This is a genomic window from Sphingobium salicis subsp. salicis, from assembly GCF_049472635.1.
GTDB classification, from domain to species: Bacteria; Pseudomonadota; Alphaproteobacteria; order Sphingomonadales; family Sphingomonadaceae; genus Sphingobium; species Sphingobium yanoikuyae_A.
On the sequence record NZ_JAYRCS010000001.1, the window covers coordinates 2,220,842 to 2,448,976 of the forward strand.

Below are 228,135 nucleotides of genomic sequence, written 5' to 3' on the forward strand. Positions count from 1 at the left end.
GTTTGCCATTGTGAGAATGGCACGTCGTTCTGTCCGCGATTGCCCGTTGAGCAGCCGCGCGATGTCGCGTGCGAGTTTACTGCGACTGAACTCTATAGCATCTTCCGCATTCATGCATTCCTCCGCCGATCCAAATATCAGATCGGCATGCCATATCCGTTCTGACGAATAGATGATTATCGCCATACACGGACAAAACCTTACCATGGCCACCCGCCAGCGCTCCACCGCGGGTTCTTATCATCGCCTCCAATATGTGGAAGCTGCAGGGAGGTCGCCGATCAGAGTGCAGAATGGCACGTTATTCCAACGGCTTGCAGTCCTGTGAAGTCGGTCCATCATTGCAACTGCAAGCGCAATCCCGACAGGTTTCGGCGTAGCCGAGCAAAAGGGCGCTAAAACAGGCATCCATCTTCTTGCGGCCCTCCGACGTGAACCGCACATTGACCCGGCGTCCATCGGAAGGGTCAGGCATCCGCTCGACAATGTTCTGCTCCTCCATCACCGCCAGGCACCGACGGCCCGTCATCTCGGATGCTTTGGACGCAAGCCACAAGCTGGTTAGAGATGTCTTCAGGCCCTGACTTTCGCGCCAGTAGAGGTCGAGAAGCATCTCACTTCCAGGATCTGAGCAGAGTGAGCCGAACGTTGCTGTCGACGTCGCTCTTGCCTTGATGATCGACCTGCAAAGAGGCGCGAAAACGGCTGGGCGACCGTGCTCGTCCAGCATAGGTTCAATTTGAGCATCGTGTTTCATGGGCATCGCTCTCCGTCCCATCGCGAGTATCATCGCGCGAACCGCGTCGATGTCCCGCTCTTGATTGTCCCCCACTGTATGGAACGGAATGTTCCAAGGGCATCATGCACGAATTCCATCGTGCGGCAATGTGTCGTTATGAGGGGATATTCGCTATGGATGTGGTTAACATCGCGAGACATTTTCGCTGATCTCGTCCGCAGATTGGCACGGTGGCTCATCAGCGCCTGACAAGACGTGCGACGTCGAACCAGCGCATTAGCTTGAACTTTCAGATGCGACGCGTTAGCTGGCTTTTCAGCGCCACGGGTCGGCGTGCTCCGTGGCACATTTCGTGGCACATTTAGGGTAATGGAGGGTAATCTAGGGCAAGCTGACTATTGAAAAATAGTGGTTTATTTCCCCTCCGATCCCCTGTAGTGTCCCCAAAATCCGGTTCGAGTCCCGTAGGGGTCACCATTTCGGCGATTTTCCGCAGATTTGCGAGAAACTCCGGCAGGCACCCCCAGCGCCCTACGATGCCGTTATCAACGCCTGCAGACAGGCGAGGCTTACGCCGAAGTTGGTTCACTCCGCGCCACAAATTGAGCCTGTGTTGTCGCTGATGGCGGCTGATATAGAATCTCATCGGGTTCCATCACTTGGGCGAAATGCGAAGCTGCCCCAGATCGCTTCCCGCGGGCCGCTGGAACAGGCGCAGCCCGAATTCGGGCAGGATCGCGATAAGATGGTCGAAAATATCGGCCTGTATGCCTTCATATTCGGCCCAGACGATGGTGTTGGCGAAGGCGTAGATTTCCAGCGGCAGTCCATGTTCGCTGGGCGCCAGCTGGCGCACCAGCAGGGTCTGGTCGGCGCGAATATTCGGATGCGCGCGCAGATAGGCCAGCACATAGGCGCGAAAGGTGCCGATATTGGTCAGCCGCCGGCCATCCAGCCTGTTGTCCGCCGCATGGTCCCCATTCCAGCGTGACAGGTCATGCTGCTTGTCATGCAGATAGGTTCGGAGCAGGCCGAAGCGTGCGACGGCATCAAACCCTGCCTCATCGAGAAAGCCGACACTGTTCTGGTCGATCACCAGCGCCCGCATGATCCGGCGGCCGCCCGATTCCTGCATCCCGCGCCAGTTGCGAAAACTCTCGCTGATCAGCCTGTGCGTCGGGATGGTGGTGATGGTGCGATCGAAATTCTGGACCTTCACCGTGTGCAGCGCGATGTCGATCACGTCGCCATTGGCGTCGAGCTGCGGCATCTCGATCCAGTCGCCCACCCGGATCATGTCGTTGGAGCCGATCTGGACGGATGCGACCAGCGACAGGATCGTGTCCTTGAACACCAGCATCAGCACGGCCGCCATCGCCCCCAGCCCCGACAATAGCAGCAAGGGCGACTGGTCCATCAGCGCCGCGATCATCAGGATGCTCGCCGCGCCATAGACCAGCAGCTTGGCTACCTGCACATAGCCCTTGATCGGCCGGTTCGCGGCATCGGGGCGGCGCTGATACAGGTCGTTGCCGAGTGTCAGCAGGCCGCTCAAGGCGATGGCCAGCGTCAGGATGATGAAGGCGGTGCTCAGGCTGGCGATGAATCCGGCGAGCCTGACCGGCAGATGCGGGACGGCGGCGACGCCCGACTGGATGATAAGCGCCGGCACGATGTTCGACAGGCGCGCGACGACGGCACCAATATGCGCGGCCTCGACCCGGAACGGCAGATGATCGATCAGTCGCAGCAACAGGGTCAGGATGATACGCTTGGCCACCCAGTTGGCTGCCCAGGCGAATGCGCCGAGCAGCAGCAATCCCGTCATGGCCTGCAACCAGACATTGTCGACATAGCCGCGGGTGAGGATCTGGAGGCTGTCCGACGCGATATAGAGCTGGCTGATCATGCGGCGCGCTCCCCTTCGAACGGATCGTCGTGGAGCGACCGGCCTGCCGTTTCCGGCATGAAGCGGAGCGCAATCAGGCCGATGATGCAGGCCGCCATCATGTAGAAGGCGGGCATGAGTTCATTGCCGGTCGCGCCGATCAGCGCGCTGCCGATCGCCGGCGCCGTGCCGCCGAACAGCGAGGTCGACAGATTATAGGCGATCGCGAAGCCGGCGAAGCGTGCGATGGTGGGGAACAGCGCCGGGAAGGTCGCCGAAATCGTCGCCAGTTGCGGCACGTAGAGCAGGCCGAGCAGGACAAAGCCGATGATCGCGCCGACCAGCCCCGTCGCCATCAGCATGTGGAGCGGCACCACCGCGACCAGCAGGCCGATCAGCGACAGCCGCCACATCGGACGGCGGCCCACCCGATCGGACATATGGCCGGCGATCGGCAGGAAGATCATCATGAAGAGCATGCCGATGATCGGCACCACCAGCGCCTCGTCCGGGGACAGGCCGATGCGGCGCTGCAAATAGGTCGGCATGTAGCTGAGCAGCGTATAGTTGACGACGTTGAGCGCCACGACCAGCCCGCCCACGACCAGCATCGGCCGCTTATGGTCGCGCAGCAGCCGGGAAAGGGACGGCGATCCGCTGCCTTCGGCCGCCTGCTCGCGAAAGACCGGCGTGTCCTCCATCCGCGACCGCAGATACATGCCGATGAGGCCCATGGGCGCGGCCACCAGGAAGGGAATGCGCCAGCCCCAGGCATGCATGACCGCGTCCCCCAGCAGCAGCGAAAAGCCCAGCATCAGCGCCGCACCGAAGGAGAAGCCGGCGAGCGTGCCGAACTCCAGGAAGCTGCCATAGAAGCCGCGTCGGGCGTCGGGCGCATATTCGGCCATGAAGGTCGCGGCCCCGCCATATTCGCCGCCAGTGGAAAAGCCCTGCACCATGCGCAGGATGATGAGCAGCGCGGGCGCAGCACAGCCAATCTGCGCATAAGCGGGGATGAGGCCGACGGCCAGCGTCGCGCCCGACATCAACAATATGGTCAGCGCCAGCACCGACTTGCGCCCCAGCCGGTCGCCCAGTGGTCCCCAGAACAGGCCACCCAATGGCCGGACGAGGAAGGAAATGGCAAAGGTCGCCAGCGCGAACAAAATGGCATCATCCACCTCGCCGGGAAAGAGCGCGGCGGAGATATAGGTCACGCCATAGGCATAGATGCCATAGTCGAACCATTCGGTGGCATTGCCCAGCGCCGACGCCGCAATGGCCCGGCGCAACGTGGCCTGGTCGGCCTGTAAAGGGGCAGCAGGGCTGGCAGGAACGGCGGAAGCGGTCATTCGGTCAGTCCGTCTACGGTATTGGGATCGAGCAGCGAGGCCACCGGCGTGGTGCGCGGCACGATCTGGAAGTCCTGCTGGTCGGGCACCGGCACGGGCGGGGTCGCCGTCTGGCGCCAGAGGCCGAAGGCCAGCGTCGCGCCGGCACACAGGGCAATGAAGAGAAAGAGGCCGCTCGTCGGCGCCAGGCTCATCAGCAAGGCAGCGCCGAGCGGGCCGATCGCCGCGCCAACCGAATAGAGCAGCACCAGCCGCCCGCTCGCCGCGACCCGCTCGGTCGCCAGCAGCCGGTCGTTGCAGTGCGCGACGCAGAGCGGATAGAGGGCGAAACTGAGGCCGCCGAACAGGGCGCCGAGCGCCAGCAGCAGCGGGCCGCCCGACACCAACATCGCCAGCGCCGTGCAGACCGCCAGCGTCGCGGCAAAGCAGCCGACGATCACCCGCCGCCGGTCGAGCCGGTCCGACAGGCGCCCCAGCGGCCATTGCAGCGCGACACCGCCCAGGATGACGATCATCATGAAGCTAGCGGTCGCGCCAAGGTCCAGCCCCAGCCGGCGCACATGCACCGCAGCCATGCCATAGAAGGCGCCCAGCATCAGCCCGGTCGCAACCGAGCCGACCGTGCCAAGCGGTGACGCGGCATAGAGGGCGCGGATGGTGAAGGCCTGCGCATCGACCGGCGCGGGTGCGCTGCTTCGGGTCAGACAGAGCGGGATGATGGCCAGGGAAATGAGGATGGAGGCGATCTGGAATGGCACGGCGGGCAGCGCGCCGCTGGCGCCCAGCAGCAATTGCCCCACTGCCTGCCCCGAATAGAGGGCGACCATATAGGCGGCGAGCACGCTGCCGCGTGTTTGCGCCTCCGCCCGGTCGTTGAGCCAGCTTTCCAGACAGATGAATACGCCCGCGACGCAGATGCCGTCGATCAGGCGCAGTCCGGCCCAGAAGAGCGGATATCGGACCAAGGCATAGGCCAGCGTGCTGGCCGACAGCAGCGAGACGAAGGCGGCGAAGGCGCGTATATGCCCCACCTGTCGCACGATCGCCCCGGCCCGCAACGCACCCACCACAAGCCCACCGAAATAGGCGGTGGCGACAGCACCGATCGCCATCGTGCCTGCCCCTGCCCGCTCCAGCCGCAGGCCGATCAGCGTGGACAGGAAGCCGCTGCCCGCCATCAGCATGAAGATGGCGAGCAGCAGGCTGCGGACGGGGTGGATCGCGGCGAACATGGGGGATGACCGGGGGCGGATCAGGCCGCGCGCCGATCCTCCGCCGGTTCCGCCCCGTCCTCCACCAGGGCACGGTGCAGCGCGCCCACGGCGGTCTCATAATGATCGACATCGACGATGAACTGCACGTCGACATTGCGGATCTGGTGCTGCATCGCGACGATCGGCACATGGGCATCGGCCAGCGCCTGCAGGGCGTCGGGCACTAGCCCCGGCCGGGCTATGTCGCTGCCGATGACCGACACGATCGCCACCGGCTGGGCCGATATGGCAGCGTCGGGATAGCGCGCCTGCAAATCGGCGATCACCCGCTTCACCGTCGCCGCATCGGCGGACAGATAATGGGTGATGGTGTTAGCGTTCGACGCCTTGCTGACGATCCAGGCGCCATGGCGGGCCAGCGCGTCCAATATCGCCGCGTCATAGCCTTTCACGCCGACCATATCCTGCTCGAAGAACTGAAGCGCCTGCGCATGGCGCACGCCAGTGACGATCTCGACGCGCGGCGTGTCGGAGACATAGGCGCCGCAGATCAGCGTCCCGCCATCTTCCCGATCGAAGGTGTTGCGCACCCGCAGCGGAATGTCGGTCTGGCGCAGCCCCCTGCCCGCGCCGGGATGGATCGCCTCCATGCCCAGATTGGCAAGTTGGTCCGCCACGTCATAGTTGGTGCGGCCGATCTTGCGCGCCTTGTCCGTGCCGACCAGGCGCGGGTCGGCGCTCGACAGGTGAAACTCCTTGTGGATGATCGCCTCGCGCGCTTTGGTCAGCACGGCGATGCGTGAAAAGGTCATTTCCGAATAGCCACGGGCATAGAGGCGCACCATGCCCTCGCTGCATCCGGCATAGCCGGTAACGATCGGCAGGGTGGTTGCCAGATCGATCGGCGCGAACGCTTGGCCGATCCGGTCGTCCAGTTCGCGCATGTCCTGCTGGTCCCACAGGGTCAGGTCGACAAACTGCGCATTGACGCCCCGGTCGCGCAGCAGCAGCGCGGTCGAATGCGCGCTATGCGCTTCGCCCAGCCCCGCCAGCAGTTCGCGCACCGTCACCAGTTGTTCCTTGACGCAGAAGCGACCATGGCTGCGCAGCCGCGCCAGATCGTCAAGACAGGCGGCGACCGCATCGATCCGCATGTCGACAAAGGCATTGGCTTCCGCCAGCCGGTCGGCGCGGGCGAACATCGTCGCATTGCGCTCCTGCATGGCGCGGCGCACCGCCTCCATCGCCTGGCGCCAGCCGTCCGCATCCTCGTCCGCCACGAAGCGGGCATAGACACCCGGTTCGCCGCTTTTCTTGTGCTCCAACAGCAGGTCGGTCATGCCGGCATAGGCCGACACGACGAAGATGCGATGATAGAGGTCCGCGCCCTTGCGGCCGGCGATCAGCACATTGTCGAACAATGTCGCGGTCGCGGCCATGGACGTGCCTCCGATCTTCTCGACGCTATGCAGGCTGCTCATGCCAGCGCCTCCTGCATCAGGGGGCCGGTGATGGGCGTGATGACCGGCGGTTCGCCGCGCGCGGCGATGAACGCAGGGCGCGGCCGGTCGACACCAAAGGGCGCCTCCAGCCGGTTGGACACCGCATTATAGACCAGGAAGGCATTGGCGCGCGGGAACGGCGTGATGTTGCCATTCGACCCGTGCATGATGTTGCAGTCGAAGATCACCACCGATCCGGGCTTGCCGGTCGGCGCGACGATGCCATGATGATGCGCCAGTTCGGCCAGGCTGTCCTCGTCGGGAACGCCATATTCCTGGCGCTTGAGCGACTGGCGATAATGGTCCTCGGGCGTCTCGCCGACGCAGGTCAGATACTGGCGATGCGATCCGGGGATCAGCATCAGCGGGCCGTTATGCGGCGTATTTTCCGCCAGCAGCACGGACATGGACAGCGCGCGCATGCGCGGCATGCCATCCTCCACATGCCAGGTCTCGAAATCACTGTGCCAGTAGAATTCCTTGCCCTGGAAACCGGGCTTATAGTTGAGCCGCGACTGGTGGATATAGACATCGTCACCCAGCAGGAAGCGGGCCACGCCGGCCAGGCGGCTGTCGGCCGCCAGCCGCTCGACCACCCGGCTCTGGGCATGGATGCGGAAGATGGAACGGACTTCCTTGCCGCCCGGTTCGGTGATCACCGTTTCGGCTTCCAGCGCATCGGGATCGGCCAGCAGCTTGCGGGCCTCGTGCTGGAGGAAGGCGACTTCCGCGTCGGAGAAAATGTCTTCCAGCACCAGATAGCCGTCGCGATCGAAGGCATCGGCCTGGTCGCGGCTGATCGGCGCGCCAGCGCTCCAGTCGGCATGGACGACCGGATCGTGGCGCGGCAGGAATTCCGCCATGTCGGCATGGCGGGACGGGTAGAGGTCTTTCATGGGACTCCCCCTTTTTCAATCTAAGGTAATAAAGGCGTGGCTGGCTCGGGCAGGCCCCAAGCCAGAGCTTGATCCGTTCATACTGAATCGGATCAAGCTCCAATTTTCGTTGTTGTCCGCATTTCCCGAGTCAGCAGATGTGGCCATCTGCTTTGAAAATGCTGGAGCGTCACGCATCAGTCGGCCAGTGCAGGCTCGCGCGCGGCGCTGCTATCGGCGGGATAGGCGCCATTCTCGTCATGCACTTCCTTGCCAGTGACCGGAGGATTGAAGGTGCAGGCGCACAGGATATCGGTTTCCGGCCGCACGATATGCTGGTCATGGGCATTGAGCGCATACATGACGCCGGGCGCCAGCTGATGGGTGATGCCGGTGCCCAGATCCTCGATCGTGCCCGTGCCCTTGAGCACCAGCACCGCCTCCAGATGGTTCTGGTAGTGCATGTGCAGTTCCTCGCCCGCGTACATGGTGGTGACGTGGAAGGAAAAGCCCATATTGTCGTCCTTCAGCAGAAGGCGGGCACTTTCCCAGCCCTTGGACTTCACATTGCGGTCGGACTTGCGGATGTCCTGAAGCTTGCGAACGATCATGTCTGAAATCTCCTCTTATTCTGCAGCGACGCCATAAGTGACGGTCAGCGCGGACCGGATGCTCTCCTCGAGAATGTCGAGGCCGGCCGACAGCACGGCGTCCTCGATCACGAGGGGCGCCAGTATCTTAACGATCTCGTCATGCGCGCCGCTGGTTTCGATGATGAGCCCCTGCGCAAAGCAGGCGGCGGTGATGGTCTGAGCGATTTCGCCCGATCCGACGTCGATGCCGCGCATCATGCCGCGGCCGCGCGTCGACAGGCCATGTTCGGCCGCCATCGCGTCCAGCCGCCGTTCCAGCAGCGCGCCGCGACGGGCGATATCCTGTTCGAACTGCGCATCGCCCCAGAAATGGCGCAGCGCGGCGGTGGCGGTGACGAAGGCATGGTTATTGCCCCGGAAGGTGCCATTATGTTCGCCCGGCGCCCATTGATCCAGTTCCGGACGGAACAGGGTGAGCGCGAAGGGCAGGCCCATGCCCGACAGCGACTTCGCCATGGTGACGATGTCTGGGGTGAAGCCCATGCCTTCGAAGCTGAAGAAATTGCCGGTACGGCCACAACCGGCCTGGATGTCGTCGACGATCATCAGCGCACCATGGCGCCTGGCGATCTCGGCGATCCGGCGCAGCCATTGCGGCGAGGCGGCATTGAGGCCGCCTTCCCCCTGCACCGTCTCCACCAGGATGGCGGCCGGTGCATCAAGGCCGCTCGACGGATCGGACAGGCGCCGTTCCAGCAGGTCGGCGGTATCGACATCAGGACCATGATAACCGTCATAGGGTTCATGGGCGACATGGCTCAGCGGCACGCCCGCGCCGCCGCGCTTGGCGGCATTTCCGGTGCAGGCGAGCGCGCCCAGCGTCATGCCGTGAAAGCCGTTGGTGAAGGCGATCACCAATTCGCGACCCGTGATCTTGCGCGCCAGCTTGATCGCGGCTTCGACCGCATTGGTGCCGGTCGGCCCGGTGAACATGGCGCGATAATCAAGCCCGCGGGGACGCAGGATCACATCCTCCAGCGTGCCAAGGAAGTCGGCCTTGGCATCGGTGTGCAGGTCGAGGCCATGGGTGATGCCGTCGCCGGCGATATAGTCGACCAGCGCAGCCTTCAGGACCGGGTGGTTGTGGCCATAATTGAGCGTGGAGCAGCCCGACAGGAAGTCGAGATAGCGGCCGCCCTGATTGTCGTGCATCCACACGCCTTCCGCGCGGTTGAACTGGCGCGGCATGGCGCGGGCATAGCTGCGCACGGCGGACTCGCGCCGCTCATAAATGGCCGTGTCGGGCATGGCACTGGTGGGTTTGGGCTTGGTCGTGACGGTCATGCTTTTCAATCTCTCTCAACTCTGTGCCGGGGTCGGCAACGGGCCGATGCGTGCCTGCCATTCGGTGGCGTGGGCGCCGGCAAAATGGGCCTGTTCTTCAAAGCGGGCGGTCTTTTCGATCCGAACGCCCCAACGCCGCGCCAGCCGCTGAAACAGGGCCCAGGAGGCGCGATTATCGTCGGTGATGGTCGTCGTCAGATGGGTGACGCCGGCCTGCTCGGGCCGGGCCAGCAGCGCCTCGATCATGCGCCCGGCAAGGCGCTGGCCGCGCGCGGCAGACGACACCGCGACCTGCCACACGAAGAAATTGTCGGGCGCTGCCGGCGGGCGATAGCCCGATACCCAGCCGACCACCGCACCGCCGCGCTCGGCGACGATGCAGCTGCCGGCAAAGTCCGTGCATTGCAGCAGGTTGCAATAGGCCGAATTGCGATCAAGCGGCGGACAGGCCGCGATCAATCCGCTGATGGCCGGCCCGTCCGTGGCGACGGGCTTGCGTAAGACGATATCCTGCCCCTCGCCCGATCGAGAGCGCGCAGAAGCCCGTGGCGGCGAAGCAGCCGCTGTAGCTTGGGAATCGAAGATTGTTCATCTCCCGAATTATATTTTACTCGGAGAAGCAGATTCTCCGGCGAGACGGGCGGTTATATGCCGATCATCGGCGCCATCTTCAACCCCAAAGCCGAAATTATATTTCATATGATGAAGTATATGATGAGGAACTTTTGGCCCCGTTGGCGCTTTGCGGGACTTCGCGCTATGCGCCTTCCCATGGATTCCGAAATTGCCTCCCTGACCCTGCGCGCGCTGCGCCGCGTCCTGCGCGCGACCGAAATCGGCAGCCGTCAGCTGGCGACGACGACCGGGCTCACGCCCTCACAATTGCTGGTGCTGCGGGAAATCGACGCGCGCCTGTCCGTCACCCCCTCCGCCGTGGCGCAGGCGCTGCAATTCAGCCAGGCGACGATCACCGCGATCGTCGACCGACTGGTCGCGCTCGGCTTCGTCCAGCGCCAACGCGGCGAACGTGACAAGCGCCAGATCCACCTGACCCTGCTGCCCGCCGGCCGTGACGCCCTGGCCGACGCCCCCGACCCGCTGCAGAAGCGCTTCACCGATCGCTTCGACGCCCTGCCAAGCTGGGAACAGGCCATGATCCTCGCCGCAACGGAAAGGCTTGCCGTGCTGATGGACGCAGATTCGATCGACGCCGCACCGCTGCTCGACAGCGGCAGGATCGACCGGTCGGAGCCGCTTTGACGCCCCTTCTTATGGCCGCGACCTTAGCTTAGTCGTGACCGCAGCAGGAGCTTTGTAATCTTCGTTCTTTATCGGCGAAACTCGCACCATGCGTGCCATCTTGTTGGCGAGAGCCACTGAAACCAGCATGCGCGGCTTGCGCGCCAAAATTCGTTCCAACCATGAACCACTACGAACCATCGAGCTGCCGTCTGATAGCGTCCTCTCATCTTCGAGATGCTGCCGAGCTTCAGCTTACCGCCGGTGGAATGCTGTCGCGGTGCAAGTCCACGCCAAGCGAACAAAGTCGCGAACTTTGGCAAGCTTTGCGATGGAGGGAGGGGTGCCCGTTTGATCCACAACATATCATTGGACCAATTCCTTGAGCGGCCTGTCCTTGTTCGCAAGCGCGGCCAGATTTGGCCTGACCCCGGCCTCGACCAGCTTGCGGCCCTGGACATAGTCTTTGACGCTGTTCACGCAGTCGAGCGCGATGACCTTGCCGTCCCTGAGATAGACGACCGAGAAGGCGCCGTCGGCGGGCGTGCCGCGCATCACCGTCTGGTCGAAGCCTGCGTTTATCCCGGCGGTCTGGAGCTTGAGATCATATTGGTTCGACCAGAACCAGGGGAAGGCGCGATAAGGCCGTTCTTCGCCACAGATCGCCTTGGCGACGCAGGTCGCCATGTCATTGGCATTCTGCACCGATTCCACCCGCATCACCTGCCCGCCGGCAAAGTCGCAGGCAAAGGCGGCGCAGTCGCCGATGGCATAGATGTCGGGCAGCGAGGTCCGGCACCCGGCATCGACATCGACGCCATTGGCGCCCTTGGCCCCGGCCCGGATCAGCGGCTCGACCGCCGGGATGATGCCAATGCCCACGATCACCGCCTTCGCGGGAATGCGCTCGCCATCCGCCAGCCGCACCGCCGTCACCTGACCGTCCGCCCCCTCCAGGCAATCGACCCTGGCATCCAGGCGCAGGTCGACGCCATGGTCGCGATGGACCTGCTGGTAGAAGGCGGACAATTCTTCGCCCGCCACCCGTGCCAGCACTCTTGGCAACGCCTCCAGCAGAGTCACCTTGAGGCCCATCTTGCTCAGCACTGCGGCCGCCTCAAGCCCGATATAGCCGCCGCCGATGACCACGATCTCGCGCTTGCCCGCGTCGATTTCCGCCATCAGCGCGTCGCAGTCGGCGCGGGTCCGCACCGCATGGACGCCGGCCAGATCGGCGCCCGCGCAGGTCAGCCGGCGCGGATCGCCGCCGGTCGCCCAAATGAGCTTGCCATAGCCAAGGCTGCGTCCGTCGGAGAGCGTCAGTTGCTTGCCGGCCGGATCGACCACCGTCACTTCGGTGCCGAGCAGGAAGTTCACATCCTTTTCAGCCCAGAAGGCGGGCGGCCGGATCAGCAGCCGCTCGAATGCCTTTTCGCGCGCGAAATAATCCTTCGACAGCGGCGGCCGCTCATAGGGATATTCCGGCTCGCGGCCGACCACCATGATGGTCCCGGCAAAGCCGTTCTGGCGCAGCGCGATCGCGCATTGCGCCCCGCCATGGCCGGCCCCGACGATGACGATATCTGCGCGGTCCATAGTCATCACACCCGCTCCAGCAGGACGGCCAGCCCTTGGCCGACGCCGATGCACATGAAGGCCAGCGCATGGCGCCCACCGGTCCGATGCAGTTCCTCTACCGCCGACAGCGCGATGCGCGCGCCCGACATGCCGAGCGGATGGCCAAGCGCGATCGCCCCGCCATTGGGATTGACGCGCGGGTCGAACGGATCGATGGCGAGGTCACGCAGCGTCGCGATCGCCTGGCTGGCAAAGGCTTCATTGAGTTCGATCACGTCCAGTTGATCGACGCTCATGCCGTTACGGGCGAGCAGCTTGCGCGCCGCCTCGATCGGACCGGCGCCCATGATGCGGGGCGCGATGCCGGCCGCCGCCATGCCGATCACCCGAGCGCGCGGCGTCAGCCCGTGCGTCACCGCAGCCGCTTCCGACGCGACCAGCATCGCCGCCGCGCCGTCATTCAGGCCTGACGCATTGCCCGCCGTCACCGTGCCGTCGGCCTTCACCACCGGCTTCAGCTTCGCCAGCGCCTCCAGGCTGGTGGCGCGCAGATGCTCGTCCGCCTCGAACAGCAGCGGATCGCCCCTCTTCTGCGGGATCGAGACCGGCACGATCTCGGCAGCGAAGCGCCCGTTCGCCTGCGCGCGTGCGGCCTTTTCCTGGCTGGCCAGGGCAAAGCGATCCTGCTCCTCGCGGCTGACGCCCCATTGTTCGGCGACATTCTCGCCAGTCTGGGGCATGGTATCGACGCCATAGGCGGCCTGCATCGCCGGATTGATGAAGCGCCAGCCGAGCGTCGTGTCTTCAATCTTCTGGTCGCGGCCAAAGGCGCTGCCGGCCTTGCCCAGCACATAGGGCGCGCGGGTCATGCTCTCGGCGCCACCGGCGATCAGGAAATCGGCGTCGCCGCTGCGGATCGCCTGCGCCGCCATGCCGAGCGCGTTGAGGCCCGAGCTGCAAAGCCGATTGACGGTCACGCCCGGCACGGCCTCGCCCATGCCCGCCAGCAGCACCGCCATGCGGGCTACGTTGCGATTATCCTCGCCCGCCTGATTGGCGCAGCCTAGGATTACATCGTCCAGCGCCGACCAGTCGGCCTGTGCATTGCGCGCCATCAGCGCCTTGAGCGGCAACGCCGCCAGATCGTCGGCACGGACGGTCGCCAGCGATCCGTTGAGCTTGCCGATCGGGGTGCGGACGGCATCGCAGATGAAGGCCTGTGCCATATGTCTCAGCTTTCCAGGAAAGAGGTGATGGCGCCCGCCAGCGCCTCGGGCGCTTCGAGCGGGGCCAGATGCGCGGCTTCCAGCGCCACATGCGCCGCGCCGGGGATGCGGGCGATCAGATGTTCGCCATGCCCCGCATAGGGCGTCGATGTGTCGCGGGTGCCGGTCACGACCAGGGTCGGACAGGCGATGCCGCCGATCCGGTCGGCCAGGCCCATGTCGCGGATCGCCGCGCCGCAGCCGGCATAGCCCTGCGCATCCATCGTCAGCAGTTGGCACCGCACCGCTTCATAGATGGCCGGCTCGGCGGCGTCGGACAGGAAGCGGCCCATGGCAAGATCGGCGATGGCGGCCATGCCCTCGCCCCGCACCTTGGCGATACGATCATTCCAGGACGCGCTGTCCATCGTCGCGGATGTGCAGATCGGCAACAGCTTCTCGACCCGCTCCGGCGCGCGCAGTGCCAGTTCCATGCCGATCATGCCGCCGAGCGACACGCCTGCCACAGAGAAACGATCAAACCCGGCCGCATCGGCCGCCGCCAGCACATCGTCGGCCAGCATCACGAGCGTATAATCGCCCGGCTCGGCGATCGAGGCGCCATGGCCGCGCGCATCGATCCGCAGCACAGCGAAGCGATCGCGCAGGTGGGGCAGCATGCCGTCCCACAAATCCATGTCGGTGCCGATGCTGTTCAGCAGTAGCAGCGCGGGCGCGTCATCCCGCCCGTCACGCTTCCAGTAGAGGTTCGCACCGGGACGCTGAATGAAGGCCATGCTCAATCCTCCGGCGCGATGGCGACGCGCAGCCCGTCAAGCGCGGCCGTCATCATGATCTGGCAGGACAGGCGCGACCGATCGCCGCGATGGTCGGAGGAATCGAGCAGATCATCCTCGTCGCCGCTCGCCATCCCGACCGCGCCGGTCCAAGCCTCATCCACGAAGACATGACAGGTCGCGCAGGAACAGCAGCCGCCGCACAGCGCCAGCAGTTCGTCAAAGCCATTGTCGCGAATGGCCTCCATCACGGAGACGCCCTCACGGGCATCGATATTGGTTTCGTCCCCCGCACGGTTGACGACGATCAGATTGGGCACGGTAAATTCCAGTCTATGCGTTTTCGAGGATCGCCAGCGGTGCGCCGGTCTTCTCGATGACTTCGGCTTCGGTCACGCCCGGCGCCAGTTCGACAAGGGTGAGGCCGCCCTTCGCCCGATCGACGGCGATCACGGCGAGGTCCGTGATGATGAGGTCGACCACCGCCTTGCCGGTGAGCGGCAGGGTGCAAGCGTCGAGGATCTTGGGGCTGCCATTTTTCGACACATGATCCATCACCACGACCACGCGCTTGACCCCCGCGACCAGATCCATCGCGCCGCCCATGCCCTTCACCATCTTGCCGGGGATGGTCCAGTTGGCGAGGTCGCCATTGGCGGCCACCTCCATCGCCCCCAGCACCGCCATGTCGATATGGCCGCCCCGGATCATCGCGAAACTGTCCGCCGAGGAGAAGAAGCTGCTGGTCGGCAGCGCGGTGATCGTCTGCTTGCCGGCGTTGATCAGGTCCGGGTCCGCCTCACCCGCGAACGGGAAGGGGCCGATGCCGAGCATGCCGTTTTCGGATTGCAGCGTCACGTTGACGCCTTCGGGCACATGGTTCGCCACCAGAGTCGGGATGCCGATGCCAAGGTTCACATAATAGCCGTCGCGCAGTTCCTTCGCGGCGCGCGCCGCCATCTCGTCGCGGGTCCAGCCCATTATGCGATCTCCCTTTCACGTACCGTCAGCTTCTCGATCCGCTTCTCGTTGATGGTGGAAAGGACGATGCGGTCGACATAGATGCCGGGCGTGTGGATGCAGTCAGGATCGAAGCTGCCCTCAGGCACGATTTCCTCGACCTCCACCACCGTCACCTTGCCGGCGGTCGCCATGTTCGGGTTGAAGTTGCGCGCGGTCTTGCGGAACATCAGGTTTCCAGCCGGGTCGGCGCGCCAGGCCTTGATGATCGACAGATCAGCGCGCAGCCAGGTTTCGCGGACATAATCCTCGCCCTCGAAATTCTCGACCGGCTTGCCCTCGGCCACCACCGTGCCGACGCCGGTCTTGGTGTAGAAGGCCGGGATGCCGGCGCCACCGGCGCGGATCCGCTCGGCCAGCGTCCCCTGCGGGTTCAGCTCCAGCTCCAGTTCGCCGGAGAGATACTGGCTTTCGAACAGCTTGTTCTCCCCCACATAGGAAGAGATCATCTTCCGCACCTGCCGGCTTTCCAGCAGCATCCACAGGCCAAAGCCGTCGGCGCCGGCATTGTTGGAAATGACGGTCAGATCCTTCACGCCGCTCGCGCGAATTTCCGGGATCAGGCTTTCGGGGTTGCCGGAAAGGCCGAAGCCGCCCGACATGATCGTCATCCCGTCGAACAACAGGCCATCAAGGGCCTGCGCCGGGCTGTGGTAGATTTTCTGCATGTCTTCAGTCCCTTCAGCCGATATCGCCGCCCGCAACGGGCAGGACCGATCCGGTCACATAACTGGCCTCGTCAGAGGCAAGGAAAAGGATGGGGGCGATCTGTTCATCCAGCGTGCCGTAGCGCTTCATGAAGGCCGACGATGTCACCTGTTCCACCGCCTCGGCCATCCAAGCCTGTTCCTGCGCGTTGTCGCCCTCGGCATTGCGCGGCACGCGGCGCGGCGGCGCGCTGGTGCCGCCGGGCGCGGTTGCGACGACACGGATGCCCGCCTCCGCATATTCCATCGCCAGTGCTTGCGTGAGGCCATTGATCCCGCCCTTCGCCGCCGAATAGGGCACGCGGCGGATGCCGCGCGTGGCATTGGACGACAGGTTGACGATCGTGCCCGCCCCCTGCTCCAGCATCGCGGGCAGGACCGCATGGCAGCAATAGAGGGTCGGCATCAGCGAGCGGCGGATTTCCGCGTCGATCTGATCCGGCTCGAACTGCGCATAGGGCCGCATGCGGATCGTGCCGCCGACATTGTTGATGAGGATGTCGATGCGCCCGAATGCCGCGATTGCCGCCGCCATCGCCTGCGCCGCACCTGCATAGGTTTCAAGGTCGCAGGTGACCGAAATCGCCTTGCCGCCGGCCGCCACGATCGCCTGCTCGACATCGGCCACGAAGTCCGCCCGGTCGACCAGCACGAGGCTGGCGCCCTCGGCCGCGGCACGGGTGGCGACACCGGCACCGATGCCCTGCGCCGCGCCGGTCACGACCATCACCTTGCCGGCGAAGCGTCCCTGGAAGATCATCGCCCGCCCCTCAGATATGATAGACGTCGATGACCTGATGAATATAGTCGTCCTTGAGGACGATCGTCTTCTTCAGGATCTTCGGCGCCGCGCCGCTGATGTCCAGCGTGACGAAGCTGGTTCCGAAAAACTGCTGCGTCTTCTGGTAGCGATGGCTCATCGTATGCCAATTGTAGCGCAGGTCGATCGCATCGCCCCGCGTCTCCAACACCTCGATATTCGCCAGGAAGTGCGAGGTGCGCGCCTCCGGCGTGCTCGCCGAGGACCGTTCAGTCTTCAAGCGATAGACGCGATCCTCAAGCCCCTTGCGGTTGCCATAATAGATGAGCGAGATTTCGCTGTGCGGATCGGTGGTCAGCGCATCATCGTCGGTCCAGGCCGGCATCCAATATTCGCACTGTTCCGAATAGCATTCCAGCCATGCGTCCAGTTCGCGATCGTCGAGCAGCCGTGCCTCGCGATAGAGAAAGGCGCAGATATCCTGATAGGAGAGCGCCGCGCGCTCCGTGTCGAGCACCAGTGTCATTCTGCGGCCTCCATCATCGGCGCACCGGCTTCGCGAGCCATGCCGTCGAGCATGATCTGCGCCCAGAATTCATGCTGGCGCACGAACAGCCCTTCATCCTCGCTGCGCTCGCTCGACAGCAGCGGGTTCATCCCCATCGCCGTCGCATTGCTGTCCGGCCCGGCGATCCAGCGGGTCGCACCACGGCTGAGGTCGTTCCACAATTCACCCGCGCCTTCATAGGCCGACTGGCAGCTGCGGAATTCCTCCAGATCGTCGGGCGTCCCCATGCCGGTGACGTTGAAGAAGTCCTCATATTGGCGGATGCGATGCGCTCGGTCTTCCGCGCTCTCGCCCTTGGGGGCGTAGCAATAGATGGTGACTTCGGTCGTATGCACGTCGATCGGGCGGACGACGCGGATCTGGGTCGAAAACTGGTCCATCAGGAAGACATTGGGATAGAGCGCCAGATTGCGCGTCTGCTCCAGGATGAAGCGGGCCTTGTCCTCGCCCAGTCGCTCGACCAGCTGGTCCTTATAGTTCCAGACCGGCCGGACCTCGGGGTTCAGCACCTGCGTCCAGAGCAGGATATGGCCATGTTCGAAGCCATATACGCCGCTTGCCGGTGCCTTCGACCAGCCATTGGCGTCGACCGCCTTGGTCCCGCCCTCGGCGCGGCGGCCCATGGTCGACTGGTAATTTTCATGAACCGAACTGACATGATAGCCGTCGCAGCCATTTTCCATCTGCATCTTCCAGTTGCCATGGAAGGTGTAGGTGGAATTGCCGGTCAGCACTTCCAGGCCCTCGGGCGCCTGGTCGACCATCTGGTCGATGATGACCTTGGCCTCGCCCAGATGATCCTCCAGCGGCAGGACATCATGATTGAGCGACCCGAAGATGAAGCCGCGATAGCTTTCGACCCGCACCTTGGTCAGGTCGTGCGACCCTTCATGGTCGAAACTGTCAGGATAGGCGCCGGTGCTGGCATCCTTGGCGCGCAGCAGCTTGCCGTCGGTCTTGAAGCTCCAGCCATGGAAGGGGCAGACGAACAAGGGCTGGTTGCCACGCTTGCGGCGGCACAGCTTGGCGCCGCGATGGGCGCAGGCATTGACCACGCAATTGAGGCCGCCATCCTTGGCCCGCGTCAGGATCACCGGCGTATGGCCGATCCAGGTGGTGAAATAGTCGTTCTTCTTCTCGACCTGGCTCTCATGGGCCAGATAGACCCAGTTGCTCTCGAAGATATATTTCATCTCCAGATCGAACAGTTCCGGGTCCGTGAAGACGTCGCGGCGGCAGCGGAAAATGCCGGTTTCCGGATCGTCCACGACCGCGGTTTCAACACGGTCGCGCAGGAAAGCCATGGGGCTGGTCATGATCCTCTCTCCTCTCAGGCCGGCTCTGTGACCGGTTCGACGGCATCCACCACCAGGCGCTTGCGGGTCGAGAAGGTCTCGTCGCCCTCATCGTCCGCGCGCTGCAGATGGAAATCAAAGGCGATATGCGCGCTGTCGCCCTGGCGGTTCGGCACCGGCAGCAACCCTTCGCGGGTGCCGAAGGCGAAATCGTCGGCAGCGAACGGATCGTCGCCGAAATTGATCTGCGTCGTCAGGCGGCGATAGCCGGGCGCCTCGATGAAGAAATGCACATGGGCGGGGCGATTGCCGTGCCGGCCGAGCGCCTTCATCAGCGTGTCGGACGCGCCGCCCGGCGGCACCGAATAGCCGTTCGGCATCTTCGACGAGAAGGCATAGGTGCCATCGGCCGCGATCTTGAGGCGACGGCGATTGTTGAACGGCGTCTGTTCATGGGTCGGGTCGAAATGTGAATAAAAGCCGTGCGAGTCCGCATGCCAGACATGGACCAGCCCATCCGTCACCGCCTCGCCATCGGGGCCGATGATGCGGCCGGTCATGTAGAGCGTGTCGGTATCGTCGGCATCGTCGGTCAGATAGGCGCCGCTCTCGACGATCGGCGCGCCCTCGACATAGAGCGGCCCTTCGATCGTGCGCGGGGTGCCGCCCGACTTGCCGGCCTCGGCATCCTTGGCGTCCATATAGAGATCGATAAAATGTTCCAGGCCGACGCCCGGCATCAGCAGGCCCAGTTCGCCCGCGCCCGCCGCGCCCTGCAGGAAGTTGACGGCGTTCCACACCTCATCCTCGCTGACGTCATAGCGGGCGATGACGGTCATGCAGGACTCGATCAGGTCACGAACGATGCCCTTCATGCGGGCGTTGCCACCGTCGCAGTCCAGCCCCGCGACACGGTCGAGCAGGTTCTGGATTTCCGGTGTTTCTACGAAGCTGGTACCCATATTTTTCTCTCCTAAGCTTTGCGGTCTGTGTCGGACGATCAGCGATCATCCTCATGGATCGAGGACGGATGGCGGCAGAGCGGCGTGATCTTCATCGTCATGAAGGGGTAGAGCGGCAGCGCCATCAGCGTGTCGTGCAGGGCGGCATTGCTCTCGACATCGAAGATCGAGACGTTGGAATAGAGACCGACCTTGCGCCAGATATGGCGCCAGGTGCCGGCGGCCTGCAGCGTCTGGAAATAGGCCTTTTCCGCGGCCTTGATCCGGGTGGCTTCCGCCGCATCGAAATCCAGCGGGATGTTGACGTCCATTTCGACCATGAACAGCATGGGTTTCAGGCTCCTGCGGTAACGGCGTGAAGGATCGGCGACGTGCGATCGCGCCGGAAGAAGGCAAGCTTGTCCTCGTCAAAGGCGATGCCCAGGCCCGGCCCGGTCGGCACGGCCAGCGAGAAGTCGGCATAGCCAAGCGGATCGCGCAAAATATCCTCGGTCTGGAGCAGCGGACCGAACAATTCGGTGCCCCAGGCGAGGTCCGGCAGAGTGGCGAAGACATGGGCCGACGCGACCGTGCCGACGCCGCCCTCCAGCATCGTGCCGCCATAAAGGCCGATGCCGGCCGCCGCGCCGATCGCGGCGACGTCGGCCGCGGCGAACAGGCCGCCCGACTGGGCGATCTTGAGCGCGAAGACGCTGGCGGCATGGGCCGAGGCGATCCGCATCGCGCTGCGCGGACCATTCAACGCCTCGTCCGCCATCAGCGGCACCGGCTGGTTCTTCGACAGGCGCGCCATCGCGGCGATCGCGTCGCCGGCGATCGGCTGTTCGACCAGGTCGCAGCCGACATCATGCAGCATGGCCATGCCGATCTTGGCCTGCGCCTCCGACCAGTTCTGGTTGACGTCGACGCGCACGCTGGCGCGGTCGCCCAGCGCCTTGCAGATGGCGCCGACATGGGCGACGTCATCGCGCACCTCGCGCTTGCCGATCTTCAGCTTGAAGATGCGGTGGCGCCGGCGGTCGAGCATTTCCTCGCCCTCGGCAATGTCGCGCGCGGTATCACCGCTGGCCAGCGTCCAGGCGACGGGCAGGCTGTCGCGCACCCGGCCGCCGCCGATCAGTTCGGACACGGGGATGCCCAGCCGCTTGCCGGCCATGTCGAGCAACGCCGTTTCGACCGCGCATTTCGCGAAATGATTGCCGCGCACGCAGCGGGCGACCTTGGCCATGGTCGCGCCGACCTGCGCCAGGTCGCAGGTTTCCAGGACGGGGACGATATAGGTGTCGATCGCCGACTTGATGCTTTCGGGGCTTTCCTCGCCATAGCTGAGGCCGCCGATGGTCGTGCCCTCGCCAATCCCCTCGATACCGTCGGCATCGGTCAGGCGGACGATCACCATCGATTGGGCGTGCATGGTCGCCATGGCCAGCACATGCGGGCGGATCGTCGGCACATCGACGATGAAGGTATCGGCGTGGCTCAATCCAGCCATTGCGGCGACTCTCCCAAATGCTTACGTTTCATGGGATAGCTATGCCTCGTCCGCGCCGGTTTCAAAGATCAATGCGGTCAAGGGGCCATACTCTGGAGGTATAAGTCAGTGATGGACCTGCGCCTCTTGCGCTATTTCGTGGCGGTGGCCGACGAAGGCAATTTCAACCGCGCCGCCGACCGGCTGCATATTGCCCAGCCGCCTTTGTCCCGTGCGATCCAGCAACTGGAGGCGCATGTCGGCGCGCCTTTGCTCGACCGCGCCAGCCGCCCGCTGCGGCTGACCGATGTCGGGCGCCTGCTCCACGCCCAGGCGCTGCAGTTGCTGGCGCGGATGGAGGATGTCGAGACGATGGTGAAGACCGCCGCCACCAGCCAGCGCCGCCGGCTGGTGATCGGCTTCGTCGCCTCGACCATCTATGCCCGCCTGCCCGAACTGATCCGCGAATTTCGCAAGGTCGCCGACAATGTCGAACTGGTCATGGTGGAAAGCACCACCCTGGAACAGATCGCTGCGCTCAAGGACGGACGCATCGATGTCGGCTTCGGCCGCATCCGGTTCGAGGATCCTGCCGTCCGTCGCATCATCCTGCGCAATGAGAAGATGGTCGCCGCCTTCCCGATGGACCACCCGCTGGCCCGTGGCGAAGGACCGATCTCGATCCGCGACCTGACCGAAGAACCGCAGATCATCTATCCACGCGCGCCGCGCCCCAGCTATGCCGATCAGGTCATATCGCTGTTCCGCGACCATGCGATCGAACCGCGCATCGTCCATGAAGCGCGCGAACTGCAGATTGCCATCGGCCTGGTCGCCGCGCAGGAGGGGATGGCGATCGTCCCCGAATCGGTCCATCGCGCCCGCAGCCACGATGTCGCCTTTCGCGACCTGATCGAGCCGGCCACCTCCCCGATCATCATGAGCCACCGCCCCGGCGACCGTTCGCCCGAACTTGCGCTGATGGCGTCGGTGATCGCGCGCCAATATGCGCAATGGGGCTATGAGGTGCCGGCCGCCCTGACCGAGGAGCTTTGAAGCCACCCAACCGCCCGCCATACCCGTAGCGTATTTCAACGGGACTTAATTGGTATTTGGCGCCGCCCTGCATGTCCTTCACTTTCCCGGGAAATCATACCCATCAATAAGGGAGAGGAATCGATATGCAGGGTATCGATATAAATCGTCACATCGACGAAGTCAGGTTCGGAAACCTACATCTCAAGATCATCATTGCTTGTGCCATCCTGCTTATAGTCGATGGCTATGACGTCTTCATTTACGGCGTCGTCCTTCCACAGCTGATGGACCAATGGGAACTTAGCGCCCCGCAGGCCGGGTCGCTCGCCAGTTGGGCCTTGTTCGGCATGATGTCCGGCGCCCTCTTCTTCGGTCCTCTAGGTGACCGGATTGGCCGCAAGACTTGCATCACCATCTGCTTCGCGCTGTTCAGCGTCGCCACCTTCATCAACGGCTTCGCCACGACGCCGACCATGTTCGGCGCGCTGCGTTTCCTGGCGGGCCTCGGCTGCGGCGGGCTGATGCCCAATGCGGTCGCACTGACCAATGAATATGCGCCCAGGCGGATGCGCAGCACCCTCGTCGCGTTGATGTTCAGCGGCTATGCCGTCGGCGGCATGGCGGCCGCGGGCCTGGGCATCTGGCTGCTGCCTCTGTTCGGCTGGCAGGCGATGTTCTTTGCCGCCGCCGTGCCGCTCATCCTCCTCCCGCTCGTCCTGCGTGGCCTGCCGGAATCGGCCGGCTTCCTCGTCCGTCAGGGGCGCCAGGAACAGGCCCGCGCCATCCTCCAGCGGCTGTCGCCCGGCCAGCGCCTCGACGGCCCGCTGCTCCAGCCGCAAGGCGCTGCCGCAAAAACCAGCATCGCCGCCCTTTTCCAGCACAATCGCACGCTCGGTACGCTTTCGATGTGGCTCTGCTTCTTCTGCTGCCTGCTTATGGTCTATGCGCTCGGCTCCTGGCTGCCACAGTTGATGCGCAGCGCCGGATACAGCCTCGGGTCCAGCCTGTCCTTCCTGCTGGCACTCAATTTCGGTGGCATGTTCGGCGCGATCGCCGGCGGACGCCTGGCCGACCGGTTCGGCCTGCCCCAGGTGGTCATCGCCTATTTCCTGCTCGGCGCGATCTGCATCAGCCTGCTCGGCCTCAACGGGCCGATGCCGATCCTCTATCTGCTGATCTTCGTCGCCGGCGCCGGCACTACCGGCACGCAGATATTGCTCTATGCCAGCGTCGCCGATTTCTATGACCTGTCGGTGCGCTCAACCGGACTTGGCTGGGCATCGGGCATGGGCCGGGTCGGCGCGATCGTCGGGCCGATGCTGGGCGGCGTGCTGCTCGCGGCGCAACTGCCGATGACGCTCAACTTCGTCGCCTTCGCCATTCCGGGCCTAGTCTCGGTGCTGGCCACCCTGGTCTTCATGCTGAGCCGTCGCCAGCAGGTTGCCCGAGAAAACTACGCCCTGGCGGCGTGATCGGACCATCATGACTGCAAGCCAGACGGGCTGGATCCCGGCGATCATCGCCGGGATCATCGCTACCACCATATCCTATGCCGGCCCGCTGGTGATCATCTTCCAGGCGGCGCAGGGCCTTGAACCCGCCCTCGTCGCCTCGTGGATCTGGGCGATCTCCATCGGTAGCGGCCTGTTGGGCATATTGCTCAGCTGGCGCTGGCGCGTGCCGATCGTCATCGCCTGGTCGGCGCCGGGATCGGCGCTGCTGGTGACGATGCTGCCGCAGACCGATTTCGCGACTGCGATCGGCGCCTATATCGTCGCCAATCTCGCGGTCCTGCTGGTCGGCCTGTCGGGCGCCTTCGACCGGTTGATGCAGCGGCTGCCCGCCGCGATCACCGCCGCGATGCTGGCCGGCATATTATTTCGTTTCGTTATCGATATGATTGACGCCGTGCCGTCCGCGCCGGTGATGCTGATCGCGATGATCGCCGCCTTCTTCGCCGGCCGCGTGCTGGCGCCACGCTATGCGGTGGTCGCGGTGCTGATAACCGGCGTCGCGATCACCGCGCTCAGCGGCGGCCTGTCGGGATCGATCGGTACGCCGCACTTCACCATGCCGGTCTGGACGACGCCGCGCTTCGACTGGGCCGCGACCGCCAGCATCGCGGTGCCGCTGGCGGTGGTCGCGCTGACCGGTCAGTTCCTGCCCGGCATCGCCATCCTGCGCGCCGCCGGTTACGACCAGCCCGCCGCCCGGCCGATCGTGTCGGCGAGCGCCATCGCCTCGATCGCGCTCGCGCCGTTCGGTTGCCATGGCCTCAACCTCGCCGCCTTCACCGCCGCCATCTGCCTAGGCCCCGACGCCCATCCTGATCCCGCCCGCCGCTACATGGCCGGCATCGCGGGCGGCGTCACCTATCTTCTCTTCGGCGCCTTTGCCGCCACCGTGCTGGCCCTGTTCGCTACCCTTCCCAAGACGCTGATCGCCGCGCTGGCAGGCCTCGCCCTGTTCCCGGTCGTCGCCAATTCGCTCAGCACCGCACTGCGCGCCGAGCAAGGACGCGACGCCGCCCTTGTCACTTTCGCTGTCAGCGCATCGGGCATGACGCTGGCCGGGCTCGGCTCCGCCTTCTGGGGCCTGATCTTCGGTCTCGCCGTCCACCTGCTCCAAAGCGCCATCACGAAACAGCCCGACCAAGCCACCGCATAACCAGAAAAACCCATATACCGGAGAGTATGCATGTTCGATCTTCTGGCGCCCGTCCTGGCCGCCTCCGCAGCACAAGCCGCCCCCGCCGCGCCGCCCGCTCCTGTCGAAGTCGCGCAGAAGCAGGCGACGCCGGCCGAGGCGCAACTGCCCCTCTCGCAGACCAGCGAACGGCCCAAGGCGCCCAAGCCGGCCTTCCGCCCGATCAACCATGACGAGGATTATTCCGGCTTCCGCGACGTGCGCGACGCCAATCTGTGGACCCGCCTCAAATATCTGCCGATCGTCGGCAACACCTATGCCACGCTGGGCGGCGAACTGCGGCTGCGCCCCGAACTGCGGCTGGGCGAACGCTGGGGCCGCGGCCCGCAGGATGACGACGGCAATTTCCAGCAGCGCAGCCGCATCTGGGGCGACCTCCAGATCGAAGGCCTGTTCCGCGCCTTCGTCGATCTCGAACATGCGACCAGCACCGGCCTCGATTCCGTCGTCGCCCCGATCGAGGAAGGCCGGCTCGATTTCAACCAGGCCTTTGTCGAGGCGCATGTCCCGGTCGGCAAGGGTCGCATCACCGCCCGCCTCGGCCGGCAGGAAATCGGCATCGGCAACCAGACCGTGTTCGACATGCGCGAAGGCGCCAATACCCGCCGCTCACTCGACCTGCTGCGCGTCATGGCGACCCAGGGACCATGGGATGGCGGCTTCCTCACCGGTCATGCCGTGCTGGAAAAGCTCGGCACCTTCGATGACAAAACCAACCATGATTATGACCTGACCGGCTTTCATGCCGGCCGCAGCTTCGGCGCCGGTGCCCGCACCGGCCGCGCCGAAGCACTGTTCGTCTCTTCCGACCGCGCCAGCCTCGCCTTCGACAGCGAAGCCGCCGCCCGCGACCAGCGCCGCACCCTGTCGCTGCGCTATGCCGGCAAGCGCGATGCCTGGAGCATCGATGTCGAGGGCATCCGCCAATGGGGCGATTTCGGCGATCTCGACATCGACGCCTATTATGTCACCGGCACGGCCGCCTATGGCTGGCAAGGCGGATGGAAGCCCAAGCTGGCCCTGCGCGTCGATGTCGGCTCGGGCGACAAGAACCCCAATGACGGCAAGATCGGCACCTATGCGCCACTCTTCCCCAAGCCGCTCACCTATAATGGCGACCTTGGCCCGCATAATCTGACGATTATCCAGCCGCAGCTGACGTTGCAGCCGATCGCGAAGCTGACGCTCGACCTCTCGGTGGCAGGTCTGTGGCGCACCTCGATCCACGACGGCGTTTATTCGCTGGGAGGGCAAGTGCTGCGCCGTGCCGACGAGACCGATTCCCGTTTCTTCGGAAAGCGGGCCACCGCAGCCGGGCGCTATGCCCTCAACCCTTTCACCACGCTCGGCTTCTACACGATCTACGGCGATGTTTCCGAGAAGTTCAAGCCGGGGCGCGACTTGTTCTACGCCGCCGCATACCTAACCTTCCGTCTATGAAATGAACCACTCGGCGGACGTTCAGACACACATCACCTGCGCACCGCTCAGGTTCTTTCAGGCTTTTACTTGCGATAAGCATCTTCTTCGCAGCATCCGTCCTGACACTGCGTAAAAAGCGCAGCGTCAGGACAAGCTGGTAGCGGAGCAGACTTTACTGATCGGGCCCGGATTGCCTGAATGCACGACTGGAAACCGTATATCTGGATCATGCGCTTCATGTTGTAGGCGGGAACGTCCAAGATCATCTCGTCCTGACGCTTTTCAGCGGTTTGGTGAGGAAAATTGTCCATCAACATCGTGTAGATGAAGTCCGGTCTGGTAAAGAGACCTCGTTGGGCACGGTCAGACGTATCGACCATCGGCAGGCAGAGCAAGATGCCCGCGCCGTCGTGTTCCAGCACTTGCTCGCAATTGCAATGGCCACGATCGGCAAGCACCGTAATCTGGCCCGAACCGGCGGCCAACGCCGCCTGCCCATCGACGCTAACTTTGTGTGATCGGGGGGCAGACACCGTCTTTCTTTTGACCTCCAGCCAATTCGGACTTCCAGTGGGTCAGTTTCTCAGTTCGTCTGGCAGTTAACAAGTGTCAGTACGCACCAGATAAGGGCGACGCTGCGGCCTCGCCTTTTTTATTCGCCATCTTCATGCTGGGCCAGCGCAGCATAGCGCCCACACCGGCAGCGCTTGCCTCAAGATCCTTCGATCCTCCCCCACAGCGCCTCAGGGTCGTCCCCTATGGATTTGCACGGGTATCGAAGATATCCCTGCCAAACGATAGTCAGGGGGACACGATGTGCAGATGAATTGCCACAATATGGTTCGCCATGGCCGCCTGTTTTGCGCCTTACTTCTGCTCCCCCACCCCGCCCTCGCCCAGGGCGATCGCGCCACATCGCCGCCGGAATTTGCCCGCCGCGCCGACAATCTGAAGCCCGGCCAATGGGTCTGGGCGCCACAGGTATCGCCGACCGGGCCGCTGCTCGTCTATGTCGATCTCTCGCGCCAGATCGCGACCGTCTATCGCAATGGCGTGCGCATCGCCGTGTCCACCATCTCCTCGGGCAAGGAAGGCCATGCAACGCCCACCGGCGTCTTCACCATCCTGCAAAAGGACAAGGACCATCGGTCCAGCACCTATAATAACGCGCCCATGCCCTATCAGCAGCGCCTGACCTGGGACGGCGTCGCGCTCCATGCCGGCGGCCTGCCGGGCTATCCCGAAAGCCATGGCTGCATCCACCTGCCCTATAAATTCTCGCAGGAACTCTTCGCCATCACCAGCCTGGGCGCGACCGTGGTGGTTCAGGGCAATGCCGCCACCCATATGCGCACCAGCCAGGCAAGCCTCTTGTCGCCGATCAACGACAAGGGCGAGCAGGTCGAATATCGCCCGCTCAAGGATGAGGAATATCGCTGGCAACCCGAACTGGCGACCAGCGGCCCGCTGACCATCATCGTCTCCAAGAAGGAGCAGCGGATCGTCGTGCTGCGCAACGGCACGGAAATCGGCCGCAGCGTCGCCGAGATCAAGGAGGGCGATCCCGGCTCCCATGTCATCACCCTCACCACGGGCAAGGATGGCAAGACCCATTGGCTCTATGTCGGCCTGCCGGGCCATGAAAATGATGTCGAGAATGTCGTGGACGAAGCGGTGCTGAACCGGGTGCGCCTGCCGCGCGGCTTCTACGACAAGATCCGCAGCCAGTTGAAGCCGGGCACCACCATCCTCGTCACCGACTCCAGCGTCGGCGCCTCGACCGGCGAGAAGCTCACGATCATGGACGCCGTCGCCCCCCAGCCCTGACCGGCGCCTCACCCCACTGCCAAGCATCGCCACGGCGGAGCCCTCTATGCTTGCGGGCGCCCATCCCCATGCGCACAAGCTGTCGGAAAGAGCTGCATGCCATAGGAAAGGATGAGGATAATGCCCCGCTTCACCGCCGAAACCGCCATTGCCGCGCTGGAAATCGAGCAGTTGGTGATCGACTGGGGCTATGATCTCGACCTCAACGGCGGCATGAACGTCGCGCCGCTCTGCACCGACGATTGCCATTATCTGGTCGGCGGTACGCTGCATCAGGGCCATGGCCCCATCACCGCCTTCTACACCGCCCGCAACGAGCGCGTCGCCACCCAGCAAAAGGATGGTGTCCGCACCCAGCGGCACACCATCACCAATATGCGCATTCAATTCCCGGCCGCCGACCATGGCAGCGCGCAGTTCATGCTGGTCAATTATTCCGGTGAGGGCAAGGCGCCGATCCTGAACCTGGTCGGCCCGACCATCGTCGCCGATTGCCGCATGGAATTCCGCCGGGATGCGGACGGCGAATGGCGCATCGCGCTGTTCGACAGCACGCCGATGTTCATCGGCAATGATCCGTTCCTCAACGCCGCCGTCGTCCGGAAATAGGGAAGTTCGCCGCCGGGCAGGGCTGACATGGAAATGCCGAACCCCGCGCACAATGTTACAGACATCGCCGCAATCTGAAATCGCCGGGCAAAATCACACGCAGACACTCCGCCTGACCAGCGTCAGACCCGGAGTGCAGCGTGATACAACAGCCGATCAATTTCCCGGCCCGGATCGAAAAGACAGACAGGAAGACGCAGTCGATCTGCTTCTTCTTCAACGCGCAGATCCATCATCTTCTGCACGCCATGCCGCTGGCACTGGAATTGTCGCATGATCCGCGCTTTCGCGTCGATATCATCGCCGCCGGCGCCGATCATATTGCGCTGGCCCGCGACCTGGCAGCCCGTCATGGCGGCGGCCGGCTGAACTTCATCCATCTCGACAATATCTGGCTGCGCACCCTGTCCCATCTGTCGGGCCACGCCAGCCCGCCCAAGCTCGCCACCCTCCTCGCCGCCCGCAGCCGCCTCGCCCGCTATGACGCGATCGTCGTGCCCGAACGCACCTCGCTGCTGCTGCGCCGGCTCGGACTGGCGGACAGCCGCTTCATCCATACCTGTCATGGCGCGGGCGACCGCGCGGTCGGCTATGATCCGCGCATCGCCCTGTTCGACTTCGTCCTGCTGGCGGGCGAGAAGCAGCGCCGCCGGATGCTGGCACAGGGCCTGATCCGCGAGGATCATTACGCCATTGCCGGCTATGGCAAGTTCGACCTGACCCAGGGCCAGCGCCCGGCCAGCCCCTTCACCGACAATCGCCCGATCATCCTCTACAACCCGCATTTCTCGCCGCGCCTCTCCTCCTGGCAGGCGATGGGCATGGATGTGCTGCGCCAGTTCGCGGCCGATGACCGGTTCAACCTGATCGTCGCGCCCCATGTCCGCCTGTTCGACAATCGCCGCAAGCGCGCCGCGGCCGAGCGCATGCTGACCGAGTTTGCCGGCCTGCCGCATATCCATGTCGACCTGGGCAGCCGGGCAAGCGTCGACATGAGCTATGTCCAGCTCGCCGCCGCCTATATCGGCGACGTGTCGAGCCAGATCTATGAATTCATCGCCACGCCGCGCCCCTGCCTGTTCCTCAACGGCCATGCCGCACAGTGGCGCGACGATCCCAATTATGCCCATTGGCATTATGGCCCGGTCCATGAATCCGCCGATCGCATCCCGGACAAGGTCGCCGCCGCCATGGCCGCCCATGGCATGTATGACGCCGCCCAGCGACGCGGCCTGTCCGATACCTTCGCCAGCGGCGGCGCGCCCGCCTCGGCGCGCGCGGCCAGGGCGGTCGCGGATTATCTGACGCGCGGCGCACCAGCAGCGCGGCCTGTTCCGACACCCTATAAGCTGCGGGAGGCACTGCGCCATGGCTGATGCCGATCGTCGCCTCTGGCTCGTCGCCCGCGTCCATGCCCCCGATGAGGGCGGGGTCCAGACCTATGTGGCCGAAACCGCCCGCGCCTATGCCGCGCTGGGCTGGCGCGTCACCCTGTTCACCAAATCCTCGGCCGGTCCGCGCCGGGTCAGCAGCGACGGCGTCGAACTGATCGATGTCGGCCCGACTTCGCGCATGCGGGTCTATGGCCGGCTGTTCCGCGCCATGGCCGGCGCCTGGCTGCGTGGTGAGCGCCCACAGGCGATCCATGCCTGCACTTGGCGCGCAGCCCTGCCTGCCCTCGCCTTTCCCCGCCCCCTCATCGTGACCATCCATGGCCGGGAAGTCGGTCGCCCGGCCGGCGGTGCCTTCGCCCTGCTGCGGCTGGTGCTGCGCCGCACCCGGCGCATCGTCGCGGTCAGCGCCGTCACCCGTGACCTGCTGGTGCAGCGCCTGCCCGATCTCGCCGCGCGCACCATCGTCGCCTGGAACGGTGTCCGCATGCCAACCGACCGCCCCACCACCGCCTTCCAGAATGGCGCCGCGCCGGCCCAGATACTGACCGTCTGCCGCCTCGTCGCGCGCAAGAATATTCCGGCCGCGATCGACGCCGCAGCCGCCTGCCTGCGCGAGGAAGCCTCACTCCACTACACCATCGTCGGCCGCGGCGTGGACGGCATCCGCATCCAGCAGACCGTGCGCCGCCACCAGCTGGAGGATCATGTCCGGCTGGCCGGCTATGTCTCCGACGCGGAACTGGCCGAGCAATATCGCGAGGCCGACATTTTCCTCCACCCCCAGATCGCGCTGGAGGATGGCGCCGAGGTGGAAGGCTTCGGCCTCAGCGTCGCCGATGCCATGGCACAGGGGCTGGCCTGCATCGTCGGCGCGGATGGCGGCCCGGCCGAACTGGTCCGCGACGGCGTCACCGGCCTGGTCGTCGACGGCAATTCCCCCAGCGCATTGCGCGCGGCGCTCGCGCTGCTGGCGCGCGATCCCGCGCTCTGCCGCCGACTGGGCGATCAGGCGCGGATCTGGGCCGCGAACAACCTGTCGTGGGAACGGCATTGTCACCTCGTGCTGCACGAATTGCCGACCCGCCGCCCCGCCCCGTCTCGCAGCACGCCCGCACTCACCGAAGGAGGATAGGATGCGCAACTACAGGGCCCCCATCATCCATATCGGCTATCACAAGACCGGAACCACCTGGTTCCAGGATATTTTCTACCCCGCCGTCCGCAATCGTCGCTACCTGCCCCGCGCCGTTGCGCGGGCCGCCTTTCTGGAGGCCGGCGCGCTCCATTTCGAGCCTGACCAGGCCCGCCACAGACTGGGCCAGGACCGCGACGACATCATCCTGTGCGAGGAAAATCTGAGCGGCGGGCTACATAATGGCGGACTGGCCGGCAATCTTTCCAAGGATGTCGCCGGCCGCATCCGCGATACGCTGCCCGGCGCGCAGATCGTCATCTTCGTGCGCGATCCCTGCTCGGCCATCGCGTCCGCCTATCTCCAATATGTGAAGGGCGGCGGCACCTTCGGCGTCCATCGCTACCTGTTCGGCCGCGATCGGCTAGGCCCGGTGGCGCCGGAGCGGGACGAGGCGCCCGGCTTCCGCCGTGAACATTTCGACTATGCCCGGCTGATCGCTTATTATGATCGGCTGTTCGGCGCGGACAATGTCCATGTCTTCCGCTATGAGGATTTTCGCGCCGATCCGCGCGGTTTCGCCGCCGCCTATGCCGCCCGTTTCGGGCTGGATGTCGCGCTCGACCGGCTGGACTGGGGCACACGCAACCCCTCCCCCGGCCGGCTGCTGCTCTGGGCCTTTCGCACGGCCAACCTCTTCACCCGGCGCGCCGTCGCGGACAAGGACTGCCTGCTCCATCTGCCCGGCTGGTATGGGCTCAGCCGCAAGCTGCTGCGCCGCGCCAATGCCTCGGGCCGCTTCGGCCGTCCGCTGCGCATGCGCGACATATTGGACGAGGGCGCCATCGCCCATTTCAACGACTATTATCGGCATGGCGAGGCCGCCATTGCCGACCGACTGGAACAACAGACATGCCGCGACGCGAAATCACGCGACGGGATGGCCGGACCGGCGCCGTCCTATGCTCGATCATGCAGAACAGCCACATCCTCCTTGCCGACGATGACGCAGCACTGCTGACGTCGCTGTCGGACTATTTCGGCCGCTATGGCTTCGACGTCGACACCGCCGCCAATCTTGCCGACATGCGCCGCCTTTCGGAAGAGGGTCATTATGACCTGTTGATCGCCGAACCGATGATGCCGGGCCAGCATACTGCCGGCCTGCTGCGCGAATTCGCGTTCGAACGTCGCATTCCGGTCATCATCCACAGCCGCGCCACCAGCGACATCGATCGCATCCTGGGCCTGGAAATGGGCGCGGAAGATTATCTGACCAAGCCCTGCAACGCCCGCGAACTGCTCGCCCGCGCCAATGCGGCCCTGCGCGCCCGTCGCCGCCAGGCCGATGCCGGCACCATGGCTACGGCACCGCGCGACAATAGCTGGGTCGCCTTCCAGGGCTGGCGCTTCGACCTCACCACCCGCCAGTTGTTCGATCCGAGCGGCGGCACCATCTCGCTGTCAGAGGGCGAATATCAGTTGCTGCGCGCCTTCGTGGCCAATGCGCGCCAGGTGCTGAACCGCCACCAACTGCTCGACCAGGTCTATGGCGCGTCGAGCGACCATTATGACCGCGCCATCGATGTCCAGCTGTGCCGTCTGCGCCGCAAATTGTCGGCCGGCGGGCTCAAGGGGCAGACGATCCGCACCGTGCGCAACGAAGGCTATATCTTCGTCCACCCCGTCACGGCTGGCAACGCCGCCAACTGACCGCAATAAAAATCAGATCCATTACCCCGCATATGAAAATATGCGGGGATTTTTTCGTCATAAATCAAATATAATTACGACATTTCATAAATTATGAAATTACGTGAAACATACGCAACATTTCGCAACATAATCAAAACTATCGTCATATCTGTTTTTTATTGGCAACAGCTTTGTTAAACCTTTGTGAAACACGGCAAATCGCGTTGACGCACTTCGTTGCACGCATACAAATCTCTCCATCGGCTCGCGTCATCCCAAGGACAAACCAACAGGGCGCGGACCGGGATAAAATATCCCAAGGGAGATTATTTTCATGCCGTCTCACATCATGCGGCGCCTTTCGGCGTCGACCATCCTGCTCGGCCTGGCGACCCCGGCCTTCGCGCAGACCAGCGCGGCGGATGATGGCGCGACCAGCGACACCATCGTCGTCACCGGCTCGCGCATCGCTCGCCCCGACCTGCAGCAGGCATCGCCGATCGCGATCGTCAGCGCGCAGGAATTGAAGCTCAGCGGCAAGGTCAATGTCGAATCGATCATCAATGACCTGCCCCAGTTGATCCCCAGCACGACGGCAGCATCCAATAATCCGGGCGGCGGCGTGTCCACGGCCGACCTGCGCGGCCTGGGTGCCAACCGCACCCTGGTGCTGGTCGATGGCCGTCGCTACGTCTCCTATGACTCCAACCAGATCGTCGATCTCAACACCGTTCCGGCGGGCCTGATCGATCATGTCGAAGTCGTGTCGGGTGGCCGTTCCGCCGTCTATGGTTCGGACGCGATCGCCGGCGTCATCAACTTCGTGACCAAGCGCGACTTTTCCGGCGTCGAAGCAAACGCCAATTATCGCATCAACCAGGCAGGCGACGGCGGCACCTTCAACACCAACCTGCTGATGGGCGGCAATTTCGCCGACGGTCGCGGCAACGCCACCTTCTATATCGACTACACGAAGCGCGACGCCGTCCAGCAGTCGGCCCGCAGCTACACCAAGCAGGCCTATACCGATGACGGCGATGGCGGCCTGGCCGCCGGCGGCTCGGGCTCGATCCCCGGCACCCGCTTCGCCCTGTCCGGCACCCAGTATAAGTTCAACCAGGACGGCAGCTATTCGGCCTATGACGCAACGACCGACGCCTACAACTATGCACCGGACAATTATCTGCAGGTGCCCCAGAAGCGCATCCTGCTGAGCGCCCAGACCCATTATGACGTCAACGATCACCTGACCGTCTATGCCGAGGGTCAGTTCATCAACAACCGGGTGAAGAACCGCCTCGCGTCCACGCCGTTCACCGGCTCGGTCTCGCTCGACGTCGACTCCTCCTTCCTTTCCCCGGAATCCCAGGCGCTGCTGTCGGCCGCGGACACTGATGGCGACGGCTATGCCACTGCCGCCATCTATCGCCGCCTCAACGAGGTCGGCGCCCGCATCTCCAATGTCGACAACACCGCCTATCGCACCCTGATCGGTGCCAAGGGCCAGATTGCCGGCGACTGGAACTATGACGGCTATTACAGCTATTCGCGCACCAAGCAGGTCGAGACCCAGACCGGCAACGTATCGCGCAGCCGCGTGGAGCAGGCGCTCAAGACCACCTATGACAGCGACGGCAACCTGGTCTGTTCGGATACCAGCAATGGCTGCGTTCCGCTGAACATCTTCGGCGAAGACAATATCAGCAGCGAAGCCGCCGCCTTCATCTCGATCCCGGTCAAGAATGTCAGCACCGTGACCGAACAGGTCGCCAGCTTCGCCGTCACCAACGGCAATCTGTTCGATCTGGGCGCCGGCCCGGCCGGCATCGCCTTCGGCGCCGAATATCGCTCCGAACATGGCAGCTATGATCCGGACTATGCCCTGTCCTCGGGCGACGTCGTCGGCTTCAACGCCGGTGAGCGCCTGTCGGGCGGCTATAATGTGAAGGAACTGTTCGCCGAAATCGACGTGCCGCTGCTCGCCGATCTGCCGCTGGTCCACAAGCTCGACTTCAACGGCGCCTATCGCTTCTCGCATTACTCGACCGCAGCGAAGAATGTCGGCACCTTCTCGGCCGGCCTCATCTATGCGCCGATCAAGGACGTCACCTTCCGCGGCCAATATAGCCGGGCGGTGCGTGCGCCGACCGTCGCGGATCTCTATTCGGGCCAGTCGCAGGACTTCCCGACCGCGAACGATCCCTGCTCGACCGAGGACGCGACCACCAATGCCAGCCTGGCGGCCAGCTGCGTCGCGACCGGCGTTCCGTCGAGCGCGCTCGGCACCGACATCAACGGTGGCAGCTCACAGATCGACTCGATCACCGGCGGCAACCCGAACCTGCGTGAGGAAAAGTCGGACACCTGGACCGCGGGCGTCGTGCTCCAGCCCAGCTTCCTGCCGCGCTTCAGCCTGACGGTCGATTATTACCATATCAAGATCGACAATTACATCTCGACGCCGGGCACCGCGAACATCATCAAGGCCTGCTATGGCGATCAGTCCAATGGCTGGACGCCCTATGACAGCAGCTATTGCTCGCTGCTGCCGCGCAACGAGAACAGCTATGCGATCGAGGGCGCGGAAAATCTCCTGTCCAACACCGGTGGTCTCAAGACCGAGGGCGTGGACTTCGAGATGAACTACAGCCTGCCGCTCAACTTCGGCGTGTTCGGCGCCAAGACCGGCAAGCTCAGCTTCCGCGTCGCGGGCACCCGCCTGATCCGTTACGACCTGAACCCGGTCGCGGCGATCCCGGAACTGAACCAGAGCTGTGCCGGCCGCTTCGGCGTCTATTGCGGCGATCCCTATTCCAAGCTGCGGCTCAACAACCGCATCACCTGGAGCAGCGGTCCGATCACCCTGGGCCTGACCCATCGCTATCTGTCGAGCGTCCGCGACGACGACGATACGACCACCTATACCGTCGAGAAGATCAAGGCCTACAACCTGTTCGACCTCGGCCTCCAGGTGCAGGCGACGGAAACCTTCGGCTGGTCGCTGGGCATGAACAACATGTTCAACAAGAAGCCGCCGATCATGGGCGACAACCAGCAGCAGTCGAACACCTATCCGTCGACCTACGACGTCTATGGCCGCGCCTTCTTCGTGAACGCCTCGGTCAAGTTCTGATCATACCGCTGGACGGGCACCCCTCGCCCGTCCGGCACCTGCCCCACAAAAAAGCGGCCGCCCTTTCGGACGGCCGCTTTTTCCTTTGATCGAACGGCGCCTCAGCGCGGCGGATTGACCACCACATATTGCACCGACGATCCGACATATTGCGGCTGATACCAGCTATTGCCGCACTGCGAATAGCTGATGCCGTTGACCACCACAGTCGAGCAATCCGGCGGAATGCTGCGCACGATCGATCCGATCGCCGCCGCCGTCAGCGTCACCGCGGCCGCGGTCGCCACCGGATGCCAGTGATCGTCCCAATCATCATCCCACCGGTCATGGCGATGATGATCATAATGGTCGTAGCGGTCCGGACCGCCACCATGATGTCCACCGCCATGATCCACATTCACATGCACATTATTGACCGTGTTATGATGCCGGTTGTGATTGACATTGTTGACCGATCCGCCGCGCACGCCCGGCCGCCCGCCGGGATGGGAATTGCCCGGCCGCGCCGCATGGCCGCCACCCGAGGGCCGCGCCGGTCGTGCGCGCCCGCCGCCACCGCGATTACCGCGGTTCCGGGGCGGCGCCGCCTCTGCCGTCGAAGCGGTCATGCCCAGCACCAGCGCCGCCGATGACAGCATGACCCGACCGATGACGACCGGTTCGGCCATCAGGGCAAGCGACGCGATGATGGCCAGGCCGCGTTTTGCCTCCATGCTCATTTTGCCTCTCCCTTGCTCAGGTCGACCATGCGGATCGGATTGGCGCCGGCCGGCGCGGTGAAGGCGAGGTCAGCCGCAGACGGTCGCGCGCTGCCGTCCCAGCGCATCAGCGCGCTATATTGCGGCATCGACGGATCATTCGTGTCGGTGATCACCATCTTGCAGGGCAACTGGCTGCTGTCCTCGATCCATATCTGCCAGTCGACCTTTTCCTGGCGGAAGGCATAATGGGTGCAGGTACGGCCATCGATCGTCTCGGGGCGGATGACATAGCCCGACTTTATGCGGCTGCGCAGCGTCTGGTCCGTGCCCCAGGTGAACAGGTCGGCCAGCGGCAGTTCGACACCATAGGTGGTGCGCAGGCTGTCGAGCGACTGGCCGATCGAACCGGTCACCGGCACGCTGGCATAATAGTTCAGGCGCGGCGCCAGCACCGTGAACTTGCCGCCGCCGAAATAATATTCCCGGTTCTGGATGTCGGATGTGGCGACGATCTTGAACGCGTCGGGCTTGTGGACCTGAATGTCCAGCGCACCGGTAAATTGCAGCTTCTGCCCGGTATCCAGCACCACTTCGGTCGTGACATCGGCCTTCAGCGCGAAGCCGGGCAGCGAGATCAGCTTGGCGCTCATCTTGTCCATCGCGTCCATCGCCGCCGGCTCGACCACGCCCGCCGCCGGTGCGGCTGTCTGCGCATGGGCGGTCGATGCGGCCAGCAGCGCCAGCGGCACACAGAGACATTTTATCCTAGACCTCATCACAAGCTCCTTCTGCCCGGATCGGACGCGCGGCGAGATGCGCGATGCGGCCATTGGACGCCATCTCCCTTGCTGCGGCCGACTATCGCCGTTCCCACGACGCGGCCCATCGGGATAATTGCCGATTTGGCCGCATTTCTTTCCGAGCAACCCCTGAGCCTGACGGAGCATCAGGCGGAAAGTGCAGTCCTTCTTCCCGCCTGATGCATGACCACACCCGGGGGGATGGGTGGCAGTCATCTCATGGGCCGGTAGTCCCGGCCGATCCCTGCTGCCGGGTGGTCATTTGCGCACCATCCCGGCCTTGTCCTGTCGCTATCAAGCTAGAGCGCCGCCGGGGCCGGCCAAGTCGGGATTTGCCCTGATCGGCCTTTTGCGCCGAGGCCCGTCATCCCGCGCGACCATAACATGCTGCTATCCGACGCTCCGCGCCCCTTTGCGCCGCGCACCGGGGACAGATCCTCACTGTGCCGTCCCAGGGTTTATCATGATCGCCAATCCCCGACGAGACGCCTAGGATCACCGCAAGATTTCTCGCTGACGGAGCGGCGATCATCATGGAAGACATTCCCAAACTCCCGACCGACATGGGTGCAAAGCGCACCGTCATGGCCGCCGATCGCACCTTGATGGCCTGGATCCGCACCTCGCTTTCGATGCTCAGCTTCGGCTTCACCATCTACAAATTTCTCGACGCCGCGACGGAGAAGACGGGCCATGGCGATTCCCAGAGCCCGCAGCATATCGGCCTGTTCCTCGCCGGCATGGGCACGCTGGCCATCCTGCTTGGCACATGGGGCTACTGGATGACGCTGTCCGACCTCAAGCAGACCAACCAGTTTCATCTGGGCCGGCCGGTGCTGGTCATGGCGCTGATCATGTGCGTGGCCGGCATTGCTCTGTTCGCGGCCATTGCGACGCGCGCCGTATAGGCGCATCAACAGGATCGACAGACAAGGAGTATCGGTTGACCGTGCCATCCCCCCTCGCCCCTGCGGCCACTGCGCCGGACAACATGATCCATATTCCCGGCGGCCGCTTCATCATGGGGTCGGACCATCATTATCCCGAGGAAGCGCCAGCCCATCCGGTCGAGGTCGACGCCTTCTGGATCGATGCCACCCCCGTCACCAATCGCGACTTCCGCCGCTTCGTCGAGGCGACGGGCCATCGCACCACGGCGGAGATCGCGCCCAATCCGGACGATTATCCCGGCGCCCAGCCGGACATGCTGCGCCCCGCCTCTTTGGTCTTCACGCCAACCGAACGCCCGGTGCCGCTGCATGACTGGAGCCAGTGGTGGCGCTATGTCTTCGACGCCGACTGGCGCCATCCGCTCGGCCCGGACTCCTCGATCGATGACCTCGACGATCATCCGGTGGTCCATGTCACCTATGACGACGCCGCTGCCTATGCCGCCTGGGCCGGCAAGGCGCTGCCCACGGAAGCGGAATGGGAATTTGCCGCGCGCGGCGGCTTCGATGGCCAGGAATTTGCCTGGGGCGACGAACTGTTGCCCGATGGCAAGGCGATGGCGAATTTCTGGCAGGGCAATTTCCCGTCAGAAAATCTGCTGATCGACGGCTATGAACGCACCTCCCCAGTCGGCAGCTTCCCCGCCAATGGCTATGGCCTGTCGGACATGATCGGCAATGTCTGGGAATGGACCGAGGATTTCTACGCCGCCCGGCATCAGGCAGATCCCTCGCGCCCCTGCTGCGCGCCGCGCAACCCGCTCAACCAGGCGCGCGAGGCCAGTTATGACCCGCAGCAGCCGCACATCCTCATCCCGCGCCGTGTGCTGAAGGGGGGCTCGCACCTCTGTGCGCCCAGCTATTGCCGGCGCTATCGCCCCGCCGCGCGCCATGCCCAGGCGATCGACTCCTCGACCAGCCATATCGGCTTTCGCTGCGTGATCCGCGCGGCCTGACAGGCAGAAAGGGGCGTCGTGCCGATCCGCACGATGCCCTTTCTTCTCAGAACCCGACCTGCATGAAGACCGCCGGGCCACTAAACCGATATTTCATTCGCCCGGCCCAGTTATCCTTGTCGACATCGACGCGATAATTGACGTAGCGCCACATCGCGCCGATCCCGACATTCTTGGCAAAGCGCCATGTCATGGCCGCTTCGGCATTGAGCAGCCGCCCCTTATAATCGTCGATCTTGAGCGACAGATAATCCGCCCGCGCGCCCAGGGTCAGGTCGGTGGCGATCCGCTGCGTCGCAAACAGCCCCACCGTCGGCAGCGGCGCCAGCGCCTTGCGGCGGCGCTGCGTCCCGCTCACCTGCGTTTCACCCAATCTCGCGTCGCCCTTAAGCGTCAGGGTAAAATCGGTCGCATGCAGCCCCAGCGCCGCGCCGACGCGGGTATCAGGGGTGCTCACGAACGCATAGCCGAAGGTCAGCCGGTAGACGTCGCTATCGAAGCCGCTCTCCACCCGCACCCCGGCCGGATAGGTGACATCGTCAAATGTGATATCGCGCGCCACCGTCTTGGACCCGTTGCGGCTCAGCGAATAATATTCGCCCATCACCGACCAGTTGTCGCCCAATCTTATCCCCGCCGCGACCTGTGGCAACGCCTTGTGCTTGTCGAGATCGAGGTCGGATTCCAGGTCGATATTCGTGCCGCCATCCGGATTGGACGCGGGTGCGACCCGAACATGGGAACTGACCGATGGCCAATAAGCGCCCACTTCGACCCAATATTTGTCGTCGAGCGACTGCGCATGCGCAGGCGCTGTGACTATCCCCGTCATGATGACACAGATGCCAGCAAGCCTGATACTGTGGCGCCCCATATCGTCCTCCCTATGGCCAGCGGCCGCTCGTTCGGCATCGCAACATACCACTTGGTCCTTGTGCGCCCTTGCGCGGACCTTGGGCATCGGGGTCATTGCCTAGGAGTGCAGGGAATGATGCCGGGGTTATCCCGATGCCGTCATTGCCATCGATCTGGAAAGCCGGCGAAAAATACCATTCAGCATGTTCAGCCCCTCTCCGGGTAAATACCCGCTCGCCAAACGCGGCTTCTAACCAGCCATCAGCCATGTCCGACTCAGGACCGGCAAGCGGGGCGCGACCATGCTGCAAGCATGACACTAGGTATATTTCCTTATGTCCCAAATTATACACAAAACCCATATTTTTTCAAAGTATACAATGCCGTACATCCGCCCATTAACGCTGTTAAACGCCCTATTCCCGCAGGTTTCATACCAAAATCCCACCAGCAACCCGTCGATGCAAAAGGCGTTCCAAGGCAACAAAAAACCTGATTTTTACACGGCACCAACCATTGCTACATAGAATTACCCCCGGTATACTTCCTGATAACAGGGTCGCTCGTTAGTTAGGCTCAGGACTCATTGATTGAGCCAGAAGATGACGGCGGCGGCGATACAGATGGCGGACATGAAGGTGTGGGCGCAACGGTCGTATCGGGTGTGGATGCGCCGCCAGTCCTTGAGCTTGCCGAACATGTTTTCGATCTTGTGGCGCTGACGATAGAGCGCGGCGTCGTGCGGGATTGGCACCTTCCGGTTCTTCTTTGAGGGAATACAGGCGGTGATGTTGCGCTCCGCAAGCGCTTTGCGGAACCAGTCGGCGTCATAGCCTCGATCGCCGAGCAAGGCTTTGGCGGGAGGCAAGGCGTCGAGCATCAGGGCAGCGCCCTTGTAGTCGCTCATCTGGCCCTCGCTCAGCAGCATGACCAGCGGCCGGCCCTTGCCGTCGCAGACGGTGTGGAGCTTCGAGTTCAGGCCGCCCTTGGTGCGTCCGATACGTCTGGGAACATCCCCTTTTTGAGCAGGCTTGCCGCCGTCCGGTGTGCTTTCAGGTGGGTCGCATCTATCATCAACTGCTCGGGCTTGCCGCCCTTCGCCGCGAGGGCCGCGAAGATCTTGTTGAACACGCCGAGCCGGCTCCACCGGATGAAGCGGTTGTAGATCGTCTTCGGCGGGCCATAATCGGCAGGCGCATCGCGCCACCGCAGGCCGTTCCTGATCACGAAGATGATCCCGCTGATGATCCGACGGTCGTCCACCCGTGGCACCCCGTGCGATAGCGGAAAATATGGCTCGATCCGGCGCATCTGCGCCTCCGACAACCAGAGCAGGTCACTCATCACGACGTCTCCTCACGCCGTCATTGAATCAACCCTTCGCTATCACCGCAAGCGATTTAATAGGTCCTGAGCCTAGTCCATTTTCACACGGTATTTGCCGTGCAGATTATCTTTGTGCGCTGGGATGTTCCTCCCGGTCGAATGATACAGGGCATTTTAGCTGGTGAGGGAGACGTCATGCTCGAACCACATCAAGCGGGGGCACCCTATTATCCGGAATTTTTCGGTGACGAACATGGCAGTGCCACAGTTCCCGCCCCGATCTATCTGGTTCCACCAAGCCAGCCCCAGACGACGTCCCGCGCCGATCTGCAACGGCTGATCAACAGCATTCCGGTGAAGATCGTGGTGGTGGATCGCGATGCCCGCATCGTGGCCATCAATGGCGCCTGCCAGCCCTATCTGCGCGCCGTCGGCCTCGACCTGCATCTCGTTGCGGGCCAGAGCTACTATGCCGTCAAGGAACGTTTCGGCGCGCCGCCGCAGGATGCCCGCAGCGTGAGCGAGCATGTCGCCGCCCTCTGCCAGCACAGCACGCCCTTCAGCCAGACCATCAGCTTCCCGCTCGCCGGGCAGGACATCCGCATGGTCGTCCATGGCGAACGCCTGCCGGGTACGGAGGATCTGTTCATCCTCAGCCATCTCGACGATGAAGATCCGGAAAGCGAAACCGCCAATCCCCGTCGCTACCACCTCTCGATGCTGCAGGCGGAGGAAGAGGAGCGCAAGCGGATTGCCCGTGAACTGCATGACGAAACGGCCCAGCAACTGGCCCTGATGCAGTTCAACCTCATGACGCTGCGCAACAGCGACATGAGCCCGCAGGCCAGCGACGCCTATCAGGCGATGGAAATCTCGCTCAAGGCGATCCAGGACCAGGTGCGGACGCTCAGCTATCTGCTGCACCCGCCCGAACTGGCGGAAGATGGCATCGAGGCGGCCCTCGCCCATTTCACCCGCGGCTTTGCCCGCCGGTCCGGGCTCCAGGTCGAATTTCGCTGCCTTTCGGGGCCGATCAAGCGCGATCCCGACATGGAGATCGCCTTCTATCGCGTCGCACAGGAGGCGCTGGCCAATGTCTACAAACATGCCAATGCCCGCCACGCCGTCGTCCGACTGCGGCGGACCCAGACCGGCTTCGCGCTGGAGATAGAGGATGATGGCCGGGGTGTGCCCGAACATATCCTCAACGGCCGGGGCCGCGACATCGTCGGCGTCGGCCTGTCTGGCATGCGAGAGCGCGTCGTGGCGCTCGCCGGCCAGTTTGAAGTCCGCCGCACCGGCACCGGCACGCTCGTCACCGCGATCATACCGCGCCGACGTCAATGTGACTGACCCCGCCTGATCGACGGGGCGAGATCAGGCCCGCGTGCGGATCAGCGACGGATCAGGGTTCGACGATATTGTTGCGCACCGCATAGCGCACCAGTTCCGCCGTCGTCCCCAGCTTCAGCTTGTGCATCGCCGCCGCACGATGGGTCTCGACCGTCTTCACGCTGATATCGAGCAGATGGGCGATCTGCTTGTTGATCTTCCCTTCCGCGATCAACTGGACGATCTCACGCTCGCGCGGGGTTAGCGTCGCGACATTGCTGCCGGCCACGCTGCTCTTCACATAATGGTCGAGCAGGGTTTCGGAGATCGCTGCCGAGAAATAGGGCTTGCGCAGCGAAAGCGCCTCGACCGCCGACTGCAGATGCTGCCCGCTGTCCGACTTGAGCACATAGCCGCGCGCGCCCGCACGCAGCACCTCGACCAGCAGATCCTCCCGATCATGCATGGTGTAGATCAATATTTCGATCCGCGGGAATTCCTGCTTGAGCGCGCGGGTCAGTTCCAGCCCGTTCATCAGCGGCAGCGAATAATCCAGGATCGCGATGTCCGGCTGGGTATCGCGCGCCGCCTTCAGCGCGTCATGCCCGTCCGATGCCTCGGCGACGATCTGCCAGCGATCCTGGGTTTCGAGGAAAGTCCGAACCCCCTGGCGCAAGGCCTGATGATCGTCGGCAATCAATATCCGCGTCAATGGCTTGCTCATCCCTTACCCCTGTCCACTCCCGATGGCGCCCATGATGAGCCTGCCTATCTTTGCGGCCCGCCCGCCTGAAACAATGGGGGTTTTCCCCCGCATCGGCCGATATTGCCCCGACAGCGCGCAAAGCCGCCAATATCCGCCTTTCCGTCGTGGCAAGCACGGGGCCTGGCAGCGGAAAATCTGCCATGTCCCGCTTTGCTTGGCGAGAGGAAAGCATGGTTATCGTGCATTTTCCTGATCTTAGCATCGATCACAGGGTTTTCTGCGATGCGAGCGTCCCCCAACTGGATCGGGGATTATCCCGATGGCCCCACCCGCCGCGCCGATGGATGATGGCACCGGGCTTCATGGCCTTCAGGGAAAATGGGGACAGATGATGCGCAATGTGAAGACCTGCCTGTTGGGCGCTATCCTGCCGCTGGCGGGTGCGATCAGCACCCCGGCCCAGGCCGTCGAGGGCGCCGCCAGCCTCTATGTTCCCGGCACCGGCGGCCCCGCGACCGCCGTGATGCCCCCGCTGGAGGGTGTCTATTTCGACGACACCATCTACATCTACAATGGCAGTGCGAGCGCAAGCAAGGAATTCGTCGTCGGCGGCAATGTCGTCGCCGGCCTCGATGCAACGATCGTCGCCGACTTCCTGACGACGCTGGTCGTGCCCTCCACCAACATCCTGGGCGGCACCCTGTCCATGGGCGTGACCGTGCCGGTCGGCGCGCCGATGATCGATGCCAATGCCGTCGTCACCGGCCCGTTCGGCAATCTGCGCAGCCTCAACGTCCATGATTCAGCGCTCGTCGTCGGCGATCCGGTGTTCAACACCATGCTCGGCTGGAAGGCAGGCAAGCTCCACATCCAGGCCAGTAGCATGGTCAACATCCCGGTCGGCCATTATCGCGAGGACCAACTGGCCAATCTGGCGCTGCATCGCTGGGCGGTCGACACATCGCTGGCGCTCAGCCTGCATGATGATGAGAGTGGCTGGGATCTGACCGGCAAGGCCGGCGTCACCTTCAACGGCAAGAATGACTATACGGAATATGACAGCGGCAACGAGTTCCACCTCGAAGGATCGGTGGAAAAGGCGCTGTCGAAGAAATTCTCCATCGGCGCCCAGGGCTATTGGCTCAAGCAGATCAGCGATGACAAGAGCAGTGGCGCCCTGCTCGGTGCCTTCCGGGGTGAGGTGGTCGGCGTCGGCGGCACGGCCGCGCTCAACGTCGTGATGGGCCGCTCGCCCGCGACCTTCCGCCTGCGCGCCTTCAAGGAACTCGACGCCACCAACCGCCTGAAGGGCGAGGCCTTCTTCCTCAGCCTCACCCTGCCGCTCTACATGAAGATGCCCCCGCAATAGCGCCGGGGCATCCCCTCTATAGCTGCCGCAGCGCCCTTGCGGGCCGCACCGACATCAGCGGGATCGATCCGGCGAGGCCAATCCCCAGCGTCAGCACCGCTCCGCCCGCCAGCGTCGTCAGCACCACGCCCCAGTCGGGCGCCCAGCCAAAGCTGAAGAGCTGCACCACAACATACCAGGCGGCCGCCCCGCCCAGCAGCAGCGCGACCAGCGCCAGCAATCCGGCCAGCACGCCATATTCCAGCGCCTGCGCCCCCAATATCTGGCCGCGCGTGGCGCCCAGCAGCTTCAGCACCACGCTGTCATAGCTGCGGCTCTGCCGCCCGGCCGCGATCGCGCCGATCAGCACCGCGACACCCGCCAGCACCGTCACCGATGCCGCCGCCAGGATCGCGCCGGACATCTGGTCCAGCAGGCCCGACACCTGGCTGATCACCTGCCCCACCTCGATCACCGACGCGCCGGGGAAGCTCGCCAGCAGCGCGCTCGTCACCGCCTGCTCCTGCCATTTGTCCGGCAGGCTGATCGTCGCGGTCAGGCTGTGCGGCGCCGACGCCAGCGTGCTGGGCGAAAAGACCATCACATAGTTGAAGCCCATCGTGTCCCAGTTGATCTTGCGCAGCGACGCGACCCGCGCCTCGATCTCGCGGCCAAGGATCGACACGGTGATGCGATCGCCGACCCAGATGTCCAGCGCCCTGGCCTGGTCGGCGTCCAGCGACACCAGCGGCGGCCCGACATAATCGCGCGACCACCAGCGTCCCTCCACGATCTCGCTCCCCTCGGGCAGGGCGGCGCTATAGGTGACGCCGCGCTCGCCGCGCAGGATCCACGCCCCTTCCGGCTTTTCCTTCAGGTCGGCGACGCGCTTGCCCGAATAGCCGGTCACCGTGCCGCGCAGGATCGGCACGACATTCAGCTTCGCCGCCGGCACGCGCCTGGCCATCAGCGCACGAAACTGCGCCTCCGCCCCGGCCGGCATGTCGAGTATGAACAGGTTTGGCGCCTGTTTCGGCACGGTCCGGCCGATCTCCGCCTGGATGCTGGTCTGGATCGCCGCCAGCGTGACGAACAGGGTCAGTGCCAGCCCCAGTGCCACCGTCAACGCCGCCGTCTGCGCGCCGGGCCGATGGAGGTTGGCGAGCGCCAGCCGCAGCAGCGGCCGCCGCGCATGGGGCATGCGCCGCGCCAGCCATCGTATCCCCTGCCCCATCGCCAGCAGCAGCAACAGGGTCGCTATGATCGCGCCCAGCATGGCCGCGGCGAACATCGGCGTGCGCGCCGTCAGCAGTACGACGGCGACCAGCAGCGCGATCGCCCCGCCGACCAGCGCCAGCGTGCGCCGGTCGATCCGTCGCCGCCCGTCGACCAGGGTGCGCAGGATCGCCGCCACCGGCTCGGTCCGCGCACGGGCGAGCGGCGGCAGGGTGAAGATCAGCGCGATCAGCAGGCCATAGGCGGCGCTCGTCACCAGAGGCAACGGATAGAGATGGAAGCCCGGCGACACCGGCAGCATGTCGCCCGCCGCCCAGACCAGCAGGGGCGGCGACAGCGCGCCCGCCACCAGCCCGGCCAATATGGCCAACCCTGCAACCACCCCGATCTGGAGCAGGTAGATGCGCTGGATATCGGTCGATGTCGCCCCCAGAACCTTGAAGGTCGCCAGCGCACCGCGCTTGATCGCCAGATAGGACGCGACGCCATTGCTGACGCCTATCCCGGCGATCGCCAGTGCAGCCAGGCCGATCAGCGACAGGAACTGGCCCATATTCTCGATGAAACGGTTGGTGCCCGGCGCTGCCCGCTCGCGGTCCTTAAATTCCCAGCCCTGCTCGACATAGCGCTTCTCCAGCCGCTCGCGCAGTGCCTGCGCATCCGCTCCGGCGGGCAGGCGCAGCCGATATTTGGCGCGGTAGAGGCTGCCCGGCTGGATCAGCCCGGTGCGGTCCAGCCCGTCCATCGACACGATCGCCACCGGCCCCAGAGTAAAGCCTTCGCCCACCCGGTCCGGCTCGTCGGCGATGATGGCGGCCACGGTGAAATCGGCCGTGCCATAGCGCAGCGCGTCACCGACGCCGATCGCCATCCGCTCCGCCAGGGCCGGGCTGATCAGGATGTGGTCGGCGGTCAGCGGCGCATAGCGGCCACGCTGCAGCGCCAGCGTGCCATAGAGCGGATAGGCATCGTCCACGCCTTTCAGCTCGGTCAGCAGCGGCGCCGCCTCGCGCCCGCCGCTCTTGTGGACCATCGCGCGCAGCCGCACCGTCTCGCTCATCCGGCCCAGCCGCGCGATCGCCTGCCGGTCGCGCGCGTCCATCACCCGCTGGGTCATGGCGATCTCGACATCGCCGCCCAGGATCATCTGTCCCCGCGCCGAAATCTCGCCGGTGATCGCGCTGGTCAGGCTGCCGATCGCCGCCAGCGTCATCACGCCCAGGAACAGGCAGACGAACAGCAGCCGCAAGCCGCGGAACCCGGCATGCAGGTCGCGCCGCGCGATCCGCCAGCTTGCCCCCCACCCCAATGTCGTCACGCGGCGACCTCGCCGCTCAACTGGCCGTCGCGCATCTCGACAGTTCGGTCGCACCGCGCCGCCAACGCCGGATCATGGGTGATGATCAGCAGGGTCGCGCCGCTCGCCTGTTGCCGGGCGAACAGCAGGTCGATGATCGCCGTGCCGGTCGCCTGGTCCAGATTGCCGGTGGGTTCGTCGGCGAACAATATCGCCGGATCGGGCGCCATGGCCCGTGCGATCGCCACGCGTTGCTGCTCGCCGCCCGACAGCTGGGCGGGATAATGGGACAGGCGATGGCCCAGACCCACCGCCTTCAATTCCTGCGCCGCCCGCTCGAACGGATCGGCCAGCCCCGCCAGTTCCAGCGGCACGGCGACATTTTCCAGCGCCGTCATCGTCGGCAACAGGTGAAAGGATTGCAGGATGATGCCGATCCGCCCGCGTCGCGCCCGCGCCAGCCCATCTTCGTCCAGCGAGCGATAATTGACGCCTGCCACGCTGACCGTGCCGCCGCTCGCCTGTTCCAGCCCCGACAGGATCGCCATCAGCGATGACTTGCCCGATCCCGAGGCGCCCAATATCGCCAGGCTCTCGCCCCGGCGAATATCCAGGTCGATGCCCTTCAATATCTGCGTGTTGCCGAGCGAGAGGGTGACATTGCGCGCCTGGATCGCGATATGGGGGGCATCGATGGTCGCATGCATGAAGAAGGAAGGCTCCTTGGCGAACGGTTTCCGGCTATATGGGTTCTCGCTGCTGCTTGTCCAACTGCTCGCCGCCTGTTCTCCAACGAAGGAGCAGGCGCTTGCCCCCGCCGACAATGGCGCCGCGAACATGACAGCGAAGGCGACACAGCCAATCGCCGATGGCAAGCTGGTCGTTGTCTTCGGCGACAGCCTCTATGCCGGCTATAATCTTCAGCAGGATCAGGGCTTTGCACCCATCCTTGAACAAGCCCTGTCAAAACAGGGGGTCAAGGCCCATGTCGTCAATGCCGGCGTGTCGGGCGACACCAGCGCGGACGGCCTCGCCCGCCTCGCCTTCGGTCTCGACGGCCTGCCGCGCAAGCCAGACCTGGTCCTCGTGGGCCTGGGTGGCAACGACATGCTGCGCGGCCTCAGCCCGCAGGCGACCCGAACCAATATCGACGCCATCCTGACCGAACTTGCCAAGCGCGGCATTCCGGCGATGCTGACCGGCATGATGGCCTCGCCCAACATGGGGCCGGACTATGCCGCCGCCTTCAACCCCATCTACCCCGACCTGGCAAAGAAGCATGGCGTGCCGCTCTACCCCTTCTTCCTCGACGGCGTGATTGGTGAGCGAAGCCTGCTGCTGCCCGACGGCATCCACCCCAACCCGCAAGGCGTCCAGCGCATCACCGCCAAGGTCGCACCATTGGTGGCCAGGCAGTTGGGGGACTAGGCGGCGGGAGAAAATCGGCGCCCGTCAAAATGGCGGGGATGGGTGGTGTGCGGCCATCTCATCACCGTCATGCTGAACTTGTTTCAGCATCCATCAGGCCCAACAGGCCATAGCTCGAATGAGAGAAATGGACCCTGAAACAAGTTGGCATTTATCCCCTTTGGACATGTAGGGGCAAATCTAGTATCTCACCGTCGCGCCGAAGGGGAATCGGCGTGATGGGGGGGGTATGGGAATGCGCTCTACATTCAGGGCTGCAACAAGCGGCGTTGCCGCTGTGTTTTTGTTGCCACTCGCGTTCGATGGCATCAGCGAGCGAATATGGAAAGACCCCACGGCGGTGGTAACGTGGGCGCAAAGTATATTCGGCGAGAGCGGCTTCTATTGGCTGGTTTTTGCGACATGCGGGCTATGTTTGGGCGCATGGCTAGATGTGGTATTCGATCGTTTGGACCGGGCGAGATACGCGGAACTTTTAGGCGACATAGATCGCTTTCAGGCCGAAGTTTTGCAAAACGGCACTGGTTCAAATGACCGCACAATGATGCTGCTATCTCAAGCAGCCGCTATTGAACGCCAGCTTGAACAGCACGGTATAGCGGCATTTGACTGCGCTAAGGGCACCAACAAACCTACTACCGTTTATAAATGCGCTATGGTTTATCAGCAAATCGCCCCGTTTCTGAGGGCGGGAAACCGGACAAGAGCGTCTAAAATCGTGGGTGAATTCAACTCTCTCGAAAAGGAGAGTGAAAACAACATCGGAAAATTTGAAGTAGGCGAACGAACATGACCGGAAATCTAAATGACCGCTTCGACCGCCTCTTAAGGCGCATGGCCAACGGCCAGCCCCCTGTCAGCGCGGGAAAGAAACCATCATCCGATCAAGCATCAGGTGAGGCGCCTGACGCATGTTGTAGCGATATTCAAACTCCCCCAGATACTTCGGGAGATGCTTCCCGCTGACGTGAATGTGGGTGCCGTTAATCCCGCGCTTTAGCTGCGCCCAGAAGCCTTCTACCGAATTTACGCCCTTGCCGCACGGTGTCGCATATTCCTTCGCCTTGTGGCTGACGGTCATGTGGCGATAGCCGTTCAGGCTCAAATCCTTGTAGCCGCCGAATTCGTCCGTATTGACGGTCGTGCCGGGCAGGACATGGGCGTTGATGAGGCTGTGCATAGCGGCCTTGTTACGGGCAGGAACAACGCGGGTAATCAATTCCCCGCCGCGCTCCATCATGCCGACGACCGTGGTCTTGTTGCCCTTATAGCCCGAACCCATACCAGAGACGGAACCGCCGATCAGCGTTTCGTCAATCTCAACAGTTTCGCCAACACCGCCCAAGGGGTCATCGCTATCCATCGAACCCATATATTCGCGGATCATGTGGCACATGCGCCATGCCGTCTTGTAGGTCACGCCTAGCTGGCGCTCGACCTCCTTAGCCGCCACGCCGTTCCGCGACGCGCAGAACTGGAACATGACAAAGAACCAGTCGCGCAGCGGCGTGCGGGTGCGATCGAAAGGGGTGCCAGCGGTCGGATAGACCTGATACGCACACCACTGGCACTGATAGGAGCGACGACCATTTACGCGCGAGAACTTAGCCGAGCGACCGCAGCTAGGGCAGTCGAAATCCGTGCCGTAGCGAACCTGAAACAGGTGGTCCAAGCAACTATCCTCAGTCGGAAAGCGGTCCTGAAACTGGCGCAGCGTGGGCGATTTCGTTTTCATACATATTGTATGCCCCATCCCCTTACATGTTTCAAGGGGATAAATGCCAAACAAGTTCAGGGTGACGATGAAGGTTAGGGCTGCTCTTGGTCGTTTCCTGCCCACCCAAATTTGCCCTCACGGCCCCGCTAGATCAACCCTCGCACGATCCAACCCGGCAGCGTCGCGATCGCCAGCAAGGTCCCCAGTGGCACCCGGCTCTGCCCCTGCACCGCCCGGCCCAGCGCCAGCGCGACCAGCGCCCCCGCCAGCCCCAGCGACGCGGCGATCAGCAGGATGAAGGGCAGCGCCTGCCAGCCCAGCCAGGCGCCGATCGCGCCGAGCAGCTTGGCGTCGCCCAGCCCCAGCCCCTCGCGCCCGCGCAGCGCGCGATAGCCAAGCGCGATCGCCATCAGCCCCAGATAGCCCGCCGCCGCGCCGATCACCCGGTCGACCAGCGCGACGTCGGTGGTCCACAGCCCCAGGGTAAAGCCGAAGAAGGCCAGCGGCAGGGTCAGCGCATCGGGCAGCCAGAAATGGCGCCAGTCCAGCAGCGCCAGGGTCAGCAGCATCCAGCCGAGCAGCGCCCAGCCGATCCCGCCCAGATCCGGCACGAAGCCCAGCGCCAGCGCGCCGATGATGGCGCAGCCCGCCTCCACCCGACCATGGAGCGGATCGATCGCCGCGCCGCAGGTCCGGCATCGCCCACGCTGCACCAGCGCGCTCAGCATCGGCACCAGGTCGATCGGCCCCAGTAGCCGGCCACAACCGTCGCAGGCCGACCGGCCGCGCATCACGCCCCGCCCCTGCGGCCAGCGCAGGATCAGGGTGGCAAGGAAACTGCCCGCGATCGCACCCGCGACCGCGCCGACCAGGGCCGCCCAGGGATCGATCACAACGTCCCTTCGACCTTCAGCACATAGGCGTTGCCGACCGTGGCGAAGCCCGCTTGGCCCAGTGTCCCGGCCAACGCCGGGTCGGCGGTTTCCACCCGCATTTCCGCAGTATAGCGGCCCGACCGCCAGATACGCAGATTGATCTTCTCCATGCCCGACTGGCTGACCAGCGGCAGCAGCAGCGCGTCACCATCGCAGGCGACCGTGCCCGACAGCCCCTGCGACAGGTTCAGCCCGGCAATCTGCGTCGCCATCCGCGCCCGCACCCGGCCTTCGGCATGGCCGCAGACATCGCCGCGATAATAGCCGCTGACATCCTCCATCATCAGCCCGCTGACCGGCAGTGGTGCGAAGGTGCGGCCGAGCGGCACCGAACCGGTCACGTCATCGATGCCGATCCGGTCGAGCCCGACAGTCAGCGCGCCTTGGATATCGTCGGGCTGGCCGCGATGCCGGACAATGTCGAACCGCGCCCGGCCGACCAGCAGCGATAGCGGCGACAGGCCGGCGCGCACAGACCCCATCGGCATCTCGCCCAGCATCAGCTGGTCGATCCGCCCGCTCCACACGCTGCCGCGTATCTCGCGCGCGGCCAGACCCAGCCGGTCAAGCTGCGCCAGCCCCAATGCGACGCGCATCGGAATGAAGAGGATCAGGCCGAATATGAACAGCGCGATCAGGATGATGCGCATCCGGCGCGACAGGATCAGCCCCTTCATTGGCCACCTCCGCGCACCAGCACCGCCTGCACGGACACGCTGCCCGCCGTCGGCGAGGGCCGCGCACTCATCGTCTCGATGCGAAGTCCCTGCGCCTCCAGCCCCGCGATCCAGCTCATCATCGCCACCGGTCGGACCGAGGCGATGGCGATTTCCATCCGATCATTGCCCTGCGGCTGCGCCCGTTCCAGCGTCAGCCCCGCCTCGCCCGCGCTCTGGCCGACAAACTGCTCGATCGGGATGGCCGGGCCGGTCGGCGCGGGCCTGCGCGGCAGATGTTTCAGCAGTTTCACCTTGGCGCGGATCGCCGCATTGCGATCGGTCGCCTCGCGCAGGGCATCGCGGGCGGAAACCTGCGCATGGGTCAGCGGCCGGGCCACGCCCAGCCACAATATCACCACCGCCAGCAGCGCGAACATCACGCCCAGCATCCATTGCTCGCGCGGCGACCGCTCGATCCAATAGGCTTTCATCCTGTCCATCATGACCGCACCGTAATATCTGCCAGCGTGCGCCCGCCCGGATCCTGGGATGGGGTCGCCGTGATCGTGTAACCGGCCGCCTGCAGCGCCAGCAGCACGATGTTGATGTCATCCGCCTTGGCGGCGGCCAGCGTCGCGCGCAGCATGCCGTCGGGATCGCGCGACAGCGACGTCAGCGACACGCCCGGCGCATCCTGCATCGCGCTCATCAGGCCGGCGACCGGCGCGGTGAAGGCATAGGCGCCGGCCCCGCGCGCGGCGAGTTGCCGGTCCATCTCCGCTTCGACCTGCATCACGTCACTCGCCTCCGGCAACACCTGCCGCGCCAGCGCCAGGCTCTCGCCATCGACCTGGCTGGCGGCGACATTCTGCCGCACCAGGGTCACCAGGCTGATGAGCAGGCTGGCCAGCAGGATCAGGCCGCACCAGATCGCGATCCGGCCCAGCGCCCGCGTATCGATCTGCCGCCGCACCCGCTTGGCGAAATCGCCCTGGCGCAGGTCGATCGGCGGCGCGTCGAGCGCCGCAACTAGCCGCGCTTCGATCTCGTCCGCCGCAACATCCCGCACCGGCGCGTCGCCGATCAGTTCGGGCAGCGCCATGTCGCCGGTCAGCGCCATGTCCGCGCCGCGCAGCACCTGCGCCCCGCCAATCATTCCGGATATGAAACCAACCTCATTTGCCGGCAACAGCAGCGCCGCCGGCACGATGATGTCCGGGTCCAGCCCATGATGCTGCGCCCAGAGCAGCCAATGCTGCATGTCGCTGCGCGCCGCGACCGCCACGATATGCGGGCGGGCGGGATCGTCATTCTCGTCGGCGGCGGCGAACAACTGGTCGGACGGCAGGATGCCGCCGGCCAGCACGCCGAGCCGCGCCGCCGCCCGCCCCTGCCGCGCGGGCAGGTCGGGGTGGGACACCCAGTGCAGCGCGACCAGCGCGGCCGGCGGCACCAGCATCACCCGCGCCTTGTCGGGCAGCGTGGCAAGGCCACAGGCGGCCAGCCAGTTGGCACCGGCCCCACGCTGGACGATCGCACCATCCACCACCCGCATCCATGTCGGCGCGTCCTCCGCCCCCTCAGGCAGCGCAATGATCAGGGCATCGGCCGAACTCATGCGCCCGCCCCCCAATCGCGCCGCACCAGCCGGATCGGCGGTTGCCGGGCATCAATCAGCCCGCGCTCCACCACTTGCGTTCCCCCTACATTCACCGACACGTCCACTCTGAAAAATCCCGTCGTCAACTTGACCTGCTCGGCCACCTCGGTGAGCGGGCTGAGCCCGACCAGAGAGGGTGCCTGCCAGAATTGCGGTATGCTGCCGTAGCCTTCCGCCGGCCGTTGCGCCAGCAATTGCCGTGCCTGCACCACGCTCAGCTGCCCCGGCAGCAGCATCGCGAACAAGGGCGCCTGATCGGGCAGCAAGGTGTTGATATTGATCGGCGACATGTCCGATACCGGCAGCGCGCAGACCCACGGCCGGACCAGATCATAGACCGCCGGCGTGATGCCGTTCACCGCCCGCAGCTCGCTGGCGTCGACCATGAAGCGGTTGGCGGTGCGATAGGGCCGCGCCGCGCGGGCATAGGTCTCGTCCTCGGCGCCGCCCGGCTGGGGCACGCTGTCGGTGTCGATCCAGTCGGCGAGCGAGGCGGCGGCGACCTGCGCCTGGCGCACATCGACGCCCAGCGCCTGCAACAGCGCCTGAAACTGTGAAACCGCCACCGGCCGCACCTTCAGGCTGTTCTCATTATTGCCGGCGACCACGCTGTTGAGGTTGAAGCAGTTGCTGCCGTCGGTCACGCGCGCCGTCGCCATGCCGCCGGGCACCGGGATCGCCTGTGGCGTGCCCATCCAGTTGCCCGCAAGCGTCGTCTTGCCGGGGCTGGCCGCGACCAGATCGCCGATCTTGAGGCGCGCGATCACCATGCCGGCATCGGCAAAGGCCCGCCCCTGATCGACCGCGCCGCCATTGCCGGTCATCCGCGTCGCCAGCGCCACCCGCTCCAGCGCCGTGGCCGCCACCACCGCCATCACCGCGACCAGCAGCAATACGGTCAGCAGCGCGGCGCCGCACTCTTCGGGCCGGTTGGGATCAGGCCGCCGCATTGGACGCCTCCTGATCGTCAAGCGGCGCTTCCTTGGGACCGGGCGCCACCAGGAAGCGCAGCGTGACCGGCGGCTCGCCGGTGCGCTTGACCACCATCTCCACCGCGCGCGGCATCAGGTCGGGCTGGCCCGGCGTCCAGTCCTCGCGCCACTTGCCCTCTACGTCGCGGAAGCGCAGCGTCACCTCCTCGACATGGTCGAGCAGCGCCGCCGGCTCGTCGCCCGCCGCGCCGTCGATCTGGGCATAGCCGCGCCGTTCCAGCCGGCCCTGCCGCACCCAATATTCCACCTTCTGCAAGGACGGCCGGGGCAGGTCGCCCAGATTATCCCATCCGCCGCGCACGAACTGCATCACCGGCTGTTCCTCGCCGTCGCGATGCGCCCAGAAGGCTGGCGCCAGCGTCCCCGCCTCGGTGCGGCTGATGCGCGGCACCGCCTGGCCAAGATCGGCCGACAACGCGCCCGCGGCCCGCTGGATCGCCGCCATGTCATCCAGCCGCGCCTTGACCTGCGCCTGCGCCGACACGCTGTTGCCCAGCAGCAGCACGCCCGCCGCCGCCAGCATCGCAAAAATCATCAGCGCGACGAGCAGCTCGATCAGCGTGAAGCCGTGTTCGGCGGAACGCCTCAAAGACGTGAAGCCTTGTTCACCCTGTGGCTTCTCCGGCCTCATCACTCCACCTCCCGCAGGAAGCTGAGCACCACAGGCGAGGCGCCCGGCTGGCCATCGACCACCAGATCGACCTGCAACAGGCGCTTGTCCTCGGTCGCCTTGACGGTGCGGGTCCAGTGCCAGCGGCGACCGCCATTCTCGACCTCGCCATCCTCCTCGCCAACCGAGGGCGGGGCCACATCGCTCTGCACCTCGACCATCAGGTTGCGGGCGACGATCTGGCCCAACGCCTTGCTGTCGAGATCGGCGGCGGTGCGCAGCGTCACCCCCTGCAACCGCACCAGCGCCAAAGCCGCCAGGCTGAACACCGCCAGCGCAACCAGCATTTCGAGCAGCGTGAAGCCGTGTTCGGCGGAACGCCTCCCCCTCTCACTGCCGTCATCCCGGACTTGATCCGGGATCCATTCAGCACTCCATCGCCGGGCGTGAAGCCCTGTTGGGCGGAAGGCTTCAAAGCGCAGCGCCGAATGGATCCTGACTTTCGTCAGGATGACGGAAGAAAAGGACCGCCGATCAGCCACCGACCGCGACCTTTCCGGCCATGTCGACGCTGACCTGCACCCGCTCCGCCTCGCGCGCCAGGGTGATGGTCAGCGGATCGGTGGGCAGGCCGGTGCCATCGAAGGCGATCTGCTGGCGGCCGTCCTGGCCCACCAGCGCCCGCGTACCGGTCTTCCAGTTGGCGCTGACGAAGGGCTTTTCCTCCATCGGCACCCATTGGCTGCCCTCACGGCGCTGGAAGCCGTAGCCCGAGGCCGAGACCCACACGCCCATCGGGCGCGCGGTAACGACCGCTTCGTCGCGCGCGGCGGCAACGCGCGCGGCAAAGCGGTCGGCATCGTCAACGATCCGGCCGCGCGGATCGGGAATGGCGATCACCACGGCAGCCGAAATGAAGCCGATGATCGTCAGCACGACCATCAGTTCTATGAGGGTAAAGCCGTTGCGTGGCGGAGCCGATGCCTCACCACCGTTCGGGCTGAGCCTGTCGAAGCCCCCTGCCGAGCGGAGCGAGGCACCTCGCCCCACTCCGCGTGCGGCATCACATTTCGCTGGAATAGATGTCCGCATTCTCATTCTCGCCGCCCGGCTGGCCATCGGCGCCCAGCGAGCTGATGTCGAACGCGCCCTTCTTGCCCGGCACGGTGTAGATATAGGCGCGACCCCACGGATCCTGCGGCAGCTTCTTGATATAGCCGCCCCGGCGGTAGCGCTGCGGCTGCGCCAGCGACGCGGGCGGATTGAGCAGCGCCTGCAGCCCGTCCGACGCGGCGGGATAGGTCAGGTTGTCGAGGCGATATTGCTCCAGCGCCTGCTCGATGGTCGAAATATCGGCCTTGGCCTTTTCGACACGGGCGGTATCGGTCGCGGGGATGACGTTGATCGCCACGATCGTCGCCAGCAGGCCGATGATGACGATCACGACCATCAACTCGACCAGCGTGAAGCCGTGTTCGGCGGAACGCCTCGCAGACGTGAAGCCGTGTTCGGCGGAACGGCGGGCGGCAAGCTGCGCCTCCCGTTCGATCAGCGCGGCCCGGATCTTGTTCAACTTCAGCATATTCTACTCCTTCAAGCCCCGGTCAGGCTTTGCAGCTGCAGGATCGGCAGCAGGATGGACAGGATGATGACGGCGACGATGCCGCCCATCATGATGATGATGATCGGCTCCAGCATGGCGAGCGCGGCCGAGGTGAAGGCGTCGAACTCGCGCTCCAGATAATCGGCCGCGCGCTCCAGCATCGTGTCGAGCCGCCCGGCACTCTCGCCGCTCGCCGCCAGATAGACCAGCAGCGGGGGAAACACCCCTGCCCGCTTCAACGCCGCCGACAGGCTGCCACCGCCCCGGATCGCCTCGACAATCTCGTCCGACGCCTTGCGCAGCACCCGATTATGCACCGTGTTGGCGGTCAGCGACAGGCCCTCCATCAGCGGCAGCCGGCTCGCCACCATGGTCGAGAGCGTGCGCGCCATCCGCGCGGCGTGCAGGTCGCGGATCAGCCGGCCCAGCACCGGCAAGCCCAGCAGCATCGCGTCGAAGCGATAGCGGAAGCTGTCGATCTTGAGCGCGCGCCAGAAGCCGAAGGCGCCAAGCCCAATCAGGATCAGCAACAACCACCAGTAGCCCGCCAGGAAGGCGGAAATGCCCATCACCATCCGGGTCAGCAGCGGCAATTGCTGGCCCACCGTGTCGAACTGTTCGACCACCTTGGGCACCACGAAGATCATCAGCGCCGCGACCACGAACACGGCGAAGGTCGCCAGCACCGAAGGATAGGCGATCGCGGTCAGCACCTTGGAGCGCATCACCGCCTGCCGCTCCATCAGTTCGGACAGACGCTCCATGATGGTGGGCAGGCTGCCCGAGCTTTCGCCGGCCGAGATCATCGCGCGATAGAGGGCGGGAAAGCTTTTCGGCTCCGCGCCCAACGCATCGGCCAGCCGCCGTCCCTCCAGCACGCCGGAATGGACCTTGCCCACGATCGCGCGGACATGATCCTGCTCGCTCTGTCGGCTGATCGTGCGCAGCGATTCCTCCAACGGGCTCACCTGGATCAGGGTCGACAACTGCCGGGTGAAGAGCGTCAGTTCCTTGGCCGACAGCTTGGGCGCGCGCAGCGACAGGCCGGCCCGCTTGCGCGCGACCGACACCGCGCCCGGCTCCAGCCGGACGACGAACAGCTTGCGCGCATCCAGCTTTACCCGCGCCTCGTCCAGGCTGTCCGCCTTGACGCTGCCCTTGCGTTCCTTGCCCGCCGGGTCGATCGCGACATAGTCGAAATCAGCCATCGGCAATGGTTTCCACCTCGGTCGCATCGCGGCGCGACACGCGGATCGCTTCCTCGGCCGTGGTCTGGCCGTCGCGCACCAGCGCGCGCGCGGCCGACCCCAGGTTCGGCGCATTGAGGAAGGCATGACGGGCGATCAGCGACTCGTCGCCGCCATCGTTGATCAGGCGGCGGATCGTGTCGTCGACGCGGATCGCCTCGAACACGCCGATCCGCCCCTTGTAGCCGGTGCCATTGCATTCGTCGCAGCCACGCGCCCGGTAGATGATCGTGCCGGGATCAAAGCCCAGCAGCGCGCTTGCCGACTTGTCGGCCTGCACCGGCTCGCGGCAATGCTGGCACAGCCGCCGCACCAGCCGCTGGGCGACGACGGCGCGCAGCGTCGAGGCGAGCAGGAAGGGTTCGACCCGCATGTCGCGCATGCGGGTGATCGCGCCGACCGCGTCATTGGTATGGACGGTCGACAGCACCAGATGCCCGGTCAGCGACGCCTGCACCGCGATCTCGGCGGTCTCGCGGTCACGGATTTCGCCCACCATCACCACGTCCGGATCCTGCCGCAAAATCGCGCGCAAGCCGGCGGCAAAGGTCAGCCCGACCTTGGCATTGACCTGGGTCTGGCCCACGCCCTCCATCGCATATTCGACCGGGTCTTCGACCGTCAGGATATTGCGGCTGCCATCGTTCAGGTTGCGCAGGCCAGCATAGAGCGTGGTCGTCTTGCCCGAACCGGTCGGCCCGGTGACAAGGATGATGCCATTGGGCTCGCTCAGCCCCTCGCGGAAGATGCGGTCGGGCGCACCGGTCATGCCCAGCAGGTCGAGCGTGATGCCCGCATTTTCCTTGTCCAGGATACGCAGCACCACCCGCTCGCCCGCCCGGCTCGGCAGGGTCGATACGCGCACGTCGAGCAGCTTGCCACCCAGCGTCAGGCCGATGCGGCCATCCTGCGGCACGCGCCGTTCGGCAATGTCGAGCCGCGCCATCACCTTGATGCGGCTGACCACCACCGGCGCGACATGCGGCGGCATGCGCAGCGTCTCGCGCAGCACGCCGTCGACGCGCATCCGCACGATCAGGCCCGTCTCATAGGGTTCGATATGAATGTCCGACACGCCCTGGCGCGCGGCCTCGGCAATGATGCCGTTGATCAGGCGGATCGCCGGCGCGTCGTCCGCGCTGTCGAGCAGATCGTCGGCAGTGGGAATGTCGGCAGCCAATATGTCCAGCTCGTCCGCGCCGACGTCGATCGACCCGGCCATGGCGGCGGCGCTGCCCTCCATCGCATAATGATCGGACAGATGCCGGTCGAACTGCGGCGCCTCGACAAAGCGCACATCAAAGCTGCGGGCGAGATGACGGCGCACCTCCAGCAACACGCGCGGATCGCTGCCCTCGCGCACCGCGATCGACAGTCGCTCGCCATCCTGCGGCAACATCACCACGCCATGCTTGCGGGCAAAGCCATAGGGAATGTCGACGGGCCGTGGCGGAAGAACCGACGGCATTACCGTCACATGCTCCTGTTCGCTCACTTCTGCTCTCCGCTTGGCGGCAGGTCGACCGGGCGGACGACGCCGCTCGACTGCCGCACCGTGGGTTCGATGACCTGGACCTGTCCCGGTGCCGGCGATGTCGCCGGCGCGGCGGCACCGGCCTGCGGCTCGACCGTCATATCGCCGGGCTGTGGCGCGATCGGCGGCTGCGCACCCATATAGTCGCGCACCAGCTCGTCGATGGTCGGCTCGCTGTCGGGGCTGCGCTGCAACTGCATGCCGCGCACATAGCCATAGCGCTGCTGGGTCAGGCGCTGCGCATCTTCCTTGGTGCGCAGGATGGTCGGGCGGATGAAGACCATCAGATTGGTCTTGGTCCGGCTCTTGCTGCGCGACTTGAACAGCTCGCCAATGCCCGGAATGTCGGACAGCAGCGGGATGCGCTCGATCGTCTTGCGCTCATTATCGTCCAGCAGGCCGCCCAGCGCCAGGATTTCGCCATCGTCGACCGTGACCGTGGTCTCGATCTCGCGCTTGTTGATGATCAGGTCGCTGCTCGAATTGCTGACCGGGCCGGCCACGCTCGACACTTCCTGCTTCAGGAACAGCTTGATCGCGCCGCCGGTGTTGATCTGCGGCTTCACCTCCAGCTTGATGCCGACATCCTGGCGCTGGACGGTGCGGAACTGGTTGTCGAAATTCTGGCTCAGCGCCTCGCCGGTGGTCACCGGCACCTGCTGGCCGACCAGGATCGACGCCTTCTGATTGTCCAGCGTCATCACCGACGGCGTCGACAACAGGTTGCTCTCGGTATCCGACTTCACCGCATTGATGATCGCGCCGAAAATGCCGTTCTTGCCGATCTGGGTGCCCAGGCCGCCGACGATGCCGGTCGCGCTGGCCAGGCTGTCGACCGCCGCCTGGGTCAGGCTGCTGGCAAGATCGCTGTTGGTCTGCGTCTCGGTCGTCGTGGTCGTGCCGTCGGCCGCCACCACCGTCGTCTTGGTGGTGCCCAGCTTGGTCGCGCCATAGGCACCGGCGATAGTGATCAGGCTGGGCGACGCATTGCTGTAATTGGTCGCGGCAAAGCCGGTCGATGTGCTGCCGAGCAGGAACTGCACGCCCAGCTTCTTGGCCGCCGCATCGCTGATCTCGACGATGATCGCCTCCACCAGCACCTGCTCGCGGCGGGTGTCGATCTGGCGGATGGTCTCGCCCAGCATGCGCTGCACGTCACTGTTGGCGGCAACGATGATCGCATTGGCGCCTTCATAGCGGGTGACGATCGCCGGGCCGCGGGTCGAAATGCCGCTGCCGCTCGATCCGCTGGAGCCGGCTGCGACCGGCGCTGCCGCAGCGCTGGCCGGGGCTGCACCGCCGCCAGCGCCGCCGCTGGCGCCCGCCGCCGGCACCGACGAGGTAACGGGCGAACTGCTCGACTGGCCGATCAACTGCTGCAACACCGGCAACAGCTTCTCCGCATCGGCATGTTCCAGCCAGTAGACGCGGATTTCCGTGCCGCTCGCCGCCTGACGGTCCAGCTCGCGCGCCATATTGGCGAGGCGCGTGACGGTGTTCACATCGCCGCGGATCGCAATCGCATTGCTGCTGTCGATCGGCACCACGCTGGCGGCCGCCGGCGCGCCATTCTCGCCGCCGCCACTTTGCACCAGCGCCTGCAGCGATGTCGCGATCTCGCGCGCGCCGGCATTTTTCAGCATCACCATCTGGGTCGAGCTGGTGTCGCGGTCGACCCGCGCAATCACCTGGCGGATGCGCGCGACATTGTCGGCATAGTCGGCGACGACGATGCTGTTGCCGGCGCGATTGGCGGTGACCGTGCCTTCCTTGCTGATCAGCGGGCGCAGCGTTTCCAGCACGCTTGCCGCGTCGACCGAGCGCAGGCGGAAGACTTCGGTGACGAAGCTGTTGCGGGTCGCCGCCCGGCCCACCGCGCTCGGCTGGCCGGCCGCGCCGTCCGCGGGCTGGATGCGATAGGCGCCACCGGGCGCCGGCACCGCGACCAGGCCATTGGCGCGCAGCGTCGACAGCACGATCTCGAAATATTCCGACTTGGACAGCGGCCGGTCGGTCACCACCGACACCTTGCCCTGCACCCGGTTGTCGATGATGAAGGTGCGACCGGTGACGCGCGCGGCATCCTGGATGAAGGCGCGGATATCGGCATCGCGCACATTCAGCGTCTGCTGCGCATGTCCGGGGACCGGGGCAGCCAGGACCAGCGCGAGGGCGGCGGAATATTTGAGGATATGTCTGGTCATTGGCCTTGCAATATCAGGTTGATCGGCACGGTGACGGCGCCGCGCTCCACGGTCAGGGACAGGCGTGCGCCGGGCACGATCTGGTTCTGCAATGATGCCAGGTCACCGGCCGATCCGATCGGCTGGCCGTTGATCTGGGTCACGATGTCGCCGGCCTGGAAACCGGCATTTTGAAAGCCCGGCCCCTTGGGGCTCAGCACCAGCCCGGTCACCCGGCCATTCTGGGTGCGCGGGGAAAAGCCGATGTCGCGCTTCACCGCATCGGCGCTCGGCGCATCGCGGCCCGGCACCGGCGAGGGCGCGCCCTCGCCCGGCGCCATATCCCCCTCGGGCGCGCCGCCCGGCCCACCAGCCGGTCCGCCGGCCGCCGACGCCGGCTGCGACTGGTCGAGGAACACCTGCTCCTCCGCCCCGCCGCGATCGATGGTCACATGATCGAAGAACACTGCCTTCAGCACCACGCCCGGCATGATCTCGTCCCCCACGGCATAGCTGTTCTGGATGCCGTCGGGCGTCGCCAGGATCGCCGATCCCTGCCCCGTCCCCTCGTTCAGCCGCACGCCATAGAGCGTCAGCGCCAGCGAGGTGACGACGCCATTGCCCGCCTGCGGCGCGCCGGTGCGGAAAAAGGGATCGAAGCTGGCGAACAGCGCCTGCCGCGCACTGGCGGAAAGCACCTGCGCCTGGCGCCCTTCCCAAGGGCCAAAGGCGCCGACCGGCGTCAGCAATACCCATACCAGCCGGGCGAGCTGCAATGCCAGCACGGCCAGCAACAGCTTCTCGACCAGCCCCAGCCAGTCGACCGGCCGCGCATAGCGCCGCCACCCTTGCAACTTGTCGCCGAACGGCACACGCATGAGCCGAAATGTCCCCCTTGGTTCGCCCGCCTGCTAGGCAACTCTTCTTACTGCCAGATGACGTTTATGTTACCATAATATGACAGGTAGCAATGGGGCCGCGACGATGCTTGCATTTCGCAGGGTCAACGATAGCTAGGGCCACGGAAACCGGCCTGTAGCGCCGTCATTCGCGGAAATGCCCATGACCTTGTCCGACCCGATCCTGTCACCGCCCGCCGCACCCGACGCCGATCCGGCCTGGATCGCCAGCCATGCACGAGTCCAGCGGGTGCCCAGCAAGGATCTCACCCTCTTCATCCAGCGTAATTTCCTGAGTCTTGACGAATGCGCGCAGGTGATCGCGCGGATCGATGCGGACCGTCGCCCCTCGACCATCGCCGATGCCAATGGCGATGGCTATTTCCGCACCAGCGAGACCTGCGACCTAGACCATGGCGACCCGTTCGTCGCCGCCATCAACGCGCGCCTCGACAGTTTTGCCGGCATCGCCACCCAATATGGCGAGCCGATCCAGGGCCAGCGCTACGGCGTCGGCCAGGAATTCAAGGCGCATACCGATTATTTCGAACCCAAGGGCGCGGACTATGACAAATTCTGCGCGGTCGCGGGTAACCGCACCTGGACCTTGATGGTCTATCTCAACGAACCGGCCGCCGGCGGCGCCACCCGCTTCACGAAGATCGGCAAGACGGTGCAGCCCGAAACCGGCAAGCTGCTCGCCTGGAACAACCGCATCACCCCGGATCGCTTCAACCCCGCCAGCATCCACCACGGCATGAAGGTCCGCAGCGGCGTCAAGCATGTCATCACCAAATGGTATCGCGAACGCCCCTGGGGCTGAAGGCGATGCGCCAGGCGGCGCACATATTTCAGCCGCGCTGGGTGATTTTCCGCCAGCGGGGTGGGCGTTCGCAACGTCCGCCCTGCAAGGCAACCATGACACCGCCCCGCGCCTGGCGCGCAGGGCGGGGCCCTTCTCCCGTCAGAAGTCGACCGTAGCCGAGAGCCAGAGGCGGCGCCCTTCCTGGTTGATCGAATAGGCAGGGGTCCAGGCGGTCGTCGTGCCGGTCTGATAGGGCACATAGACCGCATAGTCGGTGTCGAGAATGTTATAGAGCGTCGCCGACAGGCGGAAGGCCGGCGCGATCTGGTAGGAACCGCCCAGGTGGAAGACTTCATAGCTGCGGAAGTCGCCCACGGACGTCTGCTGCGCATTGGCGCCGCGATAGCGGCTGGAACGGATTTCGGCGCGGGTCCAGACGCTGGCCTTGTCGCCCAGCTTCCAGCGCAGATTGCCGTTCAGCATATGCTTGGGCATGCCGATCAGCGGCAGCCCCTCTTCCGATCCGCTGAGCTGCTCGGTCTCGGTATAGGTATAGTTGGCCGTCACCGACAGGGTGGAGTTCAGGGCGAAACGGGTTGCCACCTCGACGCCGCGGGTGCGGGCCTTGTCGATGTTGATCGACTGGCTGAACAGGTCGACGGTCGGGAACGGGCCGACATCCAGACAGCCGGGGCGATTGGGATTGCCTGAAAACTGGCAATTGGGGATGCCCGGACCGCTGGCGATCTTGTCGGTGAAGTCATTGTTGAACAGGGTGACATTGCCGCTGAAGAAGCCGTCGCCATCATAATAGAGGCCCGCTTCATAGCTGGTGCTGGTTTCCGGCTTCAGCCCCGGCGTGCCAAGCAGCGGGATGCGCCCCTGCCCGCCAAAGCCGATGATGCCTTCGGCAATCTGTTCGACGCGCGGCGTCTTGAAACCGCGGCTGACGCCGCCCTTCAGGGTCAGCACATCGTTGATGTTCCATACCGCATAGGCGCGCGGCGACCATTTGTCGCCGAAGGTCGAGTGATTGTCGTAGCGCGCGCCGCCGGTGATGTTGAAGCCGTCGACGACGGTCAGCGTCGCTTCGGCAAAGCCCGCCCATTGGGTGAACTTGAACGGCTCGGGGGCCACGCCCTCGACCATGCGCGCCTTCCAATATTGGCCGCCGACGGTGAAGGCCAGCGCGCCCGCCTTGCCGGCAAAGCGGGAATCGATGATGTCGTTGCGCGCCTCCAGCGTGCGCGGGCTGCCCGGCACCGCGCCCGGCGTGCCATTGGGGATCAGGCGGCCGATCGTCTCGGTCTCGTTGCGGGTCAGGGTGGTGTCGAGCTGGCCGAAACCCATGCGCCAGCTATGCGCGATCACATAATTGCTGCGGTTGAACCGCTGTTCGGGGGCATAGCCGCCCGATCCCAGCGTGCCGAGCTGGCCCCGGCTATTGTCATAGCTTTGTTCGTTGCGATCATATTCGAACCACAGGTCATGATCGGCATGGGGCGTCAGCGTCAGCCGGCCGCCATAATTATAGATGTCGGACTCCACCGGGTTGCGGCCCAAGGTCAACGCCGGATCGCCGGGGATCTCGATATCGGAGCCGGCGCGGTGGAACACGCTGCCGCGCAGCGTCAGGCCGGCCAGCCCCTTGATGATCGGCCCTTGGGCAAAGCCGTTGACCGACTGGATATTGCCGAAGCGATCATCGCCCTGGATCGTGCTTTCGGCGCTGGCGGTGCCGACCCAGCGATCGCCGACCTTGCGGGTGATGATGTTGACGACACCGCCCATCGCGTCCGATCCGTAGAGGGTGGACATCGGGCCACGCACCACCTCGATCCGGTCGATCGCGGAGAAGGGCGGCAGGAAGCTGGTGGAGGTTTCGCCAAAGCCGTTGGGCGTGACGCCGCCGGGCGCATTCTGGCGCCGGCCGTCGATCAGCACCAGCGTATAGTCGCTGGGCATGCCGCGGATCGAGATGTTGAGGCCGCCGGTCTTGCCCGCTTCGCCGCCGACATCGACGCCCTGCACATCCTGCAGTGCTTCAGCCAGGCTGCCAAACCGCTTTTCCTGCAATTCCTCGCGGCCCAGCACGGTGATGCTGGCCGGCGCCTCGATGATATTCTGTTCATAGCCGGCCGCGGTGACGACGATCGCGCTCGACTGCGCATCGGCATCGGCATCGGGCGCCTGCGCCTGGGCGGCGACGGGCAGCGCGAGCGCACCGATCAGGGCAGCGCCCCCCAGCAGATGGGTACGCGTCGACAAGATTGCAGGAAATGGCATTTCAGACCCCCATTGAAATAATAGTGCGACTTAGTCGCATTAGAATTTCACGGGCTGATGTGGAGGAAGAAGGTAGCGGTCAATCAATGATGATATGCCCAGCCGCCTGCGCAACAATTTCTCACAATCGCGACACCGGCGGAGCGCAGGCCTCTTCTTTACGGGACATGTTGGAGCCGTCTGGGCAACATAAGAAGGGTTGCAGGCATCATGGTGGCGCCCAATATCCGCTTCGACACTCGTCCGCCGCTACGGATCGCCTTCGCTCCCCGCGCAGCGAGCGCCGGGGCGATCCGGATCGGTGCATCCGGGCCTATCGGGCAGCTTGCAAGCCGGGCGATCTTGGCCTACGCGCGACCCGTCACCGCCCCAGGTCGGTCCATAAAGCCGTCCGGTGGTGCCACGCCCGGATTCATACACTTTATGGCATTGGATTTATAATGAGCATCTACCTGGATTATCTGGCCGAAATCGACAGCAGGAAAGTCCAGGGGCTCGCACCCAAGCCGATCGACGACGGCGCCCTCGTCGCCGAACTCATCACCCTGATCCAGGATGCCGGCAGCGAACATCGCGCCGAAGCGCTCAAATTCTTCATCTACAACACCCTGCCCGGCACCACCAGCGCCGCCGGCGTGAAGGCCGACTTCCTCAAGAAGATCGTGCTGGGCGACGTCACCGTCGCGGAAATCACCCCCGCCTTCGCGCTGGAACTGCTCAGCCATATGAAGGGCGGCCCCTCGATCGCCGTGCTGCTCGACATCGCGCTCGGCGATGACGCGGCGCTCGCCGTCCAGGCGGGCGAAGTCCTGAAAACCCAGGTCTTCCTCTATGACGCCGACATGTTCCGCCTGCGCGACGCCTTCGCCGCTGGCAATGCCGTCGCCAAGGATGTGCTGGAAAGCTATGCCAAGGCCGAATTCTTCACCAAGCTTCCCGAGGTCGAGGACGACATCAAGGTCGTGACCTTCATCGCCGGCGAAGGCGATATCTCGACCGACCTTCTCTCGCCGGGCAACCAGGCGCACTCGCGTTCGGACCGCGAACTGCACGGCCTGTGCATGATCTCGCCCGAGGCGCAGCAGGAAATCGTCGCCCTGAAGGCCCAGCATCCCGACGCACGCGTCATGCTGATCGCCGAAAAGGGCACGATGGGCGTCGGCTCCTCGCGCATGTCGGGCGTCAACAATGTGGCGCTGTGGGCCGGCAAGCAGCAGAGCCCCTATGTCCCCTTCGTCAACTATGCGCCCGTCGTCGCCGGCACCAACGGCATCTCGCCGATCTTCGCGACCACCGTGGACGTGACCGGCGGCATCGGCCTCAACCTCAAGAACTGGGTCAAGAAGACCGATGGCGAGGGCAAGGCGATCATCAATAATGACGGCAATCCGGTGCTGGAGGAGGCCTTCTCGGTCGCGACCGGCACGGTGCTGAAGATCGACGTCAAGAACAAGAAGCTGACCGACGAGGCCGGCAAGGAACTGGTCGACGTCGCCGCCGCGTTCACCCCCCAGAAGATGGAATTCATGAAGGCGGGCAGCAGCTACGCCATCGTCTTCGGCAAGAAGCTCCAGACCTTCGCTGCCGAGACGCTGGGCATCGAAGCGCCCAAGGTGTTCGCGCCGAACAAGGAAATCACGGTCGACGACCAGGGCCTGACCGCCGTGGAGAAGATCTTCAACCGTAACGCCGTGGGCGTGACGCCGGGCAAGGTGCTGCATGCCGGTTCGGACGTGCGCGTGAAGGTCAACATCGTCGGCTCGCAGGACACCACCGGCCTGATGACCGCGCAGGAACTGGAGGCGATGGCCGCCACCGTCATCTCGCCGCTGGTCGATGGCGCCTATCAGTCGGGCTGCCACACCGCGTCGGTGTGGGACAAGAAGGCCCAGGCCAACATTCCCAAGCTCATGAGCTTCATGAACAATTTCGGCCTCATCACCGCGCGCGACCCCAAGGGCGTCTATCACGCGATGACCGACGTCATCCACAAGGTGCTGAACGACATCACCGTGGACGACTGGGCGATCATCATCGGCGGCGACAGCCACACCCGCATGTCGAAGGGCGTGGCCTTCGGCGCGGACTCGGGCACGGTTGCGCTGGCGCTGGCCACCGGTGAGGCCACCATGCCGATCCCGCAGTCGGTCAAGGTCACCTTCAAGGGCCAGATGGCGCCCTATATGGACTTCCGCGACGTCGTCCACGCCACCCAGGCGCAGATGCTCCACCAGTTCGCTGGCGAGAATGTCTTCCAGGGTCGCATCATCGAAGTCCATATCGGCACGCTGCTGGCCGACCAGGCCTTCACCTTCACCGACTGGACCGCCGAAATGAAGGCGAAGGCGTCGATCTGCATCTCGCAGGACGAAACGCTGATCGAGTCGCTGGAAATCGCCAAGTCGCGCATCCAGATCATGATCGACAAGGGCATGGAAAATGCCGCCGGCACGCTCAAGGGCCTGATCGCGCTTGCCGACAAGCGCATCGCCGAGATCCGCTCGGGTGAAAAGCCCGCTCTGTCGCCCGACGCCAACGCCAAATATTATGCCGAAGTCGTCGTCGACCTCGACCAGATCGACGAGCCGATGATCGCCGACCCGGACGTCAACAATGCCGACGTGTCGAAGCGCTACACCCACGACACCATCCGCCCGGTTTCCTATTATGGCGGCACCAAGAAGGTGGATCTGGGCTTCATCGGATCGTGCATGGTGCACAAGGGCGACATGAAGATCCTGGCCCAGATGCTCAAGAACATCGAAGCCGCCGAAGGCAAGGTCGAGTTCAAGGCGCCGCTGGTCGTCGCTCCGCCGACCTACAATATCGTCGACGAGCTGAAGGCCGAAGGCGACTGGGATGTGCTGAAGAAGTACGCCGGCTTCGAGTTCGACGACAGCCACCCCAAGAACGCCGCCCGCACCGAATATGAGAACACTCTCTATCTGGAGCGTCCGGGCTGCAACCTGTGCATGGGCAACCAGGAAAAGGCCGCGAAGGGCGACACCGTCCTCGCCACCTCGACCCGCCTGTTCCAGGGCCGCGTGGTGGAAGACACGGCCGAGAAGAAGGGCGAATCCCTCCTCGCCTCGACCCCGTTGGTGGTGCTCTCGACCATCCTGGGCCGCACGCCCAACATGGACGAATATAAGAAGGCCGTGGTCGGCATCGACCTCACCAAGTTCGCCCCGCCCAAGGCGGCCTGATCAAGACCGCCGCCCGATCGCAGGATCGGGCGGCGGCATCAGGACAGCGATGATCAGAAGCGGCGCGGGACAATATCCCGCGCCGCTTTTTTTCATGGTTCAGCTCGCGCCACCCGCCGCATCGCCCATCGCGTTGATGGCGTCGTCAATGGTGAAGGTGTTGGGCTTCTGGATCGGCGGGAATTCCTTGAAGGTGTCGGCAAATTGGGCCGCGCCCGCCTGTGCGCCATAGAGCAGGAAGGTGTTCTTCAACACCCAGTCATAATAGGTGTTGGATGTGATGTCGGCGAACTCATAGGGATCGATCCGCAGGTTGAAGAGCTTGGGAATGCGCAGCCGGGTGAACGGCTCGCCCCAGACCTTCATCGTGCCGGCGCAGCGCTGTTCCAGGAACACGCATTTCCAATTGTCGTAGCGCATGGCCAGGATGTCGCCATCGTCGCTGATGTAGAAGAAGGCATTGCGCGGGCTCTTCTCCTCCTTGCCGGTGATGTGGCCGACCAGGCTGACGCCGTCGATATGGTTCTTGTAGGTCCGGCCAATCGCCTTGTAGCCCTTCTTCACCTTCTCGACGATATCGGGCTCGCCCGCCATTTCCAGGAAGGTCGGCAGCCAGTCATGATGCTGGACGATGCCGTTGGAGACCGATCCGGCCGGCACCTGGCCCGGCCAGCGCACCATCATCGGAATGCGGAAGGCGCCTTCCCAATTGGTGTTCTTTTCGCTGCGGAACGGCGTCGTGCCGCAATCGGGCCAGCTGTTGCGATGCGGGCCATTGTCGGTCGAATATTGGACCAGCGTGTCCTCGGCGATGCCCAGTTCGTCCAGCAGGTCGAGCAGCTGGCCGACATTCTTGTCATGGTCGATCATGGTGTCGTGATAGTCGGACTGCCAGCGGCCGGCCTGGCCCTTGCTGCCCGGCTTGGGATGCGTGAACATGTGCATATGGGTGGTGTTCACCCATACGAACCACGGCTTTCCATCGGCCTCCGCCTGCTTGATGAATTTCGACGCCCGTTCGACGAATTCATCGTCGCAGGTTTCCATGCGCTTGGCCGTCAGCGGGCCGGTATCCTCGATCTTCTGCTTGCCGACCTTGCCCCAGCGCGGCATTTCGGTGGCATCGTCGACATCGGTCGCGAAGGAATGGATCACCCCGCGCGGGCCGAAGCGTTCCTTGAAATGCGGCATGTCCGGTTCGTTGAGCGGATAATTTTCCATCTCCGGCTCTTCTTCGGCGTTCAGGTGATAGAGATTGCCGAAAAATTCGTCGAAGCCATGGTTGGTCGGCAGCATGTGGTTCAGGTCGCCGAGATGGTTCTTGCCGAACTGGCCGGTGGCATAGCCCTGCTCCTTCAGCAGCGCGGCGATGGTGATGATCTTGTCGCTCATGCCCACCGGCGCGCCGGGAATGCCGACCTTGGACAGGCCGGTGCGCAGCACGCTCTGTCCGGTGATGAAGGAGGAACGGCCGGCGGTGCAGCTCTGCTCGCCATAGCTGTCGGTGAACTTCATCCCCTCCCTCGCGATCCGGTCGATATTGGGCGTGCGATAGCCCATCACCCCGTCGGTGTAGCAACTGAGGTTCGATATCCCGATATCGTCGCCCCAGATGACGAGGATATTGGGTTTCTTGTCGGCCATGGTGCTTTCCCTTCGCATGAACAGGAATTGGGTCGCCTTTGTCTGCATCCTGCCTGACCAGCCGGCTATCGGGGAAAACCCTGTGAAGCGTCCGCGATGATGCACGGACAGGAGCCTGCCCGCTCCGAATGCGCGGCCATGCCCCCCTGCCCGGTCGCACGCACCGCCAGCCTCTTTCCTTTCGCAACCGTCATGGCATGACGGGAACAATGCACAGGGGGAGGATGAGGTGATTACAGCCTATGACAGGAGCATGGCGCCGTTCGACTGGGCGGCGATCCTCTATCTGATCTTCTTTGCCCTATTGTTCCTGGGCGCCCGCTGGTGGAAGCGGTCCGGGCGACGGATGCCGCGCCATATGCCGGCCGCGATCCTGCTGGCCGGTCTGTGGTTCGGCGGCCTGCCGCTGTTCGACCAGTTGAGGGTCGGCGCCATGGACATGGACCAGATGAGCGTGACCAAGGGGCGGATAAGCAAATTATGGGACATCCGCACGCGCAGCCGGAATACCGCTCCCCTCTCCTTCCAGAAACATCAGACCAATATAGCCCATGGCTTCGACATCGGCGGGGAGAGTTTTTCCTGGCACGAGGGCAGCCGCTGTCCGGTGGCGACCTTCTGCGGCTTTGCCGGCGGTCCACCCTATCTGCGCGAGGGGCAGAAAGTGGAGATAACCTGGTTCGCCGACCCGCTGCGCTTCGGCAAGCGCCGGATCGTGAAGCTGCTGATCGAAAAATGAGCCCACGCCGCCGATCCCCCAACGCAAAAGGGCGCCCGATCGGGCGCCCTTTCCGTTTCGGCTGTGCCTGACGTCAGAAGGTCGTCGACAGCGAGAAGTTGAAGGTCGTGCCATAATTATAGGCATTGTAGATGACCTTGTTGGTGCCGTTCGACTGGCTTTCCTCATAATCGTTGCCCAGGATGTTGCGCACCTCGAACTTGGCGTCAAACTGGCGCCCCGCGACATAGACGCCCTGGCGCGCCACGAAGTCCAGGTTGATTCCGGGATGTTCATAGACGTCCGGCTGGTCCTGGTTGGCCAGGCCACGGCTGGTCACGCGCTTGCTGGCATAGGACAGGATCAGCGTCTGCTGCGACAGCTTGTCCTGGTCTTCCAGGCCGAACTGGAAGTTGACCAGATGGTCCGACTGGCCCGTCAGCGGCGAACCGTTCCGGAAATAGTCGGTCGCCAGCGTCGACGACGCGCCGAACACGGCGGTGGTATCGCCGTCCTTCACCTTCAGCTTCGACTTGGTGTAGGTATAGTTGGCGATCGTCACCAGACGGCGGGTCGAGAAGAACGCGCTGTCCGACATGGACGACAGGTCGAAATATTTCTGCAACTCGACTTCGCCGCCATAGAGGTCGGCCTTGGGCGCGTTGGCGAAGCTGGTGACGAAATTGTCGCCGTTGAGCGTGATGAAGGTTTCGATCGGGTTGTCGATCTTCTTGAAGAAGCCCGACAGCGAGAAGCGCTGATCCCGCGCGAAATACCATTCATAGCGCGCTTCCGCGTTGAACAGCTTGCTGTCCTGCAGATAGGGGTTGCCCTGATAGCGACGGTTGGTGTCCGGGTCGAAATAGAATTGATAGATCAGCTCGCGGAACTGCGGCCGGGCAATGGTCTTCGACGCGTTCAGGCGCACCTGCATGTCGTCGCGCATTTGCCAGGTCAGCGTGCCGCTGGGCAGCCAATAGTCATTGTCGAGCTGGGTCGAGGCCGTGCTGGCGCCCGGCGTGCTGAACACCTGCAGCGGCGACACGGTCAGCTTGGCGGTTTCGTAGCGAACGCCTGCATCGAGCGACAGATCGTCCAGTATCTGCCAGTTCAGCTTGCCATAGCCAGCATGGTTCTTGAGCGTCGCGCGGAAGGCGGGATTGCCTTCGTTGGTCTCGATCAGGCTGATGTCATAATAGTTGACGATGCCCGGTGCCAGCAGCAGGTCAGGGCGCAGCACGCCCACGCCCTCGGGCATGTCGCTCGACGCGCGGAACTGGAAGTCGCGGCGCGAGCTGGTGCGGTTGGTGTCGACATAGGCATAGCCGGCGGTCAGCGCCATGTCGGCCGACGGCTTCCAGGTCAGGTCTGCGCCGCCCGACCACAGATCCTCGTTGAGGTCGGAGAAGCTGACCGTCGCGGTCTGGCCGGTATTGCCGTTCAGACGGTTGACGAACAGATTGCCATAGGGGTCGGCCGCCGCATTGGTGCGGATATATTCGAACGACAATTCATAGGGGGCCTCGCGCTGCGAATTGGCGAAGCCGCCGCGCACGTCCAGGCTGAACGCCGGGCTCAGCTTGAACTCGCCCACCACCTGCGTGTCGATCAGCTGGCGCTCATACCAGGCGGTATCCTGCTCCATGATGTCCGACGTCGGCTGGGTCTGCGTGTTGCCCAGGCCCATGCGGGTGTGCTTGAGCGTGTCGCGGATATAGAGGTTGGTCCAGCGGATCTTGTTGTCGCCAAACTCCAGGCCCAGGCCCAGCAGGCCGTTCACGACGATGCGATTGTCGGTGGTGACGCGCTGGAAATCCGAATTGAGCGCCGACAGGTCGGGCGTGATCGAATTTTGCTGGCGTTGGTCGCGCGTGGTCCACTTGTTGCTGTAGCCCGCAGTGGCGATCAGGCCCAGGGTCGAACCGCCCAGGTCGAACGAGGTGCCGCCCGAGATGGTCGCCGAATAATTGGGGTCGATATCCTTGATGCGCTGGACGGTGCCCTTGCTGAAGCGCACCATTTCCGCCGCGATCGCGGTGGTATCGACATTGCCCGAGCTGATCCGTTCGCCGCTGGCGAAGAAGGCGGCGAGCGCCGGCGGAATGTCGCGGCTGCCATTGTCGAAGCCGGTCCAGTCGCTCTTGCTGCCATAATAGCTATAGCCCATCTGATAGGTGGTTTCGGTGTTGGCACCGATGCCGCCACTGATCGTCAGGAAGCTTTCCGCCGGCACCGCATTGGTCGTCAGGTTGATGACGCCGCCGCCGAACTCGCCGGGATAATTGGCCGAATAGCTCTTCTGCACCATCGAGGACGAGACGATGTTGGTCGGGAACAGGTCCAGCGGCACGACGCGCTTGAGCGGCTCGGGGCTGGGCAGCGGCGACCCGTTCAGCAGCGCGAGCGAATAGCGATCGCCCAGGCCGCGAACATAGACATAGCCGTTGCCGACCACCGACAGGCCGGTGACGCGGCCCAGCGCGCCGGCAATGTTGCCGTCGCCCGTCCGGGCAATATCGGCCGAAGACAGGACCGAAACCACCGCCGGAATATTCTTCTGGACGTTGGCACTGCGGCGGCCGGTGACGATGATGTCGGAACCGGGGACCGAAATGTCGGGCGCCGCCTCCGGATCCTCGGCGGTCGAACGACCGGCAGCGGCAGCAGGATCGGCCGCCTGCGGGTCGGACGTGGTGGCATCGGCGGGCGCGGGCACTTCCTGGGCCAGCGCGGCCGGCGCGACCAGCGCAGTGGAAAGCAGCAGCAGGCCCGCGAACTTGAGCGGCGTCGCCATCGAATATCCCCTAGATAAGGTCATTGCACGTTTCGGGGCGGGATGCGGCCGATCATGGCCGCGTCCCGCCCCGCATCAGGTCCGTCCCGTCTTAGAGCGGGATCGAGGTGCAGGCGCGGCGCGCGGTGCTGGTGCTGTCAAACGGCGCGTAGGCCGAGTTGCAGGTCCAGCCGGCGAACCAGGTGTCGTTGGCGTCCTTGACCGCGCCGACATAGGTCGTCGTGTCGAAGAAGCTGTCCAGCGTCTTGGCGTCGATCGCGGTGGCGGCGGTTTCGGCCGCACCGTTGATGAACACCGCGCTCAGCGAGGCCGTGTAGGCATCATTGTTGTTGTTGCCGCTGAAGATCGCGGCGACATCGGCGGCGGTGTAGGCGGTCGCGCCGCTACCCGAACCGATATACTTGGTCGCGTTGCACTGCATCAGCACCGAACGGGCGGTCAGCGTGGCGCGGGTCGAGGTCGTGCCGGTGCCATGCAGGCGGACGCACTCGTTGTTCGGCGACACGACGATGCCGTTCACCAGCGACAGGTCGCTGTTGCCGCGGTTCAGGATCGATGCCTGGTCATTGGCTTCGTTGTTGCTGCTGACCTGCGACTGGATCGCGGTGAAGTTGGCGACGATGGTGTTCTGGCGCGGGGTATCGCTTTCCAGACCGTTGCTGTCGATTTCCATCAGCGCGTCGCCCTGACCCGGACGCTGCACGATCAGCACATATTGGAAGCGACCCTGGATGCCGGTGTCGGCGTCGAGGCTGTCATCGTCCGCGCCGGTCGCGATATAATGCTTCATGCGCACGGTGCCGCCGAAGAATTCCGCGCCGTCGTCCGAGCTGTTGAAGCTCTGGATATAGTCCAGCGTGGTGCCGCTGCCGATGCTTTCGCCGGTCAGCGCCTGCAGTTCGGTGTTAGCGCCCAGAACATAGCCCGAATAGCGGATCTGGACATATTTCATGGTGCCCGCATTATAGGCGTCGTCACGACCGCCAAAGGTCGCCGGATCGGCCGAACCTTCGGTCTGACGCTCGCAGGTGTCGGCGCCGACCGAACCGCTGTTGCAGTCGGTGGTGCGCGCACGGCCCATCAGCACGACGCCGCCCCACTGGCCCATCGACGTTTCGGTCGAGTTGCCGTTGATATTGTCGCGGCTGGTGAAGATGATCGGCGAGGTCGCGGTGCCAACGGCGTTGATCTTGTTGCCGCGGTTGACGGCCAGCCAGCTGGTGCCGGTGCCGCCATAGACGATGACGCCCGGCTCGATGGTCAGGGTGACGTTGGTGTCGGCGGTCAGCTGGCCGCTGGTCAGGCTGAAGCCATTGGCGGCGGTGCAGCCCACGGTCGAGCTGGTGACCGGCGCCGAGGTGGTGGGCGCAGCGAAGCCGCTGTCGCAGCCGACGTCGACGCGGCCCTTCATCTGATAGACCAGGCCGGCGATCTTGGGCAGGGTGATGCTCTTGGCGATGATCGAGGGCAGCGTGCAGACGCGCCAGGCATCACCGTTCGAGCTGGAGATGGTGCCCTCGTCGGTCAGGCCCTTGGGATCGGCGATCGTCGGGCAGCCCGCAGCCGGGGTAACGCCGGTCGGGGTCGGCGTGGGGGTCGGGGTCGGCGTGGGGGTCGGGGTCGGGTTGATGATGACGTCGCCGCCGGTGCCGGGCGAAGCGATATCGTCCGCGCCGCAGGCAGCCAGCGCCGCGCAGGCGCAGCCCGCCATCAGGATATTATGGATACGGTTGATCTTGGCCATGTCGTCTCCGCTCCGGCTTCTGCCGGGTTTGTTGCGATGCGGAGCGCAAGGGGGAAAAGCGAATCGGACAACGCCCCCTGTCGCCCTCGGAAGCGGCAGGTAGGCGCGGTAAATGACAGCCTCATTTTCCTTTTATGACATATCGGGGTCGGTAAAATTACAGTTCAGAGACAGTGTCCCAACCGCCACAGCCAACAGAAAGGGGCGCCGTCCACCGGACGACGCCCCTGCGCGAGCCACTGAAACAGGGCGTTCAGCGCATCGCATAGCTCGTATTCAGGCGGGCCGAAGCGCGCTGCGCGATCGAGCGCGAGGATTCCTCGCTGCCGTCGGCCAGCACCAGCGTCATGTCGGGCACGCGCGCAACCGCAGCATAGGCTTCGCGCGCATCACTGGTGCGGCCCATCCCCGCATAGGCATTGCCCAGGTTGATCAGGCGCGCCGGATCGTTGATGGTGTCGGGCCAGACCGCCTGCAGCTTGCGGGCGGCCTTGTCGAAATCATGGGCGAGCAGCGCCGACGCGGCCAGACCCGCATCCGGCACGACGCTGACGATCACGTCATCCGCCGCCGATGCCATGGCCGGCACTGCCGAAGCCAGAAGAAAGCCCGCAACTGCCGCCGCCTTGAACATCGATTTTCTCCGAAAAAAACTTTCTAACATAGCCGGAATTATTTCATCTTGATGACATCGACACAAGATCAGGCATGGGCGTCGATTCCATTTTATATCGGCGTAATTTCATCAGCTTATGCGTTTTTCACATCAGTGTCATAAAAGTGAAATCGAATGCGATATGCAAATTTCACTCGATTCGAATCGCATCATGGACGCGCAAAAGGCCATGCGCCGCAAGCGGCGTGGCCTGAAAAACATCGTCTGATGGATTGGGTCCGGAGGCTTCTGTTGCCCGGCGCCTCCGGGGGCCGCTGAATTCCCTTCTGTTGCCCGGTGGGTTCAACCGCGCTATTTTAGAGTAATGTCAGGCCGTGAGGCCCTCAATTACGCTGCAATGGCGAGTGCTTCGTTATCGTTGGCACTTGTGAGTTTTGCACAGTTTAACGGCTTACACGGGCCGGGTAAAAGCATCGCCTTTGAACACACGTCGATCCTAGTTCGGCCCCATCAGACACCCCGCCAGACCAAAGGTCTTCCGGGACATGTGGTGGAACCGCCGGGTACTGCCCCCGGGTCCGCTGCGTCTATTATACGACACGATTTATCACCATAGCCGGGCGAGCCCGGCACCCCCTATATGGCGGCGGCCGCGCGATTTATCAAGCCGGTGTTGAAGGATGGAGGCGGCATTATGTGTATCGTGGCACTGGCCTGGCGGGCGCACCCGCGCTGGCAGCTTGTCCTGATCGGCAATCGCGATGAATATCATGCCCGCCCCGCCGCCGCGATGGCGCGCTGGGACGATCGGCCGGGGCTGATCGCCGGGCGCGACCTGCAATCGGGCGGCACCTGGCTCGGCGCGGACGAGGATGGCCGGGCCGCCGTCATCACCAATTTGCGCGGCTTCGGCGATCCCCTGCCCGACCGCGCCTCACGCGGCGCACTGGTGACCGACCTGCTGACCGGCAGCGGCACCTATGCCGATCCCCATGCGGCGGCGCTCGACGATTTCAACCCGTTCAACCTGCTGCTCGCCGACCGCGACCGGCTCGTCTTCCTCACCAATCGCCCCGAACCCCAGCGCAGCCTGCTCGCGCCCGGCCTCTATGGCCTCTCCAACGGCCCGCTCGACCAGCCCTGGCCCAAGACGCTCGCGCTCAAGGAGGCGATGCTGCAATGGCTGGTCGCCGGCGCCACCGATCCAGAAAGCCTGTTCGACGCCCTGCGCCGCGAGACCCTGCCCGCCACCGGCATCGCCCCGGCCGCGCCATCCGACGCCCCGCTGGAGCCCCCCCTCTCCCCCATCTTCATCCGCAACCCCGTCTATGGCACACGCTGCAGCAGCATCCTCGCCATCGCCCCGGACGGCACCGGCCTGGCGCTGGAACGCCGATTCGACGCGCAAGGCCAGGTCACGGGCGACAGCCGCATCGTGTTCCATTGGCCGGCGGCCTAGCAGCGAGGATATGTTCTGCCGGTCTAGAAGCGACCAGAAGCGGACATTCCTCCCCGGCACGGGGAGGTGGCAGCGCGAAGCGCTGACGGAGGGGCAGGTGCCTCTTAGCGCTGCGCTATCCGGCCTGTGCCCCTCCACCACTCGCTACGCGAGCGGTCCCCCTCCCCGTGACGGGGAGGAATGTCTTGTTCCCACCCATCCCCGCCATTCCATATATGGGCCTTGGCGCTGTCAGTCTAAGCCCCCTTGTCCCCATAGACAAAGGCCCGCCGCCCCGACCGCAGCACAACCTCTCGCCGGACATAATCGACCTCATAGGCGTCGGCGCTGGCGACATCTGCTTCCGTCAGGTGGAACAGCGTCCCCTCCACCACATCCTCGGGATCATCGCTCGGCTCGACCATCGGGTGCCAGCGCGTGCCGCTCTTGGCGATGACGTCGGGGTCGCTGATCTCGATCATGCGCTGGCGATAGCCCGGCATCGCATCCGGCTCGCCCTGCACCAGCCGGCCGAACAGCGCCATCTGCACCTCCGCCAGCCGCAGCGTGCCATAGGAAAAGAGCAATATCTCGGTCATCACCACGCTCCTCCGCTCAGCCCAGCGCCGCATTGACGATGCGGATCTGGGTGAATTCCTCCACCCCGGCCAGCCCCTGGTGCCGGCCAATGCCCGATTGCTTGGCACCGCCGATCGGCACGTCGAAGGGCAGGTCGAACAGCCGGTTGACCCAGACCAGCCCGCTGTCGATCCGCGCCGCCATCGCCTGCCCGCGCGCCGCATCGGCGGTCCACACCGACGCGCCCAGCCCATAGGGGCCATCATTCACCCGGCGGACCAGTTCCGCCTCGTCATCATAGGCGAGCAGCGGGATGATCGGCCCGAACTGCTCCTCCTGCACCAGCCGCGCCGCGTCGGGCAGGTCGGTGACGATCGTCGGCGCAATATAATAGCCGCTCCCCTCAATCGCCGCGCCGCCATGCAGCACCCGCCCCTGCGCCCGCACCTCCGCCAGCAGATCGACCAGCCGGGCATATTGCGCCGCATTCTGCACCGGGCCGATCGTCGTGCCGGCCACCCGCCCGTCGCCGACCACCGCCCGCTCCGCGCAGGCAACCAGCGCCGCGCCGAGCGCCGGCACCAGCGCGCGCGGCGCATAGATGCGCTTGACGCCCAGGCAGACCTGCCCGGCATTGCCCATCGCCCCGTCGAACAGGATCGGCGCCACCGCCGCGACATCGGCATCGTCCAGCAGGATCGCCGGATCATTGCCGCCCAGTTCCAGCGTGAAGCGCTTCACCGTGTCGGCCGCCGCAGCCATCACCCGCCGCCCGGTCGCGGTCGATCCGGTGAAGCTGACATGGGCGATTCCCCGATGCGCGGTCAGCATCGGCCCGACATCGCCGGCATCGCCCAGCATCTGCACCACCCCGGCGGGGAAGATGTCGGCGGCGAGCGCGCCCAGCATCAATGTCGTCAGAGGCGTCGTCGGCGCGGGCTTGGCGATCACGACATTGCCCGCGATCAGCGCCGGCGCGAGCTTGAGCGCCAGCAGCAGCAGCGGATAATTCCACGGCACGATCGCCGCGACCACGCCCAGCGGATGGCGCTGCTCGACCACGCGCTCGGTCGCGCTGTCCTTCAGCACCACCGGCTCCAGCCGCAGCCCGGCATGATAGCGCAGCGCCGCCACCACCCCCTCTATCTCGCCTCGCGCCTCGGCCAGTGGCTTGCCCTGTTCCTGCGTCAGGAGCGCGGCAAAATCCTCGGCCCGGCCCTCCAGCGCATCGGCCAGCGCCGCAATCCGCGCACCACGCTCGGCAAAGTCCAACGCGCGCCAGTCGGCAAAGGCCCGCTGCCCGGCCGCGACCGCCCGCTCCACCTGCGCCGCATCGGCACAGGGCCCGGCGGCAAAGACCTGCCCGTCCGCCGGATTGACAAGGTCGATCGCGCGCGCGCCATCGACCAGTTCACCATCGATAAGAAGCTGCATCCCGCCCCTCTACCGCAGCCATGCCATGCTGCAAGCCTGTCCTACAGCGGTGCGATCCGCTAGACCCACTTCATAAGTGCCAGCGTTCCGCATCGGGGGAGTATATGCACGAAAATCGCATTGGCGGCCTCGCCATCATGGCCATCCTTGCCTCGCTCACCGGGTGCCGGCAGCTAGTTCAGGACACCGCAACCCTGCAGGCGATCGAACGGGAAGCCAAAGCCTTGGCTGCGCGAACGCCCGCCAGCCAACAATTCGTGCCCAAAAGCCGTTGGCCACATCACATTGCGCAGCTCGATCCCATGAGCGTCACGATTTCCCCCGATGGCGTCGATATTCTGACAAAGCCCTATTTTGACGGCGGCTGGGGCTATTTCATCACGCATGATAGCCGGAAAGGTCCGCCGTCAGGCCCACACTTCTCCAAGATCGGCCATGACATCTACTGGTATCAGCCCGATTGATGGCCCGCATAGTCCTCGTTGAACGGCGCACAAAGGCAAGCGGGCCGGCGCGCAACAAGATTTCCTACTTCTGTTCCAAAATATCAGAATGTGCGGGAAATATGCGAAGTTAAGCGGACGATTTCCTATTTTTCCACCGGGGCATCGACCCGGTCGCCATGGCTTTTGGGCGTCGAATTGACCAGGAAATCGACCGGCGCGCCGCTCCTGTTCTGCGCCCGGTGCGGCACGCCCGGCGGCACTTCCAGCCCCTGGCCCGCTTTGAGCACATGGGTCACCCCGCCCGCCTCCAGCGTCAGTTCGCCCGACAGGACATAGAAGAATTGCCGCGCTCGCTGATGATAATGGCGCACCTCCGCCCCGCCCGGCACGATCCGTTCCTGGATCACCGACATCTCATCGCGCTTCACCAGATGCCAACCGTCATTGCTGCCACCCCAGACATAATGTTCGGCATTGCTCCGGTCGATCGGAGCGATCGCGGTGTCGGGCGAGACATCAGGCGCGGCGGCCAGCAGCAGGGGCAAAAGCAATATCGTCATGCCCGCCCCAACGATCCGCCACCCCCATCCCGCCATGCCACTGGCGCCCATGCCCCCTGCCCCCTATAGCGGAGCCATGGCATCGACCCAGAAGCAGAAGAAGGCGGCCCCGGCCCGCGCGAAAGTCCGTCCCGCCGGGTTCCCCACCCGGCAGCAGGTGATGGACTTCATCACCGAGTCCGACACCCCGGCGGGCAAGCGCGAGATCGCCAAGGCATTCGGCCTCAAGGGGCAGGAAAAGATCGCGCTCAAGGCGCTGCTCAAGGACATGGCGGACGAGGGCCTGCTCGACATCGGCCCGGCCCGCGCCTTCCACAAGATGGGCGGCGTGCCCAAGGTGACGGTGCTGCGCATCGTCGATGTCGACGACACCACCCTAATCGCCACCCCCGAACGCTGGGAGGCCGAGGGCCAGCCCGCGCCCCGCATCCGCGTGGTCGAACGGGGCAAGCCCAAGTCTCGTTCAAGCGCGCTGACGATCGGCGACCGCATCCTCGCCCGCACCGAGGAAGCGGGCAAGGGCTGGCTCGCCCATCCGATGAAGAAGCTCGCCAAGGCGACCGAGATGCTGCTCGGCGTGGTCGAGGAAATGGCCGACGGCAAGCTGTGGCTGCGCCCGGTCGACAAGCGCATCCGCAAGGATACGCCGATCAGCGACATCGGCACCGCGAAGAAGGGCGATCTGGTCCTGGCCGAGCCGACCGGCCGCCCGCCGCGGATCAGCGCGCGCGTCACCGACATTCTCGGCGATCCCTTCGCGCCGCGCAGCTTCAGCCTGATCGCGATCCACAAGCATGGCATCCCCCATGTCTTCCCCGAAGCGGTGGAGGAGGAAGCGGTCACCGCATCGAAGCTGCCGCTGCATGAGGACAAGCGCGAGGATCTGCGCCATCTGCCGATCGTCGCGATCGACCCGGTCGATGCCCGCGACCATGACGATGCCGTCTGGGCCGCGCCGGACGAAGACCCCGCCAATGAAGGCGGCTACAAGGCGATCGTCGCGATCGCCGATGTCAGTTACTATGTCCGCCCCGGCAGCGCGCTCGACCGCGAGGCGCGCAAGCGCGGCAACAGCGTCTATTTCCCCGATCTGGTCGTGCCGATGCTGCCGCACCAGCTCTCGTCCGACATGTGTTCGCTGCGCGCCGGGCAGGACCGCGCCGCCATGGCCTGCCATCTGGTGATCGATGCGCAGGGCAAGGTGAAGAGCTTCCGCTTCTCCCGCGCCATCATCCGCGTCGCCGCCGTCCTCGCCTATGAAAATGCGCAGGCCGCGATCGATGGCGAGCAGGATAATGATTTGCTCGAACCGGCCCTGAAGCCGCTCTGGGCCTGCTGGGCGCTGCTGCGCAAGGCCCGCGAAAAGCGCGATCCGCTCGCGCTCGACCTGCCCGAACGGCGCGTCGTCCTCGACGAATGGGGCAAGATCGTCAGCGTGGCCGTGCGCGAACGGCTCGACGCCCATATGCTGATCGAGGATTATATGATCGCCGCCAACGTCGCCGCCGCCAAGGCGCTGGAGGCGAAGAAGGCGCCGGTCATGTATCGCGTCCATGAAACGCCGGGCCGCGACAAGCTGGTCGCGCTCAAGGAATATCTCGCCACCTTCGACATCGACTTCGCGCTCGGCCAGGTGATCCGCCCGTCCACCTTCAACCAACTGATCAAGAAGGTCGGCGAGTCGGAGGAGAAGGAGCAGATCATGACCCAGATCCTGCGCTCCCAGACCCAGGCCTATTATGCGCCGCAGAATATGGGCCATTTCGGCCTGGCGCTGGGCAGCTACGCCCATTTCACCTCGCCCATCCGCCGCTATGCCGACCTTCTGGTCCATCGCGCGCTGGTCGGCGCCTATGATCTCGAACTGCCCGCGCCCAAGGACAGGGCGATCCCCGATCGCTCCTCCCTCAGCCAGGAGGATTATGAGAATATGGGTCGGGTCGGCGAAATGATCTCGGGCCATGAGCGCCGCGCGATGGAGGCGGAGCGCGAGACGATCGACCGCTATGTCGCCGCCTTCCTGTCGGCCCATGTCGGCGAGGTGGTAAAGGCGCGGATCACCGGGGTCCAGAATTTCGGCTTCTTCGCCACGGTCGAGGGGCTGGGCGGCGACGGCCTCGTGCCCGTATCGACGCTGGGCGCCGAACATTTCTTCTTCGACGAAGCGGGCAAGGCGCTGCAGGGCGTCGAAAGCGGCGACCGCTATACGGTCGGCCAGCGGCTGGAACTGCGCCTCGCCGAAGCCGATCCGATCAACGGCGCGCTGCGCTTCGAACTGCCCGACAATCCCGCCCCGCGCGGCAGCCCGCTCAAGCGCGACCGCACCCGCCCGAAAATCCACCGCGGCCGCCCCACCAACATCCGCCACATCGGCAGCAGCCGGGGCAAGCACAAGAAACGCTAAGGGATGGGCGGCGGCTCAGCGTCGCTTGCCCATTTTTTCATGGGAGAATATCGGGATGTGGAACCGGCATTGATGCCAAAATTCCTTGGAGGGCTTTGTTTCTAGCAGCATGGCGCTGACCGTCGCAGCCATAATCCACCGCGTAAAATTGATCTACGGACTTGCCCTTCCAATGAAGGCTTATGCCACCTTGATCGGTGGCATAGTTGCCCTCGCAGCGCTGCCCACTGGCAATGTAATTGGAAACCTCCTTCGCCGACATGGAGTCATCGGAAATCCGAAAAGGCTCTGTTTGCGTTTGCAGCTTCACGAAGCCCTCGTGACCGATGTCAAAGTGCCCCGTCTTGCGTTCCGATATTTGATGATAATGGCCAGCCCCATTCTGCTGCACGGATATTTCCAAGTCCGGCGCGAAAATCTCGATTTGATCCGGCGTAGACACCGCACCATCGCCGCATGAAGTCGTAGCCATACAACTCGCAATAACGCCTAGCGCCTGCGCCCGCTCCCACACTGTCCGCACCATTACATGCCCCCTCGGAAACGTAAGCATCCAGAGATGCCTCGCAAAAGCGCAAACGGCAATTCCAGTTCATCCGCGTTCCAAATTCGCCTCCTGCCGCCACCCCCTTCCCCCCATCGTCATCCGCGCCTATAGGCTGTGTCCCATGATCCTCGTCATCGACAATTATGACAGCTTCACCTGGAACCTGGTCCATTATCTGATGGAGCTGGGCGCCAAGGTAGAGGTCGTGCGCAACGACGCCATCTCGGCGGGCCAGGCCCTGTCGAGCGGGGCCAAGGCCTTCCTGCTGTCGCCCGGTCCCTGCACCCCCAATGAGGCGGGTGTCAGCCTGGATCTGGTTGCGGCCTGCGCCGATGCCGGCGCGCCGCTGCTGGGCGTGTGCCTGGGCCATCAGGCGATCGGCCAGCATTTTGGCGGCAAGGTGGTGCGCGGCGGGCTGATGCACGGCAAGACATCGCCGGTGCGCCATGACGGCACCGGCCTGTTCGCCGGCCTCCCTTCTCCCTTCACCGCGACCCGCTATCACTCGCTGATCGTCGAGGATATTCCGGCCGACCTGGTGGTCAACGCGACCAGCGAGGACGGATCGGTCATGGGCTTCCGCCACGCGACCCTGCCGATCCATTCGGTCCAGTTCCACCCGGAAAGCATCGCCACCGAACATGGCCATGACATGCTGGCCAATTTCATGAAGATCGCCGGCATCCCGGTCCGCGAGCGCGAAGCGGCGTAAGGCCGCTCCGCCGCTTCACTCTTCTACGCCATCCCGACTTCCGTCAGGATGACGGCGGGGCGAGCCGCATGTCAGTGCGGCACCGCCCCCGTCTCCACCCCGGTCTTGTCGTGCAGGGCGAAGCGGTCGACGATGTCGGCGCTCGCCCGATTATAGCCAACCACCTCGACCATGCGCCCTTCGCGCCGCAGCCGGGCGATGATCTTGTCGAGCGCGCCGACGCCCGAAATATCCCAGAAATGCGCACCCGACACGTCGATCAGCACATGGGTCGCGCTTTCCTCGCCGGTGAAGGCGCGGGTGAAGCGATCGACCGAGGCGAAGAAGATCTGGCCGGTGACGCGATAGGTCGCCCGGCCATCGACCTCGCTGCGCTCCACCGCGAACATGCGCTGCACCTTGGCGGCGAAGAAGATACCCGACAAAAGCACGCCGGTCAGCACGCCCAGCGACAGGTCGCGGGTTGCCACCACGACCACCACCGTCGCCAGCATTACGGCCGAGGAGGTCGGCGGATGGCGCCGAAGATTGGCGATCGAGGCCCAGCTGAAGGTGCCGATCGACACCATCACCATCACCGCGACCAGCGCCGGCATCGGGATGCGCCCGACCCACGGCCCCAGCACCGCCAGCAGGAACAGCAGGAAGGCGCCAGCGACGAAGGTCGACAGCCGCCCGCGCCCGCCGGACGTGACGTTGATCACCGACTGGCCGATCATCGCGCAGCCGCCCATGCCGCCGAACATGGACGCGACGATATTCGCCCCGCCCTGCCCCATGCATTCGCGCTGCTTGTCGCTGTCGCTATCGGTCATGTCGTCGACGATCTGCGCGGTCAGCAGCGATTCGAGCAGGCCGACCGCCGCCATCGTCACCGAATAGGGCAGAATGATGCGCAGCGTGTCCCAGGTCAGCGGCACATCCGGCAGGGCCAGGCTCGGCAGCCCCTCAGGTAGCCGCCCCATGTCGCCGACGGTATGGACCGGCAGGCCGAGGCCGATCGACAGCGCGCTCAGCAACAGGATCGCCACCAGCGGCGCCGGCACCGCCTTGGTGATCCGGGGGAAAAGATAAATGATGGCCAGCCCACCCAGCACCATCGCATAGGTCTGCCAACTGACATTGGTGAGCTGCGGCAGCTGCGCCATGAAGATCAGGATCGCCAACGCATTGATGAAGCCGGTGATGACCGATCGCGACACGAACTGCATCAACAGGTCGAGCCGCAGCAGCCCGGCAATGATCTGCACCACGCCCATCAGGATCGTGGCGGCAAACAGATATTCGACGCCATGGTCGCGCACCAGCGGCCCGACCAGCACGGCGACGGCGGCGGTCGCGGCGGAGATCATTCCCGGTCGCCCGCCGATCAGCGCAATGGTGATGGCGATCGCCACCGAGGCATAGAGGCCGACGCGCGGATCGACCCCGGCGATGATGGAAAAGCCGATCGCTTCAGGGATCAGGGCGAGCGCGACGACGATGCCGGCCATGATGTCATGGCGCGCCGTCCGGGCGTCGCTGAACCATTGGCGGCGATAGCGGCTGAAAAATTGGGTCATGTCGAAAATCCACATCAGGTCACATGGCGCCAGCTCCGGGGCGCGTTCGATAATCATGTGTGATGTTGTCCGGCGGATCGGCGGCCGGAATAGCCACCCGGAATTTCACCGGGTCCATGCGAATGCCGGCCTTCTACAGCCCTGCCCCGCCAATGCAACCCCGGCCCGGCCCGCGCCCCTCTTCTTTACCCTTCCCCGAACAGCGCCCGCTGCGAACTCTCGATTTCTTCGAAATAGCGCCGCCGCGCATGTTTCTCGGTCAGCACGCCCAGCACCAGCCCGCTTTCGTCCACCACCGCCAGCTCGTCCGCCGCCGCCTTGTCGAACAGGGGCAGGATCGCGCGGATATCCGCATCGGCCCGCAGCGAGATATCGGCCATCGTTGCCAGCGGCGCGATCGGCGCATCCTCCGCCAGTTCGGGGCGATAGGCCGCCGCCGTCGGCACGATACCGCGATAGCCGCCGGCGCCGTCGATCATGATCGCCTTGCTCGCCGACCCCAGCGGCACGAGCGCACGAAACTGGCCGGCGCTCATCGTATCGGGCACCGACACCCAGTCGCGCCGCATCATCCGCCCGGCGGTCAGGTTCATCACCCAGCCAATGTCGCGCGGGCTGCGGATGCTCGATCCGCGCAGATGCAGCCGCCAGGTGGAGAAGGAATAGCCGAACATTTCCCGCGTCACCGCGCTCGACAGCAGCGACGCGGTCAGCACCACGCCCATCAGCTGGAAATCATGGGTCGTCTCCAGCATCAGCAGCCCCAGCGTCATCGGCCCGCCGACGATCGCGACGCTCAGTGCCGCCATCCCCACCAGCGCCGCATCATTGGGGTCGAGCGACCAGCCGATCCCGACAAGGTCGACGATCTGCGCGAAAATCTGCCCCGCCAGCGATCCCAGAAACAGCGACGCAAAGAACAGCCCACCGCGAAAGCCGAAGCTCAAGGAAATCACCGACGCCGCGATCTTGAGACACAGGATCATCAGTAGCACGGTCCAGTCGGGCAGCAGGATGAGGTTGAGGTGCAGAGCGCCATGCCCGGCCGACAAGGTTTGCGGCGTCAGCCAGGCGAGCGGCATCAGCAGCAAGCCGCCGATCACCGGCCGCCACCGCCCTGGCCAGGTCCAGCCCTGAACCCGCAGCTCGGCAAAGGTCACCATCCGCATGATGAGGATGCCCAGCCCCGCGCAGAGCAGGCCCAGCAACGCATAGAGAAGATAGTCCGCCGTCCCCAATATCCGGTCCGCCGTGGTCGCGATCAGCCAAGGCTCGACGCCCAGCGCGCGCGTCACGAACGCCGCGCTCAAGGCGGCCGCCACCACCGGCGCGATCGCGGCCGGCGTATAATGGCCGATCACGATCTCGAACGCATAGAAGGCGCCGGCCAGCGGCGCACCGAAGGCCGCGCCCACGCCCGCCCCCGCGCCCGCGCCGACCAGGGTGCGCAGATCATTGCGCCGCAGCTTCAGCCATTGCCCCAGCAGCGACGCGACGCCGCCGCCCATCTGCGCATAGGCAGCCTCCAGCCCGACCGAGGCCCCGGCCCCGTTCGACAAGACCGTCTGCCCGGCGATCACCAGATTGTCGGCCATCGGGATGCGCCCGCCATGCAGCGCATTGGCCTCCACCACGTCGATCAGCGGCCGTTGCCGCTGGCGCAGCAGCCGCGCCAGCAGCACCAGCGCCAGGCCGCCCAACGGCAGGCCCAGCAATCGCCAGGGATGGCGGATCTCGCCCAACGCGCTCAGCCGGTTGATGCTGACGCCATAGAGGAGTTCCTGAATGCCGTGCGCCATCAACTGCAACAGGTTAGTGATCAGGCCCGCTGCCACGCCGGCCAATATCGCGAGCAGGATGAAGGCCGCCTCGCTCTCGCGCAGCCGGCGGCGCTGGCGGATGGCAAGGCTCCAGAACAGGGTCGACCAGGAACGGCGCATGGTTTCCCCGACAACGCCCCTTTGGTGCCCGCGTCAAGCCAATTGCCGGACCACGCAACAAAATTCCAATTGGCAGGCAAATAGCATGTCGCCCTCGACTTTCGCGCGCGGCCGGGACTAAAGGCTTGGCCCATGACCCTGTTGCCCGATCCCAGCGCGCCCCTGGCCGCCGACGAAGCCGCCCGCGCCTTCGACCTGCTGTTCGACGCCGACCTGTCGGACGAGGCGATCGCCGGCTTCCTCGTCACCATGGCGCGGCGCGGCGAGAGTGCGACGGAGATTGCCGCCGCCGCCCGTGCGATGCGCACCCGGATGATCCCGGTCGACGCCCCCGACGGCACGATCGACGTCTGCGGCACCGGCGGCGACGGCCATCATACGCTCAACGTCTCCACCGCCGTCAGCCTGGTGGTGGCCGCTGCCGGCGTGCCTGTCGCCAAACATGGCAATCGCGCCGCCTCGTCCAAGGCGGGCGCCGCCGATACGCTCGAAGCGCTCGGCCTCAATCTCGATCGCGCCGCCGCCACGGCGGAAGCCACGCTCAAGGATCTGGGCATCTGCTTCCTGTTCGCGCAAAATTATCATCCTGCGCTCAAGCGCCTCGGTCCGATCCGCCGGTCGATCGGCGAACGCACCATCTTCAACCTGATGGGGCCGCTCGCCAATCCCGCCAATGTCCGCCGCCAGCTCGTCGGCATCGCCCGCCCCGCCTATGTCCCCATCTATGCCGATGCGCTCGGCCAGCTTGGCGCCACCCATGCGATGATCGTGTCGGGCGACGAAGGGCTCGACGAACTCTCGCTCGCCGGCGGCAACGACATTGCCGAGGTGACGGCCGACGGCGTGGTCGCGATGCGCCGCCTGACCGCCGCGGACCTCGGCCTCTCGACCCATCCCGTCACCGCCATTCGCGGCGGCGACCCGGCCCATAATGCCGCGGCGCTCCGGGCCCTGCTCCAGGGCGAGGCCGGCGCCTATCGCGACGCGGTGCTACTCAACGCCGCCGCCGCTTTGGTAGTGGCTGACGCTGCCCATGATTTCCAGGAAGGCGTCGAACAGGCCGCCGAAGCGATCGACAACGGCCTTGCCAACGCGCTCCTCAATTGCTGGATTGCCTATCAATGACCAACAAGCTCATCGAAATCTGCGATTTCAAGCGCGAGGATGTCGCCCGCCGCAAGGCCGCGACCACGATCGCGTCGCTCCACGCCCGCGCCAGCGAGCAGACCCCGCCGCGCGGTTTCCGCAAGGCGCTGGACGATGCCGCCCGCTCGGGCTTCGGCCTGATCGCCGAGGTAAAGAAGGCCAGTCCGTCCAAGGGTCTGATCCGCGCCGATTTCGATCCGCCGGCCCATGCGGTGGCCTATGCCGCCGGTGGCGCCGCCTGCCTTTCGGTGCTGACCGACGAGCCCTATTTCCAGGGCCATGACGATTATCTGATGGCCGCCCGCTCGGCCTGTGCCCTCCCGGTGCTGCGCAAGGATTTCATCGTCGATCCCTGGCAGATCCTCGAAAGTCGTGCGCTCGGCGCCGACGCGATCCTGATCATCGTCGCCGCGCTGGAAGATAGCCAGATGCAGGAGATAGAGGACGCCGCGCTTGGCCTCGGCATGGATGCCCTGATCGAGGTGCATGACGAGGCCGAACTGGAACGCGCGCTCAAGCTCCGCTCGCGCCTGATCGGCGTCAACAACCGCGACCTGCGCGATTTCAGCGTCGATTTCGCCCGCACCTATGAACTGGTGGGCAAGGCGCCCGACGGCTGCACCTTCGTCGCCGAAAGCGGCCTTGGCTCCCATGCCGACCTCACCGCCATGGCCGATCATGGCGTGCGCTGCTTCCTGGTCGGCGAAACCCTGATGCGCCAGCCCGATGTCGAGGCCGCGACCCGCAACCTGCTGACGGGCGCATGACCGGCCTCACCCATCTGGATGAGGATGGCGCCGCGCGCATGGTCGATGTCTCGGCCAAGGCCGTGACCGCGCGCGAGGCGGTGGCCGCCGGCCGCATCACCATGGCGGCCGACGCCGCGCAGGCGATCGCCGCCGGCCTCGTCAAGAAGGGGGATGTGCTGGCCGTCGCCCGCGTCGCCGGCATCATGGCGGCCAAGCGCACCGCCGAACTGATCCCGCTCTGCCATCCGATCCCGCTGAGCGCCGTCACCATCGACTTTACCCTGCACGACGACGGCGTCACCGTCACCGCAACCGCGCGCACCGCCGGCCAGACCGGGGTGGAGATGGAGGCACTGACCGCCGCGACCGCCGCGCTCCTGACCGTCTATGACATGGCCAAGGCGCTCGATAAGGGCATGATAATCGGCGATGTTCGCCTGCTCGCCAAGCGCGGCGGCAAGTCGGGCGACTGGACCGCGCCGGAGCATGCCGGCCGATGAGCCTGATGCCGGTCGCGGACGCGCAGGCGCGGCTCCTTGCCCTCGCCGATCCGTTGCCGGCCGAACATGTGCCCGTCGCCACCTGTGCCGGTCGCTGGCTCGCCACCGACATCACCGCACTCCGCGACCAGCCCTGGGCCGATCTTTCCGCGATGGACGGCTATGCCGTGCGCGCATCCGAAGGCGCCGGGCCGTGGCAGCTGGTCGCCACCAGCAGCGCGGGCGACGCCGATATCCCGGCCCTGCAACCGGGCCAGGCCTGCCGCATCTTCACCGGCGCGCCCTTGTCGGCCGGCGCCGACGCGATCCTGATCCAGGAAAATGCCACGCGCGACGGCGACAAGCTGACCGCGCATGACGGCATATTGACGCCCGGCAGGCATGTCCGCCCGCTCGGCTCCGACTTCCGCGCCGGAACGCCGCTGGTCAGCGCCGGTAGCCGACTCACCCCCGGCCAGATCGCCCTTGCCGTCCTTGGCGGCCATGGCAGCCTGCCCGTCGGCGCCAGGCCGCGCGTCGCCCTGCTCTCGACCGGCAATGAACTTGTTGCCCCCGGCGCGCCGACGCCGCCGGGTTGCCTCCCCTCCTCCAACGCACCGATGCTCGCCGCCCTGCTCGCCACCCTGCCCTGCGACGTGATCGACCTCGGCATCGTGCCCGACGATCTTGGCGCCATGACGCGGGCGCTGGAACAGGCGGCCCAGGCCGACATCATCGTCTCGACCGGCGGCGCGTCGGTCGGCGACCATGATTATGTCCGCCCCGCCTTCGCGGCGGCCGGCGGCACGCTCGATTTCTACAAGATCGCGATGCGGCCGGGCAAACCGCTGATGGCCGGGCGCCTGGGCAACGCCACCTTCCTCGGCCTGCCGGGCAATCCGGTCTCCGCCTTCGTCACCGGCACCCTCTTCCTCTGCCCCCTGGTCCGCCATCTCGCCGGATCGCGCGCGCCGCTGCCGCCGGTCGTGCAGGCCCGCCTTGCCGCGTCGCTTGGCGCAACGGCGGAACGCGACGATTATCTGCGCGCCTATCGCGCCGCCGACGGCATCGTCTCGGTCACCGCGCAGGACAGCGCCGCCACCGCCGCCATGGCACTGGCTGACTGTTTGATCCGCCGTCCGGCCGGCTCAGCTCCCGCCATTGCCGGCGACATGGTCGACATCATCCCGCTCACCGCCTGACTGCGTGAGCGGCAAAAGCGGCGCATGGCTTAACGCGCTTGACTTGCCCCTTTCCGTTTCCTATGCGTTCTTCATTCGTTCCATGGAGGACCGCCGATGTTGACGCCCAAGCAGCAGGAATTGCTGAGCTTCATTCAGACCCGGCTGGAAGAAGGCGGCGTGTCCCCTTCGTTCGAGGAGATGAAGGACGCGCTCGACCTGCGCTCCAAGTCCGGCATCCACCGGCTGATCAATGCGCTGGAGGAACGCGGTTTCATCCGTCGCCTGCCCAACCGCGCCCGCGCGCTCGAAGTGTTGAAGCTGCCCGATGCGATGCATCGCGCGCCCGCTCCGGCCGTTACCGTGCCCAAGGCGCCAGCGCCGGCCGTGCTGCTGCCGACCGCCGCCAATGACGTGATCGAAATCCCGCTGCACGGCCGCATCGCCGCCGGCGTCCCGATCGAGGCAATGGAAAGCCACACCATGCTCTCCGTCCCCGCCGCTTTGCTCGGCTCGGGCGATCATTATGCGCTCGAAGTATCGGGGGACTCGATGATGGAGGCCGGCATTCTCGACGGCGACTTCGCGCTGATCCAGCGCACCGATGTCGCGCGCGAGGGCCAGATCGTCGTCGCCCTGATCGATGACGCCGAAGCAACACTCAAATATTTCCGCCGCGAAGGCAGCCGGGTCCGGCTCGATCCCGCCAATGCCGCCTATGAACCGCAGATCTATGATCCGCGCCAGGTCCGCATCCAGGGCAAGCTCGCCGGCCTGTTGCGCCGCTACAACTGATCGGCGAGCGGCGGAGCAACGTTCCGCCGCTTCCGACTTGCAATCCGGCATGGGCAGCCTCCTGCGGCCATGATAGCATGGCGCTGCGTTACAGGGGGTCTGGCTCATGTCCTATTTGCGCTCCATCTGTCCGGCCATCATCCTGCTATGTGCCTCTCCTGCGATCGCGCAGGATGACGAACAGACCCTCGCCCCTTTCCGCAGCCTGATCGAAACGCGCCTGGCCGCGCTCAAGAGCGGCGATATCCCCAAATATATGGCGATGCTCGACAAGGATTATGTCGCCATTTCCGATCTGGGCGAGCGCCGCACCCGCGCCGACCTGCCCGCCTATCTGCCGACCATCTCCAACCCGTCTCGCACCTATGCCATCCAATCGATCCATGTCCGCATCCTCGACGACATCGCTCTGGTCGATGCCGAAATCCGGGAGAACATGGCCGATGCCGTCGGCGGATGGCACGAAAGCGATATCTTCGTGCGCCAGGGCAGCCGCTGGCTCTATCTGCACCGGCAGGACAGTTCGATCCTCTATCCCCCCGCGCCCGTGCCGACTGATGCCGACCCGCTCGACGATTATGTCGGCCAATATCGCTCGGCCGGCGGCCTGACGGATATCATCACCACGCGCGACGGCACGCTCTACGGCCAGTCCACGCCGCAGGACACGCCCACCGCCCTGATCCATGTCGGTCCGGGCGCCTTCGCCATCCCCGGCGGCGCGGGCCTGCTGGTCTTCACCCGGTCGCCCACCGGCGCGGTGACCGGCCTGATCGGTCACCTCACCAGCGGCCAGATATCGACCTCCGCCAAACTGCCCTGACACCCGCCGCCGCGCCGCCGGTCGGACGATCCACGGATGTGCGTCGCCGGGCCGATGGACGGTGTGAACTTTGCCGCTTTCAAGGCCAATCGACAGGCCGCCGGTGCGCGATAGCAGCCGGCGGTCGATCTTCATCCAGCGCGGCCGGCACCACCAGGGCAGCCCCCGATCGCTGATGACGATATCGGCCGCCGCGCAATCCCGCTCCAATATCGGCCGATCGACCAGCATCGCATTCCGCGTCACCAGCAAGCGCCAGTCGCGCCTGCCCCGAGGCAACGTCACCGCGCACAGATCGGTCGAACAGCGCGCCTGCTTCATCGTCGCGATCGCTTCCAGCGTCCCGTCATAGCCCGCGCTCTCGCTCAGCACGTCGCGGACATAATCGCCCGCCCCCTCGCGCAGCAGCGCCATCGTCCCCGTCGGTGTTCGCACCGCGACGTGCCGCCCATCGCCCGTCACCACGATATCGGGCGGCGCCAGCAGCGCGATGCCGGCCAGGCCGATTGCGACCGGCGCCAACCCCAGCCAGCGCCAGCGACTGCGCCAGAGCAGACACCACAGACCACCCACCACGATGATCCCGAAAATCCAGCCCGGCACCGCCGGCGCCAGCATCACCGCCATCGGGCTCGCCGCCACGCCATGCGCCACCGCCAGCAGCAAAGCGATCGCCTTGCCGGTCAGCCACCAGAAGGGCGCGCCCAGCCCGACCAGATCGAAGCACAGCGCCAGCGCCTCCAGCGGCATGATGACGAAGGTGGTGAGCGGGATCGCGACCAGATTGGCCACCGCGCCCAGCAAACCAGCCTTGTGAAAATGGTAAAGCGCGATCGGCGCCAGCACCAGTTCGATGGCAAGGCCCGTCATCAGCATCGCCGCCACCGTCCGCCCGGCCTTGCGCGGCAAAGGCTCGTCCCGCGTCATCGCGAACGCCTTGAACCGCCGATGCTCGCCCAGCGCCACCAGCGCGACCACTGCGGCAAAGCTCATCTGGAAGCTCGGCCCGATCAGCGCTTCCGGCCAGAAGACCAGCACCACCAGCGCCCCGGTCGCCACCAGCCGCAATGTGATCGCCTCGCGCCCCAGCGCGAGCCCGCCCAGCACCAGCAGCGCCGCGATGCAGGATCGCACCGTCGGCACCTCCGCGCCGGTCAGCAGCGTATAGCCGATCCCCGCCAGCGCGCCGCCGGCCGCCGCGATCAGCATCAGCGGCCAGTCCAGCGCCGCGCGCGGAATCAGCGCCAGCAAGCGCAACAGCAGGAATATCACCGCCCCGATCAGCGCCGTCACATGCAGGCCGCTGATCGAGAGAAGGTGGGCAAGGCCACTGCGCCGCATCGCCTCCGCATCCGCTTCGGCAATCGCGCCCTGGTCGCCGGTCGCCAGCGCCACCGCAATCCCCGCCGGTGCGCCTGCCACCTGTCCGCTGATATGATCGAACAGCCGCGCCCGCAGCGTCGCCCCCTCGCGCGCCTGCTCCACCATTTCGACCGGCGCCAGCGCCCGCCCGGTCGCCCCGATCCCCTGGAAATAGGCGCGCCGCGCGAAATCGAACGCCCCCGGCACGCTTGGCGGCGCGGGCGGCATCAGCCGCACGCGAAAGCGCAGCACCGCCCCCTTGCCCAGCCCATCGGGCACATCCGCCTCCACGATATTCACCCGGATCGCCGCAGGCAGCGCCGGCGCCGCGATCGGCCGCAAGCCCACCCGCACCATCTGTTGCGCCGGCAGCTTGGCCACCGCCGTCACCGTGCCGGTCACCTGTGCGAATATGGGACGGGCCAGCGGCGGTTGCCCCAGCCATGTCGCCTTGCCCCAGACCAGCAGGCAACCGATGCAGCCGAGCAATCCCGCTGCCACCAGCATATGCCGCAATCGCGCGCCCACCGGCAGCAACAGCGCCAGACAGGCCAGCCCCAGCGCCCCGCAGCAGCAGGCCAGCCAGTGTGCCGGCCCCGGCAGCACGAACCAGCCGGCAATGCCCGCGCCCAGCGCCACCGGCACCCACAAGGCGAGCTGTTCGCGCTCCACCTCCAGCCATTGTTCGATCCGCGCAAATCCATTGTGCGCAATACGCACCGTCCTGCGCCCAACGGACGTTTGTCGTGGCTCAAAAGCCATGCTAGGGGGCGTCGCATCCATGGATCAGGCAGGAAGAATGTCAGCGAATATGACGGCAAGTGCAACGGGATTGAACAAGCAGGTGGTGACCCGTTTCGCCCCGTCGCCAACGGGCTTCCTGCATATTGGCGGCGCCCGCACCGCGCTGTTCAACTGGCTGTTCGCGCGCCATCATGGCGGCAAGTTCCTGCTCCGCATCGAGGATACCGATCGCGCCCGCTCCACCGAGGAAGCCGTGGCAGCCATTTTCGACGGCCTGGAATGGCTGAACCTGGGCGGCGATGAGCCCGCCGTATTCCAGTTCGAGCGCACCCCGCGCCATGCCGAGGTCGCCAACCAGCTGCTCGCCAATGGTCATGCCTATCGCTGCTATGCGACGCAGGAAGAGCTGGCCGAGCTGCGTGAACAGCAGCGCGCCGCCAAGCAGCCGATGCGCTATGACGGCCGCTGGCGCGACCGTTCGCCGGAGGAAGCGCCCGAAGGCGCGCCCTTCGTCATCCGCATCAAGGCCCCTCGGACCGGCGAAACCGTGATCGAGGATGCGGTCCAGGGCCGCGTCGTGGTGCAGAATGCCGAGCTGGACGACATGATCCTGCTCCGGTCGGATGGCACCCCCACCTATATGCTGGCCGTCGTGGTCGACGACCATGACATGGACGTCACCCATGTCATTCGCGGCGACGACCATCTCAACAACGCTTTCCGCCAACTCGCCATCATCAAGGCGATGGGCTGGGAAGAGCCGGTCTATGGCCATATCCCGCTGATCCACGGGTCGGACGGCGCAAAGCTGTCGAAGCGCCACGGTGCGCTCGGCGTCGACGCCTATCGCGACGAGATGGGGATGCTGCCCGAAGCGGTGCTCAACTATCTGCTGCGCCTGGGCTGGGGCCATGGCGATGAGGAGATCATCTCGATCGAACGCGCCATCGAACTGTTCGACATCGACGGCGTCGGCCGCTCGCCCTCGCGCTTCGACCTCAAAAAGCTGGAAAATCTGAACGGCCATTATCTGCGCGAGGCCGACGAGGCACGCCTGGCCGCTCTGGTCGCCCCGCGCGTTGAGTCGCGTCTTGATACGCAACTGAATGACGCCCAGCGCGATATTTTGACCCAGGCGATGGTTTCGCTCAAGCCGCGGGCCAGGACGCTTAACGAAATTGCAGAAGGCGCGGAGTTTCTGTTCAAATCTTGCCCGCTCGATTTTGACGAGAAGGCGTCTGCTCTGCTAGATGAACCCGCGCGTGAGCTGCTGAAAAAGACAGCCGACGCTCTCCAGCCCGTCCAGTCCTGGACGGTTGAAGCGATCGATGAAGTGATACGCCGCGTGGCAGAGGATGCGGGGCTTGGCCTGGGCAAGGTGGCACAGCCGCTTCGTGCGGCGCTCACCGGGCGCACGGTCTCGCCGGGTATTTTTGATGTCCTCTTCCTTCTGGGGAAAGAGGAAAGCTTGAAGCGACTGACCGCTGCGGGGCACGTGGTGGCCGGTTGACGGCAGTTAAGGAGAAAAACATGTCGGATAATAATGCCAGTTTGACCGTTGGCGGAGAGGCCAAGGACTATGCCATCATGGATGGTACCGTCGGTCCCCAGGTCATCGACGTTCGCAAGCTCTACGCCAACACCGGCATGTTCACCTACGATCCGGGCTTCACCTCGACCGCCAGCTGCGAATCGGGCCTGACCTATATCGATGGCGACGCCGGCGTACTGCTGCACCGTGGCTATCCGATCGGCCAGCTCGCCGAACAGTCCAGCTTCATGGAAGTCTGCTACCTGCTGCTGAACGGCGAACTGCCTTCGGCCAAGGAACTGGCCGAGTTCACCAACACCATCACGCGCCACACCATGGTGCATGAACAGCTGACCGCCTTCTTCCGCGGCTTCCGTCGTGACGCCCACCCGATGGCGATCATGGTCGGCGTTGTCGGCGCCCTGTCGGCCTTCTATCATGACTCGACCGACATCAACGATCCGGAACAGCGCCGCATTGCGAGCCACCGCCTGATCGCCAAGATGCCGACGATCGCTGCGATGGCGTACAAATATTCGGTGGGCCAGCCCTTCGTCTATCCGCGCAACGACCTCAGCTACACCGCCAACTTCCTGAACATGACCTTCTCGGTCCCGGCGGAAGAGTATAAGATCGATCCGATCGTCGTCGACGCGATGGACAAGATCTTCACCCTGCATGCCGACCATGAGCAGAACGCGTCGACCTCGACCGTCCGTCTCGCCGGTTCGTCGGGCGCCAACCCGTTCGCCTGCATCGCGGCCGGCATCGCCTGCCTCTGGGGCCCGGCGCATGGCGGCGCCAACGAAGCCGCGCTCAACATGCTGCGCGAAATCGGCACCGTCGATCGCATCCCGGAATATATCGCCCGCGCCAAGAACAAGGACGATCCGTTCCGCCTGATGGGCTTTGGCCATCGCGTCTACAAGAATTACGATCCGCGCGCGACCGTGATGCAGAAGACCGCGAAGGACGTGCTGGAGAAGCTGGGCGTCAACGACCCGATCTTCGACGTCGCCAAGGAACTGGAGCAGATCGCGCTCAACGATCCCTACTTCATCGAGAAGAAGCTCTACCCGAATGTCGACTTCTATTCGGGCGTGATCCTCTCGGCGATCGGCTTCCCGACCGAAATGTTCACCGTGCTCTTCGCCCTCGCCCGCACCGTCGGCTGGGTCGCGCAGTGGAACGAAATGATTTCGGACCCAGCGCAGAAGATCGGCCGTCCGCGTCAGCTCTACACCGGCCCGACGCAGCGCGACTATGTCGCCGTCGACAAGCGCTAAGACGCGGTCACAGAGACAAGAGGAACGGCGCCCCATCGGGCGCCGTTTTTCGTTTAGGGCTCAGCCGCCTACCCCTGCATGGACATAGATCCAGGCCGGCACCCGCCCCTGATCGGTAACCACATCGATCGCGACACGGCGATAATCCGTCCCCTCGAACGCATCGAGCCGCGCCCAATGCGCCGGCAGGTCGGACGAGCGGAACAGTTGGACCGGCACCGCCGCGCCGCCCTCGTCGGGAATGAAGGCGGGAAAGCCCATCGACGCGGCCCAGCCATGCGCGACCAGATGGCCGGTCACATGCCCCGCCTGCCAATGGCCCTGCAGTTCCGCCAGTTGATGATGATTGGCCCGTCCGGGCGCCAGCGTGCCATAGGTGGCCAGGCAATGCGATCTGTCCATGCCACCATCCTATCGGGGCAGCATCGGCCGGACAAACAAGCGCTCTTTATCTCATATAAGCGCGATCGCGCATCCGTCAGTCGAGCACCGGCAAGGTCAGGATGAAGCGCGCGCCCTCGCCCGGCGTGCCGCCAACGCTGATGTCGCCGCCCATCGCCCGCGCCAGCTTGCGCGAGATATAGAGGCCAAGCCCGCTGCCGCCGGGATCATCGCGCCCCAGCCGCTCGAACTTGTCGAAAATCTTCTCGCGATCCTCCAGCGCCACGCCCGCACCCTGGTCGATCACCAGCACCCGTGCCTGCCGATGCTCGCGCTCGACGACGATGCGCACCTGCGATCCCTCGGGCGAATAGCGCACCGCATTGCCGACCAGATTGACCAGGATCTGCAGCACGCGGCGGAACTCGCCCCTCGCCATCAATATCTGGTCGACATCCGGGCAATGGATCTTGATCTGCCGATCCAGCGCCTTGACCGTCAGCAGGCCGCCGGCCCGCCGGCCCAGGTCCGCCAGGTCGACATCCTCGATGATCACGCCGAAATCGGGCCGGTCGATCGCCTGCAGATCGGCCAGATCGTCGACCAGCGCCATCAGGTGACGGCCGGCGGTCGCGATATCATTGGCATAATCGGCATAATCGGGCCGCAACGGCCCTTCCAGTTGCGCGCCGATCGTGTCCGCATTGGCGATGATCCGCCCCAGCGGCTGGCGCAACGACCGGTCGAGCCGCTTGCCAAACTCGCCGGGATAGAGCGACAATTGCGTCGTATCCGCCCGCGCCAAAGTCGGCGGTCGCTCGATCGGACAGGCCTTGCCGCGATAGCCGACCAGATGGCCGGCCAGGTCGAACAGCGGAAAGCCCGCCAGCCGCACATGCTGTTCGGGATCATGCACCAATGTCGCGACCTGATCACGGAAGGCGCGGCGCTGGGTGAAGCCGCGCAGGATCGCCATGTCGCCCTCGCCATCGCTCTGCAGCTCGAAATAGCTGGAGAAACGACTGCCCGGCAGGGGCGGCTGCGTCGGCAAGGCGCCCTGCCGGTCGGTCCCGGCAATCGCCATCTGGAACTGCAACTGGGTGTCGATCTGCCAGGTCCAGCCATCGGCCAGCGCCGCCAGATCGGCCTCGCGCCGGCTATGGTCGCCGGCATTGGCGAGCGGCGGCCGCTCGCTCCAGTCGACCACCGCCAGCGACACGATGCGCCCGTCCGGCCCTTCGTCGCTGCGCGCCCGCACCCACATGTCGATGTCGCCTCGCTCGGCGGCCGCGACCACCGGCCGCGATACGGTGACGCCCAATCGCGCCGCCAGTCGCACCACCGCCGCCAGTTGCGGAATGGCGAGCGGCCCCAGCAGATCGCTCCCCGCCTCCCGCTGCAAGGCGAGCAGCGGCGCATCGGCACTCAGAAGCGTGCCGTCCGCCGATGCCGTTGCCCGGACGATGGAGGGGTGGAGCGTCATGTTCATCCGGTGACGCGCCGCAAATGATCGAGCTTCGCGCGGAAGGCGGCCGGCGCGCGCAGGGCGCCCACAACCGCTTCCGCTTTCACGTCGCTCAGCAATTGATATTGGTCGGCCTCGGCCACGATCACCGCGTCCGACAGGCCAGGCCGCACTGGCCGCAGCGCCAGCAGCAGATGGCGATAATCCGCCCCGGTTCCGCCCAGCGCCCGGCACAGGGTCGCAACCTGCATCACCGGCCCCATGATCAATATGTCCGTCACCTGCGCGGTGCCCAGGCGCAGCCGTCGTCCGGCCAGCGCCGCAAACAGCAGGAAACGCCGCTGCCCCAGCGCCGCGCCCAGAAGGTCGGGCGCATCGGCCTCCGGCCCCAACCGGCGCACCAACTGGTCGGCCGCCGCGATCGGCCCATTGCTTTCGTCATGGCTGGCAAGCAGCGCCCAGCCCGCCCGCTCGAACGCGCCGAGCAATTGATTGTCCGGCTCCAGCGCGGTGCGCTGCACCACCGCCGCCAGACAGGCGGCCGCCGTCCACACCAGTTCGGCAAAATGTTCGGCCGGCAGATCGGGCCGCATCGGCTGATCCTCGCCCCCCATCGCCTGCCACTGTCCTTCGGCCAGCGCCAGCGCGACGATCGCGTCGCCAATTTCGGGATCGTCCGACGACAGGATCGACTCGGCCTCGGGCTGTTCCGGCGGCTCGCCATCGGGGCGCCCGATCTGCCGCAGCAACAGGCTCACCCCCGCGCGCATCTGCATATGCGCCAGCAAGGCCGGCCCCAGCAGTGTCGGCTGCGCACAGATGGTCGGCCAGCACAGCCCATCGGGCCAGCGCCCCAGCGCCGCGGCAATGGCGGGATCACCCGCCAGGCTCAGCCGCAGCGCGGTCTCGATCGCAGTCAGGCATCCGCCCAGATGACGGCGCGTCTCCGCGATCAGCGCATCATGGCGCGCCCGGTCCTCGACCGGAAAGAAAAAGGCGAGATCAATCGCATGGCCGACGGGCACGGCCGACATGCCGGCCATGACATGTGCCATGGGCCAGCTGTCCGCCATGATGGATCCGGCAAGGGACGTGTGGGCGCTCATGCAAGGCAGCATAACCCCACGTCGTTAAAATGCACTAAACCCTGACAGCAAAATCAACGCTCTCGATGCGACAAAAATCATCCGCCCCGACGCGACAGGATTATCGCCCCGATCGATCCGATCGCCGCCAGCATGGCAACGTCGAAACCAAATGCCTCCGCCCCCGTCAACAGGGCTGCCAGCAGCACCAGCAACGCGGTGCCGGGCGTGAAGATCATCCAGGCGCGCGCCGCCCCGGTCCGGCGCCAGCGATCGGCAACCGTGATGATGCCCAGCAGCAACGCCAGATAGTTGGGCACCATCCCGCTGCCCGACAGCATCACCCCGATCAGCGCCAGCCCCGGCGCCAGAAAGGCGATCCAGCCGCTCGGCGGCCGGCGCAGCGCCATTTCATCCAGCCGATCGGCCAGTTCCGCCAGCAGCAGCGCCAGCAGCAACAGGCTGAGCCCGGTGCCCGGCCAGCCCAGTTCCAGCAGCATCAGCGCAATGCCGGCCAGCGCGATCGAACCGATCCGCACCTGCATCGCCGGCACCTGGCTGCGCATCAGTGCAGGGCCGAGCAGCCGGGCGAGCGGCCCGAACAGATAATGTTCGATCCCGCCGCGGCTGGACGATCCCGATCGCGTGCCGGTCGACATCACCGCCTGCGCGGCGAGGTCCGCCTGTTCCTGCCCGTCGACCAGCGCGACTCGGCCTTCCAGCAGATCATCCTGCGGCACGGTGATTCGCACCGCACCGCCCTGCACCGCCGATCGCACCAGCGTCAGCGCCAGATCCCAGTCACCGATCATGTCCAGCGTGCCGAACAGCAGCGCCGGATTGATCCGCGCCAGCCCGGCCCAGCGCTGCCCCGCATCGATCCGCTCGAACGGCGCGCTGGCGCGGCTGTCGTCGGTGACCAGCAGCGCATTGCCCGCCTGCCCCGCCAGTGCGTCATAATGGCCCTGCGCCACCACGGCGCCGTCCGCCACCAGCAGCACATCGGCGTCGCGCGGCGCATCGCGCACCATCGACACCATGTCGCGGATCAGGGCGACGGCAATGCCGTCCGCGCTCAGCCGGTCGACCGCCTGCGAAATGGCCGGCGTGATGACGCTGACCAGGATCATGATTCGGTCCGCACCGGCCCGGACCGCCTGTCGCGCCTGATATTCGACCAGCGTCTGGCCGGCGAAATGCAGGGTGGCGCGAAGCGCTGCAGGCGAATCACCTGAAGCCCGGCTGGCACTGAGAATGGCCGCGAATGTCATATTGTCTGGAAACCGACCCGTTTTGATTGCGACGATCTTCTTGCAAGCCGAACGACGCAGCGCAAGCAGGCGCTTTCAAATCGCCGGTTCAGCCCTGCTGAAGCAGCGCGATCGTGCTGCGCAAACGCTGCAAGGCGCGCGGATCGCCCGGCGCGGCCTCGACCGCCTCGTCCGCCAGCGCCATCAGGCTGGTCAGGCCGAAACTCGCCGCCAGGCCTTTCAAACGCCAGGCCGCCAATTCCCAATTGGCGTCGCAGCGCGCCCGGCTCATCAGGTCGAGATGGCGCTCCGCGCTTTCAAGAAAAGCCACGCGCAGATCGGCGATCAGCACCGCGTCTTCGCCGACGGCGGCGGCCAATGCCGCATTAAGAGCGCCAGGATCATAGGACATGGGGACGGAAGCTATCGAAATTGCGTTAAGTTTTGGTAACAAGGCATTTGCGCAGACGGAAAAGATGATAGGATCACACCCATGAATGGGGGCAGCACAATCGTCGAATTCTGGCGAGACGAGGGAAACGCGACCGGCAACGCGCCGGCCGCGGATGACATCCTGCTATTGAAGCAGGCCGTACTGGACATTGATGATGCCCCTGACGACGCGCAGGGGGAAGGCGAAAAGCTGGTGCGCAACACCCGGATCGGCCTCGGCCTGCTGGCCGCGCTCTGGCTCGGCTTCGCGCTCTGGGCAACGATCGTGTCGGATCAGTGGCGTGCCGGCCCGGCCGCCTGGCCCGCACTCGTCGCCACGCTGCTGGTGCCGATCAGCCTGCTCGGCATCGCCTACCTGCTGATCGTGCGCAACAGCCGCGCCGAATCGCGCCGCTATCTCGATACCGCCCATGCGCTGCGGACCGAGGCCGAACTGCTCGAACTGCGCCTCGGCCGGATCGCCGACCGGCTCGAATCCGCGCGCCAGACGATGCAGGATCAGGCCGAACTGCTCGACAGCTATGGCGCCGCCGCCAGCAGCAATATGGAGGCATCGGCGGAACTGATCGCCGGTCGCGCCCAGACCACCGCCGATCGCGCCGAAAGCGCCGAGCGTGCCGGCACCGCCCTGGTCGCACGGATGGACGCGCTGATCGCCGCCATGCCGCAGCTCGAAGAACGGGCCGTGCGGATGGCCGCGCAGATCATGGACAATGGTCACGCGCTCGCCGAACGGATCGACACGCTCGAAGCGCGCCTCCATGCGCTGGGCGAACTGTCCGACGATACCCGCACCCGCACCCTGTCCGCGACCAAGAGCCTGTCGAGCCAGCTAGGCCAGTTGCAGGAGACGACCCGTAGCGCCACCGACGAGGTGAACGGCCTGGCCGACATCGCCGCCGGGCGGATCGAGACATCGGCGCAGAGCGCACGCGCCGCCATGGACCAGACCCGGCAGGATATCGATGCCCAGTCGGCCGCACTGGACGTGCTGGTCAATCGCGTCGCCCTGTCGCTCGGCGAAACCAGCGATGGTGCCGTTCGCGCCCTCACCCAGGATCTCGATCTGGTCGAGGCATCGCTGCGCGGTCGCCTCGAAACCTCGATGGATCAGGTGCGCGACACGATGGAGCGCGCGCAGGAAGGGCTTTCGACCCAGCGGGCCACGCTGGAGGCGCTGGTCGCCCGTGCCCAGGCCAGCATCACCGCCACCAGCCAGAATGCGCTCGCGGCGCTGGGCCAGGATCTCGGCTCGATCGAGGACGATCTGCGCCAGCGGCTCGACGCCACCCTGCTTCAGGCTCGTGAAACGCTGGCCCTGACCGATGCCGGGCTGCGCGATCAGGCCGGTGCGCTCGACAGCCTCATCACCCGGTCGCGTGACAGTATCGCCGCGATCGGCACCGACACCGTCGCCGGCCTTGCCGACGATATTGGCGAGGTCGAAAGCCGCCTGCACCAGATCAACGATCTGGTCGAAGGACAGCGCAGCCTGATGGCCGGGCTGCACGGCACGCTCAACCAGACGATCGACCAGGCCGAGGCCCGCTTTGCCGCGCTGGAGGATAATGCCCTCGCCCGCAGCCAAAAGCTGACCGACGCGCTGACCCGCCTGACCGAGGAAACCCGCCGGATCGACACGGCGCTGCATGACGGCGGCACCACCGCCGAAAAGCTGATCGGCAATGCCGAAACGCTGATGGTCGCGCTCGACTCGAGCGTCCGCGAACTGGACGAAACCTATCCCGGCGCGCTTGCCCGCTTCGACGCCCGGCTGGAAACCAGCCGCGCCATGCTGGGCGCCGCGACGCCCGAGCTGGAACGGCTGGAAGCCATTTCGGAAGCGCTGGTCGGCCGCACCCAGGAAGCCGAAGAGATGCTGCGCGGCCAGGGTCGTCGCCTCTCCGAATGGCTGGAAAGCACCCAGAGCGGCATCGAATCCAACCGCGAACTGGTGGAGAAGCTGCGCACCGCGCTCGACGCCGCGCATGAGGACACGACCCGCATCACCGAAGGTGCCGGCCCGCTGCTCATCACCGCGCTGCTCCGCGTCAAGGACACCGCCGAACAGGCCGCCGAGCGCGCCCGTCAGGCGCTCGGCCGCGCCATCCCCGACGCGGTACAGAACCTGGCCGAAGCCAGCGAACAGGCCATGCAGCAGGCGGTCGGCGATCAGGTTTCGGCCCAGATCGAGAAGCTGGCCGATGTCGCGGAAGAGGCCGTGCGCGCCGCGCACAATGCCTCGGACCGGCTGACCCGCCAGTTGATGACGATCGCCGATACCAGCGCCGGGCTGGAACAGCGGATCGAGGAAGCCGGCCGTGCCGCCGAGGAACGCGATCGCGACCATTTCTCGCGTCGCTCCGCGCTGCTGATCGAATCGCTCAACAGCACCGCGATCGACGTCGCCAAGATCCTGTCCAACGATGTGACCGACACCAACTGGTCGGCCTATCTCAAGGGCGATCGCGGCGTCTTCACCCGCCGGGCGGTCAAGCTGCTCGACGCCGGCGAGTCCCGCGAAATCGCGCTCCATTATGACAATGACGCCGATTTCCGCGAGCATGTGAACCGCTACATCCACGATTTCGAGGCGATGCTGCGGATCATCCTGTCGGCGCGCGACGGCAATGCCCTGGGCGTCGCCATCCTCTCGTCCGACATGGGCAAGCTCTATGTCGCCCTTGCCCAGGCGATCGAGCGCCTGCGGCAATAAGGATCAGGGGCGGCGCCCGGTCGCCCCATCCCCCTTTTTCAGGGCTGGAACAACACGCCGCCGGTCATCGGTTCAGGCGCGCCGGTGGTGCCGGGAAAGCTGATCGGCAGGCCATTGAGGTGCCGCACCGCCATATAGGCAAAGCCCTGTGCCTCCAGCGCGTCGCCATCCCAGCCCAGTTCGTCGACCGACCGGACATCGGCGCCGGTCCGCGCCGCCAGCATCGCCATCAGCGTGGCATTATGACGCCCGCCGCCTGCCACATAGATGCGCGCCGGCCGCTCGGGCAGATGGTCGACACCGCGCGCCACCGCCTGCGCGGAAAAGGCGGTCAGCGTCGCCGCCCCATCCGCCAGCGACAATCCCTCGACCGGCGCGATGGTGAAGGCTTCGCGGTCGATGCTCTTGGGCGGCGGCGCGGCGAACCACGGGTCAGCCATCATCGCCGCCAGCCGCGCCTCGTCCACCTGGCCCCGCGCGGCGGTCGCGCCGCCCGCATCATAGGCCGCGTCCCCATACGCCTGCATCCAGTTGTCGATGAGACCGCTCGCCATCCCGGTGTCGAAAGCGACCAGGCTGCCGTCCGATCCGATCGCGGTGATGTTAGCCACCCCGCCCAGGTTGAGGATGCCGACCGGCTTTGCCAGCCCGTCGGACAATGCCCGATGATAGACCGGCATCAGCGGCGCACCCTGCCCGCCCGCCTGCACATCGGCACTGCGCAGGTCGGCGACCACGGGAATACCGAACGCACCGGCCAGCACCGCGCCGTCACCAATCTGCCAGGTCCAGCGCCGCTCGGGCCGGTGGGCAACGGTATGGCCATGAAAGCCGATCACCCCGATATCCTCCGCCACATGGCCGCTGCGTCCCAGCATGTCGGCGATCGCATCGATGTGGAAATTGGTGAGGTCCATCTCCACCGCGCGGATCAGCGGATCCTCTCCCGGCGCGTCCATCGCCATCGCCCGCGCGCAGGCTGCGGCCAGCCGTTCGCGAAAATCATCGCTGTAGGGCTGGGCGTGGAAAATGATTGCCTCGGCCTGCCCCTCGCCGTCCGTCTCGATCAGCGCGGCGTCGATCCCGTCGCGCGAGGTGCCGGACATCAGACCGATTGCCAACATGATCGAAAACTCCGCCTCTTTTCCACTTGCTGCCCCAATGCTACAGGCGCGCGTCATGAGCAACTATCAGTCCGATCTCCTCCGCCTGCTCGAAGCACGCGGCTACATCCACCAGCTGACCGACGCGGAAGGGCTTGATGCCATGGCCGCCAAACAGGTGGTGCCGGGCTATATTGGCTTCGACCCGACCGCGCCGTCGCTCCATGTCGGCCATCTCGTGTCGATCATGATGCTGCGCCAGCTGCAGAAGGCGGGTCACAAGCCGATCGTCCTGATGGGCGGCGGCACCGGCAAGATCGGTGATCCCAGCTTCAAGGATGAAGCGCGCAAGCTGCTGACCGTCGACCTGATTCAGGAAAATGTTGCCAGCATCAAGCGCGTGTTCGAACGCTTCCTGACCTTCGGCGACGGCCCGACCGACGCGATCATGGTCGACAATGCCGACTGGCTCGACAAGCTCGAATATATCCCCTTCCTGCGCGACATCGGCCAGCATTTCTCGGTCAACCGGATGCTGAGCTTCGATAGCGTCAAGCTGCGCCTCGACCGGGAACAGTCGCTGAGCTTCCTCGAATTCAACTATATGATCCTCCAGGCCTATGACTTCCTGGAACTGTCGCGCCGCAGCGATTGCCGCCTGCAGATGGGCGGATCGGATCAGTGGGGCAATATCGTCAACGGCGTCGAACTGGCCCGCCGCGTCGATGGCACGCAGGTGTTCGGCCTCACCACGCCGTTGCTGACCAATGCCGACGGAACCAAGATGGGCAAGACCGTGGGCGGCGCCGTCTGGTTGAACCAGGACCAGCTGTCCGACTATGATTATTGGCAGTTCTGGCGCAACACCGCCGACGCCGATGTGTTCAACCGGCTACGCCTGTTCACCGATCTGCCGATGGACGAGGTCAACCGCCTCGCCGCGCTGCAGGGTGCGGAGATCAACGAGGCCAAGAAGATCCTGGCGAACGAGGCGACAGCGCTTTGCCGTGGCGTCGAAGCCGCCGCTCTGGCCGCCGAAACCGCGCGCAAGACCTTCGAGGAAGGTGCGTCGGACGCCAATCTGCCGACCGTCGCGCTGGGCACCGAGGGGCTGACCGTCATCCAGGCGACCACCGGCCTTGGCTTTGCGACCTCCAACAAGGAAGTCCGCCGCAAGCTCGCCGAGGGCGCGATCAAGGTGAATGGCGAGGTCGTCACCGACCCGGCCGTTACGCTCAAGGCCGGCGACAAGCTCAGCTTCGGCGCCAAGAAGCACGGTCTGGTCACCGCCTGAGGACAAACAAGGTTTCAGCCCAGTTAACGCTACCAGGTAGGAAAGCCTCCACTTTCCGCCCGCTAGGCTGAAACCCATGTCCTCCTCGGTTTTCGCCAATCTCGGCCATGTCATGCGGTCGCGCGACCCGTCCGTCGATCAGCGGCGGGCGGCGCGCGACCTGGTCGACATGGTCAGCCATATCACAGCGGACGGCCGCACCCATGGCGTGCGGATCATCAACATCTCGCCGCTGGGTCTGATGTGTCGCAGCGAAGAACTGCTGACGCTGAGCGGTCGGGTGCTGATCTGGCTGCCGGTGCTCAAGGATCGTCGCGCGCTCGTCCGCTGGAGCGAGGAAGGCCGGATCGGCCTCGAATTTGTCGAGCCGATCCCGACCGCCGGCTATGACGCCATGATGGCGCTCATCCCGCCACGCCGGACCGCCTGGTAAAGGCCTCATCCCTCTCCAGCGTCTGACGCCCGCGCACCAGCGCCTCGGGCATGTCGGTCCGCAGGAAGTTCAGCATCGCCTCGCGCACCTCGCAGCGCAGATCGAACGCAATCCCGGCATTGCGCGCCGACAGCAGCCCGCGCAGTTCCAGCGCATCGGCGCGATGGTCGGTCACCTGCAGGATCGCCACCCGCCCGTCCCAGCGGCCGTTCGCCTTCACCGCCTCGACAAAGCGCGCACGGATCCGCTCGATATCGGCGGTCGGATCGACATAGAGGAAGACCGTACCCAGCAGGTCCGATGTCTTCGTGGTCCAGTTCTGGAACGGCTTCTCCAGGAAATAGGATACCGGCACCACCATGCGCCGGTCGTCCCAGATGCGCACGATCACATAGGTCAGCCTGATCTCCTCGATCCGCCCCCATTCCCCTTCGATGATGACGACATCGTCCAGCCGGATCGGCTCGGAAAAGGCCATCTGGATGCCGGCGATCAGATTTTTGAGCGCCGGTTGCGCCGCCGCGCCCACGGCCAGCGCGGCGAGGCCCGCCGACGCCATCAGCGACACGCCGATCGTCCGCACGCCCGGAATGGCGATCAGCATCATCGCGATCACGAAGAAGCCGACGATGCACTGGCAGATGCGATAGAGGATGCTGATCTTGGTGCGCTGCCGCCGCGCCTTCAGATTATCCTCGACGCTGATATCGGCGCGCGCCTCCAGCATCGCCTTGCCCGCCCGCATCGCGCGAAAGATCAGCCAGCCCACAAGCAGCGCGAATATCATCCGCGCCCCGATGGACCAGATATCCTCGCCCCGTGGCCCCATCTCGATCGACTTGAGCCCCGCCCCCAGCGCGAGCAACACCACCAGCCAGCGCGTCGGCTGGAAGATGGCCGGCAACAACAAAGGCTCGATCCGCGCGCGCTTCACCAGCCGCAGCGCGATCCAGTAAAGCGCCCAATGGACGACGAAGGCGACGACCACCGACAGCGCGATCGAAAGCGCGGCCATCGGCGTGATATGGGTCAGGCTGATGTCGGTCATGCCAAAGGCAACGCGACCGCCCCGCATTTTGTTTCGCAGGTGCAGCAAATTTACGCAGGAAGGCCGGGCACTTCTAGCCCTCTCCCGTCTTCACGGGAGAGGGTTGGGTGAGGGTCTTTCTTCCTTTATGATGCGATGAATGTTCCCGGTCCGCCGCCAGATCAGTCCCCACGCAGCACGTCTAAGGCGCGACATGACCGATGCCGAGCGCATGCTATGGAGCATATTGCGCAACCGCCAGTTGGACGGATTCAAATTTCGTCGTCAGGCAACGATCGATCCATTCGTCGTCGATTTTCTGTGCGTGGAAGCCGCATTGGCCGTGGAGCTTGATGGCGGCCAGCATGATGAAGATCGCGATCGCCGTCGCACTGTCTATCTGGAGGCGCGCGGCTTGCACATCCTCCGCTTCTGGAATCATGATGTAGTAGAAAATATCGAGGGCGTTGCAGACGCCATTCGATCAGCGCTTTCGAAAAAGAAGACCCTCACCCAACCCTCTCCCGCGAAAGCGGGAGAGGGCTAAGACGACAAGCCTCTTCACCCCCCGCGCAGCAACCCGACCGCCGCATCCTTCTCGAACAGATAGAGACAGGTGCGCGCTGCCTGCCCGCGTTCGCTGTCCAGCCCGCCGTCGCGGTCGATCAGCAGATGGGCGTCGTCGCGCGCGGCGTCCACCAATGCCGACACATGTTCGGGCGTCGCGATCTTGAGTTCCGCCTCGCCCGACTGGCGCGTGCCCAGCACCTCGCCCGCACCGCGCAGCTTCAGATCCTCCTCGGCGATACGGAAGCCGTCGTTGGTCTCGCGCATCAGCGCCAGCCGCGCCCGCGACGTCTCGCCCAGCGCATTGCCGCGCAGCAGCAGGCAGACCGACGGCTTGTCGCCGCGCCCCACCCGGCCGCGCAACTGGTGCAATTGCGCCAGGCCAAAGCGGTCTGCCCCCTCGATCACGATCAGGCTCGAATTGGGCACGTCGACGCCGACCTCGATCACCGTGGTCGCCACCAATATCTGGGTGCGGTTGGCGGCAAAAGCCTCCATCGCCGCATCCTTGTCCGGCCCCTTCATCTTGCCATGGACCAGCCCCACCCGGTCGCCGAAGCGCTGGCGCAGCGTCTCGGCGCGCATCTCGGCCGCCGCCTGGTCACTTGTCTCGCTCTCCTCGACCAGCGGGCACACCCAATAGGCCTGTCCACCGCCCTCGACATGGCGGGCCAGCCCCTCGACCACCTCGTCCAGCCGGTTGGCGGACATCACCAGCGTCTGGATCGGCTGGCGGCCCGGCGGCATCTCGTCCAGCCGCGACACGTCCATCTCGCCATAATAGGTCAGGGTCAGCGTGCGCGGGATCGGCGTCGCCGTCATCACCAGCAGATGCGGCGATCGCTCGGCCTTGCTTGCCAGCATCATCCGCTGCGCCACGCCGAACCGATGCTGCTCATCGATCACGGCGAGGCCCAGCGCCTTATACTGCACCTTCTCCTGAAAGATCGCGTGGGTGCCGACCAAGATGTGGATGCTGCCATCGGCCAGCCCCATCAGCGTCGCCTCGCGCACCTTGCCCTTTTCACGGCCCGTCAGGATCGCGATCTCGATCGACAGGCCTGACGCCATCTTGCGCAGCGTCTCATAATGTTGCCGCGCCAATATTTCGGTCGGCGCCAGCATTGCCCCCTGCATCCCGGCCTCGACCGCGTTCAGCAGCGCCATCAGCGCCACCAGCGTCTTGCCCGATCCGACATCGCCCTGCAGCAGCCGCAACATCGGCGTCGCCTGCGCCATGTCGCCCTCTATCTCGCCGATCGCGCGGCGCTGGGCACCGGTCGGGGCGAAAGGCAGCTTCAGCATCGCCCGCAGCCGCCCGTCGCCGCTGATCGGCACGCCGCGCCGCCGCCGCGACGATTGCCGCACCAGCATCAGCGCGAGTTGCCCGGCGAAAATCTCGTCATAGGCCAGCCGCTCGCGTGCCTGCGCGTCGGTCGGGTCGGCATGGAAACGCTCCAGCGCCGCGCGCCAGGCCGGCCAGCCCTTGCTCGCCAGCAGGCTCGGCTCGATCCATTCGGGCAGTTCGGGCGCGCGGGCCAGCGCCTGCCCCACCAGGTCGCGCATCCGGTTGTTGGTCAGCCCTTCCGACAGGCCATAGACGCTCTCGCGCGCCGGCACGGTGTCGGCCTCCTCGGGCGGCAGGACATAGTCGGGATGGACCATCTGCAGATTGTCGCCATAGGCTTCCAGCTTGCCCGACACGAATTTCGGTTCGTTGAGCGGCAACAGCTTGCGCGGCCAGGCGCTGTTGCGGCCGAAATAGACGAGGGAGACGGCGTTGCCATGGGCGTCCACCGCCTGCACCCGGAACGGCGCGCGCGCATTGCCACTGGCGCGATAATCGACCGGGGTCAGCATGATGCCGATCACCTTGCCGGCATCCGCCATGTCCAGTTCGTCGATCAGTTTCCGATCGACATAATTGACCGGCAGGTGAAAGGCGACATCGACCGCCCGCGCCAGCCCCAGCCGTTCGAGCGGACGGGCCAGCGCCGGGCCAATGCCCTTGAGCGCGGAGATTTCGGCAAAGAGCGGATTGAGAATATCGGGTCGCATGGCTATCTGAGGCTTCTCTAACGCAGCCGGGACGGTCATTCAAATATCCGATCGGCTGTTTCGGCACGTCCGTTAAAGGAACAAATTGTGAACGACAACCCGCTGATGCGTCGCCTGAAATTCCGCGCCTGGCACCGGGGCACGCGCGAGGCGGATTACACGGTCGGCGGCTTCTTCGAACGCTATCATGCGAGCTGGAACGAAGAGCAGATCGCATGGTTCGAGCGCTTCATGGACGAGCAGGATGCCGACATCATCGGCTGGGCGCTCGGCACCATCCCGGTGCCGGAAGAATGGAAGGGCCCGATGATGGACCAGTTCCTGAAGCTCGATTTCGTCAAGATCGAGAACTGACAAGTCCCCCTCCCGCTTGCGGGAGGGGTTAGGGGAGGGCCTGTTTCTCCCCCTCCTTACAAACCCTCCCCCGACCCCTCCCGCAAGCGGGAGGGGAGAGACCAAGGAGAGGCGCGAGTAGCAGATATGACCGATCTCCAGAAAATCCTGAAGGCGAAGGCGCCGCTCACTCTGTCCGGCGTGCCGGCCGGCTTCCAGCCCTGGCTGCTGGCGGACATCGCCCGCGCGGCAACCACCCGCGCCGTCTTCGTCGCCTCCGACGAGCAATTGATGCGCGCGGTCGCCGACACCGCCCATTATTTCGCGCCAGAGATCGAGCTCATCGAAATTCCCGCCTGGGACTGCCTGCCCTATGACCGGGCCAGCCCCTCGCTGCGCACCGCGTCGGCCCGCCTCGCCGGCCTCCATGCGCTCCAGGCAAAACCAAAAGGGCCGCAACTGGTCCTCACCACCCTCAACGCCCTGACCCAGCGCACCCTCACCCCGTTCCGCGTCCGCCAGCTGGTCGCGCGCCTCGCGCCCAAGGAGCGGATCGCGATCACGCGCCTTGCCGACATGCTGCAATCCAACGGCTATGTCCGCACCGACACCGTCCATGATCGCGGCGAATTCGCCATTCGCGGCGGCATTGTCGACCTGTTCCCCGGCGGCGAGGAGCAGCCGCTGCGGCTCGACTTCTTCGGCGACGAGATCGAAACGGTCCGCCGCTTCGACCCGACCGACCAGCGCACCACCGGCAGCGTCGACGGCTTCACCTTGCTCCCGGCGTCCGAGGCGCTGCTGGACGAAGACACGATCAAGCGCTTCCGTGGCCGCTATCGCGAGACCTTCGGCGCGACCGCGACCGGCGACCCGCTCTATCAGGCGGTGAGCGAGGGCCGGCGCCTCGCCGGCATGGAACATTGGCTGCCTTTGTTCGAGGAAAAGCTGGTTCCGCTGACCGAGCATCTGGGCGAAAACGCGATCATCGTCCGCGACCATGGCGTGGTCGGCGCAGCCGACGCCCGGTTCGAGGCGATCCGCGACTATCATGCCAACCGCATCGCCGCGAAATCGGCCGATCCCGGCGCCTATCGCCCGCTCGCGCCGCACGCCCTCTATCTCGACGCCATCGAGTGGGACGCCTCCGCCGCCAGCTGGCCGATGCATGCCACCACCCCCTTCCACGAGCCCGAAAGCGCCACCGTCCTCGACTTCGCCGTCGACGGCCCGCGCGATTTCGCGCCCGAACGCGCGCAGAACGTCAATGTCTATGAGGCGGTCGGAAAGCATATCGACGCCCTGCGCCGCACGAAGAAGAAGGTGGTGATCGCCAGCTATTCGGCCGGCGCGCGCGAGCGTCTGTCGGGCCTTCTCGCCGATCATGGCGTCGCCCGCCTCGCCGCCGCCGACAGCTGGCAGGAGGCGCTTGGCACAGCGGCCGGTGGCAGCGCCGTCCTCACCGTGCTCGGCCTCGACCATGGCTTCACCGCGCCCGACGTCGCCGTCCTCACCGAACAGGATATGCTGGGCGATCGCCTGGTCCGCCGCGCCAAGCGCAAGAAGAGCGCCGACGCCTTCCTCGCCGAACTCGCCACCCTCTCGCCCGGCGACCTCGTCGTCCATATGGACCATGGCATCGGCCGCTATGAGGGGCTGACGCAGATCCCGGTCAGCAAGACCGCGCATGACTGCGTCGCCCTCTCCTATGCCGGCGGCGACAAGCTCTACGTGCCCGTAGAAAATCTCGAAGTCCTCTCCCGCTACGGCTCCGACAGCGAGGGCGTGAGCCTCGACAGACTGGGCGGCGAGGCCTGGCAGCGGCGCAAGGCGCGGATGAAGGAGCGGATCCGCGAGATTGCGGGCGAACTGCTCAAGACCGCCGCCGAACGCGCTCTGCGCCCGGCCGAGATCGCCGAGCCGGACGCCGCCGGCTATCCCGCCTTCGTCGACCGCTTCCCCTATCAGGAAACCGACGATCAGGATCGCGCGATCGGCGACGTGATCGAGGATCTGGGCGCCGGCCGCCCGATGGACCGTCTGGTCTGCGGCGATGTCGGCTTCGGCAAGACCGAGGTCGCGCTGCGCGCCGCCTTCGTCGCTGCCATGGCCGGCATGCAGGTGGTGGTGATCTGCCCCACCACCCTGCTCGCGCGCCAGCATCACATGAATTTCGTCGAGCGCTTCCGCGGCTTCCCGCTGGAAATCGCCCGCCTCTCCCGCCTCGTCCCCGACAAGGAGGCGAAGGCGACCAAGGCGGGCCTCGCCGACGGCACGATCGACATTGTCGTGGGCACCCACGCTCTGCTCGCCAAGGGGCTGGAGTTCAAGCGCCTCGGCCTCGTCATCGTCGACGAGGAACAGCGCTTCGGCGTCACCCACAAGGAACGGCTGAAGTCCCTCAAGACCGACGTCCATGTCCTCACCCTGACCGCCACGCCGATCCCCCGCACCTTGCAGATGGCCATGTCGGGCCTGCGCGAACTCTCGGTCATCCAGACTCCGCCGGTCGATCGCCTGGCGGTGCGCACCTACATCATGCCCTGGGACGGCGTCGTCATCCGCGAGGCGCTGCTGCGCGAACATTATCGCGGCGGCCAGAGCTTCTTCGTTGTGCCGCGCATCTCCGACCTGACCGAGGTCGAGGAATTCCTGCGCACCGAAGTGCCCGAGGTGAAGCCGATCGTCGCCCATGGCCAGATGAGCGCCACCGATGTCGAGGAGCGCATGTCCGCCTTCTACGACAAGCGCTATGACGTGCTGCTCTCCACCACCATCGTCGAATCCGGCCTCGACATCCCCAGCGCCAACACGCTCATCATCCACCGCGCCGACCGCTTCGGCCTTGCCCAGCTCTACCAGCTGCGCGGTCGCGTTGGCCGGTCGAAGACGCGCGCCTATGCCTATTTCACTACGCCGGCCAACCGCATCATCACCGAAACCGCGGAAAAGCGGCTCAAGGTGCTGTCCGATCTCGATACGCTGGGCGCCGGCTTCCAGCTCGCCAGCCACGATCTCGACATTCGCGGCGCCGGCAATCTGGTCGGCGACGAACAGTCGGGCCATATCAAGGAAGTCGGCTTCGAACTCTACCAGTCGATGCTGGAGGACGCGATCATGGACGCCAAGGCCGGCGGCGCCGGTCTCGAAGCGCGCCGCGACAGCTTCTCGCCGCAGATCAGCGTCGACGCACCGATCATGATCCCGGAAGAATTCGTGCCGGACCTCGACCTGCGCATGGGTCTCTATCGCCGCATCAACGAACTGGAGGATCGCCAGGGTCTGGAGGCCTTCGCCGCCGAGCTGATCGACCGCTTCGGCAAGCTGCCTGCCCCGACCCAGAACCTGCTCAAGATCATCGAGATCAAGCAGAATTGCCTCAAGGCCAATATCGCCAAGATCGATGTCGGGCCAAAGGGCGCGCTAGTCAGCTTCTTCGAGGATCGCTTCCCCAATCCCGCAGGCCTGGTCTCCTATGTCCAGCGCCTCGACGGCGTCGCCCGCCTGCGCCCGGACAGCAAGGTCGTCGTCACCCGCGCCTGGCCCGACCCCGCCGCCCGCCTCAACGGCGCGCTGCAATTGTCGAAGGGGCTAGCCAAGGCCGCGGGGTGAGCCTGCGCTCTATTCCTCCCCGCCGCGCGGGGAGAAAACGACCAGAAGCTGACGTTTCTCATTCCTCCCCAAGCTTGTCTTGGGGAGGTGGCAGCGCGAAGCGCTGACGGAGGGGCAATGGCGCGACCTCATCTACTTGCCCCTCCACCGCCTTCGGCGGTCCCCCTCCCCAAGCAAGCTTGGGGAGGATTGTCAGACAGTCCGCTTCCCGTCCCATCCCCGCTATTGCCAATTACCCTCTCCCGCTCACGGGGGAGGGAGAGCCCCGCGCCGCAGGCGCGGGAGGGTGAGGGGCTGTCGAAGCAGCCTGTCCTTATCCGATTCCGTCCGCCCGACTTGGCAGGCCCTGCGTCATGCCCCGACAACGGCAAAAAAGGCGCATCGAGGAAATGATTTACCCGCCTTGTTCAGCCCGCGACCATCCCGATCGCCAGCGCGTCACCACCGTCCACGATCGCGATCAGCCGATCGACATTGGGATGCGCGCCCGGACGATTACGGGCATCTGCCGTATGTTCGGCAAACACTGCCAGACCATGCTCGGCTGCCGCTGCATCCAGCGCGCCGAACACCTGCTGCAAATAGGCATAAACCGCCAGAGACCCCTGCTTGCCTGGCTGGTTCTCGATGCTGGCGACGACCGAGCCGCTCGCGTCCGTCAGGTCGATGCGGGCGATGCCGTCGATCGGCGGCAGCAGCTGGAGATTGTCCTTGAACGTCGTACCCGGTTGAATCATCGCTGGCTTCCCGTCTCGAAAAATGATGAGCGCGGGCCTTTAGAGCCTGACCCCAGGCGTGGAAAGCGCTTTGCGCTGTTGCCTCCGCCTCATTCGCCCGGCGGGGACATGGCGGCCTCCGATGCGGTCAGGTCCAGTATCTCGAAGCCCGGCGCCGGAACCCGGCGCCGGATATTCGATCCGATGGGGGTCGCATATAGGTTCTTGCGGGTCACACGCTCGATCCGATAGCTGCCAGGCCCATCTTCCTCGCCAACCTTGGCACTCGCCGCATAGCGCCGGCCCTCAACCTGTTTCAGGATCGCCGGCGCCCAGGCAGGGGCGCGCGACCCGCGCAAAATTTCCGCTTCCTCAATATGCCCATCCGGTCGAACCCAGAAGCCCACATCCACCCACTGGATGCTGGCGACATCGGTGGAGCGGACCGACGTCACATCGACGCCGCCAAAGGCCCGCACATTATTGCTGGCCTCGGCCATCGCATCCCCCGGATAGGGCGGTTGCCAGACCAGGACCGGCGGCCCGCTCTGGTCCGCAGCGATGGTTCCGGCCAGGCGGGTGATTTCCGCATCATTCCCGGCCCGCACCGCCAGTCGCAGGCGCACCACGCGCAGGGCGGTACGAAATCCCGGTTCCTGCGCAATCGGCCGCTGCTCCAATGCATCCAGCATCATGTTCGCTTCACGCACCTTGCCCAGCGCGCCGGCCAGCCACACCCTCTTCATCCCGGCCATCATCGCCGGATAGGCGCGCCCTTCGGCCAGCGCCTGATCCTCGATCGCATGAAAGCTGGCATCAGCCTGGCGAAATTTTCCGAGCTTGATCCACATGTCGCCCAACGCCGTGGCCGATGCCTGCACCGCCACATCGTCCGCCGGCAGATTGTCGCGCAGCGTCTTCACCTGCCCCGCCACCGCGCGGCGATAATCATCCTGATCGCCCTCATGCAGCGACACCGTCGCCATCGCTTCATAGATGGCGGCCACCGCCCGCGGCGCCTCCGCCCCCCTGCCCTTGTTGCGGCTGATCGCGCCAGCCAGCAGCCCCTTGGCATGCACATATTCGCCATCGCGGAACCGTTGCTCGGCCAGCGCGATCGTCGCCTGCGCATCGCGCAGCGGCGTGCATTCGCCGCGCACGCATTTTGCCTGCTCCTCGACCAGCCGCTGGCCCGTCACGACGATATCGGGCGAGGCCGCCTGCACCAGAAGCAAAAGGGCGAACATGATGATTTCCTTCCTTTCTGTCAGCTACCCTGTCACATGAACCGCTATGCCCATACCCGGCCTTATTCGCCGGGCGGCGGCATCGCCGCTTCCGATGCGGTCAGGTCCAGTATCTCGAAGCCGGCTGCCGGAACCCGACGCCGGATCACCGATCCTTTGGGAACCACATATTGATATTTGGGCGTGACACGCTCGATCCGATAGCTGCCGGATGCATCCCCCTCTCCCGCTTTCGCACTCGCAGCATAGCGTCGCCCCGCTACCTGCTTCAGGATTGCCGGCGCCCAGGCAGGCGCGCGCGACCCCCGCAATATCTCCGCTTCCTCGGTATGCCCATCCGGCCGGATCCAGAAGCCCACATCCACCCACTGGATGCTGGCTAGGTCGGACGAATTGATCGGAACCGCATCCACGAGATCAAAGGTCCGGGCACTATTATTCGCCTCGACCGCCGCACTACCGGGATAGGATGGTTGCCAGATCAGCACCGGCGGGCCACCCTGGTCCGTGCCGATCGTTTCGGCCAACCGGGTGATTTCGGCATCATCCCCGGCCCGCACCGCCAGTCGCAGTCGCACCACGCGCAGGGCAGTGCGAAAGCCTGGCTCCTGCGCGATCGGGCGCCGCTCCAGCGCGTCCAGCATCATACGCGCATCGCGCATCTTGCCCAGCGCGCCAGCCAGCCACACCCGCTTCATCCCGGCCATCATCGCCGGATAGGCCTGTCCTTCGGCCAGCGCTTGCTCCTCTATTCCACGGAAGGTCGATTCCGCCTGACGATAGCGGCCCAGCTTGATCCACATGTCACCCAGCGCCGTGGCCGAAGCCTGCACCGCCACATCATCCGCTGGCAGATTGTCGCGCAGCGTCTTGACCTGCCCGGCCACCGCACGGCGATAATCATCCTGGTCGCCCTCATGCAGCGACACCGTTGCCATCGCTTCGTAAATCGCTGCCACTGCGCGCGGCGCCTCCGCCCCCTTGTCCTTGTTGCGGCTGATCGCTGCGGCCAGCAGCCCCTTGGCATGCACATATGCGCCACTGCGGAACTGCTGCTCAGCCAGGGCGATCGTCGCCTGTGCATCGCGCAGTGGCGTGCATTCGCCGCGCGCGCATTTCGCCTGCTCTTCGACCAGCCTCTCGCCCGTCACGACAATATCGGGCGCGGCTGCCTGCAACAGAAGAAAAAGGGCGAACATGATGATATCCCTCCTGCATTCCTCAAGTTCATAGTGGCGGATCGACGCAGGCTTGCAAGTCGCAATGGCCGGCAGAAACGTTCAGCAACCACTTCTTTCCTATTTGGACTTTCTCTGCTCTATCCTGCCGGATGATGCCGCATGTCTCCGCACCCCAACCACCGCATGAAATCATGACCCGACGGTCGCGTCCCGATGACCCGGATGACGCGCCCCCATGACCCGACCGTCGCGTCACCGGCACCCAATTGACGCGTCGCTGTCGCTTGCGTGGCGCGTTGCCATGACCTTTTTCGCAAAATCGGCCAGAAATACGGGGCAAGAACGGTATGAACTTCGCGGCTGACGCGTCACGATGCCCCTGTCATGACCCAGCGCCCTGCATATCCGACCCTCATGTCGCCATTCATCATCAACCAGAAAAGAAGCAGCAACAGTCGAAACCTACATGCCTTCGTGACGACCGGGCAACAAAGCGCGGCGTCACAGCAGGAGAATGCAATGAGTTTGATCCTTATGGCGCTTGCCGCCGCCGCGACCCACAATGTCTCGGTCGAGCATCATGGCAACCAGGTCGACGCCACCTATACCGCCCGTGCGGACATCCGCACAAAGACCATCGGCGCAAAGACGCCCAACCGCATGGACAATCAGCGCTGCCAGTGGACCGCGACGATCGTCGTCGACCGCAAGCTGGACCATGGCCCGGCGCTCGCCCGCACCGTGTCGAGCGACAAGCGCTTTTCGGGTAGCGAGGCTGGCGCCTGCACCACCGGCCGTCAGTCGGGCGAACGCAACATGGCCCAGTATCAGGACAAGATCGAAGCACATCTGATCGCCGTGGCAGAAGCCGATCGCGCGCCGCTGCTGGCCGAACTGGACTCGGTGCGCAATCTTGCATCGAACTGATCGGACCATCGGCCTGGCATGGCTGGGCGGGCTTGGCCTCGCCCTCCATGCCGTACCGGCCGCCGCCCAATATGCCAGCGGCCCCAGCGCCACGGTCGAGGTCGCCAGCGACGAGCGCCGCCGCGGCCTGAGCTGGAGCGATGGCGATCCGGTGCTGCGCGGCAGCGTGTCCGTGCCGGTCGCGCAGGGCCTGTCGCTCGATGGCACCGCGACCAGCCTCTGGGGCAGCGATCGCCATGGCGGCGCCGACGCCGTGATCGACCTTGGCCCTTCCTATGTCCATCAATTGGGCGGCTGGCGGCTGTCGCTCGACGCGCGCTACCATCTCTTCCCCGGCGCCGATCATCAGGGCTATGGCGAATTTGGCGCCGGCGCCGGCTTCCTGATCGGCCCCGCCAACATCGACATCGGCGCCCAATATGCCCCGCGCCAGTCGTCGATCGGCGGCGACAATCTCTATCTGTCCTCCGCCGCTTCCTTCGCCATTCCGGGCACGCCGCTCACCGCCTCGGCACGGGTCGGCCATAGTTCCGGGTCGGATCGCGATCCGATCGCCTCGCAACGGCTGCGGCCGGGCGGCGATTATTGGGATTATGGCGCGGCCATCGCCTGGTATCGCGGCCGCTGGTCGGCGGAACTGCGCTACAGCGACATCGACAATCGCGACGCGCGCCACGCCGGCGCGGCCCTCATCGGGAAGGTCGGCCTAACCCTGTAGCACCAGCGATATGAGTTCGGGCGTGGAGACGCCGGCCGAGCGCAGGAAGCCCTGGTAATAATCACAGCCTTCCCGTGCCAGCAGGTCGAGCTGCTGCTCCGTCTCCACCCCTTCGGCAATGACGTTGAGGCCCAGCGACTTCGCCATATGGATCACCCCGCGCACAATAATCCGGTCGCGCGCCGACCCGGCGATATCCTGGGCTAGGCTGGAGTCGATCTTCAGATAATCGAGCGGCAGGCCCTTGAGATAAGCCAGGCTCGAATAGCCGGTGCCGAAATCGTCGATCGCCACCGCCAGCCCTTCGGACCGCAGCGCCGTCAGCAGCGCCGCCGCCGCGTCGACATCCTGGATCAGCCCGCTTTCGGTAATCTCCACCGTCAGCCGCGACCGGGGAAAGCCACTGCGGTCCACCTGACCCAGGAAATCGGCCATGAACCCCGGCTGCGAAATATCCGCCGCCGTGACGTTGATCGACAGGCGCAGATTGGACAGCGCGCTCGGCCAGGCCGCCGCCTGCCGCAAGGCCTCCGCCTGGATATGCGCCGACAGTGGCAGCATATAGTCGGACCGTTCCGCCGTGCCGAACAATATGCCGGCCCCCAGTGGACCATAAATCGGGTGGTTCCACCGCGCCAACGCCTCGACCCCGCTGATGCGATGGTCATAGACCGGATATTGCGGCTGGAACACGATGCCGATCTCGCCCCGGTGCAGCGCCAGCCGCAGGTCGGTTTCCAGTTGGTCGGCGTCGAGCTGGCGGCTGCGCTTCTCGGCGGAAAAGATGCGAATACCCTCGCCCCCGCCCTGCCGCGCATCGGCCAGTGCAGCCCCTGCCCGCCGCAGCAACTGGGTCGCATCATCCTCCGCCCGCGCCTGCGCGATACCGCATCGCGCAATCAGACGGATCAGATGGTCGCCCGCACTGAACGGCCGGCTGATCGCCTCGATCAACTGCCGCGCCAGATAGGTCGCCCGCTCCGCCGCCGCCGGCTCGCCGGTCAGGCCGACCAGAAATTCCGTGCCGGCGATCCGCGCGACCATCGCATGGCCTGCCACGCTATCGACAATCTGTTCGATCCGCCGCGCAATCCGCCCCAGCAGTGCGTCACCCACCACCTGGCCATAGGCCGCATTCATGCGATCGAACTGGCTGATCGACAGCAGCACCACCGTCGTCGGCAGCCCCGACCGGCGATCCAGCCAGTCCAGTGCCGCCTGGCGCGAACGCAGCCCGGTCAGGTTGTCGCGGCTCGCCACATCCTGGTCCTGCGCGTCGGACAGCCACTCCACATCCGCCGCCACCGTGCCATCGACGAAGCGCAGATGATGCACCAGCCGATTGCCCGGCCGCCCCGGCACCGCATGGGCGAATGCCGCCGGACGGCCCGACTGCATCATCCCCTCCAGCGCGTTCAGCACCGCCTTGCGTTCATTGCGCGCCAGCCGGTGGATCAAGGTCGATGGCGTCGGCTGCCACGCCTCTATGCCCAGATTCCGGGCCAGACTCTCGCTCAGCCGCAGTCCTGCGCCGTCGCGGTCCATCTCCCAGTAAAGGGCGTCGCCGCGGCGGATGCGCTGCGCACGCTGGCTTTGCATCGCGCCACCGCCCAGCCGCTCGACCAGCCGCTGCGCCGATGCCAGCGTTGCCTGCAACACGGGTTGCGTTACCGGTGCCACCAGAAAATGGGTCGCGCCGGCGTCGAACAATTGCGGCAGGGTCGCGACCGCCGCCGCATCGACCAGCACCACCAGCGCGCAGCCGCCCGCATCCACCGCTGGCACCAAAGGCGCGATCAGCTTGGCCGCCGTCCCGCCGCGCATGTCGACCAGCGCTATCTGGGCGTCGCTGCGCAGGAAACGTTGCGGGGCATCCGTGGCACGCCGCGCACCGATCGCGCGCCAGCCCGCCTCCTGCGCGGCACGGCACAGGGGGTCGCGGTCGCCGGGCGACAGGATGAAGATGCTGCGCTGCCCGTCCGGGGCGGCCTGCCCGCTCACTCTTTTATCGACTCCCTGACAAAGCGCATGCCGCTCTTGTAACAGCAACCGGTTACCGACCTCTTCACCGCCCCGCAACCGGCCAGCTTGCGCCCGCCATGCCCATGGCTTAGCTAGGGGCATGGCCATGGTCGATCCTGCCGCAACTTCCATGACCGACGGCCTTGGCCGCCGGATCGATTATCTGCGGATTTCCGTTACGGATCGATGCGACCTGCGCTGCCGATACTGCATGGCGGAACGGATGCAGTTCCTGCCGAAAAATCAGGTTCTGACGCTGGAGGAAATCGCGCTTCTCGCCGATCTCTTCATCGCGCGCGGTGTGCGCCGCATCCGCCTGACCGGCGGCGAACCGCTGGTGCGCCGCGACATCATCGACCTGATCCGTCGAATCGGTCGCCATCTGGATGCCGGCCTTCAGGAACTGACGCTGACAACCAATGGCACGCGCCTGGCCGATCATGCAGAGGCGCTGCACGACGCCGGCGTCCGCCGCATCAATGTCAGCCTCGACAGCCTGCAGGCCGATCGCTTCGCCCATATCACCCGCGGCGGCGACCTGTCGGTAGTGCTGCGGGGGCTGGATGCCGCGCGCGCGGCGGGGCTTGCGGTCAAGATCAACATGGTCGCGCTCAAGGATATCAATGCCGACGAGATCCTGCCGATGCTGCGCTGGTGCGACAGCCAGGGCTTCGACCTGACCCTGATCGAGACCATGCCGCTGGGCGAAACGGGCGAGGATCGCACCGACCATTATCTGCCGCTGTCGCATGTCGCGCAGGAGATTGACGCCCATCATGTCCTCACCCCGATCGCGGCGCGCACGGGTGGCCCGGCGCGCTATCATGATGTCGAGGGGCTGGGTGTTCGGCTTGGCCTCATCACCCCGCTCACCCGCAATTTCTGCGCCGACTGCAATCGCATGCGCATGACCTGCGAGGGCAAGATCTACATGTGCCTGGGCCATGACGACCATGTCGATTTCAAGGTCGCCCTGCGCAGCGGCGGCCTCGCCGCGGTCGAACCGCTGGTCGATCGCGCACTGCGGCGCAAGCCCGCTGCCCATGATTTCCGGATCGGTGCCGGCGCTCCGACTGCGGCGGTCCAGCGACATATGAGCGTCACCGGCGGATGAACAGCGAACCCAGGCGCGCCCTCGTCGCGTCCCCGACCCAGGCTGCACGGGCAGCGGAAGAACGGTTGCGCGCCGCCTATGATTTCGTGCCGCTGGAACAGGCGGACACGGTCATCGCGCTGGGCGGCGACGGTTTCATGCTGCAGACGCTGCACGCCATGCTGGAATCCCGCCGTATATTGCCAGTCTTCGGCATGAACCTCGGCACGGTCGGCTTCCTAATGAACGAATGGCGTCTGGAACGGCTGGAACAGCGATTGGAGAAGGCCAAGAGCTTCAAGGTCAACCCGCTGCGCATGGTGGTCGACACGGTCGATGGCGAGCGTTTCTCCATCCCGGCGATCAACGAAGTCTCGCTGCTGCGCGAAACCCGCCAGACCGCCAAGCTGGAAGTGCAGGTCAATGATCGCCCCGTGCTGCCCGAACTGGTGTGCGACGGCGTGCTGGTCGCAACGCCCGCCGGGTCCACCGCCTATAATCTGTCCGCCCATGGCCCGATCCTGCCACTGGGGTCGGCGCTCGTCGCCCTGACCCCGATCAGCCCGTTCCGGCCGCGCCGCTGGCGTGGCGCCATCCTGCCGGAAAATACCGCGATTCGCTTCACCGTGCTCGATCCGGTCAAACGTCCGGTCAGTGCCGTCGCCGACCAGCGCGAAGTCCGCGATGTCGCCCAGGTCGAGGTCAAGATCGACCGCGCCACCCCGCTGACCCTGTTGTTCGACCCCGAACATACGCTGGACGACCGGATCGCGGCCGAACAATTCATCGCGTAATTTTCTGCAATTTCACGCTTGCCATTTAAGACAAGCCGCTGCATATGCGCGGCCTGCCCGGCGCAAGCGGGGCTGCTCCCCGATAGCTCAGCGGTAGAGCATTCGACTGTTAATCGAATGGCCGTAGGTTCGAATCCTACTCGGGGAGCCACTATTTCAGCCCTTGGCAAGGCCGGGCTGGCTCCAGACAATCCGAAATTCAGCGCATCGCACGATTGCGGCGCTCGCCAACCATGGCTGGCGAGCGCATGCCTTCAGATTCTGCCGCGCAGCGTCACCAGAATATTGCGCGGATCGCCATAGGCATCGGTCGAGCCCCAGCGGATATCATAGCCGATCGCCTTGTAATAATGCTTGTCGAACAGATTGTTGATGTTGGCCTGAAGATCGAACCGGTCGCTGATCTTGTATCCCAGCATCAGGTCGGCAACGGCATAGCCCCCCTGTTCGACGCGGAAGGCGACATTGTTGAAATTGGCGCCGTTATTGTCGTTGTATATGCGACTCTGCCAGTTAAGTCCGGCGCCGACACGCAGCCGGTCGAGCTTCCCCGGCAGAGTGTAGAAGGTCGACAATTTAGCCATGTGGCGGGGCATGTCGGTGTCGAAATTCTTGCCGCCATTTTCGGGGTTGGTGTCCCGCACAAATTGAATGCTGGTATAGGTATAGCTGAGCGAAATGTTCCAGTCGGGCGTAATCGCGCCCTGAAGCTCGGCATCAATGCCCTTGCTGCGCACCAGGCCAGCAGCCGTCGAGCAACTGCTGGCCGGGAAGCTGGGACAACCGCTCTGATCGGTCGGCACAAATGCCCTATTCCGTTGGTCGATGCGGAAGAGCGCGATCGCCGCATTCAGCGCCCCGTCGAGATATTCGCTCTTGATACCCACCTCGTAGTTCTGGCCGGTGATCGGCTTCAGGATCGTCTGGCTGTCGGCGTCTACGGCAAAGCCCCTGGCCGTCTGCGGCTGGAAAATGTCGGTGAAGCTGGCATAGAAAGAATGATGACGATCGATGTCCAGGATCGCGCCGGCATAGACGGTCTTGTGGGCATCGACCTTGTAATCGCCGGTCGCAGCCGTGCGATTATCATAATCATACCAATCCAGCCGCCCGCCCAAGATGACCTTCAGCCCATCGAACGGATTGAGCCGGGTCGAGGCATAGAGACCGCCCTGGGTGATGACGTTCCGGCTGTAGGTCGTCGGCACGAAATTGGGTCGAGCACCGCTGGCCGGGTCGAAATCGAACATGTCGACATCGCCCGCGAGCAGCCCGCCCCCGCTGTAATTTTGCGTGCCTGTCGAGGTCTCGCGTCGGCTGGCACCGAATGTCAGATCATGGTCACGACCAAACAACGTGACCGGCCCGCTGGCATAGAGGTCGACACTGGCCTGATCCTCGTCATAGGCGGCCTGATAGGCGGAATGGGTGAGCGTCAGGTCGGGCCGGCGATAGACATAGGTGCCGGAGAACATGGCATCCTGCCACACCTTCATGCTCGCCAGCCGGACGCTCCAGTCGTGACCGAACCGATGGGTCAGTTCGCCAAAGACAGTGTTCGACTTCTGGCTTTTGCCTTCCCAGTCATAGCTGGGTCGGGTCGAGCGCGGCAGGTCGAGATGCGCGCCGGTAGCGCTGAGCGGCAAGCCGCCCCAGAAGCTATTGAAGAAATCATCCTGATGGGTGGCGCCCACCATGAGCGTCGTATCAGGGCCGATATCATATTCGCCGATCGCATGGATCAGGCCGCGATGAATGACCTCGCCATCGCGGAAACTGCTGCTGTCCTGATAGGAGCCGATAACCCGCACCCGCAGATTGCCGGCCTGATCGACACCGCCCGACATGTCGATCTGCCCGCGATAATTGTCCCACCTGCCGGCCGATCCTTCGAGATTGAGCTGAAAGTCGCGGGTCGGGCGCTTGCGCACCAGATTGATCGCCGCCGATGGATTGCCGCTGCCGGTTACAAGGCCCGTAGCGCCGCGCACCACCTCCACCCGGTCATAGATGGCCAAATTGGCCTGACTGCCCACCACCCATCCCTGATAGCGGGACGGCAGGCCGTCATACATGATGTTGTCGATATCGAAACCGCGCGCGGTAAAGCTCGGGCGGCCGGGCCCGCTGGAATAGTTGAGGAAAAGGCCTGGCGTATTTTTCACCACGTCGGTGATGTTGGTCATCACCTGATCATCCAGTCGCTGGCGGGTGACGACGGTCACCGACTGCGGTGTCTCGCGGATCGACATGGGCAGCTTCGTCGCGGTCTTCATCGACCGGGTCGTGTAAGAGCCGGTCCCTTCGGTAGATGCGGGATCACTGGTCAGCCCATCATCAACGGCCTCCCCTTCAACCCGGACCGACCCGAGCATGACAGCCTGACCATCCTGACCGGCTTGTTCCTGCCCAAACGCAGGCACCGCCGCGGCAACGATACCGCCCCCAGACAGCAACGCCCCCATCCATCTTATATGTCGCATACCAGCCCTTTTATTGCTATTGATTCGCATATGCGAATTAGGGGCTGTGATTTATGCTGTCCAGTACGGGGCATGTTGCGCGTTCGACAAGGACTATTTGCCGGACATGGCAGCCCTTACGACCACAAAAAATCAAATGTCTTTTTTGCAAATAAATCTCATTTGCGTTAATGGCACCATCCCAACGCGACGAGGTGCCAAGCGAGCCACTCGCCATGGGGTATGCAATTTGAAGGCGACGGGGCGGCTTTCCAATATTTCTCGACGTTTTTCTTTGGAAATCCAGTCACGCCAAACGTCAACCAAACAGGGCATCGATGGGCATTAGCGAACAGCGGGACATGCACGAACACAGGTCATCAGAGGTCGCCGGAGGCGAGACATCGTGAAGGCATCGCTGCGCCAGACCATGTCGACGCTGCACACCTGGACCGGGCTGCTGCCTGGCTGGCTGCTGTTCGTCATCTTCCTGTTCGGCACGGTTGCGTTCTTCCAGCAGGAAATATCGCAATGGATGCGACCCGAACTGACACCCGCCCCGGTCAGTGAAAAGGCAATCGACGCCGCCGACACGATCCTGCGCAAGGAAGGCGCGGGTGCAGACGACTGGACGCTCTCCCTTCCCGGCAGCCGTGGCGGCGAAGGCTTCTCGATCAGTTGGACGCCGGCCGGCGGCGACCGCTCAAGTCAGCAGGAACGCATGCTCGACGCGACCAGCGGCGCTCTCACCAGCGTACGCGACACGCGCGGCGGCTTCTTCCTCTATCGCATGCATTTCGACCTTCATTATATGCCGGTCATGTGGGCGCGCCTGCTCGTCAGCCTGGCCGCGCTCGCCATGCTGGTCGCGATCCTGAGCGGCGTCGTCACCCACAAGAAGATCTTCACCGACTTCTTCCTGCTGCGCTTCGGCAAGGGCCAGCGCTCCTGGCTCGACGCGCATAATGTGACCGCCGTGCTTGCCCTGCCCTTCTATCTGATGATCACCTATACCGGGCTCGTCACCCTGCTTTTCACCCTGATGCCATGGGCGATCAGCGCAAATTTCCCGTCGACCGACGCCTATTATGAGGCGGCCTTCCCGTCCGGGCCAAAGAGCGAACCGAGCGAGGCGAAGGCCGATCTGCGCCCGATCCCCGAACTGCTACAGCGTGCCCGCATTTTGCGTCCCGGTTTCGAGCCCAGCTATGTCAGCATCAGCCATCCCGGCAATGCAGCCGCTATCGTCCGCATCTGGCCCCGCACCGAAACGCTGGGCGGCCACCAGCCGATGCTCTACCTCAACGGCGCCACCGGCAAGCCGCTGGCTGGCCCGCGCGAAGGCGGCGCAGCGACAGCGACCAAGGGGGTGATGGTCGACCTTCATGCCGGCCGCTATGCCAACCCGGCCTTGCGCTGGCTCTATTTCCTCTCCGGCGTGGGCGGCACGATCATGGTCGGCAGCGGGCTGGTGCTGTGGACGGTCAAGCGCCGCGCAAAGCTGCCCGACCCGGCCCGGCCCCATTTCGGTTTCCGTCTGGTCGAACGGCTGAACATCGGCGTGATCGCCGGCGCATCGGCAGGGATCGCGGTCTATTTCCTCGCCAACCGGCTGCTTGATCCGGCGATCACCAAACGCGCCGACTGGGAAGTCAACGCCCTGTTCATCGCCTGGGGCGCGATCTTTGTGTGGAGCCTGGGCCGGCCGGCACGGCGGGCCTGGGTCGAGACGCTGGCCGCCTGCGCCCTGCTCTATGCCGCCATTCCGCTGGTCAACGCCGCTACCACGCCCCGTGGCCTGCCCGCCAGCGTGATGGCGGGTGACGCTATCTTCATCCTGTTCGACCTGATGATGATCCTGACCGCCACCGGCTTCGCCTTTGCCGCCCGCAAGGTGGCAACCCACCAGTCCAAGGCCAAGGCGCGCAGCCGCACGCGCCAGCCCAAGCCAGATTTTCAGGAGGTGCCGGCATGACCCATGTCGCAACAGCCCTGCTGTCGCTCGGCGGCTTTGCGCTGCTGTTTCTGGCGATGGCCCGCCACCAGCAAGACTGGCTTCGTCGCAAGCTGCCCGACCCGCAATCGCGCCGATTGCGTCAGGCGGGCTTTGCGCTGCTGAGCATCGCCTTCCTGATCGCAGGCCTTGGCCTTGGCTGGGGTTATGGCAGCGTCGCCTGGTTCGGCTGGCTGAGCGCCGGCGCCGTCACGATCGTGACGCTCAATTGCAATCGCGAGCGCATCCTCACTTGGGTGCGGCCATGATCGGGTTCAGCTCTGTCGCTCGTGCGCGCTGGGCGAATGCCGGACGGATCACGGCCTGCACGCTGGGTGCCTATGGCCTGACCGCGCTCGTCACTGCGGCCCTTTCCCGCCTGCTCGTTCGGCTTGGCACCGATGCTGTCGAAGCTGTCACCGGCGTTACGCTTGCCAGCTTTGCCTTGTTCGCGGTGATCGCGATGAGCGCCTTTCACGCGCGCAATCCGGCGCGCGCATGGAGCGTCATGATCCTCCTGGCCCTGCCACCCGCCATGCTGCTGCTCATGCTTTCGGAATAGATATGGCCTCGCCCCCTCTCCCCCATACGCCACTGACCGATTATGTCGTGCCGAAATCGGCGCCGACCCTGAGCATCTTTGCGGTGGCTCCGCCGGCTGCGCCACCAGAAGCGGCAAGCGAAGTGCCGCCCGGCCCCGAACAGTTCCGGACGGAACAGTCGCAGTCAATGCCCCGGCAGCCTATCCTGGAGCCACCCGAGGATGTGAAGGTCGAAAGCATCGAACGGGTCGTGCCGGTAGAGTTTTTCCTACGATGATGCTGTTCCATGCGCTGATGGCCGGCCTTGCCATGACGGCGGGCGCGATGGCGAGCGAACAGGAAGCAGTTCAGAACAACAGCCCGCCAGCTCATCCGCCGATCGTCCCGGCTGGTCCTGATCCGGTTTATCCGGCCGATTTCTACGCGCCCTTTCAGCCCCAGACCGCGCTCGACATGCTGGAGCGCACCCCCGGCTTCCTATTGAGCGAGGGCAACAGCCTGCGCGGTTTTGGCGGCGCGGCCGGCAATGTGCTGATCGATGGTCAGCGACCGACGGTGAAGGCCGGCGGCATTACCGAGGTGCTGCGCCGGATCGGTGCCGCACGCGTCGAGCGGGTCGTGCTGTTGCGCGGGACCGACGCGGCCGAGGCACAGGGACAGACATTGGTGGCCAATGTCATCCTGCGCACCGATGGGGGCGGATCGGGCAATGCCTCGCTGAAGCTCAGCCATACCCGCGACGGCCGAATATCGCCCTCTGCCCAGATCAGCCACGCACGCAAGATTGCCGGCTGGCAAAGCAATGTGGAACTGTCGGTCGAGCAGGTCCGCTATCCGATCGACGGCATCTATCATATCAGCGACGGCAATGGCATGCCGACCGAGACCCGGCATGAGCGCATCATCGGCAAGGCACCGGAGATCGGGCTTGCGGCATCGACATCCGGCGCGCTGGCCGGCGGTACGCTGACGCTCAATCTGCGGCTCAATCGGGATGGCTATGAATCCGACCGGGCGATCATGATCATGCCGACTGACGGTGCAGCGATGATCGAGCGGACCATCGGCTATGACGAAAAGGGGCGCAGTGGCGAGTTGGGGCTCGACTGGACCCGCGCTCTTGGCAAGGACTGGTCGGCAAAGCTGGTGGGGCTCGGTCGGGTCGAACGCCTGACCACCGACGAGGACTATGTCGAGCCGGGCTATCGTGGCGTTTCAGCGCTGGCGCAGAAGCCGTTGGAGCTGGTCGGTCGCACGACGCTGACGCGGGGCGGCGACCATATGCTCCGCCCGGAACTGGGGATGGAGATCGCCTATAACCGGCTCAGCAGCGCCCTCGACTATGCGGAGGATAATGGCAGCGGCCTGACGCCGATCACCCTGGCCAACGCAAATAGCCGTGTGTCCGAACTGCGGGGCGAGGCCTTTGCCAATGTCACGCTGCGCCTCGGCAAACGCTGGACGCTGGAAAGCGGCATGGCGTTCGAACTGTCGCGCATCCGCGTTACGGGGGATGCTGCGAACGAGCAAAGCCTGTCCTATTGGAAACTGTCTGCCGCTCTGGTCTGGTCGCCACGCGATACCAGCCAGTTGCGACTGGGCATCCGCCGCACCGTCGATCAGCTCGACTTCGGCGACTTCGCCGCGTCGGTAAATCAGGCCGACGGCCGGCCGCTTGGCGGCAATGCCCAGTTGCGCCCGGCCCGCGTCACTCGCGCGCTCGTCCGTGCCGATCATCGCTGGGGCAAGGGCGGCGCGCTGGCGGTCGAGGCTTATCATCAATGGCACCAGGGGATGCTCGGCTATCTCCTCCTCCCCACGGGCGACGAAGCGCTGGGGACGATCGGCAATGCCCGCCAATGGGGTATCAGCACCCAGGCGACCCTCCCGCTCGATGCCGCCCTGCGTGGCGCGCGGCTGACGCTCGACGGTACGCTACGGGGATCGCGCATGCGCGACCCTGTAACCGGAGACAACAGGAAGATGGATGATATCGCGCCACGCAGCCTGAGCGCCGAGTTCCGCCACGACGTGCCGAAACTGCGTTCATCCTGGGGGATCAGCTATACCGCCGCCGAACAGGGCGATGTCTTCTACACCGGTGAACGACTGACCTGGCGCGACGATGCCGCATTCGATGCTTATGTCGAAACCACGGCGCTGGCAGGGTTCAAGACGACGCTGCGGGCCAGCGCGCTCAACGGTCAGGATTATCATCGGCTACGCCGCTTCTACAGCCCAAGCCGGGCAGGCAGCTATAGCGGGCAGGAACAACGCAACCAGTGGGAGGGTGCAGTCGTCTCGCTGACACTGGCGCGTGCGCTGTGAACCGCTCTACCCTGCCCCTCCACCGCCGCACGCGGACCGAGCGCCGGGTGCTCGCAATGCTGCGGGGCGAGGAGCAGCGGATCGGTCTCGCGGCCATCGACAGCTTCGCCCGCCTGCGCAGGATCGCCATCGAATGCGGCCTGCGCATCCAGCCGCCCGGCGCCCGCTATGTCAGTGACGACGAACTGGTCCTGCTTGCCTCGCTGGCCGATGCCCAGCGCCTCAGCTCTGCCCCCACAATACCCCTGGACGAACGGCTGACCGCCGATATCCGCTCCTGCGCGGAGTTGCTGATCCGGAATAATCTGCGGCTATCGCCGCTGACCCTTTATAGCGGGCGCGGAGCACGCCAAATCTGACCACAGCCGATGATCGGCGCCACCATCTCTGCCGCACGAATCTATGAGCCATTCTCCCGCCAGATTGCCCGAACTCATTTGCGCAAATTGTCTACAACTTTAGTTGACAGTTAACGCTCGGCCCCAAGCCGCGGCGGATCACGGTTGAGTGGGGAACAATGACAAAAGGGATTTTCCTGGGCGCCAGCGGCAGCGCGATCGTGGCTGTGGCAATTACCGGGTCGGCCTGGGCACAGGCGCCCGCGCCGGCAGAGGATGGCGACGCCGGCGGCGGCATCATCGTCACCGCCGAGCGGCGCGCTACGGACCTTCAGAAGACGGCGATCGCCATCTCTGCCTTCACGCCGGAGACGTTGGAGCAGCGCAACATCACCAATGTTCGCGATCTGGCCGGCCAGGTGCCCAACCTGTTCGTCGCCCGCACATCGATCAGCCACACCACCCAGACCTTCTCGCTGCGCGGCGTGGGCGAATCCGACCCGATCCAGGAGCCGGTACTCGCCATCTATGTCGACGATGTCTACATCCCGCGCCAGATCGCCTCGATGAGCGAATTTGTCGATCTGGAACGGATCGAGCTGCTGCGCGGGCCACAGGGGACGCTCTATGGCCGCAACTCGTCGGCCGGTGCTTTGCGCATCATCACCCGCGCCCCCGACGAAACCACCCATGTCACCGCCGAACTGGGCTATGGCAGCTATAATGACGTGCAGGGCCGGGCACTGGTCAGCGGCAAGATCGCGGACGACTTGTCGGGCAGCATCGCCTGGATCCATCGCAGCCGTGACGGCGTCACCTATGACCCGACGCTGGGCCATGACGTCAATCGGATCGACCTCGACGCCTGGCGCGGCAAGCTGCGCTATACCGGCATAGCCAATCTCGATGCGCTGTTGACCGTCAACATCCTGCGCGACCGTAGCGATACGCGGTCCTATATCCCCGTCAATCAGCCCGGCAGCTTCAGCCGCCGCCGATCCTATTCGGAGGTCGAACCGGACCAGCATCTCAATTCGCGCAGCGCGTCGCTGCGGCTGGTCTATGACCTGTCGCCTAATCTCTCTATCAAGTCGATCAGCGCCTATACCGGCTTCAACCTCAACCCCGTCAATTACGAGAATGACGGCGAGGCCGCGCTGATCCAGAAGAACCTGATCCATTATAATGACCGGGCCTTCAGCCAGGAGGCGCAGCTGAACGGCGACTTTGGCGACCTCAGCTTCACCAGCGGCCTCTTCTACCTGCACGAACGTTTCTTCGTGGAGCGTGACGGCTTCAGCCGCACCGGCACGGCCGCGACCGCCCCGGTCAACCGGTTGCGCGCCCACAACATCACTTACACCGATGCCTATGCCGTGTTCGGCGAGGGCACCTGGAAGGCGAATGACATATTCAGCCTGACCGCCGGCCTGCGCGGCACGATCGAAAAGAAGCGCTTCGTCTTCGACAACAAGGTGATCGACGATGATCGCAATGTCGTGGCCCAGTCGATCGCCGGCGAGGCGGAAAAGACCTGGAAGGCGCTGACACCGAAATTGTCGGTGCAGGCGCAATGGACGCCCAATCTGCTCAATTACCTCACCTATTCGCGCGGGTTCAAATCCGGCGGGTTCGACAATCGCGCGACCCGGCTGGACCTGGCTACCCTGCCCTTCGATCCGGAAAAGGTCTCGACCTATGAAGGCGGCCTCAAGGCCACCTTGTTCGGCGGCGCGCTGCGCAGCAATCTCGCCATCTTCTACAATGATTACAAGGATCTCCAGGTATCCTTCTACGACCCTGCCTATGTCGGATCACGCCGCGGCAATGCCGGCAAGGCGCATAGCTGGGGCGTCGAACTGGAGAATGACCTGCGCCTGTCGGATCGCTTCTCGCTTCAGGCATCGGCCGGCTACCTCAAGGCCATTTATGACGATTATAAGGGCGCGGGCGGCAATGGCGTGGATGCCGACGGCAATCCGCTGCTGAACGCGCCCAAATGGTCCCTGTCGGGCGGCGCCAATTATGCGCTGCCGCTGGGTACGTCGGGCAGCACATTGCGGCTGTCGGCCAATGCCCAATATCAGAGCAGCTTCTATCAGAACGCCCTCGCCCGGCCGCAGGACGAAGTGCCGGGCCAGACCTTCGTCAACGGCTCGATCACCTGGATATTGCCGGACGACCGTTTCCAGTTCGCCATCCAGGGCAAGAATATCCTGGGCGCGAACAAGCCGGTCAGTTCGACCTATATCCCCTCGACCGGGGTCTACTATAAAAATTATGCCGATCCCGCGACGGTGCTGCTGAGCGCCCGCTTCTCCTACTGACGCCCGCCCTATTGGCCCATTTCATATGGGCTTGAGGAGACCGCGTTGGTCGCGTGCGGCATCCCGGCATAGATGGAATGGGCTCACCCTCCCCTCCAGCAGAAGGACAAGGCCATGGCCCGTTCTCCGCATATCAAGCTCGGCTTCATCCTGCATGGCGTCGGCCGCACCTGGCATGACTGGCGTCATCCCGATCGTGATGTGAATGCCAGCACCAGCCTTGCCCGCTATCAGGAACAGGCGGCGACCGCAGAACGCGGCAAGTTCGACTTCCTGTTCGTCGCCGACAGCCTGTCGATCACCGAACGATCCAGCCCCCATTATCTCAACCGGTTCGAGCCGATCACCATCCTGTCCGCGCTGGCGGCAACCACCAGCCGGATCGGCCTGGTCGGCACATTGACGGTCAGCTATTCCGAACCCTTCAATGTGGCGCGGCAATTCGCCTCGCTCGATCATCTGAGCGGCGGGCGCGCAGGCTGGAACGTCGTCACCTCCTGGCTGGGTGACACCGCCGCCAATTTCAGCAAGAGCGAACATCCTGCCCATGCCGTGCGCTATCGCATCGCCGCCGAATATCTCGATGTGGTCCAGGGCCTGTGGGACAGTTGGGAAGACGGCGCCCATGTCGCCGACAAGGAAAGCGGCCAGTTCGTCGATCCCGATCGGCTGCATGCGCTCGACCATAAGGGCGAATTTTTCCAGGTGCGCGGCCCACTCAACATCAAGCGCACGCCGCAGGGCCAGCCGGTCATCTTTCAGGCCGGCGCATCCGACGATGGCCGCAACTTCGCCGCGCGACGGGCCGAAGTGATCTTCACCCATGCCGAGACGATCGAGGCGGGCCAGGCCTATTATGCCGATGTGAAGGCACGGGCGAAGGGCTTTGGCCGCGATGCCGACCAGCTGTTCATCCTGCCGGGCATCGCGGCGATCGTCGGCGACAGCGACGAGGAGGCCGAGGCGCGCTACCGCGAACTCGCCGCGCTGGAGTCGATCGACACTGGCCTCGGCTTCCTGTCGCGCACCTTCAACGACCATGATTTCCGCCAATATGATCTAGACGCCCCCTTCCCCGATGTCGCGCATCTGGGCCTCAACAGCCAGCAGAGCGGGACGCTGCGCATCCTGGCCGAAGTCGAGGCGGAGGGGCTGACCCTACGACAGGTGGCCGAACGGCTGGCAACGCCGCGCGGCGCTTTCGTGGGTTCGGCCGAGACGGTGGCCGACCAGTTGCAGCGCTGGTTCGAAAATGGCGCGGCCGACGGCTTCGTCCTGTTCGAACCGCTGCCGGGACAACTGGCCCTGTTCGTCGACAAGGTGATCCCGATCCTGCAGCAGCGCGGCCTGTTCCGCACCAACTATGAAGGGACGACTTTCCGCGAGCATCTGGGCCTGTCGGTGCCGGACAATCGCTACAGCGTTGCGCGCGAGGCCAAGTCGGCCGCCTGATCCCATCGAACAAGAAAAGGCCCGGCAATCAAATTGCCGGGCCTTTTTTTTGCGTTTAGCGCAGCCAGGCGAGGATATCGTCCGCCTCCGACCGGTCGAGCCAGTCCGGGCTGACCTGCAAGCGCTGCACCACCCGCCCCCGCCCCAGCAACAGCGCCGCGGGCTGCGGCAATTCCCAGCTGCCCGTGCCGGTCACCTCGCCGATCCAGCCGGCGGGCGGCGGCGACGGGCGATCATCGGGGAGGAAGGCGATGCCGAGCAGGCGTGCGAGTTGATTGTCGCGATCGGTCGCGACGGCGAAGGGCAGATCATGACGGCGCTTGATCTCCACCAGCCGATCGGGCTGTTGCGGGCTGAGCGCGACCAGCGGGATGCCGCGCGCGCGCAGCACCGGCCAGAGCGTTTCGGCATAATAGGGCAAGGCGATGTTGCAGGCGGGGCAGCCGGCAAAGCGGAAGAAGATCAGCAGCGCCGGCCCCTGCGCCGTCAGCGCGTCGAGCGTCAGCGTGGCGCCTTCCACATCGTCGAGTGCCAGATCGGGCAGAACATCGCCGGGCTGCGCCACCGTCGCCGCATCGAAGCGCGCCACCAGCTGCTGCCGCTGCGCCGCGTTGCGCGCAAGTTGGGCGGGCGACCAGTCCCGTTCCCGTTCCGCCTGAAGCGCGGCATAGCGCGCCCTCAAATTGTCGCCGACGATCGTCGCCATCTGCCTGTCTCCTTTGCTGGAGATAGGAAAATGGCGCCGCGGGGCACGCGACGCCAATGAGACTTGGCGGAAATCCGCCGATTAATCCTTATAGATCAGGCGTCATAGCCCGCTGCCTGGCGCGATGCCTTGCGCAGCGCCGCTTCCCAGACCAGATCATAATGGGTGCGCCGCCCCTCGACCGGCTGGCGCTCGCGCGACATCTGGCGCTTCACTTCCGCCTGCGCCTCCTCCGGCGCGATCAGCACATTGTCGCGCCCGACGCTGAGCGAACGGACCTGCGCGGTGCAGGCGGATTCGAGCTGATAGATACCGCTCCATGCTTCTCCCGGAGACGCGCCGAGCGCCAGCGTGCCATGGTTGCGCAGCAGCATGACCTTGGTGTCGCCCAGGTCCGCCACCAGCCGCTCGCGCTCGTCCAGGTTCAGCGCCACGCCCTCATAGTCATGATAGGACAGGCGCGGGATCAGGGCCAGCGCGCGCTGGTTCAAGGGCAGCAGCCCTTCGGCATGGGCCGAAACCGCCATGCCGTCGGCGCTGTGGAAATGGGCGATATAATGAGCGTCGTCGCGCGCGCCGTGGATCGCCGAATGGATGACATAGCCCGCATAGTTGATGCCATAGTCGCTCTCCCCGATGACATTGCCGTCGAGGTCGACCTTGACCAGGCTGGATGCGGTGATCTCGTCGAACATCAGGCCGAACGGATTGATCAGGAAATGATGGTCCGGGCCCGGCACACGGGCGGAAATATGGGTGTAGATGAAATCGTCCCAGCCGTAGAGCGCCGAGAGCCGATAGAAGGCGGCGAGATCGACGCGCACCTTCCATTCGGCTTCGCTGATGCCAGTGCGGGAGAAACGGTCATCCTTGAGGATGGTGGCCATGGGGAAAGCTCCTTGCGTCAGGATCCGAAACTGGTGTCGAAGGCCTGCGCCACGTCCCGTTTGGGATCGATCAGGCCGGCCCGGCGATAGCGGTCGACGATCGCCTGTTCATGCGCGATCACCTTGGCATCGACGGGCTGCGAAATGCGGTTGCTGCGCTCGAAACTGGCGCGGGCGATGTCGATCGGCAGGCCGGTTTCCTTGGCCAGCACGGCGGCAAACTGGTCGGGATGGGCGCGGGCCCAGGCGACCGCCTTCGCCTCACGCTGGAGGAAATCGGCCAGCAGCGCGCGCTTGGGCGCGATCGAGGCGTCATGGGCGATGTCGATATAAAGCGGCAGGCCGTAATCGCTGGCATCGGCAACCGCCCGCGCCCCTTCCTTGACCGCGACATTGGTATAGGGGGTCCAGGTCGACCAGGCGTCGATCGATCCGCTGTCGAACGCAGCCTTGGCATCGCCCGGCGGCAGGAAGGTGATCTTGACCTTGTCGGCCGAGATATGCGCCCGCTCCAGCGCCTGAAGCAGCAGATGATGGCCGATCGATCCGCGCGTGGTGGCGATCGTCCTGCCGACCAAATCCTGGGCAGATCGGATGGAGGAGCCATTTTTCACCAGGATCGCGAGCGCCTCAGGCGCCTGGTTGGCGGGCGCCTGCACCGCGATCGCCTTGACCGGGCTGCCGCTCTGATAGGCGAAGATGAAGGGCGCGTCGGCGGCAAGGCCCAGATCGGCCGCGCCACCACCGACCGCTTCCAGCAGCGGCTGGGCAGCGGGAAATTCCGACCATTCGACCTTGTAGGAGGCGCCATCGAGCGCGCCGGAGGCAAGCATCATCGCCTTCACCTGCCCCTTCTGGTTGGCGACGCGCAGCACCGGCACCTGTTCAGTGCGATATTGGGTGACAGCGAAGGCGACACCGGCGGAGGCGATCAGCGCGCCGGCGATCAGGATCAGCTTTGTCTTCGCCATGTCAGCCCGCGAGCGCGACGTCGACCTTCTCCCGCTCGGCCACCTTGCGGCGGACGACCGGCAGCAGTTCGCGGCCATAGAGGATGGAATCGCCCAGCGGATCGAAGCCGCGGATCAGGAAATGATCGATGCCGATATCATAATAATCGAGCATCGCGTCGGCCACCTGTTCGGGCGTGCCGACCAAGCCGGTGGAATTGCCGGCCGCACCGGTGAGCGCGGCGACGCCGGTCCACAGCCGCTTGTCCTGTCGGTTGGCTCTGGCCGCCTCCAGCAGGCGCAGCGATCCGACATTGGGCGGGCGATGACCGGTCAGTGGCAGGCCCGCGGCGACGCGATTGGCGCGCACCTGCTCCTCAATCTCCGCCGCGCGCTTCCAGGCCGCTTCTTCGGTATCGGCGATCACCGGACGCAGCGACAGCGAGAAGCCGGGATTGCGGCCATGACGGACGGCGGCACGGCGCACCTGGCGTACCGTGTCCTGCACCGCTTCGAGCGTTTCGCCCCAGAGCGCATAGACGTCGGCATGGCGCCCGGCGACCTCGATCGCCTCGGCCGATGAACCGCCGAAGAAGACGGGCAGATTGTCCGGCTTGATCGCGCTGAAGGCCTGACGAATGTCGTAAAAGTCACCCTGATGGTCGAAAGGCTGGGCCGCCGTCCATTCCTGGCGCAGGATGGTCAGATATTCGTCGGTGCGCTGATAGCGCTGGGCCTTGACCGTGCCGGTGTCGCCGTCACGCGCCATTTCCTCGTCGGCGCCACCGGTGATGATGTGGACCGCGACCCGCCCCCCCGACAGCTGGTCGAGCGTCGCCAGCTGGCGCGCGGCCACGGTCGGCTGGGTGAAACCGGGGCGATGGGCGACAAGGAAACCAAGCTTGCTGGTCAGCGCGGCGGCATGGGCCGCGACGATCTGACTTTCTGGGCTGTTGGAGCCGAAGGGGATGAGGACGCGATCAAAGCCGCCCTCCTCCTGTGCCCTGGCGGCCGCCTCGACATAATTCTTGTCGAGCACGCGGCTGCGCACCGCCGCCTGGGTTTCCGAGCCATTGTTGAAGCCGATATAGCCGATGAACCTGACGCTCATGGGGTCATTCCTTCCCGAAGTTCAGATGACGTAGAAGCCGTGGGTGCCGTCTTTTTCGAGCTGAGCGACAAGGCCATATTCCCAGTCGAGATAGGCCTGCATCTTCTCGGCCTTGTTGTCGGTGCCCTCATAGGGGCGCTTGTAGCGGCCCTCGGGCCCGCGCGGGCTTGGCGCGCCGTCACTGCCGCGTTCCAGCACCACCGCCGACCAGTCGACCGACAGGACATAGACTTCCCAGCCCAGCTGGGCGAGCCAGGAGGCGCTCATGTCGGCACGCGGGCCAAGATCGTCGGTGACGACGATGCGGGCGCCGCGCACCGGGGCATTATGGTCGGTTTCCTGCACCAGCTGGCCGCCCTGCGCATTGCGGAAGCCGGGCAGATGCCCCGCCTCATATTCGCGCGGCTGGCGCACATCATAGAGATAGAGGGTGCGGGCGGTGTCGGCCTTCAGATGCTCCAGATCGTCCCAGCCGATCCACTTGACCCCGGCGCGATAGGCGACGTCGCGGGCATGGGCACGGGCCGCCTCGATCGCCTTGTCATCGACTTCGGGGGCCGCACGCACCTGGCCGGTTTCAAGCCCCTGTCCGGCCAGCGTCCAGCCGATCGTGCCGTTGCGCAGCGCATAGACCTTGTTCGGCAGGCCGGCATTGACCAGCGACTGGGTGCCGATGATCGACCGGGTACGGCCGGCGCAGTTGACGATGATGGTCGTGTCGGGATCGGGCGCGATCGTGCCGGCGCGCAGCACCAGTTCGGCGCCGGGCACGCTGGTCCCGGTCGGGATGCTCATCGTATGATATTCGTCATAACGGCGCGCATCCAGGATTGCGATGTCGGCCTTCTCGTCGATCAGCGCCTGCACATCTTCGGCTGCGAGGCTGGGCGTATGGCGGCGATGCTCGACCAGTTCGCCGAACGCCTTGGAATAGCTGTTCACATCTTCGAACAATTCATAGCCGGCGTCGCGCCAGGCCTGAAGTCCGCCCTCCAGTTCGCGAACGTCGGTATAGCCCAGGCCCTGCAATCGCACGGCGGCGCGGCGCGCCAGCCCCTCGCCCGCATCATAGACGATGATCGGCGTATCGAGCCGGGGGATACGCCAGCGCGCCTCCTCATCAATGCGGCGCAGCGGGATCTGGGCGGCGAACAATGGATGGCCTTGCGCGAACTCATGTTCCTCACGCACGTCGATCAGGGCGATCTCGTCGCGGGCGATCAGCGCGGTGCGGATATCGGCCGGGGTGGCGACTTCTATGCGGTCCAATATGTCGGTGGTCATGCGTTTCTCGATCTGTCCCAGAGGTTGGGGATGACGCGGTTGGCGTATCCGGAGATGAAGCTTTTGGGCGTGCCGTCGGCGGCGAAGGTCGCGCGCTCGACCGCGCCGATATTGCCGCCATAGACATGGATGCTGACCGACGGCGCATCGGCCCGGCCGTTGGATACGCGGTGGATGTCGCCGATCCGGGGCGACACGGCACCCACCTCGCCCTCGCGCAATATGTCTGTGCCCTGCGCGACCAGTCCGCCGCCGGGCAGGCGATGGAACCGCTCGACCTGCTCGCTGCCGCGCAGCACGCCGACCAGCCCCCAGACGCCATGGTCGTGGATCGGGGTCGACTGACCCGGTCCCCAGACGAAGCTGACGACACTGAACCGCTCGCGACTGTCGCAATGAAGCAGATATTGCTGATAGCGATCGGGATCGGGCCGGGCATATTCGGGCGGCAGCCAGTCGTCGCGGGCGATCAGCCGGGCGAGCAACGTGCGGCCACTTTCCAGCAGCGCCTGTTCGTCGCGGGTGCAGGCGATCAGGTCAGCCAATGCCGTGACGAAACCGCGCAGGCGGCTGGTATCGACCGGCCGGTCAATGGTGGTAACGGCGTTCATTCCGCCGCCTCCGCCTGGCGGGCGAAGGGCACCACACCCTCGCCATGATGGTCGCCGCCCAGATGGGACAGAAGCTGTTCGCGCAGCCGGCCGGCAAGGCCCGCGCGCTCGCCGCGCGCGGCGTGAATGCGCTCCTCCGCGACGATCCGCCCCTTGTCGAGCACCAGCACCCGGTCGGCCAGCGCAATCGCTTCCTCGACATCATGGGTGACGATCAGCACCGCGGGCCTGTGCGTCCGCCAGAGCGAGAGAACCAGGTCATGCATGCGATAGCGGGTCAGCGCGTCGAGGGCGGCAAAGGGCTCATCAAGCAGCAGCAATTGGGGTTCGCGCACCAGCGCGCGGGCGAGCGCAGCGCGCTGCGCTTCCCCACCGGACAGGGTGAGCGGCCAGGCGTCCAGCCGATGGCCAAGGCCGACTTCCTTCAGCGCGGCTTGCGCCCGGTCGCGGATGGCACCGCCTTTCAGGCCCAGCGCGACATTCTTCCAGACCGGCTTCCACGGCAGCAGCCGGGCATCCTGGAACACGACGGCTCGGCTGTCGGGCACTTCGACATCCTGTGCGCCGGCATCGTCCAGCCCGGCGAGGGTGCGCAGCAAGGTGGTCTTGCCCGATCCCGACCGGCCCAGCAGGGCGATGAACTCGCCCGGCGCGATTTCCAGGTCCAGTCCGTCGATGATGCGGTTGGCGCCAAAACTGCGGGTGAATTGCTGCAGGCGGACGACCGGTTCGGGATGCGGCTGGTGCGCCGCGCTGTCGATGGTGGAAAAGCCGAGGCGCGCGTCCATGATCAATTCTCCACTATGCTGGGGCGCCAGACGAGGGCGCGGGCTTCGAGGGACCGGACCAGCCAGTCGGCACCAAGGCCGAGAATGGCGTAGACCATGAGGCAGACGACGATGATGTCGGTGCGCATGAAGTCGCGGGCATTGTTGATGAGATAGCCAAGGCCGGCCGAGGCGTTGATCTGTTCCGCCACCACCAGCACCAGGATCGAGATGGAGAGGGCATAGCGCAGCCCGACCAGCAGCGAGGGCAAGGCGGCGGGCAGCACGACGTGCCAGACCTGTTCCCAGCGGCTGAGGCCGAAGCTCTTGGCGGCATCAAGCAGGCGCGGATCGACGCCGCGAATGCCGGCATAGAGGTTGAGATAGACCGGGAAGATGGTGCCGAAGGCAATGAGCGCGATCTTGGGCGTCTCGCCAATGCCGAACCAGACGATGAACAGCGGCGTCAGCGCCAGCGCGGGAATGGTCCGCTTGATCTGCATCAGCGGGTCGATCGCCAGTTCCGCGCCGCGCGACAAGCCCGCTGCCAGCCCCAGCGCCAGCCCGAGGCCGACGCCGATCAGCAGGCCGACCGCGACGCGGGCGAAGGAGACCAGCAGATTGGAGGGCAGTTCGCCGCTCAGCACCATCTGGATCAGCGTGCCGATCACGGCGGAGGGCGCGGCCAGCGTGCGTTCGGGGATAAGGCCCGTGCGCGAGCCCAGTTCCCACAGCAAAAGCAACAGCAAAGGTGACAGCCATCGGCCGCCGAAGCGAGCGAGGGAGAAGCGGCGTCTGGCGCGCTGCGGCGGCGTGTCGCTCCTTATTGCCAATGCGGTCATGTCCATCCGTCATGCTGGTGAAGTCGCCTTCATCCAACATCAATTCTCTACTCATTCAATTGAGTTTTATCGTGCCGCCCTATGAGGGAAAATCATAGATCGCCATTTGCCGCTGATTCTGGCCCGATTCCGGGGGCTTCGGCGCGCGACAGGCTCGATAGCTTTTCCTGCCCCCGGACAAACTCTACTATTTTGATTGATATATTGGCATGGATCATAAGCACAGGCCCGTGCCCGGCATCGGATCGGCCCCCTTTCACCATCAAAAGGATATGCCGTGCCGGTCAATTTGCCGACCAATCTCCTGCGCAGCTTCGTCGCGATCGTCGACACCGGGTCGATGCTCAATGCGTCGGAACAGGTATTCGTGACCCAGTCCGCCCTCAGCCTGCAGATCAAGCGGCTGGAGGAACTGGTCCAGCAGTCGCTGTTCCTGCGCGAAGGCCGCCGCCTGCACCTGACCGCGGCGGGGGAGGTGCTGCTCGATTATGCGCGCCGGGTGCTGAGCCTGCATGACGAGGCGGTGGCGGCGGTCAGCGCCGGACGCTTCGCCGGCCCGGCGCGGATCGGCATGGTCCAGGATTTTGCCGACAGCCTGCTTTCGGGCCTGCTCTCCCGCTTTGCCGAGCTGCACCCCGACGCGCAAATCTATGCACGGGTCGCGGGCACGGCGGAGTTGCAGGCGCTGCTGGACCGGCGCGAACTGGACATATTGCTGGGCTTTGCCGCGCCCAATGATGGCAGCGCGGTCACGGTGGCGCCGATGAGTTGGTATGGCACGGCCGAACTGGTTGATCGCGACACGATCCCGCTGGCGGTGCTGGAGGAACCGTGCCGTTTCCGCGAGGCGGCGATCCGGGCGCTGGAGGATATGGGGCTGCAATGGCGGATTGCGGTCGAGACGCCCAACCTCGCCACGCTGCGCGCCGCGGTGGCCGCAGGGCTGGGCATCACCGCACGGACCCATTTGTTCCAGGATGACATGACGGTGCTGGAGCATGAGCGGCTGCCCACCCTGCCCCGCGTCGCCGCGATCCTGCGCACCAGCGACAAGCTGGACCGCGCCGCGCATCGACTGGCGGAACTGGCGCGCGAAACGGTGACCGGGCATTAATGCCCGGTCATCCAGACGTCAGTAACCGCGCGCCGGATCAACGATGTCGGACGGTGCCTCGCCCCGAACGAAGCGGGTCAGGTCGTCCTGGATCTTTTCCAGCAGGCGATGGCGTACCAGTTGGTAATTGCTGGAAATATGCGGGGTCAGCCGCACCTTGGGATGGGTGTAGAGGACATGGCCCTCGGGCAGCGGTTCGGGGTCGGTGACGTCCAGCGTCGCAAAGCCCAGCCGGCCATCGTCCAGCGCCCGCACCAAAGCCGCCTGATCGAGCACCGATCCGCGCGCGACATTGATGAGATGCGCGCCCGGCCGCACCCGCGCCAGCAGCGCATCATCGACAAGATGGCGGGTCTGGGCCGTGGCGGGCACGGCGAGCAGGATATGATCCGCCTCCTCCACCAAAGTGCCGACATCGCCGACCAGTTGCACGCCCGGCACGCTGGGCTGCGCGCCGGATCGCCGCACGCCGATCACCTGCGCGCCGAGCGCCAGGCCGCGCCGCGCCACCGCCGCGCCGATCGCGCCCATGCCAATGATGCCGATGGTCGTTCCCGATACCCGGCCCAGCTGCGCCGGTCCCCATTGCGCCCGCGAACGGACAGTGACGGCATCGAGATTCTTGGCATGGGCATAGATGGCTGCGATCGCATAATCGGCGATCTCCTCCGACGCGACACCCCGACCACAGGTGACGAGCGGTGCGTCGAGCAGCCAGTCGGGATAGAAATCGACCCCCACCGACGCGCTGTAGACCCATTTCAGGCGCCCCGGCCAGGGTGCGGGGCGGCGCACCTCCGGCGCGCGCCAGGCCGGCGACGGGCGGATCAGCAATATGTCGGCCTCGTCGGCAGCGCTCCAGGGCGCGTCCTCGGCAACGTCGATCAGCACGGGAGCGGACGGGTGACGGGCAAGGCTCCGGTTGAAATCCGGCTCCATCTGGCTGGCGATGATCAGGGACATGGGCTCAATTCCCCAGCGCCGCGCGACCGGCGGCAATCAGGATGGTGTCGGTCTGCGGCGAATGGATACGGCTGCACAGCACGTCGCGATAATGGCGTTCCAGCGGGTTATGGCGGCTGATGCCGGGGTTGCCGGTCAGCTCCAGCCCGATCTCGACCGCGCGGATGGCGTTGGCGGTGGCGACATATTTGATCGCATTGGCCTCGACCGCCAGCGGCGGATCGCCCGCGTCGATCCGCGCCGCAGCGTCGCGCACCAGCGTGCGGTTGACCTGCAACAGCGCCTCGATCTCGCCGAACTTCTCCTGCACGCGCGGCAGGGTGGCGAGCGATGCGCCCAGATTGCTCGGCACCCGATCATTGAGATAGCCACGCAGCCAGTCGCGCGCGGCGCGCGCCACCCCGTCATAGATGACCGAGATGGAGAGCGCATTCCACAGCGTCTGGACCGGATCGGGCGCGCCCCATTCCTCCGGCCGGCGAATGTCGACCGCATGGTCGGCCGGCGTCGGCGTATCGGTGAAATGAACGGCATGGCTGACCGTGGCGCGCATCCCTAGATGATCCCAGGCCGGCTCGATATCCACCCCCGGACTGCCGGCCCGGACCAGGAAATTGCCGACGCGTGGGGCATCCTCATCGGTCTTGGCCCAGACCGAATACCAGTCGAGCCCGGTCGATCCGGTCGAGTAGATCTTCGTGCCGCTGATCGCCCAGCCATGGGCAGTGCGCCGCGCGATCGTGGCGGGCAGGCCACCGCGCACCGGCGTGCCCAGTTCCGGTTCGACCCGCAAGCCGCCGATCAGGCCCCGCCCTGCCACCGCGTCGCGCGCCAATTGCTCATAGATGTCCGCCGGCCAGCCCCGCGCCCGGTTGGGCGTGGCATGATAATGATAGGTCATGAACAGGATCAGCGCGGTCGAGGGATCGCCCTTCGCCACCGCCGCCAGCACCCGCAGCGCTTCGGAAACCGACGCCCCCCGCCCGCCATGGGCGCGTGGCACGGTCAGCGCGATCAGCCCCTGCTGCGCCAATATGTCGAAATTGGCGCGGGGAAATTCGGCGCTGCGGTCATATTGCTCCGCATTGGCCGCCAGCAAGCGGGTCAGCCGGTCGAGCTGGTCGGCGGGCACCGGCCCTTCGGGCGGCTGCGGCTGCACGGAAATTGCCTGGGTCGCCATGATATCAGCCTCTCTTGGGAATGGCGTCATTGAAGCGGGCGTCCCATAGCGGGCGGACGTCCACCCGCTTGGGCACCAGCCCGGCCTTGAAGAAGACATCGGCGACCTGCTGCTGCGATCCGATCGCCTCGGGCGTGACCGGGCGCAGTTCATAGGTCGCGCTCTTACGGCGGAACTGGTCGAGCACATAGTCGCGCGGCACGCCGATATCCTGGGCGACGATGCCGGCCCATTCGTCCTGATGTACCGCCGCCCAGCCAAAGCCCTGTTGCACCAGCGCCAGATATTCGCGGATGATCGCCGCCTTGTCGGGATCGGCCAGCGCATCGACATGGGCGGAGACGAGATAGTTGCCTGACAGGATACCATAAGCGGTGCGCAAGATCCGCGCACCCTCTGTCGCGATCGCCCGCTGGATCGGGAAGCCATAGATCGCCCAGGCATCCAGCGCCCCTTGCGAAAAAGCGGCGGCGCCATCGGACACGCCCATCGCGACCGGAGTGATGTCGTCCCAGCTCAGGCCGACCTCCTCCAGCATCCGGATCAGGAAATATTGGGCGGTGGTGGCGCGGACATAGCCGACGCGCTTGCCCTTGAGGTCGGCGATGGAGCGCGCCTTCGATCCCTTCGGCACCAGCACGACCTGGTTATTGACGTCGCCATGGGCGACCGCGATCTGGCGGAAGCTCTGGATGGTCGAAGCAGCGGCGAAGATCGGCGGGATCTCGCTCATCCCGCCATAGTCGAGCGAGCCGCCATTGAGCGCCTCGACCACGAGGTGGCCGGACTGGAACTCGCTATAGACAAGGTCAAAGCCCCTGGGCTGGATGCCCGCCGCCTTGAACAGCAGGCGGGTGTCGCCATCGCCCTTGCCGGTGATCGACACCCGCAGTTTCGGCCGGCCCTTGCCAGCGGTGCCACAGGCGGTGAGCAGCAGGCTGCCCGCCGCCGCGCCCAGCAGATTGCGTCTGGACAACATCTCAGCGACCGCCGCTCGTTTCTCGCACCCTTGCTGCGCTGGGATCACGTTCGAACAGGATTACCGTCGGATCGCGTAGCAATTCGCGCCGGGCCGCCGCCCTGAACCGGGCCAGCCTATCCGTCCACCGCTGCTTCCACGCCATGATATCCAAGTCCTCGTCTGATATGAGAGGACTTTATCTGCCAATTAAGTAGAGATATGTCTGTCAAGCTTTGCTGGGCCGCTTATTAGAAAGCCTTGACCTTCATCGGGCGGCCTCGATTGTGGACTGCCGTGCAGGAGTGGCTGTGGCGGTTGCCGGACTTTGCGGTTCGGTCTGATGCGGAGATCAGCTATTGGCCTGGCGGAGTGGTTGGTAAGCGTCCGGCCATTGACGTCGTTTTTGGGTGTGGACCGGTGATCTTCAGAATGCCTTTTGCGCGAGCGGTGATAGCTTCAAGGCGACCCGCTGCTCGATGACGATATCGTTAGCCTTTTCTCGGAACGTGCCAGGTATATCCATCGCCGAGAGAAAGCGTTCCGTCCAGGGGATCACCCGTTCGTCTGTTATATGTCGAAGGAAACGCTCTGCTTTCTGGAGGTCGCCCGATATGCCGCAAGCCACTCCGGCATAATAGCCGAAACAACTTGGTCGCATGCGTTCAGATTCATTGGCTTTGAGTAGCCTCTAGTTTTCTAGGTCGCGTTGACAAAATGCTTCAACCATAGCCTTGCTGCGGCGATGTTGAGGAAGCTGAGGTAGGAAAGCGTGGTTTTCTCGAAGCGTGTCGCGATGCGGCGTTGGTGTTTGAGGAAGCCGAACATGCGCTCGACGCGGTTGCGTTCGCGATAGCGGCGATAGTCGGGATGCTCTGGTGCCTTGCGGTTCGAACGCGGCGGGATGACCGGCAGGATGTTGTGCAAGAGCAGGTTCTCGCGGAAACGGTCGCCGTCGTAGCCCTTGTCGGCGAGCAAGGCCGCAGGCTTTGGCACCGGCATGGCCATGAGGCTATCGACACCGCCGTAATCGGAAGCCTCCCCGCCCGTCAGGTAGAAGCCGAGAGGGAGGTCTTGATTGTCGCAGCGGGCGTGGACCTTGCACGTAAAGCCGCCGCGTGATCGACCAAAAGCCTGCGCAAAAGCCCCCCCTTTTCCGCCCACGGCCGAGACATGACCGCGAACCGTGGTGCTGTCGATCATGTGCTGCCAGTCGTCGGTTAGGCCGAGATCGACCAGAGTTTGCAGCATGGCATCCCAGACGCCTTGCTCGGCCCAGCGCCGGAACCGGACGTAGACCCAGTTCCACTTCCCATAGCGCTCATGCATGTCGCGCCGGGGGCAGCCAACCCGCAGGACGTGCAGCATTCCATTGAGATAGCGCCGGTTATCTCCGGCCGGGCGAGCATGCCTGCCACGCTCGGGGGGAGCAGCGGCCCGATCAATTCCCATTCTGCGTCGCTCAGGTCGCCGCGATCCATGCTTGCCCTTCTAAAAGGAAGGCTTGAATCAGAACTTCACCGGCTTGGGAATCCCTTTTGTCAACGAAACCTAGACGCCTTCTGCTTTCAAAATCTGCTGTCGTTCGAACTGTGCGGGGACAGCATCCCGTTCCTGACCTGCGCGCGGACCGGATTATAGAACATCTCGATGTAATCGAACACTGAGTAGCTCCTAGATTTCTGGATGCTTTCTATCCTAATTTTGAGAACAGGAGACGACGATGGGGAAGCCCGATTTCAGCGATGAGTTCAAGCGTGATGCGGTAGCCCAGATCACCGAACGCGGGTATCCGGTAGCGGAGGTTTCTGAGAGGCTCGGCGTCAGTCAGCGTTCGCTGTATGCCTGGAAGCGGCAACTGGCGCAGGTGGTGTCTGGCGATGCCAGCAAGGATGCCGAGATTCGTCAGTTGAAGCGCGAACTGGCCTGGGTGACCGACATCACCTACATCCGCCCTCTGGAGGGCTTTGCTTATCTGGCTGTCGTGATCGATCTCTATTCCCGCCGTGTGGTGGGCTGGTCGATGCAGAGCAGGCAGACCACCGATGCGGTGCTGCAAGCGCTGCACATGGCGGTATGGCGGCGCAAGCCGAAGCAATGGGTGCTGATCCATTCGGATCAGGGCTCGCAGTTCACCAGCATGGACTGGACGGCCTTCATCCGGGCTCACAATCTTGAGCACTCGATGAGCCGCCGTGGCAACTGCCATGACAACGCGGTGGCTGAAAGCTTCTTCTCCTCGCTCAAGCGTGAGCGCATTCGGCGCTGGACCTACAAAACACGCGATGAAGCCCGGCAGGACGTGTTCGATTACATCGAGATGTTCGTCCGCAAGCAGGTCAGGAACAGGATGCTATCCCCCGCACAGTTCGAACGGCAGCAGATTTTGAAAGCAGAAGGCGTCTAGAAAACTAGGGGTTACTCAAAGCCATTCTTCGCCACGCTGGAAAGCGATCGCCGAACATATCCCGGATCAAGTCCGGGATGAGGAAGATAGTAAGGGGTATTTTGGCAAGCGGAGGGCAACATATGACCATTCACACCCTGTCCTATTCCGCCTTTCTCTGATCTACCCTTGGAAATGGATCAATCACACGATCTTCACGCCATCTCGCGGTCGCTCCGCAACCGTCTGTTGCCGCATGGGCGTCGCTTCACTGTCGCCCCGCTTTCGCGTCACAGGCGCGTGGTGATGACCCGATTTCGATGCGCGTGTCGCGCCACAGGCGCGCCGTCGGCGCGCCGCAGAAGCGTCACCGGCGCATTTCGCCGGAATCAGCCTCACGACACTGTGAACTTCGACTCTCGCGTCAATTTCCGGTCGAGACCCGCCAGCAATTTTCAGGAAGAAGCCGGATCCGTCCGGCCGATCACCGCTGATCGCAGCAGCGTAACACGGAAAAAGCGTCCCGCCTTTGCCCCGGAAGGCGGGACGGGACGCTCCATCGGTCGCAGGCCGCCCCGTGATAACCATGCGCGGGCCGCGTCCGTCGAACCAACGATATGGGCAAAGGGTCGTTCCCGAGCTGATCGCAGCCCTGCCGCGATCCGTCGCAAAATCTGCCCCATCTGGGCAGCCTCCCGGCTTCCTGTCGCCGGGAGGCGTTGCGCCTCAGCGCCGGGCAAGCTGGAAGGGCGACTGGTGGCTGATGGTCAGGCCAGCCTCGGCCCATTCCTGCTTGCTGCGGCAATCGACGCGCGGCACCAGCGTGCTCGGCTGCACTTCGCGGAAGCAGTAACGGTCGGTCTTTTTTTCATAGCTGACCTTGGCGTTGCCGAACTGGCCTTCGGGCTGAGCGAAGGCGGGCGCAGCGGCAACGGTCATGGCGGCAGCAGCGGCGATGATGGCGATGGTCTTCATGAGCAAATTCCTTCCCTGATTTTGATGGATCGGTGGCGCCGGCGTTCAGCGCTGGGCCAACTGGACGGCCGGCTTGCGGCTAATGGTCAGGCCCGCGTCGGCCCAGTCCTGCTTGCTGCGGCAATCGACGCGCGGCACCAGGGTGCTGGGCTGCACTTCGCGGAAGCAGTAGCGGTCGGTCTTTTCTTCATAGCGGACCTTGGCATTGCCGAACTTGCCTTCGGGCTGAGCGAAGGCGGGCGCGGCAGCAACGGTCATGGCGGTGGCAGCGGCGATGATGGTGATGGTCTTCATGAGCAAATTCCTTCCCTGAAATCTCGTTCCGCGACCCCGATCGGGTCGTGTCAGGAGCATTGCAGGGGCCGTGCCAATTTGCCGAAAGCCCGGAAAATCGGGCCTAAGTCCGCGCAAATCACATTTGCCGCACGAAAATTACACCAACAGTCGGCAATATATTTTTATATTTGGCATTTTCCGCGAACGACGATCCATCCCAACTTCGCCACGCATCAGTAAAGCTTTATTGTCAATCAAATCAGTAGTGATAAAATCGCCCCATAGATTTGGAGGTGCAGATGACGATTCACACCCTGTCGGATGACCAGACCCCCACCATCCTGACCGTGCCCGGCCTGATGAACAGCGGTCCGGGCCATTGGCAAAGCCTTTGGGAAAAGGCGCTTCCCGACTGCCATCGGGTCGAACTGGGCAGTTGGGACGCGCCCCATCGCAACGCCTGGATCACCAATCTGGGCCATGCCATCGCCCAGGTTGACGGACCGGTGATCCTGGCCGCGCACAGCCTTGGCTGCCATGCGGTCGCCTGGTGGGCAGCGTTCGAAACCGGACAGTTGCGGGACAAGGTGGCCGGCGCCCTGCTGGTGGCGCCGCCGGAAGTGGACAGCGGCGCGGTCGACCGCCGCCTCGTCGGCTTCGGCCCCACGCCCAAGGGGCTGCTCCCCTTCCCCTCGATCGTCGTCGCCAGCCGCAACGATCCCTATATCGACTTTGCCAGCGCCCGGCGGCTCGCCCAATTCTGGGGCAGCCAGTTCGCCGACGCGGGCGAAAGCGGCCATATCAACGCGGCGTCGGACCTGGGCGAATGGAGCTTCGGCCAGTTCCTGCTCCACCGCCTGACCGATCGGACAGCCCCGGCCGATCTTGCCACGGTCCGCAACGAAGAAGCCCGGCGCAGCGCCGAAATGTCGATCCGCTACGGCTTCTGATCGCTGCTGCCGGCCGGCCGCGCTGTCCTATTCGAGGGCAGGATGGTACAGGATCGATCCGGCACGGGCGCCCAGCCCGGCCGGATCGGCCCAGCATCATAAAATTTCCAACTTCGGTTCTTAAATGTCCAAATATGCGGGAAATATGAGAAGTTAAGCGGAACATTTCCTATTGGCCGAACGTAGAAGAGCGCCCTCCACGCCGCGCTCTTCCTTCGTTAACCATTTTCGGTCATATCCTGCACCATGTCCGCCGCGCTGACGTCCCATGAACCCGCGACCGGCGCCCTGCTATGGCAGGGCGAAAGCGGCGACGTGGACGATATCGTCGCCCGCGCCCGCACCGGCTGGCCGCGCTGGGCCGCACAGCCGGTCGCCTTCCGTATCGAAACGCTGCGCCGCTTCGTCAATGTCGTGCGCGCCCATGAGGAGGAACTGGCCGACCTGATCGCCCGCGAAACCGGAAAGCCGCTATGGGACGCCCGGACCGAGGTGACGGCGGTCATGGCCAAGATCGACACATCGGTCGCCGCCTATTCCGAACGCACCGGCCAGCGCCGGCTGGAGGCCAATCTGGGCGCCCGCCAGTCGGTGCGGCACAAGCCCCATGGCGTGATGGCGGTGCTTGGCCCCTATAATTTTCCGGCCCACCTGCCCAATGGCCACATCATCCCCGCGCTGCTGGCGGGCAATGCCGTCATCTTCAAGCCATCGGAAAAGACCCCGGCGGTCGGCGAGATGCTGGTGCGCTTCTATCATGAGGCAGGCGTCCCGACCGATGCCGTCCAGTTGCTGCTCGGCGGCGCGGAGGAAGGCAAAGCGCTCGCCGTCCATGCCGATGTCGCGGGCATATTGTTCACCGGATCGGCCCAGACCGGCATCGCCATCAACCGCCAGTTCGCGACCCAGCCGGGCAAGATCCTCGCGCTCGAAATGGGTGGCAACAATCCGCTGGTCGTCTGGGACACGCCGGAAATCGGCGCCGCCGCCGCGCTGGTCATCCAGTCCGCCTTCCTGTCGAGCGGCCAGCGCTGCACCGCCGCCAGCCGGCTGATCGTGCGCGACGCGATGGCCGACACCCTGGTCGCGGAGGTCAAGAAACTCGCCGACCGGCTGATCGTCGATCACCCCCATGCCGATCCGCAGCCCTATATGGGCCCCGTCATCGACAATCCTACCGCCGATGGCCTGACCGAAAGCTTCCTTTATCTGATGAGCCATGGCGGCCGGCCGATCAAGCATATGGTCCGGCCGCAAAAGGGTCTGCCCTTCCTGACGCCCGCGATCATCGACGTGACCGCGATGCAGGAACGGCCCGATGTCGAACTGTTCGGCCCGCTGCTCCAAATCGTGCGCGTGCCCGATTTCGAAACCGCCATCGCCGAAGCCAATAGCAGCCGCTACGGCCTGTCCGCCTCGCTCGTCGGCGGCAGTCCCGAACAATATGCGCAATTCTGGGGCAATGTCCGCGCCGGCGTGATCAACTGGAACCGACCCACCAATGGCGCATCGGGCACCGCCCCGTTCGGCGGCGTCGGCGCATCCGGCAACCACCGCCCCAGCGCCTATTATGCCGCCGATTATTGCGCCTATCCGGTCGCCTCCGCCGAGATCGAACAGCCCCGCGCCACCATCGGCATCGGGCTCAAGGACATCGACGTCAGCGCCATGGGCGATTGACAACCCGGCTACTGGACAAAACTTTTCCTAAGCCCCTCCATATCCATTCTGAATTGAAACTCCGTCGCCCTTTCGCCATGTGGCGAGCATGGCTGACATTGCACCTGCTACCGTCCACCTGGTGGGCGCGGGACCGGGCGACCCGGAACTGCTGACCATCAAGGCCGTGCGCCTGATTCGCGACGCGCGCCTGATCGTGCATGACGGGCTGGTGTCCGACGACATATTGGCGCTGGCCGGGCCGCAGACCGAACTGGTCTCGGTCGCCAAGCAGCGCAGCCGCCACTCCATGCCGCAGGAGGCGATCAACGCCCTGCTGGTCCGCTTCGCCCTCGCCGGTGAGCCGGTCGTCCGCCTGAAGGGTGGCGATCCCTTCATCTTCGGCCGTGGTGGCGAGGAAGTCGACGCCTGCCGCGCCGCCGGCGTCCCGGTCGAGGTCGTGCCGGGGATCAGCGCCGCGATCGGCGCCGCCGCCCAGGCGCAACTGCCGCTGACCCATCGCGAAGCGTCGAGCGCGGTCAGTTTCGTTGCCGGCCAGTGCAAGGGTCTTACCGATCAGGATTGGTCGGGCCTTGCGGGAAAAGGCCGCACGCTCGTCATCTATATGGGCGTCGCGACCGCCGCCGACATCGCCGACAAGCTGATGGCCGACGGCGTGTCGCCGGCAATCCCGGTCGCGGTGCTGGAAAATGGCACGCGCGCCGATATGCGCAGCCTGCGCACCCTGCTCGCCGATCTGGGCGACATGGTGGCGCGTGAAGAAGTCAAAAGCCCGGCCCTGATCGTGGTCGGCGACGTGGCAGCCCATGCCCTGGCACGCGATGTGCTGGCGGACTGGGCGGCAAAAGGGGAGAGTATTTCGGAGATGCGTTCGTGAAGATCCTGACGGGCAATGATCTGGTGACCGGTGATGTCATCTGGTGGGCCGGCGATGGCTGGTCGCGCCAGGTCGGCGATAGCGCCGATGTCGGCGAACAGGGCGACGACCTCGTCCGCACCGAGGAAGCGGCGCTGCGCGTCGTCGGCGCTTATGTGATCGACGCGACCGTCACTGACGAGGGCGTGCGCCCGGCCCATATCAAGGACCGTATCCGCGCCCTTGGCCCCACGGTCCGCCCCGACCTCAATTTGAAACCGAATGACGCCGACGCCGGCAACTGGGTGATCTGACATGTATCGCTACGACAGCTATGACCAGTCCATCGTCGACGCCCGCGTCGATGAATTTCGCGACCAGGTGCAGCGCCGCCTGACCGGCGCCCTGACCGAGGATCAGTTCAAGCCGCTGCGGCTGATGAACGGCCTCTATCTCCAGCTCCACGCCTATATGCTGCGCGTCGCCATTCCCTATGGCACGCTGTCGGGCAAGCAGATGCGCAAGCTGGGCGAGATCGCGGCGAAATATGACAAGGGCTATGGCCACTTCACCACGCGCCAGAACCTGCAATATAACTGGATCAAGCTGGCCGATGCGCCCGACATCCTCGCCGAACTGGCGACGGTGGAGATGCACGCCATCCAGACCAGCGGCAATTGCATCCGCAACATCAGTTCCGACCAATATGCCGGCGTTAGCGCCGACGAGGTGGCGGACCCCCGCCCCTGGGCCGAGCTGCTGCGCCAATGGTCGAGCTTCCACCCGGAATTCACCTATCTGCCGCGCAAGTTCAAGATTTGCGTGATCGCGTCGGACGATGATCGCGCGGCGATGCGCCTGCACGATATCGGCCTGAAGCTGGTGTCGAAGGATGGCATCATTGGCGCCGAAGTCCATGCCGGCGGCGGCATGGGCCGCACCCCGATGGTCGCGCCGCAGATCAGGGATTTCGTGGCCGAAGAGGAGATCGTCTCCTATCTGGAGGCCTGCCTGCGCGTCTATAATCGCTACGGTCGCCGCGACAACAAGTATAAGGCCCGGATCAAGATCCTGGTCCATGAGATCGGCGTCGAGGAATATAAGCGTCAGGTCGAGGAAGAGTTCGCCCATATGCGCGAACTGGGCCTCAACCCGCCGACCGAGGAACTGGACCGCATCCGCGCCTTCTTCGCCAACCCGGCCTATGAAACGGGCCTCTCCGAAGAGATCGACCGTGCCGATCCGGCCTTCGCCCTTTGGGTCGACCGTCAGGTCGCAGCGCACAAGCAGCGCGGCTATGCCATCGTCAATATCAGCCTGAAGCCGCTGACCGGCATTCCCGGCGATGCTTCGGCCGAACAGATCGAACTGGTCGCCTCGCTGGCCGAGCAATATTCGCTCGACGAACTGCGCGTCACCCATGCGCAGAACCTGGTCCTGCCGCATGTGAAGAAGGCCGATCTCTACGCCATCTGGCAGAAGCTGGACGAAGCAGGTCTGGCCGAGGCAAACCTTGACCTCATCACCGACATCATCGCCTGCCCTGGCCTCGACTATTGCGCGCTGGCCAATGCCCGTTCGATCCCGCTGGCGCAGAAGATCGCGCAGCGCTTCGCCGACAATGCGCGTCAGGCCGAACTTGGCGAGCTGAAGCTCAAGATTTCGGGCTGCATCAATGCCTGCGGCCACCATCATGCCGGCCATATCGGCATTTTGGGCGTGGACCGTAAGGGCGTGGAGAATTTCCAGCTGCTGCTTGGCGGATCGGGCGCGGAGGATGCCTCGCTCGGCCAGATCACCGGGCCCGGTTTCTCCGAAGACGGCGTGGTCGACGCGATCGAGAAGGTCACCGACATCTACCTCGCCGAACGCACCGACGGGGAGCGCTTCCTCGACACCTATCGCCGTATCGGCATGAAGCCCTTCAAGGAGGCGATCTATGGTTGAGTTCCTCTCCTTCCGCGACGGTGAAGCCGCGCAGGAGCCGGCCGTCACGGTCGAATCCTTCACCGGCCAGTCCAACGCCACCGCCGTCCGCATCGAGCCGGGCGAGGATGCGCGCGAACTGCTGCCGCATCTCGATCGCCTCTCGCTGGTCGAGGTGAATTTCCCCGCATATGGCGACGGGCGCGGCTATTCGGCCGCGCGCATCCTGCGGGAATCGGGCTATCAGGGCGAATTGCGCGCGGTGGGCGACGTGCTGGTCGACCAGATCAACGCCATGCGCCGCTGCGGCTTCGACAGTTTCCACCCCGCAAAAGCCCTGGATGACGCCGCCGTGGAGCGCGCGCTCACCCGCTATGCCGACGTCTATCAGAAGACGATCGATGGCCGTCAGCCCGTCTGGGCGAAACGGCATCCGGAGAAAATTGATGGCTGAACCTGCCCGCCAGATCCCGGAGCGGCTAGTAGATGTGATCGATGCCCGCCCCGTCTTTACCCAGGGGGATGCCGATGCGCTCAACGCGCGCTTCGAGGGCGTCGATACGCTGACCATGCTCAAGACCGTGTTCGCGGAAGGCCTGGCCGGCAATGTCGGTGTCGTCTCTTCCTTCGGCACGGAAAGCGCGGTGCTGCTCGATCTGGTGGCCAAGGCCGACAAGGCCATCCCGGTGATCTTCGTCGACACGCAGAAGATGTTCGCCGAGACGCTCAACTATCGTGACACGCTGGTCGCACGGCTGGGCTTCACCAACAGCAGTGTCGTCGCGCCCGACGCGGCGGTGCTGGCCAAGAAGGACGAGACCGGCCTGCGCTGGTCCTATGATCCCGACGGCTGCTGCGAAATCCGCAAGGTCGAGCCGATGAAGCGTGCCAAGGCGAGCCTGGACGCCTGGATTTCGGGCCGTAAGGCGTTCCAGTCGGTGACGCGCCAGAACCTGCCGCGCTTCGAGGTCGACGACGGCCGGCTGAAGATCAATCCGCTGGGCGACTGGACCAAGACCGATCTGGAAGCCTATTTCGAGGCCGAACAACTGCCGCGTCACCCGCTGGAGGCGCAGGGCTATCTGTCGATCGGCTGCGAACCCTGCACGTCCAAGGTGCTGCCGGGTGAAGACCCGCGCGCCGGTCGCTGGCGCGGATGGGACAAGGTGGAATGCGGCATCCATTCGCCGGTGACGCCGATCCCCGTCATCGATCCGGAAGACCCGGCAAACCTGCCCGCCTTCTGATCGCATCGGGCGCCCTGCGGGGTGCCCGTCCCCTATCTTATTGTAACATTGCGTAACAAGCGCGGGCGCGCGCTGGACCTGTCGTGTCAGCAGCGCAATACACTCCCCCCTTTCCAACGGGACTTAAGGGAGTCGCCCCATGGATCGTCGTCAATTCCTGCTTTCCTCGGGCGCGGTCGCGCTCGCCACCGCCGCGCCACGCGCCCTGGCCCAGACGGCCGGCGCCGATGATGCGCGCCTGTCGGCCGCCTTCGCCACCGCCTTCGAGCGCCAGCTCGACCTGTCGCCCGCCATGGTCACCAGCCTCGGCCTCGACAAGGGCGCCCGCTCCGCCGCCAAGAGCCAGCTCGACGACAACAGCAAGTCCGGCACCATGAAGAAGCTGGCCGCGACCCAGGCCGCGATCAAGGAGTTCAAGGGATATGAGGGCGCCGCCCTGTCGGATGCGCAGCGCCTGAACCTGGAGGTCATCCTCTATTCGCTCGACCAGCAGACGGTCGCCCCCGCCAAGTTCGGCCTCAACAGCGTCCAACGCCCCTATCGCATCTTCCAGCAAGGCGGCAGCTATTTCCAGACGCCCGATTTCCTCAACACCGCGCACACCATCAACACGGCCGGTGATTGCGAGGCCTATGTCGCCCGGCTCGACGCCTTTGCCCGGAACCTGCGGACCGACACCGCGCTGCAGCGGGATGAGGCCGCGCGCGGCTATCTCGCCCCCGGCTGGTCGCTCGACCTGACGCTTGGCCAGATGAAGAAGCTGCGCGGCCAGCCTGCCGCGACCAGCAGCCTGGTCCAGTCGCTGGTGAAGCGCGCCGCCGCCAAGGGCGTGACCGGCGACTGGCAGGCGCAGGCCGCCGCGATCGTCGAAAAGGCGATCTATCCCGCGCTCGACGAACAGATCGCCGCGATCGAAGCGTTGAAGCCCAAGACCGCCGCCGGTGACGGCGTATGGCGCACCCCGCGCGGCGACGAAATCTATGCAGCGGCGCTGAAGCAGGCGACCACCACCGACCTTAGCGCCGACCAGATTCATGCCATGGGACTGGAGCAGGTCGCCGACATCAGCGCCAAGCTGGACGTGATCCTGAACGGCGCCGGCTTCACCAAGGGCAGCGTCGGCGAAAAGCTCGCCGCGCTCAATGTCGACCCGGCCCAGCTTTATGCCGACAGCCCCGATGGCCGCGCCGCCCTGCTCGCCCAGCTCAACCGCGATCTCGACGCCATGAAGGAGAAGCTCCCCCAGGCGTTCACGACGATCCCCAACACGCCGCTCGAAATCCGCGCGGTGCCGGTCGAGATCCAGGATGGCGCCTCCAACGGCTATTATAACCGCGCCGCGCTCGACGGCTCGCGCCCGGCCATCTACTTCATCAACCTGAAGGATGTCGGCGACTGGCCGAAATATGGCCTGCCGGCCCTCACCTATCATGAAGGCGTGCCCGGCCATCACCTCCAGATCTCGACCGCGCAGACCGCCGGTGACGTGCCGATGCTGCGCAAGGTCGCCTTCATGAGCGCCTATAGCGAAGGCTGGGCGCTCTATGCCGAGCAACTGGCCGACGAGCTGGGCGGCTATGCGACGCCGATCGATCGCGCCGGTTATCTTCAGTCCTTCCTGTTCCGCGCCGCCCGCCTGGTGGTCGACACCGGCATCCATTCCAAGCAGTGGAGCGTCAAGCAGGCGACCGATTACATGGTCGAGAAGACCGGCTTTGCCCGCCCCCGCTGCCAGCGCGAGGTCGAGCGCTACTGCACCCAGCCGGGCCAGGCGACCAGCTACAAGGTTGGCCATGGCAGCTGGACCAAGGCCCGCGAAAAGGCGCAGGCGCTGCTGGGCGACAAGTTCGATATCAAGCAGTTCCACGCCGTTCTTGAGGAAGGCGCGATGCCGCTGTCGATCCTGGAGAAGCGGATCGAGGATCGTGCCCGCGCCCTCGCGCAGGCCTGACAAAGGACAAGCGGGTCCGGCCTTCCCTCAAGGCCGGACCCGTTGCATGATTACAAAAAAACAAAGGGGTATCGCCATGCTTCGTGCCGCACAGATTTCCGCTGCCGCCCTGATGATCGCCGCGCTCGCCGCGCCGATCGCCGCCCAGACCGATCCGATGACCCCGGACAAGGTCGATGTCTATGATCCGGCCCGGCCGCAGGCGGACTATGTGCGCAAGGAAGTGATGATCCCGATGCGCGACGGGGTGAAGCTGTTCACCGTCATCGTCATGCGCAAGGGCACCAGCCACGGCCCCATCCTGCTGACCCGCACTCCCTATGATGCCGGCAAGGCGACCAGCCGCAACCGCAGCCAGAGGATCGAGGAAATCCTGCCGGTCATGGACGCCGATTTCGTCAATGACGGCTATATCCGCGTCTATCAGGACGTGCGCGGCCTGCACGGGTCGGAGGGCGACTATGTCATGACCCGTCCGCTGCGTGGCCCGCTCAACAAAACCGACGTCGACAACAGCACCGACGCCTATGACACGATCGACTGGCTGGTGAAGAATGTGCCGGAAACCAACGGCAAGGTCGCCATCACCGGCTCCTCCTATCCCGGCTTCACCTCGTTGATGGCGCTGATCGACCCGCACCCTGCGCTGAAGGCGGCCGTGCCGCAGAGCCCGATGGTCGACGGCTGGATGGGCGACGACTGGTTCCACAATGGCGCCTTCCGCAATTTCGGTTTCGGCTACAGCCTGTCGCAGACTGCCAAGAAGGGCGGCGGCGCGATCCCGATGGGCAATGGCGACGAATATACGACGATGCTGAACGCCGGATCGGCCGGCGACTTCGCCCGCGCCTATGGCCTCGATGCCTTTCCTTCGGTGCGCAAGCTGCTCGAACATCCGGCCTATGATGCCTATTGGCAGGAACAGGCGGTCGACAAGCTGCTGGCCAAGCGTACGCTGACCGTGCCGACGATGCTGGTCGTGGGCCAATGGGACCAGGAGGACAGCTATGGCGCGCCGGCGGTCTACAAGGCGCTGGAACCGCAGGACAAGAAGAATGACATGGTCAGCCTGGTGATCGGCCCCTGGCGCCATAGCGGCGTCAATTATGAGGGCCGGAGCCTGGGCGATCTCCAGTTCGAGGGCGATACCGGCCGCCAGTTCCGCGTCGGCACGATGAAGCCCTTCCTCGACCATTATCTCAAGGACAATCCGCCCGCCGGCTACACCATGCCCGGCTCGCTCACCTATGCGACCGGCATCGACAAATGGGAAACCCGCGCCAAATGGCCGGGCGGCAAGCCAACCCCGCTCTATCTGGGCGCCAGCTACAGCCTGTCCTGGGCCAAGCCGGCAGCCGCGGGCAGCGACTCCTATGTCTCCGATCCGGCCAAGCCGGTGCCCTATCTGCCCCGCCCGATCCATCAGGACCAGAATGAAGCCTGGCGCACCTGGCTGGTGAAGGACCAGCGTTTCGTCGATGGTCGGCCCGATGTGCTGACCTATGTGACGCCGGTGCTGGACAAGGACGTCCATATCGCCGGCCAACCGATGGTCGACCTGTTCGCCGCTACCAGTGGCACCGACAGCGACTGGGTGGTGAAGCTGATCGACGTCTATCCGGAGGAAAACACCGCCAATCCGGTGATGGCCGGATATGAACTGCCGATCGGCATCGACATTTTCCGGGGCCGCTACGCCCATGGCTTCGACAAGCCGCAGGCGCTGACTCCGGGCAAGGCGGAAAATTACAAGTTCGGCCTGCCCAATGTGAACCATGTGTTCAAGCCGGGCCACCGCATCATGGTGCAGATCCAGTCCAGCCTGTTCCCGGTCTATGACCGCAATCCGCAGACCTATGTGCCGTCGATCTTCGACGCGAAGCCGGGCGACTACAAGCCAGCGACCCAGAGCGTGCAATATGGCGCGGCGGGCGCCAGCGCGATATGGTTGCCAATCGTCAAATAAGCGGATGGCATGACGCCGCCGCGATAAAGGGAGGGTATGATGGCGGTTGAACTGAAGATCCTTGCCTGGGCCTGCGTCCTGCTGCTGGTCCATATCTTCGCGGCGGCGCATCTCAAGACGAAACAATATGGTTTGAAATGGAATACCGGGGCGCGGGACGAAAACCTGCCCCCGCTCGATCCGGTCGGCGGCCGGCTTGTCCGCGCCCAGGCCAATTTCCTGGAAACCTTCCCGATCGCGATCATCGTCCTGTTCGGCGTGGTCGTGGCCGGCCGCACCAGCGAATGGACGGCGATCGGTGGCTGGCTGTGGCTGGTGTCGCGCGCGCTCTACCTGCCGCTCTATGGCCTGGGCGTGCCAGTGGTCCGCTCGCTCGCCTATCTCGCCAGCATGATCGGCCTGTGCATCGTCTTCAAGGCGTTCGTCGCCGGCTGAACCCGGTGGCGGCGGACATGTCCGCCGCCATGCCTTCTTATTCGAGGTCTTCGAGGTAGGAACTGCCCTCGGCCAGATCCGAGAAGCGCGTGATCTTGGCGTCGAACTTCATGCGGATACGGCCGGTCGAACCGTGACGCTGCTTGGCGACGATCACTTCGGCCAGGCCGTAGATGCGTTCCATCTCCTGCACCCATTCCTGATGCTCGGGCCCTTCCTTGTTTCCCGGCTCCTTGGCGGCGACATAATAATCCTCGCGGAACACGAACCAGACCATGTCCGCGTCCTGCTCGATCGAGCCTGATTCGCGAAGGTCGGACAGCTGCGGACGCTTGTCCTCGCGCTGTTCCACCGCACGGCTCAGCTGCGACAGCGCCAGCACCGGCACATGAAGTTCCTTCGCCAACGTCTTCAAACCACGGGAAATTTCCGAAATTTCATTGACGCGGCTATCGCCCGCCTTGCCGCTGCCCTGCAGCAGCTGGAGATAGTCGACGACGATGAAGCCGACATCGTGACGGCGCTTGAGGCGACGAGCGCGGGTCCGCAGCGCCGCGATCGTCAGGCCCGGCGTATCGTCGATGAACAGCGGCAGTTCCTGCAGGTCGCGCGCGGCGCGCGACAGGTTCTGGAAGTCCGCCCGACTGATCTTGCCCATACGCAGCGCTTCGCCGCTGATGCCCGACTGTTCGGCCAGAACGCGGGTAGCGAGCTGGTCGGCGGACATTTCGAGGCTGAAGAAGGCGGTCTTGGCGCCCATATTCTTTTCCGGCGGAATGCCGTCATTATGGTCGCGCAGCCAGCGCGACGCCGCATTATAGGCGATATTGGTCGCCAGCGACGTCTTGCCCATGCCCGGACGACCGGCCAGGATCATCAAGTCGGAATTGTGCAGACCACCGATCTTCTCGTTGAGGCTGTTGATGCCGGTGGTGATACCCGACACATGGCCGCCGCTGTTGAGCGCACGTTCAGCCACCTGTACCGCCATGGTGGAGGCCGAAAGGAAGCTCTTGACCGACCCGCTCTCGCCCTCGCCTTCCGACACTTTGTAAAGCGCGACTTCGGCCAGCTCGATCTGCTCGCGCGGATTGACATCCTCACTGGTATCCAGAGCATTATCAACCAGTTCTCGACCAACGTTCACAAGTTGACGAAGTAGGGCAAGGTCATAGATCTGGGTCGCGAAGTCGCGCGCACCCAGCAGCGCGGCACCGCTGCCGGTGAGTTGCGCCAGATAGGCCGCGCCGCCCAGTTCCTTGAGCGCCGGATCCTGTTCCAGCATCGGCTTGAGCGTCACCGGATTGGCGATCATGTCGCGCTCGATCAGGCGCATCACCGCCTCATAGATACGGCCATGTAGTGGCTCGAAGAAATGTTCGGGCTTCAGCTTGAGCTGCACATCCTCCGCGATGCGGTTGTCAATCATCAGCGCGCCGAGCAGCGCAGCTTCCGCTTCGACGTTGCGCGGCAGTTCCAGCCCGCCCTCTTCGGGAGCGGCATTGAGTTTCACGAGTTCGACCATGGGCCCTCATCGCGCCACGACGCGGGTCGCGCAAGGGCGAAGGTTGAAACAACCACATCTCCCCCGCCACAAGTCCCGCTTGCTTTTCGTGGCCCGCCGCCGCACTGACAGCAGACCCGCCATGGCCGATCCGCGCATCATAGACATCAAGCTCGACGAGCGCACCATCTTGTGGCGCAACGCGGATGTCGAGCAGGAACGGCGCATCGCCATTTTCGACCTGCTGGAGGATAATCATTTCGCGCCCGAGCGCGTCCATGCCGACGGCTATGCCGGCCCCTACAAGGTGGTGCTGCGGGTCGAGGAAGGGCGCCTGGTCATCGAGATCAATCGCGCGGATGACAGCCCGCTGGAGGCGATCATCCTGGGCCTGGGCCGTTTTCGCCGGCCGATCCGCGAATATTTCGCGATCTGCGACAGCTATTATCAGGCGATCAGCAATGCCTCGCCAGCGCAGATCGAAACCGTCGACATGGCCCGGCGGGGCATTCACAACGACGCAGCGGACATGCTGAAAGAGCGGCTGGAGGGGAAGATCGCGGTCGATTTCGACACCGCGCGCCGCCTGTTCACACTTATCTGCGTCCTGCACATCAAGGGGTAATATCATCGGGCGTTTGACTTTGGGGGGCTTGCTGGTCCGTTTGGGGGCGGTTCTGGCAATCATCATGGTGCTGGGTTCGGCATTGTGGATCTATGCACGCGGATGGGCTCCGAACCGTGACGAATATCCGACCCAGGGCGTATCGGTGACATCCGACACCGGCCTGGTCGAATGGGGCACGCTGGCGGCGCAGGGGGCGGATTTCGCCTATATTCGCGCGGCCAGGGGCGCCAGCCTGCGCGACCCGCTGTTCGCCGCCAACTGGCGCGGCGCGCGTGGCGCGGGCATGCGCTATGGCGCGGCGCTGGACTATAGCCTGTGTGCCAAGGCCGTCGATCAGGCGACCCAGTTCATGACCACCGTGCCGCGCGACAATGCCGCCCTGCCCCCGGTCATCCGGCTGGGGTTCGATCCGTCCTGCGCCACGCGGCCGGGCCGCGATCAGGTATTGTCGGAACTCAACACGCTGGTCAATCTGGTCGAAAGCCATGCCGGCAAGCCCGCCCTGCTCAACATCAGCGCGGATTTCGACGCCCAATATGACATTGCCAGCGGCATCAACCGGACCTTGTGGGTCGACGGCAATTTCTTCGCGCCCGATTATGCCAAACGGCCCTGGGTGATGTGGACAGCCAGCGACATGCGGCATATCGACGGCGTCGACGGACCGATCAGATGGGATGTGGTGGCACCATGAGTGCAGAAGACAAGAATATCGCTGCGCTGGTCGCGGCAGCACGCGGCGCGCTGGCCCATGCCCATGCGCCCTATAGCCGCTTTGCCGTGGGCGCCGCCGTGCGCCTGACCGATGGCAGCATCGTCACCGGCAGCAATTTTGAAAATGCGAGCTACGGCCTGTCGCTTTGTGCCGAAACCGTTGCGCTGGCGACCGTCAACGCGCAGGGCCGCCTGGCCGATGTCGCGGAAATCGCGGTCGTCGGCGGCGGCATGGCGGCGGACGGCAGCGTCGGCGGCGAGGCGATCGTCAGCCCCTGCGGCCGATGCCGCCAGGTCATCAACGAGGCCGAACAGATGGCCGGCCGCACCCTGGCCATCTATTGCGTCGCGCCCGAAGGTGACGGCCTGGTCGAACATCGTGTTGCCGACCTGCTGCCCCACGCCTTCGGCCCGACCGACCTTGGCATCACCCCTGCACAGAAGAGCTGACAGACCCATGTCCATCCTTTCCGACCGCTGGATCCGCAAGCAGGCCCAGTCGAACCGCATGATCGAGCCGTTCGTAGAGAACCAGCGCCGCGACGGCTGCATCAGTTATGGCCTGTCTTCCTATGGCTATGACGCGCGCGTCGCCGACGAGTTCAAGATCTTTACCAATGTCGACAGCGCTGTGGTCGATCCCAAGGATTTCGCCGCCAACAGCTTCGTCGACCGCAAGACCGACGTCTGCATCATCCCGCCCAACAGCTTCGCCCTTGCCCGCACGGTCGAATATTTCCGCGTGCCGCGCGACGTGCTGGTGATCTGCCTTGGCAAATCCACCTATGCCCGCTGCGGCATCATCGTGAACGTCACGCCGCTGGAGCCGGGCTGGGAAGGCCATGTGACGCTGGAATTTTCCAATACCACGCCGCTGCCCGCCAAGATCTATGCCAATGAAGGCGCCTGCCAGTTCCTGTTCCTGCAGGGCAACGAGCCTTGCGAGGTCAGCTATGCCGACCGGGCCGGAAAATATATGGGACAGCAGGGCGTGACATTGCCGCGCCTGTGACGCTGTGGCAGCATCGCGGGCCATGAAGCGCACATGGCCCTCCCGATGCTGAAATTCCTGCGCCGATCCGACGACCAGGGCGGATTGCCTCCCAGCGTTGGGGATGACTGGCGCGTCTATGCGATCGGCGACATTCATGGCCGGCTCGACCTGCTCGACCAGTTGCTCGGCATGCTGGTCGCCGACGATGCGCTGCGGCCTGGGAAGCGCCGATGCCTCATCCTTCTTGGTGACCTGATCGATCGCGGGCCGCATTCGGCGCAGGTGGTCGAGCGGGTCCGGGCACTGCACGGATCGGGCAGCGACATCCGGCTGCTCAAGGGCAATCATGAAGAGATTTTCGTCATGGCTGCGCGCGGCGATCAGGGCGCGGTCGGCTTCTTCCGGCGCATCGGCGGCATGGAAACGCTCGCCAGCTACGGCCTGCCGCTTTCGCTGAGCGCCGACATGGATGATGGGGCGATCGCCCACTGGATGCTGAACCATATTCCGCGCGCGGATGTCGACTTCCTCGACAGCTTCGTCGATCATCTGACGGTCGGCGACTATCTGTTCGTTCATGCCGGCATCCGCCCCAGGGTGCCGATCGCCGAGCAGCGACCGTCGGACCTGCGCTGGATACGCGGCGACTTTCTCAACCATGGCGGACGGCATGACAAGATGGTCGTCCATGGCCATAGCATCACGCTGGAAGTCGAAAATCTGGCCAATCGCATCGGCATCGATACCGGCGCCTATTATTCCGGCCGGCTGACCGCCATCGGCCTGGAGGGCGCGGATCGCTGGTTCCTTCAGACCGGCGAGACCTGAGCCCTTCCAGAGCAACTGCCATGGCCTGGCGCTTTTGTTGCCGGTCCATGGCGGATCGCCCACCATATTTCGTTCCCATGACCAACGGCAAAAAATGCCGATCAGCAGGGGACATATCATGCAGAAACGCCATGTTCTGGCGGGGCTTTCGCTCGCCACATGCCTTGTTGCGCCGACCCAACTGCTTGCCGCCCCTGCGCCGGACACCAGCCTGTCGCAGCGGCACAAATTCACCATCCCGTCGCAGCCGCTGAGCGGCGCGCTGCGGGCGCTGTCGGCGCAGGCCGGCATTCGCATCCTGTTCCCCTATGATGAAGTCGCCAATATCCGCAGCCGTCGGGTCGAAGGATGGCTGAGCACCGACGATGCGCTCAGCCAGTTGCTGGCCGGCACCGAATTGCGCCGATCCCCGGCCGGCGCCGGCGTCATCGCCCTTATCACCCCGCCCAACCGCAGCGCGGTGCGCCGCCGCCCGCTGGCGATCCAGTTCGCGCAGGCGAGCGGCACGGCGACGATCGATAGCCTCGCCATGGCGCCTGCGCCGGAACCGGCCGCCGAATCCGCGCCCATCATCGTCACCGGCACCCGCCAGACGACCCGCACCGTCGCCGAAAGCCTGGCGCCGATCGACGTACTGGGCGAAAAGGATCTGGAAGCGAGCGGCAAGCAGTCGGTGCGCGACCTGCTGGGCACGCTGGTCCCGTCGATCAATGTGTCGAACAATGGCGCGGGCGCCAGTTGGGCGGTGCGCACTTTGTCGCTGCGCGGCCTGGGCGGCGACCAGTTGCTGGTGCTGGTCAACGGCAAGCGGCGGCACAATACCGCCACCCTGTTCATCAACGGGTCGGTCCAGAATGGCCAGTCGCCACCGGACCTGGACCTGATCCCCGGCAATGCGATCCAGCGGATCGAGGTGCTGCGCGACGGCGCGTCCGCCCAATATGGGTCGGATGCGATCGCCGGTGTCGTCAACATCATCCTGAAGAACGACACGCAGGGCGGCGCGGCGCTGACCATGGGCAGCACCGCCGACAATGGCGGCTGGCAGGGCCGCTGGCAGATCGACAAGGGCTTCGCGATCGGGCCGGACGGCGGCTATATCCACCTGTCGGGCGAAGGCGTGCTGCAGGACAATACGGTGGTCAACAGCAGCCCGATCACCAGCAATCCCTTCTACCCCACCGGCGACGCGCGCAATGCCGACCCGGACCGCATCCGCGCCAGATATGGCCAGCCGCAGGTGATCGGCGGCAATGCCAGCTATGACGCGATGATGCCGGTCGGGGGCGACATGGAGCTGTACAGCTTCGGCACCTATTCCAAGCGGCATGCGGCCGGCTGGCTGACCTATCGCAATCCGGCGGCGCTCAACAATATCCTGGAGATCTACCCCGAGGGCTATATCCCGCGCATCCACGTCTATGACGAGGATTTTCAGGTCGCCGGCGGCCTGCGGGGCGAGATCGGCGGCGGCATCCATGTCGACCTGTCGACCAGCTATGCGCAGGACGAGGTCAAATATGCGCAGACGACCTCGCTCAACCCCTCCATGGGACCGGCCAGTCCGACCCATTTCTACCTCGGCAAGATCCGCTTTGACGAATGGACCAGCAATCTCGACTTCAGCAAGGAACTGGACATCGGCCTCGCCGGCCCGCTGTCGGTCGCGGTCGGCGCCGAATATAAGAAGAACAAGTTCCTGATCGGTCCGGGCGACCCGGAATCCTATATCGATGGCGGCTATGTCTCGCCGGCCGGCAGCTGGTTCGCCGGGGCGACGCGGACCGGGGTCGGGTCGCAGGGCGTCACCGGCTTCCTGCCCGAAGGATCGGGCAGCTGGAGCCGCGACAACTGGAGCGCCTATATCAATCTGGAAGGCCAAATCGTCGAGGGGCTGGAGTTCGGCCTGGCCGGACGGCATGAGGATTATTCCGACTTCGGCACCACCGACACCGGCAAGGCGTCGCTGCGCATCGAGCCGTTTCGCGGCTTTGCCATTCGCGGCACCGCCAGCACCGGCTTTCGCGCGCCGACGCTGCAGCAACAACATTATGCCTCCTCCTCCACGATCAACGTCACCGTCAACGGCGTGAACCAGCTGCTGCCAGTGCAGGCGCTGCCGGTCGATGGCGTCGCCGCGCGGGCGCTGGGGGCGCAGCCGCTGAAGCCGGAAAAGTCGACCAACTTTTCCGCCGGCATCGTCCTGACCCCGGCCCCCAATTTCAACGTCACGGTCGATGCCTATCAGATCAAGGTCAGGGACCGCATCCTGCTGTCCGAAACGCTGAGCGGCCCGGTGGTCATGGATGCGCTGGCGGCGGCTGGCATCCAGGGCATTGCCGGCGGCCTCATCTTCTCCAACGCGGCCGACACGCGCACCCGCGGCCTCGACATCGTCAGCACCTATCGAGCGGGGCTGGGCGACCTTGGCACCGCGACGATCAGCCTGTCGGCCAATTTCAACAAGACCATCTTCACCCATATCGACCCGGTCCCGGTGGAAATCCTGGAATCGAAGCTGGTGCTGATCGGCCGGGCCAAGCAGGGCGACCTTTCCGAAGGTACGCCGCGCGACAAGCTGATCGGCAACATCCTGTGGGAAAAGGGTGATTTCAACCTGAACCTGCGCGCCACCCGCTATGGCAAAATCTATCAACGGGCGAGCGCCGCCGTCTATCATACCGAGGATTTCCAAAGCTGCACCGCCAACAGCCCCGGCTGCCTCTATGATTATGTCGATGAGAAGCTGACCCCCAAGACGATCCTCGACCTCGAACTGGGCTACCGGCTGGCGAAGGGCGTCAAGCTGTCGGTCGGCGCCAATAATCTGCTCAACACCTATCCCAACAAATTGAAGCCCGTGAACCGGACGGCCGGCAGCCTTTACAATGCCTATGCTCCCTATGGGATCAGCGGCGGCTTCTATTATGGCCGGCTGAACCTGGAATTCTGACGCGACAGTTGAAAGTTCACAGTGTCGTGCGACGTGAAATCAGCCGTTTTTGCGGCCTGGCGCGCCTGCCACGCGTCCCTGACGCGCCATCGAAGCGACAGTGACGCGACGGGGAAGCGACACTGAGGCGACAGCGAAGCGGCAGTTAGCGCCAGCCGGCCGCCTGCGCTGCCCGCTCGCCCTGCGCATCAGCAGGAGCGCCGTCGATCAGGCCGTCGATGGTGGCGAGAAGGCGCGGATCGGCCGAGGCGGCCTGGCGATATTCGCTCGTCTCGCCCTTGCCGGGCACCGCCTGCAGCAATTGCCAGCCGGCATCGGTGCGGCAGGCGACGCCGGCCATGGCCGCGCCGTCGAAGCTGCGACACCAGCCGCCGCCCTTGCGCCGGAAGCTGAGGCCGATGCGGACCGCTCCGTCCTCGCCGGCCGAGGCCAACTGGCTATCGAGCGCGGTGGCAAGCGATCCCTGTGCCAGCATTGCGCCGTCCCTGACCGCAATCGGCCCTACCGGCCCGCCCGACATATGGCCGATGCCAAGGCCCAGCAGCAGGCTGGCGGCGATCGCGCCGCCCGTCGCCCACGCCCAGCGCCGCGACGGCCGAACGATCGGGACCACCGTCGGCGGCGCCAGCATGGCCTGCATCGACGCGGGCACGTCCTCCTGCGCGATCGGCGCGAAATGGCCGGCCAGCCGTGCGCGCAGCCGCCGATGCTGCTCCAGCCGGGCGGCCAGCGCGGGATCGTCCGCCACGGCGCGGTCAACCCGCCGCCGCGTCACCTCGTCCAGTTCGCCATCCACCCAGGCGATCAGCATGGCTTCGTCAATGTCGGTCATGCCGCTTCCCCCAATAGCTCGATGAGCGCGCCGCGACCGCGCACCAGTCGCGAGGTCAGCGTGCCCATCGGTATGTTCAATATCGCAGCCGCCTCCTTGTAGGACAGCCCCTCCACCAGCACGAGGGCGATCGCCTCGCGCTGTTCGGGCGGCAATGCCTGCATCGCCCGGTCGACGTCGGACAGGGTCATGGCCTGCTCCACCGCCTTGTCCCCCGCATAGCCGACATCGGCCCCCGCCTCTTCCGGCGCGAAGGTTCTGGCGGCCCGCTGGCGGGCGCGCCCCTCATCGATCCAAAGATTGCGCATGATCCGATACATCCAGCTGTCGAGCCGCGTGCCCGGCTGCCACTGGTCGCGGGCGCGCAGCCCCTTTTCCAGTGCGGCCTGGCACAGATCGTCGCCATCGGCGCGATCATGCGACAGGCTGGCGGCAAAACGCCGCAGCCGGGGCAAAATCGCCAGCAGGTCGCGCTCGAACGACATGGTTTCTCCAAGATATTCTTACAGGGATGAAACGTCCCTGCCCGGCCGTTTCATCCTTCAGAAAGTCCAGCAACCGGAATTTTTTTGACGATGGACGATTTTGACGCTGAAAAGGCCGGCGATGACCGGCGGGAAGAGACAGAGATGAGATGGACGCGCCCGCTGCTGATCGCAGGGCTGTGGCTCGCAGCGCCGGGTGCGCAGGCGCAATTGCTGCCCGCCCCGGCCGCTGGGACGTTGGGAGGCGGTGCGCTGGGCGGGGTCGGCCAGATAGTGCCCGACACGCTCGACCGGCTGGGCAGTATCGTCGACCAGAGTGGGCTGGACCGGCTGTCACCGGCACGTCTGGCCGATCGGCTGGCGGCAGCGCGCACGGCGCGGATCGACGCGCTGCTGCGCCAGCATGGCGACCAGATCGAACTGGATGACCGGCGAGAGCCGGCGCGGCGCGGCATCATCCTGCTGACCGGGGCGGACGCGGCCGCGATCGATAAGCTGCGTGCGGCCGGTTATGGCGTGGAACGGATCGAGGCGGAGGGGATCGACATGACGATCACCCGCCTGACCGTGCCCGACGGCCAGAGCCTGGCGCGGGCGCTGCGCAATGTGCGCAAGATCGCCCCGCAGGCGCAGGCGAGCGCCGACAATCTCTATTTCCCGAGCGGTGCGGCTGCGGCGGGAAAATCGGCCGCACTGGCGAGCCATGGTAGCGTTGGGCGCGGCGCGGCGGGCTTGATCGACGGCGGCGTGGCCGCGCATCCGGCCCTGGCCGGCGCGATCGAGCAGCGCGGCTTCCTGGCCGGCGCGCCGAGGGCCAGCGCCCATGGCACGGCGGTCGCATCCTTGATCGGCGGATATGGCAGCGTGAAGGGCGCGGCGCCGGGCACGCCGCTGCTGATCGCCGATGTCTATGGCGACGATCCGGCCGGTGGCAGCAGCTTTGCCATCGTCCGCGCGCTGGGCTGGATGGCGGCGCGTGGCGCGAAGGTGGTGACGATCAGCCTGGTCGGGCCGGACAATCCCTTGCTGGCCGGCGCGATCCGGCTGGTGCGCGACAAGGGGGTGATGCTGATCGCGGCAGTCGGCAATGACGGCCCGGCCGCCCCGCCCGCCTACCCCGCATCCTACCCGCAGGTGATCGCCGTGACCGGCGTGGACGGGCGGGGCCGGTTGCTGCCCGAGGCCGGGCGCGCGGCCCATGTCGATTTTGCCGCGCCCGGTGCGGACATGATGGCCGCCGACATGGACGGCGGCCGGGACAAGGTGCGCGGCACATCCTTTGCGGCGCCGTTGGTGGCCGGGCGGCTGATGGCGGGCGGATCGGTCGAGGCATTGCGGCGGGAGGCGAAACCCGCCCGCGGCAAGGGCTATGGCGCCGGCATATTGTGCGAGACTTGCAGAAATATGGACTGAATTTCCGTGGCTTGCGAGAAAAATTCAGACGTTCGGGATTAAAGCGAAACGCCCCGCCGTTGTCCTGTCATCGGATCAAGATGACCAAGGAGACGGTCCATGAAGACGCAGATTATCATCGCAACCGCCTGCCTCGCGGCGCTCACCACGGCTCCCGCATCGGCCCAGTTGCTGGGCGGTGGCGGCGCCCTGGGTGGTGGCGGACTGGGCGGCATGACCGGCGGCCTGGGCGGCACGCTGGGCGGTTCGTTCGGCGGATCGGGGAGTCTGGATCGCAGCATCGACCTCGACAATGGCCGGGTCGGCGCCAGCGGCAACGGCAATGGCCGCGCCGAAGGATCGGCAACCCGTCATGGCAAGAGCCGCTCGGCCAGCGGATCGGGATCGGCCAGCGGCAACCTGGCGGTCGATACGCTGGGCACCAGCGATGTGACCGGCGCGACCGATGCGGCGCGCAGCCGGGCGAGCGACACGGTCGGCGCCGCACGGGACCGGACGGAAAGCGGCGTCGCGACGGCGCGCGATCGGGCCAGCAGCACCGTGGCATCGGCGCGTGATCGGGCAGGCAGCACGGTTGCCACCGCGCGGGATCGGGCGGGCTCGACGGCCGGCGGCGCGCGATCAGCGGCGGGCAATGTCGCCGGCAACGCGACCCATGCCGTCGGCAGCGCGGCATCGATCGACGCCAGCGGTCAGCTTTCGGGCAGTGGCGAGACCCATGGCAGCACCAGCCAGCCGCAGAGCGAGGCCGCGACCCCTTCCTCTTCCGATCAGGCCACGGATTGACCCCATAACCCCGTAGCCGTCGCCTGACGGAAACGGCCGGCGATCCCCATCGGATCGCCGGCCGCATCATGTCCGCAATCGGGCGGCGGGATCAGCTGGACGCGAGCACCATGGCGCGGGCGCGATCGGTGGCGGCGCGGGTGTCCCCTGCCAGTTTCTTGACCTCTGCCGCGACCACCGCGAAGCCACGCCCGGCCTCGCCCGCCCGCGCCGCCTCGATCGTGGCGTTGAGGGCGAGGAGATTGGTCTGGTTGGCGATGCCGCTGATCGTCTCGACAATGTCGACCAGCCCGTCGACCGTGCTCTTGAGTTCCGCGCGCAAGATCTTGGACGGGGTGGTGTCGGTCGCGATCTTGAGGATACGCTCGACCCGGCCTTCGGCATTGAAGACCGGATTATAGGTGGCCTGCAGCCAGATGTCGCGGCCATGCTTGTCGAGGCGCCGATATTCGCCGGCATCGAAATCGCCCTGCGCCAGCTTGTCCCACAGCGCCGCATAGGCGGTCGAGAGCGCCTGACCTTCGTCGCAGAAGATGCGGTGATGGCGGCCGACAATCTCCCCCAACGCATAGCCCATGGTCGCCAGGAACAGGTCATTGGCCCAGAGGATGGTGCCGTCCGGCGCAAATTCGATCACCGCCTGCGAACGGCAGATGGCGTCCCAGACGGCATCGCGGCTGTGGGGGTGAATGGCCTGGCCCATGAACATAAAACTCCTTCACCCCCGGCCTAGGCATCGATGGTAAATGGCAGCTTAATTCTATGGAAATTACATAATTTGTAACAATATGGCGGACACGGAAAAGGCCGGCGATCCCATCGGACCGCCGGCCTTTCCACCCCCTGACATGCAATCAGCGGTCGATCAGGCAACCCGCGCTTCGAGCGCCTCGACCTCATCGGGATCGCGCAGCACATAGCCGCGGCCCCAGACGGTCTCGATATAATTGTCGCCACCGCAGGCCAGCGCCAGCTTCTTGCGCAGCTTGCAGATGAACACGTCGATGATCTTGAGTTCGGGCTCGTCCATGCCGCCATAGAGATGGTTGAGGAACATCTCCTTGGTGAGGGTCGTGCCCTTGCGGAGCGAGAGCAGCTCCAGCATCGCATATTCCTTGCCGGTCAGATGGACGCGGTTGCCGTCCACTTCCACGGTCTTCGCGTCGAGGTTCACGGCCAGCTTGCCGGTGCGGATGACCGACTGCGAATGGCCCTTCGAGCGGCGGACCACGGCGTGGATGCGCGCGATCAGCTCCTCGCGATGGAACGGCTTGGTGACATAATCGTCGGCGCCGAAGCCGAAGGAACGGACCTTGCTGTCCATTTCGGCGACGCCCGACAGGATCAGCACCGGGGTCTGCACCCGTGCCGCCCGCAGCTTTTTCAGCACGTCATAGCCGTGCATGTCGGGCAGGTTCAGGTCGAGACAGATGATGTCATAGTCGTACAGCTTGCCGAGATCGAGGCCCTCTTCCCCGAGATCGGTGGTGTAGACATTGAAGCCCTCGGTCGTGAGCATAAGCTCGATCGCCTTGGCGGTGGTCGGTTCGTCCTCAATCAGCAGCACGCGCATTGGAAGCCCCTTCGTGTCGCAGGTCCGTTCACCCCACCAGAACGGTTTCTGCTCGCAATCATTAACCAAAAAACTTCTGAAGGACAAAGGTTAATTTTTCGCTAACCCGCAGGAATCCGCGAGTCGTATAAAAACGAATCTATTTACAAAGCGTTGCCCCGTAACGAAGCCCGCCGAGTCAAGCTGGATTACGGGACGAAACGAGCAAAGTCCTGCGCTGGTTCCGCCTTTCGCGCCGGCGATCCGCGCCGCTCACAAGGCGGAAATTTGCACTTCGTAAACCAGCCTCAGCAACCATGGTGGCGGGTCAGGAAGTCGAGCAGCGCCTCCACCCGTGCCGGGCGCAGCCGCGAGGGCGGCGTCACCAGATGCAGGCCGAATGGCGGCGGCCGCCAGTCGAGCAAAATCTCTTCCAGCTCGCCCGAACGGATCGCGTCGCCGACGATGAAATCGGGCAGACGGGCGATGCCGACGCCAAGCCGCAGCGCGGGCATCATCGCCTCGCCGCTGTTGACGGTGATGCGCGGGCGGACCTGCACCGTCACATTCTGCTGCCCCGGACCGGTGAAGCGCCAGACATCGGGCGCGGTGACGTTGGAATAGCAGAGGCAGTCATGGCTGCCGAGGTCGGACGGATGGGTCGGGCGGCCGCGCTCGGCCAGATAGGCGGGCGAGGCGACGACATGCATATGGACATCCGCCAGCCGGCGCGCACGCAGCGAACTGTCGGGCATGTCGGCGATGCGGATAGTGGCGTCGAGGCCGAGTTCGACGATGTCGATCTTGGCATCGGACAGATGCAGGTCGACATCGACCAGCGGATTTTCCTTGGTGAACTGCGCGATCAGCGGCGCGATCCGCAGCAGGCCGAAATTCATCGGCGCGCCCAGCCGGACCGTGCCGGAGAGTTCGGCGGTCTCGTCGCGCGCAGCCTCCTCCGCCGCCTGCCCTTCGGCCAGGATGCGCTGGGCATGGTCGGCAAGGCGCCGGCCGCTCTCGGTCAGCGCCAGGCGGCGGCTGGTGCGGCTGAACAGGCTGGTATCGAGATGCTGCTCCAGGCGGGTCACCGCCTTGGACACGGTGGCCTTGGAGACGCTGAGCGCCTTGGCCGCGTCGGTAAAGCTGCGATGTTCGACCACGGCGGCGAACATCGCCCAGGCCTCGAAATCAGGTAGGCGCATAGGGAAACAATCCGTTTCAACACTGCTTATTCAAGAAACGAACCTGATCGCTAGATTGTCGGAAAGCAAGCCGGAAGCATCCGGCATCGCAATCGAAAGGCAGACCCCATGAGCACGACAACCGCGAGCCGCATCGAGCGCCGCCCGTTCGCGTCGCTCGGCCATGCCGACCATGGCTGGCTGAACGCACGGCATCATTTTTCCTTCGCCAATTACTATGATCCCGCCCGCATGGGCTGGGGCGCGATCCGGGTATGGAACGACGACGAGATCGGTCCGCGCTCGGGCTTTCCGCCCCACCCGCACAGCGACATGGAGATCATCACCTATGTCCGCACCGGCGCGATCACCCACCAGGACAGCCTGGGCAACAAGGGCCGCACCGAGGCGGGCGACGTCCAGGTGATGTCGGCCGGCACCGGCATTCGCCACGCCGAATATAATCTGGAGGACGAGACCACCACCCTGTTCCAGATCTGGGTCATTCCCCGGTCGGTCGGCGGATCGCCCAGCTGGGGCGCCAAGCCCTTCCCGAAGGGCGATCGCTCCGGCAAGCTGGTCGTGCTGGCCAGCGGCCATGACGAGGACAAGGAAGCGCTGCGGATCCGGGCCGACGCCCGGTTGCTGGGCGGCACGATCAAGGCCGGCGACAGCGTGACCTATGAGGCCGGCGAAGGTCGCCATCTCTATCTGGTCCCGGCGACGGGCCGGATCGAGATTGACGGCCAGACCTTCGAGGCACGGGACGGCGCGGCCATCATCGGCGGCGCGCCCATCACCATCACCGCGGTCGAGGACAGCGAGATCGTCCTGGTCGACAGCGAATAGACATGACGCTTACGCACCGGTCCGTCATTCCCCTCCCCCCGACGGACCGGTCCGGGTCGCCCGCATGCTCCCTCCCTTGTGCGGGCGACCACCCTTTCAACCTTTCAGTTTCAGATGAGGAGACGTGACAATGGCTAAGGTTCTGGTTCTCTATTATTCGTCCTACGGGCATATTGAAACGATGGCCAAGGCCATGGCCGAAGGCGCTGCCGCCGCCGGCGCGCAGGTCGACATCAAGCGCGTGCCTGAAACCGCGCCGCTGGAAGTCGCAAAGGCCGCCCATTTCAAGCTGGACCAGGACGCGCCGGTCGCGACCGTCGCCGAACTGGCGGATTATGACGCGATCATCATCGGCACCGGCACCCGCTTTGGCCGCATGTCGAGCCAGATGGCGGCCTTCCTGGATCAGGCCGGCGGCCTGTGGGCGCGCGGCGCGCTCAACGGCAAGGTCGGTGGCGCCTTCACCTCGACCGCGTCGCAGCATGGCGGCCAGGAAGTCACCCTCTTCTCGATCATCACCAACCTGCTGCATTTCGGCATGACGATCGTCGGCCTGGACTATGGCTTTGCCGGCCAGATGGGCGTCGACAAGGTGCGCGGCGGTTCGCCCTATGGTGCGACCACCCTGGCCGATGGCGACGGCAGCCGCCAGCCGAGCGAGGAAGAACTGGACGGCGCCCGCTATCAGGGCCGCCGGATCGCCGAAACCGCGATCAAATTGCACGGTTAATCGCAACCCGCGCCGTCTGGGGAACGCAGCCTGGCTGCGTTCTTCGGTCGCATGGGTGCGCCACCAGGTTGTAGGGAGCTGGCACGCCGGGACTGCGCGCCAGCTCCTTTTGCGTTATATTATCCCAGCGTCTTGGGCGTGACCCAGACTTCGACCGGGGTGATGAACTTGCCTGGTGCGGGCTTGCCGACGACGACGCGGTCGGCAGTGACCAGTTCGCCATTTTCGAGGTTCAGCGACACCCAGGGCTTGGGCATGCGCTCGAACTTCATCTTCTGGATGGGCTGGCCGGTGGCCGTGTTCATGATGGTGGCAATGATAGACATAGGGCGCGGCCGCTAGCGCCTGCCCCCGCCCCCTGTCCAGAGCCGGAATCGGCAAAATATTTTCGACCCTTGCGAAAAAAGTTGCGGCCCATGTCACATCGGGCGCGGCCGTCTCGTCATGTCAGCAATAGCAAGCAAAGGAGCTGTATCATGACCGACAAGATCAATCCCTATGCCGCCGCGCCGCAGCTGATGAAGAGCTGGACCGCCCTCTCCACCGCCATCGCCGACAGCCTGGAGCCGAGCCTGATCGAACTGGTGAAGATCCGTTCGTCGCAGATCAACGGCTGCGCCAATTGCATCAACATGCATACGTACGAAGCGCGCGAGAAGGGCGAGAGTGAACAGCGCATCTACCTGCTGTCGGCCTGGCGCGAGGCGCCCTGTTATACCGACCGCGAGCGCGCCGCGCTGGGCTGGACCGAGGCGCTGACCGAGATTGCCAAGGGCCATGCCCATGAAGCGGCCAAGGAAGCACTGAATTGGGAGTTCACCGAGGAGGAGCAGGTCAAGCTGACCCTGATGATCAACATCATCAATGGCTGGAACCGCATCGCAGTCGGCTTCAACCTCTGGTACGACATGCCGATGAAGGCAGCAGCCTGATGGAAGGGGGGACGCAGATGGACGCCGCCGACAGCTTCGACCCGCTGCGTCCCCGCCTGATCCGGGTCGCCTATCGCATGCTCGGATCGGTCGCCGATGCCGAAGATGTGGTGCAGGACGCCTTCATTCGCTGGATGGGCGCCGACCATGGCGCGGTGCGCGAACCGGAAGCCTTTTTGCGCCGCATCGTCACCCGGCTCTGCCTGGACCAGATGAAGTCGGCGCGGGCGCAGCGCGAAACCTATGTCGGCCCCTGGCTGCCCGAGCCGCTGGTCGAAGAGGCTGATGAGGAAGAGGATGTCACCCTGCCGCTGATGCTGGCATTGGAGCGGCTGTCGCCGCTGGAGCGGGCCGCCTTCCTGCTGCACGATGTATTTGGGCTGGCCTTTGACGAAGTGGCGAGGACCATCCAGCGCGATGCCGCCGCCTGTCGCCAGCTTGCCGCTCGCGCGCGCGACCATGTGCGCGACGCCCGCCCCCGGTTCCAAGTCGAGAAACAGCGCGGACTGAAGATTGCCGGCGCCTTCTTCGCCGCGTCGCGCAGCGGCGACATGAGCACATTGGGCGCGCTGCTGGCGCAGGATGTCAGCTTCCACAGCGATGGCGGCGGCAAGCGCCCGGCCGCGATCCGCCCGGCGATCGGCCATGGCCAGGTGATGCAGGTCCACAAGGCGCTGGCCGTGCTGTTCGGTAAATATGGGTCGACCCTGCTGCGCACCTGCATGGTCAACGGCCTGCCCGGCTTCGTCACGCGCGAGGCCGATGGCGAGTTGCAGACCACGGCGCTCGACATTCAGGACGGCCAGGTGACCGCTATCTACATCATGCGCAACCCGGACAAGCTGCGCCATCTCCATTGAATGCTTAATCGCCGGATAAGCCCGTTCCTTGTCAAAATCGCAGCCCCTGCCGCGCCATGGCAGGATCGGGGACCGGGAGCGAAACAGAGATGGTTGGTGCGATCGGCGGCTCGGGCAATGGCTGGGGCCAGTTCAAGAAGGCGATGGAAGAATTTGCCGAAAAGGTTCGGCAGGCAAGCCAGAATAGCGGCAGCACGACAGCGAAAGTGACAGAGGCGAGCACGCCTGCGGCCACCACGCCGGTTGCGGCCAGCGAGCCGGTCGCCAGCGTCCCGCCGGCGGTCGAAACGACACCATCTGCCGCAGCGACCGCGCCGGCGCCGGTGATCGCGAGCGAAACAGCCGTCGTCAGCGACAGCGTTGCCCTGTCACCTTCGCTGTCGCCCCTGACCTATAGCGCGCCCATGCCAGCGCCGCGATCGCAGGTCGTCGCGGCGCCGGCAACCACGCTGGACACGCAATTGTCCGACGCGGGCTATTATGCGTCGCCATCGGCATCGGCCGTCGCCGACCCGGTCGCCCCTGCCCATCAGGAGGATGCCGCCGCGCTGAGCCAGGCGCAGGTGATCGCCCAGGCCGCCTATGCCCTGGTCGCCCGCGCCGGCGAGGATCATCGGCTGTCGCTGATCCAGCAGGGCTGACGCCCCGCGCCGTCAGCGCGCCAGATAGCCGCCATCGACCGGATAATAGGTTCCGGTCATGAAGGAGGCGCGGTCGGACAGGAGGAAGCTGGTCATGGCAGCGATCTCCTCCGGGCGCGCCAGCCTGTCGAACGCATGCAGGCCGGCGAGGACGGCCCGTTCCGCATCGGTCATGGTCTTGCCGAGCGCCGGGGTTTCGACAAAGGCCGGCCCGACCGCATTCACCCTGATACCCTGGCCGGCATAGTCCAGCGCGGCGGTCTTGGTCATGCCGACGACCGCATGCTTGGACGTCACATAGGCGGCGGAGCCGGCCCAACCGGCCGCGCCCAGGATCGAGGCCATGTTGACGATCGCGCCGCCACCGGATTTCAGCATCGCCGGGATCTGATATTTCATGCCGTAGAAGACGCTGTGCAGATCGACGCCGACAACCCGGTGCCAGTCATCGATGGCGATGTCGGCCAGCGGTGTGGACGGCGCGCCGATCCCGGCATTATTGACCGCCAGATGCAGTCCGCCGAAGGTTTTGACGGCGAAGTCGACACTGGCGCTGACCGCCTGTGCATCGCTGACATCGACCTTGAAGGCGCGCGCCCGATCCTCGCCACAGGATTGCGCGAGACGCTGTGCCCCCGCTTCGTCGAAATCGGCGATGACGACCTTCGCCCCTTCCGCCAGCAAATCCTTCACTACAGCTTCGCCGATGCCCGATGCACCACCGGTGACGATCGCGACCCGATCCTTAAACAACGCCATTCCAACTGCTCCTTGATTATCGCCGCCGGGCGACGGCATGACTTATGGGAATTAAACTCGACTCAAAGTATCCGGTTCCGTATCCTTTTATGCCGGAGCCGAATGGAAGGAAAGCAGGGATGGCCGCCGACACCAGCCAGCGGGCTGACGGATCAGGGAGCGACGGATCGGCGCGGCCGACCGGCCGGCCATCGCGCGAGGCAGCCGAACAGATTGAAACGACCATGCTGGATGCGGCATTGGCGACCTTCATCGAGGCCGGTTTCCAGGGGGCCAGCATGGAGGCCATCGCCCGCCGCGCCGGGGTGACCAAGCGCACCCTCTATCGCCGCGCCCGGACCAAGTCGGACCTGTTCGTAGAGGTGGTCGAGCGCCTGGCCCGCCAGTCGGGCATGCCCAATCTGGCGCGGGTCGAGGCCGGTCCGCTGGAACAGCGCTTGCAGGCGGCGGGCGAGATATTGCTCGGCTGGCTGCTCAATCCCCATGCGATCGCGCTGTATCGCATGATCGTGGCGGAGGCGGCGCGTCAGCCGGGGCTGGCGCTCAGCGTCGATGGGCCGTTCCAGCGCGCCAGCACGGCGATCGCCGCCATTCTGGCCGAGGATGGCGCCCGGCCGGCAGAGACGGTCAGGCTGGGCGCGGACATGTTCGTGCGGCTGGTTGCCGGCGAGGCGCTGGACCGGGCGGCGCAGGGGATCGAGCCGGCTGGCGTTTCAGACCGGACGCATGCGCGCGCCATGGCGGCCATCGCCTTTTTCCTGGCCGGCTGGCGATCCTGGCCAGCGTCGACGCCGTCCTTGTCCTAGAGCATCCAGCGGCTGAGGCGCGGGGACAGGCGGATGAGGTGCCACAGGGCGAAGGGCGCCAGCAGCGCAAGCGCGAGCAGCCAAGGCCTGGCCAGATAGGGCGTGCCATAATGGATGATCGCGACGTGCAGATACATGATGACCAGTGACGCCCGGCCGATCGCGGCGAGCGGGGCGGCGACTGGCGCGAGCCGCGCCGAGAGGCGGAAAAGCAGCAACGATGTCGCGATGCCGGACGCGATAGAGAACAGCGGCCAGCCATAGTCGGCCGCCTTCATGTTGAGCGTCGGTAGCCAGCCGCAAAGGCCCGCCAGCGCGAGCAGGCCGAGCGGCACGATCCAGAGATTGCGCCAGTGCAGCCGGGGCCAGAGCGCACCTACCCAGAGCAGGATCATCGCCATCGGCACGCTCAGCAGGCCGAGCGGCGAGGCCGGTGTTGCATGGCCGATGCCATAAGCGAGCAGCAGCATCGGGATCAGCAGCAGCGCCCAGCGCCGGTCGCGCGGATCGGGCCAGCGGTTGAGCGCGAGGTTGAACAGGATGCGCGCCAGCATCAGGCAGGGCACGAACCAGAAGATGGTATAGGGGCCGCGCAGCCAATAGCCGCCGAGCAGGATCGGCAGCAGATCGCGCGGCCATTGGTGGAAGATCGGCAGATTGCCCTTGGCCGGTTCGATGATCTGATCGGCCAGGATCAGCAGCGCGAGGAAGATCGCATAGGGGCGCATCTGGCCGAGCAACTGGCGCCGGGCGAACAGGCCGGCGGGATGCGGCCGCGATAGCATCCCCGACAGCAGGAAGAAGAGCGGCATGTGGAAGCTGTACATGGCGTCGCGCAAGGGTCCGCGCGTCCAGACATGGCCGACCACCACGGCGATGATGCCGATGCCGCGCGCGACATCGACCCAGTCGAGCCGCTGCGGCGCATGTTGATAGGCAAGGCCCCTATTCTCCATCGGCTCCACGCCCTATAGGATGCGGCGTGGGCGTCAATCGCCCAACCAGATTACCGGACGCCAGATTTCCCGATCGGATTGATATTTGACCCTGCTTAGCGACAAAGTGCTGTTCATCGATGGCGAGGCCATCATCCTCGACAAGCCGGCCGGCCTGCCGGTCGACGCGCCGCGCGACGGATCGATTGCCCTCGAAAACCATCTCGCCTCGCTGACCTTCGGCTTTCAGCGCTGGCCGCTGGCGGTCCACCGGCTGGACCGGGACACCAGCGGCTGCCTGCTGCTGGCGCGCAACCCCAAGGCGCACAAGCGCTTTGCCGCCGCGTTCGAGGCCGGCACGGTCGAGAAACGCTATGTCGCGGTGCTGGAGGGCGTGCCCGAGGCGGATGAGGGCACCATCGCCCTGTCGCTCAAGAAGGTGAGCACGCCGAGCCAGGGCTGGCGCATGATTGCGGCGAAGGCCGGCAAGCCCGCCGTCACCCACTGGCGCAAGCTGGCGGTGAAGGACGGCCGCGCGCTGATCGCCTTCACGCCCGAGACCGGCCGCACCCACCAGATCCGCGTCCATGCCCAGCATGGGCTGGGCTTCGGCATCGTCGGCGACCCGGTCTATGGCGACGGACAGGGCGCGATGCTGCTGCACAGCCGGTTCCTGAGCGTGCCGCGCGGCGACAACAAACCGCCCGCGCAGGCGACCGCACCGCTGCCGCAGAGCTTCGTCGATGCAGGTTTCGGCCCCGAGATATTGGAGGAAGCCGGGCTGTAAGCCCCGGCCCCGCGCCATGGTCGCCATCCCCGTCACCCGCTCCATCGCGATCGATAGCGACGAGATTGTCGAGAGCTTCGCGCGCGCGTCGGGGCCGGGCGGCCAGCATGTGAACACCACCGACAGCGCGGTGATGCTGCGCTTCGACGTCGCCGCCTCGCCGGGGCTGCCCGATGTAGTGAAGCAGCGGCTGGCGGACCTGGCCGGATCGCGCATGACCCGCGACGGCGTGCTGATCCTGCGCAGCGAGGGCGCGCGGTCTCAACTACTCAACCGGCAGGAGGTGCGCGAGCGGTTGTTCGCGCTGATCCGCGAGGCAACGATCGTGCCCAAGAAGCGGCGCCCGACCAAGCCGACCAAGGCATCGCAGAAGCGCCGCGTCGACGGCAAGGTCAAGCGCGCGGCGGTGAAACAGGGACGCGGCCGGGTCAGGATGGATTAGGGGTCAGTGAACGGAACGGCAGGCGGCCCCGTCTGCCGGCCGGACCGGCCAGTGCAGATAATATTTCCCGATCCGCTGTTCGCGAGGATAGGCCTGCACGATCGCGGCGGCGACCTGCGGATTGTAGCGCTGCTTGAACAGCGTCTCGTCGGGGCGCCCTTCGTTCACGAAGAAACCGAAGCAGCGCGCTCGCACCAGCGCGGCAAAGGCCGGCTGATCATAGACTTTCTTCGCTCCCAATTCCGCGGTGATCGCCGATTCCCATTGCACCGGACGCCCCGCGCGAAGGAGGAAGGTCATGTCGTCGGCGATGACTGGCCGTGACGAAGCGGCGATCATCCGTTCGATCGGCGCGCGCTCGCTGGCGAGGGCAGGCAGGACGCGATGATCGGGCAAGCCCATATACATGGCGAACAACTGGACCGGCAGGGCCGCGAATGCTAGCAGGGTCAACACGATCGACGGCTGAGCCATGGTCCCGGTCGGTTTGGCCAGCGCATGCTCCACGCAGGGCCTGATCGCCAGCGCCGCGAAGATCGCCACTGCCGACAGCCATTCGATCATATAGTTATAGCCGGACCCCGATTTCATCATGCCCAGCATCATGATCGCCTTGATCGCGAAAAAGAGCAGCATCATCGCCAGCGCCATGAGATTCGGCTGGCCGGCGATCGCCCGCCGCAGGCCGCTGGCACCGGCCGCTGCCCGCAGCGCCCGCCAACCAGCAACGCACCCCAGGCAGCCCAGGATGACCAGCGCGCCATGCATCAGCAGTTGCGGCACGAAGATGTCGAGCAGCAGGCGGGGGTCGAAGCGGTTCACATTATAGCTGACGACATGGCGCAGGAAGCCGCCCTGGGTCTGCCATTCCAGCAGGCCGAGGACGAGCAGGCTGACGATGGTGGAAAAGACGATGCCCCTGATCGCCAGCCGCGGGTGTGTCCAGAGCAGGACGGCGAAGACGGCAGCCGGTGCCGCGAACGAAATCTGCTTGCTGTACATGGCCAGGACGAACATCAGGCCCGCCCCGTAGATGGCGGCCGGTCGCGACGGCGCGCGCAGCCCCAATATGATGCCCGCCAGACCGAAGGCTCCGGCAATCATGTCCACCCGCATCAGCGGTGCCCACATGCGCACGGGGAAACAGGACAGGAAGAACAGCCCGGCCAGAAGCGCACAGACCATGCGGACCAGACGATCCTCGGTCGTGGGGATCATGCGGTTGACCAGCGCGCCGACCATCCAGGCCGTCGCCACGGTCGACAGGATCGAAACGGTCCGACCGGCGAACAGTTCGTCCATCCCGGTCGCCCAGGCCAGCAGGCCGGACGCGACATGATAGACGGGGGGATAATGATAGACGATCGCGGGATAGGTCTGCAGCGGGGCATAGCCCTTGCCCGCCATGATATCGCGCATCTGCTGCCAGACGATGCCTTCGCCATAGTCGAGTTGATAGCGATAGGTCAGCGCTTCGCGCGCATAGCCCGCCAGTTCGATCAGATGACAAGCCAGCAGCAACAGCAGGATCGCCAGTCCGCCGATCATCAGCAACCTGCTGAAATTCGCGGGCCGGGTCGCGGCGCGCAAATGCAATGCCGGACTGGTCATGCGCGCGGCCTCGCCACGATCAGCATCTGCTTGCCGAGCGGCTTGAACGGCGACCGCAGATAGGCCCACACCAGCAACGACCATGTCGGCAGGCGCGACTTGACGCTGAGCGGCAGGAAACGAGGCCGCACATCGACCACTTCCCACCCGTGCGCCGCCAGAAGATCGGCCAGGCTGACATGCGAATAGATGGCGACATGGGTATAGTCGTCGAAATATTCGCGATAGGCATAGCGATAATTGGGCTGGAGCATGGTGAGGCTGCCCCGCGCCGACAATTTCGGCTTCAGCGCAGCCAGAAGACGGACCAGGGCCTCCTGCGGCAGATGCTCGAACAGGTTGGAGGCAAAGGCATAGTCGATCGCCCCATCCTCAAGCCCGGCAAGATCGTCCGCCGGCCCCACGATCGTCTCGACCCCGGCTGCGACATGATCGACCATGCACGGCCACATGTCGAGCGCGATGCGGCGCCTGGCGACGACATTGTTGATGAAATCGCCATAGCCAGCCCCCAGATCCAGCACCGTATCCGTGGGATCGACATGGTGGCGGAAATGATAGCGCCACAACGCCTGCCAGACGCTGGTGCGGCGGCCATCCTCGGTCAGGCGAGAGGCATGATAATCCCCGCTCATGCGTAGCGCTTCCAACCGCCCAGCATGCCCAGGATCATCCGCATGCCCACGACAAAGCCACGCCAGTTGTTGACGTTGCCGCCCTTGCTGACCCCGATGCGGGGATGGAAGGTGATCGGGCATTCGAGCAGGATCAAGCCATTGCCGAGCGCGGTATCGAGGAAATGCGCGTTGAATTCCAGATTGACCGCCGGGTTGAGGCGACGCAGCAAGGGGATGAGCGCATCGGTGCGGCATAATTTGTAGGTCGTGCCGACATCGGTGATGGTGCCACGGCCAAGATGCTTGGCCTCCAGCAATTTGCCGACGAAAATATTGCCATAATACATGAAGGTACTGAGCTGCGTGATATATTGGCGCAAGGGCTCGACGGTCCGCGTGCCGTTCACGATATCGGCATGCGGCGCGTAGGCCAGCAGCTTTTCGATATCATAAGCGCGGAATGTGCTGTCCCCTTCGCACAGGACAACAAATTCGGTGTCGAGATATTTCACGCCCTCTTCGAGGCAGCGATAGACGCAGCGGCCATAGCCGGGCGCCATTTCGTTGAAGGTAATCGCACCAGCAGCGCGCGCACGATCGAACGTTCGGTCGCTGCTGTTGTTGCTGACGACGATAACCCGTTCGACCAGCGGATGCGCCAGGAAATCCTCGACCGCACCGGCGATGCTGTCTTCATCATTATAAGCGGTCAGTGCCACGGTGACGCGCCGCCGCCGGACCGGCTCGAACCGGACCGGAACATCGGGCTTCTTACTGCCGAACAGGACGAGAAGATCGAACAAGGCCAGCGCAAGGCCCAGCATGATCGGAACACCGCTGTACCAGACCAGCCATGCCGCCACCGGATCAAGCAGATCATGCAGCCCGAGCAGATAGCGGGGGATGACGAGCACGACCCCCAGGAGATAGGTCATTATGCCCAATGAAAAGAACAGCACGCCATAAAGAAGAAAGGGCGTTCTGTTCCTGTTGTTTCCGATATTCGCCAATGCCTGCCCCTCGCGATCATTACCGCTCGGCCTTGGCACTAGGTCCATATGGTTAACGAAGGGTCAAATCGGCGCTCGGCCCGAAATGAATATCCATCGCCGGGCAATCGCGAAGGTGACAAGCGGCGTTACCGCCACCATCGGAATGATCGGCGTCCAGCGTGCCTGCCCTGCCACATCGGTCAGCAGCCAGACCCACAAGGAATTGAGGCCCAGCGCCCCCAGGGACAGGCAGCAATAGCCCGCGATGCTCTTTCGGTCCGCTCGCTCCTGTCGAAAACTGAACCTGCGATGCGCCTCATAGCTCAGCATCAACTGGACCAGATAGGCGACCAGATTGGCTGCAAGCGGTGCTATCCCGATCGAGACGGCACATAGATAATAGGTCGCAACCGCGACGACAGCCACGCCTCCACCACTGATCGCGAAGCGGACAAAGGCGCTGGACCGCAGATGATGAAGGGAAGCAAGCATGACGGGGCGGCATAACGCCGCGGCCTTAAACTCCGCTTAATTCCCTGCCCCTCTAGGCAGGGGGGCCTGCGCCATCCTATATGCGCGCCATGTATGATTTCGCTCCCGCTGCCGACGCCGACAAGGCGACGCTTTACGCCGATCTTCTGTCCGCTGCCGATGCGCTGACCCGTGACGAGCCCGATGCGGTCGCCAACATGGCGAATCTGTCCGCGCTGATCTGGCAGTTCCTGCCCGACCTCAACTGGGCCGGCTTCTATCGCATGGTCGAGGACGAGCTGGTGCTCGGCCCGTTCCAGGGCAAGGCGGCCTGCATCCGCATCCCGCTGGGCCGCGGCGTGTGCGGCACCGCCGCGCAGACGCGCGAGACGCAGCTGGTGGCCGACGTCCATGCCTTCCCCGGCCATATCGCCTGCGACGCGGCGAGCGCGTCCGAGATCGTGGTGCCGGTGGTGCATGATGGCCGGCTGATCGGCGTGCTGGACCTCGACAGCCCCCGCCCCGCCCGGTTCGACAGTGCCGACCAGCAGGGGCTGGAAGAACTGGTCGCGCGGATCGCCGGCCGCATCGGCTGATCGCCGCCCTGCCCCGTTCCGGGACAGGATTTCATAAGCCGAACATGGCGTTGCACGGATCGTCATGCTAATTTCCGCGTTAGCATGATGACCGTGCGGGCGGCCTGACGCCCCTGCAGGAACAGGGAGCATGATGATGGCCGCGCGCTTTTTCTTCGCCAGCAGCGCCATGGCGCTGATCGCCAGCCTGGCGGGACCGGTTGCCGCGCAGGCACCGGCCGCATCCGGCACCAGCATGTCTGCGGCCAGCACGACCGCCACCGCCCATCGCTGGGGGCCGCGCTATGACGGGCGCTGGTATGCCGGCTGGGCCGCGCCGGGCGGCTGGCAAAGCTATCAGCGGCCACGCGTAGGCTTTGCCCTGCCCGCCTATTGGGTCCATCCGCGCTTCTTCATCGCCAATTATGGCGTCTATGGCCTGCCGGCGCCGACCACCGGCTATGGCTGGTCGCGCTATTATGACGATGCGGTGATGACCGACCAATATGGCCGGGTGCGCGACGTGCGCAGCGGCATCGACTGGTCGCGCTATGAGGGCGGCTATGAAGAGGGTGCGGCGCAGCCGGCCGTCATCGCCAGTTCCGGTGGCGAGGCCGGCTATAGTGCGCCCGACGACATGGTGACCTATAGCCCCTCCCCGCAGCCCGCCCCGTCCAGCCGCCCCGGCGTGGATTATGATGCGCCCGCCTATGCCAGCAGCGCCGTCAGCCCGAGCGCAACGACGGTGGAGACTGTTGCGGCGGCTCCGATGCCTCCGGCCGCACCGGTGGCGGCGACGAGCGGCACGCACTGGTCGAACCAGCCGGTGACCACGACCGTCGTGTCGGCCGCCCCGCCGATGCCCGGCCTGCCGCCCGGCGGCTATATTTCGGGCGGCTTCTATTATCCGCCGCCGCTGGTGACGACCATCATCATCAATCCCGACGGCACGACCCAGGCGACGACCCGCTACGCGACCGAGGCCGCGCCCCGCTGAGCCGTCTGGAACCGCGACCATGGGTTGGTGCGTTGACGGGCGGGATCAGGCGACGGGAGTGGCGCAATGCTGCATCATGTATCGGTGGGCACCAATGATGTGGTGCGGGCACGGGCCTTCTATGATCCGCTGATGGCGCTGCTGGGCTATCGCAGCCTGCGCGATCATCCCCATTCGCTCGACTATGGCGTGACCGACGTGGTGTTCAGCGTCGAGACGCCGGTCGATGGCGCGCCCGCGAGCGCTGGCAACGGCATCCATATCTGCTTCGTCGCCGCCGATCGCGGCGCGGTCGACGGATTTCATCGGCTGGCACTGGAGCTGGGCGGCAGCGATGCCGGGCCGCCGGGCGTGCGGCCGCAATATGACGATCATTATTATGGCGCCTTCGTGCGCGATCCCGACGGCAACAAGATAGAGGCGGTCACTTTTTCGGCGCGATAGGCGCCGCGCGCAGCCAGGACCGAGGCGGCGGGCTGTGGCCGGCCATAATGATAGCCCTGCGCGATATGGCAGCCATGCTGGAGCAGCAAAGCGGCCTGTTCGGCGGTCTCCACGCCTTCGGCCACCACCTCCATGCGGAAGCTGCTGCCCAGCTTGATGACGGCGTCGACGATGGCGGCGTCGCCGGCATCGCTGTCGACATGGCTGACGAAGCTGCGGTCGATCTTCAGCACATTGACCGGATATTGTTTGAGATGGCTGAGCGAGGCGAAGCCGGTGCCGAAATCGTCGAGGGCGATGCGCACCCCGCCGCGCGCGAACCGGTCGAGCGCGCGCGCGACCTGATCGGCGCCGCGACCAAGGAAGACCGACTCGGTCACTTCGATCTCGAAATTCTGTGCCGGCACGCCATGCTGATCCAGCCGGGCGAGGACATGATCGGCAAAATCGGCCTGAAGCAGATCCGCCGCCGAGGCGTTGACCGCCACCCGGCCGGGATCGAAGCCCATCCCGAGCCAGGCCGCCATGTCGTGCAGCACCGCATCGAGCATGAGGTCGGTCAGGCGGATGGCCAGTTCGCCATGTTCGAAGGCGGCAGCAATGGTGGCGGGCGCCTGCACCCCGAGCCGGGGATGCTGCCAGCGCAGCAACGCCTCATAGCCCAGCACCTGCCCGCTGCGCATGTCGACCTTGGGCTGATAATAGGGCTCGACCAGCCGCTCGGCGATCACCTGGCGCGCCATGTGGATCATCGAACTGCGCTGCTGCGCGTCGGCGCGCAACTGGGAATGGAACATGGTGAGCCGGCTGCGGCCGCTCGCCTTCGACGCATAGAGCGCCAGATCGGCCGCCTTGAACAGTTCATGCGCATCGTCGCCATGTTCGCCGAACACGGCGCCGCCGACACTGACCCCGGCTTCGAGCAACTGCCCCTGATAGGCGAAGGGCACCCGCATCTTGTCCAATATCGCCTGGCTGCAGGCCTCCACGGTCGCACTATCGACCAGCGAGGCGGCGATCAGGCCGAACTCGTCCCCACCCAGACGACCGACCACCGCATCGGCCGGCGCCGCCGCGGCCAGCCGTTCGGCAAAGCCGCAGAGCAGCGCATCGCCCGCATCATGACCGAGCGAATCGTTGATCCGCTTGAGGTCATCAATGTCGAACAGCAGCAGCCCGAAGCCCGCGCTGGTCGGGCGCGCCTGATCCGCCAGTTCCTCCAGCACGCCCTGCCACAATGTCCGGTTCGGCAGCCGCGTCATCGGATCGTGGGTGGCGGCCCAGCGGATACGTTCTTCCGCATCGCGCTGTTCGGTGACGTCGAGGAAGGTGACGATGATCCGGCGCAACTGGCCGACTTCCGTGCGCGTCGCCCAGCCGGTGCTGCGGATCCAGCGCAGTGCGCCGTTGTCGGCGCGATGGACGCGCAGGGTCGCCTCGAAATGCGGCGGCAGGACATTGGCGGCGACGCCGTCCATCATCGCCTTGAGCTTGTGGCGATCATCGGGATGCACGAGCGACAGGGCCAGTTCGGTGGTCGCCGGCGCATCCGCCGTCAGGCCCAGCATCGCCCGGAATTCCGCCGACCAGCTGCGCTGGCCCGACCGTGCGTCATAATCCCAGATGCCGAGCCGCGCCGACTGCACCGCAAGGCGGAAATGCTCCTCGCTCTCCGCCACCGCCTGCTGCGCCAGCTTCTGATTATGGATGTCCTCCAGCGTGCCATACCAGCGGATGATCGCGCCCCGGCCATCACGCCGTGCGGCCGCGCGGGCGCGCATCCAGCGATAGCTGCCGTCGCGCAGGCGCAGGCGATAATCGACATCGACCGGATCGCCCGACTGGAGCCGTTCGCGCCATAGCGCCAGCGTCCGGTCCATGTCGTCGGGATGCAGGGCGTTGATCCAGCCGGCGCCCATCGCCTGTTCGGGCGAGCTGCCGGTCAGATCGCGCCAGCGCGGCCCGACCTCCTCGATCGCGCCATCGGGGGTGGCGGTCCAGGGAACCTGGGGGCTGAGTTCTACCGACCAGCGATGATGTTCGCGACTTTCCGCCAGCGCGGTTTCGAGCAATTCAGCCTGTTTGTCGCGACGATCATGCATATCCTCGACCGTTCCATACCAGCGCCATGCCCCTGCGGGCATTGCCTGCCGCGTCATGCGGAGCAGGCACCAGCGGCTTGCGCCATCTGCGCAACGCAGGCGAACGACCAGCGGTTCCGGCTGCGACGACGCGGCGGCAGCCCGTATGATGATCCCGATATCGACCGAATCAAAGCCCTTGCGCCAGCCATGGCGCATCAGCCCCATGCGAAGCCCCCCGCCCCGCACCTCGCCCTCGACCCAGTAGGTCAGCAGGCGACCGCGATAATCCGCGAACCAGTGAATGACGGGTGGGCGTACATGCTTGATCTTGGCTGATAATGTCCTGTGCGCGATGTTGGCGCCGGACGGCATGTGGGCTGGAGGCCCGCCAAGTTCGCGGGCGCCATCGGCAAAGCGCCGATCAGCGAAGCGATCCATCGCCCATCCCCGATTGCCGTGCCGCCCTGTTCCTCATGGCAGCGATGATGCAGGAAAAGCTTAAACAAGCCTGCACGTAACCGGAATGATCAGGAATCTGTAATTTACAGAAACTGCGCCGTCAGCGGCGCAAGATCGCGGCCAGTTCGACCGGCAGCGGCGGCTCGTCCCGCGGCATGACGACACGGATCGCCTGCGCCTGCTCCTCCGGATCGAAGCGGACCCAGCCGGCACGGCTGAGCTTTTCGAGCGGACGATAGCGAATCTTGTACTGCATCCGCTGCGAGCCATCGACCCAATAGCCGAGATAGACATAGGCCAGGCCCGCGCGGGCAGCGCGCTGGATATGATCCATGATGATGAAGTTGCCGAGGCCGGGGCGATCTTCCAGTTCGGTGTCGAAGAAGCTGTAGATCATCGACAGGCCGTCACCCTGGCGATCGGTCAGGCAGGCGCCGACCAGCTTGCCGGGGCGGCCATCCTCGCCGGGCAGGCGATATTCGACGACATGGCTTTCGACCGGGGTCTGTTCGACCATGTCGGCAAAGTCCATCTCGTCCATTTCGGTCATGCCGCCGCCCGGATGCCGCGCGCGCAGATAGCGCTGGAGCAGTTCGAACTGCTCCTCGGTCGACCAGGGCTTGCAGGCGGTGACGACGAGGTCGCTGTTGCGGCGGATCAGCTTGCGCTGCGTCGCGTTGGGCTTGAACTCCTGCGCGACGACGCGGACCGACACGCAGGCCGAGCAATCGGCGCAGCTGGGGCGATAGGCGACATTCTGGCTGCGGCGGAAGCCGATGCGGCCGAGTGCATCATTGAGTTCCGAGGCATTGTCGCCGTTGAGTTCGGTGAAGACCTTCCGCTCGCTCTTGCCGGGCAGATAGGGGCAAGGGCTGGGGTTCGTCACGAAGAAACGCGGAAAGCGGAATGGTGCGCTCATGCCTCTCCCCCCGATTCAGTCATGCGAATTTGCCTTTTCATGGTCGGACTATGCCGTCCCGGCCCAACCATGAAAAGGTCATTTACCACGAAATTTTTACCGATGGTTAAGCATGTCCCAAAATCAGGCAACCTCGATCGGCGCGACCTCGTAACCGGCCGCGCCCAGCGCCGTGATCAGCCGCTGGAGATGGGCGCCATCGCGGGTTTCGCACTCGACGTCGAGGCTGAGCCCCTTGGCCGGCAGATTGGTGAAGATGCGCTGGTGCGACAGTTCCAGAATGTTGACCGCCTCCTGATCGAAGATGCGGGCGACATGGAACAGCGCGCCGGGCCGATCCTGCAGGATGATGCGCAGGCGGGCGAGACGTCCCGAACGGGCGAGATCGCGCAGCAGCACATTGGCGAGCAGGCGGGTGTCGATATTGCCGCCGGTCAGGATCAGGCCGACATTGCGACCGGCAAACTGCTCGCGATAGCTGAGCAGTGCGGCGAGGCCGGCCGCGCCGGCGCCCTCCACCACCGTCTTCTCTATCTGGAGCAGCAGGCTGACCGCCTCCTCCAGCCGGCGTTCGGTGACCAGCAGCACATCGTCGGCCAGACGCTCGACGAAGCGGCGGGTGAGTTCGCCCGGCTGCTTCACCGCGATCCCCTCGGCCAGCGTGTCGCCGTCGCAGGCGAGGTCCGCGCCCTTTATGAAGTCATACATCGACGGATACAGCTCCGCCTGGACGCCGATCAGGCGGATATCCGGCTTCATCGCGCGCGCCGCCGTGGCGATGCCCGAGAAGAGGCCGCCGCCGCCGATCGGTATGATCAGCGTGTCGATCTGTGGCGCATCCTCCAGCATTTCCAGACCGACCGTGCCCTGGCCGGCGATGATGTCGGGTTCGTCGAACGGATGGATGAAGGTCAGGCCCTGCTCCACCTCCAGCTTGCGGGCATGGGCATAGGCGTCATCGAATTTCTCGCCATATTGGACGACGGTGGCGCCATGGCCCTGGGTCTGGGTGACCTTCACGATCGGCGTGGTGGTGGGCATGACGATGGTGACGGGCACGCCAAGGCGCTTGCCATGATAGGCAAGACCCTGGGCATGGTTGCCGGCCGAGGCGCCGATCACGCCCTTGGCCTTGGCCGCTTCATCGAGTTGCAGCAGACGATTGAGCGCGCCGCGTTCCTTGTAGGCGGCAGTGAACTGGAGATTTTCGAACTTCAGATAGACGTTGCAGCCAAGCATTTGCGAGAAGGTCTGGCTGATGAGCGTCGGCGTCTTGACGATCGACCCGGAAATGCGTGTCCGGGCCGCAAGGATGTCATCGACGGTGACGGGCAGCGGCAGGGCGCCCTCTATCTTGCTCAGCGTGTTCATGGCGCAGCGCCCTAACGCAAAATTGCCGGTGAAGAAACTGGCACTTGCCGAAAACTGGCCCTATGGCTTGGTTGCACGCACGAAATGTACGAGGCTTATGGCTAATATCGCGTTTATCGGCCTGGGGGTCATGGGCGGCCCGATCGCGGGGCATCTGGCCAAGGCGGGGTATCATCTGACCGTCTACAATCGATCGATCGGCAAGGCCAAGAGCTGGGCCGAGGCCTATGGCGGCGAAGTCGCGATCAGTCCGGCCAAGGCCGCCGAGGAGGCCGACATCGTCATCAGCTGCGTCGGCACCGACGATGACCTGAGCCAGATCACGCTGGGGCGCGAAGGCGCGTTCCGCACGATGAAGCCGGGCGGCCTGTTCATCGACCATACGACCGTGTCGGCGCGGATCGCGCGGCAATTGTCCGTCGAGGGCGAAAGCCTGGGCCTGCACTGCGTCGATGCGCCGGTGTCGGGCGGTCAGGCGGGCGCCGAAAATGGCCGGCTGTCGATCATGTGCGGCGGGTCCGCCCCGGCGGTGGCGGCCGCGACGATCGTGATGCAGGCCTATGCCGCGCGCATCGTCCATGTCGGCAAGGCCGGTGCGGGCCAGACGACGAAGATGGTGAACCAGATCTGCATCGGCGGCGTTCTGCAGGGCCTGGCCGAAGCGATGCGCTTTGCCCAGGCAGCGGAACTGGACCTGGACAAGGTGTTCGAGGCGATTTCGGGGGGCGCAGCGCAAAGCTGGCAAATGGACAATAGATGGAAGACGATGGCGCAGGACAGTTTCGATTTCGGATTTGCGGTGGACTGGATGCGCAAGGATCTGGGACTGGCGCTGGAGGAAGCGCGGGCCAATGGCGCGACCCTGCCGGTGACGGCGATGGTCGATCAATATTACGCCGACGTGCAGGCGATGGGCGGCCATCGGCAGGACACCAGCGCGCTGGTGCGGCGGATCACCCGCGCATGAGGAAGATGATGCTGGCGGCGATCGCCGCGCTTGCTCTGCCGATGCCCGCTTATGCATCGGGCGTGATCGACAATGTGAACGGCATCGCCATCGGACCGGATGGCAAGATCGTCCATTTTGGCGCGCTGATGATCGACGATGAGGGCAAGGTCGAGAAGCTGATCCAGGGCCGCTATCAGGAGCCCGAGTACAAGCCCAAGAAGCCCAAGCGCGGCCAGCCCTGGCCCGAGCGACCGAAAGGCCCGAGCTTCAAGCTGGACGCAGGCGGCAAGACGCTGATCCCCGGCCTGATCGATGCGCATGGCCATGTCATGGGGCTTGGCCTTTCGCTGATCACGCTGGACCTGTCCGACACGAAATCGCTGGCCGAGGCGCAAGCGAAGATCCGCGCCTATGCGCAGGAGAATACCGGCCGCAAATGGATCATCGGCACCGGCTGGAACCAGGAGACATGGGGGCTGGGCCGGTTCCCGACCGCCGCCGAACTGGACGCGGCCGTGGGCGACATTCCGGTCTGGCTGGAGCGGATCGACGGCCATGCCGGCTGGGCCAACAGTGCCGCGATCCGCGCGGCCGGCGTCAGCGCCACGACCAAGGCACCGGCTGGCGGGCGGATCGAGATGGCGGCGGGCAAGCCGGCGGGCGTCTTCGTCGACAAGGCGATGGACCTGATCCAGAAGGTGGTGCCCGCCCCTGCCCCCAAGGATCGTGACAATGCGCTGGAAAAGGCGCAGCGCGCGCTGCTGGCGGTGGGCATCACCGGCATTGCCGACATGGGCACCAGCATCGAGGATTGGCAGGCCTTCCGCCGGTCGGCCGACCGCGGCGCGCTGCGCGTGCGGATCATGTCCTATGCCTATGGCCTCGACAATATGGTGCTGATCGCCGGGCCGGAACCCACGCCCTGGCTCTATGACGATCATCTGCGCATGGGCGGGATCAAGCTGCTGCTGGACGGCGCGCTGGGATCACGCGGTGCCTGGCTGAAGGCGGATTATAGCGATGCGCCGGGCCAGCGCGGGCTGCCGATGATCCCGTCAACGCAGCTGCGCAACATCATGAGCCGCGCGGCGATGGACAATTTCCAGGTCGCGGTCCACGCGATCGGCGACGCCGCCAATGGCGAGATACTCGACGCGATCCAGGAAATGTCGGACACCTATAGCGGCGACCGGCGCTGGCGGGTCGAACATGCCCAGATCATCGATCCGGCCGACCTGCCGCGCTTTGCCCGCTACGGTACGATCGCGTCGATGCAGCCGGTGCATGAAACGTCGGACTGGCGCATGGCGACAGCGCGGCTGGGCGAGGCGCGGCTGAAGGGCGCCTATGCCTGGAAGGCAATGCTGGACAATAAGGTACCGTTGGCATTCGGTTCGGACGTGCCGGTCGAAAGCCCCAATCCCTTCCCCGGTATCGCTGCCGCCATGTCGCGACAGGACGCCAGGGGCGAGCCGGCCGGCGGCTGGATGCCCGAGCAGAAGGTGAGCTTCGAGGCGGCGCTGGACGGCTTTACCCGGCAGGCGGCCTTTGCCGGCTTTGCCGAGAAGAAATTCGGCAGTCTGGTGCCGGGGCAGCGGGCGGACTTCCTGCTGATCGACCGCAATATCGAGACGGCCAGCCCGACCGACATTCGCGGCACGCAGGTGCTGGAAACCTGGATCAACGGCAAGCGGGTCTATGTGAAGGGGCAATAGCCCCTTCGCTTACATCGCGTTGTCGGCGGCGTTCATGGCGTCGTCGATCGTCTCGGGCAGCGGCGGCTGGACCGGGCGATCGCAACCGGCCAGCTTCATATGGGCGCGCAGCGTGTCCATGCGCCCGAGGTTCCAGCGCGCCAGCGGCACGCCGAGCGGGCGGAATTCGGCGCGGTCGAACAGCTCGACCACATAGGTCTTGCACAGCTCATCCACCTGATCGAGCGTCAGCATGCCAAGGTTCATGACCATCGGCTTGCCCGGCACGCCGTTGCGCCCCCGCACCAGATCGGTGACGTAAAGGCCACCGCGCGGATCGACCAGCACGACGTCCGCGCGCGAGGCGTCGATCATGCGGTGGCTGGCGGCATAGGGCTCTACGAAGACATGGGTGCGCCAGACCAGAAAGCCGGCGGTGAGCAGCGTCACCACGAAACCGATGAAGATCGGCCGCATTGCGCCCTGTGGCCGGAAGCGCGCCCAGCCAAGTCCGCCGAGCAGGCAGAAGGGGCCGATGAAGCCATGGGCATAGCGGAAGCCCCAGCCATAGCCCTGCGCCAGCGCCAGCGCACAGCCCGCCAGGCAGCCGAGCGCCAGCGGCAGGGCGATCTCACGCCCGCGGATCGCATCGCGCCAGCGCATCGCCAGCACGCCCAGACCCGCGAGCGGGACCATCAATATATTGTTCCAGGCGGCATAGCGGCTGAGATTGACCAGCGGTTGCCAGCGGTCGCCCAGACGCTGGAACAGGCTGCCCACCTTGTCGGCGACGCCGGCGGACGGGCGCACGTCGGTCGGCGCGCCGAGCGCATGGAGCAGGAAGCCGGGCCAGATCTTGGCCCAGACGATGACGATCGCGACCAGGGTCAGCGCGTGGAAGGCGGCCACGGTCCAGCGCCGCGCCAGCAGCATCCAGAGGATGAAAGGCGCGATGAAGATGGGCGGAAAATGCCATTGATGCAGGCCCGCCGCGATCAACGCGACCACGCCGGCCGAAAGATGGCCGGCAATGCCGCCGCGCAGCACCAGCGCCAGCCAGACCATGTTCAATGCGAAATGGCCGGTCATCGCATAGGGGGTCATCGCCGTGACCCAGAGCTGGGCCGAGGAAAGGCCGAGCAGCATCGTTACCCAGACGGCATCGGGCCGGTCGGGGAAGAGATGGAGCGCCACCCGCCACAGCGAGAAGAGGCCGAGCACCAGCAAGACCGGGCCGGCGAGATTGGGGTCGCCCATCTGCCAGAACAAGGCCTGGATCGCGCTGTTCACCGGCAGATAGGCGGCGGTCCAATAGTCGGCGGCACCGAAGGGCGAGAAGAATTCGGGCATGATCGCCCGGCGATAGGGTTCCCATTCGACCGGGATCGGCCGGGCGAACAGGCCTTCGCGCATATAGGCGGCGGCAAAGCGCGCGACCTCCTCATCGCGGGAGACCGAATAATCCTGGAACAGGGCATAATGGCCGGCCCAGGCGGCGAGCCCCAGCAGGACGATGATCGGCACGATGATCCGGGCGCGCGGTTGCGGCAGGCGAAAGCCCATCCCTTCCGCAAAGGGCGCGGCCAGCGCCAGCAGGAACAGGCCGATCATCAGCGCCGGAAAATCCTGATCCAGGAACAGGATGACAGCGAGGCTGACACCCTGACGCCAGGTCACATGCCAGAGGAAGGTCGCGCCCAGCCACAGGGCGAGGCCGATCGCCCCGGCAAGGAACAGGCGCCGTGCGCTGACGAAGGGCATTCCCCCTGGCATCAGCTGTCCAGCAGCGCCTTGTTGACGAAGATGCCATCCATTTCGACCAGCAGCGGAAAATGGCCCTTATTGTTGGCGAAGAAGGCGGAGGGGACGAAAGCGCGGGCCTCCAGCCAGTCGATCATCGCGCGATAGCCGGTGCCGCCTTCATAGATGGGACGCACGCCCAATTCCGTCTGGATGCCGGCCATGTCGGCGATGACGCTCCCCGCCCCTTCGCAGACCGACAGGTCATGCCCCTGTGTGTCCATCTTGAGGAAGGGCCGCGCAAAGCCATGGGTGGCGCGCAGTTCGGGCAGCAGGCTGTCGAGCCGGCGGCACTGCATCTCCACCGTCTTGGTCACCTTGTTACGGTCGGCGAAGATCGCGTCCTGCGCGCCCGACGGGGTCTTCAGCGAACTGAACTGGTCGGCGGCCATGATGTTGAAACTGGCGGTGCCGTCGAAATCGGACAGGGCCATGTTGAAGACATGCCATTTGCGGTCCGACGCGGCGGCCTTGCTCAGTTCGGCAAAGACCTCCGGGTTCGGCTCGAAGGAGAGGATGGTGCCGGCAAAGCCCGCATCCTTGCGCGCCATGGTCGCATATTGGCCGCGATTGGCGCCGACGTCGAACAGGCAGTCGATGGCGAAAGCGGACAGGAAGCGCTTGAGCGCCTGGATCTCGGGATATTGGTGGACGCGGCCGGCCAGCGCCAGGCGCAGGGCCAGCGCGCGGTCGGACAATTCGCGGACATAGCGGCTCATGCGCGCAGCACCTGGCGGTAAATATCCATCGTCGCCAAGGCCATGTCCTTCCAATTGCCCATAATATCTCCAAAGGCGCGCGCCCGCGCACCCGCTGCCTGCCTGATGGCCGCGCTTTCGATCAGCGGCAAGAGGGCTTGGGCGAGCGCCGCCGCATTTCCGGCCGGAACCCGAGTGGTGACGCCGTCCGGCAGGGTGCCGAACATGCCCGCGTTGGAGGTGACCATCGCCTTGCCATGGTGCAGCGCCGACAGGAAGGCGCCGCTCGAATCGATATGGCGATAGGGAAAGACCATCAGGTCGGCCCTCCTCATATGCGCGTCCAGCCGGGGTTCGGTGAGGAAACCGAAATCGGTGATGAGGCGGTCGCCAAAGCCAGCGGCGTGGACCGGATCGAGGATCGGCGCGACATCCATGAAGGGCTTGCCGGCCAACACCAGTTCGAAGCAATGACCCGCGCGCCAGAGCGGCAGGCAGGCCTCCACCAGCAGGTCGACGCCCTTATAGGGGCGGATCGTGCCGAAGAAGAGGATGCGGGGCGCGGCAGGTTCGGGGATGGCGGCGAGGTCCGCCGGGCTGGCGGGCGCAAGGCGCATCGGCGGATGCGGCGTCACATGGATGCGGGCGGGATCGACGCCCTGAGCGACCAGCGCCGCGCGCGTCGTGTCGCCATGGACGATCAGCGCGTCGAACCGATCGAGCAGCGCGCGATAGCCGCGCCCCTGCAGGCCGCTGTCGGCATGATAGGCATCGGCATTATGGACGGTGTGGACGAGCGCGGTGCGGCCCTTGAACCGATCGAGCATCAGCCGGTCGGCCGGCGCCAGCGGCAGCCACTGGATATGGGTGACGTCCGCGCCGGTCATCGCATCAAGATTGCCGAGCGCGCAGGTCAGGCCATATTCGGCCGCCTTGGCGAGGCGGAAGGCCCGCCCCTCCCCCAACCGATCGCGCAGGGCCTCGCTGTGGCGGAAGAAGCGCGGGGCGTAGCTATAGCCCTGCGGCACGATCGCATCGGTGGCGCGCATCGGCCGGCCGAGCAGGGTGACGCTAGCGCCCGCCTGCGCCAGGCCCGCGCACAGCCCGTCATCATAGCGCCCGGTGAAGAGCGAGGGATCGAGCATGGCGATCTTCATGCACGCACCAGCCGGCGCAGCGAGACGAGATGGAGGCTCGCGGCCAGCATCAGGGTCAAGGCATAGAGGCCGAGGAAGCCGAGATCGAAGCGATCGGGCCAGAAGGCGCCGGCGAGCGGCACACTGAGCAGCGAACCGGCAAGGAAAGGCAGCGAGCGCTGGAGCAGATGGGCGAAGCGGCCAAGCGCGGCCTGGACATAGACCGAGACGCAGATGACCGAGAGCGCGACCAGCGCCAGCGCGGTGAGGCCAAGATCGGCCTGGTCGATCGCGGCGCGGCCGTCGAACAGTTTGTCGAAAAGCCATCCGCCGACCAGCATCAGCAGCGCCGAACCGGCAAGCGCGAAGAAGAGCGCGGCGCCGAGCGCGCGGGTCAGGAGTTGGCGCACCCGCACGCTTTCGCCGGCATGATAGGCGCGGGTGATGCGCGGCAGGGCCGCCTCCACCATGGCGCGCACCAGCATCGAGAGCGAGCGCGACATCTTGAAGAAGAAGTCGAACAACAGCATCGGCCGGGCATCGCTGGTCGCCATGGCGATGGTGAAATAGGGCGCGTTATAGGCGACGATGTCCGACACGGTGAAGGCTGCCGACGCGCCGATGTCGCGCAGATAATGGCGGCGCACATGGCCACCACCAACCCGGAAGGCGAACCAGTGGCTGCGGCGCATGTCAAGGCGGCGATGGACATGGACGATGGCATAGCCGATCACCGCGACACTGACCGCCAGTTGCAACGCGACCGACAGGCGCGGATCGAGCCCGAACAGGATCGCCGCGAGCAGGCCGATCGTCACCAGGCGGCGGGCGCAATCCAGCCCTTCCCACAGGAAATTGCCATCGATCGCCGCCAGCGCCCGCTTGGCAAGCAAAGCCGGCAGGTTGAGGCAGGCGGTGAGGAAGAAGAGCAGGAACAGCGTCGGCATGGCGGTATGCAGGCCGCCCAGCGCCAGCGCGCCGAGCAGGATGACGACCGCGCCGGCAATCAGCAGCCCGAGGAAGAGGAAGAGCACGCCCATCTCCTCCAGCCGGAAGCCGCCATCGGCCGCCCCCTCATCATTGCCCAGCCAGAAGCGGCGCAGGCGCGCATAGATGATGCTGGTGAGACCGAATTCCGCCGAGATGGTGAAATTGCCGAAGGCGACGAGCAGCAGGAAGGCCTGGAACTCCGCCAGCGGCAGCACCCGCACGAAGACGAAGGTGACGGCGAAGCCCCAGATCATCACCAGCCCGACATTGGCGAGCTTGACCAGCGCGAGGATGCGGGCGGATGCCTCCATCCGCGCGAGCATGCTCACTGCGTCGCGGTTCCCAGCGGCTTGCGCGCGCGGAACAGCCGATCGTCGAGCGCATAGAAATGGCGCGTGTCGGCGTCGATGTCGCGCGCGTCGATTTCCTCCAACTCGAAGCCGGCAGCGCGGATGCGATCGGCAAAGTCGAGGCCATATTGGCGGACATGGTCCCACTGGCCGAAGCGGCGCTCGCGCTCGCGCGGGGGGATGTCGAAACTGCCATCCTCGGTCGGCTTGTCCCACAGCGGCACGATCAGCCAGGCTTCGCCGCCGGGCTTGAGCGCGCGCAGGATATTGCGCAGCACGGCCATGTCGTCGGGCACATGCTCCATCACATGGCTGGCATAGAAGAGGTCGTAGCGATCGGTGTCGGACAGCGCCATCAGGTCGACCTTGTGCATGCCGGGCACGGTATAGCGCGCGGGATCGAGATCGGCCGGGACATAGTCGGCCGCCGCCGAGAAGCGCTTGACCAGGCTCCCTTCATTGGGGGCCATGTGCAGGATCCCGCCATCGGTCGGCACGGTCAGCACGCCCTTCATGAGGAGATAGTTCATCAGCCGCTCGCGCGGCGAGGCGTTGCAATTGGGGCAGCCCCATTCGCCATTGTCGCCATAGCGGAAGAAGCCGACGACCGTCGTGCCGCAGGCCGGGCAGCCACGATTGGCGCGCGCGCCCAGCGCCTTGCGCAGGTCGAGACCCAATTTGGTCAGATGCTTGCCGGCGGCCTTGGCCACCCGCTGGACAGTAATCACGCCATTCTCCGCTCGGTATAAGCTTCCGGCCTATACAATATGGCGCGGCTTTGGCGAGGGGGATCAGCGCGAAAGATTATCGCGACTGGGCCGGATTCCAGATCGTGACGGTGCGGCCGCGCATGGCCTTGACCACGCCCTTCAGGGTTGCGGCATAGGCGATCAATATATCCATCAGTGTTGCCAGCGGGCCGCTGCGGGCCCGTCCGCCGATGCGGAAGAAGGCCGTCACCGCGATCACCCCCAGCATGGCGAGCAGGATCGACAAGCGCAACGCCAGCACCAGCACAGCGAGCGCGCCGATCAGGATGAACAGGCCGCCGAACCAACGGACGATCTTGCGCGAGGCATATTTGAACCGGTCGATCGCCGCCATGCGGCGCAGTTGCGGGCGCAAATGGCTGTGCGTGTGCCAGGCGCGGGCAGCGATCCGCACCTTGCGCCGATACTCGTCCCCGCGCCCGGTCACCAGCCGCTCGCGCGCGATCACATCCTTCGCCTTCACCAGCCGCTTGCCGGCAAAGACCACCGCCATGGAGACGGTGAGGTCGTCGAGCACGCTATCGGGAAATTCCGGATAGAGGGAGCGACGGATCGAGAAGATCGAACCGTCGGCGCCCAGCACATTGCCGGTGCGCGACTCCTCGTCCTTCAGCTTCTCCTCGATCCGCCAGTAGAGCGAACCGACGGCCGCGGTCGCGCTGTCGCCCTCGCCCAGATAATGGAGCGATCCGAGCACGCCACCAATATCGGGATCGGCATAGCGAGCGAGCAGATTGTCGATCGCGTCGGCATCCAGCAGCACATTGGCGTCGGTGAAGATCAGCACATCGCCGCGCGCACGGGCAGCAAGCAATTTCATGCCATGCGCCTTGCCGCTGCGTCCGGGGCCCTGCAACAGGGTGATAAATCCGCCGCCCCCCTGCGCAGCGATCAACCCGGCGGTGCCGTCGGACGATCCATCATCGAAGGCCAGGATTTCGAGGGTAGGATGCCGATCCTTCAGCATCGCCAGATTGGCGAGCTTGTCCGGCATCGAGGCAGCCTCATTATAGGCGCAGAAAAGCAGCGAGGCGCTGGGCAGCGGGCCATCGGCCGGCGCTTCCGCACGGGTCGGCAACAGGCGCAGGATCAGCGGATAGAAGAAGAAAGGCCAGGCGACCGCGACAAGCGAAAGCAGCAGGACAAGGACAAGCAGAAGGTCGATCATGATCAATAGGCCTTGTGATGCACCAGAACACCCAGCGTCGCGACGATGATGCGCAGGTCGCGCCAGATCGACCAGTCGCTGACATATTCCAGATCCGACTGGAGCCGGTCGATCAGATCCTGATGATGGTCGGTCGCGCCGCGATGGCCGCGCACCTGGGCAAGGCCCGTCATGCCCGGCTTGATGCAATGCCGTTCCCAATAGCGGGCGTCGACCTCCCAATAGAGGCTGTCGCCCGCCTTGGCGGCGGCGGCATGGGGGCGCGGTCCGACGACGCTCATGTCGCCGTTCAGCACGTTGAAGAGCTGGGGCAGTTCATCGATGCTGGTCTTGCGCAGGAAGGCGCCGACGCGGGTCACGCGATCATCATCGCGCTTCGTCAGCGTGGCAGCCTTGTGGTCGCTCGCCTCGGTCCGCATCGAGCGGAACTTGTAGATGGAGAAGGGCCGCCCATCCTTGCCGATGCGCGGCTGGCGGAACAGGATCGGGCCGGGGCTGGTCAGCTTCACCGCCAGGGCAGCGCCGAACAGGACGGGCGACAGCGCGATGGTGGCAATGGTGGCGACGAGGATGTCGAACAGCCGCTTGATCAGGCGATCACGGAATTGCAGCGGGCCGCCGGCGACGATGATCGTCGGCTGGCCGTCAAACTCATCGACGCGCGCGGGGGCGAAGCGCAGCAGTTCGGGGACGACGATCTCGCCCCGCGCCGAGAGCGACTTGAGCGCCGCGGACCAGTCGTCCATCCGTTCGAGCGGACAGGCGACGATCACCCGCTCCGCCATGCCGACGGCAGCGGCCAGGCGTGCGGCCATGTCGGCATCATGGCGTTCGGGATGGAGATTGGCGGCGTCCGCCTGGATCACCTCCATATGGGCGCCGGTCTCGATCGCGACCCCGTCCATGATGACGGCGGTGAGGTGCGGGACATCGCCCAGCAGGCGAACCGCCAGGCGCGCGACAGCCAGACGCACCAGCGCCAGCGTCGCCGCACCGAGCAGCAGGCCGGTGAGGAACGTCAGACGGGACAGTTGTTCGGCGATCTTGCCCAGATAGACGATCAGCAGCATCAACAGCGCCGCCTGCGCCAGCGCCAGCAGGGCGCGGAAGATGCCGCGCCGCACGCGATCCAGCGTGTTGATGCCATAGGCACCGCCCTGCACCGCGAGGATCGCATAGAGTGGCGCGACCATCGAGAACATCACCAGACCATGGGGCTTGCCCGGCTCGCCCAGGAAGGCGCCGACGACCAGCCAGTTGGCGAGGAGGAAGGCAATGAACAGCCCCGCCATGTCGCCGGCCAGGCACAGCGCATAAAGGCGCAGCCGCACAATTTCCTTCGAGACAGTCAATGAGGCGCCCTGCATGATCATTATGCTGTCCCGTTGGCACCGGGCGGGGCCGGTTGCAAGGGGATCACGCGCCGAACAGCCGGCCGAGCGCCTTGTCGAGCATCACCATTTGCCATAGCAGCCGGCCATGGTCGGCCACGCCGGCCTTGTGGTCGGCCGCGACCTTGGCCAGCATCTTCGTGTCGAACCAGCCGGTGCGAGCGAGGGCCGAGCCGCCGGCGACCGCCGTCGCCTCGCCCGCCAGCGCGCCGCGGAACCAGGCGCTGATCGGCGTCACGAAGCCCATTTTCGGGCGGTAGAGAATATCCTGCGGCAGGAAGGGCTCCATCGCCTTCTTCATGAGGTACTTGCCGCTATTGCCGCGGATACGCTGGGCGACCGGCAGGCGCGCGGCAAATTCGACCAGCCGATGGTCGAGCAGCGGTTCGCGCGCCTCCAGGCTGACGGCCATGCTCATCCGGTCGCTCTTGGTCAGGATATCGCCGGGCAGCCAGATGCGGATATCGGCATATTGGGCGCGGTCGAGCGGGTCGCGCGCCGGGGCATTGGCCATCGCCTTGATATAGCGATCCTCGGCGCGATAGGCGCCCAGCCGGCTCTTCATGTCCTGGCTGAACAGCCGCTGGCGCAGGGCATGGGGCGTGACCCCGACCGAGGCGGCATAGGCCTCCCCGCCGTCGCCGGCCAGTTCGAGGAAGGTCGATTTGGCGCGCAGCGGACGGGGCGCCCAGTCGGCCTTGGGATAATAGCGGCCAAGCGTACCGAACAAGGGTTCGCGCACCGAAGCGGGGATCAGGCCACGCAGCCTTTCCCCCTGCATCTGGAAGCGGTGGCGGCGATAGCCGGCGAACGCCTCGTCCGCGCCATCGCCCGACAGCGCCACCGTCACCTGTTCGCGCGCCAGTTCGCACACCCGGTAGGTGGGCAGCGCGGAGGCATCGGCAAAGGGTTCGTCGAAATGGAAGGCCAGCGTGTCGGCCAATCCATAATCATCGGGTGATACGATGCGCGTGCGGTGATCGGTTGCGAAGCGCCGCGCAATCCGGTCGGCATAAGCGGTCTCGTCCAGGCTGGCGACATCAAAGCCGATGGTGCAGGTCTTGACCGCCTGGTTCGACGCCTCCGCCATCAGCGCCACGACACTGCTGCTGTCGACGCCGCCGGACAGGAAGGCGCCGAGCGGCACGTCGGACACCATGCGCGAGCGCACCGCCTGACGCATCAGGGCGACCAGTTCCTCCTCCAGCACCTCCGGCTTCGCCTTGCTGCGATCGGCAAAGCTGATGTCCCAGTAACGCTGCGGATGGGGCATCGGGCGGCCGCGCACCAGGCGCAGCGTCTCACCCGCGCCCAGCTTGCGCACGCCCGCGACCATGCAGGCATCGTCGGGGACATAGCCATAGGCCAGATAATCCTCGACCGCGCTCAGGTCTGGCGCGCGGCGAAGCAAGGGGTGCGCGAGCAGGCTCTTCAATTCCGATCCGAAGATCAGGCTGCCGTCCGACAGCAGGGCATAATGGAGCGGCTTCACCCCCAGCCGGTCGCGCACCAGCCAGAGCGACTGGGCGCGCGCATCGAACAGGGCGAAGGCGAACATGCCGTTGAAGCGGCTGACGCACTCCTCGCCCCATTGGCGATAACCATGCAGGATGACTTCGGTATCGCTGTCGGTGCGGAAGACATGGCCCTTCGCCTCCAGTTCGGCGCGGACCTCGGCGAAATTATAGATTTCGCCGTTGAAGGTGACGACCAGGCTTTCATCCTCGGTCAGCATCGGCTGGGCGCCGCCGCCAAGATCGATGATCGACAGGCGCAGATGGCCCAGGCCCACGCCCGGCGCGGTCCAGATACCGCTGCCGTCCGGGCCGCGATGCGGCATCACCTCCAGCATGGCGCGCACCCGCGCAGGATCGACCGGCTTGGCCGTTTCGAGATGGAAGATGCCCGCAATTCCGCACATTGTTACGGTCCTAGCCTATGCCCGCGCTGCGGTCAGCCAATTCCTTCACATTGCCCAGATCGCGCAGGAAGACAGAGATCGCCGCGTCGGAGGGATGGCCGGGATGTTCTTCGGCGGAAACGAGGATCGCGACCGAGCGCGGATCGCGGCCGAGCAGCCGGGCGAGCATGGTCTGGACCTTCACCTCCGGCTTGCTGCCGGTCGGTGCGCCCTGCCCCACCACATAGAAGCTGACGACATGGCGGACCAGCGGGCCGGGACCGGTGATTTGCTCGCCGCGCGCGTCGGCGGGCGCCGGCGCGGGCGAGGACCAGGTCCATTCCTTGTCGGGATCGACCGCGCCCTGGCCGAAACCGACCAGTTCGCGCTTGTCCTCCTGCCGGTCAAAGGCGACGACGACGAGGTCCACGACCTGTCCGTGCGCGTTGGTATAGCGGCCAGAGATGAAATGATCGGCGCCATCGAAGCGCGGTTTCCAGGGATAGGTCTGGGCGGCACTGGTGCGGGTCCAGCCCGGCACCACCGGCAAGTCGATATGCGATGGTAGCGGACGGGCGGTGGCCGCAGTGGCCGCCAGCCAGAGCGGCGCGGCAACGATGATGCCAAGCGCGATGGCCGCCATCATGCCGGCCGGCGCCTGCCGCCGGACAGGGCGCTGCAGCGGCGCGGGATCGAACCAGGGATCACCCGGCTTGCGATCGAAGAAGGGCCAGGCGGTCGCCATCACGATGATCATGATGATCGCGAAAAAGACCCAGCCATAGACGACATGGTCGAAACCGACAGCGGCATCGACCGTGGTCAGATGGGCGACCAATATGGTGGCGAAGGCGCGCACGCCATTGGCCAGCACCGACAAGGTGAGCGCTCCGGCCATGAACAGGATGCGACGCGGCCAGCTCTGGAAGCAGACATTGCAGACCAGCGCGCCATAGGCGGTCATGGCGATCAGGAACTTGGCGCCCGAACAGGCCTCCGCCACCTCGAAATAGCCGGTCGGGGTGGTGATGAAGATGCCCTCCATATGGGCGGGCACGCCGGCCAGCGTCAGGAACATCATCGAGAGATGCGCCGTCACCAGTTGGAGATGCGGCACGATCTCCTCACCGAAGGGGACCATGAAGAAGGCGTAGAAGAGCGGGAAGAGCAAGGCGCGCGCCACCATCGGCCCGAGCAGCGCGATCACCGCGCCCTGGAGCATCAGGACCAGCGCGCCATGGCGGACCATCGCGACGCCCGCCGCCGCGCCGAGCAGCCAGGCAAAGGCGCCAAGGCCCAGCCAGATCAGGCCCGGCGGCCAGGCGACCGGCTCCAGCTGGCGCAGGCCGGGCAGACGCTGCTGCACCAGCCAGGCGATGAGGATCGGGATGAAGAGGCAATGGCCGAAAGTGGAGGCGTTCCACCAGATCGAGACCATCGAATAGAGATCGTCGAAGAAGAGCGTCAATATGGCAGCCGCGACCACGCCCAGCGCGGTCAGATGACCACGCCAGCCGGCAAGGCCCATGCGCGGCATGTCGGCAAGGGAACGGGCGCGATCGGTCATGCGGCCTGCGGGTCGGCCTTGCCCGGCGCGCCAAGCAGCAGGTCGGGCAAGCCGCCGAGCGTCGCCGACCAGCGATAACGCGCCTCGACACGGCGACGGGCGGCGAGGCCGAGTTGCGCCCCTCGGGCCGGATCGGCGAGCAGCGACAGGATCGTGTCGGCTTCGGCCGCCGGATCGGCCGCGATCAGGAAATCGCGGCCATCGACCGCATCAATGCCTTCGGCGGCCTGGGGCGAGGCGACGACCGGACGGGCCATCGCCATCGCTTCGAGCACCTTGTTCTGGATGCCGCGCGCGATGCGTAGCGGCGCCACCACCAGATCGGCGGCGGCCAGCCAGCCGCGCACATCGGGCACGCCGCCGGTGACGATGACGCCGGGGAGATCGGCGAGCGCCTGCACCGGCTTCGACGGGTTGCGGCCGACAATGGCGAAGCGCGCGTCGGGGCGCGCAGCCTGGATAGCGGGCAGCGTCTGGCGCGCGAAACTCTCGACCGCCTCGACATTGGGGCGATAATCCATTTGGCCGGTGAAGACGATCAGCGGCCCTGCCCCCTTCTCGACGGCCGGGAAATCGGCCGCGGGATCGAAATAGTCGAGCGCCACGCCATTTTCGAGCGCGACGATCCGGTCGGCGCCAAGGCCGCAGGCATCGCGAAACAGCGCCGCTTCGGCTTCGCTAACGAAGCTGCAGATATCGGCGCGGGCCGAAACCTTGCACTCGAAATCGAGCAGCACGCGCCCTTCGCGCCGGTTGATCCAGCCCATCGGGCCGGAACCCTGCGCGCCATAAGCGGCATATTTGGCCGAATCGAAATCGACGAAATCCATCAGGAACCGCACCCCCGCCGGCAGCATGGGCACGAAATGCGCCATCTGCGCCGAATAGGCAATGACGGCGCGGATCGGCCGTTCGGCCATGACCTGCGCGACCCAGCGATGGAGGTCCGGATGATCAAACAGCGACACCAGCAGCGACTGGCCGCGCGCCAGGCCGGTCAGGCCGGCGACCATGCGCGACCGGTCGCGCATCAACACGCACTGGCTGGCCGTCAGTTGCGCCATGTCCGGGGCGAAACCCATGTCGCGATCATCATCGGCAAAGCAGCCGACATGGACCGGCGCCATCTGCGCCAGCCGCTGGAGCAGATGATAGGACCGGATCTTGTCGCCCCGGTCGGGCGGGAACGGGATACGATGGCAGAGGAAAAGAAGCTCGCCCGTCATCCAAGGCCCCGCGCGATATGCGGACCGATGAGGTTGGCGACGGGCAGCGGCAGCTTCTTCCACAGTTCCACCTTGCGCCGATATTGCGGCGAGAGCGGGTTGACGTCACGCGTCTCCTTGCCCGGCGCGGTGCGCAGATGATAGCCGAGCGGATCGCCCTCGAAACCCCAGGTCTTCTTCCAAGCGGCGGGGCCGGTGCCGACCTTCGACCGGCCAAAGTCGAAATGGGTGAGGCCGCGCTCACGCGCCTGGCGCATCAGGGTGAAATAAAGGACTTCGTTGGAGCGCATCGCCCGCGCCTCCAGCCCGGCGCCATGCCAATAGGGCATGCAGGCGCCGCCATGATAGAGGCTGATGACCGCCGACAGGGGCTTGCCGTCCTTCGATACCATGGCGATGTCCGCATCCGCCCCGAACCGGTCAAGGATGGCATCGAACAGCGCGCGCGGGAAGACCGGCGTGCCGAGATTATGGACGCTCTGGCAATAGAGGCGATAATGGATGTCGCGCAGCCGCTGGTCGCGGCCGGTCTCGAACTGGAGGTCGTTGCCGAGGCCCTTGCGGATTTCCGCGCGGTGGCGCTTGGGGATCGCCTTCAGTTCCGCCTCGTCATCGGCGGCAAGCGCGCGGGAGAAACCGAGATAAGCGTCGGCCTTGTTCTGCCATGAGGCGCCGCCGGGCGCTTCACCGCCGCGCAGTTCCAGCGTGTCGCAACCCAGCCTTTCCGCCTGATACCAGGCGGCATCGGCCAGTTTGGCGATCGCCTTGCGGTGGGACGCGAGAATGCCGCCATCGACCGCGAAACCGCTGCCGACCAGCGCCTTGCCGAACAGGGCCGAACGGATATGGGTGAGCGGAAGCACGCCGTTGATCTCGCCCGAGGGCGTGCGGCCGACCAGCATGACCGCCTTCTGGCCGGTGCCGGCCTCCACACCCATGATCCAGGCCGGTCGATGAAAAGGCGTCGAGCCCGGCTGGGCGCAGACCCAGGCATCGATTTCCGCCACGACAGCCGGATCGGAGAGGCGCGCCTCTCCGACGATGACGCTCAGATCGACAATCGCATTCATCTGGTCATTCCCTCAGTACCCTGGCACCGGCATAGGCCCAAAGGGCTGAATATATGGTAATCAGCCAAGGCCCCGACTGATCATCGGCCCCAGCAGATTGGCGACCGGCAGCGGCAATTTCTTCCACAGTTCGATCCGCCGCTGATATTTTGCGCTGGTCGGGCTGACGTCGCGCAACTGGCCGGTGGGCGACCAGTCATAATAGACGAGCGGCTGCGGATCGAAGCCAAAGCTCTTTTTCCACGCGGCCTGGCCGCTGCCGACCTTGGACCGGCCAAAGTCGAACCGGCGGGCGCCGCGGGCGCGGCCATGGCCCATCAGCCGGTAATACATGAGTTCGTTGGAGCGCAGCCGGCGCGCATCGGCGCCGCCGCCGCCCCAGAAGGGCATGACCCGGTCGCCATGATAGAGGGTGAGCACGGCCGAGACCGGGCGTTCGCCATCGCGCACGATGCTGATGTCGGCATCCGCGCCAAAGGCGGCGATTACCTCGCGGAAGAGGCGCGCGGGGAAGACCGGGGTGCCGAGGTTACGAACGCATTCGGCATAGATGCGATAATGGTCGCGCAGATGCACCGAGGAGCGGCCATGATCGACGCTGAGCGCGGGATTGGCGAGCGCCTTGCGCAGTTCGGCGCGGTGCTTGCGCGGAATGGCGAGCAGTTCGGCCTCGTCATCGACGGCAAGCGGGCGGACGAAGGCGACATGCTCGCCCTCGCAGACGCGCCACCCCTCGCCCGGTGCGACACCGCCGCGCAGTTCGACCGGCGCATCGCCGCGTGCCCGGGCCTCATTCTGGGCAGCAGCAGCCAGGGCGGCGATCACGGCCGGATCATCGGCCAATATGCCACCATCGACGGCGAAGGCGGCGGACACCAGCGCCTGGCCGAACAAGCGGCTACGCACATGCTGGAGCGGCAGCAGGCCGCAAATCTGGCCCGATGGCGCGACCGCCGCGAGCATCAGCGCCCGGTTCGCGGTCGCCCGCTCGATTGCGATCAGCCAGGCCGGGCGATGGAAGGGCGTGCTGGCGCCATGGGCCAGCACATAGGCATCTGCCGCCTGCGCCTGCGCCGGATCATTGAGGTCCAGCGTGGTGATCGCCAGATCGGCCCGATTGCCTGCGATCATGCGGCGCGCGCCGCTTCCTGCGCCACCAGCGCGTCGACGCGGGTCCAGGCGAAATCCTGGGTCAGGCGGCGCAGCTTGGCGGCCATGACGGTCAGATTGGTATAGTGGCGCACCCGCGAGCGCAGCGGCGCACCGGCGACGCGCGGCTGATCCGGGTCGATTTCCCAGGGGTGGAAATAGATGATGGCGGGCCGCTGCGCCTGCCCGTTCACCTGCCGGATCGCCCAGCGCGAAAAGCCATAGGGCAGCAGGCGGAAAAAGCCCCCGCCGCCGGCCGCCAGCGTGCGCTGGCCAAGCTTCGCCGTGGTCACCGGCAGTTCGAGCAGCTCCGATCCCGCCACCGGCTTCCAGGCGAAGCGGGGCGAATCGGGCCAGCCATAATGGTCGTGCCGGATCGGCGCGACGCTGCTGGAATAGGCATAGCCTTCCTCCGCCAGGATCGGATGCGCCCAGGGCGTGCGCGGATCGATCGAGAAGCTGGGCGCGCGATAGCCCGACACCTTCTGCCCGCTGGCATCCTCCAGGATCACACGGGACTTGCGCAGGTCGGCGCGAAACTGTTCGGGGGTGAAGGTGAAGACGCGGGCATGGTCATAGCCATGGCTGGCGACTTCATGCCCGGCATCGGCGATGCGGCGCATCAAAGCGGGATAGCGTTCGGCCACCCAGCCCAGCGTGAAGAAGGTCGCGGTGACACCGGCCTGCGCGAACAGGTCCAGCACCGCATCGGTGTTGCGTTCGACGCGATGCGTCAGCCCCTCCCAATCGGAACGGTCGATCGTCCGCTCGAAGGCGCCGACCTGGAACCAGTCCTCGACATCGACGGACAGGGCATTGTGCATCATGATCTTGTCCCGGTGTTGCCGCGCGGACGCGATCAGGCGGCGTTGCGCTCCGGATCGGCGGCGCGTTCGTCGCGCTCGACCCAGTCGACCAGCAGGGTCAGCACGCGGCGCAGCGCCGCATCCTGTTCCTCGACACGAAATTCGAGACCCGACAGGCGCTCCTCGATCAAGGCGAAGCAGCCCTTGAGCGCTTCGGGATCGACCGTCGGCGCGGCATAGGAGGCATGGTTCTGCATCGCGCGCAGGGCGGCGATCTCGGCACGCAGCGCCTCGATCTCCTCATGCACGGCGGGCGACACGAGATCGGGCTGCGCCGGCGCCTGCCAGGCGACCGCCTGCGGTGCGGCGGCAGCGGCGACCGGTTCGGCCGGTGCGATCGGTTCCGGCGCGGTTTCGCCGGCGGTATCCAGCACGGACGGCGCGATCGGTTCGGCGCTGACATCCTCGTCCACGCCCATATCCTCGATCACTGCCTGGACCGCCTGACCATCAATCTCGGTCAATTGCTCCAGCGCGCCCAGCAGCAGCACGCGGCTGACCAGCGCGTTGATGCGGCGCGGCACGCCGCCGGTGGCGGCATAGATGGCGTCGAGCGCATCGTCGGTGAAATAGGGATTGCCGGTCCAGCCGACCAGCGTCAGGCGATGGCTGATATAGGGTTCGACCTCCTGCGGCAGCATCGGGTCGAGATGATGGGTCGCGATCACGCGCTGGCGCAGCTGCTCCAGCTCCGGCGAGCGGACGAGGTCGCGAAATTCGGGCTGGCCGAGCAGGAAGATCTGCAGCAGCGACTGGCCGCCCAACTGGAAGTTGGACAGCATGCGCAGTTCCTCGATTGCCGAAACCGGCAGGTTCTGCGCTTCGTCCACGATCAGCAGCGAGCGGCGGCCGGCACGGGCCTGCCCCTGAAGATAGGATTCGATCTGGCGCAATATCTGCGCCTTGGCGACGCCGTCGGTGGCCAAGCCGAAGCTCTGCGCGGCAAGGCGCAGCATGTCGTCGCCCTCGACCTGGGTCGACACGATCTTGGTCGCGGTCAGGCGCGCCGGGTCGATCGTGCTCATCAGATGGCCGACCAGCGTCGTCTTGCCGGCGCCGATGTCGCCGGTGATGACGATGAAGCCCTCGCCCTGCGCCAGGCCATAGCCCAGATAGGACAGCGCCTTGCGATGCGTCGTGCTCTCGAAATAGAAATGCGGGTCCGGCGTCAGTTGGAACGGGCGTCCCTGCAATCCATAGAACTGATCGTACATCTGTCGTCTCCATCCGGCCGACCGGCGTCGTACAGACGCCGTTATAGCCCGAATTTCCTTAAAAGCTGTAACGCAGGCCGACCTGGCCCATCGCGTTGATCAGCGTGTCAAAATCATCCGCCTTCGCCGCATCGACGCCGAGCGAAGCCGATGCCGTAAGTTTCCTGGTCAAGCCCCTGAAATAGCTTGTGAAGGCACCATAGTTCAAGACGTCCGCGCGCGCGCCGCTGGCATCGAAATAATTGATGTAGACCGCCGTATCCAACGAATCGCGGTCGTTGAACGCGTAGGTGACGGTGCCATTGCCATACCAATTCTGGTCGCGGGTGCCGCTGATCAGCACGCTCTGGGTCGTCGGCGTGATGAACTTGCGGTTGGAATAGCCGCCGCCCAGGCCAAAGCCCCAGGGGCCGCGCCGGGTGGAATATTGGCCGGCGACGCCGCGATAGCGGAAATTGGCGCCGGTGATGCCGGCCAGCGCATCGTTGAAGCATTCGCCCCCGCCGGTCGGCGAGAAGGCGCAGCCGGTGAGATCGCCGGTGAAGGGATTGCGCGGCACGATCAGGTTGGTGCCGGTAAAGGCCGCGGCATCCGCCGTGATCATCCGGCCGAAGCTCTCAATGCCGTCGAACACGGCAATGCCGATGCTGCTGTTGCGGCCCTGCCAAGTGAACTGGCCCTGATAGGACATGCCGCCATAGCGTTCGCCCACCGTCGCCTTGAGCGACGTGCGGCGATTGGGCCGCCACAGCACGCCGACATCCCAGATCAGGTCGCCGAAATCATAATAAAGTTCGCGCGGCGAGCTCTTGTCGGTGACATAGCGGCCGTTGCGGATGATCGGCACGCCATCCTCGTCCAGCAAGGGCGCGCGCTGGCTGATCTCGATATCCTCATAGCCGATGCCGCCGAGCAGCGCGACCGTGGGCGAGACCGGCATGATCGCATCGACCCGACCCCAGACATCCTCGAACCGCTGGTCGAGCTGGCTGGCATCCTCGCGGCTATAACCGGCACTGGCGGTCAGGCCGACCGGCAATATCGTGCCCGGCGCGAAGCCGACGGAGCCATTCAGGTCATGGGACCAGCTTTGTGCGAAGGAGCCATTGGCGATCGCGGCGCCGGGGACATTCACATCGACATCATCATCGACGCGGGCATAGCCCAGCCGATAGGAAGCCTTGATGTCGAGATCGCCGACCTTCGTGGCGTAACTGGGCCCGATATAGCCGCCCCAGATCTGGCTGGTAAAACGGTTGTCGATCGTCGCAGCGCCCGAATAGCCGTCGGTCCGCACGCGCGAGGCGATGCCACCGGCCTGCAGGGTGAGTTCGGGGGTCAGCTTGTAGCCGGCATTGGCGATACCGCTCAGCACGTCGGAATCGGTCGCGTGGCCCCAGCCGAAACTGTGCATATACTGGACGTCCGCTGCGGCGTTGAGCCGGCGGGTCTGGACCTCCACCGTCACGCCGGCGGTGAGATTGGTATAGGTCACGACGTCGCCGTCGCCCTTGAGCGGCACCATCACCACCTGGTCGATGCCCAGATAAGGCGTCACGTCGACCTTCCTGGTGGACGCAGGCGTGCCTTGCGCCAGCGCCGGGGCGCTGACACTGGCAAGCACCAGCAGCGATGTGCCGGCGATCAGGGCGCGCGCGATCATCCCGCCTCGCCCTTGCCATAATAGGAACCGAAGCGTCGGGCGCCGCCGGTGTAGCGAACGGCGTTGAGCAGCAACTGGACCTGCGCCCCGCCCTTCAGCAGCGCGGCCGCCTCCCGCAGCGCGCTTTCCGACGTCTTGTCGGCGCGCACGACCAGCAGCGCGACCGCGACATGGCTGGCCAGCACGGCGGCGGGCGAGGCCGCGAGCAAGGGCGGGGAATCGAACACGATGATGCGGTCGGGCCGCCCCTCGGTCAGCCGTTGCAGCAGCATCTCGGTGCGCGCCGAGGCGAGATATTCGGTATCGGCATGGCTGCGCTGCCCCGCCGGCAGGACCGACAGCGAGGGAATGTCGGTGCGCAGCACGCAATCCTCGATCGCGACCAACGGATCGGCGAGCGCGTCCATCAGCCCCGGCCCGGCCTGCAGGCCGAGCGTTTCGGGGATGCCCGGATTGCCGAAATCGGCATCAACCAGCAAAATCTCGCGATCCTGTTCGGCCGCGAGGCTGAGCGCCAGGTTGATCGCGCAGAAGGTCTTCCCCTCGCCGCTATGGGGCGAACAGAGGAGGATGCGGTTGCCGCGCGGATTGTCCTGAAGATGGGTCAGCAGCCCACGCTTGAGCAGGCGGAACTCCTCGCTCATCGCGGTGACCGGCGCGCCGGGCACCAGGAAGCCGGCTTCGGTCAGCCGGTCGCGATCGACCGGCTGGGCCGGGCTGGTCCAGGCCTGGGCACGGAAAATCGGCGCCTCGTCGGACATGACCGGGGCCGGCGCCGGCGGCGCGGGATCGAACATCGGCGGCGGCGGCGGCGCATCGGCCGGCACGTCGACGGCCGGTGCTGCGCGTCCACGCAGGGCCGCCTGAAAATCGAAAATCTCGGTGGCGCGTTCGATCAGCGAGCCGCGGCCCTTGATGGGGCTATGCTGGTTCATGGGATCAGGCTCCTTCACGCCGTACCGCGCTGGATGAATTCGACGGCGATCAACAACAGACATAGGGCAGCCAGGCCGCCGCTGGCGCCCGCAAACCATTTCATCCGCTGCTTGTCGAGAGCGACCTGGGCCGTGCTGGCGACCTGGGTGATCGACCCGGCGACCGGAATGCCCACGGCCCGTTCCAGACGGGCGGCCGTCGGGAAGGTGCCCTTGAGCTGGCCGATCGCGAAAGCGACGCCAATGCCTGCCCCGATGCCGAGGATCAGCACACCCAGCAGCAGCAGCGGCCGGTTGGGCGCAGCCGGCGCCGTCGGCAGGCTGGCGGGCTGAAGCACGCTGAACTGCACCGCGCCGGTTTCGGTCTTCACGTCGCCACGCAGGCGGATTTCCTCGCGGTCGGCGAGCAGCTTGTCATATTGGGTCTGGAGCGCGGCATAGTCGCGATCCAGCTTTTCCTGTTCGGACGCCACGCCCGGCTCATCGATCTGATGCGCGGTCATGGTGTTGAGATCGGCCTGAAGCTGCGCCTTGCGGGTCGACAGCGCCTGCACGGTTGCAGCCCGTTCCGCCTGCATCGACTTGATCGACAGATAGGCGGGATTGGGCGTGCCGGCAGCGGCCGCGCCACTGGCGCCGCCCTGGCGACGCAGATTGTCGACCTGCCGCTGGGCGGCGATCACGTCGGGATGGCTGGCAGTCCAGCCGCGCGCGCGCATGCCGGCGAGTTCGGCCTGGGCCTGGGCCAGCGGGGATGCACCGCCACCGACCGCCACGCCCGGCAGGGTCGCCGGGGTGCCGGCGAGCTGACCGTTCATCGCGCTGAGCGCGCTTTGCGCCTGCACCAGCTGGGCATCGATATTGTTGATCTCCAGACGGGCGGCATCCATGCGCTGGCTGATCGTGCCGGCGCCCGGCAGCACGCCGGCATAGCGCTGGGCAAATTCCACGCGCCGCTTGTCGGCGGCTTCAAGCTGCTTGCCGCGACCGGCGATCTGCTGGTCGAGGAAGGCCAGGCTCTGACGGGTCTCGGTGCGACCGCCGGTCAGATTTTCTTCCTGAAAGATGTCGATCAGCTTCTGCACCACCTGCTGGGCGATGCGGGCATTGGCGCCATCCGACAGGCCGCTGTCGGCCGAGGTCGCGCTGATGTCGATCATGCTGGGGTCCGCTTGGGCCAGCACGGTGATATGCTCACGCAGGGTGGTGATCTTGCCCGCCACGTCGCGCGGCCCGGAAATGGTCTGGGCAAGGTCGGTGCCGCGCACGACCTTTTCCAGATTTTCCGCGCTCAGCAGCGTCTGGCGCACCCGGTCGAGATCCTGCTGGGATTGGACCTGGGTGATGCCGATCTTGTCCTCCAGCAGCGACTGGGTGTTCACATAGACCCGCGCCTTGGATTCATAGCCATTGGGGATGAGCGATACGCCCAGCCAGCCCAGCATGCACACGCCCCACGCCACAGCCAGCGCGATCCAGCGCCGGCTCCATATGCCGTGGAGGAGGACCAGCAGCTCGTCGTACAGACCCGCCATGATCAGAACATGCTTTCCGGAATGATGATGACGTCGCCGGGCGCCAGCATGACATTGGCCTTGGTGTCGCCCTTCTTGAGCAGGTCGCCGATGCGGACCTGATATTCCTTCTGCTTGCCGCTGGCCTTGTCGAAGCGGACCAGCCGGGCGCGATTGCCGGAGGCATATTCGCTGAGGCCGCCGACCGAGATCATGGCGTCAAGCAGCGTCATGTTCGCGCGATAGGGGATGGAGGCCGGCTTTTCGGTCGCGCCTACGATCCGCACCTGCTGGCTGTAGGTGCCGGAGAAATTGTCGACGATCACCGACACCAGCGGATTTTCGATATATTGGGTCAGCGCCAGCTTGATATCGTCCGACAGCATCTTGGGCGTCTTGCCGACGGCCGGCATGTCGGTGATCAGCGGCGTGGTGATGCGGCCATCGGGACGCACCTGCACCTTGGCGCCCAGTTCCGGGTTGCGCCAGACGAAGATGGTCAGGTTATCGAGCGGACCGATGATATATTCCTCGCCCGGCCCTTCCTGGGTCGCGACGAAGGATGCGGGGGGAAGCTGCGGCGCGGAGCCGGTCGAAGCGCAGCCCGACAGGGCCACCGCAGGCAGCGATGCACCGATCAGGAGCCTGGAAATCCGCTGGAAACGCATAAAATTCACCCCTTCATACCATCATAGCCGACGCGCGACCGGAAAAAATGATCGCGTGCAGGCCCATGGCTTCATCCTCGTCATGCCGGAAAAGGGTAAAGATAGGGTTAGGCCTGCTGTCGGACATGGATTAGCCAAGTAATAGTTCACGAGGACTTGGGTGGCCAAGAAAGGCCGCGGGACTTGCCGATGCGCCATAGGCACCGGCAAGGAAGATCGCGATGAAATCGCCGACGTCGACTGGTGGCAGCGCCACCTTTTCGCCCAGCCGGTCGATCGGCGTGCAAAGGCAGCCGACGACATTGACCGGTTGGGTGGTCGGCTCGCGCCCGAAACGGTTGGCCACCGCGATCGGATAGTTGCGCCGCACGACCGTGCCGAAATTGCCGCTGGCGGCCAGTTGATGGTGCAGACCGCCGTCCACGACGACAAAGGTTTCACCCTGGCTCTGCTTCACATCGACCACACGGGTCAGATAGATGCCCGCCTCCCCCACCAGCCAGCGGCCCAGTTCGATCGCGAATGCACTGTCAGTCAGGATGTCGGGCAGCGCGTTGAGCGCAGTGTCGAGCGCGACGCCGATCGGGCGGATGTCCAGCCGCTCGTCACCGGGGAAATAGGGAATGCCGAAACCGCCGCCCAGATTGACGAGCGGCGGCGCAGCGCCGACGGCATCGGACAGGCGCGCGGCAAGGTCGATGGTCGCCGCCTGGGTCTCGATGATCGCCATCGGGTCGAGCGCCTGGCTGCCGGCGAAGATGTGCCAGCCGCGCCAGTCCGCGCCGGCATCGATCATCGCACGCGCCAGCGCGGCCGCGCGATCGGCATCGACGCCGAAGGGCTTGGCGCCGCCGCCCATGCGCATGCCGGACCCTTTGAGATCGAAATCCGGGTTCACCCGCACGGCCAGACGCGGCACTTTCCCCAGGCGCTCCGCCACGGTCAGCGCGCGCGCGCCCTCCCCCTCGGACTCCAGGTTAATGGTGATGCCGGCATGGATCGCGGCTTCCAGTTCGTCATTGCGCTTGCCCGGCCCTGCGAAACTGATCCGTGCCGGGTCCATGCCGGCCTCCAGCGCCATCGCCAGTTCCCCGCCCGATGCGATGTCGAACCCGTCGACCAGCCCCGCCATGCGCGAGAGCAGCGGGGCATAAGGATTGGCCTTGATCGCATAATGAAGATCGATCCGTTTGGGGATCGCCTCGCGGAAGCGGCGGACCTGCGCCTCGATGATGCCCATGTCATAGACGAAAAGCGGCGTGTCGCCCGCTTCGTCGACCAGACTCGCCGCACCGCAGCCGCCGATAAGCAGCATGCCTTCTTCCTCGGCGAACCAGGCGGGAATGGGGCCCATGGGCTTCATGACGCATACTCCTTGGCCAGCGCGACTCGATCGATCTTGCCATTGGGGTTACGCGGGAACTGTGCAAGCACTAGCGTCTCGCGCGGCTGCATGAAATTGGGCAGTTCGGCCTTCAGATGGGCGGCAACAGCCGCAGATATATCGGGGTCGGCAGCGCGCAGCAGCAGCAACACCGCCTGTCCCAGCCGCTCATCCCTGACACCGAGGGCAACAGCTTCCGCCACGCCGGGAACGGCGACCGCCGCCTCCTCGATCTCGGTCGGGCTGATGCGATTGCCGGCCGACTTGATCATCGCATCGTCGCGGCCGACGAAATAGAGCAGCCCATCCGCGTCGCGGCGGACGGTGTCGCCGGACCATACGGCGGTGCCGCCATGGCGCGAGCCAGACGGCGCCGGTTTGAAGCGCTCGGCGGTGCGCGCCGCATCCTGCCAATAGCCCTGCGCCACCAGCGGGCCGGCATGGACCAGTTCACCCGGCTCGTCATCCTCGGCCAGCGTGCCGTCGGGGCGGACCACCAATATCTCGGCAAAGGGAATGGCCGAGCCCATCGAATCCGGGTGACTGTCGACCAGCGCCGGCAACAGATAGGTGGAGCGGAAGGCTTCGGTCAGGCCATACATGGGATAGAGATCGGCCTGCAGGAACAGCGCACGCAGCCGCGCGACCAGCGGCCGGGTCAGTGCCCCGCCGCTATTGGTCAGGCGACGGAGCTTGGCCGCGATCTCCGCCGGCCAGTCCAGTTCGGTGAGTTGCACCCAGAGCGGCGGCACCCCGGCCAGGGTGGTGATGTCCCAGCGATCGACCGCCTTCACCACGTCGCGCGGGGTCAGATAGTCGAGCGGATAGGCGCAGCCGCCCGCATACCAGGTGGAAAGCAGCTGGTTCTGGCCATAGTCGAAGCTGAAGGGCAGCACACACAGCGTCCGGTCCTCCGGTGCCAGCCCCAGATAACGGGCCACCGACACCGCGCCGAGCCAGAGATTGGCGTGGCTGAGCATCACCCCCTTGGGCCGGCCGGTCGATCCGCTGGTATAGAGGATGGCGGCCAGAGCATCGGGCGCGGCATCGGACGGCGGCAGTGCCGCCCCGCCGCTCATCCCCGCCGCCGCATCATCCTCACGATGGAGATGGCAGCCAGCCGGGACATCGCCGGGTGCCAGCGTCGACAGGCGGCTGGCCGTGCCGATCAGCAGCGCCGCGCCGCTGTCGGCCAGGATATGGGCGACCTGCGCATGTTTGAGCAGCGGATTGATGGGGACATGGACGAGCCCCGCGCGCGGCGCGGCGAGCGGCATCAGCGCCGCGACCGGCCCCTTGGCCACCCAACTCGCCACCCGCGCGCCGGGCACGAGGCCGAAGCCCGCCAGCCATCCGGCAAGACGACCAAGCGCCTGTTCCAGTTCGGCATAGTCCTGCGCGCCCGACCGCCCCGCGAGCGCCGGCCGTTCCGGATCGCCACGCAGCAGCAGATGGTCTATCGGCTGCACATCGGCATCGTCGATTGGCGCCTTGGAAGCCAACAGGGGGTCGCTTAACGTCATGTCCAGAATTAGGTCCTAAGGGCAGCTAAGGTGCCGGGAGATAATAGGTTGCTGGTCCCAAGGGAATATCGGACGCTGTCGGAAGTGCGGTCGGCGATCGGCGGCCGGATGGACCGCGCCCATATCGACAGCCTGTTCGACCGGCTGGACTGGTTTGAAACATTGCACCCCCTTTGCCTTGGCGACACCCCGCTCAGGGTGTTCCAACAGACAGAGGACGCCTGCGAGGCCTGGTTGTTCCTTCTCGCGCCCTCGGCTCGTCGCCTAACTGCCCTTGCCAATTGGTATAGTTTCGCCTGGAGCCCCATTTTTCTCGGGGAGCCGGACGCGCGGCAACAGGCCCGGCTGCTGGAAAATATCGCCCGCCACCTGCTGCGCGAACAGGCACAGATCAACCTCTATCCGCTTGCCCTGCCCGGCCCACTGATCGGCGCCTTTCGCCGCGCCGGCTGGTTCGCGGTGCAGCGGCCGATGGGCGGCCGATATCTGCTGCATGTCGATGGCCGGGATTTCGCCAGCTATTGGGCGCAGCGCCCCGGCCGGCTGCGCAACCAGGTGCGGCGCAAGGCCCGGCAGGGCCGTTATGACCTCAGCATCCACAACAAGCTGACCGACGCGCTGTGGCAGGATTATGTCGATGTGCAGGCGCATAGCTGGAAGGCACCCGAGCCTGGCCTCAACTTCCTGCGCGTTCTGGCGCAGCGGGAAAGCGATGCCGGCACCTTGCGGCTGGGCTTTGCCCGGCTGGACGGCCGCGCCGTGGCGACCCAATTATGGACGGTGGAACATGGCACGGCGCTGATCCACAAGCTGGCCCATGACAGCGCCCAGGACGAAGGATCGCCCGGCACCTTGCTGAGCCATGCGATGTTCGCCCATGCCATCGACCAGGATCGGGTCGCGACGATCGATTATGGCACCGGTGACAATGACTATAAGCGCGAGTGGATGGACGAGCGCATTCCGCTCCATCAGATCGACCTGTTCAATCCGCGCCGCGCATCCAGCTGGATTCCCGCCGCGCGCACCTGCATTTCCGCGCTTGTCGGATAGGCGGCGAGCCATTAGATAGCCGCCATCATGCGGGCGCAAACCACTCAGCCGGTCGACCGGACAGACGATATCGAAACCCTGGTACGGGCGCTGCTGCGCGACGTGCTGAGCCTATCGCAGGAACGGGCCGATGCGTTCGAGGCCGACACGCCGCTGTTCGGCGCCCTGCCCGAGCTGGACTCGATGGCCGTTGCCGGCCTGCTCACCGAGATGGAAGATCGCTTCGACATCCTGATCGAGGATGAGGATATCGACGGCGACACGTTCGAGACCTTCGGCACGCTAGTCGCGTTCCTGCGCGCCAAGCTGGGCTAAAGACCGCCCTGTCCCAAAAAAGTTCGGGCTGAGCCGTTTCCGGCCCAGCCCCTTTTTTTAGAGTCCGTCTGAGGAAGCCGGTTCCAGCCCGCTCCCCCGCCCAACCGCCCGACCCAGTGTCATCCTGTCGGGTGGTTGGGCAGGGGAGCGGGCTGGAATCGTACTGAAAAATCGCCCTTTCGCGATTTTTCAAACAGGCTCTTACGCGTCGACCAGCTGCTCGAAGTCGGCTTCGGCGAGGAAGCGTTCGACGTCGAGGGCGGCCATGCAGCCCATGCCGGCTGCGGTCACCGCCTGGCGATAGATCTTGTCGGTCACGTCACCAGCCGCGAAGACGCCCGGAATGGCGGTGTGGGTCGTGCCCTTCTCCACCACGATATAGCCTTCGTCGAGCGGCAGCTTGCCGTCGAACAATTCGGTCGCGGGGTGATGGCCGATCGCGACGAAGCCGCCATCGGTCGGCACATGCGACTTCTCGCCGGTAACGGTGTCGATCAGATCGACGCCGACCAGACCTTCGGGCGTGCCGCCGCCGACGAACTTGTCGACCGCCTTGTTCCACAGCACCTTGATGTTGGGATGGGCGTGCAGGCGCTGCTGCAGGATCTTTTCCGCGCGCAGCGAATCGCGGCGATGGATCAGGGTCACGTCATGGCTGTGGTTGGTGAGGTAGAGCGCCTCCTCGACCGCGGTGTTGCCGCCGCCGATGACCACGACCTTCTTGCCGCGATAGAAGAAGCCGTCGCAAGTGGCGCAGGCGCTGACGCCCTTGCCCTGCAGATGCTCCTCGCCCTCGACGCCCAGCCACTTGGCCTGGGCGCCGGTGCAGATGACCAGCGTGTCGGCGACATAGAGGGTGCCGCTGTCGCCCTTCAGCTTGAAGGGGCGTTCGGACAGGTCGACGTCGACGATCTGGTCATACATCATCTGCGCGCCGACATGTTCGGCCTGGGCCTGCATCTGCTCCATCAGCCAGGGGCCCTGGATCACATCCTTGAAACCCGGATAATTTTCGACGTCGGTGGTGATGGTCAGCTGGCCGCCCGGCTGCATGCCCTGCACCACGATCGGCGCCAGCCCCGCGCGCGCGCCATAGATGGCGGCGGACAGGCCGGCCGGGCCGGAACCGAGAATGAGCATGCGGGTGGAGTGGGTGGCGGTCATCGATAATTCCAGCTGCGATTCGTGTGGCCGCCAGAGATAGGCCCTGCCAGCCCCCGCGCAAGCAGGAGTTGGGCAGGAGATTTGCTTGGGATGGCCAAAGCTTGAGCCGCAGCATCGCCGAGGCGTTGCACAAGCCGCGTTGCCTTATGATCCACAATATATCACAAATGACGGATCGATAGATAATGGGAGAGACGGAGCATGGCGACATTCGTGCTGGTGCATGGCGGGGGACATGGCGGCTGGTGCTATCAGCAGGTCGCCCGGCGGCTGCGCGCGGCGGGGCATGAGGTCCATTGCCCGACGCTGACAGGCCTTGGCGAGCGCGCCCATCTGCTCAACGCCGACATCGATCTCGACACGCATATCCAGGATGTGGTGGCGCTGATGACGTTCGAGGGGCTGGAGGATGTCATCCTGGTCGGGCACAGCTATGGCGGGATGGTGCTCACCGGCGTCGCCGATCGCGCGGCCGAGCGCATCCGCGAATTGGTCTATCTGGATGCCGCCCATCCCAGGGACGGGGAATCGCTGGAAATAGTGGCACCGGTGCAGATGGAGCCGACCCGTGCCATGGGCCGCACCGTCGACGGGATCGAACTGGTGATGTGGCCCTTCCCCGGCATGGCGGGCTTCTTCGGCATCACTGACCCGGCAGACGTCGCCTGGACCGAGGCGCGGCTGACGCCGCATCCGTGGAAATGCTTCGGTCAGCCGCTACGTCTGGAAAATGGCGATGCGGCGTTTCGCCTGCCGCGCACCAATATCAATTGCACCCATGCGTTGCAGAACAGCCCGGAGGAGGCCCGCGCCCGCCAACTGGACGGTCATCGCAATTTCGAGATCGATACCGGCCATGACCTGATGATCACCGAGCCGGAAGCGGTCGCGACCATGTTGCTGGAGGTGGCGAGCTAAAGGCCCGCTTCCTCCTCAGTCGAGGACGTTGGGCAGATCCTCGAACCCCTTGCGCAGCGCGGCGGACCAGCCCTGCGAGATCATGGCGAATTCCTCATTGTCCGCCTCGATCCGGGTGCGGACGCGGAAGTCGAACGTGTCGGTCTCGATCACGGTGAGGTCGAGCGGCATGCCGACCGACAGGTTGGAGCGCAGGGTTGAATCCATCGACACCAGCACCGCCTTGGTCGCATCCTCCAGGCTCGTCTCGCGCTGGATGATGCGGTCGAGGATCGGCTTGCCATATTTATGCTCGCCAATCTGGAAGAAGGGCGTGTCCTCGGTCGCTTCGATGAAATTGCCGGCCGAATAGATGAGATAGAGGCGCGGCTTGCCGCCCTTGCGCTGGCCCGCGATCATGATCGAGGCGCTGGCGGCCGATCCGTCCATGGCGATGCTCTCGCGGTAGCGTCCCTGCATGGTGCGCATCGCGTCGCCAACCAGTTGCGCCGCACGGTGCATCGTGTCGCAATTGAGGATGGTTTCGACCTCCGGGTCGCTCTCCGCCTCGCGGATCGCGCGCGACAGCATCGTCTTCACCCCTTGGGTGATCGACAGATTGCCCGAACAGAGCAAGGTGATCGCCCGCTCACCCTCGACATGATAGGTGAAGCTTTTCCGGAAGCGGGCAATATTGTCCATGCCCGCATTGGTCCGGGTGTCCGACAGCATGACCAGCCCCTGGTCCACGCGTACCGCCACACAATAGGTCATCGCCCCGAAGTCCTGCTTATCTCTACCCTAGGAGCGGGGCGTGGGCGTGCTCTGCTGTTGCTGGCGTTGCAATTGCCGTTCCTCGACTCCGTCTTCCGCCTGCGCGATCCGGACATCGGCGTCAATGCTGATATCGCCCGCGACCGTAACGGAGCCCCGTATCGGGGCAGCTTCGTCGGCATCCAGGCCACTGGCCAGGCGCAGATAGCGTTCGGTGACGCAGACGCGGTTGGACGGATCGAATCCGACCCAGCCCAGCCCCGGCACCAGCGCTTCGGCCCAGCCATGGGTTTCGTGCAGCAGATCGCCTTCGGACGCGAGCAGATAGCCCGAGACATAGCGGGCCGGGGCGCCCAGCAGGCGCGCACCGGCAAGGAATATCTGGGCATGATCCTGGCACACGCCAGCACCCAGCGCGAAGGCCTGCGCCGCGGTCGTGTCGGCGCCGGTCACGCCCGGCCGATACTGAACGGCATCGCTGATCGCGGCAGACAGGGCATGGAGTTGCGCCAGCGACCCGTCTCCTTCCGGCAGGGCGGCAACCATGGCGCGGATCGCATCGGACGCCCTGGTCAGCGCCGTGTCGCGCAGGAAATAGCGGGCATCGACCCGGCATTGCGGCAGACCGCCAATACCATGGGTCTCGCGCGTCTCGACCAGCCCCTCGGCAACGATCACCGCCTCGTTCAGGCTATCATGGCGGACCCACACCGCCTCCATCTCGCCATAGCTGTTGGGACGAAAATTGGTCAGCGCCTCGCCATTGATGCTGACCTGCCAGTCATGGACCTTCTGGCCCGGCGTATCGACCGGCACCAGCTTCAGCCGCATGGCGACGCGGCCGGCGGAGGCGGGATAGCCATAGACGGTCTGGTGACGGACGAGCAATTTCATGGCGCGCTTCCCCTCCCCCTTCAGCCGAAATGATAGGTTTCGGCGATTTCGACGCCGAGCCGGTTGCTCATCATCAGGCTGTACTGCACCGTTTCATGCAGGCCGCGACGGAAAATCTCGCCGGCGTCCAGTTCCTCCAGCTCGCTCACCAGCTGCTTCACCGTGTCATGACAGGTGCCGCGCGCATTGTGCCAGCCGGCCAGCCGGTTGAGCCGATAGGCGAGCTGATCGCAACAATAGGCGACGCTGCGCGGAAACAGCCGGTTGAGCATCAGGAAGTCGGTGATCTGCCAGGGCGTATAGGTGCCGCCATAGACATGATGATAGGCGCGCGCACCAGACAGGGCATAGAGCACCGACGTCCATTGATAATGGTCGCGATTGCCGCCGATCACCTCGGTCTCGGGCAGCAGCACATAATATTTCACATCGAGCAGCCGCAGCGTCATCTGCGCCCGCTCCAGCGCCGACCCGCAGCGCAGGAAATCATGGCCCTCATTGCGCAGCTGGCCCGAATGGGCGGCGCCGCGGAAGGTCATGACACGAGTCTTCACCCAGTCGATCAGGGCCGGCAGCTGCGCCTTGGCCTCGGCCACGTCATAGCTGTCGAGCTTGCGCCAGCCGTCGTTCAGCGCCTCCCACATGTCCTGGGTCAGCATGGTGCGCGCCGACTTGGCATTGGCGCGGGCCTTGAGCAGGCAGGAGCGGATCGAGCTGGGATTGTCGGCGTCCAGCATCAGGAAGGACACGACAT

Annotated in this window: 208 protein-coding genes, 1 tRNA gene, 1 other RNA gene, 3 pseudogenes and 1 other annotated feature (2 of these 214 only partly in view); of the genes and pseudogenes, 88 read left to right on the forward strand and 125 right to left on the reverse strand. The window is 65.2% G+C overall.

The annotated features are described in order from the left end of the window. The 10 genes from VHN57_RS10820 to ectA all read right to left on the reverse strand — a co-directional run. Positions 1–114, reverse strand: the 5' portion of a protein-coding gene (locus tag VHN57_RS10820; protein ID WP_144033781.1) for a hypothetical protein. 567 nt of this gene lie to the left of the window's left edge; 114 of the gene's 681 nt are visible here — the first part of the coding sequence; it begins with the start codon at positions 112–114; its stop codon lies beyond the left edge, outside the window. Positions 115–301: 187 nt separating this feature from the next. Then, positions 302–757 (reverse strand): helix-turn-helix domain-containing protein, encoded by a 456-nt coding sequence (locus VHN57_RS10825; protein ID WP_144033782.1) that lies wholly within the window; start codon positions 755–757, stop codon positions 302–304. Between the two features lie 637 nt (positions 758–1,394). Further along, the gene (locus tag VHN57_RS10830; RefSeq protein WP_278986654.1) at positions 1,395–2,648 is read right to left on the reverse strand and encodes a mechanosensitive ion channel family protein; all 1,254 of its coding nucleotides are present in this window, start codon (positions 2,646–2,648) and stop codon (positions 1,395–1,397) included. After that, complete coding sequence (locus VHN57_RS10835) at positions 2,645–3,979, reverse strand: MFS transporter (RefSeq protein ID WP_423283802.1); 1,335 nt, start codon at positions 3,977–3,979, stop codon at positions 2,645–2,647. Before VHN57_RS10835 ends, VHN57_RS10830 begins: the two co-directional genes overlap by 4 nt. Next, positions 3,976–5,211, reverse strand: a complete 1,236-nt coding sequence (locus tag VHN57_RS10840; protein ID WP_017498924.1) for an MFS transporter — start codon at positions 5,209–5,211, stop codon at positions 3,976–3,978. Before VHN57_RS10840 ends, VHN57_RS10835 begins: the two co-directional genes overlap by 4 nt. A 20-nt stretch (positions 5,212–5,231) precedes the next feature. Next, positions 5,232–6,674: an aspartate kinase gene (locus VHN57_RS10845; RefSeq protein WP_017498923.1), complete on the reverse strand. Its 1,443-nt coding sequence runs from the start codon at positions 6,672–6,674 to the stop codon at positions 5,232–5,234. Next, on the reverse strand, positions 6,671–7,591 hold the full coding sequence (gene thpD / locus VHN57_RS10850) for an ectoine hydroxylase (protein ID WP_278986658.1): 921 nt from the start codon (positions 7,589–7,591) through the stop codon (positions 6,671–6,673). The genes VHN57_RS10845 and thpD overlap by 4 nt, the downstream gene beginning before the upstream one ends. A gap of 176 nt (positions 7,592–7,767) precedes the next feature. Continuing rightward, on the reverse strand, positions 7,768–8,181 hold the full coding sequence (locus tag VHN57_RS10855) for an ectoine synthase (protein WP_069337340.1): 414 nt from the start codon (positions 8,179–8,181) through the stop codon (positions 7,768–7,770). A 15-nt stretch (positions 8,182–8,196) separates the two neighbouring features. After that, positions 8,197–9,507: a diaminobutyrate--2-oxoglutarate transaminase gene (gene ectB / locus VHN57_RS10860; protein ID WP_423283805.1), complete on the reverse strand. Its 1,311-nt coding sequence runs from the start codon at positions 9,505–9,507 to the stop codon at positions 8,197–8,199. Between the two features lie 15 nt (positions 9,508–9,522). Next, the gene (ectA, locus tag VHN57_RS10865) at positions 9,523–10,014 is read right to left on the reverse strand and encodes a diaminobutyrate acetyltransferase (RefSeq protein ID WP_278986662.1); all 492 of its coding nucleotides are present in this window, start codon (positions 10,012–10,014) and stop codon (positions 9,523–9,525) included. A gap of 264 nt (positions 10,015–10,278) precedes the next feature. Between ectA and VHN57_RS10870 the strand changes: the two genes are divergently transcribed. Then, a complete protein-coding gene (locus VHN57_RS10870; RefSeq protein WP_278986660.1) occupies positions 10,279–10,767 on the forward strand; it encodes a MarR family winged helix-turn-helix transcriptional regulator in 489 nt (162 codons plus the stop codon). A 345-nt stretch (positions 10,768–11,112) separates the two neighbouring features. Here VHN57_RS10870 and VHN57_RS10875 read toward each other — a convergent pair whose 3' ends face one another. The 12 genes from VHN57_RS10875 to VHN57_RS10930 are packed head-to-tail and all read right to left on the reverse strand — an operon-like array spanning position 11,113 to position 21,130. Then, complete coding sequence (locus VHN57_RS10875; RefSeq protein WP_278986664.1) at positions 11,113–12,342, reverse strand: NAD(P)/FAD-dependent oxidoreductase; 1,230 nt, start codon at positions 12,340–12,342, stop codon at positions 11,113–11,115. A 5-nt stretch (positions 12,343–12,347) separates the two neighbouring features. Then, entirely contained in the window at positions 12,348–13,550 is a 1,203-nt protein-coding gene (gene pcaF / locus VHN57_RS10880) for a 3-oxoadipyl-CoA thiolase (RefSeq protein WP_423283808.1), read from the reverse strand. Between the two features lie 5 nt (positions 13,551–13,555). Continuing rightward, entirely contained in the window at positions 13,556–14,326 is a 771-nt protein-coding gene (locus VHN57_RS10885; protein ID WP_423283810.1) for an alpha/beta fold hydrolase, read from the reverse strand. A gap of 2 nt (positions 14,327–14,328) precedes the next feature. Beyond that, the gene (locus tag VHN57_RS10890) at positions 14,329–14,646 is read right to left on the reverse strand and encodes a 2Fe-2S iron-sulfur cluster-binding protein (protein WP_010339184.1); all 318 of its coding nucleotides are present in this window, start codon (positions 14,644–14,646) and stop codon (positions 14,329–14,331) included. A 13-nt stretch (positions 14,647–14,659) separates the two neighbouring features. Further along, entirely contained in the window at positions 14,660–15,307 is a 648-nt protein-coding gene (locus VHN57_RS10895) for a 3-oxoacid CoA-transferase subunit B (RefSeq protein WP_278988315.1), read from the reverse strand. Then, entirely contained in the window at positions 15,307–16,014 is a 708-nt protein-coding gene (locus VHN57_RS10900; RefSeq protein WP_278988317.1) for a CoA transferase subunit A, read from the reverse strand. The genes VHN57_RS10895 and VHN57_RS10900 overlap by 1 nt, the downstream gene beginning before the upstream one ends. A 13-nt stretch (positions 16,015–16,027) precedes the next feature. Beyond that, positions 16,028–16,813, reverse strand: coding sequence for a benzoate diol dehydrogenase BenD (gene benD / locus VHN57_RS10905; RefSeq protein ID WP_423283813.1), 786 nt, complete (start codon positions 16,811–16,813; stop codon positions 16,028–16,030). Positions 16,814–16,823: 10 nt separating this feature from the next. Continuing rightward, the gene (gene benB, locus VHN57_RS10910; RefSeq protein ID WP_423283815.1) at positions 16,824–17,339 is read right to left on the reverse strand and encodes a benzoate 1,2-dioxygenase small subunit; all 516 of its coding nucleotides are present in this window, start codon (positions 17,337–17,339) and stop codon (positions 16,824–16,826) included. Continuing rightward, positions 17,336–18,685 carry a Rieske 2Fe-2S domain-containing protein gene (locus VHN57_RS10915; protein WP_080727088.1) on the reverse strand — a complete coding sequence of 450 codons (1,350 nt, stop codon included), beginning with the start codon at positions 18,683–18,685 and terminating at the stop codon, positions 17,336–17,338. Before VHN57_RS10915 ends, benB begins: the two co-directional genes overlap by 4 nt. 26 nt (positions 18,686–18,711) lie before the next feature. After that, entirely contained in the window at positions 18,712–19,638 is a 927-nt protein-coding gene (locus tag VHN57_RS10920) for a dioxygenase family protein (RefSeq protein ID WP_375187086.1), read from the reverse strand. A gap of 38 nt (positions 19,639–19,676) precedes the next feature. Next, positions 19,677–19,967: a muconolactone Delta-isomerase gene (gene catC, locus VHN57_RS10925; RefSeq protein ID WP_017499294.1), complete on the reverse strand. Its 291-nt coding sequence runs from the start codon at positions 19,965–19,967 to the stop codon at positions 19,677–19,679. Positions 19,968–19,972: 5 nt separating this feature from the next. Then, the gene (locus tag VHN57_RS10930; protein WP_278988222.1) at positions 19,973–21,130 is read right to left on the reverse strand and encodes a muconate/chloromuconate family cycloisomerase; all 1,158 of its coding nucleotides are present in this window, start codon (positions 21,128–21,130) and stop codon (positions 19,973–19,975) included. A 111-nt stretch (positions 21,131–21,241) separates the two neighbouring features. On the opposite strand from VHN57_RS10930, the gene VHN57_RS10935 reads away from it, so the two are divergent. From VHN57_RS10935 to VHN57_RS10950, 4 genes are all read left to right on the forward strand, one after another. Beyond that, positions 21,242–22,165: a LysR substrate-binding domain-containing protein gene (locus VHN57_RS10935; RefSeq protein ID WP_423283818.1), complete on the forward strand. Its 924-nt coding sequence runs from the start codon at positions 21,242–21,244 to the stop codon at positions 22,163–22,165. Between the two features lie 125 nt (positions 22,166–22,290). Beyond that, the gene (locus tag VHN57_RS10940; protein ID WP_423283820.1) at positions 22,291–23,619 is read left to right on the forward strand and encodes an MFS transporter; all 1,329 of its coding nucleotides are present in this window, start codon (positions 22,291–22,293) and stop codon (positions 23,617–23,619) included. 10 nt (positions 23,620–23,629) lie between these two features. Beyond that, positions 23,630–24,814 (forward strand): benzoate/H(+) symporter BenE family transporter, encoded by a 1,185-nt coding sequence (locus tag VHN57_RS10945; protein WP_423283822.1) that lies wholly within the window; start codon positions 23,630–23,632, stop codon positions 24,812–24,814. 30 nt (positions 24,815–24,844) lie between these two features. After that, a complete protein-coding gene (locus VHN57_RS10950) occupies positions 24,845–26,293 on the forward strand; it encodes an alginate export family protein (protein ID WP_423283824.1) in 1,449 nt (482 codons plus the stop codon). A gap of 65 nt (positions 26,294–26,358) precedes the next feature. Here the strand turns inward: VHN57_RS10950 and VHN57_RS10955 are convergent, their stop codons facing one another. Next, positions 26,359–26,760, reverse strand: coding sequence for a hypothetical protein (locus VHN57_RS10955; protein ID WP_278986370.1), 402 nt, complete (start codon positions 26,758–26,760; stop codon positions 26,359–26,361). A 352-nt stretch (positions 26,761–27,112) separates the two neighbouring features. Between VHN57_RS10955 and VHN57_RS10960 the strand changes: the two genes are divergently transcribed. The 7 genes from VHN57_RS10960 to VHN57_RS10990 all read left to right on the forward strand — a co-directional run bounded on the left by VHN57_RS10960 (position 27,113) and on the right by VHN57_RS10990 (position 36,065). Then, positions 27,113–28,102 (forward strand): L,D-transpeptidase, encoded by a 990-nt coding sequence (locus tag VHN57_RS10960; RefSeq protein WP_278986371.1) that lies wholly within the window; start codon positions 27,113–27,115, stop codon positions 28,100–28,102. Positions 28,103–28,222: 120 nt separating this feature from the next. Further along, entirely contained in the window at positions 28,223–28,711 is a 489-nt protein-coding gene (locus VHN57_RS10965; protein ID WP_214866742.1) for a nuclear transport factor 2 family protein, read from the forward strand. Positions 28,712–28,851: 140 nt separating this feature from the next. Continuing rightward, complete coding sequence (locus tag VHN57_RS10970; protein WP_278986372.1) at positions 28,852–30,087, forward strand: glycosyl transferase; 1,236 nt, start codon at positions 28,852–28,854, stop codon at positions 30,085–30,087. Continuing rightward, positions 30,080–31,237, forward strand: coding sequence for a glycosyltransferase family 4 protein (locus VHN57_RS10975; RefSeq protein ID WP_278986374.1), 1,158 nt, complete (start codon positions 30,080–30,082; stop codon positions 31,235–31,237). Before VHN57_RS10970 ends, VHN57_RS10975 begins: the two co-directional genes overlap by 8 nt. Before the next feature lies 1 nt (position 31,238). Next, positions 31,239–32,258 (forward strand): sulfotransferase, encoded by a 1,020-nt coding sequence (locus VHN57_RS10980; protein WP_278986375.1) that lies wholly within the window; start codon positions 31,239–31,241, stop codon positions 32,256–32,258. Beyond that, entirely contained in the window at positions 32,210–32,950 is a 741-nt protein-coding gene (locus VHN57_RS10985) for a winged helix-turn-helix domain-containing protein (RefSeq protein WP_278986376.1), read from the forward strand. The genes VHN57_RS10980 and VHN57_RS10985 overlap by 49 nt, the downstream gene beginning before the upstream one ends. A gap of 316 nt (positions 32,951–33,266) precedes the next feature. Next, positions 33,267–36,065: a TonB-dependent receptor gene (locus VHN57_RS10990; protein ID WP_278986377.1), complete on the forward strand. Its 2,799-nt coding sequence runs from the start codon at positions 33,267–33,269 to the stop codon at positions 36,063–36,065. Positions 36,066–36,166: 101 nt separating this feature from the next. Here VHN57_RS10990 and VHN57_RS10995 read toward each other — a convergent pair whose 3' ends face one another. Continuing rightward, on the reverse strand, positions 36,167–36,784 hold the full coding sequence (locus tag VHN57_RS10995; RefSeq protein ID WP_278986379.1) for a hypothetical protein: 618 nt from the start codon (positions 36,782–36,784) through the stop codon (positions 36,167–36,169). Continuing rightward, positions 36,781–37,542: a DUF2092 domain-containing protein gene (locus VHN57_RS11000; RefSeq protein WP_210729761.1), complete on the reverse strand. Its 762-nt coding sequence runs from the start codon at positions 37,540–37,542 to the stop codon at positions 36,781–36,783. The genes VHN57_RS10995 and VHN57_RS11000 overlap by 4 nt, the downstream gene beginning before the upstream one ends. 557 nt (positions 37,543–38,099) lie before the next feature. Here VHN57_RS11000 and VHN57_RS11005 point away from each other — a divergent pair. After that, positions 38,100–38,474 (forward strand): YidH family protein, encoded by a 375-nt coding sequence (locus VHN57_RS11005; protein WP_270093131.1) that lies wholly within the window; start codon positions 38,100–38,102, stop codon positions 38,472–38,474. Between the two features lie 83 nt (positions 38,475–38,557). Continuing rightward, on the forward strand, positions 38,558–39,472 hold the full coding sequence (locus VHN57_RS11010; protein ID WP_278986381.1) for a formylglycine-generating enzyme family protein: 915 nt from the start codon (positions 38,558–38,560) through the stop codon (positions 39,470–39,472). Positions 39,473–39,518: 46 nt separating this feature from the next. On the opposite strand, the gene VHN57_RS11015 is transcribed toward VHN57_RS11010, so the two are convergent. Beyond that, the gene (locus tag VHN57_RS11015) at positions 39,519–40,346 is read right to left on the reverse strand and encodes an outer membrane beta-barrel protein (protein WP_423283829.1); all 828 of its coding nucleotides are present in this window, start codon (positions 40,344–40,346) and stop codon (positions 39,519–39,521) included. A 564-nt stretch (positions 40,347–40,910) separates the two neighbouring features. Beyond that, positions 40,911–41,671, reverse strand: a protein-coding gene (locus tag VHN57_RS11020) for an IS5 family transposase (protein WP_278988698.1) whose coding sequence is annotated in 2 segments (ribosomal slippage) — positions 40,911–41,338 and positions 41,338–41,671 — 762 coding nt in all. Because the reading frame shifts where the segments join, the coding sequence is not laid out codon by codon here. Positions 41,672–41,848: 177 nt separating this feature from the next. Between VHN57_RS11020 and VHN57_RS11025 the strand changes: the two genes are divergently transcribed. Beyond that, positions 41,849–43,006 carry a sensor histidine kinase gene (locus VHN57_RS11025; protein WP_278988697.1) on the forward strand — a complete coding sequence of 386 codons (1,158 nt, stop codon included), beginning with the start codon at positions 41,849–41,851 and terminating at the stop codon, positions 43,004–43,006. Positions 43,007–43,058: 52 nt separating this feature from the next. Here the strand turns inward: VHN57_RS11025 and VHN57_RS11030 are convergent, their stop codons facing one another. Further along, positions 43,059–43,709, reverse strand: coding sequence for a response regulator (locus tag VHN57_RS11030; RefSeq protein WP_004207433.1), 651 nt, complete (start codon positions 43,707–43,709; stop codon positions 43,059–43,061). A 301-nt stretch (positions 43,710–44,010) separates the two neighbouring features. Between VHN57_RS11030 and VHN57_RS11035 the strand changes: the two genes are divergently transcribed. Next, on the forward strand, positions 44,011–45,060 hold the full coding sequence (locus VHN57_RS11035) for a SphA family protein (RefSeq protein WP_423283832.1): 1,050 nt from the start codon (positions 44,011–44,013) through the stop codon (positions 45,058–45,060). Positions 45,061–45,076: 16 nt separating this feature from the next. Here VHN57_RS11035 and VHN57_RS11040 read toward each other — a convergent pair whose 3' ends face one another. After that, complete coding sequence (locus VHN57_RS11040) at positions 45,077–47,593, reverse strand: ABC transporter permease (protein WP_423283834.1); 2,517 nt, start codon at positions 47,591–47,593, stop codon at positions 45,077–45,079. Beyond that, positions 47,590–48,279, reverse strand: coding sequence for an ABC transporter ATP-binding protein (locus VHN57_RS11045; RefSeq protein ID WP_037512998.1), 690 nt, complete (start codon positions 48,277–48,279; stop codon positions 47,590–47,592). Before VHN57_RS11045 ends, VHN57_RS11040 begins: the two co-directional genes overlap by 4 nt. Here VHN57_RS11045 and VHN57_RS11050 point away from each other — a divergent pair. Then, positions 48,278–49,000, forward strand: a complete 723-nt coding sequence (locus tag VHN57_RS11050) for an arylesterase (protein ID WP_423283836.1) — start codon at positions 48,278–48,280, stop codon at positions 48,998–49,000. The genes VHN57_RS11045 and VHN57_RS11050 overlap by 2 nt on opposite strands. 235 nt (positions 49,001–49,235) lie before the next feature. Beyond that, positions 49,236–49,793 (forward strand): hypothetical protein, encoded by a 558-nt coding sequence (locus VHN57_RS11055; RefSeq protein ID WP_423283838.1) that lies wholly within the window; start codon positions 49,236–49,238, stop codon positions 49,791–49,793. A gap of 63 nt (positions 49,794–49,856) precedes the next feature. On the opposite strand, the gene VHN57_RS11060 is transcribed toward VHN57_RS11055, so the two are convergent. The 14 genes from VHN57_RS11060 to VHN57_RS11125 all read right to left on the reverse strand — a co-directional run bounded on the left by VHN57_RS11060 (position 49,857) and on the right by VHN57_RS11125 (position 63,018). Beyond that, entirely contained in the window at positions 49,857–50,735 is an 879-nt protein-coding gene (locus VHN57_RS11060; protein ID WP_278987717.1) for an IS1595 family transposase, read from the reverse strand. A gap of 128 nt (positions 50,736–50,863) precedes the next feature. After that, complete coding sequence (locus VHN57_RS11065) at positions 50,864–51,610, reverse strand: prepilin peptidase (RefSeq protein ID WP_278987719.1); 747 nt, start codon at positions 51,608–51,610, stop codon at positions 50,864–50,866. Next, a complete protein-coding gene (gspN, locus tag VHN57_RS11070; RefSeq protein WP_278987721.1) occupies positions 51,607–52,329 on the reverse strand; it encodes a type II secretion system protein N in 723 nt (240 codons plus the stop codon). Before gspN ends, VHN57_RS11065 begins: the two co-directional genes overlap by 4 nt. Next, positions 52,326–52,814, reverse strand: a complete 489-nt coding sequence (locus VHN57_RS11075) for a type II secretion system protein M (protein WP_278987723.1) — start codon at positions 52,812–52,814, stop codon at positions 52,326–52,328. Before VHN57_RS11075 ends, gspN begins: the two co-directional genes overlap by 4 nt. Beyond that, positions 52,811–53,929 carry a type II secretion system protein GspL gene (gene gspL, locus VHN57_RS11080; protein ID WP_278987725.1) on the reverse strand — a complete coding sequence of 373 codons (1,119 nt, stop codon included), beginning with the start codon at positions 53,927–53,929 and terminating at the stop codon, positions 52,811–52,813. Before gspL ends, VHN57_RS11075 begins: the two co-directional genes overlap by 4 nt. After that, positions 53,926–54,921: a type II secretion system minor pseudopilin GspK gene (gene gspK, locus VHN57_RS11085; protein WP_278987727.1), complete on the reverse strand. Its 996-nt coding sequence runs from the start codon at positions 54,919–54,921 to the stop codon at positions 53,926–53,928. Before gspK ends, gspL begins: the two co-directional genes overlap by 4 nt. Next, positions 54,908–55,594 carry a type II secretion system minor pseudopilin GspJ gene (gene gspJ / locus VHN57_RS11090; protein ID WP_423283841.1) on the reverse strand — a complete coding sequence of 229 codons (687 nt, stop codon included), beginning with the start codon at positions 55,592–55,594 and terminating at the stop codon, positions 54,908–54,910. Before gspJ ends, gspK begins: the two co-directional genes overlap by 14 nt. Continuing rightward, positions 55,594–55,920: a type II secretion system minor pseudopilin GspI gene (gspI, locus tag VHN57_RS11095; RefSeq protein ID WP_037520367.1), complete on the reverse strand. Its 327-nt coding sequence runs from the start codon at positions 55,918–55,920 to the stop codon at positions 55,594–55,596. Before gspI ends, gspJ begins: the two co-directional genes overlap by 1 nt. 187 nt (positions 55,921–56,107) lie before the next feature. Beyond that, positions 56,108–56,623, reverse strand: a complete 516-nt coding sequence (locus VHN57_RS11100) for a GspH/FimT family pseudopilin (protein ID WP_423283844.1) — start codon at positions 56,621–56,623, stop codon at positions 56,108–56,110. Positions 56,624–56,636: 13 nt separating this feature from the next. Then, the gene (gspG, locus tag VHN57_RS11105; protein WP_278988423.1) at positions 56,637–57,155 is read right to left on the reverse strand and encodes a type II secretion system major pseudopilin GspG; all 519 of its coding nucleotides are present in this window, start codon (positions 57,153–57,155) and stop codon (positions 56,637–56,639) included. Between the two features lie 11 nt (positions 57,156–57,166). Next, on the reverse strand, positions 57,167–58,384 hold the full coding sequence (gene gspF, locus VHN57_RS11110; RefSeq protein ID WP_278988425.1) for a type II secretion system inner membrane protein GspF: 1,218 nt from the start codon (positions 58,382–58,384) through the stop codon (positions 57,167–57,169). After that, positions 58,377–59,891, reverse strand: coding sequence for a type II secretion system ATPase GspE (gspE, locus tag VHN57_RS11115; RefSeq protein ID WP_010336568.1), 1,515 nt, complete (start codon positions 59,889–59,891; stop codon positions 58,377–58,379). The genes gspF and gspE overlap by 8 nt, the downstream gene beginning before the upstream one ends. 23 nt (positions 59,892–59,914) lie before the next feature. After that, positions 59,915–62,161 (reverse strand): type II secretion system secretin GspD, encoded by a 2,247-nt coding sequence (gene gspD, locus VHN57_RS11120; RefSeq protein ID WP_278987955.1) that lies wholly within the window; start codon positions 62,159–62,161, stop codon positions 59,915–59,917. Beyond that, positions 62,158–63,018, reverse strand: a complete 861-nt coding sequence (locus VHN57_RS11125) for a type II secretion system protein N (RefSeq protein WP_099233627.1) — start codon at positions 63,016–63,018, stop codon at positions 62,158–62,160. Before VHN57_RS11125 ends, gspD begins: the two co-directional genes overlap by 4 nt. 184 nt (positions 63,019–63,202) lie before the next feature. On the opposite strand from VHN57_RS11125, the gene VHN57_RS11130 reads away from it, so the two are divergent. Continuing rightward, positions 63,203–63,862: a prolyl hydroxylase family protein gene (locus VHN57_RS11130; RefSeq protein ID WP_278987958.1), complete on the forward strand. Its 660-nt coding sequence runs from the start codon at positions 63,203–63,205 to the stop codon at positions 63,860–63,862. A gap of 141 nt (positions 63,863–64,003) precedes the next feature. Here VHN57_RS11130 and VHN57_RS11135 read toward each other — a convergent pair whose 3' ends face one another. Continuing rightward, the gene (locus VHN57_RS11135; RefSeq protein ID WP_423283848.1) at positions 64,004–66,130 is read right to left on the reverse strand and encodes a TonB-dependent receptor domain-containing protein; all 2,127 of its coding nucleotides are present in this window, start codon (positions 66,128–66,130) and stop codon (positions 64,004–64,006) included. A gap of 440 nt (positions 66,131–66,570) precedes the next feature. On the opposite strand from VHN57_RS11135, the gene VHN57_RS11140 reads away from it, so the two are divergent. Then, a complete protein-coding gene (locus tag VHN57_RS11140) occupies positions 66,571–69,336 on the forward strand; it encodes a bifunctional aconitate hydratase 2/2-methylisocitrate dehydratase (protein WP_278986797.1) in 2,766 nt (921 codons plus the stop codon). 99 nt (positions 69,337–69,435) lie between these two features. Here the strand turns inward: VHN57_RS11140 and VHN57_RS11145 are convergent, their stop codons facing one another. Next, positions 69,436–70,980, reverse strand: a complete 1,545-nt coding sequence (locus VHN57_RS11145) for an arylsulfatase (protein WP_278986798.1) — start codon at positions 70,978–70,980, stop codon at positions 69,436–69,438. A gap of 229 nt (positions 70,981–71,209) precedes the next feature. Between VHN57_RS11145 and VHN57_RS11150 the strand changes: the two genes are divergently transcribed. Next, the gene (locus VHN57_RS11150; RefSeq protein WP_423283850.1) at positions 71,210–71,719 is read left to right on the forward strand and encodes a hypothetical protein; all 510 of its coding nucleotides are present in this window, start codon (positions 71,210–71,212) and stop codon (positions 71,717–71,719) included. 73 nt (positions 71,720–71,792) lie between these two features. Here VHN57_RS11150 and VHN57_RS11155 read toward each other — a convergent pair whose 3' ends face one another. From VHN57_RS11155 to ssrA, 4 genes are all read right to left on the reverse strand, one after another. Then, a complete protein-coding gene (locus VHN57_RS11155; RefSeq protein ID WP_125985818.1) occupies positions 71,793–74,492 on the reverse strand; it encodes a TonB-dependent receptor domain-containing protein in 2,700 nt (899 codons plus the stop codon). A gap of 91 nt (positions 74,493–74,583) precedes the next feature. Then, positions 74,584–76,236, reverse strand: a complete 1,653-nt coding sequence (locus VHN57_RS11160; RefSeq protein ID WP_423283852.1) for a hypothetical protein — start codon at positions 76,234–76,236, stop codon at positions 74,584–74,586. 253 nt (positions 76,237–76,489) lie between these two features. Then, positions 76,490–76,870 carry a hypothetical protein gene (locus tag VHN57_RS11165; RefSeq protein ID WP_004207460.1) on the reverse strand — a complete coding sequence of 127 codons (381 nt, stop codon included), beginning with the start codon at positions 76,868–76,870 and terminating at the stop codon, positions 76,490–76,492. A 297-nt stretch (positions 76,871–77,167) separates the two neighbouring features. Next, positions 77,168–77,522: a transfer-messenger RNA gene (ssrA, locus tag VHN57_RS11170) on the reverse strand. A gap of 24 nt (positions 77,523–77,546) precedes the next feature. Here ssrA and VHN57_RS11175 point away from each other — a divergent pair. Next, positions 77,547–78,311: an NRDE family protein gene (locus VHN57_RS11175; RefSeq protein ID WP_278988539.1), complete on the forward strand. Its 765-nt coding sequence runs from the start codon at positions 77,547–77,549 to the stop codon at positions 78,309–78,311. A 236-nt stretch (positions 78,312–78,547) separates the two neighbouring features. Here VHN57_RS11175 and VHN57_RS11180 read toward each other — a convergent pair whose 3' ends face one another. Beyond that, a complete protein-coding gene (locus VHN57_RS11180) occupies positions 78,548–78,889 on the reverse strand; it encodes a gamma-glutamylcyclotransferase family protein (RefSeq protein ID WP_423283855.1) in 342 nt (113 codons plus the stop codon). Positions 78,890–78,905: 16 nt separating this feature from the next. After that, complete coding sequence (locus VHN57_RS11185) at positions 78,906–80,303, reverse strand: aldehyde dehydrogenase family protein (RefSeq protein ID WP_278988536.1); 1,398 nt, start codon at positions 80,301–80,303, stop codon at positions 78,906–78,908. A gap of 104 nt (positions 80,304–80,407) precedes the next feature. Between VHN57_RS11185 and VHN57_RS11190 the strand changes: the two genes are divergently transcribed. After that, positions 80,408–80,767 (forward strand): hypothetical protein, encoded by a 360-nt coding sequence (locus tag VHN57_RS11190; RefSeq protein WP_278988535.1) that lies wholly within the window; start codon positions 80,408–80,410, stop codon positions 80,765–80,767. Between the two features lie 125 nt (positions 80,768–80,892). On the opposite strand, the gene VHN57_RS11195 is transcribed toward VHN57_RS11190, so the two are convergent. Next, the gene (locus VHN57_RS11195; protein WP_341462737.1) at positions 80,893–81,360 is read right to left on the reverse strand and encodes a cupin domain-containing protein; all 468 of its coding nucleotides are present in this window, start codon (positions 81,358–81,360) and stop codon (positions 80,893–80,895) included. 25 nt (positions 81,361–81,385) lie between these two features. On the opposite strand from VHN57_RS11195, the gene rnr reads away from it, so the two are divergent. Beyond that, positions 81,386–83,713: a ribonuclease R gene (gene rnr / locus VHN57_RS11200; RefSeq protein WP_423283858.1), complete on the forward strand. Its 2,328-nt coding sequence runs from the start codon at positions 81,386–81,388 to the stop codon at positions 83,711–83,713. 37 nt (positions 83,714–83,750) lie between these two features. Here the strand turns inward: rnr and VHN57_RS11205 are convergent, their stop codons facing one another. After that, complete coding sequence (locus VHN57_RS11205) at positions 83,751–84,239, reverse strand: hypothetical protein (RefSeq protein ID WP_122129553.1); 489 nt, start codon at positions 84,237–84,239, stop codon at positions 83,751–83,753. 142 nt (positions 84,240–84,381) lie between these two features. Between VHN57_RS11205 and VHN57_RS11210 the strand changes: the two genes are divergently transcribed. Beyond that, on the forward strand, positions 84,382–84,972 hold the full coding sequence (locus VHN57_RS11210; protein WP_007708936.1) for an anthranilate synthase component II: 591 nt from the start codon (positions 84,382–84,384) through the stop codon (positions 84,970–84,972). Positions 84,973–85,043: 71 nt separating this feature from the next. Here the strand turns inward: VHN57_RS11210 and VHN57_RS11215 are convergent, their stop codons facing one another. Together VHN57_RS11215 and VHN57_RS11220 are read right to left on the reverse strand one after the other, a co-directional pair. After that, positions 85,044–86,534 carry a SulP family inorganic anion transporter gene (locus tag VHN57_RS11215; RefSeq protein ID WP_423283861.1) on the reverse strand — a complete coding sequence of 497 codons (1,491 nt, stop codon included), beginning with the start codon at positions 86,532–86,534 and terminating at the stop codon, positions 85,044–85,046. A gap of 63 nt (positions 86,535–86,597) precedes the next feature. Next, positions 86,598–86,653 (reverse strand) — a sequence feature (sul1 is cis-regulatory element that is thought to sense ions involved in sulfur or methionine metabolism; They are found in Alphaproteobacteria). A 66-nt stretch (positions 86,654–86,719) separates the two neighbouring features. After that, positions 86,720–88,474: a chloride channel protein gene (locus tag VHN57_RS11220; RefSeq protein WP_423283863.1), complete on the reverse strand. Its 1,755-nt coding sequence runs from the start codon at positions 88,472–88,474 to the stop codon at positions 86,720–86,722. Positions 88,475–88,606: 132 nt separating this feature from the next. Between VHN57_RS11220 and trpD the strand changes: the two genes are divergently transcribed. The 6 genes from trpD to VHN57_RS11250 all read left to right on the forward strand — a co-directional run bounded on the left by trpD (position 88,607) and on the right by VHN57_RS11250 (position 93,647). Further along, entirely contained in the window at positions 88,607–89,599 is a 993-nt protein-coding gene (gene trpD, locus VHN57_RS11225) for an anthranilate phosphoribosyltransferase (protein WP_278987425.1), read from the forward strand. Further along, positions 89,596–90,387, forward strand: a complete 792-nt coding sequence (gene trpC / locus VHN57_RS11230) for an indole-3-glycerol phosphate synthase TrpC (RefSeq protein ID WP_278987426.1) — start codon at positions 89,596–89,598, stop codon at positions 90,385–90,387. The genes trpD and trpC overlap by 4 nt, the downstream gene beginning before the upstream one ends. Then, a complete protein-coding gene (gene moaC / locus VHN57_RS11235) occupies positions 90,384–90,869 on the forward strand; it encodes a cyclic pyranopterin monophosphate synthase MoaC (protein WP_278987428.1) in 486 nt (161 codons plus the stop codon). Before trpC ends, moaC begins: the two co-directional genes overlap by 4 nt. Continuing rightward, positions 90,866–92,050, forward strand: coding sequence for a molybdopterin molybdotransferase MoeA (locus VHN57_RS11240; RefSeq protein WP_278987430.1), 1,185 nt, complete (start codon positions 90,866–90,868; stop codon positions 92,048–92,050). Before moaC ends, VHN57_RS11240 begins: the two co-directional genes overlap by 4 nt. Before the next feature lie 96 nt (positions 92,051–92,146). After that, positions 92,147–92,824 carry a transcriptional repressor LexA gene (gene lexA / locus VHN57_RS11245; protein ID WP_278987431.1) on the forward strand — a complete coding sequence of 226 codons (678 nt, stop codon included), beginning with the start codon at positions 92,147–92,149 and terminating at the stop codon, positions 92,822–92,824. A gap of 256 nt (positions 92,825–93,080) precedes the next feature. Further along, on the forward strand, positions 93,081–93,647 hold the full coding sequence (locus VHN57_RS11250; protein WP_423286016.1) for a nuclear transport factor 2 family protein: 567 nt from the start codon (positions 93,081–93,083) through the stop codon (positions 93,645–93,647). On the opposite strand, the pseudogene VHN57_RS11255 reads toward VHN57_RS11250, so the two are convergent. Continuing rightward, positions 93,639–95,771: pseudogene (locus tag VHN57_RS11255) on the reverse strand (ComEC/Rec2 family competence protein); the annotation flags it as partial. The gene VHN57_RS11250 and the pseudogene VHN57_RS11255 sit on opposite strands and share 9 nt — an antisense overlap. 49 nt (positions 95,772–95,820) lie before the next feature. On the opposite strand from VHN57_RS11255, the gene gltX reads away from it, so the two are divergent. Both gltX and VHN57_RS11265 read left to right on the forward strand, forming a co-directional pair. Then, positions 95,821–97,263 (forward strand): glutamate--tRNA ligase, encoded by a 1,443-nt coding sequence (gene gltX / locus VHN57_RS11260; RefSeq protein ID WP_423283866.1) that lies wholly within the window; start codon positions 95,821–95,823, stop codon positions 97,261–97,263. Between the two features lie 20 nt (positions 97,264–97,283). Further along, positions 97,284–98,570: a citrate synthase gene (locus tag VHN57_RS11265; RefSeq protein ID WP_010336542.1), complete on the forward strand. Its 1,287-nt coding sequence runs from the start codon at positions 97,284–97,286 to the stop codon at positions 98,568–98,570. A 60-nt stretch (positions 98,571–98,630) separates the two neighbouring features. Here VHN57_RS11265 and VHN57_RS11270 read toward each other — a convergent pair whose 3' ends face one another. The 5 genes from VHN57_RS11270 to VHN57_RS11290 all read right to left on the reverse strand — a co-directional run bounded on the left by VHN57_RS11270 (position 98,631) and on the right by VHN57_RS11290 (position 103,163). After that, a complete protein-coding gene (locus VHN57_RS11270; RefSeq protein WP_278987915.1) occupies positions 98,631–98,972 on the reverse strand; it encodes a gamma-glutamylcyclotransferase family protein in 342 nt (113 codons plus the stop codon). A 76-nt stretch (positions 98,973–99,048) separates the two neighbouring features. After that, entirely contained in the window at positions 99,049–100,440 is a 1,392-nt protein-coding gene (locus VHN57_RS11275; RefSeq protein ID WP_423283869.1) for a sensor histidine kinase, read from the reverse strand. Next, positions 100,437–101,522, reverse strand: a complete 1,086-nt coding sequence (locus tag VHN57_RS11280; RefSeq protein WP_341462734.1) for a hypothetical protein — start codon at positions 101,520–101,522, stop codon at positions 100,437–100,439. The genes VHN57_RS11275 and VHN57_RS11280 overlap by 4 nt, the downstream gene beginning before the upstream one ends. Before the next feature lie 77 nt (positions 101,523–101,599). Further along, the gene (locus VHN57_RS11285) at positions 101,600–102,772 is read right to left on the reverse strand and encodes a hypothetical protein (RefSeq protein WP_278988298.1); all 1,173 of its coding nucleotides are present in this window, start codon (positions 102,770–102,772) and stop codon (positions 101,600–101,602) included. Between the two features lie 88 nt (positions 102,773–102,860). Continuing rightward, a complete protein-coding gene (locus VHN57_RS11290) occupies positions 102,861–103,163 on the reverse strand; it encodes an Hpt domain-containing protein (RefSeq protein ID WP_037511783.1) in 303 nt (100 codons plus the stop codon). A gap of 81 nt (positions 103,164–103,244) precedes the next feature. On the opposite strand from VHN57_RS11290, the gene VHN57_RS11295 reads away from it, so the two are divergent. Further along, positions 103,245–105,920: a coiled-coil domain-containing protein gene (locus VHN57_RS11295; RefSeq protein WP_423283871.1), complete on the forward strand. Its 2,676-nt coding sequence runs from the start codon at positions 103,245–103,247 to the stop codon at positions 105,918–105,920. 38 nt (positions 105,921–105,958) lie between these two features. Here VHN57_RS11295 and VHN57_RS11300 read toward each other — a convergent pair whose 3' ends face one another. Continuing rightward, a complete protein-coding gene (locus VHN57_RS11300) occupies positions 105,959–107,044 on the reverse strand; it encodes an anhydro-N-acetylmuramic acid kinase (RefSeq protein WP_423283873.1) in 1,086 nt (361 codons plus the stop codon). 55 nt (positions 107,045–107,099) lie between these two features. Here VHN57_RS11300 and tyrS point away from each other — a divergent pair, with 55 nt between their 5' ends. Both tyrS and VHN57_RS11310 read left to right on the forward strand, forming a co-directional pair. Beyond that, positions 107,100–108,317, forward strand: a complete 1,218-nt coding sequence (tyrS, locus tag VHN57_RS11305; protein ID WP_010338019.1) for a tyrosine--tRNA ligase — start codon at positions 107,100–107,102, stop codon at positions 108,315–108,317. A 76-nt stretch (positions 108,318–108,393) separates the two neighbouring features. Beyond that, complete coding sequence (locus VHN57_RS11310) at positions 108,394–108,750, forward strand: PilZ domain-containing protein (protein WP_278987834.1); 357 nt, start codon at positions 108,394–108,396, stop codon at positions 108,748–108,750. On the opposite strand, the gene VHN57_RS11315 is transcribed toward VHN57_RS11310, so the two are convergent. Next, positions 108,722–109,798 (reverse strand): mechanosensitive ion channel family protein, encoded by a 1,077-nt coding sequence (locus VHN57_RS11315; RefSeq protein ID WP_278987832.1) that lies wholly within the window; start codon positions 109,796–109,798, stop codon positions 108,722–108,724. The two genes, VHN57_RS11310 and VHN57_RS11315, sit on opposite strands and share 29 nt — an antisense overlap. Before the next feature lie 139 nt (positions 109,799–109,937). Between VHN57_RS11315 and VHN57_RS11320 the strand changes: the two genes are divergently transcribed. Continuing rightward, positions 109,938–110,324 carry an endonuclease domain-containing protein gene (locus tag VHN57_RS11320; RefSeq protein WP_080572832.1) on the forward strand — a complete coding sequence of 129 codons (387 nt, stop codon included), beginning with the start codon at positions 109,938–109,940 and terminating at the stop codon, positions 110,322–110,324. 14 nt (positions 110,325–110,338) lie between these two features. On the opposite strand, the gene recG is transcribed toward VHN57_RS11320, so the two are convergent. Continuing rightward, on the reverse strand, positions 110,339–112,402 hold the full coding sequence (gene recG, locus VHN57_RS11325) for an ATP-dependent DNA helicase RecG (RefSeq protein ID WP_278987830.1): 2,064 nt from the start codon (positions 112,400–112,402) through the stop codon (positions 110,339–110,341). Between the two features lie 87 nt (positions 112,403–112,489). On the opposite strand from recG, the gene VHN57_RS11330 reads away from it, so the two are divergent. Continuing rightward, on the forward strand, positions 112,490–112,756 hold the full coding sequence (locus VHN57_RS11330; protein ID WP_278987828.1) for a succinate dehydrogenase assembly factor 2: 267 nt from the start codon (positions 112,490–112,492) through the stop codon (positions 112,754–112,756). Between the two features lie 126 nt (positions 112,757–112,882). Next, complete coding sequence (mfd, locus tag VHN57_RS11335; RefSeq protein WP_423283877.1) at positions 112,883–116,347, forward strand: transcription-repair coupling factor; 3,465 nt, start codon at positions 112,883–112,885, stop codon at positions 116,345–116,347. 407 nt (positions 116,348–116,754) lie between these two features. Here the strand turns inward: mfd and VHN57_RS11340 are convergent, their stop codons facing one another. The 3 genes from VHN57_RS11340 to VHN57_RS11350 all read right to left on the reverse strand — a co-directional run bounded on the left by VHN57_RS11340 (position 116,755) and on the right by VHN57_RS11350 (position 119,509). After that, on the reverse strand, positions 116,755–117,084 hold the full coding sequence (locus tag VHN57_RS11340) for a DUF2322 family protein (protein ID WP_278988170.1): 330 nt from the start codon (positions 117,082–117,084) through the stop codon (positions 116,755–116,757). Positions 117,085–117,173: 89 nt separating this feature from the next. After that, positions 117,174–118,310, reverse strand: coding sequence for a hypothetical protein (locus VHN57_RS11345; RefSeq protein WP_278988172.1), 1,137 nt, complete (start codon positions 118,308–118,310; stop codon positions 117,174–117,176). A gap of 62 nt (positions 118,311–118,372) precedes the next feature. Next, the gene (locus VHN57_RS11350; protein WP_278988174.1) at positions 118,373–119,509 is read right to left on the reverse strand and encodes a hypothetical protein; all 1,137 of its coding nucleotides are present in this window, start codon (positions 119,507–119,509) and stop codon (positions 118,373–118,375) included. A gap of 501 nt (positions 119,510–120,010) precedes the next feature. Here VHN57_RS11350 and VHN57_RS11355 point away from each other — a divergent pair. Together VHN57_RS11355 and VHN57_RS11360 are read left to right on the forward strand one after the other, a co-directional pair. Further along, positions 120,011–120,418: a hypothetical protein gene (locus VHN57_RS11355; protein ID WP_278988176.1), complete on the forward strand. Its 408-nt coding sequence runs from the start codon at positions 120,011–120,013 to the stop codon at positions 120,416–120,418. Next, positions 120,405–121,136, forward strand: a complete 732-nt coding sequence (locus VHN57_RS11360; protein WP_423283880.1) for a TorF family putative porin — start codon at positions 120,405–120,407, stop codon at positions 121,134–121,136. Before VHN57_RS11355 ends, VHN57_RS11360 begins: the two co-directional genes overlap by 14 nt. On the opposite strand, the gene VHN57_RS11365 is transcribed toward VHN57_RS11360, so the two are convergent. Then, positions 121,125–123,137 carry a putative bifunctional diguanylate cyclase/phosphodiesterase gene (locus VHN57_RS11365; RefSeq protein ID WP_423283882.1) on the reverse strand — a complete coding sequence of 671 codons (2,013 nt, stop codon included), beginning with the start codon at positions 123,135–123,137 and terminating at the stop codon, positions 121,125–121,127. The genes VHN57_RS11360 and VHN57_RS11365 overlap by 12 nt on opposite strands. 121 nt (positions 123,138–123,258) lie before the next feature. On the opposite strand from VHN57_RS11365, the gene moaA reads away from it, so the two are divergent. From moaA to VHN57_RS11380, 3 genes are all read left to right on the forward strand, one after another. Next, entirely contained in the window at positions 123,259–124,272 is a 1,014-nt protein-coding gene (gene moaA, locus VHN57_RS11370) for a GTP 3',8-cyclase MoaA (RefSeq protein ID WP_278984105.1), read from the forward strand. Then, positions 124,269–125,045, forward strand: a complete 777-nt coding sequence (locus VHN57_RS11375) for an NAD kinase (protein ID WP_004207502.1) — start codon at positions 124,269–124,271, stop codon at positions 125,043–125,045. Before moaA ends, VHN57_RS11375 begins: the two co-directional genes overlap by 4 nt. Positions 125,046–125,121: 76 nt before the next feature. Then, a tRNA-Asn gene (locus VHN57_RS11380) sits at positions 125,122–125,196 on the forward strand. 103 nt (positions 125,197–125,299) lie between these two features. On the opposite strand, the gene VHN57_RS11385 is transcribed toward VHN57_RS11380, so the two are convergent. Next, positions 125,300–127,420 carry a TonB-dependent siderophore receptor gene (locus tag VHN57_RS11385; RefSeq protein ID WP_423283885.1) on the reverse strand — a complete coding sequence of 707 codons (2,121 nt, stop codon included), beginning with the start codon at positions 127,418–127,420 and terminating at the stop codon, positions 125,300–125,302. A 493-nt stretch (positions 127,421–127,913) separates the two neighbouring features. Here VHN57_RS11385 and VHN57_RS11390 point away from each other — a divergent pair, with 493 nt between their 5' ends. From VHN57_RS11390 to VHN57_RS11425, 8 genes are all read left to right on the forward strand, one after another. Next, positions 127,914–129,482, forward strand: a complete 1,569-nt coding sequence (locus VHN57_RS11390; RefSeq protein ID WP_423283887.1) for a PepSY-associated TM helix domain-containing protein — start codon at positions 127,914–127,916, stop codon at positions 129,480–129,482. Further along, positions 129,479–129,769 carry a DUF3325 domain-containing protein gene (locus VHN57_RS11395; RefSeq protein ID WP_423283889.1) on the forward strand — a complete coding sequence of 97 codons (291 nt, stop codon included), beginning with the start codon at positions 129,479–129,481 and terminating at the stop codon, positions 129,767–129,769. The genes VHN57_RS11390 and VHN57_RS11395 overlap by 4 nt, the downstream gene beginning before the upstream one ends. Beyond that, on the forward strand, positions 129,766–130,062 hold the full coding sequence (locus VHN57_RS11400; protein ID WP_125985779.1) for a hypothetical protein: 297 nt from the start codon (positions 129,766–129,768) through the stop codon (positions 130,060–130,062). The genes VHN57_RS11395 and VHN57_RS11400 overlap by 4 nt, the downstream gene beginning before the upstream one ends. Positions 130,063–130,064: 2 nt before the next feature. Beyond that, positions 130,065–130,319 carry a hypothetical protein gene (locus VHN57_RS11405; RefSeq protein WP_423283891.1) on the forward strand — a complete coding sequence of 85 codons (255 nt, stop codon included), beginning with the start codon at positions 130,065–130,067 and terminating at the stop codon, positions 130,317–130,319. After that, entirely contained in the window at positions 130,316–132,370 is a 2,055-nt protein-coding gene (locus VHN57_RS11410) for a TonB-dependent receptor plug domain-containing protein (protein WP_423283893.1), read from the forward strand. The genes VHN57_RS11405 and VHN57_RS11410 overlap by 4 nt, the downstream gene beginning before the upstream one ends. Further along, on the forward strand, positions 132,367–132,729 hold the full coding sequence (locus tag VHN57_RS11415; protein WP_278987321.1) for a hypothetical protein: 363 nt from the start codon (positions 132,367–132,369) through the stop codon (positions 132,727–132,729). The genes VHN57_RS11410 and VHN57_RS11415 overlap by 4 nt, the downstream gene beginning before the upstream one ends. A gap of 158 nt (positions 132,730–132,887) precedes the next feature. After that, positions 132,888–135,035, forward strand: coding sequence for a TonB-dependent receptor (locus tag VHN57_RS11420; RefSeq protein ID WP_278987323.1), 2,148 nt, complete (start codon positions 132,888–132,890; stop codon positions 135,033–135,035). Positions 135,036–135,149: 114 nt separating this feature from the next. Next, positions 135,150–136,487, forward strand: coding sequence for an LLM class flavin-dependent oxidoreductase (locus tag VHN57_RS11425; protein ID WP_278987325.1), 1,338 nt, complete (start codon positions 135,150–135,152; stop codon positions 136,485–136,487). 55 nt (positions 136,488–136,542) lie between these two features. On the opposite strand, the gene VHN57_RS11430 is transcribed toward VHN57_RS11425, so the two are convergent. The 8 genes from VHN57_RS11430 to VHN57_RS11465 form a co-directional block, all read right to left on the reverse strand. After that, positions 136,543–137,193 carry a peroxiredoxin-like family protein gene (locus VHN57_RS11430; protein ID WP_278987327.1) on the reverse strand — a complete coding sequence of 217 codons (651 nt, stop codon included), beginning with the start codon at positions 137,191–137,193 and terminating at the stop codon, positions 136,543–136,545. 95 nt (positions 137,194–137,288) lie between these two features. Then, positions 137,289–138,080: a class II aldolase/adducin family protein gene (locus VHN57_RS11435; protein ID WP_004207513.1), complete on the reverse strand. Its 792-nt coding sequence runs from the start codon at positions 138,078–138,080 to the stop codon at positions 137,289–137,291. A gap of 17 nt (positions 138,081–138,097) precedes the next feature. Next, a complete protein-coding gene (locus tag VHN57_RS11440) occupies positions 138,098–139,051 on the reverse strand; it encodes an ABC transporter substrate-binding protein (protein WP_278987329.1) in 954 nt (317 codons plus the stop codon). A gap of 1 nt (position 139,052) precedes the next feature. Beyond that, entirely contained in the window at positions 139,053–140,141 is a 1,089-nt protein-coding gene (locus tag VHN57_RS11445; RefSeq protein WP_423283897.1) for an LLM class flavin-dependent oxidoreductase, read from the reverse strand. Between the two features lie 21 nt (positions 140,142–140,162). Continuing rightward, positions 140,163–141,425 (reverse strand): rhodanese-like domain-containing protein, encoded by a 1,263-nt coding sequence (locus VHN57_RS11450; protein WP_423283899.1) that lies wholly within the window; start codon positions 141,423–141,425, stop codon positions 140,163–140,165. Further along, complete coding sequence (locus VHN57_RS11455; RefSeq protein ID WP_278988672.1) at positions 141,422–142,036, reverse strand: cysteine dioxygenase family protein; 615 nt, start codon at positions 142,034–142,036, stop codon at positions 141,422–141,424. Before VHN57_RS11455 ends, VHN57_RS11450 begins: the two co-directional genes overlap by 4 nt. Then, positions 142,033–142,824 carry an ABC transporter ATP-binding protein gene (locus VHN57_RS11460; protein WP_278988670.1) on the reverse strand — a complete coding sequence of 264 codons (792 nt, stop codon included), beginning with the start codon at positions 142,822–142,824 and terminating at the stop codon, positions 142,033–142,035. The genes VHN57_RS11455 and VHN57_RS11460 overlap by 4 nt, the downstream gene beginning before the upstream one ends. Positions 142,825–142,826: 2 nt before the next feature. Beyond that, positions 142,827–143,645, reverse strand: coding sequence for an ABC transporter permease (locus VHN57_RS11465; protein ID WP_423283902.1), 819 nt, complete (start codon positions 143,643–143,645; stop codon positions 142,827–142,829). 277 nt (positions 143,646–143,922) lie between these two features. Between VHN57_RS11465 and VHN57_RS11470 the strand changes: the two genes are divergently transcribed. After that, positions 143,923–144,759, forward strand: a complete 837-nt coding sequence (locus VHN57_RS11470) for a LysR substrate-binding domain-containing protein (RefSeq protein WP_423283904.1) — start codon at positions 143,923–143,925, stop codon at positions 144,757–144,759. An 18-nt stretch (positions 144,760–144,777) separates the two neighbouring features. On the opposite strand, the gene VHN57_RS11475 is transcribed toward VHN57_RS11470, so the two are convergent. The 5 genes and pseudogenes from VHN57_RS11475 to VHN57_RS11495 form a co-directional block, all read right to left on the reverse strand. Further along, positions 144,778–145,722, reverse strand: a complete 945-nt coding sequence (locus VHN57_RS11475; protein ID WP_423283906.1) for an NAD(P)-dependent oxidoreductase — start codon at positions 145,720–145,722, stop codon at positions 144,778–144,780. 4 nt (positions 145,723–145,726) lie between these two features. Then, entirely contained in the window at positions 145,727–146,902 is a 1,176-nt protein-coding gene (locus VHN57_RS11480; RefSeq protein WP_423283908.1) for an acyl-CoA dehydrogenase family protein, read from the reverse strand. Positions 146,903–146,906: 4 nt separating this feature from the next. Beyond that, positions 146,907–147,881 (reverse strand): ABC transporter substrate-binding protein, encoded by a 975-nt coding sequence (locus VHN57_RS11485; protein ID WP_278988657.1) that lies wholly within the window; start codon positions 147,879–147,881, stop codon positions 146,907–146,909. A 678-nt stretch (positions 147,882–148,559) separates the two neighbouring features. After that, positions 148,560–149,341 (reverse strand): annotated as a pseudogene (locus VHN57_RS11490) (IS5 family transposase). 70 nt (positions 149,342–149,411) lie between these two features. Continuing rightward, positions 149,412–149,527 (reverse strand): annotated as a pseudogene (locus tag VHN57_RS11495) (IS3 family transposase); the annotation flags it as partial. Positions 149,528–149,583: 56 nt separating this feature from the next. On the opposite strand from VHN57_RS11495, the gene VHN57_RS11500 reads away from it, so the two are divergent. After that, positions 149,584–150,267 (forward strand): IS3 family transposase, encoded by a 684-nt coding sequence (locus tag VHN57_RS11500; RefSeq protein ID WP_423283910.1) that lies wholly within the window; start codon positions 149,584–149,586, stop codon positions 150,265–150,267. A 705-nt stretch (positions 150,268–150,972) separates the two neighbouring features. On the opposite strand, the gene VHN57_RS11505 is transcribed toward VHN57_RS11500, so the two are convergent. Together VHN57_RS11505 and VHN57_RS11510 are read right to left on the reverse strand one after the other, a co-directional pair. Continuing rightward, complete coding sequence (locus tag VHN57_RS11505) at positions 150,973–151,221, reverse strand: hypothetical protein (protein WP_423283912.1); 249 nt, start codon at positions 151,219–151,221, stop codon at positions 150,973–150,975. 45 nt (positions 151,222–151,266) lie between these two features. Continuing rightward, entirely contained in the window at positions 151,267–151,515 is a 249-nt protein-coding gene (locus VHN57_RS11510; protein ID WP_037520923.1) for a hypothetical protein, read from the reverse strand. Positions 151,516–151,796: 281 nt separating this feature from the next. On the opposite strand from VHN57_RS11510, the gene VHN57_RS11515 reads away from it, so the two are divergent. From VHN57_RS11515 to VHN57_RS11560, 10 genes are all read left to right on the forward strand, one after another. Further along, positions 151,797–152,447, forward strand: a complete 651-nt coding sequence (locus tag VHN57_RS11515) for an RBBP9/YdeN family alpha/beta hydrolase (protein ID WP_278988579.1) — start codon at positions 151,797–151,799, stop codon at positions 152,445–152,447. 246 nt (positions 152,448–152,693) lie between these two features. After that, positions 152,694–154,127 carry a succinylglutamate-semialdehyde dehydrogenase gene (gene astD, locus VHN57_RS11520; RefSeq protein ID WP_423283915.1) on the forward strand — a complete coding sequence of 478 codons (1,434 nt, stop codon included), beginning with the start codon at positions 152,694–152,696 and terminating at the stop codon, positions 154,125–154,127. Positions 154,128–154,215: 88 nt separating this feature from the next. Then, positions 154,216–155,004 carry a uroporphyrinogen-III C-methyltransferase gene (cobA, locus tag VHN57_RS11525; RefSeq protein WP_048936929.1) on the forward strand — a complete coding sequence of 263 codons (789 nt, stop codon included), beginning with the start codon at positions 154,216–154,218 and terminating at the stop codon, positions 155,002–155,004. Further along, complete coding sequence (locus VHN57_RS11530; RefSeq protein ID WP_037520914.1) at positions 155,001–155,297, forward strand: DUF2849 domain-containing protein; 297 nt, start codon at positions 155,001–155,003, stop codon at positions 155,295–155,297. The genes cobA and VHN57_RS11530 overlap by 4 nt, the downstream gene beginning before the upstream one ends. A 1-nt stretch (position 155,298) precedes the next feature. Then, complete coding sequence (locus tag VHN57_RS11535) at positions 155,299–156,930, forward strand: nitrite/sulfite reductase (protein ID WP_423283917.1); 1,632 nt, start codon at positions 155,299–155,301, stop codon at positions 156,928–156,930. Next, entirely contained in the window at positions 156,923–157,363 is a 441-nt protein-coding gene (locus VHN57_RS11540; RefSeq protein ID WP_004212223.1) for a DUF934 domain-containing protein, read from the forward strand. Before VHN57_RS11535 ends, VHN57_RS11540 begins: the two co-directional genes overlap by 8 nt. Further along, positions 157,356–158,156 carry a phosphoadenylyl-sulfate reductase gene (locus tag VHN57_RS11545; RefSeq protein ID WP_423283920.1) on the forward strand — a complete coding sequence of 267 codons (801 nt, stop codon included), beginning with the start codon at positions 157,356–157,358 and terminating at the stop codon, positions 158,154–158,156. The genes VHN57_RS11540 and VHN57_RS11545 overlap by 8 nt, the downstream gene beginning before the upstream one ends. A 139-nt stretch (positions 158,157–158,295) precedes the next feature. Next, positions 158,296–160,107, forward strand: a complete 1,812-nt coding sequence (locus VHN57_RS11550; RefSeq protein ID WP_278987290.1) for a DUF885 domain-containing protein — start codon at positions 158,296–158,298, stop codon at positions 160,105–160,107. A 76-nt stretch (positions 160,108–160,183) separates the two neighbouring features. Next, entirely contained in the window at positions 160,184–162,073 is a 1,890-nt protein-coding gene (locus VHN57_RS11555; RefSeq protein ID WP_278987293.1) for a CocE/NonD family hydrolase, read from the forward strand. A 39-nt stretch (positions 162,074–162,112) separates the two neighbouring features. Beyond that, positions 162,113–162,508, forward strand: coding sequence for an MAPEG family protein (locus VHN57_RS11560; protein WP_004212218.1), 396 nt, complete (start codon positions 162,113–162,115; stop codon positions 162,506–162,508). A 37-nt stretch (positions 162,509–162,545) separates the two neighbouring features. Here the strand turns inward: VHN57_RS11560 and VHN57_RS11565 are convergent, their stop codons facing one another. Next, positions 162,546–164,033 carry a replicative DNA helicase gene (locus VHN57_RS11565; protein WP_010339984.1) on the reverse strand — a complete coding sequence of 496 codons (1,488 nt, stop codon included), beginning with the start codon at positions 164,031–164,033 and terminating at the stop codon, positions 162,546–162,548. Positions 164,034–164,154: 121 nt separating this feature from the next. Here VHN57_RS11565 and VHN57_RS11570 point away from each other — a divergent pair, with 121 nt between their 5' ends. The 6 genes from VHN57_RS11570 (at position 164,155) to VHN57_RS11595 (ending at position 170,129) form a co-directional block, all read left to right on the forward strand. Beyond that, complete coding sequence (locus tag VHN57_RS11570) at positions 164,155–164,637, forward strand: UPF0262 family protein (RefSeq protein WP_010339983.1); 483 nt, start codon at positions 164,155–164,157, stop codon at positions 164,635–164,637. 64 nt (positions 164,638–164,701) lie between these two features. Beyond that, on the forward strand, positions 164,702–165,334 hold the full coding sequence (locus tag VHN57_RS11575) for a GH25 family lysozyme (RefSeq protein WP_004212215.1): 633 nt from the start codon (positions 164,702–164,704) through the stop codon (positions 165,332–165,334). Further along, on the forward strand, positions 165,331–165,804 hold the full coding sequence (locus VHN57_RS11580) for a cytidine deaminase (RefSeq protein ID WP_278988005.1): 474 nt from the start codon (positions 165,331–165,333) through the stop codon (positions 165,802–165,804). The genes VHN57_RS11575 and VHN57_RS11580 overlap by 4 nt, the downstream gene beginning before the upstream one ends. A 7-nt stretch (positions 165,805–165,811) precedes the next feature. Then, positions 165,812–166,366 carry a dCTP deaminase gene (dcd, locus tag VHN57_RS11585; RefSeq protein ID WP_004212213.1) on the forward strand — a complete coding sequence of 185 codons (555 nt, stop codon included), beginning with the start codon at positions 165,812–165,814 and terminating at the stop codon, positions 166,364–166,366. A gap of 33 nt (positions 166,367–166,399) precedes the next feature. Then, positions 166,400–167,176, forward strand: coding sequence for a metallophosphoesterase family protein (locus VHN57_RS11590; protein WP_278988006.1), 777 nt, complete (start codon positions 166,400–166,402; stop codon positions 167,174–167,176). A 118-nt stretch (positions 167,177–167,294) separates the two neighbouring features. After that, positions 167,295–170,129: a TonB-dependent receptor plug domain-containing protein gene (locus VHN57_RS11595; RefSeq protein WP_423283924.1), complete on the forward strand. Its 2,835-nt coding sequence runs from the start codon at positions 167,295–167,297 to the stop codon at positions 170,127–170,129. A 145-nt stretch (positions 170,130–170,274) separates the two neighbouring features. Here the strand turns inward: VHN57_RS11595 and VHN57_RS11600 are convergent, their stop codons facing one another. Both VHN57_RS11600 and VHN57_RS11605 read right to left on the reverse strand, forming a co-directional pair. Then, positions 170,275–170,961: an anti-sigma factor family protein gene (locus tag VHN57_RS11600; protein WP_423283926.1), complete on the reverse strand. Its 687-nt coding sequence runs from the start codon at positions 170,959–170,961 to the stop codon at positions 170,275–170,277. Beyond that, positions 170,958–171,446, reverse strand: coding sequence for an RNA polymerase sigma factor (locus tag VHN57_RS11605; RefSeq protein WP_004212209.1), 489 nt, complete (start codon positions 171,444–171,446; stop codon positions 170,958–170,960). The genes VHN57_RS11600 and VHN57_RS11605 overlap by 4 nt, the downstream gene beginning before the upstream one ends. Before the next feature lie 90 nt (positions 171,447–171,536). Between VHN57_RS11605 and VHN57_RS11610 the strand changes: the two genes are divergently transcribed. Together VHN57_RS11610 and VHN57_RS11615 are read left to right on the forward strand one after the other, a co-directional pair. Then, on the forward strand, positions 171,537–172,859 hold the full coding sequence (locus VHN57_RS11610) for a S8 family serine peptidase (RefSeq protein ID WP_423283928.1): 1,323 nt from the start codon (positions 171,537–171,539) through the stop codon (positions 172,857–172,859). Between the two features lie 99 nt (positions 172,860–172,958). Next, a complete protein-coding gene (locus VHN57_RS11615; protein WP_278987469.1) occupies positions 172,959–173,645 on the forward strand; it encodes a hypothetical protein in 687 nt (228 codons plus the stop codon). A 91-nt stretch (positions 173,646–173,736) separates the two neighbouring features. Here VHN57_RS11615 and VHN57_RS11620 read toward each other — a convergent pair whose 3' ends face one another. The 3 genes from VHN57_RS11620 to VHN57_RS11630 form a co-directional block, all read right to left on the reverse strand. Then, positions 173,737–174,354: a methyl-accepting chemotaxis protein gene (locus VHN57_RS11620; protein ID WP_278987468.1), complete on the reverse strand. Its 618-nt coding sequence runs from the start codon at positions 174,352–174,354 to the stop codon at positions 173,737–173,739. A 156-nt stretch (positions 174,355–174,510) separates the two neighbouring features. Continuing rightward, positions 174,511–175,218: a response regulator transcription factor CtrA gene (gene ctrA / locus VHN57_RS11625; protein ID WP_004212203.1), complete on the reverse strand. Its 708-nt coding sequence runs from the start codon at positions 175,216–175,218 to the stop codon at positions 174,511–174,513. A 287-nt stretch (positions 175,219–175,505) separates the two neighbouring features. After that, positions 175,506–176,399: a LysR family transcriptional regulator gene (locus VHN57_RS11630; protein WP_029548055.1), complete on the reverse strand. Its 894-nt coding sequence runs from the start codon at positions 176,397–176,399 to the stop codon at positions 175,506–175,508. Between the two features lie 108 nt (positions 176,400–176,507). On the opposite strand from VHN57_RS11630, the gene VHN57_RS11635 reads away from it, so the two are divergent. Next, on the forward strand, positions 176,508–177,227 hold the full coding sequence (locus VHN57_RS11635) for a pirin family protein (RefSeq protein ID WP_069337233.1): 720 nt from the start codon (positions 176,508–176,510) through the stop codon (positions 177,225–177,227). Positions 177,228–177,357: 130 nt separating this feature from the next. Beyond that, positions 177,358–177,957 (forward strand): NAD(P)H:quinone oxidoreductase, encoded by a 600-nt coding sequence (gene wrbA, locus VHN57_RS11640; protein WP_004212197.1) that lies wholly within the window; start codon positions 177,358–177,360, stop codon positions 177,955–177,957. A gap of 119 nt (positions 177,958–178,076) precedes the next feature. Here the strand turns inward: wrbA and VHN57_RS11645 are convergent, their stop codons facing one another. Then, positions 178,077–178,283, reverse strand: coding sequence for a hypothetical protein (locus tag VHN57_RS11645; protein ID WP_010339971.1), 207 nt, complete (start codon positions 178,281–178,283; stop codon positions 178,077–178,079). 150 nt (positions 178,284–178,433) lie between these two features. Between VHN57_RS11645 and VHN57_RS11650 the strand changes: the two genes are divergently transcribed. From VHN57_RS11650 to VHN57_RS11660, 3 genes are all read left to right on the forward strand, one after another. Beyond that, entirely contained in the window at positions 178,434–178,889 is a 456-nt protein-coding gene (locus VHN57_RS11650) for a carboxymuconolactone decarboxylase family protein (protein ID WP_278987467.1), read from the forward strand. Next, complete coding sequence (locus tag VHN57_RS11655) at positions 178,889–179,749, forward strand: sigma-70 family RNA polymerase sigma factor (protein ID WP_278987466.1); 861 nt, start codon at positions 178,889–178,891, stop codon at positions 179,747–179,749. Before VHN57_RS11650 ends, VHN57_RS11655 begins: the two co-directional genes overlap by 1 nt. Positions 179,750–179,838: 89 nt before the next feature. Next, positions 179,839–180,390 (forward strand): hypothetical protein, encoded by a 552-nt coding sequence (locus tag VHN57_RS11660; protein WP_423283933.1) that lies wholly within the window; start codon positions 179,839–179,841, stop codon positions 180,388–180,390. Positions 180,391–180,402: 12 nt separating this feature from the next. Here the strand turns inward: VHN57_RS11660 and VHN57_RS11665 are convergent, their stop codons facing one another. Continuing rightward, positions 180,403–181,149 (reverse strand): SDR family NAD(P)-dependent oxidoreductase, encoded by a 747-nt coding sequence (locus tag VHN57_RS11665; protein WP_278987393.1) that lies wholly within the window; start codon positions 181,147–181,149, stop codon positions 180,403–180,405. Between the two features lie 119 nt (positions 181,150–181,268). On the opposite strand from VHN57_RS11665, the gene VHN57_RS11670 reads away from it, so the two are divergent. Beyond that, positions 181,269–181,955, forward strand: a complete 687-nt coding sequence (locus tag VHN57_RS11670) for a TetR/AcrR family transcriptional regulator (RefSeq protein ID WP_278987391.1) — start codon at positions 181,269–181,271, stop codon at positions 181,953–181,955. Here VHN57_RS11670 and VHN57_RS11675 read toward each other — a convergent pair. After that, positions 181,952–182,911: an acyltransferase family protein gene (locus tag VHN57_RS11675; protein ID WP_278987390.1), complete on the reverse strand. Its 960-nt coding sequence runs from the start codon at positions 182,909–182,911 to the stop codon at positions 181,952–181,954. The two genes, VHN57_RS11670 and VHN57_RS11675, sit on opposite strands and share 4 nt — an antisense overlap. An 85-nt stretch (positions 182,912–182,996) precedes the next feature. Here VHN57_RS11675 and VHN57_RS11680 point away from each other — a divergent pair, with 85 nt between their 5' ends. Continuing rightward, complete coding sequence (locus VHN57_RS11680; RefSeq protein WP_161732396.1) at positions 182,997–183,677, forward strand: RluA family pseudouridine synthase; 681 nt, start codon at positions 182,997–182,999, stop codon at positions 183,675–183,677. A gap of 16 nt (positions 183,678–183,693) precedes the next feature. Continuing rightward, positions 183,694–184,119: an alternative ribosome rescue aminoacyl-tRNA hydrolase ArfB gene (gene arfB / locus VHN57_RS11685; RefSeq protein ID WP_010339963.1), complete on the forward strand. Its 426-nt coding sequence runs from the start codon at positions 183,694–183,696 to the stop codon at positions 184,117–184,119. A 3-nt stretch (positions 184,120–184,122) separates the two neighbouring features. Here the strand turns inward: arfB and VHN57_RS11690 are convergent, their stop codons facing one another. The 4 genes from VHN57_RS11690 to VHN57_RS11705 all read right to left on the reverse strand — a co-directional run bounded on the left by VHN57_RS11690 (position 184,123) and on the right by VHN57_RS11705 (position 187,831). After that, positions 184,123–185,730, reverse strand: a complete 1,608-nt coding sequence (locus VHN57_RS11690) for a hypothetical protein (RefSeq protein ID WP_278987388.1) — start codon at positions 185,728–185,730, stop codon at positions 184,123–184,125. Continuing rightward, entirely contained in the window at positions 185,727–186,365 is a 639-nt protein-coding gene (locus VHN57_RS11695) for a class I SAM-dependent methyltransferase (RefSeq protein ID WP_278987387.1), read from the reverse strand. The genes VHN57_RS11690 and VHN57_RS11695 overlap by 4 nt, the downstream gene beginning before the upstream one ends. Next, complete coding sequence (locus tag VHN57_RS11700; protein ID WP_278987386.1) at positions 186,362–187,282, reverse strand: glycosyltransferase; 921 nt, start codon at positions 187,280–187,282, stop codon at positions 186,362–186,364. Before VHN57_RS11700 ends, VHN57_RS11695 begins: the two co-directional genes overlap by 4 nt. 138 nt (positions 187,283–187,420) lie before the next feature. Further along, entirely contained in the window at positions 187,421–187,831 is a 411-nt protein-coding gene (locus VHN57_RS11705; RefSeq protein ID WP_278987385.1) for a GtrA family protein, read from the reverse strand. A gap of 89 nt (positions 187,832–187,920) precedes the next feature. Between VHN57_RS11705 and VHN57_RS11710 the strand changes: the two genes are divergently transcribed. From VHN57_RS11710 to VHN57_RS11720, 3 genes are all read left to right on the forward strand, one after another. Next, positions 187,921–188,406 (forward strand): GAF domain-containing protein, encoded by a 486-nt coding sequence (locus VHN57_RS11710; RefSeq protein ID WP_125987183.1) that lies wholly within the window; start codon positions 187,921–187,923, stop codon positions 188,404–188,406. Positions 188,407–188,536: 130 nt separating this feature from the next. Then, a complete protein-coding gene (locus VHN57_RS11715) occupies positions 188,537–189,382 on the forward strand; it encodes an RcnB family protein (RefSeq protein WP_278987887.1) in 846 nt (281 codons plus the stop codon). Positions 189,383–189,448: 66 nt separating this feature from the next. After that, a complete protein-coding gene (locus VHN57_RS11720) occupies positions 189,449–189,826 on the forward strand; it encodes a VOC family protein (RefSeq protein ID WP_278987885.1) in 378 nt (125 codons plus the stop codon). Here VHN57_RS11720 and VHN57_RS11725 read toward each other — a convergent pair. The 3 genes from VHN57_RS11725 to VHN57_RS11735 form a co-directional block, all read right to left on the reverse strand. Further along, the gene (locus VHN57_RS11725; RefSeq protein WP_278987884.1) at positions 189,760–192,348 is read right to left on the reverse strand and encodes a sensor domain-containing protein; all 2,589 of its coding nucleotides are present in this window, start codon (positions 192,346–192,348) and stop codon (positions 189,760–189,762) included. The two genes, VHN57_RS11720 and VHN57_RS11725, sit on opposite strands and share 67 nt — an antisense overlap. A gap of 121 nt (positions 192,349–192,469) precedes the next feature. Then, positions 192,470–193,288, reverse strand: a complete 819-nt coding sequence (locus VHN57_RS11730; RefSeq protein ID WP_004212177.1) for an arginyltransferase — start codon at positions 193,286–193,288, stop codon at positions 192,470–192,472. 123 nt (positions 193,289–193,411) lie between these two features. Further along, positions 193,412–194,659 (reverse strand): threonine ammonia-lyase, encoded by a 1,248-nt coding sequence (locus VHN57_RS11735; RefSeq protein WP_004212176.1) that lies wholly within the window; start codon positions 194,657–194,659, stop codon positions 193,412–193,414. Between the two features lie 97 nt (positions 194,660–194,756). Here VHN57_RS11735 and VHN57_RS11740 point away from each other — a divergent pair, with 97 nt between their 5' ends. Both VHN57_RS11740 and VHN57_RS11745 read left to right on the forward strand, forming a co-directional pair. Beyond that, positions 194,757–195,626, forward strand: a complete 870-nt coding sequence (locus VHN57_RS11740; protein WP_341462735.1) for an NAD(P)-dependent oxidoreductase — start codon at positions 194,757–194,759, stop codon at positions 195,624–195,626. A gap of 8 nt (positions 195,627–195,634) precedes the next feature. Continuing rightward, positions 195,635–197,323, forward strand: a complete 1,689-nt coding sequence (locus VHN57_RS11745) for an amidohydrolase (RefSeq protein WP_287431377.1) — start codon at positions 195,635–195,637, stop codon at positions 197,321–197,323. Between the two features lie 9 nt (positions 197,324–197,332). Here the strand turns inward: VHN57_RS11745 and VHN57_RS11750 are convergent, their stop codons facing one another. The 20 genes from VHN57_RS11750 to VHN57_RS11845 form a co-directional block, all read right to left on the reverse strand. Next, positions 197,333–199,075 (reverse strand): MFS transporter, encoded by a 1,743-nt coding sequence (locus VHN57_RS11750; RefSeq protein ID WP_375187662.1) that lies wholly within the window; start codon positions 199,073–199,075, stop codon positions 197,333–197,335. Next, positions 199,075–199,821 (reverse strand): FkbM family methyltransferase, encoded by a 747-nt coding sequence (locus VHN57_RS11755; protein WP_278987443.1) that lies wholly within the window; start codon positions 199,819–199,821, stop codon positions 199,075–199,077. Before VHN57_RS11755 ends, VHN57_RS11750 begins: the two co-directional genes overlap by 1 nt. Beyond that, a complete protein-coding gene (locus VHN57_RS11760; RefSeq protein WP_423283941.1) occupies positions 199,818–200,957 on the reverse strand; it encodes a glycosyltransferase family 4 protein in 1,140 nt (379 codons plus the stop codon). The genes VHN57_RS11755 and VHN57_RS11760 overlap by 4 nt, the downstream gene beginning before the upstream one ends. Continuing rightward, the gene (locus VHN57_RS11765) at positions 200,954–202,237 is read right to left on the reverse strand and encodes a hypothetical protein (protein ID WP_278987447.1); all 1,284 of its coding nucleotides are present in this window, start codon (positions 202,235–202,237) and stop codon (positions 200,954–200,956) included. Before VHN57_RS11765 ends, VHN57_RS11760 begins: the two co-directional genes overlap by 4 nt. A gap of 14 nt (positions 202,238–202,251) precedes the next feature. Continuing rightward, on the reverse strand, positions 202,252–203,004 hold the full coding sequence (locus VHN57_RS11770; RefSeq protein ID WP_278987439.1) for a class I SAM-dependent methyltransferase: 753 nt from the start codon (positions 203,002–203,004) through the stop codon (positions 202,252–202,254). Between the two features lie 76 nt (positions 203,005–203,080). Continuing rightward, positions 203,081–204,214, reverse strand: a complete 1,134-nt coding sequence (locus VHN57_RS11775) for a glycosyltransferase family 2 protein (protein WP_278987437.1) — start codon at positions 204,212–204,214, stop codon at positions 203,081–203,083. 2 nt (positions 204,215–204,216) lie between these two features. After that, positions 204,217–205,587 (reverse strand): sugar transferase, encoded by a 1,371-nt coding sequence (locus VHN57_RS11780; RefSeq protein ID WP_423283943.1) that lies wholly within the window; start codon positions 205,585–205,587, stop codon positions 204,217–204,219. A gap of 43 nt (positions 205,588–205,630) precedes the next feature. Continuing rightward, on the reverse strand, positions 205,631–207,526 hold the full coding sequence (locus VHN57_RS11785; protein WP_278987298.1) for an XrtA/PEP-CTERM system amidotransferase: 1,896 nt from the start codon (positions 207,524–207,526) through the stop codon (positions 205,631–205,633). Positions 207,527–207,536: 10 nt separating this feature from the next. Further along, positions 207,537–209,072 carry an exosortase A gene (gene xrtA / locus VHN57_RS11790; RefSeq protein WP_278987299.1) on the reverse strand — a complete coding sequence of 512 codons (1,536 nt, stop codon included), beginning with the start codon at positions 209,070–209,072 and terminating at the stop codon, positions 207,537–207,539. Beyond that, a complete protein-coding gene (locus VHN57_RS11795) occupies positions 209,069–210,298 on the reverse strand; it encodes a TIGR03087 family PEP-CTERM/XrtA system glycosyltransferase (protein ID WP_278987301.1) in 1,230 nt (409 codons plus the stop codon). The genes xrtA and VHN57_RS11795 overlap by 4 nt, the downstream gene beginning before the upstream one ends. Beyond that, positions 210,295–211,368, reverse strand: coding sequence for a FemAB family XrtA/PEP-CTERM system-associated protein (locus VHN57_RS11800; protein WP_278987303.1), 1,074 nt, complete (start codon positions 211,366–211,368; stop codon positions 210,295–210,297). The genes VHN57_RS11795 and VHN57_RS11800 overlap by 4 nt, the downstream gene beginning before the upstream one ends. Positions 211,369–211,428: 60 nt before the next feature. Next, entirely contained in the window at positions 211,429–212,499 is a 1,071-nt protein-coding gene (locus VHN57_RS11805; RefSeq protein ID WP_423283946.1) for a FemAB family XrtA/PEP-CTERM system-associated protein, read from the reverse strand. Beyond that, positions 212,496–213,344 carry an XrtA system polysaccharide deacetylase gene (locus VHN57_RS11810; protein ID WP_278987308.1) on the reverse strand — a complete coding sequence of 283 codons (849 nt, stop codon included), beginning with the start codon at positions 213,342–213,344 and terminating at the stop codon, positions 212,496–212,498. The genes VHN57_RS11805 and VHN57_RS11810 overlap by 4 nt, the downstream gene beginning before the upstream one ends. Before the next feature lie 32 nt (positions 213,345–213,376). Continuing rightward, on the reverse strand, positions 213,377–214,597 hold the full coding sequence (locus VHN57_RS11815) for an XrtA/PEP-CTERM system-associated ATPase (RefSeq protein WP_423283948.1): 1,221 nt from the start codon (positions 214,595–214,597) through the stop codon (positions 213,377–213,379). A gap of 58 nt (positions 214,598–214,655) precedes the next feature. Next, positions 214,656–216,260 (reverse strand): TonB-dependent receptor, encoded by a 1,605-nt coding sequence (locus tag VHN57_RS11820; RefSeq protein ID WP_017499986.1) that lies wholly within the window; start codon positions 216,258–216,260, stop codon positions 214,656–214,658. Further along, the gene (locus VHN57_RS11825) at positions 216,257–217,195 is read right to left on the reverse strand and encodes an AAA family ATPase (protein ID WP_017499985.1); all 939 of its coding nucleotides are present in this window, start codon (positions 217,193–217,195) and stop codon (positions 216,257–216,259) included. Before VHN57_RS11825 ends, VHN57_RS11820 begins: the two co-directional genes overlap by 4 nt. A 14-nt stretch (positions 217,196–217,209) precedes the next feature. Next, a complete protein-coding gene (locus tag VHN57_RS11830) occupies positions 217,210–218,730 on the reverse strand; it encodes an XrtA system polysaccharide chain length determinant (RefSeq protein ID WP_097382817.1) in 1,521 nt (506 codons plus the stop codon). Positions 218,731–218,732: 2 nt separating this feature from the next. Next, complete coding sequence (locus VHN57_RS11835) at positions 218,733–219,377, reverse strand: XrtA/PEP-CTERM system exopolysaccharide export protein (protein WP_097382816.1); 645 nt, start codon at positions 219,375–219,377, stop codon at positions 218,733–218,735. Positions 219,378–219,507: 130 nt separating this feature from the next. Beyond that, positions 219,508–220,740 carry a pyridoxal-dependent decarboxylase, exosortase A system-associated gene (locus tag VHN57_RS11840; protein ID WP_278987059.1) on the reverse strand — a complete coding sequence of 411 codons (1,233 nt, stop codon included), beginning with the start codon at positions 220,738–220,740 and terminating at the stop codon, positions 219,508–219,510. Beyond that, complete coding sequence (locus tag VHN57_RS11845; protein ID WP_278987058.1) at positions 220,737–222,284, reverse strand: acyl-CoA ligase (AMP-forming), exosortase A system-associated; 1,548 nt, start codon at positions 222,282–222,284, stop codon at positions 220,737–220,739. The genes VHN57_RS11840 and VHN57_RS11845 overlap by 4 nt, the downstream gene beginning before the upstream one ends. Before the next feature lie 48 nt (positions 222,285–222,332). Here VHN57_RS11845 and VHN57_RS11850 point away from each other — a divergent pair, with 48 nt between their 5' ends. Both VHN57_RS11850 and VHN57_RS11855 read left to right on the forward strand, forming a co-directional pair. Beyond that, positions 222,333–223,337, forward strand: coding sequence for a GNAT family N-acetyltransferase (locus VHN57_RS11850; RefSeq protein ID WP_278987056.1), 1,005 nt, complete (start codon positions 222,333–222,335; stop codon positions 223,335–223,337). Between the two features lie 27 nt (positions 223,338–223,364). Then, on the forward strand, positions 223,365–223,652 hold the full coding sequence (locus VHN57_RS11855; protein WP_125987143.1) for an acyl carrier protein: 288 nt from the start codon (positions 223,365–223,367) through the stop codon (positions 223,650–223,652). A 201-nt stretch (positions 223,653–223,853) separates the two neighbouring features. On the opposite strand, the gene trxB is transcribed toward VHN57_RS11855, so the two are convergent. Continuing rightward, entirely contained in the window at positions 223,854–224,816 is a 963-nt protein-coding gene (gene trxB, locus VHN57_RS11860) for a thioredoxin-disulfide reductase (RefSeq protein ID WP_026108917.1), read from the reverse strand. A 201-nt stretch (positions 224,817–225,017) separates the two neighbouring features. Here trxB and VHN57_RS11865 point away from each other — a divergent pair, with 201 nt between their 5' ends. Further along, positions 225,018–225,734 carry an alpha/beta fold hydrolase gene (locus VHN57_RS11865; RefSeq protein ID WP_278988521.1) on the forward strand — a complete coding sequence of 239 codons (717 nt, stop codon included), beginning with the start codon at positions 225,018–225,020 and terminating at the stop codon, positions 225,732–225,734. A gap of 15 nt (positions 225,735–225,749) precedes the next feature. Here the strand turns inward: VHN57_RS11865 and VHN57_RS11870 are convergent, their stop codons facing one another. The 3 genes in view from VHN57_RS11870 to VHN57_RS11880 are tightly spaced (at most 27 nt apart) and all read right to left on the reverse strand, a layout consistent with a single transcriptional unit that may run on beyond the window. Next, on the reverse strand, positions 225,750–226,487 hold the full coding sequence (locus VHN57_RS11870) for a hypothetical protein (RefSeq protein ID WP_004212142.1): 738 nt from the start codon (positions 226,485–226,487) through the stop codon (positions 225,750–225,752). Between the two features lie 27 nt (positions 226,488–226,514). Beyond that, positions 226,515–227,381, reverse strand: coding sequence for a transglutaminase family protein (locus tag VHN57_RS11875; protein ID WP_278987620.1), 867 nt, complete (start codon positions 227,379–227,381; stop codon positions 226,515–226,517). A gap of 20 nt (positions 227,382–227,401) precedes the next feature. Next, positions 227,402–228,135: the 3' portion of an alpha-E domain-containing protein gene (locus VHN57_RS11880; protein ID WP_423283954.1), read on the reverse strand. The gene runs 199 nt beyond the window's last position; only the last 734 of its 933 coding nucleotides appear in the window; its start codon lies beyond the right edge, outside the window — the gene reads right to left on this strand; the stop codon is at positions 227,402–227,404.

Coding starts and splice junctions, on each gene's coding strand:
- VHN57_RS10825 (WP_144033782.1), bottom strand. CDS start 757: ATGAAACACGATGCTCAAATTGAACCTATGCTGGACGAGCACGGTCGC.
- VHN57_RS10830 (WP_278986654.1), bottom strand. CDS start 2,648: ATGATCAGCCAGCTCTATATCGCGTCGGACAGCCTCCAGATCCTCACC.
- VHN57_RS10835 (WP_423283802.1), bottom strand. CDS start 3,979: ATGACCGCTTCCGCCGTTCCTGCCAGCCCTGCTGCCCCTTTACAGGCC.
- VHN57_RS10840 (WP_017498924.1), bottom strand. CDS start 5,211: ATGTTCGCCGCGATCCACCCCGTCCGCAGCCTGCTGCTCGCCATCTTC.
- VHN57_RS10845 (WP_017498923.1), bottom strand. CDS start 6,674: ATGAGCAGCCTGCATAGCGTCGAGAAGATCGGAGGCACGTCCATGGCC.
- thpD (WP_278986658.1), bottom strand. CDS start 7,591: ATGAAAGACCTCTACCCGTCCCGCCATGCCGACATGGCGGAATTCCTG.
- VHN57_RS10855 (WP_069337340.1), bottom strand. CDS start 8,181: ATGATCGTTCGCAAGCTTCAGGACATCCGCAAGTCCGACCGCAATGTG.
- ectB (WP_423283805.1), bottom strand. CDS start 9,507: ATGACCGTCACGACCAAGCCCAAACCCACCAGTGCCATGCCCGACACG.
- VHN57_RS10870 (WP_278986660.1), top strand. CDS start 10,279: ATGGATTCCGAAATTGCCTCCCTGACCCTGCGCGCGCTGCGCCGCGTC.
- VHN57_RS10875 (WP_278986664.1), bottom strand. CDS start 12,342: ATGGACCGCGCAGATATCGTCATCGTCGGGGCCGGCCATGGCGGGGCG.
- pcaF (WP_423283808.1), bottom strand. CDS start 13,550: ATGGCACAGGCCTTCATCTGCGATGCCGTCCGCACCCCGATCGGCAAG.
- VHN57_RS10885 (WP_423283810.1), bottom strand. CDS start 14,326: ATGGCCTTCATTCAGCGTCCCGGTGCGAACCTCTACTGGAAGCGTGAC.
- VHN57_RS10895 (WP_278988315.1), bottom strand. CDS start 15,307: ATGGGCTGGACCCGCGACGAGATGGCGGCGCGCGCCGCGAAGGAACTG.
- VHN57_RS10900 (WP_278988317.1), bottom strand. CDS start 16,014: ATGCAGAAAATCTACCACAGCCCGGCGCAGGCCCTTGATGGCCTGTTG.
- benD (WP_423283813.1), bottom strand. CDS start 16,813: ATGATCTTCCAGGGACGCTTCGCCGGCAAGGTGATGGTCGTGACCGGC.
- benB (WP_423283815.1), bottom strand. CDS start 17,339: ATGACACTGGTGCTCGACACGGAGCGCGCGGCGCTCTCCTATCAGGAT.
- VHN57_RS10915 (WP_080727088.1), bottom strand. CDS start 18,685: ATGGCTTTCCTGCGCGACCGTGTTGAAACCGCGGTCGTGGACGATCCG.
- VHN57_RS10920 (WP_375187086.1), bottom strand. CDS start 19,638: ATGGGTACCAGCTTCGTAGAAACACCGGAAATCCAGAACCTGCTCGAC.
- catC (WP_017499294.1), bottom strand. CDS start 19,967: ATGCTGTTCATGGTCGAAATGGACGTCAACATCCCGCTGGATTTCGAT.
- VHN57_RS10930 (WP_278988222.1), bottom strand. CDS start 21,130: ATGGCTGGATTGAGCCACGCCGATACCTTCATCGTCGATGTGCCGACG.
- VHN57_RS10935 (WP_423283818.1), top strand. CDS start 21,242: ATGGACCTGCGCCTCTTGCGCTATTTCGTGGCGGTGGCCGACGAAGGC.
- VHN57_RS10940 (WP_423283820.1), top strand. CDS start 22,291: ATGCAGGGTATCGATATAAATCGTCACATCGACGAAGTCAGGTTCGGA.
- VHN57_RS10945 (WP_423283822.1), top strand. CDS start 23,630: ATGACTGCAAGCCAGACGGGCTGGATCCCGGCGATCATCGCCGGGATC.
- VHN57_RS10950 (WP_423283824.1), top strand. CDS start 24,845: ATGTTCGATCTTCTGGCGCCCGTCCTGGCCGCCTCCGCAGCACAAGCC.
- VHN57_RS10960 (WP_278986371.1), top strand. CDS start 27,113: ATGGTTCGCCATGGCCGCCTGTTTTGCGCCTTACTTCTGCTCCCCCAC.
- VHN57_RS10965 (WP_214866742.1), top strand. CDS start 28,223: ATGCCCCGCTTCACCGCCGAAACCGCCATTGCCGCGCTGGAAATCGAG.
- VHN57_RS10975 (WP_278986374.1), top strand. CDS start 30,080: ATGGCTGATGCCGATCGTCGCCTCTGGCTCGTCGCCCGCGTCCATGCC.
- VHN57_RS10980 (WP_278986375.1), top strand. CDS start 31,239: ATGCGCAACTACAGGGCCCCCATCATCCATATCGGCTATCACAAGACC.
- VHN57_RS10985 (WP_278986376.1), top strand. CDS start 32,210: ATGCAGAACAGCCACATCCTCCTTGCCGACGATGACGCAGCACTGCTG.
- VHN57_RS10990 (WP_278986377.1), top strand. CDS start 33,267: ATGCCGTCTCACATCATGCGGCGCCTTTCGGCGTCGACCATCCTGCTC.
- VHN57_RS10995 (WP_278986379.1), bottom strand. CDS start 36,784: ATGAGCATGGAGGCAAAACGCGGCCTGGCCATCATCGCGTCGCTTGCC.
- VHN57_RS11000 (WP_210729761.1), bottom strand. CDS start 37,542: ATGAGGTCTAGGATAAAATGTCTCTGTGTGCCGCTGGCGCTGCTGGCC.
- VHN57_RS11005 (WP_270093131.1), top strand. CDS start 38,100: ATGGAAGACATTCCCAAACTCCCGACCGACATGGGTGCAAAGCGCACC.
- VHN57_RS11010 (WP_278986381.1), top strand. CDS start 38,558: ATGATCCATATTCCCGGCGGCCGCTTCATCATGGGGTCGGACCATCAT.
- VHN57_RS11015 (WP_423283829.1), bottom strand. CDS start 40,346: ATGGGGCGCCACAGTATCAGGCTTGCTGGCATCTGTGTCATCATGACG.
- VHN57_RS11025 (WP_278988697.1), top strand. CDS start 41,849: ATGCTCGAACCACATCAAGCGGGGGCACCCTATTATCCGGAATTTTTC.
- VHN57_RS11030 (WP_004207433.1), bottom strand. CDS start 43,709: ATGAGCAAGCCATTGACGCGGATATTGATTGCCGACGATCATCAGGCC.
- VHN57_RS11035 (WP_423283832.1), top strand. CDS start 44,011: ATGGCCCCACCCGCCGCGCCGATGGATGATGGCACCGGGCTTCATGGC.
- VHN57_RS11050 (WP_423283836.1), top strand. CDS start 48,278: ATGAAGAAGGAAGGCTCCTTGGCGAACGGTTTCCGGCTATATGGGTTC.
- VHN57_RS11045 (WP_037512998.1), bottom strand. CDS start 48,279: ATGCATGCGACCATCGATGCCCCCCATATCGCGATCCAGGCGCGCAAT.
- VHN57_RS11055 (WP_423283838.1), top strand. CDS start 49,236: ATGCGCTCTACATTCAGGGCTGCAACAAGCGGCGTTGCCGCTGTGTTT.
- VHN57_RS11060 (WP_278987717.1), bottom strand. CDS start 50,735: ATGAAAACGAAATCGCCCACGCTGCGCCAGTTTCAGGACCGCTTTCCG.
- gspN (WP_278987721.1), bottom strand. CDS start 52,329: ATGAAGGGGCTGATCCTGTCGCGCCGGATGCGCATCATCCTGATCGCG.
- VHN57_RS11075 (WP_278987723.1), bottom strand. CDS start 52,814: ATGATGGACAGGATGAAAGCCTATTGGATCGAGCGGTCGCCGCGCGAG.
- gspL (WP_278987725.1), bottom strand. CDS start 53,929: ATGAGTTCGGCCGATGCCCTGATCATTGCGCTGCCTGAGGGGGCGGAG.
- gspK (WP_278987727.1), bottom strand. CDS start 54,921: ATGCGGCGGCCTGATCCCAACCGGCCCGAAGAGTGCGGCGCCGCGCTG.
- gspJ (WP_423283841.1), bottom strand. CDS start 55,594: ATGAGGCCGGAGAAGCCACAGGGTGAACAAGGCTTCACGTCTTTGAGG.
- gspI (WP_037520367.1), bottom strand. CDS start 55,920: ATGCTGGTTGCGCTGGCGGTGTTCAGCCTGGCGGCTTTGGCGCTGGTG.
- gspG (WP_278988423.1), bottom strand. CDS start 57,155: ATGCTGAAGTTGAACAAGATCCGGGCCGCGCTGATCGAACGGGAGGCG.
- gspF (WP_278988425.1), bottom strand. CDS start 58,384: ATGGCTGATTTCGACTATGTCGCGATCGACCCGGCGGGCAAGGAACGC.
- gspE (WP_010336568.1), bottom strand. CDS start 59,891: ATGCCGTCGGTTCTTCCGCCACGGCCCGTCGACATTCCCTATGGCTTT.
- gspD (WP_278987955.1), bottom strand. CDS start 62,161: ATGACCAGACATATCCTCAAATATTCCGCCGCCCTCGCGCTGGTCCTG.
- VHN57_RS11125 (WP_099233627.1), bottom strand. CDS start 63,018: ATGCGTGTGCCGTTCGGCGACAAGTTGCAAGGGTGGCGGCGCTATGCG.
- VHN57_RS11130 (WP_278987958.1), top strand. CDS start 63,203: ATGACCTTGTCCGACCCGATCCTGTCACCGCCCGCCGCACCCGACGCC.
- VHN57_RS11135 (WP_423283848.1), bottom strand. CDS start 66,130: ATGCCATTTCCTGCAATCTTGTCGACGCGTACCCATCTGCTGGGGGGC.
- VHN57_RS11140 (WP_278986797.1), top strand. CDS start 66,571: ATGAGCATCTACCTGGATTATCTGGCCGAAATCGACAGCAGGAAAGTC.
- VHN57_RS11145 (WP_278986798.1), bottom strand. CDS start 70,980: ATGGCCGACAAGAAACCCAATATCCTCGTCATCTGGGGCGACGATATC.
- VHN57_RS11155 (WP_125985818.1), bottom strand. CDS start 74,492: ATGGCGACGCCGCTCAAGTTCGCGGGCCTGCTGCTGCTTTCCACTGCG.
- VHN57_RS11160 (WP_423283852.1), bottom strand. CDS start 76,236: ATGGCCAAGATCAACCGTATCCATAATATCCTGATGGCGGGCTGCGCC.
- VHN57_RS11165 (WP_004207460.1), bottom strand. CDS start 76,870: ATGTTCAAGGCGGCGGCAGTTGCGGGCTTTCTTCTGGCTTCGGCAGTG.
- VHN57_RS11175 (WP_278988539.1), top strand. CDS start 77,547: ATGTGTATCGTGGCACTGGCCTGGCGGGCGCACCCGCGCTGGCAGCTT.
- VHN57_RS11180 (WP_423283855.1), bottom strand. CDS start 78,889: ATGACCGAGATATTGCTCTTTTCCTATGGCACGCTGCGGCTGGCGGAG.
- VHN57_RS11185 (WP_278988536.1), bottom strand. CDS start 80,303: ATGCAGCTTCTTATCGATGGTGAACTGGTCGATGGCGCGCGCGCGATC.
- VHN57_RS11190 (WP_278988535.1), top strand. CDS start 80,408: ATGCACGAAAATCGCATTGGCGGCCTCGCCATCATGGCCATCCTTGCC.
- VHN57_RS11195 (WP_341462737.1), bottom strand. CDS start 81,360: ATGGGCGCCAGTGGCATGGCGGGATGGGGGTGGCGGATCGTTGGGGCG.
- rnr (WP_423283858.1), top strand. CDS start 81,386: ATGGCATCGACCCAGAAGCAGAAGAAGGCGGCCCCGGCCCGCGCGAAA.
- VHN57_RS11205 (WP_122129553.1), bottom strand. CDS start 84,239: ATGGTGCGGACAGTGTGGGAGCGGGCGCAGGCGCTAGGCGTTATTGCG.
- VHN57_RS11210 (WP_007708936.1), top strand. CDS start 84,382: ATGATCCTCGTCATCGACAATTATGACAGCTTCACCTGGAACCTGGTC.
- VHN57_RS11215 (WP_423283861.1), bottom strand. CDS start 86,534: ATGACCCAATTTTTCAGCCGCTATCGCCGCCAATGGTTCAGCGACGCC.
- VHN57_RS11220 (WP_423283863.1), bottom strand. CDS start 88,474: ATGCGCCGTTCCTGGTCGACCCTGTTCTGGAGCCTTGCCATCCGCCAG.
- trpD (WP_278987425.1), top strand. CDS start 88,607: ATGACCCTGTTGCCCGATCCCAGCGCGCCCCTGGCCGCCGACGAAGCC.
- trpC (WP_278987426.1), top strand. CDS start 89,596: ATGACCAACAAGCTCATCGAAATCTGCGATTTCAAGCGCGAGGATGTC.
- moaC (WP_278987428.1), top strand. CDS start 90,384: ATGACCGGCCTCACCCATCTGGATGAGGATGGCGCCGCGCGCATGGTC.
- VHN57_RS11240 (WP_278987430.1), top strand. CDS start 90,866: ATGAGCCTGATGCCGGTCGCGGACGCGCAGGCGCGGCTCCTTGCCCTC.
- lexA (WP_278987431.1), top strand. CDS start 92,147: ATGTTGACGCCCAAGCAGCAGGAATTGCTGAGCTTCATTCAGACCCGG.
- VHN57_RS11250 (WP_423286016.1), top strand. CDS start 93,081: ATGGCGATGCTCGACAAGGATTATGTCGCCATTTCCGATCTGGGCGAG.
- gltX (WP_423283866.1), top strand. CDS start 95,821: ATGACGGCAAGTGCAACGGGATTGAACAAGCAGGTGGTGACCCGTTTC.
- VHN57_RS11265 (WP_010336542.1), top strand. CDS start 97,284: ATGTCGGATAATAATGCCAGTTTGACCGTTGGCGGAGAGGCCAAGGAC.
- VHN57_RS11270 (WP_278987915.1), bottom strand. CDS start 98,972: ATGGACAGATCGCATTGCCTGGCCACCTATGGCACGCTGGCGCCCGGA.
- VHN57_RS11275 (WP_423283869.1), bottom strand. CDS start 100,440: ATGAACATGACGCTCCACCCCTCCATCGTCCGGGCAACGGCATCGGCG.
- VHN57_RS11280 (WP_341462734.1), bottom strand. CDS start 101,522: ATGAGCGCCCACACGTCCCTTGCCGGATCCATCATGGCGGACAGCTGG.
- VHN57_RS11285 (WP_278988298.1), bottom strand. CDS start 102,772: ATGACATTCGCGGCCATTCTCAGTGCCAGCCGGGCTTCAGGTGATTCG.
- VHN57_RS11290 (WP_037511783.1), bottom strand. CDS start 103,163: ATGTCCTATGATCCTGGCGCTCTTAATGCGGCATTGGCCGCCGCCGTC.
- VHN57_RS11295 (WP_423283871.1), top strand. CDS start 103,245: ATGAATGGGGGCAGCACAATCGTCGAATTCTGGCGAGACGAGGGAAAC.
- VHN57_RS11300 (WP_423283873.1), bottom strand. CDS start 107,044: ATGTTGGCAATCGGTCTGATGTCCGGCACCTCGCGCGACGGGATCGAC.
- tyrS (WP_010338019.1), top strand. CDS start 107,100: ATGAGCAACTATCAGTCCGATCTCCTCCGCCTGCTCGAAGCACGCGGC.
- VHN57_RS11310 (WP_278987834.1), top strand. CDS start 108,394: ATGTCCTCCTCGGTTTTCGCCAATCTCGGCCATGTCATGCGGTCGCGC.
- VHN57_RS11315 (WP_278987832.1), bottom strand. CDS start 109,798: ATGACCGACATCAGCCTGACCCATATCACGCCGATGGCCGCGCTTTCG.
- VHN57_RS11320 (WP_080572832.1), top strand. CDS start 109,938: ATGTTCCCGGTCCGCCGCCAGATCAGTCCCCACGCAGCACGTCTAAGG.
- recG (WP_278987830.1), bottom strand. CDS start 112,402: ATGCGACCCGATATTCTCAATCCGCTCTTTGCCGAAATCTCCGCGCTC.
- mfd (WP_423283877.1), top strand. CDS start 112,883: ATGACCGATCTCCAGAAAATCCTGAAGGCGAAGGCGCCGCTCACTCTG.
- VHN57_RS11340 (WP_278988170.1), bottom strand. CDS start 117,084: ATGATTCAACCGGGTACGACGTTCAAGGACAATCTCCAGCTGCTGCCG.
- VHN57_RS11345 (WP_278988172.1), bottom strand. CDS start 118,310: ATGTTCGCCCTTTTGCTTCTGGTGCAGGCGGCCTCGCCCGATATCGTC.
- VHN57_RS11350 (WP_278988174.1), bottom strand. CDS start 119,509: ATGTTCGCCCTTTTTCTTCTGTTGCAGGCAGCCGCGCCCGATATTGTC.
- VHN57_RS11355 (WP_278988176.1), top strand. CDS start 120,011: ATGAGTTTGATCCTTATGGCGCTTGCCGCCGCCGCGACCCACAATGTC.
- moaA (WP_278984105.1), top strand. CDS start 123,259: ATGGCCATGGTCGATCCTGCCGCAACTTCCATGACCGACGGCCTTGGC.
- VHN57_RS11375 (WP_004207502.1), top strand. CDS start 124,269: ATGAACAGCGAACCCAGGCGCGCCCTCGTCGCGTCCCCGACCCAGGCT.
- VHN57_RS11385 (WP_423283885.1), bottom strand. CDS start 127,420: ATGCTCGGGTCGGTCCGGGTTGAAGGGGAGGCCGTTGATGATGGGCTG.
- VHN57_RS11395 (WP_423283889.1), top strand. CDS start 129,479: ATGACCCATGTCGCAACAGCCCTGCTGTCGCTCGGCGGCTTTGCGCTG.
- VHN57_RS11400 (WP_125985779.1), top strand. CDS start 129,766: ATGATCGGGTTCAGCTCTGTCGCTCGTGCGCGCTGGGCGAATGCCGGA.
- VHN57_RS11405 (WP_423283891.1), top strand. CDS start 130,065: ATGGCCTCGCCCCCTCTCCCCCATACGCCACTGACCGATTATGTCGTG.
- VHN57_RS11410 (WP_423283893.1), top strand. CDS start 130,316: ATGATGCTGTTCCATGCGCTGATGGCCGGCCTTGCCATGACGGCGGGC.
- VHN57_RS11420 (WP_278987323.1), top strand. CDS start 132,888: ATGACAAAAGGGATTTTCCTGGGCGCCAGCGGCAGCGCGATCGTGGCT.
- VHN57_RS11425 (WP_278987325.1), top strand. CDS start 135,150: ATGGCCCGTTCTCCGCATATCAAGCTCGGCTTCATCCTGCATGGCGTC.
- VHN57_RS11430 (WP_278987327.1), bottom strand. CDS start 137,193: ATGGCGACGATCGTCGGCGACAATTTGAGGGCGCGCTATGCCGCGCTT.
- VHN57_RS11435 (WP_004207513.1), bottom strand. CDS start 138,080: ATGGCCACCATCCTCAAGGATGACCGTTTCTCCCGCACTGGCATCAGC.
- VHN57_RS11440 (WP_278987329.1), bottom strand. CDS start 139,051: ATGGCGAAGACAAAGCTGATCCTGATCGCCGGCGCGCTGATCGCCTCC.
- VHN57_RS11445 (WP_423283897.1), bottom strand. CDS start 140,141: ATGAGCGTCAGGTTCATCGGCTATATCGGCTTCAACAATGGCTCGGAA.
- VHN57_RS11450 (WP_423283899.1), bottom strand. CDS start 141,425: ATGACCACCGACATATTGGACCGCATAGAAGTCGCCACCCCGGCCGAT.
- VHN57_RS11455 (WP_278988672.1), bottom strand. CDS start 142,036: ATGAACGCCGTTACCACCATTGACCGGCCGGTCGATACCAGCCGCCTG.
- VHN57_RS11460 (WP_278988670.1), bottom strand. CDS start 142,824: ATGGACGCGCGCCTCGGCTTTTCCACCATCGACAGCGCGGCGCACCAG.
- VHN57_RS11465 (WP_423283902.1), bottom strand. CDS start 143,645: ATGACCGCATTGGCAATAAGGAGCGACACGCCGCCGCAGCGCGCCAGA.
- VHN57_RS11475 (WP_423283906.1), bottom strand. CDS start 145,722: ATGTCCCTGATCATCGCCAGCCAGATGGAGCCGGATTTCAACCGGAGC.
- VHN57_RS11480 (WP_423283908.1), bottom strand. CDS start 146,902: ATGGCGACCCAGGCAATTTCCGTGCAGCCGCAGCCGCCCGAAGGGCCG.
- VHN57_RS11485 (WP_278988657.1), bottom strand. CDS start 147,881: ATGTTGTCCAGACGCAATCTGCTGGGCGCGGCGGCGGGCAGCCTGCTG.
- VHN57_RS11500 (WP_423283910.1), top strand. CDS start 149,584: ATGGGGAAGCCCGATTTCAGCGATGAGTTCAAGCGTGATGCGGTAGCC.
- VHN57_RS11505 (WP_423283912.1), bottom strand. CDS start 151,221: ATGAAGACCATCGCCATCATCGCCGCTGCTGCCGCCATGACCGTTGCC.
- VHN57_RS11510 (WP_037520923.1), bottom strand. CDS start 151,515: ATGAAGACCATCACCATCATCGCCGCTGCCACCGCCATGACCGTTGCT.
- VHN57_RS11515 (WP_278988579.1), top strand. CDS start 151,797: ATGACGATTCACACCCTGTCGGATGACCAGACCCCCACCATCCTGACC.
- astD (WP_423283915.1), top strand. CDS start 152,694: ATGTCCGCCGCGCTGACGTCCCATGAACCCGCGACCGGCGCCCTGCTA.
- cobA (WP_048936929.1), top strand. CDS start 154,216: ATGGCTGACATTGCACCTGCTACCGTCCACCTGGTGGGCGCGGGACCG.
- VHN57_RS11535 (WP_423283917.1), top strand. CDS start 155,299: ATGTATCGCTACGACAGCTATGACCAGTCCATCGTCGACGCCCGCGTC.
- VHN57_RS11540 (WP_004212223.1), top strand. CDS start 156,923: ATGGTTGAGTTCCTCTCCTTCCGCGACGGTGAAGCCGCGCAGGAGCCG.
- VHN57_RS11545 (WP_423283920.1), top strand. CDS start 157,356: ATGGCTGAACCTGCCCGCCAGATCCCGGAGCGGCTAGTAGATGTGATC.
- VHN57_RS11550 (WP_278987290.1), top strand. CDS start 158,296: ATGGATCGTCGTCAATTCCTGCTTTCCTCGGGCGCGGTCGCGCTCGCC.
- VHN57_RS11555 (WP_278987293.1), top strand. CDS start 160,184: ATGCTTCGTGCCGCACAGATTTCCGCTGCCGCCCTGATGATCGCCGCG.
- VHN57_RS11560 (WP_004212218.1), top strand. CDS start 162,113: ATGGCGGTTGAACTGAAGATCCTTGCCTGGGCCTGCGTCCTGCTGCTG.
- VHN57_RS11565 (WP_010339984.1), bottom strand. CDS start 164,033: ATGGTCGAACTCGTGAAACTCAATGCCGCTCCCGAAGAGGGCGGGCTG.
- VHN57_RS11570 (WP_010339983.1), top strand. CDS start 164,155: ATGGCCGATCCGCGCATCATAGACATCAAGCTCGACGAGCGCACCATC.
- VHN57_RS11575 (WP_004212215.1), top strand. CDS start 164,702: ATGGTGCTGGGTTCGGCATTGTGGATCTATGCACGCGGATGGGCTCCG.
- VHN57_RS11580 (WP_278988005.1), top strand. CDS start 165,331: ATGAGTGCAGAAGACAAGAATATCGCTGCGCTGGTCGCGGCAGCACGC.
- dcd (WP_004212213.1), top strand. CDS start 165,812: ATGTCCATCCTTTCCGACCGCTGGATCCGCAAGCAGGCCCAGTCGAAC.
- VHN57_RS11590 (WP_278988006.1), top strand. CDS start 166,400: ATGGCCCTCCCGATGCTGAAATTCCTGCGCCGATCCGACGACCAGGGC.
- VHN57_RS11595 (WP_423283924.1), top strand. CDS start 167,295: ATGCAGAAACGCCATGTTCTGGCGGGGCTTTCGCTCGCCACATGCCTT.
- VHN57_RS11600 (WP_423283926.1), bottom strand. CDS start 170,961: ATGACCGACATTGACGAAGCCATGCTGATCGCCTGGGTGGATGGCGAA.
- VHN57_RS11605 (WP_004212209.1), bottom strand. CDS start 171,446: ATGTCGTTCGAGCGCGACCTGCTGGCGATTTTGCCCCGGCTGCGGCGT.
- VHN57_RS11610 (WP_423283928.1), top strand. CDS start 171,537: ATGGACGATTTTGACGCTGAAAAGGCCGGCGATGACCGGCGGGAAGAG.
- VHN57_RS11615 (WP_278987469.1), top strand. CDS start 172,959: ATGAAGACGCAGATTATCATCGCAACCGCCTGCCTCGCGGCGCTCACC.
- VHN57_RS11620 (WP_278987468.1), bottom strand. CDS start 174,354: ATGTTCATGGGCCAGGCCATTCACCCCCACAGCCGCGATGCCGTCTGG.
- ctrA (WP_004212203.1), bottom strand. CDS start 175,218: ATGCGCGTGCTGCTGATTGAGGACGAACCGACCACCGCCAAGGCGATC.
- VHN57_RS11630 (WP_029548055.1), bottom strand. CDS start 176,399: ATGCGCCTACCTGATTTCGAGGCCTGGGCGATGTTCGCCGCCGTGGTC.
- VHN57_RS11635 (WP_069337233.1), top strand. CDS start 176,508: ATGAGCACGACAACCGCGAGCCGCATCGAGCGCCGCCCGTTCGCGTCG.
- wrbA (WP_004212197.1), top strand. CDS start 177,358: ATGGCTAAGGTTCTGGTTCTCTATTATTCGTCCTACGGGCATATTGAA.
- VHN57_RS11645 (WP_010339971.1), bottom strand. CDS start 178,283: ATGTCTATCATTGCCACCATCATGAACACGGCCACCGGCCAGCCCATC.
- VHN57_RS11650 (WP_278987467.1), top strand. CDS start 178,434: ATGACCGACAAGATCAATCCCTATGCCGCCGCGCCGCAGCTGATGAAG.
- VHN57_RS11655 (WP_278987466.1), top strand. CDS start 178,889: ATGGAAGGGGGGACGCAGATGGACGCCGCCGACAGCTTCGACCCGCTG.
- VHN57_RS11660 (WP_423283933.1), top strand. CDS start 179,839: ATGGTTGGTGCGATCGGCGGCTCGGGCAATGGCTGGGGCCAGTTCAAG.
- VHN57_RS11665 (WP_278987393.1), bottom strand. CDS start 181,149: ATGGCGTTGTTTAAGGATCGGGTCGCGATCGTCACCGGTGGTGCATCG.
- VHN57_RS11670 (WP_278987391.1), top strand. CDS start 181,269: ATGGCCGCCGACACCAGCCAGCGGGCTGACGGATCAGGGAGCGACGGA.
- VHN57_RS11675 (WP_278987390.1), bottom strand. CDS start 182,911: ATGGAGAATAGGGGCCTTGCCTATCAACATGCGCCGCAGCGGCTCGAC.
- arfB (WP_010339963.1), top strand. CDS start 183,694: ATGGTCGCCATCCCCGTCACCCGCTCCATCGCGATCGATAGCGACGAG.
- VHN57_RS11690 (WP_278987388.1), bottom strand. CDS start 185,730: ATGACCAGTCCGGCATTGCATTTGCGCGCCGCGACCCGGCCCGCGAAT.
- VHN57_RS11695 (WP_278987387.1), bottom strand. CDS start 186,365: ATGAGCGGGGATTATCATGCCTCTCGCCTGACCGAGGATGGCCGCCGC.
- VHN57_RS11700 (WP_278987386.1), bottom strand. CDS start 187,282: ATGACCTATCTCCTGGGGGTCGTGCTCGTCATCCCCCGCTATCTGCTC.
- VHN57_RS11705 (WP_278987385.1), bottom strand. CDS start 187,831: ATGCTTGCTTCCCTTCATCATCTGCGGTCCAGCGCCTTTGTCCGCTTC.
- VHN57_RS11710 (WP_125987183.1), top strand. CDS start 187,921: ATGTATGATTTCGCTCCCGCTGCCGACGCCGACAAGGCGACGCTTTAC.
- VHN57_RS11715 (WP_278987887.1), top strand. CDS start 188,537: ATGATGATGGCCGCGCGCTTTTTCTTCGCCAGCAGCGCCATGGCGCTG.
- VHN57_RS11720 (WP_278987885.1), top strand. CDS start 189,449: ATGCTGCATCATGTATCGGTGGGCACCAATGATGTGGTGCGGGCACGG.
- VHN57_RS11725 (WP_278987884.1), bottom strand. CDS start 192,348: ATGGATCGCTTCGCTGATCGGCGCTTTGCCGATGGCGCCCGCGAACTT.
- VHN57_RS11730 (WP_004212177.1), bottom strand. CDS start 193,288: ATGAGCGCACCATTCCGCTTTCCGCGTTTCTTCGTGACGAACCCCAGC.
- VHN57_RS11735 (WP_004212176.1), bottom strand. CDS start 194,659: ATGAACACGCTGAGCAAGATAGAGGGCGCCCTGCCGCTGCCCGTCACC.
- VHN57_RS11740 (WP_341462735.1), top strand. CDS start 194,757: ATGGCTAATATCGCGTTTATCGGCCTGGGGGTCATGGGCGGCCCGATC.
- VHN57_RS11745 (WP_287431377.1), top strand. CDS start 195,635: ATGCTGGCGGCGATCGCCGCGCTTGCTCTGCCGATGCCCGCTTATGCA.
- VHN57_RS11750 (WP_375187662.1), bottom strand. CDS start 199,075: ATGCCAGGGGGAATGCCCTTCGTCAGCGCACGGCGCCTGTTCCTTGCC.
- VHN57_RS11755 (WP_278987443.1), bottom strand. CDS start 199,821: ATGAGCCGCTATGTCCGCGAATTGTCCGACCGCGCGCTGGCCCTGCGC.
- VHN57_RS11760 (WP_423283941.1), bottom strand. CDS start 200,957: ATGAAGATCGCCATGCTCGATCCCTCGCTCTTCACCGGGCGCTATGAT.
- VHN57_RS11765 (WP_278987447.1), bottom strand. CDS start 202,237: ATGGAGGCATCCGCCCGCATCCTCGCGCTGGTCAAGCTCGCCAATGTC.
- VHN57_RS11775 (WP_278987437.1), bottom strand. CDS start 204,214: ATGATCGACCTTCTGCTTGTCCTTGTCCTGCTGCTTTCGCTTGTCGCG.
- VHN57_RS11780 (WP_423283943.1), bottom strand. CDS start 205,587: ATGATCATGCAGGGCGCCTCATTGACTGTCTCGAAGGAAATTGTGCGG.
- VHN57_RS11785 (WP_278987298.1), bottom strand. CDS start 207,526: ATGTGCGGAATTGCGGGCATCTTCCATCTCGAAACGGCCAAGCCGGTC.
- xrtA (WP_278987299.1), bottom strand. CDS start 209,072: ATGACCGATCGCGCCCGTTCCCTTGCCGACATGCCGCGCATGGGCCTT.
- VHN57_RS11795 (WP_278987301.1), bottom strand. CDS start 210,298: ATGACGGGCGAGCTTCTTTTCCTCTGCCATCGTATCCCGTTCCCGCCC.
- VHN57_RS11800 (WP_278987303.1), bottom strand. CDS start 211,368: ATGAATGCGATTGTCGATCTGAGCGTCATCGTCGGAGAGGCGCGCCTC.
- VHN57_RS11805 (WP_423283946.1), bottom strand. CDS start 212,499: ATGATCGCAGGCAATCGGGCCGATCTGGCGATCACCACGCTGGACCTC.
- VHN57_RS11810 (WP_278987308.1), bottom strand. CDS start 213,344: ATGATGCACAATGCCCTGTCCGTCGATGTCGAGGACTGGTTCCAGGTC.
- VHN57_RS11815 (WP_423283948.1), bottom strand. CDS start 214,597: ATGTACGATCAGTTCTATGGATTGCAGGGACGCCCGTTCCAACTGACG.
- VHN57_RS11820 (WP_017499986.1), bottom strand. CDS start 216,260: ATGATCGCGCGCGCCCTGATCGCCGGCACATCGCTGCTGGTGCTTGCC.
- VHN57_RS11825 (WP_017499985.1), bottom strand. CDS start 217,195: ATGAACCAGCATAGCCCCATCAAGGGCCGCGGCTCGCTGATCGAACGC.
- VHN57_RS11830 (WP_097382817.1), bottom strand. CDS start 218,730: ATGGCGGGTCTGTACGACGAGCTGCTGGTCCTCCTCCACGGCATATGG.
- VHN57_RS11835 (WP_097382816.1), bottom strand. CDS start 219,377: ATGCGTTTCCAGCGGATTTCCAGGCTCCTGATCGGTGCATCGCTGCCT.
- VHN57_RS11840 (WP_278987059.1), bottom strand. CDS start 220,740: ATGAAGCCCATGGGCCCCATTCCCGCCTGGTTCGCCGAGGAAGAAGGC.
- VHN57_RS11845 (WP_278987058.1), bottom strand. CDS start 222,284: ATGACGTTAAGCGACCCCCTGTTGGCTTCCAAGGCGCCAATCGACGAT.
- VHN57_RS11855 (WP_125987143.1), top strand. CDS start 223,365: ATGCGGGCGCAAACCACTCAGCCGGTCGACCGGACAGACGATATCGAA.
- trxB (WP_026108917.1), bottom strand. CDS start 224,816: ATGACCGCCACCCACTCCACCCGCATGCTCATTCTCGGTTCCGGCCCG.
- VHN57_RS11865 (WP_278988521.1), top strand. CDS start 225,018: ATGGCGACATTCGTGCTGGTGCATGGCGGGGGACATGGCGGCTGGTGC.
- VHN57_RS11870 (WP_004212142.1), bottom strand. CDS start 226,487: ATGACCTATTGTGTGGCGGTACGCGTGGACCAGGGGCTGGTCATGCTG.
- VHN57_RS11875 (WP_278987620.1), bottom strand. CDS start 227,381: ATGAAATTGCTCGTCCGTCACCAGACCGTCTATGGCTATCCCGCCTCC.